Source organism: Pseudomonas sp. BT-42-2, from assembly GCF_025847435.2.
Classification (GTDB): Bacteria; Pseudomonadota; Gammaproteobacteria; order Pseudomonadales; family Pseudomonadaceae; genus Aquipseudomonas; species Aquipseudomonas urmiensis.
Window position 1 is genome coordinate 172,280 of the sequence record NZ_JAOYTM010000010.1, and the last position, 194,495, is coordinate 366,774.

General features: G+C 61.9%; 166 protein-coding genes, 3 tRNA genes and 3 pseudogenes (1 of these 172 cut by a window edge). 82 read left to right on the forward strand and 90 right to left on the reverse strand.

Annotated features, from left to right (window positions below):
- The 7 genes from OIU19_RS12490 to OIU19_RS12520 all read right to left on the reverse strand — a co-directional run.
- A tRNA-Thr gene (locus OIU19_RS12490) sits at positions 1-55 on the reverse strand (it extends 21 nt beyond the left edge of the window).
- 98 nt (positions 56-153) lie between these two features.
- Positions 154-402, reverse strand: coding sequence for a hypothetical protein (locus OIU19_RS12495; RefSeq protein WP_264235256.1), 249 nt, complete (start codon positions 400-402; stop codon positions 154-156).
- A 306-nt stretch (positions 403-708) separates the two neighbouring features.
- On the reverse strand, positions 709-1,935 hold the full coding sequence (locus OIU19_RS12500; RefSeq protein ID WP_264235257.1) for an SAM-dependent methyltransferase: 1,227 nt from the start codon (positions 1,933-1,935) through the stop codon (positions 709-711).
- 100 nt (positions 1,936-2,035) lie between these two features.
- Positions 2,036-2,725, reverse strand: coding sequence for an ABC transporter permease (locus tag OIU19_RS12505; protein WP_264235258.1), 690 nt, complete (start codon positions 2,723-2,725; stop codon positions 2,036-2,038).
- Positions 2,722-3,417, reverse strand: a complete 696-nt coding sequence (locus OIU19_RS12510; protein ID WP_264235259.1) for an ABC transporter permease — start codon at positions 3,415-3,417, stop codon at positions 2,722-2,724. The genes OIU19_RS12505 and OIU19_RS12510 overlap by 4 nt, the downstream gene beginning before the upstream one ends.
- 55 nt (positions 3,418-3,472) lie before the next feature.
- On the reverse strand, positions 3,473-4,225 hold the full coding sequence (locus OIU19_RS12515; protein WP_264235260.1) for an ABC transporter substrate-binding protein: 753 nt from the start codon (positions 4,223-4,225) through the stop codon (positions 3,473-3,475).
- Positions 4,226-4,236: 11 nt separating this feature from the next.
- Positions 4,237-5,010 (reverse strand): ABC transporter ATP-binding protein, encoded by a 774-nt coding sequence (locus OIU19_RS12520; RefSeq protein WP_186552803.1) that lies wholly within the window; start codon positions 5,008-5,010, stop codon positions 4,237-4,239.
- A gap of 671 nt (positions 5,011-5,681) precedes the next feature.
- Here OIU19_RS12520 and gabP point away from each other — a divergent pair.
- On the forward strand, positions 5,682-7,076 hold the full coding sequence (gabP, locus tag OIU19_RS12525) for a GABA permease (RefSeq protein ID WP_186552802.1): 1,395 nt from the start codon (positions 5,682-5,684) through the stop codon (positions 7,074-7,076).
- A gap of 153 nt (positions 7,077-7,229) precedes the next feature.
- Here the strand turns inward: gabP and OIU19_RS12530 are convergent, their stop codons facing one another.
- The 6 genes from OIU19_RS12530 to OIU19_RS12555 form a co-directional block, all read right to left on the reverse strand.
- Positions 7,230-7,673, reverse strand: coding sequence for a hypothetical protein (locus tag OIU19_RS12530; protein WP_264235261.1), 444 nt, complete (start codon positions 7,671-7,673; stop codon positions 7,230-7,232).
- Positions 7,674-7,767: 94 nt separating this feature from the next.
- The gene (gene ppk2, locus OIU19_RS12535; protein ID WP_264235262.1) at positions 7,768-8,781 is read right to left on the reverse strand and encodes a polyphosphate kinase 2; all 1,014 of its coding nucleotides are present in this window, start codon (positions 8,779-8,781) and stop codon (positions 7,768-7,770) included.
- A gap of 214 nt (positions 8,782-8,995) precedes the next feature.
- Positions 8,996-9,071, reverse strand: a tRNA-Phe gene (locus OIU19_RS12540).
- A gap of 91 nt (positions 9,072-9,162) precedes the next feature.
- Positions 9,163-9,435, reverse strand: coding sequence for an oxidative damage protection protein (locus tag OIU19_RS12545; RefSeq protein WP_186552800.1), 273 nt, complete (start codon positions 9,433-9,435; stop codon positions 9,163-9,165).
- A complete protein-coding gene (gene mutY / locus OIU19_RS12550) occupies positions 9,432-10,499 on the reverse strand; it encodes an A/G-specific adenine glycosylase (RefSeq protein WP_264235263.1) in 1,068 nt (355 codons plus the stop codon). Before mutY ends, OIU19_RS12545 begins: the two co-directional genes overlap by 4 nt.
- Positions 10,496-12,748 carry an AsmA family protein gene (locus tag OIU19_RS12555; RefSeq protein WP_264235264.1) on the reverse strand — a complete coding sequence of 751 codons (2,253 nt, stop codon included), beginning with the start codon at positions 12,746-12,748 and terminating at the stop codon, positions 10,496-10,498. Before OIU19_RS12555 ends, mutY begins: the two co-directional genes overlap by 4 nt.
- 420 nt (positions 12,749-13,168) lie before the next feature.
- Here OIU19_RS12555 and OIU19_RS12560 point away from each other — a divergent pair, with 420 nt between their 5' ends.
- From OIU19_RS12560 to hisF, 6 genes are all read left to right on the forward strand, one after another.
- Positions 13,169-14,827 carry an OFA family MFS transporter gene (locus tag OIU19_RS12560; RefSeq protein ID WP_264235265.1) on the forward strand — a complete coding sequence of 553 codons (1,659 nt, stop codon included), beginning with the start codon at positions 13,169-13,171 and terminating at the stop codon, positions 14,825-14,827.
- Positions 14,828-15,015: 188 nt separating this feature from the next.
- Positions 15,016-15,609: an imidazoleglycerol-phosphate dehydratase HisB gene (gene hisB / locus OIU19_RS12565; RefSeq protein ID WP_186552796.1), complete on the forward strand. Its 594-nt coding sequence runs from the start codon at positions 15,016-15,018 to the stop codon at positions 15,607-15,609.
- Positions 15,610-16,248 (forward strand): imidazole glycerol phosphate synthase subunit HisH, encoded by a 639-nt coding sequence (gene hisH / locus OIU19_RS12570; protein WP_186552795.1) that lies wholly within the window; start codon positions 15,610-15,612, stop codon positions 16,246-16,248.
- Complete coding sequence (locus tag OIU19_RS12575) at positions 16,249-16,509, forward strand: DUF2164 domain-containing protein (protein ID WP_186552794.1); 261 nt, start codon at positions 16,249-16,251, stop codon at positions 16,507-16,509.
- 27 nt (positions 16,510-16,536) lie between these two features.
- Positions 16,537-17,274: a 1-(5-phosphoribosyl)-5-[(5-phosphoribosylamino)methylideneamino]imidazole-4-carboxamide isomerase gene (hisA, locus tag OIU19_RS12580; RefSeq protein WP_264235266.1), complete on the forward strand. Its 738-nt coding sequence runs from the start codon at positions 16,537-16,539 to the stop codon at positions 17,272-17,274.
- Between the two features lie 9 nt (positions 17,275-17,283).
- Positions 17,284-18,054 (forward strand): imidazole glycerol phosphate synthase subunit HisF, encoded by a 771-nt coding sequence (gene hisF / locus OIU19_RS12585; protein ID WP_264235267.1) that lies wholly within the window; start codon positions 17,284-17,286, stop codon positions 18,052-18,054.
- A 247-nt stretch (positions 18,055-18,301) separates the two neighbouring features.
- Here hisF and choV read toward each other — a convergent pair whose 3' ends face one another.
- The 3 genes from choV to OIU19_RS12600 all read right to left on the reverse strand — a co-directional run bounded on the left by choV (position 18,302) and on the right by OIU19_RS12600 (position 21,360).
- Positions 18,302-19,480: a choline ABC transporter ATP-binding protein gene (gene choV, locus OIU19_RS12590; RefSeq protein WP_264235268.1), complete on the reverse strand. Its 1,179-nt coding sequence runs from the start codon at positions 19,478-19,480 to the stop codon at positions 18,302-18,304.
- Positions 19,477-20,325 carry a choline ABC transporter permease subunit gene (gene choW, locus OIU19_RS12595; RefSeq protein WP_264235381.1) on the reverse strand — a complete coding sequence of 283 codons (849 nt, stop codon included), beginning with the start codon at positions 20,323-20,325 and terminating at the stop codon, positions 19,477-19,479. The genes choV and choW overlap by 4 nt, the downstream gene beginning before the upstream one ends.
- Positions 20,326-20,412: 87 nt before the next feature.
- Positions 20,413-21,360, reverse strand: coding sequence for a choline ABC transporter substrate-binding protein (locus tag OIU19_RS12600; protein WP_264235269.1), 948 nt, complete (start codon positions 21,358-21,360; stop codon positions 20,413-20,415).
- 442 nt (positions 21,361-21,802) lie between these two features.
- Here OIU19_RS12600 and OIU19_RS12605 point away from each other — a divergent pair, with 442 nt between their 5' ends.
- Both OIU19_RS12605 and OIU19_RS12610 read left to right on the forward strand, forming a co-directional pair.
- Positions 21,803-23,179 carry an L-serine ammonia-lyase gene (locus tag OIU19_RS12605; protein ID WP_264235270.1) on the forward strand — a complete coding sequence of 459 codons (1,377 nt, stop codon included), beginning with the start codon at positions 21,803-21,805 and terminating at the stop codon, positions 23,177-23,179.
- Between the two features lie 467 nt (positions 23,180-23,646).
- Entirely contained in the window at positions 23,647-24,753 is a 1,107-nt protein-coding gene (locus OIU19_RS12610; protein ID WP_264235271.1) for a GlxA family transcriptional regulator, read from the forward strand.
- 176 nt (positions 24,754-24,929) lie between these two features.
- On the opposite strand, the gene OIU19_RS12615 is transcribed toward OIU19_RS12610, so the two are convergent.
- From OIU19_RS12615 to choX, 5 genes are all read right to left on the reverse strand, one after another.
- The gene (locus tag OIU19_RS12615) at positions 24,930-25,187 is read right to left on the reverse strand and encodes a hypothetical protein (RefSeq protein WP_186552783.1); all 258 of its coding nucleotides are present in this window, start codon (positions 25,185-25,187) and stop codon (positions 24,930-24,932) included.
- 278 nt (positions 25,188-25,465) lie between these two features.
- Positions 25,466-25,936, reverse strand: coding sequence for a thioesterase family protein (locus tag OIU19_RS12620; protein ID WP_264235272.1), 471 nt, complete (start codon positions 25,934-25,936; stop codon positions 25,466-25,468).
- Between the two features lie 10 nt (positions 25,937-25,946).
- Entirely contained in the window at positions 25,947-26,912 is a 966-nt protein-coding gene (locus OIU19_RS12625) for an L-carnitine dehydrogenase (RefSeq protein WP_264235273.1), read from the reverse strand.
- 134 nt (positions 26,913-27,046) lie between these two features.
- A complete protein-coding gene (locus tag OIU19_RS12630; RefSeq protein WP_264235274.1) occupies positions 27,047-27,931 on the reverse strand; it encodes a 3-keto-5-aminohexanoate cleavage protein in 885 nt (294 codons plus the stop codon).
- Positions 27,932-28,094: 163 nt separating this feature from the next.
- Positions 28,095-29,039 (reverse strand): choline ABC transporter substrate-binding protein, encoded by a 945-nt coding sequence (choX, locus tag OIU19_RS12635; RefSeq protein ID WP_264235275.1) that lies wholly within the window; start codon positions 29,037-29,039, stop codon positions 28,095-28,097.
- A 147-nt stretch (positions 29,040-29,186) separates the two neighbouring features.
- Here choX and OIU19_RS12640 point away from each other — a divergent pair, with 147 nt between their 5' ends.
- Entirely contained in the window at positions 29,187-30,134 is a 948-nt protein-coding gene (locus OIU19_RS12640; protein WP_264235276.1) for a GlxA family transcriptional regulator, read from the forward strand.
- 103 nt (positions 30,135-30,237) lie between these two features.
- Here the strand turns inward: OIU19_RS12640 and OIU19_RS12645 are convergent, their stop codons facing one another.
- Positions 30,238-30,639 carry a lysozyme inhibitor LprI family protein gene (locus tag OIU19_RS12645; protein ID WP_264235278.1) on the reverse strand — a complete coding sequence of 134 codons (402 nt, stop codon included), beginning with the start codon at positions 30,637-30,639 and terminating at the stop codon, positions 30,238-30,240.
- Between the two features lie 284 nt (positions 30,640-30,923).
- Between OIU19_RS12645 and OIU19_RS12650 the strand changes: the two genes are divergently transcribed.
- The 7 genes from OIU19_RS12650 to OIU19_RS12680 all read left to right on the forward strand — a co-directional run bounded on the left by OIU19_RS12650 (position 30,924) and on the right by OIU19_RS12680 (position 40,575).
- Positions 30,924-31,901, forward strand: a complete 978-nt coding sequence (locus tag OIU19_RS12650; RefSeq protein WP_264235279.1) for a dipeptidase — start codon at positions 30,924-30,926, stop codon at positions 31,899-31,901.
- 74 nt (positions 31,902-31,975) lie between these two features.
- Positions 31,976-32,506: a DUF5943 domain-containing protein gene (locus tag OIU19_RS12655; RefSeq protein ID WP_264235280.1), complete on the forward strand. Its 531-nt coding sequence runs from the start codon at positions 31,976-31,978 to the stop codon at positions 32,504-32,506.
- Between the two features lie 15 nt (positions 32,507-32,521).
- Positions 32,522-34,582, forward strand: coding sequence for a dimethylglycine demethylation protein DgcA (gene dgcA / locus OIU19_RS12660; protein WP_186552774.1), 2,061 nt, complete (start codon positions 32,522-32,524; stop codon positions 34,580-34,582).
- Between the two features lie 190 nt (positions 34,583-34,772).
- Positions 34,773-36,722, forward strand: a complete 1,950-nt coding sequence (gene dgcB, locus OIU19_RS12665) for a dimethylglycine demethylation protein DgcB (protein WP_264235281.1) — start codon at positions 34,773-34,775, stop codon at positions 36,720-36,722.
- Positions 36,722-37,954 carry an electron transfer flavoprotein subunit alpha/FixB family protein gene (locus OIU19_RS12670; RefSeq protein ID WP_264235282.1) on the forward strand — a complete coding sequence of 411 codons (1,233 nt, stop codon included), beginning with the start codon at positions 36,722-36,724 and terminating at the stop codon, positions 37,952-37,954. The genes dgcB and OIU19_RS12670 overlap by 1 nt, the downstream gene beginning before the upstream one ends.
- 10 nt (positions 37,955-37,964) lie before the next feature.
- The gene (locus OIU19_RS12675) at positions 37,965-38,735 is read left to right on the forward strand and encodes an electron transfer flavoprotein subunit beta (RefSeq protein WP_264235283.1); all 771 of its coding nucleotides are present in this window, start codon (positions 37,965-37,967) and stop codon (positions 38,733-38,735) included.
- Between the two features lie 967 nt (positions 38,736-39,702).
- Positions 39,703-40,575 (forward strand): RHS repeat-associated core domain-containing protein, encoded by an 873-nt coding sequence (locus tag OIU19_RS12680; protein WP_264235284.1) that lies wholly within the window; start codon positions 39,703-39,705, stop codon positions 40,573-40,575.
- A gap of 157 nt (positions 40,576-40,732) precedes the next feature.
- Here the strand turns inward: OIU19_RS12680 and OIU19_RS12685 are convergent.
- Positions 40,733-41,215: pseudogene (locus OIU19_RS12685) on the reverse strand (SRPBCC family protein); the annotation flags it as partial.
- A 388-nt stretch (positions 41,216-41,603) separates the two neighbouring features.
- On the opposite strand from OIU19_RS12685, the gene OIU19_RS12690 reads away from it, so the two are divergent.
- Together OIU19_RS12690 and OIU19_RS12695 are read left to right on the forward strand one after the other, a co-directional pair.
- Positions 41,604-42,398, forward strand: a complete 795-nt coding sequence (locus OIU19_RS12690) for an RHS repeat-associated core domain-containing protein (RefSeq protein ID WP_372353308.1) — start codon at positions 41,604-41,606, stop codon at positions 42,396-42,398.
- A gap of 138 nt (positions 42,399-42,536) precedes the next feature.
- Complete coding sequence (locus tag OIU19_RS12695; RefSeq protein WP_264235285.1) at positions 42,537-43,409, forward strand: RHS repeat-associated core domain-containing protein; 873 nt, start codon at positions 42,537-42,539, stop codon at positions 43,407-43,409.
- 54 nt (positions 43,410-43,463) lie between these two features.
- On the opposite strand, the gene gbcA is transcribed toward OIU19_RS12695, so the two are convergent.
- The gene (gene gbcA / locus OIU19_RS12700; RefSeq protein WP_264235286.1) at positions 43,464-44,753 is read right to left on the reverse strand and encodes a glycine-betaine demethylase subunit GbcA; all 1,290 of its coding nucleotides are present in this window, start codon (positions 44,751-44,753) and stop codon (positions 43,464-43,466) included.
- A 293-nt stretch (positions 44,754-45,046) separates the two neighbouring features.
- On the opposite strand from gbcA, the gene gbcB reads away from it, so the two are divergent.
- The gene (gene gbcB, locus OIU19_RS12705) at positions 45,047-46,147 is read left to right on the forward strand and encodes a glycine-betaine demethylase subunit GbcB (protein ID WP_186552766.1); all 1,101 of its coding nucleotides are present in this window, start codon (positions 45,047-45,049) and stop codon (positions 46,145-46,147) included.
- Here the strand turns inward: gbcB and OIU19_RS12710 are convergent.
- The 3 genes and pseudogenes from OIU19_RS12710 to OIU19_RS12720 form a co-directional block, all read right to left on the reverse strand.
- Positions 46,144-46,989, reverse strand: a complete 846-nt coding sequence (locus OIU19_RS12710) for a nitrilase-related carbon-nitrogen hydrolase (protein ID WP_264235287.1) — start codon at positions 46,987-46,989, stop codon at positions 46,144-46,146. The two genes, gbcB and OIU19_RS12710, sit on opposite strands and share 4 nt — an antisense overlap.
- Before the next feature lie 286 nt (positions 46,990-47,275).
- Complete coding sequence (locus OIU19_RS12715) at positions 47,276-48,148, reverse strand: methyl-accepting chemotaxis protein (RefSeq protein ID WP_372353311.1); 873 nt, start codon at positions 48,146-48,148, stop codon at positions 47,276-47,278.
- Positions 48,131-48,943: pseudogene (locus OIU19_RS12720) on the reverse strand (MCP four helix bundle domain-containing protein); the annotation flags it as partial. The gene OIU19_RS12715 and the pseudogene OIU19_RS12720, both read right to left, overlap by 18 nt.
- 238 nt (positions 48,944-49,181) lie before the next feature.
- Between OIU19_RS12720 and OIU19_RS12725 the strand changes: the two are divergent.
- Both OIU19_RS12725 and OIU19_RS12730 read left to right on the forward strand, forming a co-directional pair.
- Entirely contained in the window at positions 49,182-49,412 is a 231-nt protein-coding gene (locus OIU19_RS12725; RefSeq protein WP_186552763.1) for a hypothetical protein, read from the forward strand.
- Complete coding sequence (locus OIU19_RS12730) at positions 49,409-49,711, forward strand: cell division protein ZapA (RefSeq protein WP_264235289.1); 303 nt, start codon at positions 49,409-49,411, stop codon at positions 49,709-49,711. Before OIU19_RS12725 ends, OIU19_RS12730 begins: the two co-directional genes overlap by 4 nt.
- Before the next feature lie 29 nt (positions 49,712-49,740).
- Here OIU19_RS12730 and OIU19_RS12735 read toward each other — a convergent pair whose 3' ends face one another.
- The gene (locus OIU19_RS12735) at positions 49,741-50,199 is read right to left on the reverse strand and encodes a hypothetical protein (protein WP_264235291.1); all 459 of its coding nucleotides are present in this window, start codon (positions 50,197-50,199) and stop codon (positions 49,741-49,743) included.
- A gap of 311 nt (positions 50,200-50,510) precedes the next feature.
- Here OIU19_RS12735 and OIU19_RS12740 point away from each other — a divergent pair.
- Positions 50,511-51,539 (forward strand): annotated as a pseudogene (locus tag OIU19_RS12740) (cache domain-containing protein); the annotation flags it as partial.
- Between the two features lie 135 nt (positions 51,540-51,674).
- Positions 51,675-52,403 (forward strand): methyl-accepting chemotaxis protein, encoded by a 729-nt coding sequence (locus OIU19_RS12745; RefSeq protein ID WP_372353312.1) that lies wholly within the window; start codon positions 51,675-51,677, stop codon positions 52,401-52,403.
- 97 nt (positions 52,404-52,500) lie between these two features.
- Here OIU19_RS12745 and OIU19_RS12750 read toward each other — a convergent pair whose 3' ends face one another.
- Positions 52,501-53,541 (reverse strand): low specificity L-threonine aldolase, encoded by a 1,041-nt coding sequence (locus OIU19_RS12750; RefSeq protein WP_264235293.1) that lies wholly within the window; start codon positions 53,539-53,541, stop codon positions 52,501-52,503.
- 313 nt (positions 53,542-53,854) lie between these two features.
- Between OIU19_RS12750 and OIU19_RS12755 the strand changes: the two genes are divergently transcribed.
- The 7 genes from OIU19_RS12755 to fdhA all read left to right on the forward strand — a co-directional run bounded on the left by OIU19_RS12755 (position 53,855) and on the right by fdhA (position 62,836).
- On the forward strand, positions 53,855-55,108 hold the full coding sequence (locus OIU19_RS12755; protein ID WP_186552759.1) for a serine hydroxymethyltransferase: 1,254 nt from the start codon (positions 53,855-53,857) through the stop codon (positions 55,106-55,108).
- 15 nt (positions 55,109-55,123) lie between these two features.
- Complete coding sequence (locus OIU19_RS12760) at positions 55,124-56,374, forward strand: sarcosine oxidase subunit beta family protein (protein WP_186552758.1); 1,251 nt, start codon at positions 55,124-55,126, stop codon at positions 56,372-56,374.
- A 15-nt stretch (positions 56,375-56,389) separates the two neighbouring features.
- Complete coding sequence (locus OIU19_RS12765) at positions 56,390-56,725, forward strand: sarcosine oxidase subunit delta (protein ID WP_186552757.1); 336 nt, start codon at positions 56,390-56,392, stop codon at positions 56,723-56,725.
- Entirely contained in the window at positions 56,722-59,736 is a 3,015-nt protein-coding gene (locus OIU19_RS12770) for a sarcosine oxidase subunit alpha (protein WP_264235294.1), read from the forward strand. Before OIU19_RS12765 ends, OIU19_RS12770 begins: the two co-directional genes overlap by 4 nt.
- A gap of 131 nt (positions 59,737-59,867) precedes the next feature.
- Positions 59,868-60,500, forward strand: coding sequence for a sarcosine oxidase subunit gamma (locus tag OIU19_RS12775; RefSeq protein WP_264235295.1), 633 nt, complete (start codon positions 59,868-59,870; stop codon positions 60,498-60,500).
- A gap of 10 nt (positions 60,501-60,510) precedes the next feature.
- A complete protein-coding gene (purU, locus tag OIU19_RS12780) occupies positions 60,511-61,368 on the forward strand; it encodes a formyltetrahydrofolate deformylase (RefSeq protein ID WP_264235296.1) in 858 nt (285 codons plus the stop codon).
- A 268-nt stretch (positions 61,369-61,636) separates the two neighbouring features.
- Positions 61,637-62,836 (forward strand): formaldehyde dehydrogenase, glutathione-independent, encoded by a 1,200-nt coding sequence (gene fdhA, locus OIU19_RS12785; RefSeq protein WP_186552753.1) that lies wholly within the window; start codon positions 61,637-61,639, stop codon positions 62,834-62,836.
- A 72-nt stretch (positions 62,837-62,908) separates the two neighbouring features.
- Here the strand turns inward: fdhA and OIU19_RS12790 are convergent, their stop codons facing one another.
- Positions 62,909-63,844, reverse strand: coding sequence for an RHS repeat-associated core domain-containing protein (locus OIU19_RS12790; RefSeq protein ID WP_264235297.1), 936 nt, complete (start codon positions 63,842-63,844; stop codon positions 62,909-62,911).
- Between the two features lie 239 nt (positions 63,845-64,083).
- Here OIU19_RS12790 and OIU19_RS12795 point away from each other — a divergent pair, with 239 nt between their 5' ends.
- A complete protein-coding gene (locus tag OIU19_RS12795) occupies positions 64,084-64,659 on the forward strand; it encodes a DUF2780 domain-containing protein (RefSeq protein WP_186552752.1) in 576 nt (191 codons plus the stop codon).
- Positions 64,660-64,779: 120 nt separating this feature from the next.
- On the opposite strand, the gene OIU19_RS12800 is transcribed toward OIU19_RS12795, so the two are convergent.
- The gene (locus OIU19_RS12800) at positions 64,780-66,144 is read right to left on the reverse strand and encodes an APC family permease (RefSeq protein ID WP_264235298.1); all 1,365 of its coding nucleotides are present in this window, start codon (positions 66,142-66,144) and stop codon (positions 64,780-64,782) included.
- 232 nt (positions 66,145-66,376) lie between these two features.
- Entirely contained in the window at positions 66,377-67,264 is an 888-nt protein-coding gene (locus tag OIU19_RS12805; RefSeq protein ID WP_264235299.1) for an acyltransferase, read from the reverse strand.
- 182 nt (positions 67,265-67,446) lie between these two features.
- Here OIU19_RS12805 and OIU19_RS12810 point away from each other — a divergent pair, with 182 nt between their 5' ends.
- The 4 genes from OIU19_RS12810 to creD all read left to right on the forward strand — a co-directional run bounded on the left by OIU19_RS12810 (position 67,447) and on the right by creD (position 71,677).
- On the forward strand, positions 67,447-67,953 hold the full coding sequence (locus OIU19_RS12810) for an ATP-dependent zinc protease (RefSeq protein ID WP_186552749.1): 507 nt from the start codon (positions 67,447-67,449) through the stop codon (positions 67,951-67,953).
- Positions 67,954-68,132: 179 nt separating this feature from the next.
- Positions 68,133-68,813 carry a two-component system response regulator CreB gene (creB, locus tag OIU19_RS12815; RefSeq protein ID WP_264235300.1) on the forward strand — a complete coding sequence of 227 codons (681 nt, stop codon included), beginning with the start codon at positions 68,133-68,135 and terminating at the stop codon, positions 68,811-68,813.
- Positions 68,813-70,246 carry a two-component system sensor histidine kinase CreC gene (gene creC / locus OIU19_RS12820; RefSeq protein ID WP_264235301.1) on the forward strand — a complete coding sequence of 478 codons (1,434 nt, stop codon included), beginning with the start codon at positions 68,813-68,815 and terminating at the stop codon, positions 70,244-70,246. Before creB ends, creC begins: the two co-directional genes overlap by 1 nt.
- A gap of 102 nt (positions 70,247-70,348) precedes the next feature.
- A complete protein-coding gene (gene creD / locus OIU19_RS12825) occupies positions 70,349-71,677 on the forward strand; it encodes a cell envelope integrity protein CreD (protein WP_264235302.1) in 1,329 nt (442 codons plus the stop codon).
- Positions 71,678-71,814: 137 nt separating this feature from the next.
- Here creD and OIU19_RS12830 read toward each other — a convergent pair whose 3' ends face one another.
- From OIU19_RS12830 to aceE, 5 genes are all read right to left on the reverse strand, one after another.
- Complete coding sequence (locus OIU19_RS12830; RefSeq protein ID WP_264235303.1) at positions 71,815-72,438, reverse strand: glutathione S-transferase; 624 nt, start codon at positions 72,436-72,438, stop codon at positions 71,815-71,817.
- A 9-nt stretch (positions 72,439-72,447) separates the two neighbouring features.
- Positions 72,448-73,113, reverse strand: a complete 666-nt coding sequence (gene msrA / locus OIU19_RS12835; RefSeq protein ID WP_264235304.1) for a peptide-methionine (S)-S-oxide reductase MsrA — start codon at positions 73,111-73,113, stop codon at positions 72,448-72,450.
- Positions 73,114-73,281: 168 nt separating this feature from the next.
- The gene (locus tag OIU19_RS12840; protein WP_264235305.1) at positions 73,282-75,975 is read right to left on the reverse strand and encodes a bifunctional diguanylate cyclase/phosphodiesterase; all 2,694 of its coding nucleotides are present in this window, start codon (positions 75,973-75,975) and stop codon (positions 73,282-73,284) included.
- Positions 75,976-76,249: 274 nt separating this feature from the next.
- Positions 76,250-77,893: a dihydrolipoyllysine-residue acetyltransferase gene (aceF, locus tag OIU19_RS12845; protein WP_186552742.1), complete on the reverse strand. Its 1,644-nt coding sequence runs from the start codon at positions 77,891-77,893 to the stop codon at positions 76,250-76,252.
- Positions 77,894-77,905: 12 nt separating this feature from the next.
- Positions 77,906-80,551: a pyruvate dehydrogenase (acetyl-transferring), homodimeric type gene (gene aceE, locus OIU19_RS12850; RefSeq protein WP_264235306.1), complete on the reverse strand. Its 2,646-nt coding sequence runs from the start codon at positions 80,549-80,551 to the stop codon at positions 77,906-77,908.
- Positions 80,552-80,934: 383 nt separating this feature from the next.
- On the opposite strand from aceE, the gene glnE reads away from it, so the two are divergent.
- From glnE to OIU19_RS12890, 8 genes are all read left to right on the forward strand, one after another.
- On the forward strand, positions 80,935-83,868 hold the full coding sequence (glnE, locus tag OIU19_RS12855; protein ID WP_264235307.1) for a bifunctional [glutamate--ammonia ligase]-adenylyl-L-tyrosine phosphorylase/[glutamate--ammonia-ligase] adenylyltransferase: 2,934 nt from the start codon (positions 80,935-80,937) through the stop codon (positions 83,866-83,868).
- Positions 83,869-84,090: 222 nt separating this feature from the next.
- On the forward strand, positions 84,091-85,140 hold the full coding sequence (gene waaF / locus OIU19_RS12860) for a lipopolysaccharide heptosyltransferase II (RefSeq protein WP_186552739.1): 1,050 nt from the start codon (positions 84,091-84,093) through the stop codon (positions 85,138-85,140).
- Complete coding sequence (waaC, locus tag OIU19_RS12865; protein ID WP_264235308.1) at positions 85,141-86,199, forward strand: lipopolysaccharide heptosyltransferase I; 1,059 nt, start codon at positions 85,141-85,143, stop codon at positions 86,197-86,199. It begins immediately after the preceding gene.
- Complete coding sequence (locus tag OIU19_RS12870; protein ID WP_264235309.1) at positions 86,199-87,323, forward strand: glycosyltransferase family 4 protein; 1,125 nt, start codon at positions 86,199-86,201, stop codon at positions 87,321-87,323. The genes waaC and OIU19_RS12870 overlap by 1 nt, the downstream gene beginning before the upstream one ends.
- Complete coding sequence (rfaP, locus tag OIU19_RS12875) at positions 87,320-88,126, forward strand: lipopolysaccharide core heptose(I) kinase RfaP (RefSeq protein WP_264235310.1); 807 nt, start codon at positions 87,320-87,322, stop codon at positions 88,124-88,126. Before OIU19_RS12870 ends, rfaP begins: the two co-directional genes overlap by 4 nt.
- Positions 88,126-88,860, forward strand: a complete 735-nt coding sequence (locus tag OIU19_RS12880; RefSeq protein WP_264235311.1) for a lipopolysaccharide kinase InaA family protein — start codon at positions 88,126-88,128, stop codon at positions 88,858-88,860. The genes rfaP and OIU19_RS12880 overlap by 1 nt, the downstream gene beginning before the upstream one ends.
- A complete protein-coding gene (locus OIU19_RS12885) occupies positions 88,857-89,609 on the forward strand; it encodes a lipopolysaccharide kinase InaA family protein (protein ID WP_264235312.1) in 753 nt (250 codons plus the stop codon). The genes OIU19_RS12880 and OIU19_RS12885 overlap by 4 nt, the downstream gene beginning before the upstream one ends.
- Positions 89,609-91,051: a lipopolysaccharide kinase InaA family protein gene (locus OIU19_RS12890; RefSeq protein ID WP_264235313.1), complete on the forward strand. Its 1,443-nt coding sequence runs from the start codon at positions 89,609-89,611 to the stop codon at positions 91,049-91,051. The genes OIU19_RS12885 and OIU19_RS12890 overlap by 1 nt, the downstream gene beginning before the upstream one ends.
- Here OIU19_RS12890 and OIU19_RS12895 read toward each other — a convergent pair.
- The 8 genes from OIU19_RS12895 to OIU19_RS12930 all read right to left on the reverse strand — a co-directional run bounded on the left by OIU19_RS12895 (position 91,024) and on the right by OIU19_RS12930 (position 102,491).
- Entirely contained in the window at positions 91,024-94,029 is a 3,006-nt protein-coding gene (locus OIU19_RS12895; RefSeq protein WP_264235314.1) for a dermonecrotic toxin domain-containing protein, read from the reverse strand. The two genes, OIU19_RS12890 and OIU19_RS12895, sit on opposite strands and share 28 nt — an antisense overlap.
- A 72-nt stretch (positions 94,030-94,101) precedes the next feature.
- The gene (locus OIU19_RS12900) at positions 94,102-94,278 is read right to left on the reverse strand and encodes a hypothetical protein (RefSeq protein ID WP_186552731.1); all 177 of its coding nucleotides are present in this window, start codon (positions 94,276-94,278) and stop codon (positions 94,102-94,104) included.
- The gene (locus tag OIU19_RS12905; RefSeq protein WP_264235382.1) at positions 94,275-95,387 is read right to left on the reverse strand and encodes a PepSY domain-containing protein; all 1,113 of its coding nucleotides are present in this window, start codon (positions 95,385-95,387) and stop codon (positions 94,275-94,277) included. The genes OIU19_RS12900 and OIU19_RS12905 overlap by 4 nt, the downstream gene beginning before the upstream one ends.
- Positions 95,388-95,540: 153 nt before the next feature.
- Positions 95,541-97,988, reverse strand: a complete 2,448-nt coding sequence (locus tag OIU19_RS12910) for a TonB-dependent siderophore receptor (RefSeq protein ID WP_264235315.1) — start codon at positions 97,986-97,988, stop codon at positions 95,541-95,543.
- A gap of 288 nt (positions 97,989-98,276) precedes the next feature.
- On the reverse strand, positions 98,277-99,233 hold the full coding sequence (locus OIU19_RS12915; RefSeq protein WP_264235316.1) for a FecR domain-containing protein: 957 nt from the start codon (positions 99,231-99,233) through the stop codon (positions 98,277-98,279).
- On the reverse strand, positions 99,230-99,748 hold the full coding sequence (locus OIU19_RS12920; protein WP_264235317.1) for an RNA polymerase sigma factor: 519 nt from the start codon (positions 99,746-99,748) through the stop codon (positions 99,230-99,232). Before OIU19_RS12920 ends, OIU19_RS12915 begins: the two co-directional genes overlap by 4 nt.
- A gap of 98 nt (positions 99,749-99,846) precedes the next feature.
- Positions 99,847-100,557 (reverse strand): PolC-type DNA polymerase III, encoded by a 711-nt coding sequence (locus OIU19_RS12925; protein WP_186552726.1) that lies wholly within the window; start codon positions 100,555-100,557, stop codon positions 99,847-99,849.
- A complete protein-coding gene (locus OIU19_RS12930; RefSeq protein WP_264235318.1) occupies positions 100,554-102,491 on the reverse strand; it encodes a putative nucleotidyltransferase substrate binding domain-containing protein in 1,938 nt (645 codons plus the stop codon). Before OIU19_RS12930 ends, OIU19_RS12925 begins: the two co-directional genes overlap by 4 nt.
- A gap of 232 nt (positions 102,492-102,723) precedes the next feature.
- Between OIU19_RS12930 and OIU19_RS12935 the strand changes: the two genes are divergently transcribed.
- Positions 102,724-103,167, forward strand: coding sequence for a response regulator (locus tag OIU19_RS12935; protein ID WP_264235319.1), 444 nt, complete (start codon positions 102,724-102,726; stop codon positions 103,165-103,167).
- Positions 103,168-103,276: 109 nt separating this feature from the next.
- On the opposite strand, the gene OIU19_RS12940 is transcribed toward OIU19_RS12935, so the two are convergent.
- On the reverse strand, positions 103,277-105,454 hold the full coding sequence (locus OIU19_RS12940) for a malate synthase G (protein WP_264235320.1): 2,178 nt from the start codon (positions 105,452-105,454) through the stop codon (positions 103,277-103,279).
- A 438-nt stretch (positions 105,455-105,892) separates the two neighbouring features.
- Here OIU19_RS12940 and OIU19_RS12945 point away from each other — a divergent pair, with 438 nt between their 5' ends.
- On the forward strand, positions 105,893-106,411 hold the full coding sequence (locus OIU19_RS12945; protein WP_186552722.1) for a glycine cleavage system protein R: 519 nt from the start codon (positions 105,893-105,895) through the stop codon (positions 106,409-106,411).
- A gap of 250 nt (positions 106,412-106,661) precedes the next feature.
- Here OIU19_RS12945 and rarD read toward each other — a convergent pair whose 3' ends face one another.
- The 4 genes from rarD to OIU19_RS12965 form a co-directional block, all read right to left on the reverse strand.
- Complete coding sequence (gene rarD / locus OIU19_RS12950; protein ID WP_186552721.1) at positions 106,662-107,549, reverse strand: EamA family transporter RarD; 888 nt, start codon at positions 107,547-107,549, stop codon at positions 106,662-106,664.
- A gap of 64 nt (positions 107,550-107,613) precedes the next feature.
- On the reverse strand, positions 107,614-108,588 hold the full coding sequence (locus OIU19_RS12955; protein WP_264235321.1) for a serine/threonine protein kinase: 975 nt from the start codon (positions 108,586-108,588) through the stop codon (positions 107,614-107,616).
- A gap of 107 nt (positions 108,589-108,695) precedes the next feature.
- The gene (locus OIU19_RS12960; protein WP_264235322.1) at positions 108,696-109,460 is read right to left on the reverse strand and encodes a TOBE domain-containing protein; all 765 of its coding nucleotides are present in this window, start codon (positions 109,458-109,460) and stop codon (positions 108,696-108,698) included.
- 57 nt (positions 109,461-109,517) lie between these two features.
- Positions 109,518-110,255 (reverse strand): ComF family protein, encoded by a 738-nt coding sequence (locus tag OIU19_RS12965; protein ID WP_264235323.1) that lies wholly within the window; start codon positions 110,253-110,255, stop codon positions 109,518-109,520.
- Between the two features lie 88 nt (positions 110,256-110,343).
- On the opposite strand from OIU19_RS12965, the gene bioB reads away from it, so the two are divergent.
- The 9 genes from bioB (at position 110,344) to OIU19_RS13010 (ending at position 120,745) form a co-directional block, all read left to right on the forward strand.
- Positions 110,344-111,402 carry a biotin synthase BioB gene (gene bioB, locus OIU19_RS12970; RefSeq protein ID WP_264235324.1) on the forward strand — a complete coding sequence of 353 codons (1,059 nt, stop codon included), beginning with the start codon at positions 110,344-110,346 and terminating at the stop codon, positions 111,400-111,402.
- 2 nt (positions 111,403-111,404) lie between these two features.
- Complete coding sequence (gene bioF / locus OIU19_RS12975; protein ID WP_264235325.1) at positions 111,405-112,577, forward strand: 8-amino-7-oxononanoate synthase; 1,173 nt, start codon at positions 111,405-111,407, stop codon at positions 112,575-112,577.
- A complete protein-coding gene (locus tag OIU19_RS12980; protein WP_264235326.1) occupies positions 112,570-113,301 on the forward strand; it encodes an alpha/beta fold hydrolase in 732 nt (243 codons plus the stop codon). Before bioF ends, OIU19_RS12980 begins: the two co-directional genes overlap by 8 nt.
- Positions 113,294-114,118 (forward strand): malonyl-ACP O-methyltransferase BioC, encoded by an 825-nt coding sequence (gene bioC / locus OIU19_RS12985; RefSeq protein WP_264235328.1) that lies wholly within the window; start codon positions 113,294-113,296, stop codon positions 114,116-114,118. Before OIU19_RS12980 ends, bioC begins: the two co-directional genes overlap by 8 nt.
- A gap of 1 nt (position 114,119) precedes the next feature.
- Positions 114,120-114,800, forward strand: coding sequence for a dethiobiotin synthase (gene bioD / locus OIU19_RS12990; protein WP_264235329.1), 681 nt, complete (start codon positions 114,120-114,122; stop codon positions 114,798-114,800).
- Between the two features lie 147 nt (positions 114,801-114,947).
- On the forward strand, positions 114,948-115,244 hold the full coding sequence (locus tag OIU19_RS12995; RefSeq protein ID WP_186552712.1) for a pyrroloquinoline quinone biosynthesis protein PqqE: 297 nt from the start codon (positions 114,948-114,950) through the stop codon (positions 115,242-115,244).
- A 298-nt stretch (positions 115,245-115,542) separates the two neighbouring features.
- The gene (locus OIU19_RS13000) at positions 115,543-117,348 is read left to right on the forward strand and encodes a phenylacyl-CoA dehydrogenase (protein ID WP_186552711.1); all 1,806 of its coding nucleotides are present in this window, start codon (positions 115,543-115,545) and stop codon (positions 117,346-117,348) included.
- A gap of 211 nt (positions 117,349-117,559) precedes the next feature.
- Positions 117,560-118,843, forward strand: a complete 1,284-nt coding sequence (locus tag OIU19_RS13005) for a diguanylate cyclase (protein ID WP_264235330.1) — start codon at positions 117,560-117,562, stop codon at positions 118,841-118,843.
- 123 nt (positions 118,844-118,966) lie between these two features.
- A complete protein-coding gene (locus OIU19_RS13010; protein ID WP_264235331.1) occupies positions 118,967-120,745 on the forward strand; it encodes an acyl-CoA dehydrogenase C-terminal domain-containing protein in 1,779 nt (592 codons plus the stop codon).
- A 372-nt stretch (positions 120,746-121,117) separates the two neighbouring features.
- Here the strand turns inward: OIU19_RS13010 and OIU19_RS13015 are convergent, their stop codons facing one another.
- Positions 121,118-122,041, reverse strand: coding sequence for a LysR family transcriptional regulator (locus OIU19_RS13015; RefSeq protein ID WP_264235332.1), 924 nt, complete (start codon positions 122,039-122,041; stop codon positions 121,118-121,120).
- A 228-nt stretch (positions 122,042-122,269) separates the two neighbouring features.
- Here OIU19_RS13015 and OIU19_RS13020 point away from each other — a divergent pair, with 228 nt between their 5' ends.
- On the forward strand, positions 122,270-123,547 hold the full coding sequence (locus tag OIU19_RS13020; RefSeq protein ID WP_264235333.1) for an aspartate aminotransferase family protein: 1,278 nt from the start codon (positions 122,270-122,272) through the stop codon (positions 123,545-123,547).
- 166 nt (positions 123,548-123,713) lie between these two features.
- A complete protein-coding gene (locus OIU19_RS13025) occupies positions 123,714-123,872 on the forward strand; it encodes a YqaE/Pmp3 family membrane protein (RefSeq protein ID WP_033727371.1) in 159 nt (52 codons plus the stop codon).
- An 84-nt stretch (positions 123,873-123,956) separates the two neighbouring features.
- On the opposite strand, the gene OIU19_RS13030 is transcribed toward OIU19_RS13025, so the two are convergent.
- The 9 genes from OIU19_RS13030 to OIU19_RS13070 all read right to left on the reverse strand — a co-directional run bounded on the left by OIU19_RS13030 (position 123,957) and on the right by OIU19_RS13070 (position 134,095).
- Positions 123,957-125,789, reverse strand: a complete 1,833-nt coding sequence (locus tag OIU19_RS13030) for a S9 family peptidase (RefSeq protein ID WP_264235335.1) — start codon at positions 125,787-125,789, stop codon at positions 123,957-123,959.
- Positions 125,755-126,915: a pyrroloquinoline quinone biosynthesis protein PqqE gene (pqqE, locus tag OIU19_RS13035; protein WP_372353309.1), complete on the reverse strand. Its 1,161-nt coding sequence runs from the start codon at positions 126,913-126,915 to the stop codon at positions 125,755-125,757. Before pqqE ends, OIU19_RS13030 begins: the two co-directional genes overlap by 35 nt.
- Positions 126,887-127,162, reverse strand: a complete 276-nt coding sequence (pqqD, locus tag OIU19_RS13040; protein WP_186552704.1) for a pyrroloquinoline quinone biosynthesis peptide chaperone PqqD — start codon at positions 127,160-127,162, stop codon at positions 126,887-126,889. Before pqqD ends, pqqE begins: the two co-directional genes overlap by 29 nt.
- Complete coding sequence (pqqC, locus tag OIU19_RS13045) at positions 127,159-127,914, reverse strand: pyrroloquinoline-quinone synthase PqqC (RefSeq protein ID WP_264235336.1); 756 nt, start codon at positions 127,912-127,914, stop codon at positions 127,159-127,161. The genes pqqD and pqqC overlap by 4 nt, the downstream gene beginning before the upstream one ends.
- 9 nt (positions 127,915-127,923) lie before the next feature.
- The gene (gene pqqB, locus OIU19_RS13050) at positions 127,924-128,835 is read right to left on the reverse strand and encodes a pyrroloquinoline quinone biosynthesis protein PqqB (protein WP_264235337.1); all 912 of its coding nucleotides are present in this window, start codon (positions 128,833-128,835) and stop codon (positions 127,924-127,926) included.
- 89 nt (positions 128,836-128,924) lie between these two features.
- On the reverse strand, positions 128,925-128,996 hold the full coding sequence (gene pqqA / locus OIU19_RS13055; RefSeq protein WP_003243383.1) for a pyrroloquinoline quinone precursor peptide PqqA: 72 nt from the start codon (positions 128,994-128,996) through the stop codon (positions 128,925-128,927).
- A gap of 170 nt (positions 128,997-129,166) precedes the next feature.
- Positions 129,167-131,482 (reverse strand): pyrroloquinoline quinone biosynthesis protein PqqF, encoded by a 2,316-nt coding sequence (pqqF, locus tag OIU19_RS13060; RefSeq protein ID WP_264235338.1) that lies wholly within the window; start codon positions 131,480-131,482, stop codon positions 129,167-129,169.
- Positions 131,483-131,600: 118 nt separating this feature from the next.
- Positions 131,601-132,398, reverse strand: coding sequence for a carbon-nitrogen hydrolase family protein (locus tag OIU19_RS13065; RefSeq protein ID WP_264235339.1), 798 nt, complete (start codon positions 132,396-132,398; stop codon positions 131,601-131,603).
- A gap of 14 nt (positions 132,399-132,412) precedes the next feature.
- Positions 132,413-134,095, reverse strand: coding sequence for an NAD(P)/FAD-dependent oxidoreductase (locus OIU19_RS13070; protein ID WP_264235340.1), 1,683 nt, complete (start codon positions 134,093-134,095; stop codon positions 132,413-132,415).
- 630 nt (positions 134,096-134,725) lie between these two features.
- Here OIU19_RS13070 and OIU19_RS13075 point away from each other — a divergent pair.
- Positions 134,726-135,016: a DUF3077 domain-containing protein gene (locus OIU19_RS13075; RefSeq protein ID WP_264235341.1), complete on the forward strand. Its 291-nt coding sequence runs from the start codon at positions 134,726-134,728 to the stop codon at positions 135,014-135,016.
- A 17-nt stretch (positions 135,017-135,033) separates the two neighbouring features.
- Here OIU19_RS13075 and OIU19_RS13080 read toward each other — a convergent pair whose 3' ends face one another.
- On the reverse strand, positions 135,034-135,495 hold the full coding sequence (locus tag OIU19_RS13080; RefSeq protein ID WP_186552697.1) for an Lrp/AsnC family transcriptional regulator: 462 nt from the start codon (positions 135,493-135,495) through the stop codon (positions 135,034-135,036).
- Between the two features lie 319 nt (positions 135,496-135,814).
- On the opposite strand from OIU19_RS13080, the gene OIU19_RS13085 reads away from it, so the two are divergent.
- Positions 135,815-136,498 (forward strand): glycosyltransferase family 25 protein, encoded by a 684-nt coding sequence (locus tag OIU19_RS13085; RefSeq protein ID WP_264235342.1) that lies wholly within the window; start codon positions 135,815-135,817, stop codon positions 136,496-136,498.
- 108 nt (positions 136,499-136,606) lie between these two features.
- Here OIU19_RS13085 and OIU19_RS13090 read toward each other — a convergent pair.
- The 5 genes from OIU19_RS13090 to rpsU form a co-directional block, all read right to left on the reverse strand.
- A tRNA-Ile gene (locus OIU19_RS13090) sits at positions 136,607-136,683 on the reverse strand.
- A gap of 15 nt (positions 136,684-136,698) precedes the next feature.
- The gene (locus tag OIU19_RS13095; protein WP_264235343.1) at positions 136,699-140,442 is read right to left on the reverse strand and encodes a bifunctional diguanylate cyclase/phosphodiesterase; all 3,744 of its coding nucleotides are present in this window, start codon (positions 140,440-140,442) and stop codon (positions 136,699-136,701) included.
- A gap of 138 nt (positions 140,443-140,580) precedes the next feature.
- On the reverse strand, positions 140,581-142,431 hold the full coding sequence (gene rpoD, locus OIU19_RS13100; protein WP_186552694.1) for an RNA polymerase sigma factor RpoD: 1,851 nt from the start codon (positions 142,429-142,431) through the stop codon (positions 140,581-140,583).
- Positions 142,432-142,498: 67 nt separating this feature from the next.
- Positions 142,499-144,490 (reverse strand): DNA primase, encoded by a 1,992-nt coding sequence (gene dnaG / locus OIU19_RS13105; protein WP_264235344.1) that lies wholly within the window; start codon positions 144,488-144,490, stop codon positions 142,499-142,501.
- Between the two features lie 289 nt (positions 144,491-144,779).
- The gene (rpsU, locus tag OIU19_RS13110; protein ID WP_002551877.1) at positions 144,780-144,995 is read right to left on the reverse strand and encodes a 30S ribosomal protein S21; all 216 of its coding nucleotides are present in this window, start codon (positions 144,993-144,995) and stop codon (positions 144,780-144,782) included.
- Positions 144,996-145,199: 204 nt separating this feature from the next.
- Between rpsU and tsaD the strand changes: the two genes are divergently transcribed.
- Positions 145,200-146,225 (forward strand): tRNA (adenosine(37)-N6)-threonylcarbamoyltransferase complex transferase subunit TsaD, encoded by a 1,026-nt coding sequence (gene tsaD, locus OIU19_RS13115; protein ID WP_186552692.1) that lies wholly within the window; start codon positions 145,200-145,202, stop codon positions 146,223-146,225.
- 25 nt (positions 146,226-146,250) lie between these two features.
- On the opposite strand, the gene plsY is transcribed toward tsaD, so the two are convergent.
- On the reverse strand, positions 146,251-146,820 hold the full coding sequence (gene plsY, locus OIU19_RS13120) for a glycerol-3-phosphate 1-O-acyltransferase PlsY (RefSeq protein ID WP_186552691.1): 570 nt from the start codon (positions 146,818-146,820) through the stop codon (positions 146,251-146,253).
- Between the two features lie 74 nt (positions 146,821-146,894).
- On the opposite strand from plsY, the gene folB reads away from it, so the two are divergent.
- Together folB and folK are read left to right on the forward strand one after the other, a co-directional pair.
- Positions 146,895-147,251, forward strand: a complete 357-nt coding sequence (gene folB / locus OIU19_RS13125; RefSeq protein ID WP_264235345.1) for a dihydroneopterin aldolase — start codon at positions 146,895-146,897, stop codon at positions 147,249-147,251.
- Positions 147,242-147,751 (forward strand): 2-amino-4-hydroxy-6-hydroxymethyldihydropteridine diphosphokinase, encoded by a 510-nt coding sequence (gene folK, locus OIU19_RS13130; protein ID WP_264235346.1) that lies wholly within the window; start codon positions 147,242-147,244, stop codon positions 147,749-147,751. Before folB ends, folK begins: the two co-directional genes overlap by 10 nt.
- Before the next feature lie 197 nt (positions 147,752-147,948).
- Here folK and OIU19_RS13135 read toward each other — a convergent pair whose 3' ends face one another.
- The 11 genes from OIU19_RS13135 to OIU19_RS13185 all read right to left on the reverse strand — a co-directional run bounded on the left by OIU19_RS13135 (position 147,949) and on the right by OIU19_RS13185 (position 161,933).
- On the reverse strand, positions 147,949-149,073 hold the full coding sequence (locus OIU19_RS13135) for a multifunctional CCA addition/repair protein (protein WP_264235347.1): 1,125 nt from the start codon (positions 149,071-149,073) through the stop codon (positions 147,949-147,951).
- Positions 149,074-149,130: 57 nt separating this feature from the next.
- Entirely contained in the window at positions 149,131-150,699 is a 1,569-nt protein-coding gene (locus tag OIU19_RS13140) for a SpoVR family protein (RefSeq protein WP_264235348.1), read from the reverse strand.
- On the reverse strand, positions 150,696-151,970 hold the full coding sequence (locus tag OIU19_RS13145; protein ID WP_186552686.1) for a YeaH/YhbH family protein: 1,275 nt from the start codon (positions 151,968-151,970) through the stop codon (positions 150,696-150,698). Before OIU19_RS13145 ends, OIU19_RS13140 begins: the two co-directional genes overlap by 4 nt.
- A 137-nt stretch (positions 151,971-152,107) precedes the next feature.
- Positions 152,108-154,030 (reverse strand): PrkA family serine protein kinase, encoded by a 1,923-nt coding sequence (locus OIU19_RS13150; protein ID WP_264235349.1) that lies wholly within the window; start codon positions 154,028-154,030, stop codon positions 152,108-152,110.
- Between the two features lie 282 nt (positions 154,031-154,312).
- Positions 154,313-154,642, reverse strand: coding sequence for a thiosulfate sulfurtransferase GlpE (gene glpE / locus OIU19_RS13155; protein WP_264235350.1), 330 nt, complete (start codon positions 154,640-154,642; stop codon positions 154,313-154,315).
- 14 nt (positions 154,643-154,656) lie between these two features.
- Positions 154,657-155,523: a symmetrical bis(5'-nucleosyl)-tetraphosphatase gene (locus tag OIU19_RS13160; RefSeq protein WP_186552683.1), complete on the reverse strand. Its 867-nt coding sequence runs from the start codon at positions 155,521-155,523 to the stop codon at positions 154,657-154,659.
- Complete coding sequence (apaG, locus tag OIU19_RS13165; RefSeq protein WP_264235351.1) at positions 155,523-155,903, reverse strand: Co2+/Mg2+ efflux protein ApaG; 381 nt, start codon at positions 155,901-155,903, stop codon at positions 155,523-155,525. Before apaG ends, OIU19_RS13160 begins: the two co-directional genes overlap by 1 nt.
- Positions 155,904-156,039: 136 nt before the next feature.
- Positions 156,040-156,846, reverse strand: a complete 807-nt coding sequence (gene rsmA / locus OIU19_RS13170; RefSeq protein ID WP_186552681.1) for a 16S rRNA (adenine(1518)-N(6)/adenine(1519)-N(6))-dimethyltransferase RsmA — start codon at positions 156,844-156,846, stop codon at positions 156,040-156,042.
- Complete coding sequence (gene pdxA, locus OIU19_RS13175; RefSeq protein WP_264235352.1) at positions 156,843-157,832, reverse strand: 4-hydroxythreonine-4-phosphate dehydrogenase PdxA; 990 nt, start codon at positions 157,830-157,832, stop codon at positions 156,843-156,845. The genes rsmA and pdxA overlap by 4 nt, the downstream gene beginning before the upstream one ends.
- Entirely contained in the window at positions 157,829-159,148 is a 1,320-nt protein-coding gene (locus OIU19_RS13180; RefSeq protein ID WP_264235353.1) for a peptidylprolyl isomerase, read from the reverse strand. Before OIU19_RS13180 ends, pdxA begins: the two co-directional genes overlap by 4 nt.
- Positions 159,129-161,933 (reverse strand): LPS-assembly protein LptD, encoded by a 2,805-nt coding sequence (locus tag OIU19_RS13185; RefSeq protein WP_264235354.1) that lies wholly within the window; start codon positions 161,931-161,933, stop codon positions 159,129-159,131. Before OIU19_RS13185 ends, OIU19_RS13180 begins: the two co-directional genes overlap by 20 nt.
- Before the next feature lie 130 nt (positions 161,934-162,063).
- Between OIU19_RS13185 and OIU19_RS13190 the strand changes: the two genes are divergently transcribed.
- From OIU19_RS13190 to OIU19_RS13200, 3 genes are read left to right on the forward strand one after another with little or no spacing between them, the layout of a single operon-like run.
- Positions 162,064-163,080 (forward strand): aminoglycoside phosphotransferase family protein, encoded by a 1,017-nt coding sequence (locus tag OIU19_RS13190; RefSeq protein WP_264235355.1) that lies wholly within the window; start codon positions 162,064-162,066, stop codon positions 163,078-163,080.
- The gene (murU, locus tag OIU19_RS13195) at positions 163,077-163,748 is read left to right on the forward strand and encodes an N-acetylmuramate alpha-1-phosphate uridylyltransferase MurU (RefSeq protein WP_264235356.1); all 672 of its coding nucleotides are present in this window, start codon (positions 163,077-163,079) and stop codon (positions 163,746-163,748) included. The genes OIU19_RS13190 and murU overlap by 4 nt, the downstream gene beginning before the upstream one ends.
- 1 nt (position 163,749) lies before the next feature.
- Positions 163,750-164,514 (forward strand): TerB family tellurite resistance protein, encoded by a 765-nt coding sequence (locus tag OIU19_RS13200; RefSeq protein WP_264235357.1) that lies wholly within the window; start codon positions 163,750-163,752, stop codon positions 164,512-164,514.
- Between the two features lie 125 nt (positions 164,515-164,639).
- Here the strand turns inward: OIU19_RS13200 and OIU19_RS13205 are convergent, their stop codons facing one another.
- A complete protein-coding gene (locus OIU19_RS13205) occupies positions 164,640-165,635 on the reverse strand; it encodes an alpha/beta hydrolase family protein (protein WP_264235359.1) in 996 nt (331 codons plus the stop codon).
- Positions 165,636-165,730: 95 nt separating this feature from the next.
- On the opposite strand from OIU19_RS13205, the gene OIU19_RS13210 reads away from it, so the two are divergent.
- The 9 genes from OIU19_RS13210 to trpE all read left to right on the forward strand — a co-directional run bounded on the left by OIU19_RS13210 (position 165,731) and on the right by trpE (position 176,651).
- On the forward strand, positions 165,731-168,118 hold the full coding sequence (locus OIU19_RS13210) for a PAS domain S-box protein (protein WP_264235360.1): 2,388 nt from the start codon (positions 165,731-165,733) through the stop codon (positions 168,116-168,118).
- A gap of 10 nt (positions 168,119-168,128) precedes the next feature.
- Positions 168,129-168,758: a response regulator transcription factor gene (locus tag OIU19_RS13215; protein ID WP_264235361.1), complete on the forward strand. Its 630-nt coding sequence runs from the start codon at positions 168,129-168,131 to the stop codon at positions 168,756-168,758.
- 289 nt (positions 168,759-169,047) lie between these two features.
- On the forward strand, positions 169,048-170,172 hold the full coding sequence (locus OIU19_RS13220) for an ABC transporter ATP-binding protein (protein ID WP_186552671.1): 1,125 nt from the start codon (positions 169,048-169,050) through the stop codon (positions 170,170-170,172).
- A 40-nt stretch (positions 170,173-170,212) separates the two neighbouring features.
- Entirely contained in the window at positions 170,213-171,247 is a 1,035-nt protein-coding gene (locus tag OIU19_RS13225; protein WP_264235362.1) for an ABC transporter substrate-binding protein, read from the forward strand.
- Positions 171,248-171,310: 63 nt separating this feature from the next.
- The gene (locus OIU19_RS13230) at positions 171,311-172,558 is read left to right on the forward strand and encodes an ABC transporter permease (protein WP_186552669.1); all 1,248 of its coding nucleotides are present in this window, start codon (positions 171,311-171,313) and stop codon (positions 172,556-172,558) included.
- An 11-nt stretch (positions 172,559-172,569) separates the two neighbouring features.
- On the forward strand, positions 172,570-173,397 hold the full coding sequence (locus OIU19_RS13235) for an ABC transporter permease (RefSeq protein ID WP_186552668.1): 828 nt from the start codon (positions 172,570-172,572) through the stop codon (positions 173,395-173,397).
- A gap of 212 nt (positions 173,398-173,609) precedes the next feature.
- Positions 173,610-174,284, forward strand: coding sequence for a ribulose-phosphate 3-epimerase (gene rpe / locus OIU19_RS13240; RefSeq protein ID WP_186552667.1), 675 nt, complete (start codon positions 173,610-173,612; stop codon positions 174,282-174,284).
- Positions 174,281-175,099 (forward strand): phosphoglycolate phosphatase, encoded by an 819-nt coding sequence (locus tag OIU19_RS13245; protein WP_264235363.1) that lies wholly within the window; start codon positions 174,281-174,283, stop codon positions 175,097-175,099. Before rpe ends, OIU19_RS13245 begins: the two co-directional genes overlap by 4 nt.
- Positions 175,100-175,169: 70 nt before the next feature.
- The gene (gene trpE / locus OIU19_RS13250; protein ID WP_264235364.1) at positions 175,170-176,651 is read left to right on the forward strand and encodes an anthranilate synthase component I; all 1,482 of its coding nucleotides are present in this window, start codon (positions 175,170-175,172) and stop codon (positions 176,649-176,651) included.
- 116 nt (positions 176,652-176,767) lie between these two features.
- On the opposite strand, the gene estP is transcribed toward trpE, so the two are convergent.
- Complete coding sequence (gene estP / locus OIU19_RS13255) at positions 176,768-178,654, reverse strand: esterase EstP (protein ID WP_264235365.1); 1,887 nt, start codon at positions 178,652-178,654, stop codon at positions 176,768-176,770.
- A gap of 372 nt (positions 178,655-179,026) precedes the next feature.
- Here estP and OIU19_RS13260 point away from each other — a divergent pair, with 372 nt between their 5' ends.
- The 4 genes from OIU19_RS13260 to OIU19_RS13275 all read left to right on the forward strand — a co-directional run bounded on the left by OIU19_RS13260 (position 179,027) and on the right by OIU19_RS13275 (position 182,288).
- The gene (locus OIU19_RS13260) at positions 179,027-179,620 is read left to right on the forward strand and encodes an aminodeoxychorismate/anthranilate synthase component II (RefSeq protein WP_186552663.1); all 594 of its coding nucleotides are present in this window, start codon (positions 179,027-179,029) and stop codon (positions 179,618-179,620) included.
- 9 nt (positions 179,621-179,629) lie between these two features.
- Complete coding sequence (trpD, locus tag OIU19_RS13265) at positions 179,630-180,679, forward strand: anthranilate phosphoribosyltransferase (RefSeq protein WP_186552662.1); 1,050 nt, start codon at positions 179,630-179,632, stop codon at positions 180,677-180,679.
- A complete protein-coding gene (trpC, locus tag OIU19_RS13270) occupies positions 180,676-181,512 on the forward strand; it encodes an indole-3-glycerol phosphate synthase TrpC (protein ID WP_264235366.1) in 837 nt (278 codons plus the stop codon). The genes trpD and trpC overlap by 4 nt, the downstream gene beginning before the upstream one ends.
- Before the next feature lie 71 nt (positions 181,513-181,583).
- A complete protein-coding gene (locus OIU19_RS13275) occupies positions 181,584-182,288 on the forward strand; it encodes a lipoate--protein ligase family protein (protein WP_264235367.1) in 705 nt (234 codons plus the stop codon).
- Here OIU19_RS13275 and crp read toward each other — a convergent pair.
- A complete protein-coding gene (gene crp, locus OIU19_RS13280) occupies positions 182,285-182,929 on the reverse strand; it encodes a cAMP-activated global transcriptional regulator CRP (RefSeq protein ID WP_186552659.1) in 645 nt (214 codons plus the stop codon). The genes OIU19_RS13275 and crp overlap by 4 nt on opposite strands.
- Positions 182,930-183,120: 191 nt before the next feature.
- On the opposite strand from crp, the gene OIU19_RS13285 reads away from it, so the two are divergent.
- Positions 183,121-183,543 carry an OsmC family protein gene (locus OIU19_RS13285; protein ID WP_186552658.1) on the forward strand — a complete coding sequence of 141 codons (423 nt, stop codon included), beginning with the start codon at positions 183,121-183,123 and terminating at the stop codon, positions 183,541-183,543.
- Here the strand turns inward: OIU19_RS13285 and OIU19_RS13290 are convergent.
- The 7 genes from OIU19_RS13290 to hemJ form a co-directional block, all read right to left on the reverse strand.
- Positions 183,509-183,955 carry a hypothetical protein gene (locus OIU19_RS13290; RefSeq protein WP_264235368.1) on the reverse strand — a complete coding sequence of 149 codons (447 nt, stop codon included), beginning with the start codon at positions 183,953-183,955 and terminating at the stop codon, positions 183,509-183,511. The two genes, OIU19_RS13285 and OIU19_RS13290, sit on opposite strands and share 35 nt — an antisense overlap.
- The gene (locus OIU19_RS13295) at positions 183,952-184,992 is read right to left on the reverse strand and encodes a DUF2157 domain-containing protein (RefSeq protein ID WP_264235369.1); all 1,041 of its coding nucleotides are present in this window, start codon (positions 184,990-184,992) and stop codon (positions 183,952-183,954) included. Before OIU19_RS13295 ends, OIU19_RS13290 begins: the two co-directional genes overlap by 4 nt.
- 10 nt (positions 184,993-185,002) lie before the next feature.
- Entirely contained in the window at positions 185,003-185,650 is a 648-nt protein-coding gene (gene coq7 / locus OIU19_RS13300; protein ID WP_186552656.1) for a 2-polyprenyl-3-methyl-6-methoxy-1,4-benzoquinone monooxygenase, read from the reverse strand.
- A gap of 66 nt (positions 185,651-185,716) precedes the next feature.
- Positions 185,717-186,055 (reverse strand): histidine triad nucleotide-binding protein, encoded by a 339-nt coding sequence (locus tag OIU19_RS13305; RefSeq protein ID WP_028942126.1) that lies wholly within the window; start codon positions 186,053-186,055, stop codon positions 185,717-185,719.
- Positions 186,056-186,118: 63 nt separating this feature from the next.
- Positions 186,119-186,901 carry an SDR family oxidoreductase gene (locus OIU19_RS13310; protein ID WP_264235370.1) on the reverse strand — a complete coding sequence of 261 codons (783 nt, stop codon included), beginning with the start codon at positions 186,899-186,901 and terminating at the stop codon, positions 186,119-186,121.
- Between the two features lie 78 nt (positions 186,902-186,979).
- Positions 186,980-187,927, reverse strand: a complete 948-nt coding sequence (locus OIU19_RS13315; protein ID WP_264235371.1) for a nitronate monooxygenase family protein — start codon at positions 187,925-187,927, stop codon at positions 186,980-186,982.
- Positions 187,928-187,959: 32 nt separating this feature from the next.
- Entirely contained in the window at positions 187,960-188,385 is a 426-nt protein-coding gene (gene hemJ / locus OIU19_RS13320) for a protoporphyrinogen oxidase HemJ (RefSeq protein ID WP_186552652.1), read from the reverse strand.
- 142 nt (positions 188,386-188,527) lie between these two features.
- Here hemJ and argC point away from each other — a divergent pair, with 142 nt between their 5' ends.
- Both argC and erpA read left to right on the forward strand, forming a co-directional pair.
- Positions 188,528-189,562 carry an N-acetyl-gamma-glutamyl-phosphate reductase gene (argC, locus tag OIU19_RS13325; RefSeq protein ID WP_264235372.1) on the forward strand — a complete coding sequence of 345 codons (1,035 nt, stop codon included), beginning with the start codon at positions 188,528-188,530 and terminating at the stop codon, positions 189,560-189,562.
- Between the two features lie 146 nt (positions 189,563-189,708).
- A complete protein-coding gene (gene erpA, locus OIU19_RS13330) occupies positions 189,709-190,059 on the forward strand; it encodes an iron-sulfur cluster insertion protein ErpA (protein WP_186552650.1) in 351 nt (116 codons plus the stop codon).
- A 56-nt stretch (positions 190,060-190,115) separates the two neighbouring features.
- Here the strand turns inward: erpA and OIU19_RS13335 are convergent, their stop codons facing one another.
- Positions 190,116-191,207: an anhydro-N-acetylmuramic acid kinase gene (locus OIU19_RS13335; RefSeq protein ID WP_264235373.1), complete on the reverse strand. Its 1,092-nt coding sequence runs from the start codon at positions 191,205-191,207 to the stop codon at positions 190,116-190,118.
- 4 nt (positions 191,208-191,211) lie between these two features.
- Positions 191,212-192,633 carry a peptidoglycan DD-metalloendopeptidase family protein gene (locus tag OIU19_RS13340; protein ID WP_264235374.1) on the reverse strand — a complete coding sequence of 474 codons (1,422 nt, stop codon included), beginning with the start codon at positions 192,631-192,633 and terminating at the stop codon, positions 191,212-191,214.
- Positions 192,634-192,845: 212 nt separating this feature from the next.
- On the opposite strand from OIU19_RS13340, the gene tyrS reads away from it, so the two are divergent.
- On the forward strand, positions 192,846-194,045 hold the full coding sequence (tyrS, locus tag OIU19_RS13345; RefSeq protein WP_264235375.1) for a tyrosine--tRNA ligase: 1,200 nt from the start codon (positions 192,846-192,848) through the stop codon (positions 194,043-194,045).
- The last annotated feature ends 450 nt before the right edge of the window (positions 194,046-194,495 follow it).

Below are 194,495 nucleotides of genomic sequence, written 5' to 3' on the forward strand. Positions count from 1 at the left end.
AACCCGGGACCTACTGATTACAAGTCAGTTGCTCTACCATCTGAGCTATACCGGCACAGGGGCGTCATTATAGCGATCGGTTGGCGGCTGTAAATACCTTCCGTGCGATCTTTGCATAAAGACCTAAGTTACCGCGCTGAAAGGAGAAATTTCCTACCAGCCGCGGTGGATGGTATTGACGCTTGGCTCGGGCGTGGCGGGGTTGAAAAACAGCTTGTCGTTGTCGCAACCGCGCTTGCGGCAAGGCGTCTCGGTGCGCAGCGGTAGGCCATGGTCGCCGCCCAGCTGCATGCCAGGCGTATTCCAGCCCAGGTCAGTGGTTTTTGGCGTCGGGGCGTTGTTGGCGCAGCCGCCGAGGGCCAGGGCGAAGCTCAGCAGGGCGAGGGGTTTGGCTTGGATCACGATTTCGAAGTCCGTTCGTAAGTCTGGTTTTTTCTGGGTGCAAGGTGCGCAGTGATGGCAATTGTAACCTAGTGGATTTGTTCGGTGGGCACGTTGCCAGCTCCCATTTCGCGCTATGCCGCAAAACGCTTATGCACAAGGGGCATGCCAGCGTTGCGCTGAAGGCATGCCGTTGGTCGTCACCGCTGGTCTTTGCGCAAAGGCCTGTTTTTGTTGGGTTTGAAGATTCGAGAGGTAAGCGAGAGGCTTTAAATAGCACCTTGGATCCGAAATTATGCAGTGTTCATCAAAAGCTTGTGCACAGACTTATCCACAGGTTTTTCCAGTTTTTAGCTCGGCCATCAGCATCAGGTTGCGAGGGGTAAGTGGGTACTCGCAGAACCAGCCAACCTGCACGTTGTACCCCTGTTCTTGCAGGAACAGCGCACGATCGAGCACCAGCCACAGCTCCAAGGGCCGCCTGAACAAGTTGCGTACTCGCTCCAGGTTGCGCACGTGCGCCAAGCGTTGCCAGCCGGCAGCCTCCAATGCAATCCAGTTGGGTTCGCCGCTGAGCGTCAGTTGCTTGAGTTCGGCCAGGTCACGGCAGTACTGGGCAAAGGGCTTTTCCAGCCAGCTGACGGGCAGGGACGGGGTGGGCAGGTAGTCGTCGCGTTGGCGTTGCTCGCGTTGCAGCAGGTCAAAACCCAGCCGCCGTGCCATCGAGGTATCTCGCTGGCGGCGTACGCGGGCGCCAGCGGTGACTGTTTCGCTCAAGGGCAGGCCGAGGTCATCCAGGTCCAGCTGCAAAGTCGAGGCACGGGCGGCTGTGGACATCGGCTGGTAGTGCTCGGCCTGGATGCGGTTATAGCAGCAGGGGGCCACGGCGACGTGCTGGCAGCCCTGCTCGGCGGCTAGGCGCAGCAGGCGCACATGCAGATCGCCACAGGCATGCAGGGCGACCACGCTTGTGGTGCCATGCAGATGACGGGCGCTGTCTGCGGCCATGACATCCTGATGCTGGTGGATGGCCGGGAGCTGATGGTGATCGCTCAAGGCCTGGCCGGCTGCCACCAGCGCGGCATCGTATTCAAGGCAGGTCAGCTGTTGGCCGGGCTGCAACAGGCGGCGGCCGAGGTGGCCTTTGCCTGAGCACCAATCCAGCCAGTGCTGGGTGTCCTGGCGAAAGCTCAGGCGACGGCTGAAGGCTTCGATCTGTTGCCATTTGCGGCCGGGCACGCCGACGTCGAGGCGGTGGCCGGCGGGGGGCAGGCCTGTGTCAGGTAGCTCGCCGAGCTCGCTCAGGTGCTGGGCTTGGGTGGCAAGCTCGGGGAAAGGGGCGGGCAGTTGGCTGGGGTCGAGTTGGGCGTCGGCGTCTTCTAGCGAGCGTTGGCGCAACCAGGTCGAAAGCTGTGGGTGTTGGGCTTCCCAGGGTAGCTGTAATGAGGTGAACGGCCTTGGTTGCCAAAGGTGTTGGTGCTCGACGATGAATGAGTCGAGGGCCTGGAAGCGTTCGAGGAGTTGAGCGCTGTGGAGCAACGACGTGGTTTTCATGGGCGTTGGGCGTAGGAAGTCAAAGGGTGTCAGTGATGGCCTCATCGCGGGGCAAGCCCGCTCCTACGGAGTCAGTAGGAGCGATGAGGCCGCTACTGACTCAGCGCCCTTGGCAGGCGTCCACGCGCAACCAGCGTTCCAGCAGCTTGAACCCTTGCACCAGCAAGAACGAGATCAGCAGGTAGAACAAGCCGGCAGCAAAGAAGATCTCCACCGGCAAGTAGGTGCGGGCGATGATGGTCCGTGCCATGCCGGTCAGTTCCAGCAGGGTGACGGTACTGGCCAGGGCGCTGGCCTTGAGCATCAGGATCACTTCGTTGCTGTACGCCGGCAGGCCTATGCGCGAGGCGCGTGGCAGCATGATGTAGAACAGTGTCTTGGCCCGCGACATGCCCAGCGCGCGCGCCGCTTCGATCTCACCCTTGGGGATCGCCTGCAACGCACCACGCAGGATCTCGGCGATGTAGGCGGCAGTGTGCAGGGTCATGGTCAGCACGGTGCACCAGAACGGATCGCGCAGGTAGGGCCACAGCGAGCTGCTGCGCACTGCATCGAACTGGGCCAGGCCGTAGTAGACCAAAAACAGCTGCACCAGCAGCGGGGTGCCGCGGAAGAAGAAGATGTAGCCGTAGGGCAAGGCGCGTACGTACCAGTGCCGCGAAGCGCGGGCGACCCCCAGCGGGATCGCCAGGATCAATCCGGCGATGACCGCGATAGCCACCAGCTCCAGGGTCAGGGTTGCGCCCTGAGCGAGGCGTGGCAGCCATTTGATGATGACTTCCCAGTTCATTGTTCGGCCCTCACGAAGCCGCGAGCGGCGCGTTTTTCCAGGAAGTACATGCCGGTCATGGCGATCACGGTCAGGCTCAGGTAGATGCAGGCCGCAACCATGTAGAAGGTGAACGGCTCCTTGCTCACGGTCACCGCGATCTGCGAGTGACGCATGATTTCTTCCAGGCCGATCACCGACACCAGCGCGGTGTCTTTCATCAGGATCATGAACAGGTTGCCCAGGCCCGGCAGGGCGATGCGCCACATTTGCGGGAGGATGATCCGCGACAGGATGCGGCCCTTGGACAGGCCCAGGGCCAAGCCCGCTTCACGGTGGCCCTTGGGAATCGCCAGGATCGCGCCACGGAACACTTCCGTGGCGTAGGCGCCAAAGCACAGGCCCAGGGCGATTACGCCCGCAGCGAAGGCACTGAGCTCAAGGCCGGGAATATTCAGGGCTTCGCCCAGGCTGTTGACCAGGCCAACAGTACCGAAATAGATCAGCAGGACCCACAGCAGCTCAGGTACGCCGCGAACCAGGGTCGAGTAGAAGCCGCCAAGCCATTGCAGTGGCTTGATCGAAGAAGTCTTGGCCAGTGCGCCGAGCAGGCCCAGGACCAGCCCCAGCAGCAGGGCGCAAAGCGCCAGTTTTACGGTCATGAAGGTGCCAGCCAACAAGGCCGGACCAAATCCGTGCAGGTCGATATTCATGGGTAGATGCGTTCTAGGGACCGACACGCCGCAAGGGCGTGCCGGTCGGGGCGAATCATTCGATGCTGAATGGGAAGTACTTGTCGTTGATCTTCTTGTACGTTCCGTCGGCCTTGATTTCTGCCAGGGCCTTGTTCAGCTTCTCGCGCAGTGGGTCACCCTTGCGTACGGCAATGCCGATTTTGTCGCTTTCGACTACAGGCTCGCCCTTGAACTCGAAGTTGCTGCCGTCCTTGCTCTTGAGCCACTCGTACTGCACGTACTTGTCGGCCAGGATCCCGTCCACTCGACCGGAAATCAGGTCCAGGTAGGCGTTTTCCTGGGTGTCGTACAGCTTGATGGTGATGTCGTTTCCGTAGGTGTCTTCCAGCCAGGTGCCGGCCAGAGTGGCGCGCTGGGTGCCGATGGTCTTGCCTTTGAGGTAGCCCTCGTCAGTCTTGAAGTCGACGTTTTTCGGCGCGATGAACTGCAGCTTGTTCGAGTAGTACGGTTCGGTGAAATCAACGGCCTGCTTGCGCTCATCGGTGATCGACAGCGACGACACCAGGAAGTCGAACTTCTTGGCGTTCAGGGCGGGGATGATGCCGTCCCAGTCGGAGGTGACCACCGAGCACTCGACTTTCATCTTCGCGCACAGGGCGTCGCCGATGTCTTTGTCAAAGCCCACGACATTACCGCTGGCATCCTTGTTGTTGAACGGCGGGTAGGCCGCTTCGATACCCATGCGCAGTTTTTCCGCGGCCATGGCGTTGGCCGAGAAGACCAGGGTGGCGGCGGCGGCCAGGAGGAATTTCTTGTAGGTCTGCATGTATTGCTCCGTTAGCGGTGGCTGGACATGAATTGCTTGCAACGCGCCGAGTTCGGGTTCTCAAAGACCTGCTGCGGCGTTCCTTGCTCTTCTACCAGGCCCTGGTGCAGGAAGACCACTTCACTGGACACCTGGCGGGCAAAGTTCATCTCGTGCGTCACCAGCAGCATGGTACGGCCTTCGTCGGCCAATGCGCGGATAACGTTAAGCACTTCCTGGACCATTTCCGGATCGAGCGCCGAGGTCGGCTCGTCGAACAGGATGACCTTGGGCTTCATGGCCAAGGTACGGGCAATGGCGGCACGCTGTTGCTGGCCACCGGAAAGCTGGGCGGGGTAGCTGTGACGCTTGTCGTAGATGCCAACCTTGTTCAGCAGCGCTTCGGCGTGTTCGATCGCCTCGGCCTTGCTCTGGCCCAGCACCCGGCGCGGCGCCTCGATGATGTTGTCGAGAATCGACATGTGCGGCCACAGGTTGAAATTCTGGAAGACAAAGCCGATCTCGCTGCGCAGGCGATTGATCTGGCGGTTGTCGGAGGGGATCAGGTCGCCATTCTTGGCAGCCTTGAGCTTGAGCTCTTCGCCGGCGACGAGGATCTGCCCCTGGTGCGGGTTCTCCAACAGGTTGATGCAGCGCAGCAGGGTGGACTTGCCGGAGCCGGACGACCCCAGGATGGAGATCACGTCACCGTCACGGGCGGTCAGCGAAATGCCCTTGAGAATTTCCTGCTCGCCGTAGCGTTTGTGCAGGTTGCGGATTTCTAGCGCGGGCGTGGCCTCGGCCATGTGCGGTCCTCATGTGTTCGGGTGCGTTCCCAGCTGTTGGCGGCCTTCCTGGCGAGCGCCACGCTAGCATAGCGGCTCAGTGACATCCAACCGGGTCGCAGGGGCTCGGGTCGCTGGCGGGACAGTTTGTCGCATCGCTGCAGCGCAACGTCGCGAGGATGTCCGCAGACCTTTGCGCCCAGCACCAGAGCCTTGATGAAAAAAGGCGCGATGGTGCCAGCTTTGGCCAAGCCTGGGAAGCCGTTTTTGGCCTCTTCGCGGCTAGCCCGCTCTGACAAATACCCCATAAACCTCAGGGATTGCGCCAAACCCTTTGGGAGCGGGCTTGCCCGCGAAGGATTCGACGCCTACTTAAGGGTTGCGCCGAAGGTTGCACTTTTCTGCCTGGTTATTGTGCGCAGGTGTTACCGAGGAGCACCTTTGGTGCGTTTGTAAGTGGGTATTTCTGTAATCCGGACTTGGCATGGGGGTTTGGCGGCCTTTCGGTCAAAGCCTGGCCGAATGCCCTGCAAGCCGCGCCATATCTGCCTGCTGAAAGATTTCAGACGAAAGCCATTCTCACCTGGCCCGGTTATTGCCATCTGGAAATCACTGAATGCAGCGACGCCGACTTTCACCCCAGGCGCGCTGGCCGTCATTCGTGTAGTCCACCTCCTTACAAAGGTAGTTTTATGAGCGGTAACAATTCCAACGACCTCGCTCAGGGGCTCAAGCAACGGCATGTGACCATGCTGTCCATTGCTGGCGTGATCGGCGCCGGTCTGTTCGTCGGCTCCGGCCACGCCATTGCCGCTGCCGGCCCTGCCGTACTGTTGGCCTACGCCGCCGCCGGTACCCTGGTGGTGCTGGTGATGCGCATGCTGGGCGAAATGGCGATTGCCTCGCCTGACACCGGTTCGTTTTCCACTTATGCCGACCGCTCCATCGGGCGTTGGGCAGGTTTCACCATCGGCTGGCTGTACTGGTGGTTCTGGGTCTTGGTGATCCCGCTTGAAGCCAACGCCGCCGCAGCCATCCTGCATGCCTGGTTCCCTGCGGTCGATCTGTGGGCGTTCTCGCTGCTGATCACCCTGGCGCTGACCCTGACCAACCTGTGCAGCGTGAAGAACTACGGCGAGTTCGAGTTCTGGTTCGCCTTGCTCAAAGTACTGGCGATCATCGGCTTCATCGTCGTCGGTTGCGCCGCCATGTTCGGCATGGTGCCCAGCAGCCAGGTCAGCGGTGTCAGCCACCTGTTCGACACCCAAGGCTTCATGCCCAATGGCCTGGGCGCCGTGCTGGCAGCCATGCTGACCACCATGTTCTCGTTCATGGGGACCGAGATCGTTACCATCGCTGCTGCCGAATCGAAGGATCCAGGCAAGCAGATCAGCCGCGCCACCAACTCGGTGATCTGGCGTATCTGCCTGTTCTACCTGGTGTCGATCTTCCTGGTCGTCGCGCTGGTGCCGTGGAACGATCCAGCCCTGGCCGAGACCGGTTCGTACCAGACCGTGCTGAGCATGATCGGCGTGCCGAATGCCAAGCTGATCGTTGATATCGTCGTGCTGATCGCCGTTACCAGCTGCCTGAACTCGGCGCTGTACACCTCCTCGCGCATGCTGTTCTCGCTGAGCAAGCGGGGCGACGCCCCGGCTGTGGCCCAGCGCACGACCAAGGCCGGTACGCCACACTGGGCAGTGTTGCTGTCTACTGCTGCGGCCTTCCTTTGCGTGTTCGCCAACTTCGTCGCACCGGCGCAGGTGTTCGAGTTCTTGCTGGCCAGTTCCGGTGCTATCGCTTTGCTGGTGTACCTGGTGATCGCGGTATCGCAACTGCGCATGCGCAGCCAGCGCGAAGCGCGTGGTGAGAAGATCGACTTCAAGATGTGGCTGTTCCCTGGCCTGACCTGGGCGACCATTGCCTTCATCATTGCCGTGTTGGTGGTGATGGCGATCCGTCCGGATCATCGCGCCGAGATCGTCGCTACCGCGTTGCTGAGCATTGGTGTGGTGGCAGCGGGTCTACTGGTGCATCGCAAGCGCAAGGCTGATGAAGCGGCGGGTCGGGTGGCGCTGGATAACTGATCCAGGCTGCTTGAACGCAAAAGGCCGCGCCCTGTGAAGGGTGCGGCCTTTTTGTTGCTCTGTGCGGGCCTGTTCGCGGGCAAGCCCGCTCCTACAGGATTGCATGCTACCTGTGGCAGCGGGCTTACACCGCGAGGAGGCCGTTAAAGCGCTTCAGCCAAACTGTTTTTGCTGTTGCTGCTGCTTGGCCACCACCTCGGATGCGGCGATGTAGGCCTGCTGGAACTCGTCGCTCTCCAGCCAGGCCATGGTGGTGTCTTCGTCGGCGCCGTCCAGCCAGGTGCGATAGGCGGTGAACACCAGCACGATGTAGTCGGTGGCGTGCTCTTCCTTGTGACCCTTGAGTACCAGCGCCAGCAGTGGGTCGACCAGGAACACCGAGATCATCGCGACCAGGCCGCTCTCCTGGGCCACCTTCATCTTCTCGAACAGCTCCTTGTAGCTGTCCGACTCCATGGCCTTGTTGAACACCTGCTCGATGCTGGCGCTATCGCCAGCGCTGGCCTTGACCGCTTGGCCGCTACGCACCATGCGGTTTTGCTTGGCCTTGGAGGCGGCGCGCTTGGCGCGTTTCTGTTGTTTGCTGTTAGAGGCCATGGGCGCAATCCTTCGGTAAGTCTGGAAATTGCGCGTATTGAAGCCTAATTGCCGCACAAACCCAAGTATTGTGGGTTACCCAGCCCCAGCTACATCAGCTCGCCGCTGCTGGGGGCTCATCCTCCTCGAAGCCCCGCGATGCACGTCCCACTAGCAACGGATCCGGCGCGTGCGCCACGCTCAGGTCCTTACCTGGGTAATCCAGCGAATGCAGGAAGTGCCGGATGCAGTTGATCCGCGCGCGCTTCTTGTCATCGGACTTGATCACCGTCCATGGCGCGTCGCCGGTATCGGTGTGGAAGAACATCGCTTCCTTGGCGGCGGTGTAGTCGTCCCATTTATCCAGCGACTTGATGTCGATCGGCGACAGCTTCCAGTGCTTGAGCGGATCGTCACGCCGCGAGATGAAGCGCCGTAGCTGCTCCTCGCGATTGACCGAGAACCAGTACTTGAACAGCAAGATCCCGCTGTTGCACAGCATCCGCTCCAAATCAGGCGCCTGGCGCATGAACTCCAGGTATTGCACCGGCGTGCAGAAATCCATCACCCGCTCGACCCCGGCGCGGTTGTACCAAGACCGGTCGAAGAAGACCATTTCCCCCGCGGTGGGCAGGTGCTGGATATAGCGCTGGAAATACCACTGGCCCTTTTCCTGCTCGGAAGGCTTCTCCAGTGCCACGATGCGCGCTCCACGCGGATTCAAATGCTCCATGAAGCGCTTGATGGTGCCGCCCTTGCCAGCTGCATCGCGTCCTTCGAATAGCACCACCACGCGCTGGCCGGTGTCCTTCACCCAGCTTTGCACCTTAAGCAGCTCGATCTGCAGGGCGTGCTTGGCCTTCTCGTAGTCGTTGCGGCGCAGACGGGTGACATACGGGTAGTTGGCCGGCAAGCGCGCCGAGGTGCTGTCCTCGTTGCTGCCCTTGCGCGCAGTGGCCACCTGCAACGCGGCAGGCTGCTGGCTGACCGTGATGATCGAGCTTTCGCCTGTGGCCTTGGCCGCTGGCTTGCGCTGGCGAGGGCGGCGCGTGCGCGGGGGTGGGGTGACGCTGGGCGTGGCCTCGACGCTTGGCGCGGCGGAAAGAAGCGGGGTGGATTCGTCGCTCATGGAAGTCCTTGCGGGTCGATTCGAGTGTCCACCTGGCATGCTAAGGCGTTTTCGCGAGCGGCTAGTTGATTCGGGTCAAGGAGGGGATGGGAGGGGGTGGCTGCTGTGCAGCCATTGGCGGGCAAGCCCGCTCCCACAGGGTGGTTGGTGGGGGCTGGATAAAACTCGGGCAATAAAAAAACCCTGAATCTTTCGATTCAGGGTTTTAGTGTTTTGGTGCCCAGAGACGGAGTCGAACCGCCGACACGAGGATTTTCAATCCTCTGCTCTACCGACTGAGCTATCTGGGCAACGGGGCGCATTAAAAGGCTTTTTCAGGTTTGCGTCAACGACTTTTTGAAAATTTTTTAAATTAATTCCGTCGCTTACGATTTTGCTGGGTCATTCGGCCGGTGGCACGTAGCCGTCAGCCTTGGCGTAATCCTCGCCGGAGAAGTATTTGTCCATCTCCTGCTGGAGGAATTTGCGGTCCTCGGCATTCATCATGTTCAGGCGCTTCTCGTTGATCAGCAGGGTCTGGTGTTTCTGCCACTCATCCCAGGCCTTCTTCGAGATGTTGTCGAAGATGTCCTGGCCTTTGGCGCCTGGGTACGGCGGGCGCTCAAGGCCAGGCAGCTGTTCGTGGTATTTGCGGCAGTTCACGGTGCGGGTCATCGGGGCTCTCCTGCAATCAATTGGTCGGCCGCGCGTTTGAGCAGCTTCTTGACCGGGGCGGCGAGGCCCAGGCGCGGCGGGGTGGCGAGGTTATACCAGAGCCAGTCAGGCTCGGCCACGTGCGCGCCGAGCGGATCGACGCGGACCAGCCAAGGCTCGATGGCCAGCTGGAAGTGGCTGAAGGTATGGGTCAGGCCATCGAGGGCCTGGCTGCCGGTCAGGCGCAGGCCGTGCTGGTAGGCCAGGTCATCGAGCTGCTCCAGGCTGTCTAGCTCGGGCAGGCTCCACAAGCCGCCCCACAGGCCGCTGGAAGGGCGCCGGTAGAGCAGGATGGCGCCTTCTTGGTTGGCCAGGATCGGCATCAGCGTGCGCCGCTGTGGCAAGGTCTTGCGCGGCTTGGGCTCGGGGTAGTGAGTCTCCTGGCCGAGCAAGTGCGCCTGGCAGCCGCGCTGGAGCGGGCAGATCAGGCAGCTGGGCTTGCTGCGCGTACACAGGGTCGCGCCCAGGTCCATCATCGCCTGAGTGTAGTGATTGGCACGGGCGTGTGGGGTGTAGCGCTCGGCAGTGGCCCACAGCGCGTTGGCCACCTTCGGCTCCCCCGGGTAGCCGCCCTGGGCGCTGTAGCGGGCCAGTACGCGCTTGACGTTGCCGTCGAGGATCGGCGCGCGGATGCCCATGCTGATGCTGGCAATGGCGCCGGCCGTGGAGCGACCAATGCCAGGCAGCTCAGTCAGCTGCTCGACACTACGCGGGAATTCGCCGCCATGCTGGTTGACCACGATCTGCGCGGCTTTTTGCAGGTTACGCGCGCGGGTGTAGTAGCCAAGCCCGGTCCACAGGTGCAGCACTTCGTCTTCCGGCGCCTCAGCCAGGGCCTGCACGGTCGGCAGGGCCTGCATGAAGCGGTCGAAGTAGTTGAGCACGGTGCTGACCTGGGTCTGCTGCAGCATGATTTCCGACACCCACACCCGGTAGGGGTTGATGCCCTGTTGCCAGGGCAGGTCGTGGCGGCCGTGCTGGTCGTACCACTCCAGCACTGCGCTGGAGAACTGCTGGGGGCTCATCGCTTGAACAGCCCCTTGAGTGCGTCTTTCAATTCAGGGCTCACTTTGTCTCCGAGTTTCTCGTCGAGCTTTTCATCGATCTTGTCTTTGAGGCGGTTGCCGGCGAGTTTGGCGGCAACCTTGCCCAGGCCGTCCTGATCCAGGCGACAGGCCTTGGCGCCAAGCTCCAGCGGGCCACGGCAGCGCAGCGGCACTTCGACGCCGACATAGCGCTCGTTGACCTGGCAAGCCGGGTCGGGCATGGCACGCTGATCGCCTTCGACCACTACGCCAATCCGGTAGTCCATGCCCAGCACGCGCAGGTCCAGGTCGCCCTGGCCGTTGACGGTCAGGCCGGGGATGCGCGCCTTGAGGTCAGGGTTGCTGGCCACCCCATTGCGCACAACCAGGCTGCCGCGCAGTTCCTCGAACGGCGTGTCCTTGCCGCGCGGCTCACCGCTGAGCGACTTGCGGTTGAGGGTGGCGATGGCCTGGCATAGCTGCTGCTCCAGGTTGGCGTTGACCAGTACACCATCATTGATGGTGAAGCTGGCGTTGCCATTGAGCGTGTCGACCAGGGCCTTCTGGCTGTTGCCGGTGGCGGTCAGGTCGCTGTTGAGGGTCAGCAGGCCTTTGACTGGCGGCGTCTGGTCAGGGCTTTCGGACTTGATGAAGTGCTCGACCGGCACCCGGTTGATCTTGGTGTTGACGCCGATTTGCGGCACCGCCGGGCGTACATCGAGGGTGCCCTTGGCTTCAAAGCTGCCGTTGTACAGGCCGCCACGCAGGGTTTCCAGGGTGACCAGGCCGCCCTGGCCTTTGGCCTTGAGCTGGGCGTCAGTGATGGGCAGCTTGTCCAGGGTCAGCGCGCCGAAGCTGAGCTCGGCTTGCAGATCGAGGGCGCGCAGGCGATCGACCGGCAGCAGTTTGTCGTTGCTCCAGGCCACCTGGGTCGGGGCGTTAGGCAGGGGTGAACTGCCAGCGCCGGCCACGGCGGTGGCTTGCTGCTGCTTGACTTCGGCCTGGCGCGCAGCGGTGGCGCCCTTGGCTTGTTCGCTCTTGGCCGGGAAGTAGCGATCGGCGTCGAACTTGTCGCCTTTTAGCTGCAAGCGCAGGGCTTGCTTGGCGAAGTCTTCGATTGCCACGCGGCCGCTGAAGGTGCTGTCGTCCAGTTTCACCGCCAGGTCTTCCAGCGCCAGGCTGGTAGGGCTACCCGCCAGGCGGCTGACCAGCTCCAGCTTGCCGAAAGCGGCTGGATCGGCAGTGGCGGGCAGCGGCTGGCCGATGCCGTCGAGGAAGGTGCGCAGGTCGAACTGGGCAATCGACAGCCCGCCGCTGACTTGTGGCGTCTTGTCCAGCTCGCGCACATTCAGCTCGCCAAGCGCGCGCAGCTGGTTGGCGGAGATCTTTAGGCCATTCCACGAGGCGACATTGGCCGCCATGTCGACCAGCAGTTGGCCTTGGGCGTTGAAGGTCAAGGTCTTGCCAGCCAGCGGTTCGCCCGAGGTTTCGCCGGACAGGCGCATGTCTTCGAGGTTGTAGCGCTTGAGCTTACGGTCAAAGCGCAGTTCGCCGGTCAGCTCGGTGCGGGCTTTGATGTTCGGCTGCGCGGCGCTGAGGAAGGCGCTGGCCTTCAGGGCAATGTTCGACCCTTCATGCACCGGGCCGGTGCTCAGCTGGATGCTCTCGGCGCTGACGCTCTGGCCAGTCTTGGCATCGGTGTATTGCACGCGGGCGTTGTTCACCGTCAAGCTGTCGATATCCAGCTTGACCGAACGTTCGCTGGCGTTGTCGGCAGCTGCGGGCTCGCCCGCGGGCGTTGCAGCGGGGGCGTTGGGCGTGCTGGCGCTGGCATCTTGCGCGGGCAGCGGCTTGCCGATGTCTTGCCAGTTGCCGTGGCCGTTCTCATCGCGGATCAGGTTCAGGTTCAGGCCTTCGACCCGGACATCGCTCATCTGCACTTCGCGGCGCAGCAAAGGCAGCACGCGCACTGACAGACCGAGCATCTGCAGGTCGGCGAACGGCTCCTTAGGCTTGTTCAGGGTGGCGATGCTGGCTTCATGCAATTCCAGGCCGAGCCAGGGGAACAGGCTCCAGCCGATATCGCCATTGAGGGTCAGCTCGACGTGGGCCTTGTCGCGCGCCAGTTGGCGAATCTCGTCTTTATAGTCGTTGGGATCGAAGAGGTGGGTCAGGGCGAAGCCCAGTGCCACGATGATCAGCAGCAACCCGAGAAGTCCCAGCCCCAGGATTTTGCCGAACGCTTTCATGGGCGAGTCCTTGTAGTCCGATTTTTGAAAATTCAAGCGCCAGAGTATAGCGCCGCGACTAGCTGCCCTGAGTATTCGACTAGAGATACAGGGCATTTCCTACTAATTGAGCAGATTACACAGGATCGTGCAGGCGCGGGCTGGTCCCGCGATAGGGTCAGCGCGGGTGGATAACGCGCGGGATTTCGACCGCCGCCACCCGGACAGTTCCTCGAATGGGCTCAGCTGTTGAAAAAATAACGATATCAGTTTGCTTTCATTGAGCGATTCAGCTGGTAATCTTGCGCCGCTTTCGGAGCATAGCGCGACCTTTTGTCGCGGATGCCGCCACGTTAACGGCCGGGCCATGCCTTGGTGCACTTGGATAAGAGCCGCACGTCACATCCGCAAAGCACAGCCCACCTACAAGAGGAACAACCCATGAACAGCAGTATCACGGCAGGGGAGTTGGTGCGTGCGCCCAGCTTCCTGTCGAAGGAGCGCATCATCGCCCGCCCGGGCTTCAACCGCTGGCTGGTACCGCCGGCCGCCCTGGCGATCCACCTGTGCATCGGCATGGCCTACGGCTTCTCGGTGTTCTGGCTGCCACTTTCGCAGGCCATCGGCATCACCGCGCCAGTTGCCTGCTCGGCTGACATGGGCTTCGTCGCCCGGCTGTTCAGCGCCGAGTGCGACTGGCCGATCTCGATGCTGAGCTGGATCTACACGCTGTTCTTCGTGTTCCTCGGTTGCTCCGCCGCCGTGCTGGGCGGTTGGCTGGAACATGCCGGCCCGCGCAAGGCTGGCCTGGTGTCGGCGCTGTGCTGGTGTGGCGGCCTGCTGATTTCGGCGATTGGGGTGAAGACCCATCAGCTGTGGCTGATGTGGCTGGGTTCGGGGGTGATCGGCGGGATCGGCCTGGGCCTGGGGTACATCTCGCCAGTGTCGACGCTGATCAAGTGGTTCCCGGACAAGCGCGGCATGGCGACCGGTATGGCGATCATGGGCTTTGGCGGCGGGGCGATGGTCGGTGCTCCCCTGGCCACTGCGCTGATGGGCCATTTCGGCAGCGCGCAGGAAGTCGGCGTGTGGCAGAGCTTCGTCGCCATGGCGGTGATCTACTTGGTGTTCATGACCGCTGGTGCCCTGGCCTATCGCGTGCCGCCGACCGGCTGGAAGCCTGAGGGTTGGACGCCACCTGCGAAAAAGGCCAATGCGATGGTCACTGACCGCCATGTGCATGTCAGCGTGGCCTGGAAAACGCCGCAGTTCGCCCTGGTCTGGCTGGTGCTGTGCCTGAACGTTTCGGCGGGTATCGGCATCCTCGGCATGGCTTCGCCACTGTTGCAGGAGGTGTTCGCCGGCAAGCTGCTGGGCAATGAGCTGAGCTTCAGTGAGCTGAACGCCGCGCAACTGGCGCAGATTGCCGCGATCGCCGCAGGCTTCACCGGCCTGCTGAGCCTGTTCAACATTGGTGGGCGGTTCTTCTGGGCGTCGTTCTCCGACTACATTGGCCGCAAGAACACCTACTTCGCCTTCTTCGCCCTGGGCGTGGGCCTCTACAGCCTGGTGCCGAACATGGGCCACCTGGGCAACGTGGCGCTGTTCGTCGCTGCGTTCTGCATCATCCTGTCGATGTATGGCGGCGGCTTCGCCACGGTGCCGGCGTACCTGGCGGACCTGTTCGGTACGCAAATGGTCGGTGCGATCCATGGTCGTCTGCTGACTGCCTGGGCGGCGGCGGGCGTGCTTGGGCCGGTGCTGATCACCTATCTGCGCGAATCGCAGCTGGCGGCGGGTGTGGAGCGGGCTGCGGCCTACGACATGACCTTGTACATCCTCGCTGGCCTGCTGGTGCTGGGCTTTATCTGCAATGCACTGGTGCGGCCGGTGGCGGACAAGTACTTCATGACTGATGCAGAACTCGCCGCTGAGCGGGCGCTGAGCCATGACAAAGGCGCCGATGGCGCGCGTTCGCTGGAATGGCATGCGGCGCCGGGCAGCCTGCCGTTGGTGCTGGTGGCGTGGGCCGTGGTGGTTATTCCGCTGGCCTGGGGCATCTGGGTGACCTTGCAGAAGACCGCTGTACTGTTCCATTGATGTAGGCAGCAGCAGCTCTATCGCGGGGCAAGCCCGCTGCCACGTTGCGCTTCAGATCTGGAGTGACGGCGTGGCAGCGGGCCTGCCCCGCGCTGCTTTGCACAGCCATATGTCATCCGCGTTTCAAGCGGGCGCGTTCTAGGCCTATAATGGCAGCCTTTTCGCCCAATGATTTTGCGGAGCTGGTGATGGTCGAACGTAAGGCTTCCGTCGAGCGCAATACCCTGGAAACCCAGGTGAAGGCCTCGATCAACCTCGATGGCAGTGGCAAGGCCCGATTCGATATCGGTGTGCCTTTCCTTGAACACATGCTCGACCAGATCGCCCGGCATGGGCTGATCGATCTGGACATCGAGTGCAAGGGCGACCTGCACATCGATGATCACCACACTGTCGAAGACGTCGGCATCACCCTCGGCCAGGCATTCGCCCAGGCCATCGGTGACAAGAAAGGCATCTATCGCTACGGCCATGCCTACGTGCCGCTGGACGAAGCGCTGTCGCGCGTGGTCATCGACTTCTCCGGCCGTCCAGGCCTGCAGATGCATGTACCGTACACCCGCGCCTCGGTCGGCGGTTTCGATGTCGACCTGTTCCAGGAATTCTTCCAAGGCTTCGTCAACCACGCCCTGGTGACCCTGCACATCGACAACCTGCGTGGGCACAACACCCACCACCAGATCGAGACCGTGTTCAAGGCCTTCGGCCGCGCGCTGCGCATGGCCGTGACCCAGGACGAGCGCATGGCCGGGCAGATGCCGTCGACCAAGGGATGCCTGTAAATGCAGACGGTAGCCGTAATCGACTATGGCATGGGCAACCTGCACTCGGTGGCCAAGGCGCTTGAGCACGTTGGCGCCGGCAAGGTGCTGGTCACCAGCGACGCTGCGGTGATCCGCGAGGCCGACCGGGTGGTGTTCCCAGGTGTCGGCGCGATTCGCGACTGCATGGCCGAGATCCGCCGCCTGGGCTTTGACAGCCTGGTGCGCGAAGTCAGCCAGGACCGGCCGTTCCTCGGTATCTGTGTCGGCATGCAAGCGCTGCTCGAACACAGTGAAGAGAACGACGGCGTCGATTGCATCGGCCTGTTCCCTGGCCAGGTGCGTTTCTTCGGCAAAGACCTGCAAGAAGATGGCGAGCATCTCAAGGTGCCGCACATGGGGTGGAACGAAGTCAGCCATGCGGTCGAGCATCCACTGTGGCATGACATCCCCGATCGTGCCCGCTTCTACTTCGTCCACAGCTACTACATCCATGCTGGCAAGCCCGGCCAAGTGGTCGGTCGCGGCCACTATGGCGTCGACTTTGCCGCAGCGCTGGCCGAGGGCTCGCGGTTTGCCGTGCAGTTCCATCCGGAGAAGAGCCATACCCATGGCTTGCAGCTGCTGCAGAACTTCGTCGCCTGGGATGGGCGCTGGTAAATGAGCAAGTCGCGGACCAAGGCCCCGATCATTACCCTGGCCCCCGAGCAGGAGCGCGAAGCGCTCGACACGCTCAAGCGCTTCCTGGAAGACCGCTTCGAGCTTGAGCTGGGGTCGTTCGAGGTGGCCGAGGTCCTTGACCTGTTCAGCAAGGAAATTGCACCCCACTACTACAACAGGGCGATTGCCGATGTTCAGCTGCACCTCAAGGAGCGGTTCGAGAGCATCGAAAGCGACCTGTGGGCGTTAGAGAAGCCCTGAAATCCACCGATTAGACAGGTTCCCAAGATGCTGATTATCCCCGCTATCGATCTCAAGGATGGTGCCTGCGTACGCCTGCGCCAAGGCCGCATGGAAGACTCCACGGTGTTCTCCGATGACCCGGTGAGCATGGCCGCCAAATGGGTTGAGGGTGGCTGCCGTCGCCTGCACCTGGTCGACCTCAATGGCGCCTTCGAAGGCCAGCCAGTCAATGGCGAAGTGGTGACTGCCATCGCCAAGCGCTACCCGCACCTGCCGATCCAGATCGGCGGCGGCATTCGCTCGCTGGAAACCATTGAGCACTACGTCAAGGCCGGCGTCAGCTACGTGATCATCGGCACCAAGGCGGTCAAGCAGCCTGAGTTCGTCGCCGAGGCATGCAAGGCCTTCCCAGGCAAGGTCATCGTTGGTCTGGATGCCAAAGACGGCTTCGTCGCCACCGATGGTTGGGCCGAAGTCAGCTCGGTGCAGGTCATCGACCTGGCCAAGCGTTTCGAGGCCGATGGCGTCTCGGCGATCGTCTACACCGACATCGCCAAGGACGGCATGATGCAGGGCTGCAACGTGCCGTTCACCAAGGCCCTGGCCGAAGCCACCCAGATCCCGGTGATCGCCTCCGGCGGCATCCACAACCTGGGTGATATCAAGGCCCTGCTCGACGCCAAGGCTCCGGGCATCATCGGCGCGATCACTGGCCGGGCGATCTACGAAGGTACTCTGGACGTCGCCGAGGCCCAGGCCTTCTGCGACACATACCAAGGCTGAGGACACGACATGGCACTGGCCAAGCGCATCATCCCTTGCCTGGACGTGGACAACGGCCGGGTGGTCAAGGGCGTCAAGTTCGAGAACATCCGCGATGCCGGGGATCCGGTTGAGATCGCGCGTCGGTACGATGAACAGGGTGCCGACGAGATCACCTTCCTCGACATCACCGCCAGCGTCGATGGCCGTGACACCACCCTGCATACCGTCGAGCGCATGGCCAGCCAGGTGTTCATCCCGCTGACCGTCGGCGGTGGCGTACGTACCGTGCAAGACATCCGCAACCTGCTCAATGCCGGTGCCGACAAGGTCTCGATCAACACCGCTGCGGTGTTCAATCCGGAGTTCGTCGGCGAGGCTGCGCAGCGCTTTGGTTCGCAGTGCATCGTGGTTGCCATCGATGCCAAGAAGGTGTCTGCGTCGGGCGAAGCGCCGCGCTGGGAGATCTTCACCCATGGTGGGCGCAAGCCGACCGGATTGGATGCGGTGGAATGGGCGAAGAAGATGGAAGGCCTGGGTGCCGGTGAGATCCTGCTGACCAGCATGGATCAGGACGGCATGAAAAATGGCTTCGATCTGGGCGTGACCCGCGCCATCAGCGACGCGCTGGGGATTCCGGTGATCGCTTCGGGAGGTGTGGGTAATCTGCAGCACTTGGCTGACGGGATTCTGGAAGGGCATGCGAGCGCGGTGTTGGCAGCGAGTATCTTCCACTTCGGCGAGTACACCGTGCCCGAGGCCAAGGCCTATATGGCTGCGCGCGGGATCGTCGTTCGCTAAGACTGACCTGCATAGCGCTCGCAAGAGCGCTATGCAGTGCGGCTGCTACGTGAGTGGGGTGCGTCGCAGCTGCTTCGTGGGAGCTGCTGCGCGGGGTGGGGCGTAAGATCTGCTGGTTGGGAGCCGGCTGCGTGGGAGCGGGCGCGTGGGAGCGGGCTTGCCCCGCGATTGCAGTGGAACATTCACCATCGCTATCGCGGGGCAAGCCCGCTCCCACGAAGCTCCCACGCGCCCGTTTCCTCGGGCATCAGCCGTGATTCTTGCCCAGCAGCGCGTGGTAGAGCTCGGTATCGCCCAGAATCCCGACCACCTTGTCGTTCTCCTGCAACACCAGCTTGTTCCCCGTCTGATAGCGAATCTGCAGCGCTTCGCGCATGCCGATATCCGCATGCACCAGGGTCGGTTTGCGATCCAGCCCCTCAACGGCCTGCCCCGGCGTCCAGTTCTGCATATCCAGGCCATTCTGGCCCTGGCGCGCACGCTTGAGTGAATTGCCTTCACCCAGGTCCAGCCACGAATCACCACCCGGATCCAGGCACACCGAACCATTGATCCGCTTGCACTTGTCCAGCGTGCGCATCAGGCTGCGCCCGCACAGCACATTGAGTGGGTTGGTATGGGCGACGAAGGTGCGCACATACTCGTCGGCAGGGTTGAGCACGATCTCCTCAGGCTTGCTGTACTGGATGATCCGCCCATCTTTCATGATGGCGATGCGGCTGCCGAGCTTGAGCGCCTCGTCCAGGTCGTGGCTGACGAACACGATGGTCTTGCTCAGCTTGCGCTGCAGCTCCAGCAGTTCGTCCTGCAAACCCTGGCGGATCAGCGGGTCGAGTGCCGAGAACGGTTCGTCCATCAGCAAGATATCGGCATCCATCGCCAGTGCCCGGGCCAGGCCCACGCGCTGCTGCATGCCGCCGGACAGCTCGTCGGGCTTCTTGTTGCGCCACTGGGTCAGGCCCACCAGCTCAAGCTTTTCATCAACCAGCTTGCGCCGCTCTTTTTCCGGCCGGCCCTGCATCTCCAGGCCAAAGCTGATGTTCTCGCGCACCGTCAGCCAAGGCATCAGGGCGAACTTCTGGAACACCATGGCAATGCGCTTGGTGCGCATCATCTTCAGCTCGGCCGGGGTGCAGTGGGCGATGTCGATGTGGTTGCCTTCGTGCTCGACGAACAGCTTGCCGCGGCTGACGGTGTTGAGGCCGTTGATGCAGCGCAGCAAGCTCGATTTGCCTGAGCCAGACAAGCCCATCAGTACGCAGATCTCGCCTTTGTTGATGTCCAGGTTGGCCTTTTCCACCCCGACCACCAGGCCAGTCTGCTTGAGGATCTGCTCGCGGCTCAGGCCTTTGTCGAGCAGGGCCAGGGCCTCGCGCGGCTTGTTGGAGAAGATGACGTCGACGTCTTCGAATCGAATGATGCTCATGCCTCACCCCTTACCGTGACTTCCGGTTGCTTGCAGATACGGTCGAGCATGATCGCCAGCAGCACGATCGCCAGGCCCGCTTCGAAGCCGAGGGAGATATCGGCGGTGTTCAGTGCGTTGACTACAGGTTTGCCCAGGCCATCGGCGCCTACCAGGGCGGCGATCACCACCATCGACAGCGACAGCATGATGCATTGGGTCACGCCCGCGGCGATGCTCGGCATCGCGTGGGGCAGTTCGATGCGGGTCAGCAGCTGACGGCGCGAGCAGCCAAAGGCCTTGCCGGCATCGAGCAGCTCTTGCGGCACGTCGCAAATGCCCAGGTAGGTCAGGCGGATCGGCGCGGCAATGGCGAACACCACGGTCGAGATCAGCCCCGGCACTACCCCCAGGCCAAACAGGGTCAGGGTCGGGATCAGGTAGACGAAGGTCGGCACCGTCTGCATCAGGTCGAGCACCGGGCGCATGCCGGTGTAGAACATCGGCTTGTGCGCGGCAAGGATGCCCAGTGGCACGCCGATGGCCACGCACACCACGGTGGCGAAGGTCACTTGGGCAAGGGTCTCCATGGTTTCTTGCCAGTACCCCAGGTTGAGGATCAGCAGGAACGACAGGGCGACAAAGGCGGTGAGCGCCCATTTGCGCTGGATCAGGTGAGCCAGGGCAGCGAACAAGGCAATAAGGACGAGGGGGTTGAACCAGGTCAGGGCACTGGTGACCCCATGGATCATGAATTCCAGGCCTTGGGCGATGGCGTCGAAATACTCGGCGCCGTTCTGGGTCAGCCATTCGACGAACGACGCGATGTACTGTCCCAGGGGTATTTTCTGATCAATGAGCATGATAGCGAGCTTCCACCTGCATAGATTGGAATCAGTCCGCAGCGGCCACGGTGCCGCTGCGAGGTAGTGCCTACTGCTACTGTGTGTCGGTTACTGCGCAAGCTTTGCCTTGGCCGCCTCCAAGCCCGGTTTGCCGTCCACGGTCGTCACCCCGGCCAGCCAGGTGTCGAGCACTTGCGGGTTGTTTTTAAGCCACGCCTTGGCGGCCGCGTCGGGCTTTTGCTTGTCGTCCAGGACCTTGCCCATCAGCTCGCTTTCCATGTCGAGGGTAAACGACAGGTTCTTCAGCAACTGGCCAACGTTGCTGCACTCCTGTGCATAGCCCTTGCGGGTATTGGTCAGTACCGTCGCCTTGCCGAAGTCGGGGCCGAAGAACTCGTCGCCACCGGTCAGGTACTGCATCTTGAAGCGCTTGTTCATCGGGTGCGGTTCCCAACCGAGGAACACCACCGCCTCGCCGCGCTTCTGCGCGCGATCCACCTGCGAGAGCATGCCCGCCTCACTGGACTGGACGATCTTGAAACCGGCGCTTTTCAGGCCGAAGGCGTCCTTGTCGATCATGCTCTGGATGGTGCGGTTGCCGTCGTTGCCGGGCTCGATGCCGTAGATCTTGCCGCCGAGCTCTGTCTTGAACTTGGCAATGTCGGCGAAATCCTTCAGACCCTTGTCGTACAGGGCCTGCGGTACTGCCAGGGTGTACTTGGCGTTTTCCAGATTGGCCCGCACGGTTTCGACGGTGCCGGCGTCGCGGTACTGCTTGATGTCGTTCTCCATGGTTGGCATCCAGTTGCCGAGGAACACGTCCAAATCCTTGCCGGCCGCCAGCGACTTGTAGGTCACCGGTACCGAGATCATGGTGGTGTGGGTCTTGTAGCCCAGGGCTTCGAGCACGACGCTGGTCACGGCGGTGGTCACGGTGATGTCGGTCCAGCCGACATCCGAGAAACGTACCGTCTGACACTGTTCGGGTTCGGCGGCCTGAGCCAGCAACGGTGCGGCAAGCAACGCGACCAGCAACAGCGAGGGTGAACCTTTCATGGATGGACTCCTGTAGTTTTTTCTTCGGGTTCGCGAGGGTTGCCGGGCTTTCTCAGGGTCCGGTCAACCAGGCCTGCAGAGGGCAGGATGCGAGGCCGTGCAATACGAGTCGCTTTCGATAATCCTCCAGCGCTGGGCAATCGCCTACTGGTAGGGTCGTAACCAGTACAGGATGGGTCGCTTCCAGTACGGGCGATGTCGCATATGGATTTTTCCACCCCTACGGCCGCGTTTTTACGTCATTCGATCGCCCGAAAGCGGCGCAAACAGGGCCGGATCAGTGCGGCGCGGTCGGACAAAAGTACGTCGGTTGCAGACGGCGAAGGGGAAGGTAAAAGCCCGATGATGCGTGCATTAGCGGCAGCTCGCCGGTTTCAGACTAGCAGCTGCGGGGCCGCCCACATGGCGCGGTCAGACAAGCCCATCAAGAGGTGATTCGACAATGGCCATCAGCGTGTTCGACCTGTTCAAGATCGGTGTCGGGCCTTCCAGCTCACACACCGTCGGCCCCATGCGCGCCGGCGCGCTGTTCGTCCAGGGCCTGCGTGAGCGTGGCGAGCTGGAGCAGGTGCGACGTATCGAGGTGCGCCTGTATGGCTCGTTGTCCGCCACCGGGGTCGGTCATGGCACCGACAACGCCACCATCATGGGCCTGATGGGCGAATGGCCGGATGCCATTGACCCGAGCCAGATCGTCCCGCGCATCGCCGACCTGCGCGAAACCAATATCCTCAAGCTGGATAACCGCCTGCCCATCGAGTTCATCTGGGCCCGCGACATGCAGCTACTCGAGCAGAACCTGCCGTATCACCCCAACGCCATGACCTTGATCGCCGAGGGTGAGCACGGCGAGCTGCACCAGGACACCTACTACTCGGTCGGCGGCGGCTTCGTGGTCGATGCCGCGCAAGCGGCCAGCGGCGTGCTGGATGCCGACCAGACGGTGCTGCCCTACGATTTCAACAGCGCCGCCGAGCTGCTGCGCCTGTGCAAGCAAAACGACCTCAGCGTGTCGCAATTGATGATGGCCAACGAGCGGGTCTGGCGCAGTGAAGCGGAGATTCGCGCCGGCCTGCTCAAGCTCTGGGAGGCCATGCAGGAGTGCGTGAGCAACGGCCTCAAGCACGAGGGCCTGCTGCCCGGCGGGCTCAATGTGCGCCGGCGTGCGGCCAAGCTGCACCGCAGCCTGCAAGAGATCGGCAAACCCAACGTGATCGGCTCGACCATGAGCGCGATGGAGTGGGTCAACCTGTTCGCCCTGGCGGTCAACGAAGAAAACGCCGCAGGCGGGCGCATGGTCACCGCGCCCACCAACGGTGCGGCGGGGATTATCCCGGCGGTGCTGCACTACTACATGCGCTTCTCCGACGTGGTCGATGACAGCAACGTGGTGGACTTCTTCCTCGGCGCCGCAGCGGTGGGCATCTTGTGCAAGAAGAACGCTTCGATTTCCGGTGCTGAAGTGGGCTGTCAGGGGGAGGTGGGTTCGGCCTGCGCCATGGCGGCCGCAGGCTTGGCCCAGGTGCTCGGCGCCACGCCGGGGCAATTGGAGAACGCCGCCGAAATCGCCTTGGAGCACAACCTGGGGCTGACCTGCGACCCGGTTGGCGGGTTGGTTCAGGTGCCGTGTATCGAGCGCAACGCGATTGCCGCAGTCAAGGCGATCAACGCTGTGCAGATGGCCCTGCGCGGAGACGGCGAGCACTTCATTTCGCTCGACCAGGTCATCCGCACCATGCGCGATACCGGCGCCGACATGCATGACAAATACAAGGAAACCTCGCGCGGTGGCCTCGCCGTCAGTGCGATCGAATGTTGATCCGCGACCCTGTCGCGCTTGCGATTCGCGGCCAAGCCCGCTCCTGAAGGGTTCGTCACCCCTGTAGGAGTGGGCTTGCCCGCGTTTGAATTACAGGTCGAAATCGATCTGCCTCAATTTGGTGCGCCGGTCATCAGCATTTTCAACTTAACTGTGCAGCAGGCTGATACTGGTGCGGTGACAGGGCCACATGTCGCTCACTGATATGTACCCAGGCACTGCTACCGAAATGCTCACTGTTACGAAGGAAAAGCCCTACAACGCAAGTTTGAGCATCTTACAGCGCTGTAGGAAAACTGTGGATCCACAGGCCTTGAAGGTCGTTTTTGGATTTTGTTGGATGCGCGTTCAATTTCAGGCATGCCATTTGCGTTGGAATTGGCAAAGCCCCCGCAAACGAACTGGGGCCATTACAAGAACAGTGCCCGCCTGAGGCATACCCTGCATTTGTGTGAGGAGAAATCGCGATGACGTCGTACACCTCCGGGACCCAAACCCAGAACCGCACAGCTCCCCAGTCCATCGGATTTCTCCTGCTGGACAACTTCACCCTGATTTCCCTGGCATCGGCTGTCGAGCCGCTGCGCATGGCCAACCAACTCTCCGGTCGCGAGCTGTATCGCTGGCACACCCTGACGGTTGATGGTGGCCAGGTCTGGGCCAGTGACGGTCTGCAGATCACCCCGGATGCAGCGATGCACAGCGCGCCGCCGATCGATACCGTGATCGTCTGCGGCGGCGTGGGTATCCAGCGCACCGTCACCCGCGAGCATGTCACCTGGCTGCAAGCCCAGGCCCGCCAGTCGCGCCGCTTGGGTGCGGTGTGTACCGGCAGCTGGGCGCTGGCCTGTGCCGGTCTGCTCGATGGCTTTGATTGCAGCGTGCACTGGGAATGCCTGGCATCGATGCAGGAAGCCTTCCCGCGGGTCAACATGAGCACCCGCCTGTTCACCCTCGACCGCAACCGCTTCACCAGCTCTGGCGGCACTGCGCCGCTGGACATGATGCTGCACCTGATCAGCCGCGATCATGGTCGCGAACTGTCGGCAGCCATCTCCGAGATGTTCGTCTACGAGCGCATCCGCAATGAGCAAGATCACCAGCGCGTGCCGCTCAAGCACATGCTCGGCACCAATCAGCCGAAGTTGCAGGAAATCGTGGCGTTGATGGAGGCCAACCTCGAAGAGCCGATCGATCTCGACGAGCTCGCGGTGTATGTGGCGGTATCGCGCCGACAGCTCGAGCGGTTGTTCCAGAAATATCTGCACTGCTCGCCATCGCGCTATTACCTCAAGCTGCGACTGATCCGCGCCCGTCAGCTGCTCAAGCAGACGCCGATGTCGATCATCGAAGTGGCCTCGGTGTGTGGCTTCGTCTCCACGCCGCACTTCTCCAAGTGCTACCGCGAGTACTTCGGCATTCCGCCGCGCGATGAGCGCGTTGGCTCCAACACCGCCCAGCAGGTGGCGATGATGCCGATCCCGCAGGCCATGGCGCTGTCAGCGCACAGCGGGCCGTTGGCCGCACTCAGCCAGGCGCGCAACGAGTCGACGTTTGCCAGCGTGAGGCTCTGACTGCGCGTGGTGCTTTTCGCGGGCACGCCCGCTCCCACAGGAGCCGGAGGCGGTTTCAGGGTTTGTAGTCAATAACACCAAGCGCCGCTCCTACAGAAATTGCGCAGGCTTCAGATCTGCGCACACCCTGTGGGAGCGGGCTTGCCCGCGAACGAGGGCGCAGCCCGCGCAAATCCTCAAGCGCGCTTGCTGTACTGCGCCAGCGCTGGCAGCAGCTGCTGCTCGATTGCTTGGCGTACCGCCGGCAGAATCGTCGCGCTACCGGTATACATCTGCTCGACCATACCCTTGAGCGCCCGCGCATTAGGCTCGGTCAGCCCGCGCACCACCGCTTCGCAGGCCTGCTCGGCACTGGCCCCGGCCGGAATGTCGAAGCCCCGCGCGCGCAGGTGGCCCAACAGGTCGTCCTGATCAATCAAATCCGCATGCATCATGGCTGTTGTCCCTTTTATCGCTAAGAGAGTGCTGCTGTGATTGTCAGTCGATTCTGTGACCAACCCCGCGTACCGGCAAGGACAGAATGTCGCAATGACTGCTTTGGCTATGAACAGGTCGTTCCCGGCTAAATCAACTGCCTGGGAAGTCAGCACACTGGGGTCATTCACGGCAACGCAGGGTTTGGTCACCCTCGCACGTCACGGTGGATGTTGCTCGCTCTTGGCCCCGCTAGCTCACGGCTTTGCGGGGTTATTTTTTGGGCTAGGTGAATGTTTCAAGCCGGGAGTTTTATCACCCGGCCGACGAATTGTGCAGCGGGCAGGTCCTGCTGCTCGTCCACCAGCCCTTGCAAACGTTGCAGGCTGAGCTCAGCGAACGGCGCCGACTTCGGCCCTGCCAGATCCACATGCAGCAGCATCTGCTCGCTGGCCGCCAGGGCCTCGTCGAAGCCGGCCCGGTGCAGGCTGTGATACAGGTGCAGGCGCTTGCGATCGAACCCGATAATCTGCGTCTGCACCCACACCTCGCTGGCGAGCTTCACCTCATGCAGGTAGTTGATATGCGCCTCCAGGGTGAACAGCGAGTGCCCGCTCTGACCACGGCTGTCGGCGTCCAGGCCGATACGCTCCATCAGCGCATCGGTGGCGTAGCTGAAGATCAGCAGGTAGTAGGCATCGCGCAGGTGGCCGTTGTAGTCGACCCAGTCCTGCAACACTGGGGTGCAATAGGTGATCAGTGCCGGCATCGTTGTCTCCTCACTCGCCGAAGGCCATGCCGTGCTTGGCCTTGGTGGTCTTGACCGCATCGAGCACCGCCAGCAGGCAGTCATCACGATAGCGCTCAAGTGCAGCGATGCTGCGTTGGCCTTGTTGCTCGGCGGTGCCATCGACCACATCGTCGATCAGTTTGTCGGTCAGTTGCGGCGCTGGCAGGTAGGTCCAAGGCAGCTGCAGGGCAGGGCCGAACTGGGCCATGAAATGACGCATCCCGGCGTCGCCGCCTGCCAGGGTGTAGGTCAGGAAGGTGCCCATGAACGACCAGCGCAGGCCCGCGCCGAAGCGGATCGCGTCGTCGATTTCACCAGTGGTCGCCACGCCGTCGTTAACCAGGTGCAAGGCCTCGCGCCAAAGCGCTTCGAGCAGACGGTCGGCAATAAAGCCAGGGACTTCCTTGCGCACGTGCAGCGGGCGCATGCCCAGCGCGGTGTAGATGGCTTTCGCCGCCTCGATGGCTTGGGGTGCGGTGTTGCGGCCGCCAACGATTTCGACCAGCGGCAACAGGTACACCGGGTTGAACGGATGGCCAACCACGCAGCGCTCGGGGTGAGTCGCGGACTCGTAGAATTCGCTTGGCAGCAACCCCGAAGTGCTCGAGCCAATGATCGCATTGGGCTTGGCTGCGGCGCTGATCTTGGCATGCAGCTCCAGCTTCAGCTCCAGCCGCTCCGGGGCGCTTTCCTGGATGAAATCGGCATCGCGCACGCATTCCTCGATGGTTGGCACAAAGCGTAGGCGCTGCTGCGCCGCGCCGGGGGCCAGGCCTTGTTTCTCCAGTGCCGGCCAAGCATTGGCGATGCGCTGGCGCAGGGCCGCTTCGGCGCCGGGCGCCGGGTCCCAGGCGATCACGTCCAGGCCATGGGCCAGCGCCCGGGCAACCCAGCCACTGCCGATGACGCCACTGCCCAGCGCAGCGAAGGTTTTGATCTCGGTGATGAAAGGCATGTCGAGTCCTCAGGGTAAACAGAGAAAATTGGCTTGACGCTAATCCTGTGGGAGCGGGCTTGCCCGCGAACACCGGCGCAGCCGGTGCCATCTGCGCGCTGTCTGTTTCATGGGCAGGCCTGCTGCCAATGGCATCAACGGCGCTTGAGGTTCATTTTTTCCCGACCTTCGGCCGGGGTCAGGACGCGGGCACCGAGGCGGCTGATGATCTCCACCGCGCGCTCGACCAGCTGGCCGTTGCTGGCCAGTACGCCCTTGTCCAAGTACAGGTTGTCTTCCAGCCCGACCCGCACGTTACCGCCGAGCAGCACCGCCTGGGCGGCCATCGGCATCTGCATGCGGCCGATGCCGAAACCGGCCCAGGTCGCGCCATGTGGCAAGTTGTCGACCATGGCCTTCATGGTGGTGGTGTCGGCCGGCGCGCCCCATGGGATGCCCAGGCACAGCTGGAACAGCGGGTCGTCGAGCAGGCCTTCCTTGATCATCTGCTTGGCGAACCACAGATGGCCCGTGTCGAAGATTTCCAGCTCGGCTTTGACTCCCAGTTCTGTGATGCGCTTGGCGCCGGCGCGCAGTTGCGCGGGGGTGGAGACATAAATGGCATTGCCATCGCCGAAGTTGAGCGTGCCGCAGTCGAGCGTGCAGATTTCCGGCAGCAGCGCTTCGACGTGGGCCAGGCGCTCCAGTGGGCCGATCAGGTCGGTGCCTGGGCCGAATTCCATGGGGCGTTCGCCGGGGCCGATTTCCAGGTCGCCGCCCATGCCAGCGGTGAGGTTGACGATGATGTCGATGTCGGCTTCGCGAATGCGCTCCATGACTTCGCGGTATAAGTTGACGTCACGGCTGAAGCGGCCGGTTTGCGGGTCGCGAACGTGGCAGTGGACCACAGTGGCGCCAGCCTTGGCGGCTTCGACGGCGGCTTCGGCGATCTGTTTGGGCGTGACCGGGACCAGGTGGCTTTTGGCTACGGTGTCGCCGGCGCCGGTGAGGGCGCAGGTGATGATGATGTCGTGGTTCATGTTGGCTTCCTTCAGGCGTGTCAAGGCATTTCGTGGCTGCAGGGCGACGAAGAAATGGGGGTAGTAGTGGCCTCATCGCGGGGCAAGCCCGCTCCCACGCGGTCGCTGAGTGAGCGTCGCCCAGGGGTTCGCTCGTGGGAGCGGGCTTGCCCCGCGATGGCGGTCAGTTGGCAGTGAGCTTGAGGTTGTCCGCCGCAGGCTTGCCGTCGAAGGTGGTCACGCCTTCGAGCCAGCGCGCCTTGTCTTCGGGGTGGTCTTTGAGCCACTGGCGGGCTGATTCCAGGGCGTCCTTGTGGTCGAGCAGCGGCTGCATCATGCGGCTCTCGTCCTCGGCGCTGAAGGTCAGGTTGGCCAGCAGCCGACTGGCGTTCGGGCAGCGTTCGGCGTAGTCCGGCGCAGTGACCGTCCACACCGTGGCGCGGCCTTCGTCCGGGCCCAGGGCATCCTGGCTGTCGCCCAGGTAGACCAGGTCGATGTTGACGTTCATCGGGTGCGGCGCCCAACCGAAGAACACCACCGCTTCCTTGCGTCGCACGGCGCGGTCGACGGCGGCGAGCATGCCGGCTTCGCTGGACTCGACCAGCTGGAACTTGCCGAGGTTGAACTGGTTCTTGGCGATCATCGCCTTGATCTGGGTATTGGCTCCCGAGCCTGGCTCGATGCCGTAGATCTTGCCGCCCAGCTCTTTGTCGAACTTGTGAATGTCGGCAAAGCGCTTCAGGCCTTTGTCGGCCAGGTACTTGGGCACCGCCAGGGTCGCCCGCGCATCGCTCAGGCTCGGCTCGGCCAGCACCTTGACCTGCTTGGCCTCGACGAATGGGGTGATGGTCTGGTTCATGATCGGGTTCCAGTAGCCGAGGAACATGTCCAGGCGCTTGTCGCGGATACCGGCAAAGATGATCTGCTGCGAGGCGCTGGTCTGCTTGGTCTGGTAACCCAGGCCATCGAGCAGCACCTGGGCCATGGCGCTGGTGGCGATGACGTCGGTCCAGTTGACTACGCCCAGGCGGACCTTCTGGCAGGTCGCAGGCTCTGCGGCGAATACTGGGCTTGCCAAGGTGCTGGTGAGGGCGAGGGATAACAGGCTGCGGCGGATCAAGCTGTGCATGGTGGCTCTCCATCGGCAGTGCATATTGTTATGGTGGGCGGCCTCTGCGGGCCGTGTGTATAAGCTACGCGGCGTACAGGGTGGAAATTCGCACCCTGGCGACCAACACTTGCACCCAAGCGACCACCTTTTGCTGTGGAGCATTCGATGCCGGACACCATCCACTTTCTGTTGCTGCCGGGCTTTTCGGCGATGGGCTTTATCAGCGCCGTGGAACCGCTGCGCGTGGCCAATCGCTTTCGTGGGCCGCTGTACCATTGGCGCGTGCTCAGCTTAGACGGCGGGGCGGTGCAGGCCAGCAATGGCATGTCGGTGAATGCCGATGCGGCGCTGGGGCAAGAGGCGCCGGGGCGGATGCTGCTGGTAGTGGCGGGCTTCGACCCATTGGCGCATTTTGGCCCAGGGCTGCAACAAGGCTTGCGTCGCTTCGATCATGAAGGGGTGATCCTGGGCGGGATCGATACCGGGGCCATGCTGCTGGCGGAGGCGGGCTTGCTCGATGGCCACCGAGCCACCTTGCATTGGGAGGCGTTGGAGGCGTTCAAGGAACGCTATCCGCGTTTGCAGGCGACGCAGGAGCTGTTCGAAATAGATAGGCGGCGGATTACCTGTGCCGGCGGCACCGCTTCGATTGACCTGATGCTCGACCTGATCGCCCAGGCCCATGGCAGTGAATTGGCGGTGCAGGTGTCCGAGCAGTTCGTGCTTGGGCGGATTCGCCCGCGTCAGGATCACCAGCGCATGCAGATCGCCTCACGCTATGGGATCAGCAACAAGAAGCTGGTCAAGGTGATTGGCGAGATGGAGCGCAATACCGAGCAGCCGCTCAATACCCAGGTGCTGGCCGAGGCGGTGCAGATTACCCGGCGCCAGTTGGAGCGGTTGTTCAAGCTGCACCTGGAAGACACCCCGAGAGGATTTTACCTGCGCCTGCGCTTGGACAAGGCCAGGCAGTTGTTGCGCCAGACCGACATGAGCGTGCTGGAGGTGAGCATTGCCTGTGGGTTTGAATCGGCGTCGTATTTCACCCGTTGCTATCGGGCCAGGTTTGCCCGCTGTCCGCGCGAGGATCGGCAGCTCAGTGCGGTGTCATGAGATACCCGTGGTCTGCACTGACGCTATCGCGGGGCAAGCCCGCTCCCACGCTGAGTCAGTAGTACGTGGGAGCGGGCTTGCCCCGCGATAGCGTCAGCGCAGCCTACTGCTGACCAATAGATTGCAGATACTCCGAGCGATCATCGCTACGCTGCGCCACACAGGTATCCCAAGCCGCCTGGAACGCCTTGGTGCCCTGTTTCTCGGCATAGGTCTCGACCTTGCAGTCGGCATCACGCACCTGCGTCCACAGGGTCTCGGCAGCCTGGAAACGGGCCGTCAACGCCTCGACCTTCTCGCCTTCATCTGGATGCTGGTCGCGAATGCGCTGGATCAAATCGTCGAACGCCGCTTTCAGTTCACGCTCGGCGGTCTGCTTGTTATAGGCCGCACAGGCATAACCTTGCTGGTCGCTGTCGACATTATCGCAAGGTGTGCTTTCTTCCTCGCCGGCGTGGGCGCCCAGCGCAACGGCCGTCAGAACCAGCCATGCCATTGATTTCATCGGTTTTCTCCTCACCCGGCTGAGCAATCGGGGCTGATTCTCGCTCAGCCCGGCCGCGGACGATAGCTCTCTGACGAAATGTTCATCAAGTTCAGAAAATGCCCTTATCGAGAGTCGCTCTCAACACCGCAGGGTGCGGTGCAGGGCACTTGTCGCGGATTGACGCTTTCGGCAAACCCCCTGTCGTTTTTGCATCCGGCTCCCCGGTCGTGCAGGCATATGCTGGCCCCAAAGCGCCGACACAACGTTCGGCGCAGACCAAGTCAATAAAAGGGGACAGCCTGATGAGCCCAGCCGAATTACACGCCGACAGCATCGTCATCGATGGCCTGATCATCGCCAAGTGGAACCGCGAGCTGTTCGAAGACATGCGCAAAGGCGGCCTGACCGCAGCCAACTGCACGGTGTCGGTTTGGGAAGGGTTCAAGGCCACCGTCGACAACATCGCCTCCAGTCAGAAGCTGATTCGCGACAACAGCGACCTGGTGATGCCGGTGCGCACCACCGCCGACATTCGCAAGGCCAAGGAGCTGGGCAAGACCGGCATCCTGTTCGGCTTCCAGAACGCCCACGCCTTCGAAGACCAGATCGCCTACGTCGACGTATTCAAGCAGCTGGGCGTGGGCATCGTGCAGATGTGCTACAACACCCAGAACCTGGTCGGCACCGGTTGCTACGAGCGCGATGGCGGCCTGTCGGGCTTTGGCCGCGAGATCGTCGCCGAGATGAACCGCGTCGGCATCATGTGCGACCTGTCCCACGTCGGTTCCAAGACCTCTGAAGAGGTCATCCTCGAATCGAAAAAGCCCGTCTGCTACTCGCACTGCCTGCCTTCGGGCCTCAAAGAACACCCACGCAACAAGTCCGATGAAGAACTGAAGTTCATCGCCGACCACGGCGGCTTCGTTGGCGTGACCATGTTCGCGCCGTTCCTGGCCAAGGGCATCGATTCGACCATCGACGACTACGCCGAGGCCATCGAGTACACCATGAACATCGTCGGTGAAGACGCCATCGGCATTGGCACCGACTTCACCCAGGGTCACGGCCAGGACTTCTTCGAGTACCTGACCCACGACAAGGGCTATGCCCGTCGCCTGACCAACTTCGGCAAGATCATCAACCCGCTGGGCATTCGCACTGTGGGCGAGTTCCCCAACCTCACCGAGACCTTGCTCAAGCGCGGCCACCCCGAGCGCGTGGTGCGCAAGATCATGGGCGAGAACTGGGTCAATGTTCTTAAGGATGTGTGGGGCGAGTAAGCCGCACTCCAAGCCTGTCCGCCCAGGCTAGAGGCCTGGGCCATCAATCCAAATTTTTATGGAGTTAAGTTTCCATGGCTAAGATCGCCCCGCAATTGCCTATCGAAGTCGACAGCGAGACCGGTGTCTGGACCAGCGACGCCCTGCCGATGCTGTACGTGCCACGGCATTTCTTCGTCAACAACCATATGGGCATCGAGGAAGTGCTGGGCGCCGACGCCTACGCCGAGATCCTCTACAAGGCGGGCTACAAGTCGGCCTGGCACTGGTGTGAAAAGGAAGCCGAATGCCATGGCCTGGAAGGTGTGGCGGTGTTCGAGCACTACATGAAGCGTCTGTCGCAACGCGGCTGGGGCCTGTTCGAGATCCAGGACATCGACCTGGACAAGGGCACTTGCAGCGTCAAGCTCAAGCACTCGGCATTCGTCTACGTGTACGGCAAGGTCGGGCGCAAGGTCGACTACATGTTCACTGGCTGGTTTGCCGGCGCCATGGACCAGATTCTCGCTGCCCGCGGCAGCTCGATCCGCACTGTGGCCGAGCAGGTCTATGGCGGTTCGGAAGAGGGCCACGAAGATGGCCTGTTCGTTACAAGACCGTTGTAAGCCGGAGAGAGCGTCATGGCCTTCGAAGCAATGTTCCAGCCGATCCAGATCGGCAAACTGACCATCCGCAACCGTGTGCTGAGCACCGCGCACGCCGAGGTGTATGCCACTGATGGCGGCATGACTACCGACCGCTACGTCAAATACTACGAAGAGAAGGCCAAGGGCGGCATCGGCCTGGCCATCTGCGGCGGCTCGTCGGTGGTGGCCATCGACAGCCCGCAAGAATGGTGGTCATCGGTCAACCTGTCGACCGACCGCATTATTCCGCACTTCCAGAACCTGGCTGACGCCATGCACAAGCATGGCGCCAAGATCATGATCCAGATTACCCACATGGGCCGTCGCTCGCGTTGGGATGGCTTCAACTGGCCGACCTTGATGTCGCCGTCGGGCATCCGTGAACCGGTACACCGCGCCACCTGCAAGACCATCGAGCCGGAAGAGATCTGGCGGGTGATCGGCAACTACGCGCAAGCCGCGCGTCGCGCTAAAGAAGGCGGCCTGGATGGTGTTGAGCTGTCGGCCGTGCACCAGCACATGATCGACCAGTTCTGGAGCCCGCGGGTCAACAAGCGTACCGACGAATGGGGCGGCAGCTTCGAAGGCCGGATGAAATTCGGCCTGGAAGTGCTCAAGGCGGTGCGCGCCGAGGTGGGTGACGACTTCTGCGTGGGGATGCGCATCTGCGGGGACGAGTTCCACCCCGATGGTCTCAGCCACGAGGACATGAAGCAGATCGCCGCGTATTACGACGCCACCGGCATGCTCGACTTCTTCGGCGTGATCGGCTCGGGCTGCGACACCCACAACACCCTGGCCAACGTCATCCCCAACATGAGCTATCCGCCAGAGCCGTTCCTGCACCTGGCGGCCGGCATCAAGGAGGTGGTCAAGGTCCCGGTACTGCATGCGCAGAATATCAAGGACCCGAACCAAGCCACGCGCATCCTTGAGGGCGGCTATGTCGACATGGTCGGCATGACCCGTGCGCACATCGCCGACCCGCACCTGATCGCCAAGATCAAGATGGGGCAGGTCGACCAGATCAAGCAGTGCGTCGGTGCCAACTACTGCATCGACCGGCAGTACCAAGGCCTGGATGTGCTGTGCATCCAGAACGCCGCGACCTCCCGTGAATACATGGGCGTGCCGCACATTATCGAAAAATCCACCGGGCCTAAACGCAAGGTGGTGGTGGTTGGCGCCGGCCCTGCGGGGATGGAGGCGGCACGGGTGGCCGCCGAGCGTGGTCATGACGTCACCGTGTTCGAGAAGAAAGAACAGATCGGCGGGCAGATCACCATTGCCGCCAAGGCTCCGCAGCGCGATCAGATCGCCGGTATCACCCGCTGGTATCAGCTGGAGTTCGCCCGCTTGAAGATCGACCTGCGCTTGGGCACGGCAGCCGACGTGGCGGCTATCCAGGACCTGCGTCCGGATGTGATCGTGCTGGCGGTGGGCGGTCATCCGTTCGTCGAGCAGAACGAGCACTGGGGCGCTGCCGAAGGGCTGGTGGTCAGCAGTTGGGACGTGCTCGACGGCAAGGTTGCGCCGGGCAAGAACGTGCTGGTGTACGACACCATCTGCGAATTCACCGGTATGTCGACAGCCGACTTCCTGGCAGACAAAGGTTCTCAGGTCGAGATCGTCACCGACGACATCAAGCCGGGCGTGGCCATTGGCGGCACCAGCTTCCCGACCTACTACCGCAGCATGTACCCCAAGGAAGTGATCATGACCGGCGACCTGATGCTGGACAAGGTCTACCGCGAGGGTGACAAGCTGGTGGCAGTGCTGGAGAACGAGTACACCGGCGCCAAAGAGGAGCGGGTGGTCGACCAGGTGGTGATCGAGAACGGCGTACGGCCTGACGAGGCGCTGTACTACGCGCTCAAGGAAGACTCGCGCAACAAGGGCCAGATCGACGTGGAGGCGCTGTTCGCCATCAAGCCGCAGCCGATCCTCAGCCAGCCGGGCGAAGGCTATTTGCTGTACCGCATCGGCGACTGCGTGGCCCAACGCAACGTGCATGCGGCGATCTACGACGCCTTGCGCCTGTGCAAGGATTTCTGATCCTGGCGGCATGAACACCGCTCCTGTCGGGGCGGGACTGGCCCCCTGTGGGAGCGGGCTTGCCCGCGAAAGCGTCAGCATGAACAACAGTGTTGTCTGATCTGACGCATTCGCGGGCAAGCCCGCTCCCACAGGGTCCGCGCCCATCATGAGAATTGGCGCAAGCATTCAGCTGTTGTGGGAGCCTCCCATGTTGAACACCCTTCTACCCATCCTGCTGTTCGCTGCCCTTGCGCTGGCGGTGCTCGGCGCCGTGCGCCGGGTGCGCATGTGGCGTCGTGGCAGACCGTCCAAGGTCAACCTGCTCGGCGGGTTGCTGGCCATGCCGCGCCGTTACCTGGTCGATTTGCACCACGTGGTCGAGCGCGACAAGTACATGTCCAAGACCCACGTGGCCACGGCCGGCGGCTTTGTCCTGTCGGCGGCTTTGGCGATCCTGGTGCACGGCTTTGGCCTGCAGAGCAAGATCCTCGGCTACGGGCTGCTGGTGGCCACGGTGATCATGTTCACAGGCGCCATTTTCGTCTTCAAGCGTCGGCTCAACCCACCGGCGCGCCTGTCCAAGGGCCCGTGGATGCGCTTGCCCAAGAGCCTGCTGGTGTTCGCTGCCAGCTTCTTCATCGCCACCTTGCCGGTTGCCGGCATCCTGCCTGCCGGCACCGGTGGCTGGGTGATGGTCGGCGTGCTTGGCCTGGGTGTGCTGTGGGGTGTGTCCGAGCTGTTCTTCGGCATGACCTGGGGCGGGCCGATGAAGCATGCCTTCGCCGGCGCCCTGCACTTGGCCTGGCACCGGCGCGCCGAGCGCTTCGGCGGTGGCCGTTCCACTGGCCTGAAGCCGCTCGATCTGGAAGACCCCAACGCACCGCTGGGGGTTGAAAAACCGGTCGATTTCACCTGGAACCAACTGCTCGGTTTCGACGCTTGCGTGCAGTGCGGTAAGTGTGAGGCCATGTGCCCGGCGTTCGCCGCAGGCCAGCCGCTGAACCCGAAAAAACTCATCCAGGACATGGTCATTGGCCTGGCCGGTGGCACCGATGCCACGTTCGCGGGCAGCCCGTATCCAGGTAAGCCCATTGGCGAGCATGGCGGCCATCCGCACCAGCCGATCGTCAATGGCCTGGTCGACGCCGAAACCCTGTGGTCGTGCACCACCTGCCGTGCCTGCGTCGAGGAGTGCCCGATGATGATCGAGCACGTCGATGCCATCGTCGACATGCGTCGTCACCTGACCCTGGAGAAGGGCGCGACCCCGAACAAAGGCGCCGAGGTGCTCGACAACCTGATCGCCACCGACAACCCTGGCGGCTTCAACCCGGGCGGGCGGATGAACTGGGCCGCCGACCTGAACATGCCATTGCTGGCGGATGTGCAGAGCACCGAGGTGCTGTTCTGGGTCGGTGATGGCGCCTTCGACATGCGCAATCAACGCACCCTGCGCGCCTTCGTCAAAGTGCTCAAGGCCTCCGGTGTGGACTTTGCCGTGCTCGGCCTGGAAGAGCGCGACAGTGGCGATGTGGCCCGCCGTCTGGGCGATGAAGCGACCTTCCAGCTGCTGGCCAAGCGCAATATCCAGACGCTGGCCAAGTACCGCTTCCAGCGCATCGTCACCTGCGACCCGCACAGCTTCCATGTGCTGAAAAACGAGTACGGCGCCCTTGGTGGCGACTACCAGGTGCAGCACCACAGCACCTATATCGCCGAGTTGATTGCCGCCAACAAACTCAACCTCGGTCAGCACAAAGGCGGCAGCGTGACCTATCACGACCCGTGCTACCTGGGCCGCTACAACGGCGAGTACGAAGCCCCCCGTGCAGTGCTCAAGGCGCTCGGCATCGAGGTGCGCGAGATGCAACGTTCAGGCTTCCGCTCACGTTGCTGTGGCGGTGGCGGCGGCGCGCCGATCACTGACATTCCGGGCAAGCAACGGATCCCAGACATGCGCATGGACGATATCCGCGAGACCGAGGCGCAGCTGGTGGCCGTGGGTTGTCCACAGTGCACGGCAATGCTCGAAGGCGTGGTCGAGCCGCGCCCACAAATCAAGGATCTCGCCGAATTGGTGGCTGACGTGCTGATCGAAGACGACGCCCCCGCCGCAAAGCCCCCAGTAGCCAAACGTGAACCTGCGGAGGTGCACTGATGAGCGACATCATCCGCCGCGACCCACGCGCTGAGTGGATCGCCCGCAACCGCCTGCACCCGCTGCATGCGGCAATGCAGACGCAACAGACCAGCTGGATGGGGCCTAACGGCATCCTCCGGAAGAACCCTCATGCGATTGCCGCAGGGTTCATCGGCCCTAACGGCCTCAAGCGGCTCGACCGCAGCGGTGCCCAGCAGGGCACAGGTGTGGGCGGGCGGCGCAGCGCGGCGGCTGAAGTGCAGCTGCCGCTGCATCAGGTGGCCGACCCTGCCTTCTACATCGCCGTAGTGCCGGACATGGTCGGTGGTCGCCTCGGCAGCCACGACCGCGACTTGCTGGGCCTGGCCCACAGCCTGGCGGGCAGCGAGGGTGCGGTGCTGGCCATCGTCTTTGGCGAACACAAGGAAAATAACTTTTCCACAGCCGGGGTTGATCGCCTGCTGGTCATCGACGGTGAAGCGTTCCAGGGCTATGCCCCGGAGCAACTGGTGCAAGGCCTGCGCGCTGTGGATAACCAGTTCACCCCGCGCCATTGGCTGCTGCCCGACAGCCGTACCGGTGGCGGCGAACTGGGTCGGCGCCTCGGCGCGGCACTGGGCGAGCGCCCGGCGACGCGGGTTTGGCAGGTCAAGGATGGCCAGTGCATCGGCCGCGCCGGCTCCGGCCAGCAAGACCTGCAGCGCAGCATCGCCCGATTGATACTGGCTGGCGCCGAATGCGCCGAACCGGTCAACGAGACTCGCCATGAAGCCCTGCCGGTCGAGTTGTCCACAAGCATTGCGCGCAGCCTGTCGCGGATTGAAGACCTCGGCCCGGTGGCGGTCGACCCTGCTGCGATCGCCATGGCCGAATCAGAGTTCATCGTCTCTGGCGGCAACGGCGTCAAGGACTGGGCGCTTTTCCACAGGGCCACTGCCGCCCTTGGTGCCACCGAAGGCGCCTCGCGGGTGGCGGTGGACGACGGCTTCATGCCGCGTAACCGCCAGGTAGGTGCTACCGGTACCTGGGTTACTGCGCGGGTCTACGTGGCTGTGGGTATCTCTGGCGCAATCCAGCACCTGCAGGGCATCGGCGCCTGCGACAAGGTGGTGGCGATCAACATGGACCCCGGCTGCGACATGATCAAACGGGCTGACCTGTCGGTGATTGGCGACAGCGCGGCGATTCTTCAAGCATTGATCGAGGCTGTGGACAACTTCCGCAGCGCCGGCCAACGCGACGCGGCATAAGGGCATGAGCATGAGTACGAAAGTCATCAGCCTGGTCTCCATCGGCGCCCACCCAAGCTCCGGCCGCACCCGCCGCGCCGAACAGGATGCGCGCGCCGTGGAGCTGGGGTTGCAACTGGCTGGGGATAACTTGCAGGTCGTGCATGCCGGCGACCCTCGGGAAGAGGCACTGCGCGCCTATCTGGGCATGGGGTTGGACCACTTGGATGTGCTGGAGCAGCCCGCTGGCGCCGATGTGCTGGGCGTGCTCGGAGATTACCTGCGTGATGCTGGCGCCCAGTTGGTGCTCACCGGCAGCCAGGCGGAAACCGGCGAAGGCTCAGGGATGTTGCCGTTCTTGTTGGCGGAGAAGCTCGGTTGGCCGCTGATCGTGGGGCTCGCAGAAGTAGAGTCGATCGACAATGGCACCGCCCAGTTATTGCAAGCCCTGCCCCGGGGCCAGCGGCGCCGTTTGAAAGTACGCCTGCCGTTGCTGGCGACTGTGGATAATGCTGCGCCAAAGCCGCGCCAGAGTGCTTTTGGCCCGGCGCGACGGGGTGTGCTGGCTGCGCGTAACGTGGCGGTGGTCGAGGATGAGCTGCTAACCGATGCCGAGCTGCAGCCCGCTAGACCTCGGCCCAAACGGCTCAAGGTAATCAAGGCCAAGAGCGGTGCAGACCGCATGAAGGCCGCCACAGCCAAGGCCAGTGGCGGCGGCGGCAAGGTGCTCAAGGATGTTTCTCCACAGGAAGGGGCCGAGGCTATTCTCAAGCTGCTGGTGGAGGAGGGGGTCTTACGCTGAAGGGTTGTGCACAAAGACTGTTGGCCCCTCTGTGGATAAAGTGTTTGCGCATTGCTCAAACCCTCTGAGCACGGGGCCTTCAGGAGATTGAGTAAAAAATGATCAAATAAGGCCTGTCACTTACGGCCAAGGGGTCCGCTGCGCGGCCCATCGCAGGCTGCGCCAGCTCCCACAGGGTTCTGCATACCCCTTTCGTGTGGTTGACCCAGCATTCTGTAGGAGCTGGCGCAGCCTGCGATTGGGCTGCAAAAGCAGCCCCAGTTACTGGCCCTAATTCTTTGCGCTCAACTGCGTTCGCCTGAAATTACCCACAAACCCTGTGAGCGCCCTTGTGGATAAACTGTTTGATGATCCCTGCAGCCCCCGGCTATCAGCGAGTGTGCGTGATTGCTCATTAATTGATCAGTCGCTATCTAACGGGCTGGATATTAATAGGAAATAGGTGCTTATCCCTGTTATCCACAGCGCCGTTGGGTCGTGGCAACAGTTGTCTACAAACTCTGTTGGTTGCTCTGTGGATAAGGTGTTGGGTTAGCACTGGAGCCATTGCCGTTCATGGGCTAGAGGCTTTTGTCTGTTTTTTAACCAGCGCCTTCAATGTTGAACTGGGCGCTTTTTGATAGCGCCGCCCACTCCGGCCCGGTCTATCGACCTGGCATTTTTGATAGGTTCGCCAACTACATTGCACTGATAGCCTACTGGCAAGATTCCGAACCTGGAGATTCCAGAATGGCTACCCAGCAGCTACTAGCGACAGATCGCCTTTTAAGCCCGCTTATGACGATGGGTGCAAGCGGCCGTTCCAGGGCTGCTTACACCCCATACCGCTATCGACCTGCGCAAGATAGCGCTCCTTCTTTGGGGTTTACCGGGCAACTGCCTGAGCGTGCATGCTTATTTGCAATGTACAGAGCTGATAGAGATATTCCTGTACTGTATAAAATGGTCAGGATGCGGATTATAAATTATGTCGAAAATTAAAATCCTGGCAACAGATCAACTCCAAACCCCGCTTTCACTGCTGGGTGCAGGCGGCCAGTTCCATAGTGCCTACACCCCCTACGGATACCGCCCTGCACAATCCCCATCCCCCTTGCTCGGGTTAACCGGGCAGCTGCGCGAGCGTGAGCTGGGCTGGTATCTGCTTGGTAATGGCTACCGCGCCTATAATCCGGTGTTGATGCGTTTTCATTCGCCAGATCGTTTGAGCCCATTTGGGCTTGGGGGTATCAATTCCTATGCGTATTGTGGTGGGGATCCTGTTAACTTCCATGACCGGAGTGGTAAGACTTTAATGTCAATGCTCAGCAGCGGTTGGCAGGCGTTAGTTGGTTTTACAGCCAACCTTTTTGGGTCGGCTGCTCCCGCTATTGGAAACATAAGTAGCGCCATCGGATCACACTATAATCCCGACACCCCAAATCCATTGATCACAGTGACTGGCCTTACTGAAACCGCGGCTTCAATTGTTGCGACCGGGTCCTACTTTGCAGGATCCGATCCTTGGATGAATACGGCAAACACTATAGCTGGCGGGATATCAATGTATAATTCAGGTCGCGGGCTATTCACGGATATTAGCCAGCCGCAACGCAGTGCAGGTACTATTCCACTGGAGACCATTATTGACATGGATACGCCTCCCCGTACACCGACTCCTGAAGGCCAGAGTTTGAGCCGTGCCTATAGTAGACAGGATTCAGCGTTAAACTCTGTAGAGGCCAGAATGTTAATGAATGAGCTGAATGATGCACGCCAGGAGAGGGACGCTTGGCAACAAAGAGCTCTATTTGCAGAACAAGAAATTATATCGACTATGGCTTGGGTCAGAGAGCAGTGATCTATTTGCAGTCAGAAAGGCGGAATACAAGGCGTAGTGCGTATTCGTTGTTTTCAGATCATAGTAAGGCAGCTCAAAATGATACGCGAGATTGTAAGTCGTGTTGTTTTCAGCTAGTTAAATACGCCCCAGGCCGGGTAGCCTTGGGGCGTAGTTTTTATTGTTCAATTACTTCTTTTAGATAAGCGGCTGGCTCCGCCCCCAAATTCTCCAGTACCCGCTGGCTATACCAGTCGATAAAGTTAACCACGCCGAATTCGTAAGTCTTCGAATAAGGCCCCGGCTGATAGGCGGTAGAGTTGATCCCCCGCTGATTTTCCTCCGCCAAGCGCCGATCCTGATCGTTGGTGGCATCCCACACCTTGCGCATGTCATCGGGGTTGTAATCCACCCCCTCCACCGCATCCTTGTGCACCAACCATTTGGTGGTGACCATGGTTTCCTGCGCGCTGATCGGCCATACGGTGAAGACGATGATGTGATCACCCATGCAGTGGTTCCACGAGTGCGGCAGGTGCAGGATGCGCATCGAGCCGAGGTCGGGGTTCTTGATCCGGCCTATCAGTTTTTGGCAGGCCTGCTTGCCGTCCATGGTCATCGACACAATGCCCTTGAGCAGCGACCTACGCACGAGGCGGTTAAGCATCCATCGCCGTCAAGGTCGGTTCTCACAGAAAGACAGTTGGTCCCACAGGTATCTGCATACCCCGTTCGTGTGGTTGACCCAGCTTTCTGTAGGAGCTGGCGCAGCCTGCGATTGGGCTGCAAAGCAGCCCCCGGCATTAGTTGTCTACAAACTCAGTTGGTTGCTCTGTGGATAAGGTGTTGGGTTACCGCTGGGGCCGTTGCCGCTCATGGGCTACAGAGTTTTGTCTGTTTTTTAACCAGCGGCTTGGGTGCTGAACCTGACGAGCTTTTTTGAGGCCGCCCATTCCGGCCCACTCCATTGACCTGGCATTTTTGTCAGGTTCGCTAAAAGCGTTGCACTGATAGCCTGCTGGCAAGATTCCGAACCTGAAGATTCCGCAATGGCCACCCAGCAGTTGCTAGCGACAGATCGCCTTTTAAGTCCATTTATGGCGCTTGGGGCAACTGGGCGTTCCAGTAATGCTTACACCCCCTATGGATATTGCCCTGCAAAATCCACGTCCCCCTTGCTCGGGTTTACCGGGCAATTACGTGAGCCTGATCTGGGCTGGTATCTGCTAGGTAATGGCTACCGCGCCTTCAATACGAAACTGATGCGATTCCATTCGCCGGATCGCCTGAGTCCGTTTGGAAAGGGTGGAATTAATGCCTACGCCTACTGTGAAGGTGACCCTGTCAATTGGCAGGACTTTTCCGGGCGAAACAGAACCAGAAAAAGGCGTTTTTCTAGGAGCGCAGAGAATATCTCGGATGGAAATAATCGCTTAGCGGTTGAGCATTCAATGAATATGAAGCTGTATCAGCAGCTTCATGACGTGGATCAAGGGAGGCGTAATTTTCAAGAGTATGTAAATAAACTGAGCGACGCAATAGTTGATACTGAATCTCTTGTCAAAGCTGACCGCTCTCCTAGCGGCGATCCACATTCTGGTGAGAGTTTAAAACGTCTTACCGAGCTCGCGCAACTGTATATGAGACGAGCGGAATATGACAATAAGCTCTTAGCGCTTGAGTTTGAGTTTAATCGATTGAACGCGCAACTAGAGTCCAATGCTAGAACCCTTAGGGAGATTCGCGAAATAGACAGTGGCTATGACAAGGCGATCCACGGTATTGAGAAGCGGTTAACTGATGAGATTCCACCAGCGTATGCGTGGAGAAAGGGGTCATTATGAATTAGCAGAAAATTGCTGGGGGGCTAGGCCGGCAAGAAAGAGTAAATTTGAGATCCAAATATGACGGGTGCCGGATGTAATGAGTCTATCGATTAACAAACGTTGAGCCGACCCCTCGTCGTGCCTATGGAGTCTACTATGGCCCGTTCACTATCAATTTTTCAAACTGATCACCAATCGAGTGTCATTACATCGATCACAGAAGGCGTACAGGAGACAATTCAATTCACCCCGTTTGGATATACCAAACCTGCTGAAGCATCCCCCGCAATTGGATATACCGGGCAGTTGTGCGAGAAAGGTTTAGGCTGGTACATGCTGGGAAATGGACATCGCGTTTACAATCCTTTGCTCCGTCGCTTTCACTCGGCAGATAGTTTAAGTCCATTTGATCGAGGCGGGTTAAATGCCTACGCGTATGTCCTAAATAATCCTGTAAATTTGATTGATCCAGATGGGCGAAACCCACTGAAGTACACCCTCTCAGTCATTGGTATTGCGAAAGCCGGCCTCGCTGGGTTACATAGCGGGTATAAGATGTTAAAAGAGATGTCTTCAAATCCCCTTATTTTTTATACCATCGCAGGTTATGGTCTGAAAACGGTCGGGGAAGTTTTTACTACTACAGTGGAGACAATAAAGATCAATCAAACGATTATGTCCGTTGATCGAGCATCGTCTCATATGGATTACGATCCTACTGAATTCGGTTTGACCGTTGCGTATATGGTTGGTAAAACTGCAGGTCTTGTGGGGGAAGCGATGCTAATAGGAGTGAGTGCAGCTGCTCATTTTGGAGGAGGCACTAATGTAAAAGCAAAAAGTGCTGAGCAAGGGGGCGTTAATAGGAGCTTGCTTGATAATCCACCTCCAGATACAGCCCCACCCCCACCCCCACCCCCACCCTCATTTTCATCTCTTCGAGGGAAACCATCAACGCGAGGTCGCGGGCGCGGGAGGGGTTCTAGAACACCTAGCCAAATGATGAGTTCCATGAGAACAGAGCAGTAAGTTTCCTATGCGTTGAACGGCGCCCCTTTTCTCTAAAAAAGGGGCGCCGCCATCCTAGGCTTTAAGTTCCTTGAGATAAGGCGCTGGCTCCGCCCCCAAATTCTCCAGCACCCGCTGGCTATACCAGTCGATAAAGTTCACTACGCCAAACTCATAAGTCTTCGAATACGGCCCCGGCTGATACGCGGTGGAGTTGATCCCGCGTTGGTTCTCTTCCGCCAACCGCCGATCCTGATCGTTGGTGGCGTCCCACACTTTACGCATCTGCTCTGGATCGTAATCGACGCCCTCGACCGCATCCTTGTGCACCAACCACTTGGTGGTGACCATGGTTTCCTGCGCGCTGATCGGCCATACGGTGAAGACGATGATGTGATCGCCCATGCAGTGGTTCCACGAGTGCGGCAGGTGCAGGATGCGCATCGAGCCGAGGTCGGGGTTCTTGATCCGGCCCATTAGCTTCTGGCAGGCCTGCTTGCCGTCCATGGTCATCGATACAGTGCCCTTGAGCAGCGGCATGCGCACGATGCGGTTACGCAGGCCATGGCTTTTGTGCAGGTAAGGAATCTTCTCGGCTTCCCAGGCAGCGGCCGAGGCGGCGACGTGGTCCTTGAAGGCCTGGTCGGCGCGGGGGTCTTCGGTGTCGTCCCACTCCAGCAGGGTTTTCAGCAACTCTGGGTGCGAGCCGTTGCAGTGGTAGCACTCGCGGTTGTTTTCCAGCACCAGTTTCCAGTTGGCTTTTTCCAGCAAGGTGGTTTGCACCGCCACCTTGGTGTTCTCCATGTCGTACGGTTCCATGTAGTGCTCGAGGGTTTCGAGGAACTCGTCGATGGCCGGAGGGTTCTCGGCCAGGCTGATGAAGATGTAGCCGCCTGCGGTTTTGACGTTGATCGGCTTGAGGCCGTACTGCTTCATGTCGAAATCGGCGCCCATCTCGGTGCCGGCGAACAGCAGGCGGCCGTCGAGCTCGTAGGTCCACTGGTGGTACGGACAGACCAGCTTGGCCACCTTGCCCTTGTCGCTGGTGCACAGCCGTGAGCCACGGTGGCGGCAGACGTTATGGAAGGCATGCACCTTGCCTTCGGCGCCGCGGATCACGATGACCGGGTTCTTGCCGATCTGCAGGGTGAGGAAGTTACCCTTGGTCGGGATCTCGCAAGTCATGCCTGCGATCAGCCACTCCTTGTGGAAGATCTCCTGCATGTCGATCTGGAACAGACGCTCGTCGGTGTAGAACGGCTGGGGCAGCGAGTAGGTACGCTCGCGGGTCTGCAGCATCTCGGCGGTGGCCTTGCGTGCTGCTTCCAGTGGATCGCCCAGGCTCAGGGTTGCGGTGACGTCCATCGTTTAATCCTCAAGGCCGATAAGGGCCGGCGAAAGGTGGCTAATCGTTATTGTGGTGCCGCAAGGCTGCTTGCAAAAAACATCAGGTCTATTTGCCGTGGAGTGTGCGATCAGATACGTCTTGAGCCGTATCCATGGGCGACATGGCCGAATTCAATTCCGACGCGTAAACCCTTGTAGGTCGGGGCTGGTCGCGATAAGCACGCCGATGTCGCTGGCAGGAATGTACGCCGCCAGCGCCTTGAGCATTATCGGAGCCATAAAAGGCCGGTAGTCGGCCGCTGGAGAACACCATGTCCGATACCTTCCTCAACCCGGTCACTACCCAGACCTGGGCCAACGGCCGCCACATCGTGCGCTGCGTCAAGGTCATCCAGGAAACCTGGGATGTGCGCACCTTCTGCTTCATGGCCGACCAGCCGATCATGTTTTTCTTCAAGCCGGGCCAGTTCGTCACCTTGGAGCTTGAGATCGAAGGCAAGCAAGTGATGCGTTCTTACACCATCTCCAGTTCGCCGTCGGTGCCGTACAGCTTCTCGATCACGGTCAAGCGGGTGCCGGGCGGGCATGTTTCCAACTACCTGCACGACACCATGCACGAGGGCGCCGAGCTGCCAGTGCACGGGCCGGTGGGGCTGTTCAACGCGATCGATTTTCCGGCCGGCAAGGTGCTGTACCTGAGCGGTGGCGTGGGTATCACCCCGGTGATGTCGATGGCCCGCTGGTTCTATGACACCAATGCCAATGTCGACATGGTCTTCGTGCACAGCGCCCGCTCACCGAAGGACATCATCTACCACCGCGAGCTGGAGCAGATGGCTTCGCGCATTCCTAATTTCAGCCTGCACATCATTTGCGAGAAGCATGGCTTGGGCGAGCCGTGGGCGGGTTATCGCGGTTACCTGAACCAGCGGCTGATGGAGTTGATCGCTCCCGACTACATGGAGCGCACGGTGTTCTGCTGCGGGCCGACGCCGTACATGACGGCGGTCAAGCGCATGCTCGAAGCGGTTGGTTTCGACATGAAGAACTACCACGAAGAATCGTTCGGCGCGACGCCAGCAGAAGCCAAGGCCGACGCAGTCGAGCATGCCGAACAGGCCGCCGACGCGCCGGAACTGGACCTGTCGGATCTGAACCTGGTGGAGTTCGTCGGCAGCGACAAGAGCATTCGCGTAGCCCCCGGCGAAACCGTGCATGCGGCAGCGGCCAAGGTCGGCTTGATGATTCCCAAGGCCTGCGGCATGGGCATCTGCGGCACCTGCAAGGTGCTAAAGCTCGGTGGCGACGTGGAGATGGAGCACAACGGCGGCATCACCGAAGAAGATGAAGCCGAGGGGTACATCCTGTCGTGCTGCAGTGTGCCCAAGGGTGATGTGCGTATCGACTACTAGGCTTGGCAGAGCTTGCCGTAGAGCTGGGGGCGACGGTCGGCGAGGATGTCGTTGTAGGGTGGAGTGCGCTTGTCGGAGGCTGTGCGCAGTTTGATGTCGGCCACCAGTAATTGGGGCCGATCCAGGCTGATCCCGCCGGCCAGCAGATAGCCGTCGGCACCGACCAGGGTGGAGCCTGCAACCCAGTCCATGCCGCGCTCATGGCCGCAGCGGTCGCAGGCCAGGATGAACAGATGATTGACCGCTGCATTAGCTTGCACCCGCGTTACTTCGACAGGGCGCTGCAGCGCCGGACGCGGCGATGCCGGCCAGTTGACCGGCGCGCACAGCAGTTGTGCGCCGCTGAGCGCAGCCAGGCGAACCCACTCGGGGAACTGCAAATCGTAACTGAGCATCATCGCCACCCGTCCTAAGCTCGTCTGAACCACGGGCGGGGCGCGGTCGCCCGGGGTGAAGATCAGCGTTTCTCGGTTCCACAGGTGTGCTTTGCGGTAGAAGGTGCGCTGGCCGTTTGGCTGAATCATCACCGAGGTATTGGCCACATGGCCGGCTTCCAGACGTTCGCAGAATCCTACTATCACGATCAGATCAAGCGCTCGAGCCTGCTCTGCCAGTGCGTTTAGGCGAGTGCCGTCGCGTGACACCGAACAGACGAAGGCTTCTTCCCGGTCGCGTAACGCATTACCGCTCAAGGCCAACTCCGGCAACACCAGCAATTTCGCCTGACGCTCGGCAGCTTCAGACATTGCCTTGAGCGATTGCTCAAGGTTGAAGCTTGGGTCGGCGATTTTGGGGGCGAACTGATAGCAGGCTACACGTTGCTTGGCGTTGGCTTGGGGCATGGGGGTTCTCCTGATTCGACGCCGCTTGGGACAAAGACGCGTGAGGCCTGGACGCGTTGCGGGCAGACACTGCTCAGATGACCGGGGAGGGCAGGGTCGCCGATAGCTGGCGACCCACCATCACTTTTCCGTAGGCCTAAACGGGGACATTGATAGCTCGAATCGAGAGTTTGATATGTAGGAAAAGTCTGTTTTTGCTTTGGGGAGTACCAGTCCTTTGCAACGTTGCTCACGTTTGATTTTTGGGGCGCAAAGCGGCCCCAAAACAGGCGACCGCACTGCTGGCTCAAACGCGGAAACGCGCCACCAGGCCATTGAGGTCCACCGCCAGGCGAGACAGCTCGGCACTGGCCGCGCTGGTCTGGTGCGCGCCCGTGGCGCTCTGCACCGACAGGTCGTTGATATTGACCAGGTTGCGATCCACTTCGCGGGCGACCTGGGCCTGCTCCTCTGCCGCGCTGGCAATCACCAGGTTGCGCTCGTTGATCTGCGACACCGCCCCGGCAATGCTGTCCAGCGCAAGCCCTGCGCCGCGAGCGATGTTCAGGGTCGACTCCGCGCGCTCGGTACTGGTGCGCATCGAATCGACGGCCTCGCCAGTACCACTTTGGATGCTGGCAATCATGCGCTCGATTTCACTGGTCGACTGTTGGGTGCGGTGGGCCAGCGCGCGTACTTCATCGGCAACCACGGCAAAACCACGGCCCGCCTCACCGGCACGGGCGGCCTCGATGGCAGCGTTGAGTGCCAACAGGTTGGTCTGGTCCGCCAGGCCGCGGATCACGTCGAGCACCTTGCCGATGTCGCGCGACTGTTCGGCCAAGTGGGTGATCAGCTTGGCGGTCGCCTGCACATCACCACTCATGCGCTCGATCGCGTTGACGGTCTCCATCACCAGGTCGCGGCCGTCTCCTGCAGAACGGCTGGCTTCGCCGGAGGCTTCGGAGGTGCTGACGGCGTTGCGCGCCACTTCTTCCACGGCGCTGGTCATTTCGGTGACAGCGGTGGCGGCCTGTTCGATTTCGTTGTTCTGCTGATGCAGGCCACGGGCGCTTTCATCGGTGACGCAGTTGAGCTCTTCGGCAGCGGAGGCCAGTTGGGTGGCGGAACCGGCGATCAGCTGCAGGGTGTCGCGCAGTTTGTCCTGCATGCGCGCCATGGCCCGCAGCAGGCGGGCGGCTTCGTCGGTGCCTTCGGCGCGGATGATCTGGGTCAGGTCACCGTCGGCAACTTGCTCGGCGGCCTTGAGCGCTTCATCGATGGGTTTGACGATGCTGCGAGTCAGCAGCAGGGCGCAGAGCAAGGTCAGCACGGTGGCGGCGATCAACAGGCCGATCACCAGGGCGAACGCGGCGGCGTATTGGCTGGCTGCAGTTTCGTTGGTTTGGCGGGTCTGCTCAGTGTTGATCCGCACCAGGCTGTCCATGACCTTGTTGATCTGCTCGGAGTTGGCCAATAGATCGCGGTTGAGCAGGTCGCGCAGCTCGTCGCTGCGGTCGGCCTGGCTCAGGCTGCGCATGCGCGACTCCAGCTGGCGGTACTGCGCCAGTAACTGGCTGTATTGATCATAGGCAGCCTGCTCGTCGGCAGCGCCGATCAGCGGCTCGTAGGCACGCCTGGCCTGGTCGATCTGGGCGTTGCGCTCATCCAGCAGGCGCAGGGTTTCCTGTTGGGTCGCCGGCTCGCGGTTGAGCAGCAAGCGGTAGGACAGGGTGCGCATGCGCAGATTGAGCGCGGTCAGCTCGTCGAGGGTCTTGATGCTCGGTACGCTGATGTTTTCGATGGCGACACCGGCTTGGCGGATGTTGCCCATCTGGATCAGCGAGAAGACGCCAAGGCCAAGCATCAGCAGGCCGATCAGGGCGAACCCGAGCAGCGCGCGCGGAGCGATATTCATGTTGCGTAGGGACATGGTGGGGAAAATCCAGGCAAGGAGAGGGAACGCGCGGTCCATGCGACGAAATAAGACCTGCCTGGCTATCGGTCGTGACTGGCCAGTCTTGAGTGCGAGTGGAGAAAAGTGTGAGCCACCTATCTAAATTCCTGACCGGCGGTTGACCCAGGTCGGAACAAGGTGGGCCAAACCCGGTCAATCTGCACAGGCTAAAGCCTTAAGAATCCGATATTTAATGGCGGGGGCTCGCGCTTTTCTTTATCGTGTGCGCCCTTTGCAACAACCGAGATATCCCCCCATGTTGGAAGCCTCCCTGAATCAAATCGAGCAGTTGGTCACTGACCTGCTGCAAAAGAATGCGCAACTGGTCGAGCAAAACACTGCGCTCAGCCAGGAACTGGCCCAGGCCAAGGAAGAAAACGACAGCCTGCAGCTGTCGCTGATGGAGCAAGAAGAGAAGCACGGCGCCACCGCCGCGCGTATCCAGGCGCTGGTCGAGCGCGCCAGTGCAGGTGTTGTTAACGCATGAGACTGCAAGCGCAGCCGATCAATGTGGTGTCGATTCTCGGCGCCGATTATTCGATCAAGGCGCCCGAAGGGCAGGAAGAAACCCTGTCGCAGGCTGTGCGGATGCTCAACACCGCCCTGGCCGAAACCAAACGTCAGTACCCGACCCTGATCGGCGACAAGCTGCTGGTACTGGCGGCCTTGAACCTGTGCTCCAAGCAGATCGAACTGCAGAAAGAGCACCAGCAGACCCTGGCACGCACCCAAGCGCAAATTGATGCGACGGTCGACGCGATTAGCCGGACGATTGGCGACAATTAAAGATGGGGCGCGTTGCGCCCCTGCGCTGATCACCCAATCTTCGTCGCGAGATGGGAAACAAAACCGATGGCGTAATGAGTGGAGGGTTTGGTAAACACCAACCAATCCCGGTGGTTAACCATATATTCATTGCCTCCGATGCGGAGTGTTTCTCCAGGGCCAATATTCATGTGGAAACTCAGGTCCCTCGGTGTGTCGACGACTTTTGCCTCATCATCAATGTTTAAAATTAGGGATACAGGCTTTATATCAATGCCTTTCTTTTCCTTCTCCTCTAAGTTGTTTGGGGCGATCACGGAAACCCCTTCAAACTCCCACGCGGCGCCACCTTCCGCATCAGCAATCTTAGGGCATCGCGTGATTTCTACGGGGGTGTGTCCTTGAAGCCACAGAGTATCTCTCTCCCGTAGTGAGCCAATAACTGCAGCCATACCGTTTTGTAAGGTGTATGTCTTGCCATTTAGTTTAATGTCAAAGGTACCAATCATGAGTGAGCTCCGGGTTTGATGACGTTAATGTTTGCCATGCCCGAATGAGCTTTACGTATTATGGGTTCTTCTTCTACTGGTAAAAATGATAGGTAGGCGCAAAGACGTTTGAGCAACGGGTTTTCATGAATTGGCCAATGAATAGTCAGTTTACGCTCTCAGGAGTCGCCTCCAGCTGGGTACGCCACAGCTGGAAAGATTGAATACTTACGTGTATACAATCCCTGATTGGCGTGTCACCACGCTTATTCCTGGGGAGGAAAAGTATGCGCATCTGGCGGCGGAGTATTCAGTGGCAGTTGATCACCAGCATGGGCGCGGCCCTGCTGGTGAGCATTCTGGTGGTGGTGGCGATCTATACCGTGGCGGTCAACCGCCTGACTGAACGCTACCTGGTCGACACGGCGCTGCCGGCCAGTATCGAAGCCATCCGCAACGACATCGAGCGCATGCTCGCCCAGCCGCTGGTGGCGGCGGCCGACATCGCAGGCAATACCTTGCTGCGCGACTGGCTGGCTGCCGGTGAAGACCCAGCCCAAGCACCACGTTTCATCGAAAACCTGCAAGCTGCCAAGCAGCGCAACCAGGCCTTTACCGCGCTGTTCGCCTCGACCGCGACCGGTCACTACTACAACGAGAATGGTCTGGACCGCACGCTCAGCCGCGAGAATCCCAAGGACAAGTGGTTCTACGGCTACATCGACAGCGGCGCCGAACGCCTGATCAATATCGACATCGACGGCGCCACGGGTGAAGTGGCGTTGTTCATCGACTATCGGGTAGAAAAAGACGGCCAGCTGGTTGGCGTGGCTGGCATGGGCCTGCGCCTCACAGAACTGTCGAAACTGATCCACGACTTCAGCTTCGGCGAGCACGGGCGGGTGATGCTGGTGCGCAACGATGGGTTGATCCAGGTCCATCCGCAAAATGAATTCAGCGCTAAGCGCCAGCTCATCGAGCAGATCGGCGCCGAAGCGGCCAAGGCGGTGATGAGCCAAGGGCAAGGTTTGCGCAGCAGCCGCTTCAGCCGCGACGGCGAGGACTATTTGGCTCTGGGCTTGCCACTGCGCGACCTCAATTGGACGTTGGTGGCCGAGGTGCCGGAAGCCGAGATCTACGCGCAGATGCGCCAAGCGGTATGGCTGACCAGCCTGATTGGCGGAGCGGTGGCGTTGGTTTCGCTGCTGCTCGTGGTGTTGCTGGCGCGTGGCTTGGTGCGGCCTATCCGCCAAGTGACAGCAGCCCTGGTGCAGATCGGCAGCGGTGCGGGCGATCTCAGTCATCGTCTGGATGATTCACGCCAGGACGAACTGGGCGACCTGGCCCGGGGCTTCAACCGTTTTCTCGACAGCCAGCGTGCGCTGATCGGCGACGTGCTGCGGACCACTGAGCGTCTGCACCACTCGGTGGAGCAGGTGACTCAGGTGGTGGACGACACGGCTGAACGCTCAGGGCGCCAGCAGGAGATGACCGAGATGGTCGCTACTGCCGTGCACGAGATGGGGCTGACCGTGCAGGACATCGCGCAGAACGCCGGGCAAGCGGCGCAGGCATCGCAGTCGGCGCGTGATGAAGCGCTGCAGGCACGGGAAGTGGTACAGCGTTCGGTCAAGGGCATCGAGGGGATGTCTGGCGAGATCGGTAAAGCTGCCGAGGCGGTCGAGCAGTTGGCCAACGAAGTGGCCTCGATCGATGAAGTACTGGGCGTGATCCGCAGTATTTCCGAACAGACCAACCTACTGGCGCTCAACGCCGCCATTGAAGCTGCGCGGGCCGGGGAGATGGGCCGTGGCTTTGCCGTGGTGGCCGATGAAGTGCGTACCTTGGCCCGGCGCACGCAAGTGTCTACCGATCAGGTGCAGCAGATGATCCAGCGCCTCAAAGACGGGGCGGGGACTGCCGTTGCTTCAATGCAAGCGGGGCAGGCGGCGACGGGCAGTGGGGTCGAATCCAGCCAGCGCACGGGAAGCTCGCTTGGGGCGATTACCGTTCAGGTGGAGCACATCAGCGACATGAACCACCAGGTAGCAACGGCGACCGAAGAGCAGTCGGCGGTCACCGAGGAGATCAACCGCACGGTGCAGGGGATTTCCGATCTGGCCCGGCAGACGGCGGCGCAGGTGCAGGGCTGTCGGGATGAGTGCCAGGCGTTGCGTGGCTTGGCGGATGATCTGGCGCGGCAGATGGGTGGTTTCAGGCTTTGACAGGCAGTGAATGCATCGCGGGGCAAGCCCGCTCCCACGCTTCCTGCATTTAGCGTTAGCAGGCGTGGGAGCGGGCTTGCCCCGCGATAGCGGTCGATCAGCCAGCGATGATCGCGCGGATATCCGCTGCCAATTCACGCACCCGCTCTTGCTGGGTATCCCACGAACACATGAACCGCGCGCCACCGCTGCCAATGAAGGTATAGAAGCGCCAGCCCTTGTTACGCAGCGCTTCCAGCGCAGGTTCCGGCATCTGCAGGAACACGCCGTTGGCTTCCACCGGGAACATCAACTCCACGCCCGGCAGATCACTCACCAGCGACGCCAGCAACTGCGCGCAGTGGTTGGCGTGGTTGCCATGGCGCAGCCAGGCGCCATCTTCCAGCAAGCCCACCCACGGCGCTGACAAGAAGCGCATCTTCGATGCCAGTTGGCCGGCCTGTTTGCAGCGGTAATCGAAGTCTTCTGCCAGCTGGCGATTGAAGAACAGGATCGCCTCGCCCACCGCCATGCCGTTCTTGGTGCCGCCAAAGCACAGCACATCGACGCCAGCCTTCCAGGTCAGCTCGGCTGGCGAGCAGCCGAGGAACGAACAGGCATTGGTGAAGCGAGCGCCGTCCATGTGCAGGTTCAGGCCCAGTTCCTTGCAGGTGGCGCTGATTGCCTTGAGCTCGTCGGGGCGGTACACGGTGCCGACTTCGGTGGCTTGGGTCAGGGTCACCACGCGCGGCTTGGGGTAGTGGATGTCCTGGCGCTTGAGCGCGACTTCGCGGATCGACTCCGGGGTGAGCTTGCCATTGACGCTAGGTGCGGTGAGCAGCTTGGAGCCGTTGGAGAAGAACTCCGGCGCGCCGCATTCGTCGGTTTCGACGTGGGCGGTCTCCGAGCAGATCACGCTGTGGTAGCTCTGGCACAACGAGGCCAGGGCCAGCGAGTTGGCGGCGGTGCCGTTGAAGGCGAAGAACACTTCGCAGTCGGTTTCGAACAACTTGCGAAAGTATTCCGAGGCGCGCTCGGTCCACTGGTCGTCGCCGTAGGCGCGTTCGTGGCCCTGGTTGGCCTTGGCCATGGCGGCCCAGGCTTCGGGGCAGATACCGGAATAGTTGTCGCTGGCGAATTGTTGGCTGTTATCTGACATGACACGGTCCTGTGAACGACGCAGAACAGCACTCTAAACCATCGATTCAGCGGTTGCCTATACAACTGTGCATGCGGCCTTTTACCTGCTGTTCGCGCCGGCCTCTTCGCGGGCAAGCCCGCTCCCACAGGGTTCGGCGCAGTTCTTGTGGGAGCGGGCTTGCCCGCGAAGGGGCCAACACAGCAGCCAATGTCGTAAACGCGCCATTGCAAGGCGTGCGCAGGCATCTGACCGGCCCTTGCCAGTCATACCATCGCCACAAAGGGTCATCGAACCCTACTGACAAAAAATGATCGCTGCCGGGAGATACATGATGTTCAGCAAGCAAGACCAGATCCAGGGTTATGACGACGCACTGCTGGCGGCGATGAATGCCGAGGAACAGCGCCAGGAAGATCACATCGAGCTGATCGCCTCGGAGAACTACACCAGCAAGCGCGTGATGCAGGCCCAGGGCAGCGGCCTGACCAACAAATACGCCGAAGGCTATCCGGGCAAGCGCTACTACGGTGGCTGCGAGCACGTCGACAAGGTCGAGGCGCTGGCTATCGAGCGCGCCAAGCAGCTGTTCGGCGCCGATTACGCCAACGTTCAGCCACACTCCGGCTCTTCGGCCAACAGCGCCGTGTACCTGGCCCTGCTGCAGGCCGGTGACACCATCCTGGGCATGAGCCTGGCCCATGGTGGTCACCTGACCCACGGCGCCAAGGTGTCGTCCTCGGGCAAGCTGTACAACGCTGTGCAATATGGTATCGACACCACGACCGGCCTGATCGACTACGACGAAGTCGAGCGCCTGGCGGTCGAGCACAAGCCGAAGATGATCGTCGCTGGCTTCTCGGCCTACTCCAAGACCCTCGACTTCCCGCGTTTTCGCGCCATTGCCGACAAGGTCGGGGCGCTGCTGTTCGTCGACATGGCCCACGTCGCCGGCCTGGTGGCTGCTGGCCTGTACCCCAACCCGATCCCCTTCGCTGACGTGGTCACCACCACCACCCACAAGACCCTGCGCGGTCCGCGTGGCGGCCTGATCCTGGCCAAGTCCAACGAAGAGATCGAGAAGAAACTCAACGCCGCCGTGTTCCCGGGCGCCCAGGGTGGCCCGCTGATGCACGTCATCGCTGGCAAGGCGGTGTGCTTCAAGGAAGCCCAGGAGCCGGAGTTCAAGAGCTACCAGAAGCAAGTCATCGAAAACGCCCAGGCCATGGCCCAGGTGTTCATCGAGCGCGGCTACGACGTGGTCTCCGGCGGCACCGACAACCACCTGTTCCTGGTCAGCCTGATCCGCCAGGGCCTGACCGGCAAGGACGCTGACGCAGCCCTGGGCCGCGCGCACATCACCGTCAACAAGAACGCTGTGCCTAACGACCCGCAGTCGCCGTTCGTCACCTCGGGCCTGCGCATCGGCACCCCGGCTGTCACCACTCGTGGTTTCAAGGTTGCCCAGTGCGTGGCACTGGCTGGCTGGATCTGCGATGTGCTGGACAACCTGGGCGACGCCGACGTCGAAGCCGACGTTGCCAAGAATGTCGCCGCGCTGTGCGCCGACTTCCCGGTCTACCGCTGAGTGGAGTAACACACCATGCAACGCTATTCGGGCTTCGGCCTCTTCAAACACTCCCTCAGCCACCACGAAAACTGGCAGCGCATGTGGCGCACGCCGACCCCTAAGAAGGTCTATGACGTGGTCATCGTTGGTGGTGGCGGCCACGGCCTGGCCACTGCTTATTACCTGGCCAAGGTCCACGGCATCACCAACGTGGCCGTGGTCGAGAAGGGCTGGTTGGGCGGCGGCAACACCGCCCGTAACACCACCATCGTGCGTTCCAACTACCTGTGGGACGAATCGGCCAAGCTCTACGAACACGCCATGAAGTTGTGGGAAGGCCTGTCGCAGGACATCAACTACAACGTGATGTTCTCCCAGCGCGGGGTCTACAACCTGTGCCACACCCTGCAGGACATTCGTGATTCCGAGCGTCGGGTCAGCGCCAACCGCCTCAATGGCGTCGATGGCGAGCTGCTCAACACCGACCAGGTGGCGGCGGAAATTCCCTACCTGGACTGCTCGAAGAACACCCGCTACCCGATCCTCGGCGCGACCGTTCAGCGCCGTGGCGGCGTGGCCCGTCACGATGCCGTGGCCTGGGGCTTCGCCCGTGCTGCTGACGCCCTCGGCGTCGACCTGATCCAGCAGACCGAGGTCATTGGTTTTCGCAAGGAAAACGGCGCAGTCATCGGCGTCGAGACCAACAAAGGCTTCATCGGCGCCAAGCGCGTTGGCGTGGTCACTGCCGGTAACTCCGGGCACATGGCGCGCCTGGCGGGCTTCCGCCTGCCGCTCGAATCGCATCCGCTGCAAGCGCTGGTGTCCGAGCCGATCAAGCCGATTATCGACAGCGTGATCATGTCCAACGCCGTACACGGCTACATCAGCCAGTCGGACAAAGGCGACCTGGTCATCGGCGCCGGTATCGATGGCTGGGTCGGCTATGGCCAGCGCGGTTCGTACCCGGTGATCGAACACACCCTGCAAGCGATCGTCGAGATGTTCCCGATCCTCTCGCGGGTGCGCATGAACCGCCAATGGGGCGGCATCGTCGACACCTGCCCGGACGCCTGCCCGATCATCTCCAAGACCCCGGTGAAGAACCTGTTCTTCAACTGCGGCTGGGGCACCGGCGGCTTCAAGGCCACCCCAGGTTCGGGCAACGTGTTTGCCGCGAGCCTGGCCAAAGGTGAGATGCACCCGCTGGCCGCGCCATTCTCCATCGACCGTTTCTACAACGGTGCGCTGATCGACGAACACGGCGCCGCGGCCGTCGCCCACTAATCGGAGACAATCGTCATGTTGCATATTTTCTGTCCCCACTGCGGCGAGCTGCGCTCCGAAGAAGAGTTCCACGCCTCAGGCCAGGCACACATCGCCCGCCCGCTCGACCCGGCTGCCTGCTCCGACGAGGAGTGGGGTACCTACATGTTCTTCCGCGACAACCCACGCGGCATTCACCACGAGCTGTGGGACCACGTTGCCGGTTGCCGCCAGTACTTCAACGTCACCCGTGACACGGTGACCTACGAGATTCTGGAAACCTACAAGATCGGCGAGAAGCCGCAGATCACCGCCGCTGGCAAGCAAAACGCCGCGCCGTCGACCGTCAAAGGCCAGGGGGAAAAAGTATGAGCCAGACCTATCGCCTCGCCAGCGGCGGCCGTATCGACCGCAGCAAGGTCCTGAACTTCACCTTCAACGGCAAGACCTACCAGGGTTATGCCGGTGACAGCCTGGCCGCCGCATTGCTGGCCAACGGTGTCGATATTGTCGGGCGCAGCTTCAAGTACTCGCGTCCGCGCGGCATCGTTGCCGCTGGCACCGAAGAGCCGAATGCGATCCTGCAGATCGGTTCCAGCGAAGCTACCCAGATCCCTAACGTGCGGGCCACGCAACAGGCGCTGTACTCGGGCCTGGTCGCCACCAGCACCAACGGTTGGCCGAACGTCAACAACGACGTCATGGGCATCCTGGGCAAGGTGGGCGGCAGCATGATGCCGCCGGGCTTCTACTACAAAACCTTCATGTATCCCAAGTCGTTCTGGATGACCTACGAGAAGTACATCCGTAAAGCCGCAGGCCTGGGCCGTGCGCCGCTGCAGAACGACCCGGACAGCTACGACTACATGAACCAGCACTGCGACGTGCTGATCGTCGGTGCTGGCCCTGCCGGCCTGGCTGCTGCGTTGGCCGCTGGCCGCAGTGGCGCGCGGGTGATCCTCGCCGATGAACAGGAAGAGTTCGGCGGCAGCCTGCTCGACAGCCGCGAGACCCTCGATGGCAAGCCAGCCGCTGACTGGGTCGCCGCGACCATCGCCGAGCTCAAGGGCCTGGCGGAAGTCACCCTGCTGCCACGCGCCACGGTCAACGGTTACCACGACCACAACTTCCTGACCATTCACGAGCGCCTGACCGACCATCTCGGTGACCGCGCGCCTATCGGCCAGGTTCGCCACCGCGTGCACCGCGTGCGCGCCAAGCAGGTGGTGCTGGCGGCTGGCGCCCACGAGCGGCCGCTGGTGTATGGCAACAACGACGTGCCGGGCAACATGCTCGCTGGCGCTGTGTCCACGTACGTTCGCCGCTATGGCGTGGCGCCTGGGCGCAAGCTGGTGCTCTCGACCAACAACGACCACGCCTACCGCACCGCGCTGGACTGGCACGACGCCGGCCTGCAAGTGGTGGCCATCGCCGACGCCCGCCACAATCCACGTGGCTCGCTGGTCGAGGAAGCGCGTGCCAAGGGCATTCGCATCCTCACCTCCAGCGCTGTGGTCGAGGCCCGTGGCAGCAAGCACGTGACCGGCGCCCGCGTGGCGGCGATCGATGTGCAGGCATTCAAAGTCACCAGCCCCGGCGAAATGCTCGACTGCGACCTGATCGCCAGCTCCGGCGGCTACAGCCCTATCGTTCACCTGGCTTCGCACCTGGGCGGTCGCCCGGTGTGGCGTGAAGACATCCTCGGCTTCGTGCCTGGCGATGCCCCGCAGAAACGCGTCTGTGTTGGTGGCGTGAATGGCGTCTATCCGCTGGGTGATGTCCTCGCCGATGGTTTCGAAGGCGGCGTGCGCGCGGCCACCGAGGCCGGCTTCAAGGCCACTACCGGCACCCTGCCAAAAACCGTCCAGCGCAAGGAAGAGGCCACCGTGGCGCTGTTCCAAGTGCCGCACGATAAAGGCACGCGTGGCCCGAAACAGTTCGTCGACCAGCAGAACGACGTCACCGCCGCCGGTATCGAGCTGGCCACCCGCGAAGGCTTCGAGTCGGTCGAGCACGTCAAGCGCTATACCGCGCTGGGCTTCGGTACCGATCAGGGCAAACTGGGCAACATCAATGGCCTGGCCATCGCTGCTCGCTCGCTGGGTATCACCATCCCGGAAATGGGCACCACCATGTTCCGCCCGAACTACACCCCGGTGACCTTCGGCGCGGTCGCCGGTCGTCACTGTGGCCACTTGTTCGAGCCGGTGCGCTTCACCGCCCTGCATGCCTGGCACGTGAAGAACGGCGCCGAGTTCGAGGATGTCGGCCAGTGGAAGCGTCCGTGGTACTTCCCTAAACCTGGTGAAGACATCCATGCCGCGGTTGAGCGTGAGTGCAAGGCGGTGCGCGACAGCGTCGGCCTGCTCGATGCCTCGACCCTGGGCAAGATCGACATCCAAGGCCCGGATGCGCGGGAGTTCCTCAACCGCGTCTACACCAACGCCTGGACCAAGCTTGACGTGGGCAAGGCCCGCTACGGCCTGATGTGCAAGGAAGACGGCATGGTCTTCGACGACGGCGTGACCGCCTGCGTCGCCGACAACCACTTCATCATGACCACCACCACTGGCGGCGCCGCGCGCGTGCTGCAATGGCTGGAGCTGTACCACCAGACCGAATGGCCGGAACTGAAGGTGTACTTCACCTCGGTCACCGATCACTGGGCGACCATGACCCTGTCCGGCCCCAACAGCCGCAAGCTGCTCGAGCAGATCAGCGACATCGACCTGGACAAAGAAAATTTCCCGTTCATGAGCTGGAAGGAAGGCAACGTTGGCGGCGTGCCGGCGCGGGTGTTCCGGATTTCGTTCACCGGCGAGCTGTCGTACGAAGTCAACGTCCAGGCCAACTACGCCATGGGCGTGCTGGAGAAGATCGTCGAGGCCGGCAAGCCATTCAACCTGACCCCGTACGGCACCGAGACCATGCACGTACTGCGTGCCGAGAAGGGCTTCATCATCGTTGGCCAGGATACCGATGGCTCGATGAACGCCGACGACTTGAACATGAGCTGGTGCGTAGGCCGCAACAAGCCGTACTCGTGGATCGGCCTGCGTGGCATGAACCGCGAAGACTGCCTGCGCGAAGACCGCAAGCAGCTGGTAGGCCTGAAACCGGTCGATCCCAAGCAGTGGCTGCCGGAAGGCGCGCAGCTGGTGTTCGACCCCAAGCAGCCGATCCCGATGGACATGGTTGGCCACGTGACCTCCAGTTACGCCTCCAACTCCCTGGGCTATTCGTTCGCCATGGGTGTGGTCAAGGGCGGCCTCAAGCGCATGGGCGAGCGGGTGTTCTCGCCGCAGGCCGATGGCAGCGTGATCGAGGCCGAGATCGTGTCTTCGGTGTTCTTCGATCCGAAGGGTGAGCGGCAGAACGTCTAAGGCCATCTCGATGCTGGACTCTCGTGGGAGCGGGCTTTGCCCCGCGATAGCGATGGCGGCCCCAGCGCCGCCATCGCGAGGCAAGCCCGCTCCCACGGAGCCTGATCACAAGAATTCAAGGCAGGTAACAAATGAGCGCTATCAACGTCTTCCAGCAAAACCCCGGCGCTGAGGCCAAGGCCCAGTCACCGCTGCACCACGCAGACCTGGCCAGCCTGGTCGGCAAAGGCCGCAAGAACGCAGGTGTGACCCTGCGGGAGAAGAAATTCCTTGGACACCTGACCCTGCGCGGCGATGGGCACGACCCGGAATTCGCCGCAGGCGTGCACAAGGCCCTAGGCCTGGAACTGCCGGTGGCACTGACCGTGGTCGCCAACGCTGACAGCTCGCTGCAGTGGGTCGGCCCCGATGAGTGGCTGCTGATCGTGCCGGGCGGCCAGGAGTTGGCCGTCGAGCAGAAACTGCGCGAGGCCCTTGAAGGCCAGCACATCCAGGTGGTCAACGTCAGCGGTGGGCAAAGCCTGCTGGAGCTGCGCGGGCCGAACGTGCGCGACGTGCTGATGAAATCCACCAGCTATGATGTGCATCCCAACAACTTCCCGGTCGGCAAGGCCGTGGGCACGGTGTTCGCCAAGTCGCAACTGGTGATCCGCCGTACCGCCGAAGACACCTGGGAGCTGGTGATTCGCCGCAGCTTTGCCGATTACTGGTGGCTGTGGCTGCAGGACGCTTCGGCCGAATACGGCCTGAGCATCGAAGCCTAAGGAGAGCAGCATGAGTCGGGCACCGGATACTTGGATTCTCACCGCCGACTGCCCGAGCATGCTCGGCACTGTCGATGTGGTTACGCGTTTTCTCTACGAGCAGCGCTGCTATGTCACCGAGCACCACTCTTTCGATGACCGGCTGTCGGGGCGCTTCTTCATTCGCGTCGAGTTCCGCCAGCCGGACGACTTCGACGAAGTCGGCTTCAGGGCCGGTCTTGCCGAACGCAGCGAAAAGTTCGGCATGGCCTTCGAGCTGACCGCCCCCAATCACCGCCCCAAGGTGGTGATCATGGTGTCCAAGGCCGACCATTGCCTGAACGACCTGCTGTATCGACAGCGCATCGGTCAGCTGGGCATGGACGTGGTCGCGGTGATCTCCAACCACCCAGACCTGGAACCCTTGGCCCATTGGCACAAGATCCCCTATTACCACTTCGCCCTCGACCCCAAGGACAAGCCGGCGCAAGAGCGCAAAGTGCTGCAGGTGATCGAGGACAGTGGCGCCGAGCTGGTGATTCTTGCCCGCTACATGCAGGTGCTGTCGCCTGAGCTGTGCCGCCGGCTGGATGGCTGGGCGATCAACATTCACCACTCGTTGCTGCCAGGGTTCAAAGGCGCCAAGCCTTATCATCAGGCGTACAACAAGGGTGTGAAGATGGTCGGTGCCACCGCGCACTACATCAACAACGACCTCGATGAAGGGCCGATCATTGCCCAGGGTGTCGAGGTGGTCGATCACAGCCACTATCCTGAGGACCTGATTGCCAAGGGGCGCGATATCGAGTGCCTGACCTTGGCGCGTGCAGTGGGTTATCACATCGAGCGCCGGGTGTTCTTGAACGCCAACAGGACTGTGGTGCTCTGACAGTCTGTTCCGGCCTCTTCGCGGGCAAGCCCGCTGCCACAGGTGCAACGCCGATCTTGAAAGCGGCGCTATCCCTGTGGGAGCGGGCTTGCCCGCGAATGGCCCAACTCATTCCTGCTGCCGTAAAAAGGCATCCCCCTGTCGTTTTCAGTCACTGCTCACCACCCCATCAGGCCCACAATTCCCAGCATTCCAGTAACACATGCCGCCCATGGAAGGCGGCGCTTCAACCAACGCTGCATAAGTACAATTCAAGCGAGGTAAGAGCATGTCTGGTAATCGTGGAGTGGTATATCTCGGCGCCGGCAAGGTCGAGGTGCGCAATATCGACTACCCCAAAATGCAGGACCCACGCGGCAAGAAGATCGAGCACGGGGTGATCCTCAAGGTCGTGTCCACCAACATCTGCGGCTCCGACCAACACATGGTGCGGGGGCGTACCACCGCCCAGGTCGGCCTGGTGCTGGGCCACGAGATCACCGGCGAAGTCATCGAGAAAGGCCGTGACGTCGAGAACCTGCAAATCGGCGACCTGGTCTCGGTGCCGTTCAACGTTGCCTGCGGCCGCTGCCGCTCATGCAAAGAGATGCACACCGGTGTCTGCCTGACCGTCAACCCAGCCCGCGCCGGTGGCGCCTACGGCTACGTCGACATGGGCGACTGGACCGGTGGCCAAGCCGAATACGTTCTGGTGCCGTACGCCGACTTCAACCTGCTGAAACTGCCTAACCGCGACAAGGCCATGGAAAAGATCCGTGACCTGACCTGCCTCTCCGACATCCTGCCAACCGGCTACCACGGCGCTGTAACCGCGGGCGTCGGCCCAGGCAGCACCGTCTATGTCGCCGGTGCCGGCCCGGTCGGCCTGGCTGCAGCTGCGTCGGCGCGCCTGCTTGGCGCGGCGGTAGTCATTGTCGGTGACCTCAACCCGGCCCGTCTGGCCCATGCCAAGGCGCAGGGCTTCGAAGTGGTCGACCTGTCCAAGGACACCCCGCTGCACGAGCAGATCGTCGATATCCTCGGCGAGCCGGAAGTGGATTGCGCCGTTGACGCGGTAGGCTTCGAAGCCCGTGGCCATGGCCATGAAGGCGCCAAGCACGAGGCCCCGGCCACTGTGCTCAACTCGCTGATGCAAGTCACTCGCGTCGCCGGCAAGATCGGCATCCCGGGCCTGTATGTCACCGAGGACCCGGGCGCCTCGGATGCCGCCGCCAAGATCGGCGCGCTGAGCATTCGCTTCGGCCTGGGCTGGGCCAAGTCGCACAGCTTCCACACTGGCCAGACTCCAGTGATGAAGTACAACCGCGCCTTGATGCAGGCGATCATGTGGGACCGGATCAATATCGCCGAAGTGGTCGGCGTGCAGGTGATCAGCCTGGATCAAGCGCCGGAAGGCTACGGCGAGTTCGATGCCGGTGTGCCGAAGAAGTTTGTCATCGATCCGCACAAGATCTTCAGCGCGGCATAATCCAATCACCCAATGCCCTGAAAGGGGCATTGGGTGAATTGCCTATATATGCCAAAAGCGTTTCGTCGCAATTCAATATCTGAGTTTAGAAGCAAGGCTATGGCTTGAAGTTGCCGTAGCGTATTTTTTTGCAGTAGCCAGTATTGAGTCCCAGTCGCTGACTGTTAGTTTTTTCAACATATTTGTAAAGCGTACCCTCTCCATGAATATTTCGTTATTTACTTTGTCCAGTAGTGTTTGCGTCTCGTTAGTATAGGCCTGTAGCTGTTCGATGCCGATTAATGCTAAGGGTGAGTCAATTGTATTGTGGTTGTTTATTGCGAAGAGGGTATTGCTAACGGTTGTTGTGTGTATGTCAGCTATTGTTTTTAGCTTTTCTATTTTTTCGAATGAGGTTTGTAAGTGATTTGGATATGCCTCGACGGGCGTTGTGGCAAGATATTGTTTTGCTTTTTCTAAGGGGATAGATTTCCCGTTAGATGCTTTGTAGCCCGGACTGCCTTCCACTATCGTTCCTAGTGTTGGGGTTTTTGATCTTGGCCATTGGCCCCTGCGTGTGTGCCCGGAAGGATCCACCCAGTTCACCGGGTCCCCGCCACAGTAAGCGTACGCATTGATCCCGCCTTCCCCGAAAGGGCTGAAGTTATCGGGTGAGTTGAACCGCATTATGAATGGGTTGTAGACGCGATACCCGTTGCCAAGCAGGTAGCAACCGGTTGTGTAATCTTGCTGCTGTTGATTAAAGCCCAGCAGAGACAACACCTTTATAGGTGTGCTGCCGAATGCGGAATATACAAACTTAAAGCGTTGTCGACCGTTTTGTAAGCTCAGTACCGAACCTTGCCTGTCGGTTGAAAGCAGGCCAACGCTGGCTTGGCCATTCAGTTGTTGGACTTGAGCCAAGGGGCCATGCACGGTGCGAAGCAAGGTTCGCGACTGCTCAGCGCCCAACTCCAGATAGAGTTGATCGCCTTGATAGAAGTAGTGAACCTGATTGGTCGGGCACATTGCTCTGTTCTCTCGTGCTGCAAGCGATGCTCTGAACAGGTCCAGTCTCAGCAGGTTAGGGCCCTGGCACAACTGGCAGAAATGCTAGGTGAGCGTGGAGCGCTCCACCTGATCGCTCCACGGCCCCCACCTACATGCTGACGCTACTAACGCCGCCGACGGTTGGCCGGAACAAACCTGCAGCCTCCCAGTCGAATGCCTCGTTTCCCCGGCCATCCCGGCCGACGAGGTCCATTGCGATGAAAGCTCTCACCCTGGCAACCCTGATGACCCTGGCCGCAAGCCCGGTGTTCGCCTTCAACCTCAGCGATGCCGCCAACGCCGTGTCGTCCGTGCACACTCAAAACCAGCAGGGCAAAGTGCAGGCGCCAGCCGAATCGGCCAATCTGCTCAATACCTTGGGCAGCCAGCTGAACATCACCCCCGAACAAGCGGTCGGCGGGGCAGGGGCCATGCTTGGGCTGGCGCGCAACAACCTGAGCACCGATGACTACGGTCAGTTGACCAAGGCGGTACCGGGCCTCGACCTGCTGGCGGGCGCCAATGCGCTGGGTGGCCTGAGCGGCCTGGGTGAGTTGCTGGGCAACAACAGCGAGAAGTCGTCTGCCCTGAGCAACGCCCTGGGCAACAACGTCGAGGATCGCAACGATCTGGACAGCGCCTTCAAGGCGCTGGGCATGGATACCGGAATGATCGGCCAATTCGCTCCGCTGATCCTGCAGTACCTGGGTCAACAGGGTTTGGCAGGGTCATTGCTGCAGAATCTGGGCAGCCTGTGGGGCGCTCCGGCTGCGCCCGTCACCCCATCGGTGTAACCCATTGGATTACACCGGCCCCTGTAGCAGCGGGCTTGCCCGCGATGGCGTCAGCAGGTTCAACATCATCGCCTGATCCGACGCCATCGCGGGGCCAGCCCGCTCAGAGGAATCGCAGACTCAACCGGCTTCGGAGAAGTCCACCAGGCGCACCGGGCGGCGGAAGCCGGCCGTGAGCACGCCCAGGTAGGCCAGGCCCAGGGCAAACCAGCTCAGGCCGATCACCAGAGTCAGCGCCGAGAGACTGGTCCACAGCCACAAGGTCAGGCCCAGGCCGACCAGCGGTACCACGCCATAGCGCAGCAGCCCAAGCAAATTGCGTTGGCTGCTATCCATCAGCAAATGGGTGCGCACCACAGCAAGGTTGACCGCTGAGAACGCGACCAGTGCGCCAAAGCTGATCAGCGAGGCGAGGGTGCCCAGGTTGATCACCAGTGCCAGCAGCGAGAACGCCGAGACCACCAGGGTGGCGAACACCGGGGTGCCGAAGCGTGGCGACAGCCGACCGAAGCTACGCTGGGGCAGCATCCGGTCGCGACCCATGGTGTAGAGAATCCGCGACACGGCCGCTTGGGAGGCCAGCGCCGAACCCAGGCTGCCGGCCACGTAGGCGGCCGTGAAGAAGTTGGCCAGGAACTGCCCACCGGCCTTGAGCATCACTTCATTGGCCGCCGCATCGGCGTTGAGGAAGGTGCTGCCGGGCAGCACCAGCTGGCTGATGTAGGCCAGCAGGGTGAACAACAGGCCGGCGCCGAGCGTGGTGAGGATGATCGCCCGTGGTACGTCGCGGCGTGCGTCGCGGCTCTCTTCGGCCAGGGTCGACACCGCGTCGAAGCCCAGGAACGACAGGCACAGCACCGCAGCGCCGGCCATCAGGTGGCCAAATCCGGGTGCCGAACCATCGCCAAGCAGTGGCGAGAGGAAGTCGACCGACTGGCCGTTGCCCAAAGTCTGCCACGACAAGGCGACAAACACCCCGATGAACACGATCTGTGCGCCAACGATCAGGTTGCTGGCCTTGGCTACCGAGTGGATACCGATCACATTCAGCACCGTCACCAGGGCGATCGACGCCAGGACGATGGTCCATGCGGGAATGGCCGGGAAGGCGATATTCAGGAACAGCCCGATCAACAAGTAATTGATCATCGGAATGAACAGGTAATCGAGCAGCAGCGACCAGCCGGCAAGAAAGCCGACATTGGGCCCAAAGGCCATGTTGGTGTAGGAGTACGCCGAGCCTGCGACCGGATAGCGCTTGACCATGAAGCTGTAGGAGGTGGCGGTGAACAACATCGCCAGCAGAGTTACCAGGTAGGCGCCGGCCGTACGGCCACCGGTGATTTCGGTGACGATGCCATAGGTGGTGAAGATGGTCAGCGGGACCATGTACACCAGGCCGAAAAACACCAGCGCGGGTAGGCCCAGGACGCGGCGCAGTTGAGCGGGGGCTGCCTCGGCAGCAGAGCAAGGTTGGTTTGCCATCAATCGATCCCGGCGTTTTTGTAGTTGTTTGTTGATCGATTTTTATCCATCTAGATGGATGATGACAAACAAAGAGTTCCTTATCTCAATTATAAGCGTGGGTTTTAATCGACCTTCGCTGCTGAATGTGCCGGCCTCTTCGCGGGCAAGCCCGCTCCCAGGTTTTTGCAGCGCTGCCCAACCCTGTGGGAGCGGGCTTGCCCGCGAAGAGGCCGGACCAGCCACCGAAATCTCAGCGCATCTCAGCGCGCAACTGCTCGATCCGCTGATCCTTCTCGACCCACAGCTGATTCACCCAAGCCTGAACAGACTGGCGGAACGCCGGATCATTCTCGTAATCCCCTTCACTCAACCCCGGGTCCAACTCACGCACGCGAATGTCGATAATCACCCGACTAATGCTGCCATTGAGCAAATCCCAGAACCCCGGCGCTTGATCGCCTGGATAAACGATGGTGACATCCAACAACGCATCGAGCTGCTCACCCAACGCCGCCAAAACGAATGCCACACCACCGGCCTTGGGCTTGAGCAGGTACTTGTACGGGGACTGCTGTTCGAGACGCTTGGCCTCGCTGAAGCGGGTGCCTTCCAGGTAATTGACCACGGTCACCGGCTGGCGCTTGAACAGCTCGCAGGCGGCCTTGGTGATTTCCAGGTCCTTGCCCTTGAGCTCTGGATGTTTCTCCAAAAACGCCTTGCTATAACGCTTCATGAACGGGTAATCCAGCCCCCACCAGGCCAAGCCCAGCAGCGGCACCCAGATCAGCTCCTTCTTGAGGAAGAACTTGAAGAACGGCACCCGGCGATTGAGGCTCTCGATCAAAGCGGGGATATCGACCCAGGTCTGGTGGTTGCTCACGCACAGGTAGGAGGTGTCCTGGCGCAGTTTGTCGACGCCGCGGATATCCCACTGGGTGGGGATGCACAGGGCGAAGATGAGCTTGTCGATTTCCGACCAGGATTCGGCGATCCACATCACCGCCGCAGAGGCATAGTCACGGCCCCGGCCTGGCAGGACCAGTTTGAGCAGGGCAAAGACCATCAGCGGGCAGATCATCACCAGCGTATTGAGCAGCAGCAGGAAGGTGGTGAGGATGCCGGTCAGCAGGCGACGCATAAAAAGACTCTTGTTGTGGGTAATTAAGCGGTTGGCAATGATAAGTGCGGCAAAGTCCTACGCCAAATGTCCAATGCCCAACGGATGGGACAAATGTTTCACATTATGTTGGATAAGCTTTGGCGACGAACCTCTCGCGCTTGTGCAGTCTAAGCACTGTCTCGTCTCAAGGAAGCTAGCCTGTGAAACCATTGCTTGCCCTGTTATCGCTGCTCGCCCTGCCGGTCATGGCGGCCGAGCCGACGCTGTATGGTCGCTACGAGTACATCACCTTGCCGGAAATTGGCGGCGAAACGCTCAAGGCCAAGATGGATACCGGCGCGTTGACCGCGTCGCTGTCGGCCAAGGATATCGAGCGCTTCACCCGTGATGGCGAGGACTGGGTGCGTTTTCGCCTGGCCACCAAAGATGCCGACGGCAAGGTCTATGAACACAAGATCGCGCGGATCAGCAAGATCAAGACCCGCGCCGATGAAGACGATGAAGAGGGCGAAACGGCTGAGGCGGCGCGCCGGCCGGTGGTCGACCTGGAGCTGTGCCTTGGCGATGTGAAACGCACGGTCGAGGTCAACCTGACCGACCGTAGCAGCTTCAACTACCCGCTGCTGATCGGCGCCAAGGCATTGCGTGAGTTCAAGGCTGCGGTGAACCCGGCGCGCAGGTTCACCGCAGGCAAGCCTGACTGCTGATTGATGTCGTCTGCACTGGCCTCTTCGCGGGCAAGCCCGCTCCCACAGGTACAGCGCTGCGCCTGTAGGAGCGGGCTTGCCCGCGAAGAGGCCGCTACAGACCCCAAATCAATCCCGCACTTGCTACATTCCCCCCAATCCCCTAAAAGTCCTGCATTGCCCCAGCAAGGCCGGACGCCATGCCCCACATCCTCATCGTCGAAGACGAATCCGCCATCGCCGACACCCTGATCTACGCCCTGCAAGCCGATGGCCACAGCACCCACTGGGTCAGCCTCGGGAGTGCTGCGGTCGAGCGCCAGCGCCTGCAACCGGCGGATCTGGTCATTCTCGACATTGGCCTGCCCGACATCAGCGGCTTTGAAACCTGCCGCCAGTTGCGCCGCTTCAGTGAAGTCCCGGTAATGTTCCTCAGCGCCCGCGATGCCGAGATCGATCGGGTGCTGGGCCTGGAAATCGGCGCCGACGATTACGTGGTCAAGCCGTTCAGCCCACGCGAAGTGGCCGCGCGGGTGCGGGCCATCCTCAAACGCATGGCGCCGCGTGCTGAAGCGGCCAGTGCCGCTACCGCGTTTCAGCTCGACACCCTGCGCATGCAGATCGTCTACCGCGGCGAGACGCTGGCGCTGACGCGCCACGAATTTCGCCTGCTGCAATGCCTGCTCGAACAACCGCAGCGGGTGTTCAGCCGCGAGCAACTGCTCGATGCCCTGGGTGTGGCTGGCGACTCCGGCTACGAGCGCACCATCGACAGCCATATCAAGAGCCTGCGCGCCAAGCTGCGCCTGGTCGCCGCCGATGCCGAACCGATCCAGACCCACCGTGGTCTGGGTTACAGCTACAGCCCGGATCACGCCTGATGCGCTTGGGGATCCGGATCTTCCTGGTGTATTTCCTGTTCGTGGGGCTGTCGGGTTATTTCCTGCTCAATACCGTGCGCGAACAGATCCGCCCGGTGGTGCGCCAGTCCTCCGAGGAAACCCTGGTCGACACGGCCAACCTGCTGGCCGAGATCCTGCGCGATGACGTCAAGGCTGGCACGCTTGCGCAAAGCCGCCTGCCGCAATTGCTCGAATCCTATGGCCAGCGCCGCCCAGGCGCCGAGATCTGGGGGCTGGCGAAAAATCAGGTCAGCCACCGCATCTACGTCACTGATGCCAAAGGTACGGTGCTGCTCGACTCTTCCGGTAACGACCTGGGCAAGGACTATTCGCGCTGGAACGACGTCTACCTGACCTTGCAGGGCCAGTACGGCGCGCGCTCCACGCGCAGCGACCCAGACGACGAAAGCACCTCGGTGATGCATGTGGCGGCGCCGATCATGGACGCGGGCAAGATCATTGGCGTGGTCACCGTGGCCAAGCCCAACAGCTCGTTGCAGCCGTATATCGATCGCGCCGAGCGGCGCTTGCTCAACCTGGGTTTAGGCTTGATTGGCCTGGGCCTGCTGGTCGGCGCGCTGCTGTCGTGGTGGCTGGCGCGCTCGTTGCGGCGCCTGACCCACTATGCCCAGGCGGTCAGCGAGGGCCAGCGCGCGGCGCTGCCGCATTACAAAGGCGGAGAGCTGGGGCAGTTGGCGACAGCGGTTGAGCGGATGCGCACAGAGCTGGCGGGCAAGGCCTATGTCGAGCGTTATGTGCATACCCTGACCCATGAGCTGAAAAGCCCGCTGGCAGCGATACGCGGCGCCTCTGAGCTGCTCCAGGGCGAGATGCCGGCTGAGCAGCGCGTGCGCTTTGCCAGCAACATCGAACGCGAAAGCGGGCGCTTGCAGCAGATGATCGAGCGCTTGCTCAACCTTGCCCAGGTCGAGCAGATGCAGGCCTTGGAAGATGAGCAGGACGTGGCCTTGGCGCCGATGGTCGATGAACTGCTGCTGGCACATGCAGCGCGGATTGAAAGCGCAGGCTTGCAAGTGCGTCAGCGCGTGCCGGTGGGGGTACGGCTACGCTGTGACCCATTCCTGATGCGTCAGGCGCTGGCCAATCTGCTGGAGAATGCGCTGGATTTCACCCCCCAGGGCGGCGCGCTGTTGTTCGAGCTGGAACAGGCCGGGGAGCGAATAGCGTTGAGCCTGTTCAACCAGGGCGAGGCCATTCCGCACTATGCCATTGGCCGGGTCAGTGAACGCTTCTACTCCCTGCCGCGGCCGGGCAGCGGGCGCAAGAGCACCGGTTTGGGGCTCAACTTCGTGGCTGAGGTGATGCAGCTGCATGGCGGGGCATTGGCAGTGGATAACGTCGAAGGTGGCGTGCGGGTCAGGTTGTGGCTGCCGGCGCGGCGTATCGCCTAGCGCCGCGCTACCACACAATCTTCACAGACTCTCCACACACCCTCCCTAAGGGCTCCACGGACGCAGCACACACTGCGCCCATCGCAAACGGAGCCCTTGCCCATGAACAAAACCCTGAGTTTCAAGCTCGGCATGATCGCCTTGCTGATGTTGCTGCTGTTGATCCCGCTGCTGATGATCGGCGGCCTGATCGAAGAGCGGCAGACCCTGCGTGACAGCGTGCTGGCAGATATCGCCCAGAGCTCCAGCTTCGAGCAGCAGATATCTGGCCCCTTGCTGGTGGTGCCTTACCGCAAGTACGAGCGGCGCTGGATCGACAAGGACGGCCACAGCGTGCAGGAGACCACCACCGTCAACGGTCACCTGTACTTCTTGCCGGAAACCTTCGACGCCGAGATTGGCATCGACACCGAGCTGCGCTTGCGGGGCATTTATCAGGCGCGATTGTTTCACGCCAAAAGCCAGATCTCCGGGCACTTCAAGCTGCCAGAGCGTTGGGGCATCGACAAAGACTATGAAGATTACCGCTTCGACAAACCCTTCCTGGCTGTTGGCATCAGCGATATCCGCGGCATCGAGAGCAACCTGGAGCTGACCCTGGATGACCAGCGCCTGCCGTTCGAGGCCGGTACAGGGCTGGACTGGATGCGCGGCGGGGTACACGTCGCCCTGCCTGGGCTGGATGGGCAGAGCGCTCGCGAGTTCAGCTACGCCTTCGACCTCGCCCTGCAGGGCACTGGCCAACTGCATGTGCTGCCGATTGGCCGTACCAGCAGTGTCGACATGCACGCCAACTGGCCGCACCCAAGCTTCGTCGGCAGCTACCTGCCGAGCCGCCGCGAGATCAACGCCGAGGGCTTCAAGGCGCACTGGCAGACCTCGTTCTTCGCCACCAACCTGGAAGATGCCCTGCTCCAGTGCGCCACGGTTGCCCAGTGCGCGGACTACAAGGAGCGGACCTTCGGCGTGAGCTTTGTCGACCCGGTTGACCAGTACCTCAAGAGCGAGCGGGCGATCAAATACGCACTGTTGTTCATTGCCCTGACTTTTGCCGGCTTCTTCCTGTTTGAAGTGCTGAAGAATCTCAGCGTGCACCCAGTGCAGTACGTGTTGGTCGGGGTGGCGTTGGCGTTTTTCTACCTGCTGCTGTTGTCGCTGTCCGAGCATCTTGGCTTTGGCCCGGCGTATGGCTTGTCTGCTTCGGCGTGTGTGTTGCTGATCGGTTTTTACCTGAGCCATGTGCTGCACAGCCTGTGGCGTGGGGTCGGCTTTGCGGCCGGGCTGGCGGTGCTGTATGCGATGTTGTTTGGGCTGCTTAGCGCTGAGGACTATGCGCTGCTGATGGGCTCGTTGCTGTGCTTTGGCTTGCTGGGTGTGTTCATGGTGCTGACCCGCCGGCTGGACTGGTCGCGGGTGGGGAGGTCGGCATGAGGGAGGATCGCGAAGTTGGGCGCTGGTTGGCCGGGAAGATTGGGCTGTTGTTCGCAGTGACAGCCCGATGAGCCAAGCCCGCTTCCACATGCTCTGAGACAGCGCGTGGGAGCGGGCTTGCCCCGCGATAGCGTCAGTCAGGCAACAGGCGTGGTGGCGACCATCGAAGGGCGCAAAGCCACCTCGGCATACCAGGCAGCCAACCCCGGTTGCTGCTCGCGCCAGCCAAAGTCGGGCTGGCGCAGGTCCAGATAACCCAGCGCACAAGCCACGCCAATGGCAACGATATCGAAGCCTGACACCAGCTCAGGCAGATGCTCGCGCTCAAGGTTCGCCAGGCTCCGGCGGATCTTCTGCGATTGCGCTTCGACCCAGCCGTCCCAGCGTTTCTCAGGCGGGCGCAGGAACGTCTCGTAACGCAGCGAAACAGCCGCATCCATGATCGCATCAGCCTGCGAGGCCAGGGTCAGCCGCCGCCAGCGCGCCGAGCCTTCACGGAGGATCAATGGAATGCCCACATGCTGCGTGTCGAGGTACTCGCAGATCACCCGGCTGTCATGCAGCACGCTGCCATCTTCCAGGCGCAATGCCGGGATCTTGCCGATCGGGTTGCCTTGGTTGAGCTGCTCGTCGCCGGCCACCGGGCTGACATTGACCGCTTGCAGTTGCACCCGATCCAACTGCCCGGTTTCATGCAGCACCACCATCACCTTGCGTACGAACGGCGACAGCGGTGAGTGGAACAGGGTCATCGTCGCCATGGCTTGCCCTCAGTTGCCTTGCAGGCTAGGGGGCAGGCACACACCGGTACCGCCGATGCCGCAGTAGCCATCGGGGTTCTTGGCCAGGTACTGCTGGTGATAGGCCTCGGCGAAGTACACCGTAGGCGCCTGGGCGATCTCGGTGGTGATCGGGCCGAAACCGGCCTTGTCCAGCTCGGCCTGGTAGGCCGCTTTGCTGGCCTGGGCCTGCTCCAGCTGCTCGGGGCTGGTGCAGAAGATCGCCGAGCGGTACTGGGTGCCGATGTCGTTGCCCTGGCGCATACCTTGGGTGGGGTTGTGCAGCTCCCAGAACATCGCCAGCAGTTCGCCGTAGCTGACCTTGGCCTTGTCGAACACCACCAGCACCACTTCGGTGTGGCCGGTCAGGCCCGAGCAGACTTCTTCGTAAGTCGGGTGCGGGGTGAAGCCACCGGCATAACCGACCACGGTGCTGACCACACCTTCACGCTGCCAGAAGCGGCGCTCGGCGCCCCAGAAGCAGCCCAGGCCAAAGATGGCGAAGTCGACATCGTCGAAGAACGGGCCCAGCAGGGGCGTATCTTCGAAGACGAAGTGCTTCTCTGGCAGGGTCATCGGCGTGTCGCGGCCAGGCAGGGCCTGTTCCGCGGTGGGCAGGACGTTTTTGTTCACCAGGATTTCCGAACGCAGGACCATGGCTGTTCCTCTGTTTTCCAAGTCGGGAATGGGGGTGGCCTTTTCGCGGGCAAGCCCGCTCCCACAGGTACAGAGCCAGGTTTGATGGCGGCGCGGTACCTGTGGGAGCGGGCTTGCCCGCGAAAAGGCCGACGCTGTCGCTAATAGTGCCCGAGTCAGAGGCCGCTGTCAGGCCATCGGTCCGCGCGGATAGCGCTTGAGTTTGTCGACCAGCTCACGCCCCGGAATTGGCCGGTCGAACAGGTAGCCCTGACCGACGTCGCAGCGGTGGCGACGCAGGAACGCCAGCTGTGCGGCGGTCTCGATGCCCTCGGCAACCACCTTCAACTTGAGGTTGTGGGCCATGGCCACCACTGCTGAGGTGATCTCCATGTCGTCCTGGTTGTCGGGAATCTCGTTGATGAAGCTGCGGTCGATCTTGATGATGTCGATGGGAAACTTCTTCAGGTAACTCAGCGACGAGTAACCGGTGCCGAAGTCGTCCATCGCCAGGGTCAGGCCCAGCGCCTTGAGCTCGTCGAGCTGGCGGTGGGTGTCCTCGGTGGCTTCCAGCAGCAGGCCTTCGGTCAGCTCCAGCTCCAGCAGGTGCGGCGGCAGGGCCTCTTCCTTGATGATGGTGCCAATCGAGCTGACCAGCTCGGGGTCGGAAAACTGCTTGGGCGAGAGGTTGATCGCCACATGCAGGTTGCCCATGCCCGCGTCGCGCAGTTGCTGGCTCATCCGGCAGGACTGGCGCACCACCCACTTGCCGATCGGAATGATCAAGCCGGTTTCCTCAGCCACGCTAATGAACTGGTCGGGGCGGATCATGCCGCGCTCTGGGTGGTTCCAGCGCAGCAGCGCCTCCAGGCCCAGCAAACGCCCGCTGCGCAGGCACAGCTTAGGCTGGTAGAACACTTCCAGCTCATTCTGGGTGAGGGCGCGCCGCAGGTTGTTTTCGACGAACAGCTTGTAACTGGCCTCGGCGTTGAGCACCTCGGTGAACACCTGCACCTGGTGTTTGCCGTTGGCCTTGGCCTTGTGCAGGGCAAGCCCGGCATTCTTCATCAGCGTTTGCGGGTCGCTGCCATGCAGCGGCGCGCAGGCCAGACCTACCGAGGCGGTGACGTTGATCAGCTGATTGTCGACGAACATCGGTTTGTCGAGGGTACGCAACAGCTGCTGCGCCACCGCCTGGCCGTCTTCCAGGCCGATATCATCGAGCAGCACGGCGAATTCGTTACTGGCGAAACGCGCCAGGATGCCGCCAGCGTGCAGGCTATTGCGCAGGCGCCGGGCGAGGCTGACCAGCAGCTTGTCACCGGTCTGGTGGCCGAGGCTGTCGTTGATCCGCTTGAAGTTGTCGATATCGACCAGCAGCAGGCAGATCGAGGTCTCTTGGTCGCGCGCGAAACGTTCATCGAGGTTGCGGATGAACGCCGGGCGGTTGCCCAGGTTGGTCAGGTTGTCGGTATAGGCCAGGCGCTCGATGCGCTGCTGGGCCAGCTTGCTCTGGGTGATGTCTTCGTAGATGCCGATGTAGTGGGTCAACTCGCGGTTGTCGCCATACACCTTGGAAATCGACAGCTGGCCCCAGTAGGGCTCGAGGTTCTTGCGCCGGCTTTTGAACTCGCCCTGCCAACTGTTGCCCATGGCCAGGCTCGAAGGCGAGTCGAACAACAGTTCACTCAGGTTCTCCAGGGCGGGCAATTCCGACAGGCGGTAGCCTTGGACCTCATCGGTGCTGTATTGGGTAATGGCGGTGAAGCTTGGGTTGACGTACTCCACCACGCCGTCACGGTTGACCAGCAAGAACGCGCTGGCGCTCTGTTCCACCGCTCGCTGGAACAGGTGCAGGGCGCTGGCGGCGGTGCGCCGGTTGTGGTTGGTGATGACCTGGGCGAACTGGTCGGCCAACTCGCCGGCAAAGGCGATCTCATCGGACTGCCAGGCCCGCGGCGTGCCGGTTTGCTCCAGGCACAACACGCCGACTACCTGGCCATCGACGCGGATGCTGGCATCGAGCATGGCGTTGTTGGCGCTGGGGTAGAGGGTCTCGGCCATGTCGCGGGTGCGCGGGTCGTGGCTGGCATTGTGTGCGTCGATGGCGCGGCTGGCGTGCAGGGCGTCGAGGTAGTCGGGGAAGCGACTGGCGTCGATGGGCTCGGGCAGTCGGTGCTGCTGCTCAAGGTGATACCAGGCGCTGATCGGCTCCAGGCGCTGGTCATCGAGGTACCAGATGCTGGCGCAGTCGACCTTGTAGATTTCGCAGGCGCTCTGGGTAATCAGCTCGGCAGCTTCGAGCAATGAGTTGTCGGCGCTGTAGCGCTGGCGTGCCAGGCGCAGGATCAGGTCCTGCTGGGCGCGTACCCGCTCCAGGTGTTCGAGCTGCTCCTGCTGGGCGCGCTGGTTCAGTTGCAGGGCGATTTGCAGGCGGTTGTTACGCGTTTCCAAGTCGCTGGCGGCGAGGTCCGGAGCGTCTTCTGCAGCATCGTCGAGCACAGTCAGGTAGCCGCGCAGCAGTTGCCGGCCATGCTGCTTGTAGGCTTCGCCGACTTCAAGCAGGCGCAGTGGCTCGGGGCTGGCGTGCAGGGTGTAGCGCACCCGGTAGTGGCCGCGCCGGGTCAACTGCAGCTGGATCTCGTCGTGCAACCGGTAGCGGGCTTCTGGCTCCATCAGGCTGGCATAGGGCGAGCCGATCAAGGCGCAGAGGTCGGCGGCGGGCAGGCCGAACTGACGGTCGCAGGCGGGATCGAGGTACAGCATGGCCCAATTGGCTTCGTTGAGCCTTTCGAAACGCAGCATGCCGAGCCGCGAGGGCACGGGGAGCTGCGTGACGACCTCGGCCGCCACACGGCTGGCGGCATCGGGTTGGCTTTTCATCGAAGACTCGCTTGAAGAGGGTGGCGCAGGCCTGGTCGGTCGCGCATCTGGCAAGGTTGCATCATGTCCCGGAGGCTGGCAAGCGGCCATAAGGGATGCTGTGAACAGGTTGTCGGCAGGCTGAGTGAAGTCTGAAGGTTGCTGGGGTGGGTTGACGGCTAAAGCCGCTCTGGCCTGGGCAAAAAAAAGCCCCGCCAAGGGCGGGGTTGAGGTACGAGCGTGGCAGCTCGAAAGGGGGCCTGCCTTCGCGCATGGGAAGGCAGGTTGTAACGGGTTACAGCAGCATGGTGCGGATATCCGCCAGCAGGTCGCTCAGGCGCTTGGTGAAGCGCGCAGCAGCGGCGCCGTTGATCACACGGTGATCGTACGACAGCGACAGCGGCAGCATCAGCTTGGGCTGGAAGGCTTTGCCATCCCAGACCGGCTGCATGGTGGCCTTGGATACACCGAGGATCGCCACCTCAGGCGCGTTGACGATCGGCGTGAAGCCGGTGCCGCCAATGTGACCGAGGCTGGAAATGGTGAAGCAAGCGCCTTGCATGTCGTCGGCCGACAGCTTCTTGGTGCGGGCTTTTTCGGCCAGCGCCGCAGCTTCGCCAGCCAGTTGCAGCAGGCTCTTCTGGTCGACGTTCTTGATCACCGGGACCAGCAGACCATCCGGGGTGTCCACGGCAAAGCCGATGTTCACGTACTTCTTGCGGATGATCGCCTTGCCGCTGGGTGCCAGCGAGCTGTTGAAGTCCGGCAGTTCCTTGAGCAGGTGGGCACAAGCCTTGAGCAGCAGTGGCAGCACGGTCAGCTTGACGCCAGCCTTCTCGGCCACTGCTTTCTGGGCAACGCGGAAGGCTTCCAGCTCGGTGATGTCGGCGGAGTCGAACTGGGTCACGTGCGGCACGTTCAGCCAGCTGCGGTGCAGGTTGGCGGCACCGACCTGCATCAGGCGGGTCAGGGCGACTTCTTCGACTTCACCGAACTTGCTGAAGTCCACCACCGGGATCGGCGGGATGCCTGCGCCACCGGTTGCACCAGCAGCTGCCGGTGCTTCCTTGGCCTTTTGCATCATGGCCTTGACGTAGACCTGCACGTCTTCCTTGAGGATGCGACCGTGCGGGCCTGTGGCTGCTACTGCACCCAGGTCGACGCCGAACTCGCGGGCCAGCTGACGCACTGCCGGGCCGGCATGGACCTTGGCGTTGCTGCCAGCCGCTGGAGCGGTGGCGGCCGGTGCTGGGGCGGCAGCGGGCGCTGCGGCAGGGGCAGCTGCAGGAGCCGCGTCAGCCTTGGCCGGCGCAGCAGCGGCTGGCGCTGGAGCCGGTGCGGCAGCAGCGGCGCCTGCGACTTTCAGCTTGAAGATCAGGTCGCCAGTGCCGACTTCGTCGTCCAGCTTGCAGATCACTTCTTCGATCACGCCAGCGGCAGGCGAAGGGATCTCCATGGAGGCCTTGTCGGACTCCAGGGTGATCAGCGACTGGTCGGCTTCGACGCTGTCGCCAACCTTGACCAGCACTTCGATGATCTTGGCCTTGCCCGACGAGCCGATGTCCGGCACGTGGATGTCCTGCACGCTAGCTGCAGCTGGAGCTGCGGCCTGGGCAGGCGCTGCAGCCGGGGCGGCAGCGGGTTTTTCTTCGGCGGCGGGCGCAGCAGGGGCGGCTGCGGCCGGAGCCTCGGACGCCGCAGCGGCGCCCTCGACTTCCAGCACCAGCAGCTCGTCGCCTTCTTTCAGGCGATCGCCCAGCTTGACCTTCAGCTCTTTGATCACGCCTGCCTTGGGGGCAGGGATCTCCATGGAGGCTTTGTCGGACTCCAGGGTCAGCAGGCTCTGGTCAGCCTCGATGCGGTCGCCAACCTTGACGAACAGCTCGATGATTTCACCTTCACCGCTGCCGATGTCAGGTACGCGAATGAGTTCGCTCACTTAAAATACTCCTCAGCAGTCCAGTGGGTTGCGCTTGTCCGGGTCGATGCCGAACTTGACGATGGCGTCAGCCACCACCTTAGGTTCGATCTCGCCACGGTCAGCCAAGGCTTCCAGGGCAGCCAGCACCACGAAGTGGCGGTCGACTTCGAAGAAGTGACGCAGCTTCTTGCGGCTGTCGCTGCGACCGAAGCCATCGGTACCCAGGACTTTGAACTCTTTGCTCGGCACCCACTGGCGGATCTGCTCGGCAAAGATCTTCATGTAGTCGGTCGATGCGATAACCGGACCCTTGCGACCGCTCAGGCACTGCTCGACGTAAGTCTGCTGTGGCTTCTGGCCAGGCTTGAGGCGGTTGGCGCGTTCTACGGCGAGGCCGTCGCGACGCAGTTCGTTGAAGCTGGTGACGCTCCACACGTCGGCACCGACGTTGAACTCTTCACGCAGGATCTTCGCCGCTTCACGGACTTCACGCAGGATGGTGCCGGAGCCCATCAGCTGAACGTGGTGGGCCGCGTCCTTGGTGTCTTCCTCGAGCAGGTACATACCCTTGACGATGCCTTCCTCGACACCGGCCGGCATGGCTGGCTGCTGGTAGGATTCGTTCATCACGGTGATGTAGTAGAAGATGTCCTGTTGCTCTTCGGTCATCTTCTTCATGCCGTCCTGGATGATCACCGCCAGCTCGTAGCCGTAGGTTGGATCATAGGTGCGGCAGTTCGGGATGGTCCCGGCCAGCAGGTGGCTGTGACCGTCTTCGTGCTGCAGGCCTTCACCGTTGAGGGTGGTACGGCCGGCGGTACCGCCGATCAGGAAGCCACGGGTGCGGCTGTCGCCAGCGGCCCAGGCCAGGTCACCGATACGCTGGAAGCCGAACATCGAGTAGAAGATGTAGAACGGCAGCATCGGCTGGTTGTGGTTCGAATAGGAAGTGCCCGCAGCAATGAACGACGACATGGCGCCGGCTTCGTTGATGCCCTCTTCGAGGATCTGGCCCTTCTTGTCTTCGCGGTAGAACATCACCTGGTCTTTATCGACTGGCTCGTAGAGCTGGCCGACCGAGGAGTAGATGCCCAGCTGGCGGAACATGCCTTCCATACCGAAGGTACGGGCTTCGTCCGGGATGATCGGAACGATGCGCTGACCGATCTCTTTGTCCTTGACCAGCTGCGCCAGAATCCGCACGAAGGCCATGGTGGTGGAGATTTCGCGGTCGCCCGAGCCGTCCAGGATCGCCTTCAGGGTTTCCAGTGGCGGGGTCGGGATGCTGATGCTCTTCTCGCGGCGCTGTGGCACGAAACCACCCAGGGCGCTGCGGCGCTCGGCCAGGTAACGGGCCTCGGCGCTGCCTTCTTCAGGCTTGAAGAACGGCAGGTTTTCCAGCTCTTCGTCCTTGACCGGGATGTCGAAACGATCGCGGAAGTGACGCAGGCTCTCGACGTCGACCTTCTTGGTGTTGTGCGCGGTGTTCTTGGCTTCGCCAGCACCGGTACCGTAACCCTTGATGGTCTTGGCCAGGATGACAGTCGGCTGCTCTTTGTGGTTGACCGCCTGGTGGTAGGCCGCATAGACCTTGTACGGGTCGTGACCGCCACGGTTGAGCTTCCAGATCTCTTCGTCGGACAGGTCTTCGACCATGGCCTTGAGTTCTGGGGTGTTGAAGAAGTGCTCACGGACGAACGCGCCGTCCTTGGCCTTGTAGTTCTGGTACTCGCCGTCGATGACTTCGTCCATGCGACGTTGCAGGATACCGTCGACGTCCTTGGCCAGCAGTGGGTCCCAGAAACGGCCCCAGACCACTTTGTTGACGTTCCAGCCACCGCCACGGAACACGCCTTCGAGTTCCTGGATGATCTTGCCGTTGCCGCGAACCGGGCCGTCGAGGCGCTGCAGGTTGCAGTTGATGACGAAGATCAGGTTGTCCAGCTTCTCGCGGCCAGCCAGGGAGATCGCGCCCAGCGATTCCGGCTCGTCGCACTCGCCGTCGCCCATGAAGCACCAGACTTTCTGCTTGCCAGCCGGGATGTAGCCGCGCGCTTCGAGGTACTTCATGAAGCGTGCCTGGTAGATCGCCTGGATTGGACCCAGACCCATCGAAACGGTCGGGAACTGCCAGAAGTCAGGCATCAGCCATGGGTGCGGGTACGAGGACAGACCTTTGCCATCGACTTCCTGACGGAAGTTGTTCATCTGTTCTTCGCTGATCCGGCCTTCCATGAAGGCACGGGCGTAGACGCCAGGCGAGGCATGGCCCTGGAAGAAGATCAGGTCGCCGCCATGTTCTTCGGTCGGGGCCTGGAAGAAGTAGTTGAAGCCGATGTCGTACAGGGTGGCACTGGAGGCGAAGCTCGAGATGTGTCCGCCCAGGTCCGAATCCTTCAGGTTGGTACGCATGACCATGGCCAGGGCGTTCCAACGCACCAACGAGCGAATGCGGCGTTCCATGAACAGGTCGCCAGGCATGCGTGCTTCGTGGGTGACAGGGATGGTGTTGCGGTATGGCGTGGTGATGGCATACGGCAGCTGCGAACCACTACGGGTGGCCAGCTCGCCCATACGGGTCATCAGGTAATGAGCGCGGTCTTCGCCTTCTTTGTCGAGGACCGACTCCAGGGCATCCAGCCATTCCTGGGTTTCGATTGGATCGAGGTCTTGCATGGCTTGCTCCAGGGCGGAAAGGCCACCAGAATCGGGGGCCTGAGTTTGCGACTGGCCTTATGGGCAGACGTCGTGAATTCTTGGATTACCGGAGTGTGATCCGGCGCCGTGTAGTTTTACTACAAAAGCTTTCGCATTTCATGCTTTTAGACGGTCGGGGTAGTAGTAATACTACAGAAATGCGACGTTTGGTCGCACCCCGGGTTGTGAGGAAAAACGTTCATGTTGGTTGGCGGTGTGTTCGAGGCGGGTGATTCGCGATGTTTCTTGCCAATGATTCGACTATTTCAGCTATTTCCAACTTTTGTATGACAGTCCAACCGTGGTCCCGCATCGCCGCGACCGCATTTACCCCTCTGATTCACGCCGATCAAGGATAGTCCATGCGCCTGCCTTTGCCGCTCGATCTGCCTGCCGCCCTGCAACCACTGGTCGTTCGCAACCAGCAGTTGCTCACCGATGCCGTCGCTGGCCACGATCAATTGCACCTGGGCGCTTTGAGCGCCACTCATCGGCAACAGTTCGATCAGGTTGCCGCCGCCAGTGATTTCGTCCTCGGCCAGGTCCAGCGTGAGCCCGGCATGTTCTTCGAGCTGTTGGGCAGTGGCGAGCTGGAGCAGGCCTTCGCCCCGGGTCAGCTCTGTACGCGGATCGCCAGCGTGGCTCAGGCGGCGCAAAGCGAAGATGAGCTGGCGCGTAATCTGCGCCGCGAGCGCAACCGCCAGCAACTGCGCATCATCTGGCGCGACATCACCCGCCAGGCCGCCTTGGGCGAGACTTGCCGCGACCTGTCCGACCTTGCTGATGCCTGTATCGACCAGGCCTATCAATGGTTGTACCCACGCCACTGCCAGCAGTTCGGCACACCGATCGGTAACCGCAGTGGCGAGCCGCAGCACATGGTGGTGCTGGGCATGGGCAAGCTCGGCGCGGTGGAACTGAACCTGTCATCGGACATCGACCTGATCTTCGCCTTCCCTGAGGGCGGCGAGACTGAGGGGGTCAAACGCTCGCTGGATAACCAGGAGTTCTTCACCCGTCTGGGCCAGCGCCTGATCAAGGCGCTCGACCCGGTCACCGTCGATGGTTTCGTGTTCCGCGTCGACATGCGCCTGCGCCCCTATGGCTCGGCGGGTGCCTTGGTGCTGTCGTTCAATGCACTGGAGCAGTACTACCAGGACCAGGGCCGTGACTGGGAGCGCTACGCCATGATCAAGGCGCGGGTGGTGGCAGGCGACCAGGCGGCCGGTGCCCAACTGCAGGAGATGCTGCGCCCGTTCGTCTACCGCCGTTACCTGGATTTCTCGGCGATCGAAGCGCTGCGCACCATGAAGCAGCTGATCCAGCAGGAAGTGCGCCGCAAAGGCATGGCCGAGAACATCAAGCTCGGCGCGGGCGGCATCCGTGAGGTGGAGTTCATCGCCCAGGCGTTCCAGTTGATCCACGGCGGGCGTGACCTGAGCCTGCAGCAGCGGCCACTGCTTAAAGTCCTGGCAACCTTGGAGGGCCAGGGTTACCTGCCGCCGGCGGTGGTGGCCGAGCTGCGCGAAGGCTACCAATTCCTGCGGTATACCGAACATGCCATCCAGGCCATCGCCGACCGCCAGACGCAGATGCTCCCCGAAGACGATACCGACCGCGCGCGGGTGGCCTTTATCCTCGGCTTTGCCAACTGGCACAGCTTCCACGATCAGCTCATGTATTGGCGCGGGCGCATCGACTGGCATTTCCGCCAAGTGATCGCCGACCCGGATGAAGACGAGGGCGAGGGCGAGTTGGTGGTGGGGGGGGAGTGGTCGCCGCTGTGGGAACAGGCCCAAGACGAAGAAGCCGCTTGCCGACAGCTGGAGGAAGCCGGGTTCTGCCAGCCTGCCGAGGCCTTGCGGCGCCTAGCCGGTTTGCGTGCCAGCCCGCAGTTGCGTTCGATGCAGCGCTTGGGGCGTGAGCGCCTGGATGCCTTCATTCCGCGCCTGCTGGCCCAGGCCGTCGAGCACGACAACCCGGACCTGGTGCTGGAACGGGTGCTGCCGCTGGTCGAAGCGGTGGCGCGGCGTTCGGCTTATCTGGTCCTGCTTACCGAAAACCCAGGTGCGCTACGTCGCCTGCTGACGCTTTGCGCCGCCAGCCCATGGATTGCCGAGCAGATCGCCCGCTATCCGCTGCTGCTCGACGAACTGCTCAATGAAGGCCGCCTGTTCAGCCCGCCACTGGCGCCGGAGCTGGCTTCGGAGCTGCGTGAGCGGCTGACGCGCATCCCCGAAGATGACCTGGAACAGCAGATGGAGGCCCTGCGTCACTTCAAGCTAGCGCACAGCCTGCGCGTGGCGGCTTCGGAAATCAGCGGCAACCTGCCGTTGATGAAAGTCAGCGACTACCTCACCTGGCTCGCCGAAGCCATTCTCGACCAGGTCCTGGCCCTGGCCTGGCGCCAGACCGTGGCGCGTCATGGCCAGCCCAAGCGCAGCGATGGGAGCCTGTGCGATCCGGGCTTCATCATCGTCGGGTATGGCAAGGTCGGTGGCCTGGAGCTTGGCCATGGCTCGGACCTGGACCTGGTATTCATTCACGACGGCGACCTGCATGCCGAGACCGACGGCGCCAAGCCGATCGACAGCGCGCAGTTCTTCACCCGCCTGGGCCAGCGCATCATTCACCTGCTGACCACCCAGACCAACTCCGGCCAGCTGTATGACGTCGATATGCGCCTGCGGCCATCGGGCGCTTCCGGGCTGCTGGTCAGCTCGCTCGGTGCGTTCGAACGTTATCAACAAGGCGAAGCCTGGACCTGGGAGCATCAGGCGCTGGTCAGGGCGCGGGTGCTGGTAGGGTGCAAGCAGGTGACCACGGCGTTCGAGGCGGTGCGCGCCAAGGTGCTGGGCCAGGCCCGTGACCTCGATAAGCTGCGCGTCGAGGTCAGCGAGATGCGCGCCAAGATGCGTGACAACCTCGGCACCAAGCTCACCGCCGCCGGCACTGCCAGCAACGCCTTCGATGCGGGCGTGCCGTTCGATATCAAGCAGGATGCCGGCGGTATCGTGGATATCGAATTCATGGTCCAGTACGCAGCATTGGCCTGGTCCCACGATCACCCGGCGTTGCTGCGCTGGACCGACAATATCCGCATCCTCGAAGAGCTCGAACAGGCCGGCCTGCTGCCCGCCAGTGATGCGGTGTTGCTGCGTGAGGTGTACAAGGCCTTCCGTTCGGCTTCGCATCGCCAGGCCTTGCAGAAGCAGGCCGGGGTCATCGATGCCGCCCAGTTCGCCGACGAGCGCCGCGAAGTACGGCGAATCTGGGGTGAGCTTGGCCTGAGTTGAGCGTTCAGGGCGACGACCGGGCACCAGTGGTACACTGCACGCCATATAGCCTGAATATAAAGAGGGATGGCTCGCCTCGAAGCCCGCGCGAGCGGTTTGCCTGGGAGCGGGCTTGACCAGCGATGGCGTCGTCACACAACGATGCTATCGCCGGGCAAGCCCGTTGCCATGTCAGCCGTTGCCGCAAGGTATGGGTTATCCCCGAGCGTTTCTGGACAAAGCATGAGAATACTGATCATTGGCCCCAGCTGGGTCGGCGACATGGTAATGGCGCAAACGCTGTTCCACTGCCTGAAGCAGCAGCACCCCGAATGCGTGATCGACGTGCTGGCGCCCGAGTGGAGCCGGCCGATCCTTGAGCGTATGCCTGAGGTCCGCCAGGCCCTGAGCTTCCCGCTTGGCCACGGCGCACTTGAGCTGGCGACGCGACGGCGCATCGGCAAATCCCTGGCCGGCCAGTACGACCAGGCGATCCTTTTGCCCAATTCGCTCAAGTCGGCGCTGGTGCCGTACTTCGCGGGTATTCCCAAGCGCACCGGCTGGCGCGGCGAAATGCGCTACCTGCTACTCAACGATGTGCGCAAGCTCGATAAAGAGCGTTATCCGCTGATGATCGAGCGCTTCATGGCCCTGGCCTATACGCCGGGTGCCGAGTTGCCTAAACCGTACCCGCGACCGACCTTGCAGATCGAAGCCGCCAGCCGTGAAGCCGCCCTGGCCAAATTCGGCTTGAGCCTGGATCGCCCGGTGCTGGCGTTGTGCCCAGGTGCCGAGTTTGGCGAAGCCAAGCGCTGGCCGGCCGAGCATTACGCGGAAGTCGCCGATGCAATGATTCGCCAGGGCTGGCAAGTCTGGCTGTTCGGCTCGAAGAACGATCATCCGGTGGGTGAGTCGATCCGCGACCGGTTGATTCCGGGGCTGCGGGAAGAATCGAGCAACCTGGCAGGCGAAACCTCGCTGGCCGAAGCCATCGACTTGATGTCCTGCGCCGACGCGGTGGTGTCCAACGATTCGGGCCTGATGCACGTGGCCGCTGCGTTGAACCGCCCGCTGGTGGCAGTCTACGGTTCGACCTCGCCGGGCTTCACCCCGCCGTTGGCCGAGCAGGTCGAGGTGGTGCGCCTGGGCCTGGATTGCAGCCCATGCTTCGACCGGACCTGCCGGTTCGGCCACTACAACTGCCTGCGCCTGCTGGAGCCTGGCAAGGTCATCGCTGCCTTGCAGCACCTGGCCGGGCCGAACCTGATCGATACCGTGGCTGAGGTCGACTAAGTGCGGGTGCTGATCATCAAGACATCTTCGCTGGGAGATGTCATCCATACCTTGCCAGCGCTCACCGATGCCGCTCACGCCATCCCCGGGATTCGTTTCGACTGGGTGGTGGAGGAGGGGTTCGCCGAGATCCCCAGTTGGCACCCGGCGGTCGACCAGGTCATCCCGGTGGCGATCCGTCGCTGGCGCAAGAATATCTGGCAGACCCTCAAGAGCGGCGAGTGGAAGGCCTTCAAGCAGCGCGTGCGTGAGCGCAAATACGACCTGGTGATCGATGCCCAGGGCCTGGTCAAGTCGGCCTGGCTGACCCGCTACGTCAAGGCGCCGGTGGCAGGGCTCGATCGCTTCTCTGCGCGCGAAGGCTGGTCCAGTCGTTTCTATGACCGGCCGCTGTCGGTCGCGGTTGGCCAGCACGCCGTCGAACGTGTGCGCCAGCTGTTCGCCTTGGCCTTGGCCTATGACTTGCCGGAAGGCATCGGCAACTACGGCCTGGACCTGGAGCGTCTGCAATTGCCGCCAGCAGCACCCTACGTGGTGTTCCTGCATGGCACCACCTGGGCCACCAAGCACTGGCCGGAAGCCTATTGGCGCGAACTGGCCGAGCGCATGGGCCGGCGCAACCTCAAGGTGTGCCTGCCCTGGGGTAACCCAACCGAGAAGGCGCGCGCCGAGCGCATCGCCCAGGGCTTGAATAACTGCCAGGTACTGCCCAAGTTGAACCTGGTCGGCGTGGCCCGTGTATTGGCGGCCGCCAAGGCCTGCGTGGCAGTGGACACCGGCCTGGGGCATCTGGCCGCGGCGCTGGATGTGCCGACCATCTCGCTGTTTGGCCCCACCAACCCTGGTTTGACCGGCGCCTATGGACGTGTCCAGGTCCACCAGGCGAGCGACTTCCCCTGTGCGCCCTGCCTGCAGAAGAAGTGCACCTATAAACCGAGCGCCGAGGACCTGCGCCGGTTCGATCTCAAACGCGAGTGGCCGCTGTGCTTCACTCGCCTGAATCCCGAGCATGTGGCGAGCCGCTTGAGCGCGTTGCTGCTGGCTGAGGATGTTCGTTGATGCAACTGGCTTTCGTGCTTTACAAATACTTCCCCTTCGGCGGGCTGCAGCGTGACTTCATGCGCATTGCCCTTGAGTGCCAGAAGCGTGGCCATCAGATCCGGGTCTACACCCTGATCTGGGAAGGGGACATTCCACCGGGCTTCGAAGTACTGGTGGCGCCGGTCAAGGCGCTGTTCAACCATCGGCGCAACGAGAAGCTCAGCGCCTGGATGCAAGCCGACCTGGCCAAGCGCCCGGTCGACCGCCTGATCGGCTTCAACAAGATGCCGGGCCTGGACGTCTACTACGCCGCCGACGGCTGCTTCGAAGACAAGGCGCAGACCCTGCGCGGTGGCCTGTACCGGCGCTGGGGCCGCTACCGCCACTTCGCCGAATACGAGCGAGCGGTGTTCGCCCGCGATGCACGCACCGAGATCCTGATGATTTCCGAAGTGCAGCAACCGCTGTTCATCAAGCATTACGACACCCCGGTGGAGCGTTTCCACCTGCTGCCGCCGGGTATTTCCCAGGACCGCCGCGCACCAGACAACGCCGCTGAGATTCGCGCGCAGTTTCGCCAGGAGTTCAACCTGGGTGCTGACGACTTGTTGCTGGTGCAGATTGGCTCGGGGTTCAAGACCAAGGGCGTCGACCGCAGTCTCAAGGCCCTGGCCGCGTTGCCTTCTGGCCTGCGCAAGCGCACCCGGCTGATGGTCATCGGCCAGGACGACCCCAAGGTCTTCCAGCTGCAAAGCGCGACCCTGGGCTTGGGCGAGCAAGTGCAGTTCCTCAAGGGGCGCAGCGATATTCCGCGCTTCCTGCTCGGCGCCGATATGCTGATCCACCCGGCCTACAACGAGAACACTGGCACGGTGCTGCTCGAGGCACTGGTCGCCGGGTTGCCGGTGCTGGTCTCGAAAGTCTGCGGTTATGCCCATTACATTGCCGAGGCCGATAGCGGCCTGGTGCTGGATGAGCCGTTCGAGCAGGAGCAGCTCAACCGCTACCTGCAACGCATGCTCGAAGACGCCCAAGCGCGTGCCACGTGGTCGCGCAATGGCCTGGCATTTGCCGACAGCGCCGACCTCTACAGCATGCCGCAGCACGCTGCCGATGTGATCCTCAACCAGGAGCACGCATGAAGCTGATACTGGCTGAACCGTTCAAACGCCTGTGGGCCGGACGCGATGCCTTCGAGGCCGTCGAAGGCTTGCAAGGCGAAGTGTTCCGCGAGCTCGAAGGGCGCCGCACGCTGCGCACCGAAGTCGAAGGCGAGGGCTATTTCGTCAAGATCCACCGCGGCATCGGCTGGGGCGAAATCTTCAAGAACCTGTTCAGCGCCAAGCTGCCGGTGCTGGGTGCCGGCCAGGAATGGCGGGCCATCCAGCGCCTGCACGAAGTCGGCGTGCCGACCATGACCGCCGTCGCCTATGGCGAGCGCGGCAGCAATCCTGCCACCCAGCATTCGTTCATCGTCACCGAAGAGCTGGCGCCGACCATCAGCCTGGAAGATTTCAGCCTGGACTGGGTCAAGCAGCCGCCGCTGCCGCGCCTGAAGCATGCGCTGATCGCCGAAGTGGCGAAGATGACTGGCGGCATGCACCGCGCCGGGGTCAACCACCGCGACTGCTACATTTGCCACTTTCTGCTGCACACCGATCGCCCGGTGGCGCCAGAAGATCTGAAGTTGTCGGTGATCGACCTGCACCGTGCCCAGACCCGTGCCAGCATCAGCCGCCGTTGGCGCGACAAAGACCTGGCCGCGCTGTACTTCTCGGCGCTGGACATCGGCCTGACCCGCCGCGACAAGCTGCGCTTCTTGCGCGGCTATTTCCAGCGCCCGTTACGCCAGATCCTGGCTGACGAGGCCGCGCTGCTCGCCTGGCTCGAACGCAAGGCGCAGAAACTCTACGATCGCAAACAACGCTATGGGGATGCGCTCTGATGGCGGGTTGGACACTGGCGCCGGGCTATGAACCGCTGGCGGCGGATTTTGGCAGTCTCGAGGCGGTGTTCGCTCTCCAGGGCGAACGCTTGACCAGCGACCCACTCAGTGAAGTGGTGCGCATCGAGCGTGGCGGGGTCAATTACTACGTCAAACGCTACACTGGCGCCGGCAAGCACATGCGCCGCTACCTCGGGCGGCCGCGAATCAAGGCCGAGTGGCAGAACCTCAAGCAGTTCGCCAAGTGGGGCATTCCCACTGCCGAGGTGGTGGCCTGGGGCCTGGAGCGCAAGGGCCTGGCCTTTGCCCGTGGGGCGATGATCACCCGTGAGTTGCCGCGTACCGAGGATTTGTCGGAGCTGGCCAAACACAATGATCCGCGCCTGGCCGATCGTGCCTGGGTCGATCACGTCAGCCGGCAACTGGCGCGCCACACCCGGGTGATGCACGATCACCACTTCACCCATAACGACCTGAAGTGGCGCAATCTGTTGGTGGATGACCAGGGCACGCTATTCTTCATCGATTGTCCGACCGGTGACTTCTGGCGCGGCTTCATGCTCCGCCATCGGGTCATCAAGGACCTGGCCTGCCTGGACAAGGTTGCCAAGTACCACCTTTCGGCCACCCAACGCCTGCGTTTCTATCTGCAATACCGCGGGCATCAACGGCTCAATGCCCGCGACAAGCAACGGGTGCGCGAAGTGGTGCGCTTTTTCGAGGGAAGGGAATGACCGATTACCTGGCCAGCGGCGATCTAGCGCTGCTGCAACGCCACGGCCTGAACGATTTCGAAGCGCTGTGGGCGCTGCAACTGGACGCCGTGGACGAACCCAATACCGGCCGTGGCGGCTGGAGCAGCGTGTATCGCCTGGAGCTCGAGGGCAAGGGCTATTACCTCAAGCGCCAGTGCGACTACCTCACGCGGACCCTGCACCGACCGTTCGGCGAGCCAACCTTCGCCCGCGAATTTCGCAATATCAGCCGCTACCAGAAGCTCAAGATCCCGGCCTTGCAGGCGGTGTTCTATGGCGAGCGCAAGAGCAAGGGCCAGCACCGCGCGATTCTCATGACCCGTGCCCTGGACGAGTGGAGCGACCTGGACAGCTTGCTCGAGCAATGGCCGCTGCTGGCTGCCGAGAAGCGCCTAGGGATTCTCCAGGCTTGCGGTCAGCTGGCGCGCACCCTGCACGCAGCGGGTCAAGTGCATGGCTGCTTCTATCCCAAGCACATCTTCCTGCGTGAGCGCCGCGAAGGCTGGCAAGCGCAGCTGATCGACCTGGAAAAGACCCGCCCACTGCTGCTGGGCATGCGTGACCGCCTCAAGGACCTGGAACCACTGCTGCGTCGCACCCGCGCCTGGAGCGAGGGTGATGTGCGCAGCATGCTGGCCGCCTATCTTGAGCAGCCCGCCGACAGCCCGCTGGTGGCGACCTGGCTGCAGCGCCTGGTGCGCCGCCGTCGTGAAAAAGAGGCACGTTGATGCGTTTGTCTGAATTGAAAGCGGCCGGGCGCAGCCCGGCGTTGCCGCTGAGCGTGACCCTGGCCGACGCCGCAGGCAGTGCCGAGCTGCAACTGCTCAGCCTGTTGCGCGTGTTGCCCGGCCAGCGTTACGTCGGCGCGGGTATCTGGCGCGGTACCCCGGTGTTGGCCAAGCTGTTGGTCGGCAACAACGCTGCGCGGCATTTCCAGCGTGAGCTCGAAGGCGTCAAGCTGATGGCTGCGCAGGGCCTGACCACCCCGCAACTGCTGGCCGACGGCCTCAAGGAAGGCGAGGGCGGCTGGTTGCTGTTCGAGTACCTCGAAGGCGCCGAGAGCCTGGGCGATGCCTGGACCGAAGTCGAAGCGCTGCCGCCGTTGGCCGACGAGCAGCACCTGGTGCTCGGCGAGGCACTGACTGCCGTGGCGCAGATGCATGCCAAAGGACTCTGGCAAACGGACTTGCACCTGGACAACTTGCTGCGTCACAACGGCCGCCTGTACTTGATCGACGGCGCCGGAATCAAAGCCGAGACGCCAGGTCAAACCCTCTCGCGCCAGCGCGTGCTGGAAAACCTTGGGGTGTTCTTCGCCCAGTTGCCCAAGCGCCTGGAGCCTTTCATCGAAGAACTGCTGGTGCACTATCTGCTGGCTAACGGCGAGCATGCGCTGCCACTGGAAGCCCTGCAAAAGCAGGTCGACAAGGTCCGTGCATGGCGTCTGAAGGATTACCTGGATAAGGCCGGTCGCGAGTGCACCCTGTTCAGCGTGCAGCGAACCCTGTCTGGCCTGCGGGCGATCCGCCGGCCAGAAGTCGAGGCCATGCTACCGGTACTGGAGCAGGCCGACGCCTTGATCGACCAGGGCCATTTGTACAAAACCGGCGGCGCGGCCAGTGTCGCGCGGGTCGAGGTAGATGGGCGCAAGTTGGTCCTCAAACGCTACAACATCAAGAACACTGCGCACTGGTTCAAGCGCTTCTGGCGTCCGAGCCGGGCCTGGCATTCGTGGATCGAGGCGCATCGCCTGACATTCCTCGACATCGCCACGCCCAAGCCCCTGGCGGTGCTCGAACAACGGGTCATGGGCCTGCGCAGTCGTGCCTACCTGGTGACCGAATATGCCGATGGTCCGGACCTGATCGAATGCTTCAAGCCCTATATCGACAGTGGTGATGCACCGCAAGAGCAGCTGCAGGCGCTGGTCCACCTCATGCAGCAACTGATTCGCGAGCGCATCAGCCATGGCGACATGAAGGGCCACAACCTGTTCTGGCAGAACGGCCAATGGTCGCTGATCGATCTCGACGCCATGTGCCAGCACGCCACCCAGCTCAGCTTCGCTGCGGCCTACTCCCGCGATCGGGCGCGGATGCTGCGCAACTGGCCCAGTGGCAGTGCCCTGCACCAACGTATCGATCAGCTGCTGCCAAGGCTTGCCGAGTAAGCTGCCGGAAGCGCCAGCCAGTCGCTGCTGCGGCCGGTCTGGCGCACCCGGATGTGCCACTGGTCATCTTGCCAGCGCAGTACCGCCCAAGCGGCAACGCTGCCTCGCTGGGTTTCAGGCATCACCAGGTGGTAGTGGCTTTTGAGCAAGTGGCGGCGTACGGGAAACTGATGCGATCCCAGCTGCACATATAGCTGGGTATTCTCTTCAAACAGGTTTTCATCGTCTGCGTCAGCAACGCCTTGCCGGGTAGATGTCAGGCGGCTGTCGTCCAGTAGTTGCTGGATATCAGGTAGCCCGTCATGCCAGAGCAGCGGTGAATCAACCACCCAGCTGCCATCCAGACAGCGCTGGATGGGCAGTTGCAGATAGGCATTGGGCAAGTTTGGATCGATGGCGCGCCAGCGCGTCCCGTCGAAGGTGACGTTGAAGTAGCGGCCAAGGTTGTCTTTCACGAAGTATTGAGACAGACCTGGGCTTGTCGATCTTTTCTCATAGACGGCCTCACCGTGGGGCGCATCGATGCGGTAGCGCAAACTGGCGACTTCGGGGGTCGCTTCGTAATGCGGGGGTAGCGGTACTGGTGGTGGTTTCGGTAGCCCACGCATGGCTCGACGCATCAGCCCTGAACCCGACATATCGTTTAACCCCGCAGTGGCATGCCCGAGTGCGGCGACAGCGTGATGCAGGGCACCGCTATGATCGTCGTGTTCGAATGCTTCAAAGCCATCCCAGATGGAAATGCCCATACGCCCGAACGCCAGTGCCACCGAGCCTGCCTGCGGCAGGACCAGGGTGACGATATCCAGTAGTAGCCTCAGAACATTGACCGAATATTGACCTAGCAACTCTTCGTTGCTGCGGGTCACGTTATCGGCCTGAGCCAGCAGATGGTTCACTTCGGCCCGGTAGCTCGCCTGGTAAAGGTTGCCGGTGATCGTCTGCAGGCCGATATGCGAGCCCAGGCGGCCTTTGAGTAGCAGCTGTTCCAGCGCGTTGCCGTTGCCCAGTGGCAAACGCTGCAATACATAGCGGCGCAGCTGCGTATCGGTGCGCACGGCGCGGATCAGCGCCCTGGCATTGGTGTATTCACGCCATGGGCGACGGTCTGGCGCGTCGGGGCAGTAGGCCACGATGCGGTTCGAGTTCTCCGGGGAAACCAGCAATAGCACCCCTAGCAAGGTTTGCCCTTGGATCAGTATCTGCCGCACGATCACCTGTTGCTCGTTGTAATGAGGGCGGTTGTGGCTATCGGGCGCATTGATCACGGTATTGGCCCAGCCATAGCCTTGTTCGAACGTGTCACGCTGAAAATGGCCTGCGTAACGCGCCTTCACTGCTTCGGCATTCATGCGCGTGCGATTGAGGTGCTCATGCGCTTGTTGGCGCCACTGGCCATGTGGCGACTCGAGCAGTTGGGTGCGCAGATAAGCCTGATAACCACTGCCAGCGTTCAATCGACGAATGATCTGTTTGACCCTCAGCGGGGTAAGCGCCGGTAATGCCTGGTCGTTGTCCAGATGCACGCGTGCGGTCAGCCAGTAATCGACATCGAACCAAGCGATGTTGAGCAGTGCCAGCTCGTCTAGCCGATAGGTCTGCCTGACCAGTTCCACGCTTGTGCCTGCCTGCGGGTTGCTTACCACGGGAATGTAGGCACTGCTGTCGAGCGGGTTGAGCAGCGGTCCGACCTGACGCGCCAGGGTCACGCTGATCGAGATATCTTGCGGGGCAGTATCGATGCCAGGGTCGCGCTGCAAGAACTCGCGCAGACGCTCGCGCACCCAATTCAACAGCGAGTGGCGCTGCTTGAACTGCTCCAGGGTGAGAATGCCAGGCGCGGCAGCTGCCTCGATGGCTGCGACCTGCTCCTGCATCGCTTGCATGATGTGCGCGACGCCTTGCTGGCTGGTGGTGCGCAACCAGTTGGGCAAGTGTTTTTCCAGCAGCAGACCGTAGCGGGTGGCTAACGGGCCGTGGCTGCTTAGTTCGTGGTGAAGATCCAGTGCGCTGGCCAGCCTGGCATCGAGCTGGCCGATGTCACGCTGCAGACCGCGTTCGAACGCGGTTCGCCAGGCGAGCGTCAGGCGCTTGTCATGGGCATCGCCAATGGCCAGTGCCTGCGACTGCGCGAGGTCTTCGTTGTACCAGTCATAGCGCAGGCGCTCGGCTCGGCACGCACGTCGCTGCTGCTCCGGCTCGACCAGTAGTCTGCTCAGCGGTTCGCTCTGTTGTTGATCCTCAAGGCGTTCGCACAGCTCCACATGCAGCGCGGCGAGGCTTTCGAATGCCTCGATGCCATGCGCGACGCTACATAGGATCACTCGCCCGACCGGTTCGTGAGCCTCGATCAAGCGACCCTCAGGGCCGTGTTCAGTGAGGATCATTACCCCAGGCAGATGACTGCGCCAGTGTGGCGCCGTGCCGGAAAGTAGCGGGCGATACAGCTGAGGCCGGCCAGTGGCGGGCAGGTGTCGGCGTTGCCAGGGCAGCGGCAATTGAAGGCAGGTGTTGAGCAACTGGGCGTGTTCTGGCGACAGGGTCTGGTCGCTTAGGCGTAAACGTATCTCGGTGAACAATTGCTCTCGGCGCAATGACGCCAGGCGGACCTCACGGCTCAGTCCCTTGCTGTCGCGCTCCAGCCAATAGGCTGCCAGATCGGCATGCAGGGTCTGGCGAAGGGTTGTGCAAAAGCTGCCGATCCGCGTGGTGAAGTCGGCCGGCAAGCTGAGCTGCGGATAAGCGTCATGGCGGGGGGCAGTGGCAACTGGCAGCGTGAAGGTTGCGCCATCGAACAGATGTAAACCGATCAGATCCAGCAGTGGCCAACGGCCAAAGTGCAGGGCGCGGGCGGTAATGTTCTGCCCTGGGAAGAGGTTCGCTAGACACTGGTCGAGGCGGTATTCCACACCCGGCAGTGGCGGCAGCAGGGTGTTTAATTGAGTGTCTAGTGCCTGGAGCAGCAGCAACGGCGTCACGAGTCATCTCCTAGGGGTGAGGATGTCCCATGCTGGCGCGAAGTGCCCAGGCCTTGGCGTTAACCCGATACCTCAGCGTCGCAGCAGGCCGCGCATGGCCAACCATGCCGGGATGCCCAGCCCAAGCCAGGACAGCCCATCCCACCAACCGTCGCCGAGCAACGCGGCGAACAGCCCTAGGGCGCCGAGCAGGCCAATCAAGGCCGGCCAGGCGAAGATCCGCGCGGTGGCTTGCGACTTGTGGCTCATGCCTTGGCCTCACGAGGTTTGCGCTGTTTGGCGAGCCACAGGTACAGGCCGCTGCCGAGAACGATGATGGTCAGGACATCGAGCAGCGCCCAGAGAATTTGCATCGGTCGTCCGCCATAGTCGCCAAAGTGCAGTGGCTGCGACAGACCGAGGGCGTCCATGTACCACGGTCGGTCGCCGACTGCGGTGACCTCAAGGGTCTTGGCGTCGATCAGTACTGGGGTGAACAGGTGCGAGGTCAGGTGGCTGGCACCTTTCATGAACACCGCATAGTGGTGCTCACTGGAGAAGCGCGTGCCGGGAAAGGCAATGAAGTCGGGGTGCATGCCAGGCGCTGCGTGTTCGGCGATGTCCAGCAGGCGACTGGCGGGGGCACGTTCTGTCAGCGCTGGCGCATCGCGGTAGGGCGCGACCATGGCCGTCAAACTTTCGTTGCGCCAGGCAGCGATCACCAGGTCGGCGCAGGCGCTGATCACGCCGGTGACGCCGACCACCAGCGCCCAGGTCAGGGTGACCACGCCGATCAGGTTATGCAGGTCGAGCCAACGCAGCCGGCGTGACTTGTCGCGGCGCACCGTGGCGAACGCCAGGCGGCGCATGAAGGGCGCGTAGAGCACGGTGCCGGAGATGATCGCCAAGACGAACAGCACGCCCATGAACGCTAGCCAGAGTTTGCCGGGCAGGCCGGCGAACATGTCCACGTGCAGGCGCAGCAGGGTCATCATCAAGCCGCCATTGGCCGCAGGCATGGCAACTGCCTCGCCGGTGCGGGCGTCGAGCATGAAGGTGTGCGAGTCGTTTGGATCGCTGCCTGCACTGGCGGCGGTGATGGCGATCACGCCGTTGGGCTCGTCCTCGTCATAGCCGAAATACTGCATGACCTCACCGGGGCGATGTTGCTCGGCCTTGAGCACCAGCTGCTGTAGATCCAGGTGCGGGGTGTCGGCAGGCATTTGCCGCAGCTCAGGGGCATCGCCGAGCAGGTGTTCCAGCTCGTGGTGGAAGATCAGTGGCAGGCCGGTGAGTGCCAGCAACAGCAAGAACAGCGTACAGATCAGGCTGCTCCAGGTGTGGATCGCGGACCAGCGGCGGATGGTTTGGCTTTTCATCATGGGGGCTCTTGTGTCGCCTGCTTTGGGGCTGCTTTGCAGCCCTTCGCGGGCAAGCCCGCTCCCACAGGGACCGCGCCATTCTCAACGACGGCGCTCTCCCTGTAGGAGCGGGCTTGCCCGCGAAGGGCCGCAAAGCGGCCCCTGCATGGCTCAGAACTTGTAGTTAACGCTGGCCACCACATTGCGCTCGTCGCCGTAGTAGCACCAGTAACCATCGCAGTTGGACAAGTAGTCCTTGTTGAACAGGTTCTTTGCCTCAACCGCCACGCTCAGGCCTTTCATGCTGTTGTCCAGGCGGCCGAGGTCGTAATGCACCGAGGCATCGTAGACGGTGTACGAGCCGACGTGGGCGATCTCGGTGTTGGCTGTGTTGCCATAGGTATCGCCCACGTAGCGCACGCCGCCACCAATGCCGAAGCCGTCAAGCGGGCCGCTGTGCCAGGTGTAGTCAGCCCACAGGGTTGCCTGGTTGCGCGGGATCAGCGCCATGCGATTGCCTTTCTCAGTCGCCAGGCCCTTGGTGATCTCGGTGTCGGTGTAGGTGTAGGAGGCAATCGCCTTGAGGTTGTCGGTCAGCTGGGTGGAGGCTTCCAGCTCCAGCCCGCGCACCTGCAACTCGCCGACCTGGCGGGTAATGCTGCCTTCAGTGACGCGCACGTTTTCCTGGGTCAGGTCATACACCGCTGCAGTGAGCAAGGTCTGGCTGCCGACAGGCTGGTACTTCACGCCCACTTCGTACTGACGGCCTTCGGTCGGGTCGAACGATTGCGCCGAATCGACGTTGGCGCCCATCGCCGGCTGGAACGACTCGGTGTAGGAGATGTACGGAGTGATGCCGTTGTCGAATACATAGCTCAGGCCCACGTTACCGCTGAAGGCCTTGTCGCGTTGGGTGCTGGTGGCATCGGCCTTGTTGTGGAACACGGTGCCGGTGTGCACCCAGTCTTCACGTCCGCCGAGGGTTAGGCGCCAGTTGTCCAAGGCCATCTGGTCCTGGATGTAGACGCCGGTCTGGCGGGTTTTCTGGCTGAAGTCCTGCAGGGCGAAGTAGCTGACATTGGACATGTCGCCGCCATACACCGGGTTGCCGACGTTGATTGGCGGCACATTGTTGCCAATCACGTTGCCATTGCTGTCATACACGTACGAACCGCCATACAGCCACTGGTAGTTGGTGTTCGAGCGTTGGTGATCCAGGCCCAGCAGCAGGGTGTGGCTGATGGCGCCGGTCTGGAAGTCGGCCTGGAAATTGTTGTCCACGGCGAACTGGCTGATGTCTTCGTTGACGATGCCCGCCTCGCGGTTGACGTTGCCATCGGCGTCGACCGTGTTGATGGTGCCCACGTTGACGGCCTGGAACGCCAGGTCGCTCTTGGTGTAGCGCAGGTTCTGGCGGAACTGCCAGGTGTCGTTCAGACGGTGCTCGAAGGCATAGCCCAGGGCGTAGTAGGTGCGGTCGTAGAAATCCCAGTCCGGTTCGCCGAGGTTCTTGTGATGAGAGATCTTGCCGGCTGGAGAGTCCAGCTTGGTGCCCTGTAGGGGCAGGAACTGGCCAGTGATGCCGGTATCGTCGCGGGTGTACTGGGAGATGAAGGTCAGCTTGGTGTCTTCATCGATGTTCCAGGTCAGGCTCGGGGCGAGGTTATAGCGCTTGTCCGGAATATGGTCGATGGGCGAGTTGCTGTCGCGCACTACACCACTGACGCGGTACAGAAAGCGGCCTTCGTCGTCGATCTTGCCAGTGCTGTCGAAGTTGATCTGCTTGTGTTCGTTGCTGCCGACCTGGGCTTCGATCTGGTTGGCGCTCTCGGCTTGCGGGCGGCGGCTGACCATGTCGAGCATGCCGCCTGGCGGGGTCTGGCCATACACCGACGAGGCCGGACCACGCAGCACAGTGATGCGTTCAAGGTTCCACGGCTCGACCTTGGGGTTGGCGAACGAACCCTTGGGCAGCGGCAGGCCGTCGAGGAACTGGGTTGGGTCGAAACCGCGCACGCGCAGCCAGTCGGCACGCGAGTCGGAGCCGTAGCCGCTGCTCTGCACGCCAGCGGTGTAGCGCAGGGCGTCGTTGAGGTTGAGTACCTGACGGTCGTCCAGTTGCTGGCGGGTAATCACGCTCATCGAGCGTGGCGCCTCGACGATTGGCGTATCGGTCTTGCTGCCCGCGGCGGTGCGAGTGGCTACGTAGCCGCTGGATGCACCCCAGGCGCTTTCATAGTCGCTGTTGGCGTTGATCGCGGTTTCCGGCAGCGCCAGGCTGCCGTCTGGGGTGGCAACCAGGCTATAGCTGCCAACGCTGCTCTGTTGCAGTTGCAGGCCGCTGCCTCGCAGGGCAGCTTGCAGGGCGCCGATGGCGTCGTACTGGCCGCTGACCGGGGCCGAGGTACGGCCGCTGACGATCACCGGATCAATGGCCAGGGCGATACCGGCTTGGCTGGCGATCTGGTTCAGCGTGGTCGCCAGTGGCGCGCTAGGCAGATCATAGGCGCGTACGGACTGCTCGGCGGCGTAAACGGCAGGGCTGGCAAACGGCGCGGCCAGGGCGATGGCCAGAGCCATCAGGCTGGGGCGCAGGAAACAATCAACAGCACGGGACATGCAGCGGCTCCTCGACGGATAAGTGCTAACTGCTTCCTTGCCGAACGAGATTTGAAAAGTGACAGGGGGCTGTCGAGATTATTTTTGGTCAATCTGCCAGGTGTACAAACGCGCAAGGCGCTGGCTGCGTGGGAACTGGCTGCGTGGAGTGGGCTGCATGAATGCCTGCGTGAGCTTGCCCCGCTCCCCCGCAGCCAGCCCCCCGCAGCCAGTCCCACCAAGCTAGCCCCACACAGCCCGCGCACCTGTTGCCTGCTCCATGCAAATCCGTTGCGGGGCGTGCCACCCTTACTTGGCAACCACCGTCACCCACCAGGGCGTATGCCGCTCGACCTTGACCGGCAGCGCCGGCAGCAACGAGGCCAGCGCCAGATCGATGTCGGTCAGGGGGAAGCTGCCGGTCACGCGCAGGTTGGCCACTTCATCGGCTACGCCCAAGTGCCCGCTGCGATAGCGGCCAAGCTCGGCGACCAGGTCGCCCAGGCGCACGTTGTCCACCACCAGCATGCCGCGGGTCCAGGCATCGGCCCCAGCGACCACGGGGCTGATCTGGCCCAGGCCATTGGCATTCATCAGCACCTGCTGACCTTCGTGCAAAACTTGCTCATCGCCACTGTTCGACGGCATCGCCGCCACTTGCGACTGCAACACCTCAAGGCGCGTGCCGTGTTGTTCACGCTTGACCAAAAAGCGCGTGCCAAGGGGCCGCAGCCGACCATCGTCGGTGCGCACCAGCAGTGGCCGCAGGTCCTGATGGCCGGTTTCCACGGAAATCTCGCCCTGATGCAAGACGATCAGCCGTTCGTCACCCTCAAAATCGATATCCACTGCGGTGTGGGTATTGAGGCTCAGCAGGGTGCCGTCTTCCAGGCGCAGCGTGCGCAGTTCGCCGGTTGCGGTGCGCTGGTCTGCCAGCCAGTAGCCGGGCGACAGTGACGGCGCGCCGATTTGCAACAGCAGCGCGCCGACCAGCAGCATCCCTGCCAAGCCGCCGCCCAGCTTGCCAACCCGTCGGCGCAGGCTGATCCGCGACTGCAGCAGGGCTTTACGCGCAGGCCCAGCCGCAGCACTGACGCGCTGGTCGAGCATGCCTAGCTGGCGCCAGGCGCGGGCGTGCTCTTCGCTGGCGGCATGCCAGCGGATGAATTCGCTGCGCTCCTCGGGCGAACCGCTGCCTTCGTCCAGGCACAGCTTCCAAGCGATTGCGGCGTCAAGCACTTGATTCGAAACCGGAGCGGCGCTCACGTCGGTTCCCCATACAGGGCGATGTAGCACTGGCGCAGGCCTTGGGCCAGGTACTGGCGTACCCGCGAGACCGAAACCCCCAGGCGCTCGGCAATCTCGGCATGGCCCATGCCATCCAGGCGGTTGTGCAGGAACGCGGCGCGAGCCTTGCTCGACAGCTTGCTGAGCAATCGGTCGATGGCCTTGAGGTCTTCAAGAATCAGGTGTTGGAATTCCGGGGAAGGGTGTTCGGCCTCGGGAATCAGCGCCAGTTCGGCCAGGTAGGCCTGCTCCAACGCGGCGCGGCGAAAGTGGTCGAACAACAGGCCCTTGGCCACTGCCACCAGAAATGCCCGTGGCTCACGCGGAGTACTCAGCTGCTCGCGGCCGAGCAGGCGCACGAAGGTGTCCTGGCTCAGGTCTTCGGCGCGTTGACGGCAGGCGGTGCTGCGTTGCAGCCAGGCCAGTAGCCAGCTGCGATGATCGCGATACAGCGCTCCGACCAGCTCGGCGTGTGGGCTCTGCGCAGACGACAAGAAACGTTCCCCGAAAACAATGCGTTAACTAACGATAATTATTCGCGATTGTTGCAGAGGCGGGGGGCGTGGTGCAATCGACGCTTATCGGATTGCCATTACAAACCGTGACTATGGGCCTTGCGCCGGCGCCACTGTTGCAGGCGCAGGTTGAGCTGCAAGGGGCTGTCGAGCTGCTGGCGGCGGGCCTGGCTGAGCAGGATCAGCGCGAGTTCTGCAGTGACCTGAGCGTCGGCACTGGCATTGTGGCGCTCATCGACCTGCAAGCCGAAACGTGCCACCCAGTCGTCCAGGCTGGCTTCGCGCAACACCGTGTCGGGGTTGAGCATTGGCGCCAGCTCAGCGACGTCGAAGAACGGATGCTGGAGGCGGTAGCCGAGGCTGTCTTTCAGCGCCCTGGCCAGCATGCGCTGGTCGAAGGGGGCGTGGAAGGCCAGCACCGGGCTGTCGCCGATGAACTCCATCAAGTCCAGCAGCGCCCCGGCCGGATCGCAGCCTGCGGCCAGTGCGTCTGGTCCCAGGCCATGGATCAGCACACTGGGGGTGGTCTTCTGTGCAGGGCGGTGCAGGGTACGTTCGAACTGCTGGCTGAAATCGATCGCGCCATCCTCGATGGCTACCGCGCCGATCGACAACACCTGGTCGCGGTTGAGGTTCAGGCCACTGGTTTCCAGGTCGAGCACTACCCAGCGTTGTTCGCGCAGCGACAGCACACTCAGGGCGCTGGGTTTGGCCAGGTTGGCCAAACGCAGGCGCAGGTCGTCGTCCAGTGCCGGCAGGGCTGGGCGTAGCCAGGCGAACAGGCTCATAGTTGATACCGCAGGGCCAGGCTGCTTTGCAGGCGCTGAGCCTGGCGCAGCGACTCGCGCAGGATGCGTCGGTCCAGGTGATTGAGGCTGTCCGGGTCAACCCGGTTGGAGTAGGGCAAGTTATCTCGGCTCTGGCGCTGGTGCTGTTGCATACGGGTCTGCTGGATGAAGTGGTAGGCCTCTTCGAACGCTGCGCCATCGAGTTCATCGATGATGCCCTTGGCCACCAGCTGACGCAGACGCTCGAGGGTGTTGCAGGCGCCAATGCCATTGGCCAGGGCCAACAGCCGTGCGCCGTCGACAAAGGGCGTCAGGCCCTGGACCTTGAGGTCGAGGGTGGCAGCCTTGTCGTTGCCCTGGCGCGTCAGGACGAACTCACGCAGGCGGCCCACGGGCGGGCGTTGGCGCAGGGCGTTATCGGCCATCATGCGCTGGAAGATGCGGTTGTCCTGAACCTGGGCGAGCATGCCCTGGCGCAATTGCTCGCAGGCCTGTTCATCGCCCCAGACCACGCGCAGGTCGAAGTAGATGGTCGAACCCAGCAGATTCTCCGGGCTGGCCTCCCTTACGAAGCCGGCGAAGCGCCGCGCCCATTCACTGCGCGACAGGCACAGCTCAGGGTTGCCGGCCATGATGTTGCCCTTGCACAGGCTGAAGCCACATTGCGCCAGGCACTGATTGATGTACTGGGCCAGGGGCAGCAGCTTCTGACGGATCGCCTCGGCTTCTGCGCTGTCGGCAGCTTCGAACAGGATGCCGTTGTCCTGGTCGGTGTGCAGGGTCTGTTCGCGGCGGCCCTCGCTGCCAAAGCACAGCCAGCTGAACGCCACCCCCGGATCGCCGCGCTCGGCCAGGGCCAGTTCGATCACCCGGCATACGGTGTGGTCGTTGAGCAGGGTGATGATTTGGGTGATCTGGGTAGAGGAGGCGCCATGGGCGAGCATGCGTTCGACCAGTTGGCCGATTTCGCCGCGCAGAGATACCAGCGTTTCCAGGCGCGGCGCGTGGCGGATCGTTCGCGCCAGATGCACCAGGTCGACCCGTTGCAGGGAGAACAGGTCGCGCTCGGAGACCACCCCACACAAGCGCTGGTTGTCCACCAGGCAGACGTGGGCGATGTGCCGCTCGGTCATGGCCATGGCCGCATCGAAGGCGCTCGCCTCGGGCGCCAGGTAGAACGGCGCAGGGGTCATGTACTGCGCGATCGGCGCGCTCAGCTCAGCGCCGGCATCGGCCACCACCTGGCGCAGGTCGCGCAAGGTGAAGATGCCGATCGGAAAGCGCTGTGGGTCGATGATGACGATGCTGCCGACTTGCTGGTCGTGCATCTGCCGCACGGCATCACGCAATGGCGTGGCGGCGGTGCAGACCACAGGATGGCGCATGGCCAACTCACCCAGGGGCGTGTTCAGCGAGTATTGGGTGCCCAGGGTTTCAACCGCGCGCTGGCGCACCTGCTGGTTGACCTGATCGAGCAGGCTGCTGACCCCGCGCAGGGCGAAGTCACGAAACGCTTCGGACATCGAGAACAGGCGGATGAACGCGGCCTTGTTCAGTTGCAGGCAGAAGGTGTCTTCGCCGGCCACGTGTTCAGTGCGGGTCGCCCGCTCTCCGAGCAGGGCAGCCAGTGGGAAGCACTCGCCGCTGGTAATCTCGAAAGTGGTTTCCACCCCAGGCTTGGTGACGTGCTGGCGTTCGCCGACCACCCGTCCTTGCTTGACGATGTAGAAGTGCTCGACCGGGCCATCGGCGGGCTTGATGATGCTCTCGCCGCTGGCGTGGAAGCGCAGCTGACACTGCTCCACCAGGTAGGCCAGATGGCTGTGTTCCATCTGGTTGAACGGTGGGAAGCGCTGCAGGAACTGCAGGGTGCCTTGGATATTCTGCAGAACCGCAGTTCTGCCAGCCTGGCTGTAGGCGTCCTTTTTACTCATGAACTGACCGCATCGCTATGCCGATCTATATATCTCTATCTATATATAGTGATATCGGACTTTGTTGTTCTCGGTCCCCATGGTCGGCTGGCGGCCAGGTTGTGCCCATTGGACGTAAGTCTATGAGGGCATTGGGCCGTTGACACGTGTCAAGGATCCGACGAAAGGCAGGCTGCATGGCGGCGGTTTTGCGGTCCTAACTGAGGCACGGAATTTTTTTGACGAGATGACCATGGCTGAGCATGACCAGATCCTGAGTGACGCCGAGAAAGAGGCGTTGGCCATGGTGACTGCACCCCCGGCTGAACCGCAGCTGGTACTGGTGGTGGATGACAACCCGCTGAACAGCGAGGCGTTGGCGCTTTACCTGAAAACCAAAGGGATCGAGTGCGATATCGCTGACGGCGCGCAGGCGGCGTTGAACAAGCTGCGGTGTGAGCCACGTATCGGCCTGATGATCACTGATCTGCGCATGGAGCCAAAGGATGGCCTGGAGTTGATCCGGCAGATTCGTGAGTCGGAGCGGGCGGCGTTGTCGATCATCGTGGTGTCGGGCGACACCGATGTGAAGGAGGCGGTGGATGTGATGCACCTGGGAGTGGTGGATTTTTTGCTCAAGCCGGTGGATCTGGCTCGGTTGCTGGAGCTGGTACGCAAGGAGTTGCGGATCGAGTGATGGGGGGCTGTTTGAACGCTATCGCGGGGCAAGCCCGCTCCCACGCTGGCCTACATAGGCAGGCCTATAGAGGTAGCGTGGGAGCGGGCTTGTCCCGCGATCTTTTGGCTTACAGCCCGTTACGCGCCTTGAACTCGCGGCGACGACGGTGCAGTACTGGCTCGGTGTAGCCGTTCGGCTGCTTGGCGCCTTCGACCACCAACTCCACCGCCGCCTGGAAGGCGACGTTGTCGTCGAAGTTCGGCGCCATTGGGCGGTACTGGGCATCGCTGGCGTTCTGCTTGTCGACCACCGCCGCCATGCGCTTGAGGCTTTCCACCACCTGCTCCTGGCTGACGATGCCATGGCGCAGCCAGTTGGCCAGCAACTGGGCGGAAATACGCAGGGTGGCGCGGTCTTCCATTAGGCCGACGTTGTTGATGTCCGGCACCTTCGAGCAGCCCACACCGTGGTCGATCCAGCGCACAACGTAGCCGAGGATGCCCTGGGCGTTGTTGTCCAGCTCGTTGCGGATCTCTTCGGCAGACCAGTTGGTATCAGCCGCCAGCGGGATGGTCAGGATGTCGTCCACCGAAGCCGGGGTACGCTTGGCCAGTTCTGCCTGACGCGCTTGCACGTCGACTTTGTGGTAATGCAGCGCGTGCAGCACGGCGGCGGTCGGCGACGGCACCCAGGCGGTGTTGGCGCCGGCCAGTGGGTGGGCGATCTTCTGTTCGAGCATCGCCGCCATCAGGTCGGGCATGGCCCACATGCCTTTGCCGATCTGCGCCCGGCCTTGCAGGCCAGTGGCAAGGCCGACGTCGACGTTGTTGTTCTCGTAGGCGCCGATCCACTTCTCGTTCTTCATGGCGCCTTTGCGCACAACGGCGCCGGCTTCCATCGAGGTGTGGATTTCATCGCCGGTGCGGTCGAGGAAGCCGGTGTTGATGAACACCACGCGCTCGGCGGCAGCCTTGATGCAGGACTTGAGGTTGACCGTGGTGCGGCGTTCCTCGTCCATGATGCCGACCTTCATGGTATTGCGCGGCATGTTCAGCACGTCTTCGACGCGGCTGAAGATTTCTGCGGCGAACGCCACTTCTTCAGGGCCGTGCATCTTCGGCTTGACGATGTACAGGCTGCCGGTGCGGCTGTTCTTGCGGCTGGTGTTGCCGTTGAGGTTGTGCAGGGCGATCAGGCCGGTGAACAGGCCGTCCTGGATACCTTCCGGGATTTCGTTGCCCTGAGCATCGAGGATCGCCGGGTTGGTCATCAGGTGGCCAACGTTACGCACGAACAGCAACGAGCGCCCGTGCAGGGTTACGCTGCCGCCGTTAGGCGCGGTGTATTCGCGGTCTGGATTCATGGTGCGGGTGAAGGTCTTGCCGCCCTTGCTCACGCTTTCGGCCAGATCGCCCTTCATCAGGCCCAGCCAGTTGCGGTAGACCACGACTTTGTCGTCGGCATCGACGGCAGCGACCGAGTCTTCACAGTCCATGATGGTGGTCAGCGCCGACTCCATCAGGATGTCTTTGACGCCAGCGGCGTCGGTGCTGCCAACTGGGGTGCTGGCATCGACCTGGATTTCGAAGTGCAGGCCGTTGTGCTTGAGCAGCACGGCGGTCGGGGCCTTGGCGTCGCCCTGGAAGCCGATCAGTTGCGCATCGTCACGCAGGCCGCTGTTGCTGCCGCCCTTGAGCGCGACCACGAGCTTGCCGGCTTCGATGCGGTAGGCGGTGGAGTCGACGTGGGAGCCAGCGGCCAGTGGCGCGGCTTCGTCGAGGAAGGCACGGGCGAAGGCAATGACCTTGTCGCCGCGGACCTTGTTGTAGCCCTGGCCTTTCTCGGCGCCGCCTTCCTCGCTGATGGCGTCGGTGCCATACAGCGCGTCATACAGCGAGCCCCAGCGGGCGTTGGCGGCGTTCAGGGCGAAGCGGGCGTTCATCACCGGCACCACCAGCTGCGGGCCGGCCATGCGGGCGATCTCTTCGTCCACGTTCTGCGTGGTGGCCTGGAAATCGTCGGCTTGTGGCAGCAGGTAACCGATTTCCTGGAGGAATGCTTTGTAGGCTGCGGCGTCGTGGGCCTGGCCTTGGCGCGCCTGGTGCCAGGCGTCGATCTTGGCTTGCAACTCGTCGCGCTTGGCGAGCAGGTTTTTGTTCTTTGGAGCGAGGTCGTTGATGATCTTCTCTGCACCGGCCCAGAACTGCTCGGCGACGATGCCGGTCCCCGGAATGGCTTCGTTGTTGACGAAGTCGTACAGGACCTTGGCGACCTGAAGGCCACCGACTTGAACGTGTTCAGTCATTGCTTGCCTCACTCTGCTCAGCTATTTCGCTCATCGTATTAAGCCTGTAGCGCTTCTCTAAACACGCACCAGTTCATGCCCGAGGGCGGCTGGGTGCGGCCTGCCAGACCAGCCGGCGGGCAATTTGCGTATTTTCACAGGCGCCATGGCAGACATCCAAACGACGTTTTGTAGTCCGCGTCGGGGCATACTACATGAAGCAGCAGGCGAGTGAACATCAGACCAAAAGCGTCGCTGCGCGACCAATTGGTCGCATAGGGTCACGCTGGGAGCCTGTATGTTCGCAAATTATCGGTAGATTGTTCCAGATAAATCTTGAAACAGTACACGATTGGTCGTGCGGATTGCCCTGCGGCAGGTTGCCGCGCCTTGCCTATACTGATTCGATCCCCAGGTTTCACGCCGCGTGCGGCGTGGCATTCAGCAGAGGAACGCGCAGTGGACCACCTCGTATTGACAGTGATCGCCCCCGACAAGGCTGGGCAGGTCGAGCGCATCGCCCAGTGCATCGCCGAACATAATGGCAACTGGTTGGAGAGTCGCATGTCGCGCATGGCGGGGCAATTCGCCGGCATTCTGCGCGTGGCGGTGCCGGCAGAATCCTACGACGAGTTGGTCGAGTCGCTGCAAGCGCTGGGCAAGTACGACATCCGCGTGTTGATTGCCGAGAGCGGCATCGAGCCATCGTGCACCTGGAAGCCGATTGCCATGGAGTTGGTGGGTAATGATCGGCCTGGGATCGTGCGTGACATTACCCGATTGCTGGCCGAGCTTGGGGTGAACCTGGAGCGTTTCACCACTGAAGTACGACCAGCGCCGATGAGTAGCGAGCCGTTGTTTCATGCCGATGCGTTGCTGGCGTTGCCGTTGACCTTGTCCCTGGATGACTTGCAGGGGCGCTTGGAGGCGCTGGCAGATGATTTGATGGTCGAGCTCAAGCTGCGGCCGGAGGATTAGTGCTCATTAGGGCCGCTTCGCGCCTGCGACGCTCAGAGGTTATCCCTGATTTAAGGGGACGGCCCTGTGGATAACCTGGGGGTTCACCCCGCCAGCCCACGAGCGTCGCAGCCTCCAGCCATCTGCACAAAAAACATCCAGAAATCAGACGCTTGTGCACAAACCACGGGGACCAGGGTGTGGATAACCTCTGGAGATGTCGCTGTAGGCCACGCCAAACCTGGCCTACAGGGATTCGATCAATAATTGATCAGCTGCGTTTGCGCAGCGACAGCCAGGCATCGACGCTGTACAGCGCCAACCCTGCCCAAATGAACACGAACGCCAACAAGCTGCTCGACGATAAATGCTCATCGAACAGCAGTACTGCCTGCAGCAACACCAGGGTTGGCGCCAGGTACTGCAGGAAGCCCAAGGTGGTGTACGGCAGATGGCGGGCAGCGGCGTTGAAGCACACCAGCGGCACCAGCGTCACCGGGCCTGCGGCAATCAACCAGAGCGCTTGGCTGGTGCTGAAGAAGTCGCCTTGCACACTGCTCGCAGCCGGGTGCAGGAGCAGCCAGCCAATCGCCAACGGCACCAGCATCCAGGTTTCCACCACCAGCCCCGGCAGCGCCGCTACCGGCGCCTGCTTGCGGATCAGGCCATAGAAACCAAACGACAGCGCCAGAACCAGCGACACCCACGGCAGGCTGCCGACCTGCCACACCTGCTGTGCCACGCCCACCGCCGCCAGCCCCACCGCCAACCATTGCAGGCGGCGCAGACGCTCGCCCAGGAGCAGCATGCCGAGCAATACGTTGACCAGCGGGTTGATGTAATAACCCAGGCTGGCTTCGAGCATGCGGCCGTTGTTCACCGACCAGACATAGGTCAGCCAGTTACCGGCGATCAACGCGCCGCTGAGCGCCAGAATCGCCAGTCGGCGGGGGTTGTCGCGCAGCTCGCGCCACCAGCCAGGATGTTTCCACACCAGCAGCAACAGCGAGCCGAACAGCGCCGACCAGAGCACCCGGTGGACGATGATCTCGACCGCCGGCACGCTCTGGATAGCTTTGAAGTACAGGGGGAACAGCCCCCAGATGATGTAGGCGGTGAGGCCCAGGATGTACCCGCGACGCGGGTTGGCGGCGTGCATGCAGAATCCTTGCTTAGGTAGCTAAATAAAGCGACGCCTATTGTAGACAGACCCTCACAGGGTTCTAGAACAATTTCAGTGGTTGTTCATCCAGGGCGGCAATCTGCTCACGCAAGGCGAGAATCTGGTCGCCCCAGTAACGCGGCTGGCCAAACCAAGGGAAGCTGCGCGGGAACGCCGGGTCGTCCCAGCGCCGTGCCAGCCACGCGCTGTGGTGCAGCTGGCGCAGGGCGCGCAGCGGTTCGATCAGGGGCAGTTCGCGGGGGTCGAAGTCATGGAACTCGTTGTAGCCGTCGATCAGCTCGGCCAACTGCCCCAGGCGCTCTTCGCGGCTGCCGGCAAGCATCATCCACAGATCCTGCACGGCCGGGCCCATGCGGCAGTCGTCCAGATCGACCACATGGTAGGCCTCGTCGCGGTGCATCAGGTTGCCCGGGTGGCAGTCACCGTGCAGGCGGATCAGCTGATGGGGGGTACGCGCGTAGATCGCCTCGACGCGTTTGAGCAGGTCGCGGGCGACCGATTCGAAGGCGGGCAGCAGTTCCTTGGGGACGAAGTTGCCTTCGAGCAGAGTGTTCAGCGACGCGTGGCCGAAGTTGTCCACAGCCAGGGTTTCGCGGTGTTCGAAAGGCCGGGTGGCGCCAACCTTGTGCAGGCGGCCGAGCAACTGCCCGAGACGATACAGCTGGTCGAGATTGCCCGGCTCCGGGGCATGGCCACCACGCCGCGGGAACAGCGCAAAGCGAAAACCACCGTGCTCGAACAGGCTACGCCCTTGGTGCTCGATGGGGGCGACCACCGGCACTTCGCAATCGGCCAGTTCCGCAGTGAAGCTGTGCTCCTCATGAATCTGCGCATCGCTCCAACGGCCTGGGCGGTAGAACTTGGCGATCAGGGGCTGCTGGTCTTCGATACCCACCTGATAGACACGGTTCTCGTAGCTGTTGAGCGCCAATACCCGCGCGTCGCTGAGAAAGCCGAGGCTTTCTACGGCATCCAGGACCAGGTCGGGGGTGAGGGTGTCGAAAGGGTGGGACATTGGAGCTCCAGAGGGGCGTCGTCGTGGCGACCATGGTATCGCATTCACCTGCGACACATCGGTAATCAGCGCCGGCCCCATCGCCGGGCGCGCAGCGCTCGGCCAGGCTAAACCGGCACTCCGAGCAAAACGAAGGAGGGATGAAACTGCACCCGCAGCTCACTGCCCGGCCCAACCTTGCGCTGCTGCAGCCATTGAGCCTCAGCAAACGCACACAGCGTCTGCCCGTTGCCCAATGCCAGGCGGACCTCGCTGCTGCCGACCTCGTCGACCAGCACTTGCTCAACCCTGGCGCGCAGGCAATTACTCCCTGGCTCAGGCGGTTCTTCATCGCCAAGCAGCTGCACCCAACCGGCTTTGAGCAACGCCACCACCATGCTGCCCAAGGCCAACTCCAGCCGCTCAGTGCTGTCGCGGGTAATCAATGCCTCGATCTCCAGCCCGCCACCCAAGGCCAGGCTGACGCGATCGTGCCGGCCTTCTCGGCGCAACCCGCTGACTTCGCCTTGCAACTGATTGCGCGCACTGGTGCGCAACATCAGCCGGCCAAGCAAGTCGAGGTCGCTGGTTTGTTCGGCCGCTTCCAGGATTTGCGCCTGCAACCCTTGCAGGCGTTGGTACAGGCGCAGCACCCGCTCGCCTTCCTCGGACAACCGAGCGCCGCCACCGCCGCGTCCGCCCGTACTGCGCTCCACCAGCGGCCGCCTGGCGAGGTTATTGAGCTCGTCGATGGCATCCCAGGCGGCCTTGTAGCTAATCCCGGCGGCCTTGGCAGCGCGGGTGATCGAGCCCTGTTCGGCGACATGCTGCAACAGCGCAATACGTTGCGGTCGACGGGCGATGTGTTGGGTGAGCACGGTGGGTAACGACATGGGGGCTGCCAGAGGTACACAAAGTTGCTGCGACGTTGCCGCCCACGCCTTGCCGAGTCAAGCCTGGCCTGGTTTGGGGGTACGCGCCAAGCAGTAGATATCCACCTGCCGCGCCCCGGCCTGGCGCAATAGTTGGGCAAGCGCTTGGGCGGTGGCGCCGGTGGTCAACACATCATCGATCAGCGCCAGGTGCTGGCCTTCGACGTCCGCCTTCGCTGCCAGGCAGAACGCCTGGCGCAGATTGTGCCGGCGCACGCGCGCGCTGAGCAGCTGTTGTGCTGGAGTATCTCGCGTTCGTTGCACGAGACCTTCATCGCAGGGGATACCCAACTGCCTCGACAGCCAGCGCGCCAACATCCCCGCCTGGTTGAACCCCCGCTGGCGCAGTCGACGTGCGGCCAGTGGTACAGGCAACAATTGGTCAGGCTTTGCCAGCCCTTCGGCGAAGCGATGCTGCAGCTCATGCCCCAGCAGTTGCGCCATTAGCCGCCCCAGGGGCCATTGGCTGCGGTGCTTGAATCGGCTGATCAGCGTGTCGATCGGAAAGCCGAAGTGCCAAGGCGCCACCACTTGGGTAAAGGCGGGCGCGTGCCGGCTGCACTGGGCGCAGGTCAAGTCCGCCATTGCTAGCGGCAAGGCGCAGCGCAGACACTGTTCCTCCAACCAAGGCAGCTCGTGCTCGCAGCTGGTGCACAGTGGATAGGCTTGATGCGCCGGTTCATCGCACAGCAAACAGCTATGATCAATATTTGTACACTTGTAAACCAGCTGTCTTATGAGTGGTTGACAGTCCATAGGCCTTCCGTAACTATTGCCGCTATCCGTGATGCGCTGGCGGCTTTGCTGTCCCCGCGCCAGTCAGAGCCTAGATAAGGAAACGCCGATGAGCGCCAGCACAACTGCAACAACACGTCACGACTGGGCCTTGGCCGAAGTGAAGGCACTGTTCCAGCAACCGTTCAATGACCTGCTGTTCCAGGCGCAGACCGTACACCGCGCGCACTTCGACCCGAACCGCGTGCAAGTCTCGACGCTGCTGTCGATCAAAACCGGCGCCTGCCCGGAAGATTGCAAATATTGTCCGCAGTCCGGTCACTACAACACCGGCCTGGAAAAACAGAAGCTGATGGAAGTGCAGAAGGTGCTGGAGGAGGCTGCCCGGGCCAAGGCCATCGGCTCGACCCGCTTCTGCATGGGCGCGGCCTGGAAGCACCCGTCGGCCAAGGACATGCCGTATGTGCTGGAGATGGTCAAAGGGGTCAAGGCCATGGGCCTGGAAACCTGCATGACCCTCGGTCGCCTCGATCAGGAGCAGACCGCAGCGCTGGCCCAGGCGGGCCTGGACTACTACAACCACAACCTCGACACCTCGCCGGAGTTCTACACCAGCATCATCACCACCCGTACCTACAGCGAGCGCTTGCAGACTTTGGCCTACGTGCGTGACGCCGGGATGAAGATCTGCTCGGGCGGCATCCTCGGCATGGGCGAGTCGCTCGACGACCGCGCCGGCCTGCTGATCCAGCTGGCCAACCTGCCGGAGCACCCGGAGTCGGTGCCGATCAACATGCTGGTCAAAGTCGCCGGGACCCCGCTGGCCGAAGAAGAAGATGTCGACCCGTTCGACTTCATCCGCATGCTGGCGGTGGCGCGCATCCTCATGCCTAAATCCCATGTGCGTCTGTCGGCTGGCCGCGAGCAGATGAACGAGCAGATGCAGGCCCTGGCCTTCATGGCCGGTGCCAACTCGATTTTCTATGGCGAGAAGCTGTTGACCACTGCCAACCCGCAGGCCGACAAAGACATGCAACTGTTCGACCGCCTGGGGATCAAGCCCGAAGCGCGCGAAGAGCACGCCGACGAAGTGCACCAGGCGGCCATCGAACAAGCCCTGGTCGAGCAGCGCAGCAGCGAGATGTTCTACGACGCAGCGTCTGCCTGACTATGGCCTTCGACCTGACGGCGCGCCTGGCCGAACGGCGCGCAGCCGACCTGTATCGGCAGCGCCCGCTGCTGCAAAGCCCGCAGGGGCCGGAGGTGGTGGTCGATGGCCAACCGCTGCTGGCCTTCTGTAACAATGACTACTTGGGCCTGGCCAATCACCCGGAGGTGATCGCCGCCTGGCGCGCCGGTGCCGAGCGCTGGGGTGTCGGCGGCGGTGCTTCGCACTTGGTCATTGGCCACAGTACCCCGCACCACCAGCTCGAAGAAGCCTTGGCCGAACTCACCGGGCGCCCGCGCGCGCTGCTGTTTTCCACCGGCTACATGGCCAACCTCGGTGCGATTACCGCGCTGGTAGGGCAGGGCGATACCATTTTGCAAGACCGCCTCAATCACGCCTCGCTGCTCGATGGCGGGCTGCTCAGTGGGGCGCGCTTCAATCGCTATCTGCACAACGACGCTGACAGCCTGGCCAAGCGCCTGGACAAAGCTACCGGCAACACCCTGGTGGTCACCGATGGCGTGTTCAGCATGGATGGCGACCTCGCTGACCTGCCTGCACTGGCCGAGACCGCTCGGGCGCGGGGCGCCTGGTTGATGGTCGATGATGCCCATGGCCTGGGCACGCTGGGCGCCACCGGTGGCGGCATCGTCGAGCACTTCGGTTTGGGCCTGGACGACGTGCCGGTGCTGATCGGAACCCTGGGCAAGGCTTGCGGCACGGCTGGGGCTTTTGTCGCTGGCAGTGAAGAACTGATCGAGGCGCTGGTGCAGTTCGCCCGGCCCTACATCTATACCACCAGCCAGCCACCAGCCCTGGCTTGTGCCACGCTCAAGAGCCTGGAGTTGCTGCGCCGCGAAAGCTGGCGCCGGGAGCATCTGGCTGCGCTGGTCCGCCAGTTCCGTCAAGGCGCCGAGCAGATCGGCCTGCAGCTGATGGACAGCCCCACCCCGATCCAGCCGATCCTGATTGGCGACAGCGCGCGGGCCTTGCGCCTGTCGCGCATGCTGCGTGAGCGCGGGCTGCTGGTGACGGCCATTCGTCCGCCGACCGTGCCGGCCGGCAGCGCGCGTCTGCGCGTTACCTTGAGCGCCGCGCACAGTGAGGCCCAGGTCCAGCTATTGTTGAATGCATTGGCCGAGTGTTATCCACAGCTGGAGTCCGCCGATGCGTAACCGACTGATTCTCTTGCCCGGCTGGGGCCTGGGCACTGCTGCACTGGAGCCGCTGGCTGCCAGCCTGCGCGCCCAAGACTCACGCCTACAGGTCGAATTGATGCCGCTGCCGGAGTTGCCCGAGGGCGATGTGCAGGCGTGGATCGACTACCTGGACCGCAAGCTGCCCACTGACACCTGGCTGGGCGGCTGGTCGCTCGGCGGCATGCTCGCCAGCGAGCTGGCGCACAAGCGTGGCGACCACTGCTGCGGGTTGCTAACCCTGGCCAGCAACCCCAGCTTCATCAGCCGAGCGGACTGGCCCCACGGCATGGCGCCAGACACTTTCGGCACCTTTCTCGATGGCTGCCGCAGCCATCACCAGGTGACCCTTAAACGCTTTCGCAGCCTGTGTAGCGAAGGCGCGCAGATGCCGCGCACCCTGTTGCGCCAACTTGGCGTTGGGTTGCCGGACACCGACCCGCTGTACCTGGCCAGCGGCCTTGAGGTGTTGGCCAAGCTCGATACCCGTACAGCCCTGGAACAGTACGCCGGCCCACAGCTGCACCTGTTCGCTGGGAGCGATGCGCTGGTGCCGGCAGCGGCGGCCAAAGCCTTGAGCGAGTTGTTGCCGGATGTCGAGGTCGGTTTGGTCGAAGACAGCTCCCACGCCTTCCTGTTGGAATACCCGCAGGAGCTTGCGGCGGGCATCAAGAGTTTTTTGCATGAGAGTGGTGATGACTGATCTTTCCCAGCCAAGCCTGCCCGGCAGCTTGCCCGACAAGCGCCAGGTGGCGGCATCGTTTTCCAAGGCGGCAGCCAGCTATGACAGTGTCGCGGCGTTGCAGCGGGCGGTCGGCGAGGCGTTGCTGGAACTGCTGCCCGCTGATCTGACGCCGTCGAGCTGGCTCGACCTAGGCAGCGGAACAGGCTACTTCAGTCGCGCCCTGGCCGAGCGTTTTGCCGCAGCACTGGGGGTAGCGGTGGACATCGCCGAAGGCATGCTTGGCCACGCGCGCGGCCAGGGCGGTGCTCAGTTTCATGTGGCCGGCGATGCCGAGCGCCTGCCCTTGCAGGCAGAAAGTGTCGACCTGGTGTTCACCAGCCTTGCCGTGCAGTGGTGCAGCCAGTTCTCCAGTGTGCTCAGCGAAGCGCAGCGGATATTGCGCCCAGGCGGGGTGCTGGCGTTCAGCAGTTTATGCGTGGGCACTCTGGAGGAGCTGCGCACCAGCTGGCAGGCCGTCGATGGCATGGTCCACGTCAACCGCTTCCGCCATTTTGAGGACTACCAGCGCTTGTGCGGCGAGAGTGGCCTGCACCTGCTTGGCCTTGAGCGCCGCGCCCATGTCCTGCATTACCCGGATGTACGCAGTTTGACCCATGAGCTCAAAGCCCTCGGCGCGCACAACCTCAACCCTGGCCGCCCCTCGGGATTGACTGGGCGGGCGCGCATGCAGGGTTTGTTGCAGGCCTACGAGCAGTTCCGCCAGGCACAGGGCCTGCCTGCCACCTATCAAGTGGTTTATGGTGTGCTGCGCAAGCCATTGCAGCCTGGGGAGTGACATGAGCAAGGCCTATTTCATTGCCGGAACCGACACCGACGTCGGCAAGACCACCATCGCCGCCGGCCTTTTGCATGCGGCTCGGTTGCAAGGGCTGAGTACCCTGGGTGCCAAGCCGGTGGCGTCCGGGTGTGCGGTGACTGCCAAGGGGTTGCGCAATGCCGATGCGCAGGCGCTGATCGACGAAAGCACGTTCAAGCTGGCCTATGAGCTGGTCAACCCGTTTGCTTTCGAGCCGGCCATTGCTCCTCACCTGGCGGCACGGGAAGCTGGAATCGCGCTTGGCGTACCTGCGCTGCTGGCGCCTATGCAAACGGTGCTCAAGCAGGGTGCGGACTTCACCCTGATCGAGGGCGCGGGCGGCTGGCGAGTGCCATTGTCTGATCACGCCAATCTGTCCGACCTGGCGATTGCCCTGAAGCTGCCAGTGATTTTGGTGGTGGGGGTGCGTTTGGGCTGCATCAACCATGCGCTGCTCAGTGCCGAGGCGATTGCTCGGGATGGGCTGCAATTGGCCGGGTGGGTGGCCAACATCATCGAGCCGCGGACTTCACGCTTGGAAGAGAATCTTGCCAGCCTGGCCGAGCGGTTGCCGGCGCCTTGTCTGGGGCGGGTGCCCAAGCTTAAGCAGGCCAGTGGTGCTGCGGTGGCTGAATACCTGCAGTTGGATTTGCTGGATTAGCTTGGGCAAGGCTAGGCTGCGGAGTTTGGCGGATATGCCTCGGGTCTATCAGCTGGCACTAGGCTATTAGGGATTTAAACGGGCCTTTTCGCCCTAGGGCTGCTTTAATGAAGCCTGTTCGTTATCCAGCGTCATTGGAGTTTTGACATGGAAATCACCGGTAGCTCTGCCTACTACGCGGGTCTCGGCGCCATCCAGGCCGGGCAGAACCGCGTCGATCAGGCCGCCAGCCAGATCGCCAACCAAAGCGTTGAACGCAACGCCACCAGCCAGTCCAGCGACTATCAAGCCGAGCGCCTGCGCGCTGTCGATCGCAGTCAGCAAATGGATCTGGCCACCAGCACCGTGCAACTGGCGCTGGGCAAAAACGAAGTCGAACTGGGCGTCAAAGTCGCCAAGGCTTCCGATGAAATGCTCGGTAGGTTCATCGACACCTACGCCTGATTGCAGATACCACAACTTTCTCGTGGGAAACGTTCTCGTGGGAGCGGGCTTGCCCCGCGATTGCGCCAGCCCCGATCACGTGGTCGAAGGCTCGGATGTCATCGCGAGCCAAGCCCGCTCCCATGTTTGTTTGGGCGTGGCATAAATGCCCTGTTTCGCGACGTAAATGGCACCATAGTCCCTCCTTGACATTACCGGCCCCTAAACGTAAGTTTCAAACAACTGTTTGACCGAAAGCCACCAAGAGCTGGTCGGTATCAGCGGTCACCCCACCGGACTCCTCAAGAGGTTCATCGCAATGCCTGAATACAAAGCCCCCTTGCGTGATATTCGCTTCGTTCGCGACGAGCTGCTCGGCTATGAAGCGCACTATCAAAGCCTGCCGGGTTGCGAGGACGCCACGCCCGATATGGTCAACGCGATTCTTGAGGAAGGCGCGAAATTCTGTGAGCAGGTGCTGGCCCCGCTGAACCGCGTGGGTGACCTGGAAGGCTGCACCTGGAGCGAGTCGGGCGTCAAAACCCCGACCGGCTTCAAGGAGGCCTACAAGCAATTCGTCGAAGGTGGCTGGCCGAGCCTGGCCCATGACGTCGACCATGGCGGCCAAGGCTTGCCTGAGTCGCTGGGCCTGGCGGTGAGCGAGATGGTCGGTGAGTCGAACTGGTCGTGGGGCATGTACCCAGGCCTGTCGCATGGCGCCATGAACACCATTTCCGAGCACGGCACCGCCGAGCAACAAGAGACCTACCTGACCAAGCTGGTGACTGGCGAATGGACCGGCACCATGTGCCTGACCGAGCCACACTGCGGTACCGACCTGGGCATGCTGCGGACTAAAGCCGAGCCACAGGCTGATGGCTCCTACAAAGTGTCCGGTACCAAGATCTTCATTTCCGCTGGCGAGCACGACATGGCCGATAACATCGTCCACATCGTCCTGGCCCGCCTGCCCGATGCCCCAGCGGGCACCAAAGGTATCTCGCTGTTCATCGTGCCCAAGTTCCTGCCGACCGCCGATGGTGGCGTGGGCGAGCGCAATGGCGTCAGCTGTGGTTCGCTCGAGCACAAGATGGGCATCCACGGTAATGCCACCTGCGTAATGAACTTCGACAGCGCCACCGGCTACCTGATTGGCCCAGCCAACAAGGGCCTCAATTGTATGTTCACTTTCATGAACACCGCTCGCCTGGGTACCGCGCTGCAAGGCCTGGCCCACGCTGAAGTGGCGTTCCAGGGTGGCCTGAAGTACGCCCGTGACCGCCTGCAAATGCGCTCGTTGACTGGCCCCAAGGCTCCGGACAAGGCCGCCGACCCGATCATCGTCCACCCAGACGTGCGGCGTATGCTGCTGACCATGAAGGCCTTCGCTGAAGGCAACCGGGCGATGGTCTACTTCACCGCCCAGCAGGTCGATATCGTCAAGTACAGCCAGGATGAAGAGGCCAAGAAAAAGGCCGACGCCCTGCTGGCGTTCCTGACTCCGATCGCCAAGGCGTTCATGACCGAAGTCGGTTTCGAAGCCGCCAACCACGGTGTGCAGATCTACGGTGGCCATGGCTTCATCGCCGAGTGGGGGATGGAGCAGAACGTGCGCGACAGCCGTATCTCGATGCTGTACGAAGGCACCACCGGCATCCAGGCCCTGGACCTGCTCGGCCGTAAAGTTCTAATGACCCAAGGCGAAGCGCTCAAGGGCTTCACCAAGATCGTCCACAAGTTCTGCCAGGCTCAAGAAGGCAACGAGTCGGTCAAGGAGTTCGTCGAGCCACTGGCGGCGATCAACAAGGAATGGGGCGAGCTGACCATGAAGATCGGCATGGCCGCCATGAAGGACCGTGAGGAAGTCGGTGCCGCTTCGGTCGACTACCTGATGTACTCCGGCTATGCCTGCCTGGCGTACTTCTGGGCCGACATCGCCCGCTTGGCCGCTGAGAAACTGGCTGCTGGTACCAGCGAAGAGGCGTTCTACACCGCCAAGCTGCAGACTGCGCGCTTCTACTTCCAGCGCATCCTGCCGCGTACCCGCACCCACGTCGCAGCCATGCTGTCCGGCGCTGGCAACCTGATGGCGATGGACGAAGAGCATTTCGGCCTGTCGATCTAAGCCCAGCGGCTGTACGAAAAACCGCCTGCCCTCACCGGCAGGCGGTTTTTTGCTTTCAGGCCTGCGGCCGCTGTTGTATCTGGTAATGAGAAAACCTCAAGGAGTAGGGCCAATCTGCCGTTAAACACCCGGTGTATTCATCTATTCATGTGCGCTGCCGATGAACTAAAGGCACAATGCCATTATTGATCTGCCGGGTCGGAGATTACCCTTGTTTCAACTATCCGCTGTACGCGTGAGCCATTTCCTACCGTCGCTGGTGTTGCTGGTGTCGGGGCTCGCGGCGGCTTACGTGCGAGACCTCAGCGTCTTTTTCACGTCGCTGTTCAATGTCCTGCCCACCTTGGTCCTGTTGCTGGGCGGTGCCTACTGCGCGGTGTACCGCCGCCAGCGGGAACTGTTCCTGATGGTCACGGTGTACATCGCTTACTTCTTGCTCGATACCCAGACCGACTTCTACCGCGATAACGGCCGGGTACGTGAAGACGCCGCCGTCATCTTCCACTTGGTCTGCTTGTTGTTGCCCGCATTGTTCGGGCTGTTTGCTGCCTGGCAAGAGCGCACCCATCTGGCTCAGGACATGCTGGCCCGGTTTGCCGTGCTGTTCGCGGTCGGCAGTGTAGCGGTGGCGCTTGAGCAGAGCTTTCCGGACGCCCTGCTGGCCTGGCTGGCAGAGATTCGCTGGCCCTCGCTGCATGGTCAGTGGATGAGTCTGATCCAGCTGGCCTACCCACTGTTCTTCGGCGTGTTCATCTTGTTGGTGGTGCAGTACCTGCGCCAGCCGCGGCCACTGCATGCGGCGCAGATCATTGGCCTGATCGGCATTTTCTGGATGCTGCCCAAGACCTTCATCCTGCCGTTCACCCTGAACATCATGTGCAGCCAGGTGATGCTGATGATCGCTGCGGCGGTTTCCCACGAGGCCTACCAGATGGCCTTCCGTGACGAGCTGACCGGCCTGCCGGGTCGTCGCGCGCTTAACGAACGTATGCAACGTCTTGGCCGCAACTATGTGATCGCCATGACCGACGTCGACCACTTCAAGAAATTCAACGACACCCATGGCCACGATGTCGGTGACCAGGTGCTGCGCCTGGTCGCCAGCCGTTTGTCGAAAGTCACCGGCGGCGGTAGGGCTTATCGCTACGGGGGCGAGGAGTTTGCCTTGGTGTTCGCTGGCAAGACTGCTGAGGAGTGCATGCCGCATCTGGAAGCGGTGCGCGAGATGATCGCCAACTATGCTATCCAGCTGCGTGACCAGAACAATCGCCCGCAGGATGATTCGGCAGGGCGCCAGCGCCGTGCTGGTGGGGCCAACAGTACAGTGTCGGTGACCATCAGTATTGGTGTCGCCGAACGCCTGGTCGATCACCGCAACCCAGAAGCGGTGCTCAAATCGGCGGATGAAGCGCTCTACAGCGCCAAGGGGGCGGGGCGCAATTGCGTGATGATGTTCGGTCAGCAATCGCGGCGCGGGGCCGTGCGAATGGCGTGACTACGGCTGACTTATGGGTCATGTGATGACCCTATGTCTCGCAAAAGTTGTTCGGTTACACTGCTTTCAACCCAGTGCCGCGGTCCTGCGTGACCGCCCCGACCCTACTAGCGAGAGGTTGTCATGGCTGACTATAAAGCGCCCCTGCGCGATATGCGCTTCGTTCTCAATGAAGTCTTCGAAGTGGCCAAGCTCTGGTCGCAGCTGCCCGAACTTGCCGAGGCGGTCGATCAAGACACGGCCATGGCCGTGCTGGAAGAAGCGGGCAAGGTCACCAGCAAGTCCATCGCGCCCTTGAGCCGCTCTGGCGATGAAGAGGGCTGCCATTGGGACAACGGCGCAGTGCGCACCCCAGCCGGTTTCATCGATGCCTACAAGACCTACGCCGAAGGCGGTTGGGTCGGCGTCGGCGGCGACCCGCAGTTTGGCGGCATGGGCATGCCCAAGGCGATCTCGGCCCAGGTCGAAGAAATGGTCAACGCCTCCAGCCTGGCTTTCGGCCTGTACCCGATGCTGACGGCTGGCGCATGCTTGTCGATCAATGCTCATGCCAGTGAAGCGCTGAAAGAGCAGTACCTGCCCAACATGTATGCCGGCGTTTGGGCCGGCTCCATGTGCCTGACCGAGCCCCACGCGGGCACCGATCTGGGGATTATCCGCACCAAGGCCGAGCCCCAGGCCGACGGCAGCTACAAGGTCAGCGGCACCAAGATCTTCATCACCGGCGGCGAGCACGACCTGACCGAGAACATCATTCACCTGGTGCTGGCCAAGCTGCCAGACGCCCCGGCCGGGCCCAAGGGCATCTCGCTGTTCCTGGTGCCGAAGTTCCTGGTCAATCAGGATGGCAGCCTGGGCGCGCGCAACCCGGCCACCTGTGGCTCGATCGAACACAAGATGGGTATCCAGGGCTCGGCTACCTGCGTGATGAACTTCGACGAGGCGGTCGGTTACCTGGTGGGTGAGCCCAACAAAGGCCTGGCGGCGATGTTCACCATGATGAACTACGAGCGCCTGGGTGTTGGCATTCAGGGCCTGGCTTCGGCCGAGCGCTCTTACCAGAACGCCGTCGAGTATGCCCGCGACCGCCTGCAAAGCCGCTCGCCCACGGGCCCGCAAGCCAAGGACAAGGTGGCCGATCCGATCATCGTCCATCCGGATGTGCGGCGCATGCTGCTGACCATGAAGGCACAGCTCGAAGGTGGCCGAGCGTTCTCCACCTATGTCGCGATGCAGTTGGACAGCGCCAAATACAGTGAAGACCCCGTCACCCGCAAACGCAGCGAGGAGCTGGTTGCGTTGCTGACCCCGGTGGCCAAGGCCTTCCTCACCGACCTGGGCCTGGAGTGCACGGTGCACGGCCAGCAGGTGTTCGGCGGGCACGGCTACATTCGTGAATGGGGCCAGGAGCAGTTGGTGCGCGATGTGCGCATCACGCAGATCTACGAAGGTACCAATGGCATTCAGGCGCTCGACCTGATGGGGCGCAAGGTGGTGGGCAGCGGCGGCGCGTTCTATCGCCTGTTCGCTGACGAGATTCGTCAGTTCATCGGTACTGCCGGGGCAGATCTGGGCGAGTTCACTCAGCCGTTGGGCGCTGCCTTGGAACAGCTCGATGGGCTGACTGAGTGGGTACTGGAGCAGGCCAAGGCTAATCCAAACGAGATTGGTGCGGCGTCGGTGGAGTACCTGCACGCCTTTGGCTATGTCGCTTACGCCTACATGTGGGCGTTGATGGCGCGGGCTGCCAAGGCGGGTGAGGGGGATGAAGCGTTCTATGGCGCCAAGCTTGGCACTGCGCGGTTCTACTTTGCCCGATTGCTGCCGCGGGTGGATTCGCTGGTGGCTTCGGTGAAGGCCGGGAGTGAGTCGCTGTACCTGCTGGATGCTGCGCAGTTTTGATAATTCTGGGTCCGCTGCGCGGCCCTTCGCGGGACAAGCCCGCTCCCACAGGTACAGCGGCGACCGTCAGAGCGGCCCTATCCCTATGGCAGCGGGCCTGGCCCGTGAAGGGCCGCGCAGCGGACCCAACATCAGGACTGACAACAAATGACTTACATTTGTAAGCATTCTCTTACGCAACGTGGTGACTTTTCGCCCCTTTCTTAAGATTGGATCCACGGTTAATCTTTCTTACATGGACGGAGCGTAGGAAGCGCAAAGGACAGAACAGGGACACGTAGGAATTCCTGCCAGGATGGCGGGACGATAGGGATGTCAGGGAAACAGTCTGGAAAACCCCGCTTCGGCGGGGTTTTCTTTGTGCGCGTGTTTTTATCCCAGCACGTCCAATGGTGAAACGCCCAGCGCGCGGGCGTCGGTTTCTTCCTCCAGCAGCGTGCGCAGCAGCTCCACAGAAGCCTGCTGGCGCTGGGCATCGCGAAACACCAAGCCAACCTTGAGCGGTACTCGTGGCTCGCTCAACGGCTTCCACAGCAGCTCCTGATCGTCTTCGGCAGCGTCCTTGGCGCGCCCTGGCAGAATGGTCGCCAGCGAAGTGTGCGCCAGGCTGTCGAGAATCCCGCCCATGTTGTTCATCTCGGCCTGCACCTGTGGCCGCCGCCCCTGGTTGGCCAACTGCTCTTTCCAGATCTGCCGGATCTGAAACTCCTCGCCCAGCATCAGCATGGGCAATTCGGCGGCTTGTCTGATCGAGACCTTCTTGAAGTCTTTCAAGGGATGGGTATTGGGAATGACCAGCTGCAGCTCATCTTCGTACAGCATCAAGCCATGCAAGCCTGGCTGCCGTGGTGGCAGATAGCTGATGCCGATATCCAGGTTGCCATTGAGCAAGCGCCGTTCGATCTCCAGCCCCGACAGTTCATAGATCTGCACGACCAAATGCGGCTGGGCCTTGCGTACCCGCTCCAGCAACTGCGGCACCAGGCTTGGCCGCACGGTCTGCAGCACGCCGATGGCCAGGGTGCGCAGCGACTGGCCCTTGAAGTTGCGCATGGCCTCATGCGCCCGCTGCAAGCCATCGAGCAGCGGCTGCGCATGGTTGTACAGGGTGTGCGCGGCAAGGGTCGGCAACAGGCGCTTGTTACTGCGCTCGAACAGGCTCAGGTCGAGGCTGTGTTCCAGCTGGCGGATCTGTTGCGACAGGGCGGGTTGCGACAGCGACAGGCGCTCGGCGGCACGGCCTACGTGGCCTTCCTCATACACCGCGACGAAATAGCGCAGTTGGCGAAAATCCATAAGTAACACTTATCGAAAAAGCTGGAAAAACGAAATGGCCGCTTGGCCGCTAAGCCCCTAGTCTATCGCCGTATTCAAGCGCTACACAGCGATCATTTAATCGATTGTTACCGCTGATGAAAAACACTTTTGATAGGCAAGGCTAAAAGATCAGTTTTTGACCTGATCATACTTTCCGGCAAATGACCGGACCTTGACCGCCATCTTGCGTGATGAGTTGGAGCCCTGATGAACCTGTTCAACCTGCGCCGCTCGGCCGCTGTCGTTGCCGAGCCCAAGCGTGCAGCGGCAATCGAGCCGCAGGCGGCAACGCTGTCTCGCGAGCGGTTGATGCCGAGCGCCGAGCGCGCGCCGCAGGTGTTCGTGCGTGGGCAGGGTTCCTGGCTGTGGGACGACGACGGCCATGCCTATCTGGATTTCACCCAGGGCTGCGCGGTCAACAGCCTCGGCCATAGCCCTAGCGTGTTGGTCAAGGCACTGGGCAACCAGGCCCAAGCGTTGATCAATCCCGGTGCGGGCTTTCACAGCCGAGGTTTGCTGGAACTGGTCAATCGCCTGTGCCAGAGCACCGGCAGCGATCAAGCCTACCTGCTCAACAGTGGCGCCGAGGCTTGCGAGGGCGCGATCAAGCTGGCGCGTAAGTGGGGCCAGCTGCATCGTAACGGCGCCTACCACATCATCACTGCCAGCCAGGGCTGTCATGGTCGCAGTCTGGGCGCGCTGTCGGCGTCCGACCCACTGCCCTGCAACCGCTGCGAACCCGGTCTGCCGGGCTTTAGCAAGGTGCCGTTCAACGACCTGGCAGCGCTGCATGCAGCCGTCGACTCGCGCACCGTGGCGATCATGTTGGAGCCGATCCAGGGCGAGGCTGGGGTCATCCCGGCCACCCGTGAGTACCTCAAGGGGGTCGAACAGCTGTGCCGCGAGCTGGGCATCCTGCTGATCCTCGATGAAGTGCAGACCGGCATTGGCCGTTGCGGCGCCTTGCTGGCCGAGCAAACCTACGAGGTGCGTGCCGACATCATCACCCTCGGCAAAGGCCTGGGTGGCGGCGTGCCGCTGGCGGCCTTGCTGGCCCGGGGTACTGCCTGCTGCGCCGAACCTGGCGAGCTGGAAGGCAGTCATCATGGCAATGCGCTGATGAGCGCCGCGGGCCTGGCGGTGTTGCGTACGGTGCTCGAACCGGGGTTCTTCGAGCACGTCCAGGACAGTGGCCGGCACCTGCGCGAGGGCTTGAGCCGCCTGGCCGGCCGTTATGGCCAGGGCGAGGTACGCGGGCAAGGCTTGCTGTGGGCGTTGCAGCTGCAAGAAGACCTGGCTCAGGAGCTGGTCGAGGCGGCGCTGCACGAAGGCTTGTTGCTCAATGCGCCGCAGGCGGACGTGGTGCGCTTCTCTCCGGCGCTGACCGTGAGCAAAGGCAATATTGACGAGATGCTGCTGCGCCTGGCTCGGGCTTTCGCCCGCCTGCATGCGCAGCAGCATAACCGCCGCGAGGTGCCGGCCTGACCGGCCACCCGGACATACAGAATTTCAACGAACCGTCTCGCGTTCCTGCGCATCGCCCTTGGCCTGCTTCATTTGGCCCGGGGCGTTTTTTTGCCTGTCGATTGTGTGTGGAACCTCTGGGCAGGGCGGCTAGTCTTTGTTTAAACCCTTTCACGGAGAGACCTGCATGGACTTCATTCGCATCATCATCGCGATTCTTCTGCCGCCGCTGGGGGTGTTCCTTCAGGTTGGGTTTGCCGGGGCGTTCTGGCTGAATATCTTGCTGACCCTGTTGGGTTACATTCCGGGCATCGTGCACGCGGTGTACATCATCGCCAAGCGCTGAGTCAGCACGCGTGACTTCGCAGGCACAGCGCGGTTCCCGGAGGGGCTGGCTTGCCTGCGAGCGGCTGTGCAGCCACTGCAAAACCTACAAGCCCAACACCCGGCAATAAAACTTCCACTCCTCTTCCAAGGCATGCGCCAGGTTCTCGGCCTTACGGAACCCGTGCCGCTCCCCAGCATAAAAATGCCCTTCGGCCTCAACCCCATTGGCCTTGAGCGCCGCCAACATATCCCGGGTCTGGGCGGGCACCACGACCGCATCCAGCTCGCCCTGGAAGAAGATCACCGGCGCCTTGATCTGATCGGCATGCAACAAAGGCGTGCGTTGCCGGTAGCGCTCGGCATCGATTTGAGGATCACCAATCAGCCAGTCCAGATAATCCCCTTCGAACTTGTGCGTCGCCCGCCCCAATGCCAGCGGATCGCTGACCCCGTACAGGCTGGCACCGGCGCGGAATACATCGTGGAAGGCCAGGGCGCACAGGGTCGTGTAGCCGCCGGCGCTGCCGCCACGAATGAACGCCTTGTGCGGATCGATCAGGCCTAGCCCTGCAAGGTGAGCCACCGCCGCACAGGCATCCTCCACATCGATCTCGCCCCAGCGCAGGTGCAGGGCCTGGCGATACGCCCGCCCATAGCCACTGCTACCGCGATAGTTGAGATCGGCCACGGCAAAGCCGCGCTGGGTCCAGTACTGGATGCGCGCATCCAGCACGGGGTAGCACGCTGAAGTCGGGCCGCCATGGATGAACAGCACCAACGGCGCGGCGCCTTCGCCACGCATGGCAGGATAGAAAAAGCCATGGGCCTGGCTATCGCCGCTGGGATAGCGCAGTGGCTGAGGACGGCTGACCCGTTCGGCAGGCAGCGGCAAACCGCCGCCAGCGAGGACGCGAATCTGTTGGCTAGCCCGCTCGATCGCGATGACCGCAGGCGGACTGATTGGCGATGCCGCGATGGCATAAAGGTAACTCTCATCCATCGCCAGGCTGCGAAAGCGTGTGTAGTCGCTGGCGTAGCGCTGTAGCTGATGGCCATCTGTGCGCAACCCAAGGTGACCGAAGCCTTCTTCGAACCAGGTGGCCAGGTAGGCCTCAGGGCCGAGCGCTATCCAGGTGCTGGCGCCCAGCTGCCAGGGCGCGGCAGCGTGGTCGGCAGCCTTGGCGGGCAAGGCTTGCCATTGGCCGTCGAGCTCAGCCCAGGGTTGCCAGAAACCATTACGATCACACAGGCAATAGAGCTGGCCTTGCCCATCGAAGCGCGGTTGCTGCAGTGACAGGTCCTGGTCGCCATCACCGGCTACGCAACGCGTCGAACCCCAGCCACCCTGGCTATCGCGCTCACGGCACATTAGCCGGGTGCGGGTCCAAGGCTGGGCGGGGCGATCCCATTCAATCCAGGCCAGGCGCTGGCCATCGTCGCTCAAGGTCGGCGAGGCATAGAAGTCGGCGCCCTCTGCCAGCACGTGTCGCGCTTCGCCATCGAGGCTGACCAGGCGATGCTCGACGCTTGCCGCGTGCAACTCCTCGACTGCCAGCAGGCGATCATCGCGCCACAGCACATCACCATAGCGACAGTCCGCCGCTTGAGTGAGTGCTCTGGGCGCTGAGCCATCGAGCGCCTGGGTGTAGACCTGTTGATCGGCCTCGTTGACGAACACCAGCCCATCGCCACCCAGGCAGAAGCTGCCGCCGCCATACTCGTAGACCCGGCTGCGCACGCTGAAACCCTCTGGAGTCAGGCAGTGAGCCTGTCGATTGCGCCAGTGCCACAGCCGGCATGCACCATCGGCGGGGCGAAACTCGTTCCAGAACAAGCCGGCGGCGCCGACCTTGAGGTCAGCGAAGTCGGTACCGGCCGCTACGGCCTGGGCGGCGCTGAAGTCAGCCGCGGACGATGACACGTGAGTTGCGCTCATTGCGGAAAGTCAGCTCTTCAATGGCCAGTTGGGCGTGCTCGGCGTCTTCGCGTGCCTTGAGGATGATGCTGTGATCAGCTGACTTGGCACACACCGGGTCGGCGTTGCTGGCATCACCTGTGAGCATGAAGGCCTGGCAGCGGCAGCCGCCGAAGTCCTTTTCCTTTTCATCGCACGAGCGGCACGGCTCGGGCATCCAGTCGTAGCCGCGAAAGCGGTTGAAACCGAACGAGTCGTACCAGATGTGCCTGAGGTCATGATCGCGCACGTTGGGGAACTGCACCGGCAACTGGCGCGCGCCGTGACAGGGCAGGGCGGTGCCGTCCGGGGTGACGGTGAGGAAGATGCTCCCCCAGCCGTTCATGCAGCCCTTGGGGCGTTCTTCGTAGTAATCGGGGGTGACGAAAATCAGCTTGCATGGGTTGCCGGCAGCCTTGAGCTGGTCGCGGTATTGATTGGTGATGCGCTCGGCCCGCTCCAGCTGCGCGCGAGTGGGCAGCAGGCCAACCCGGTTGAGGTGGGCCCAGCCGTAGAACTGGCAGGTGGCGAGCTCGACGAAGTCGGCCTCCAGGGCAATGCACAGTTCGATGATGCGGTCGATCTTGTCGATGTTATGCCGATGGGTGACGAAGTTGAGCACCATCGGGTAGCCGTGGGCTTTGACTGCCCGGGCCATCTCCAGCTTTTGCGCGAAGGCCTTCTTCGAGCCGGCCAGCAGGTTGTTCACCTGTTCGTCGCTGGCCTGGAAACTGATCTGGATATGGTCCAGCCCGGCTTGCTTGAATTCAGCGATGCGCTGCTCGGTCAGGCCGATACCAGAGGTGATCAGGTTGGTGTAGTAGCCCAGGCGCCGCGCCTCGCCGATCAGTTCGGCCAGATCCTGGCGCACCAGCGGCTCACCGCCGGAAAAGCCCAACTGAGCGGCGCCCATTTCGCGCGCCTCGGCCATCACCTTGAACCACTGCTCGGTGCTCAGCTCCTGGCCCTGGGCAGCGAAGTCCAGGGGGTTGGAGCAGTACGGGCATTGCAGCGGGCAGCGGTAGGTCAGCTCGGCCAGCAGCCACAGCGGCAGGCCGACGGGCGGTTTCGCCGGCACCTCAGGCGAGGACGATCCAGTGTTCGGCACGGGCCACCTCCATGAACTGCTCGATGTCATCGGCGACTTCGGGCACGTCGGGGAACTGCTGCGAAAGCTCGGCGATGATCGCCGCCACATCCCGCTGGCCATCGATCAGCCCGCCGATCAGCGCGGCGCTTTCATTGAGCTTGATCATGCCCTCGGGGTATAGCAGGACATGGCCTTTTTGCGCCGGCTCGTACTGATAACGATAGCCAGGGCGCCAGTTGGGAACCAGTTGGCGATTGAAGCTCATAGGGCAATCCCCTTGTGCCAGACCCGCTCGCGGGTGACGGAGTGATAAGGCGGACGGTGCAGTTCGTAGGCCATGCTCATGGCATCGAGCATGCTCCAGAGGATATCCAGCTTGAACTGCAGGATCTCCAGCATGCGCTCCTGACCTTCGCGGGTGGTGTAGTGCTGCAAGGTGATCGCCAAGCCGTGCTCGACATCGCGGCGCGCCTGGCCCAGGCGTGTGCGGAAGTACTCATAGCCGGCAGGATCGATCCACGGGTAGTGCTGTGGCCAGCTGTCCAGGCGTGACTGGTGGATCTGCGGGGCGAACAGCTCGGTCAGCGAACTGCTGGCCGCTTCCTGCCAGCTGGCGCGGCGGGCAAAGTTGACATAGGCGTCGACCGCGAAGCGCACGCCCGGCAGCACCAGCTCCTGGGAGCGCAACTGATCTGGGTCGAGCCCGACCGCCTGACCTAGTCGCAGCCAGGCCTCGATGCCACCGTCTTCACCCGGAGCGCCGTCGTGGTCGAGCAGGCGCTGGATCCACTCGCGGCGTACTTCGCGGTCTGGGCAGTTGGCCAGGATCGCCGCATCCTTCATCGGGATGTTGACCTGGTAGTAGAAGCGGTTGGCCACCCAACCCTGGATCTGCTCGCGGCTGGCGCGGCCTTCATACATCGCCACGTGGTAGGGGTGATGAATGTGGTAGTAGGCGCCCTTGGCGCGCAGGGCCTGCTCGAACTCGGCAGGGGACATCGGCGTTGCGTCGCTCATCAGGGCCTCCTACAGCTCGATGCTCATGCCGTCGAAGGCGACTTCAACGCCCCGGCGGACCACCTCGGCCCGCTCGGGCGAGTCTTCATCGAGAATCGGGTTGGTGTTGTTGATGTGGATAAGTACCTTGCGCTGGCGGGCGAAGCCATCGAGCACCTCGAGCATGCCGCCGGGGCCGTTTTGCGCCAGGTGGCCCATCTCGCGACCGGTGCGCGTGCCGACACCGCGGCGCTGCATTTCATCATCCTCCCACAGCGTGCCGTCGACCAGCAGGCAGTCGGCGCCGTGCATCATCTCCAGCAGCTTGGCGTCGACCTGTCCCAGCCCCGGGGCGTAGAACAGCTTGCCGCCGGTGCGCCGGTCTTCGACCAGCAGGCCGAGGTTGTCGCCGGGGTGCGGGTCGAAGCGATGCGGCGAGTAGGGCGGGGCGGCGCTGCGCAGCGGGAACGGGGTGAACGTGAGGTTGGGGCAGGCGTCGATGACGAAGCTGCCTTCGAGCTCGATGCGGTTCCACACCAGGCCGCCGTTCCAGTGGCTGAGCATGTTGAACAGCGGGAAGCCGGTGGTCAGGTCCTGGTGGACCATGTCGGTGCACCAGACTTGATGCGGGCAACCTTCGCGCAGGCTGAGCAGGCCAGTGGTGTGGTCGATCTGGCTGTCGAGCAGGACGATCGCGTTGATCCCGGTGTCGCGCAGGGCGCGCGCCGGTTGCATCGGGGCAAAGGCTTGCAGCTGGGCGCGGATGTCCGGCGAGGCGTTGCACAGGATCCAGTGCTCGCCGTCATCGGACAGGGCAATCGATGACTGGGTGCGCGCCGTGGCACGCAGCGAGCCGTCACGAAAACCCTTGCAGTTGACGCAGTTGCAGTTCCACTGGGGGAATCCGCCACCGGCGGCGGAGCCGAGAATCTGGATGTACATGGCTGCTCTCTATCCGAACTAGCGGAAAAACCTGTAGTGAAAAAACGCGAACGCCCCGGCGGACCGAGGCGTCGAACCGCAAGCAGGGCTTAGCGGTTGGCGAAGTACATGGTCACTTCGAAGCCGATACGCAGGTCAGTGTAAGCAGGTTTGGTCCACATGGGATTACTCCTTCCGGATGGGTCTGGGGGGTTGTCAGCTACTTATTTGGTGCCGCCTTGCGCAGGAGGTTCCATTGGCTGGGATTGCGCTATCTTACAAGAAAAATTTGTACCGAAAGGTTAATTCTTTGAAAAGCGCCCTTGCGGCTAAGGTAACAATCGGCCTGTCGTTAATCCCACTGTGCGCTTGGCGCCGCAGCGTTGGCCAAGCACAACCAGCCGTGATCGGCCGCAAGCAGCGCTTGGCGCAACTCATCCAGTTGCGCTTGAGTGGTGCTGAGAATAGACCTGCGGATTGCACAAAGGTCGGGCGCTTCTGTCGCCAGATATGTCTGCCATGCCCAGTGCGCGACATCAGCGTTGGGCATGGCAGTTTCTGCGAAACTGTCGGCCAGGGCCTGTTGCGCAGGGCCATCGAGCATCAGCTCTTGATTCAGCAGCGCTAGCAGGTGTTCGAGTATCTGCGTTGGCGTGGCGTGGGGCGATTGCACACCGAACAGCAGCCCGCCGACCCCATCGAACTGACGAAAGGCACTGAATACGGCATAACCCAGCTGCAATTCGACGCGCAGGCGCTGGTACACCGGGCCTTGCAGCAATTGCGCAAGCAGTCGGCCAGCACCTTGCAAGGCAGCGGGCAACGGGCAGAACAGCAGCAGTGCGTGCTCACTCCCGGCAACCTCGACCGGCACCCAGCGCCGGCCACGCTCGCCTCCGGTAGGTGCGGACGCAGGGCGGCCCCAGGATGTGTGTTGCAACACCGCGCCCAAGGCCGCCTGCTCAGCAGCGCCAAACCCTACTGCCAAACCCTGCCACTGCGCCGAATGCCAAATCTGGTCGAGCATGGCCTGATTCGCCGCACAGGCGGGAATCGGCTCCGGCTGCGCTAGCGTCAAGGCATCAGGCAGTCGCTTGAGCAGGGCCCTGATCGGTATCAAGGCGGGTTCATCCGGGGCTGGCGCTTGCCAGCTGCTTTGAGGTGGGCGGTGCAACACCTGCAACGCCTCGCCAACGGTTCGAATCACCGCCGCTGGCAGCCCGGCGCAGCGCAGTTGCCAGTAGCGTTGACTGACGCTGAAATCCAGCTGCACAGATGCGCGCTCGGCGCGTTGCGTCAAAGGCCGTAAAGCGTGTTCGAGTACTGCATGCAAGCGTGTTCGCAACGGCGAGACGATCTGCCAGCGCAGGTACAGCGCTGCGAATTGGCAATCGCTTGGCAAGCTATCACTGACGCTCAGGCCTTCAGGCAGTGGCGCCCTGGCGGCAGGAAGTTCGTCTTGCAGGAGTGGATCGGCGCCCGGCACATGCCAGTCTCCGTGGCTGTGCAGGGGCAGGCTATCCAGTAGAGCGGCGAAGGCTTTCAGGCCTTGCCCATCGAGTGCCTGGAAAGCGCGGCCGGTACTGTCTCGGCGTGCCAGTTCCAGGGCACCGGCGGCTTGTTCTCGGCTGCGTTGCAAGTGAGCGAATGCTTCATTCAATGGCTGGGTGTCTGCTTCGCGGATGAACTTCAACCAGCCATTGAGTAGGGCTCGCACCTCATCCTGATCCGCGTCCTCGCTGAGGTGCAGACGCACATGCCAGAGCAATTGACCGGCGAAGGCGTGCAGGGTGTCGACTTTGCATGCCTGTAACCAGCCGCGCTTACGCAGCTGCGCTAGCCAGCCGCCCTCCCGACTATCGCTCAGGCAGGCAAGTAATAGCTCAAGTGCGGATTCCGCGCCCGCAGGTAGATTCTGGTGAGCAAACAGCAGATCCATTTGACCGGCGCTGGCAGGCGGCTGTCGCAGTGGCCCATTGAGCAAGGGTGGCGGCAGGGCTTGGGCGACCCGCTGGCCGCTGGCAAACAGGCTGCCGAACTGGCGGCCGAGCGCTTCCAGCTCATCCAGCGGCTGCGGGCCGCTCAGGCTCAAGACAATCTGGCCAGCCTGATAGAAGGTCGCGTGAAAATTGCTGAGCGCCTGCTGAAAGGCCGGATCCTGCAAGGCCAGGCTATGCCGGTTGCCTGCGTGGAAACCACTCAGGGGATGCTGCGCAGACACTGCCTGGAGCAGGGCGAATTGCTGCTGAGCTTCAGGGTTGCGTGACCAGGCAATGAACTCGGCATGGATCACTTCGCGCTCACGGCGCTGGCGCTCGATGCTCAGGTCGGGCTTGGCCAGCATCTGGCACAGACGCTCCAGGCCGCCAGACAGTGCAGCGGGCGGCACCTCGAAGAAGAAGTCGGTGGTGCGCTCGCGGGTACTGGCGTTGACCTGGCCGCTGACACGCTGGACGTAGCGCATCAGGCCGTCTTGCAGCGCAAAGCGGGCGGTGCCGAGAAAGAACAAGTGTTCGAGAAAGTGCGCCAAACCAGGCCATCGTGAAGGTGCGTCATGGCTCCCCGCATGCACCCGCACCGCAGCGGCCGCACGCTTGAGGCGCGGGGCGTGGCGCAGGGTCAGCTGCAGGCCGTTGGTAAGGGTCAGGTGGCGGGTGGCGTCAGGCATGCGGGCTCCGGTGGCGAAGCATCATGCTAGCGCATATCCAAGTCGTTGATCAGCAGAGGGCCGGGAGCGAGGCCCTGTGGGAGCTGGCGCAGCCTGCGATGAGCAGGGTGATTTCCCTTCAGCCCTGTCGAGGCAGATGCAACTCCCGACGCAGATCGGCCAGGTAGGGAAACGCCTCGCGCCCCTGCACCACTCGCTCGCGCTCCAGCTCTGCCAGCAGCTGGCACTCATCGCGCCCGGCCATCGCCAGCAGGCTGCCGTCGGGGCCAATGATGCTGCTCTGTCCACAGTAGTGGATTTCATCCTCGGCACCGCAGTAGTTGGCGTAGACCAGATAGCACTGGTTCTCCTGCGCACGCGAACGCACGGTCACCTGGCAGACGAAATCGTAAGGCGTCATGTTGGCTGTCGGCACCAGGATCAATTCGGCGCCATCGAGCGCCAAGCGCCGGGCATTCTCCGGAAACTCGATGTCGTAGCAGATCAGCATGCCGACCTTCCAGCCGTCGAGCTCGACCACCGGAAAATGATCCGCACCGGGGCTGAACATGGCCCGATCCAGCTCACCGAACAGATGAGTCTTGCGGTAGTTGCACAGGCTGCTGCCATGGGCGTTGATCAACTGTACGCTGTTGTAGACCGCGCCGTCTTCGCCGCGCTCTGGGTAGCCATAGGCGATGGCAATGCGATGGGCCTGGGCGATCTCGACCACGGCCATGGCCGATGGGCCGTCATCGGCCTCCGCCAGGCGTTCGACGTGCTCGCTGCCGATGTTGTAGCCGGTCAGGTACATCTCCGGGCACACCAGCAACTGCGCGCCGCGAGCTGCTGCCAGTTGCGCCTGGTATTGCAGGCGCTGCAGGTTGCCGGGCACGTCCAGTGGTCTGGGTGGCCCCTGGAACAGGGCGATGCGCATGCTGCCTCCTTGTCTCAGTCGGCCAGGGCGATCGGCCCGATTTCATCGAACACGTCGCCAGGGCCGGGGTTGTCCGCGTGGGTCTTGCCACCAAAGTGATTCATGATACCCCACACGGCATTGAGCGAGGTCTGCACCGCGCCTTCCACCCAGGCCGGGGTCCACGACACGTCGTCGCCGGCAATGAAAATACCGCGCTGCTCGACGGGCATCTGTGCCTGCATGAAGTGCGCGTACATCCGCTGGTTGTAGCGGTAGTGGCCTGGCAGCGCGCCTTTGAACGCACCGAGGAAGTGCGGGTCGGCTTCCCAGGAAATGGTGATCGGATCGCCGATGATATGCCCGGCGATATCGGTTTTCGGGTAGATCTTTTTCAATGCATCGAGTGCCAGCTGTACGCGTTTTTCCACCGGGTGCGGGAGCATCTTCAGCGCATCGCTCATCCACGCATAGGATAGGCAGATCACCCCTGGTTTATCGTCGCCGTTATCGAACAGGTAGGTGCCACGGGTCAGCCGGTCGGTGAGGGTCATGCTCATCAGGTCGCGACCGGTTTCTGGGTCTTTGTCTTTCCAGAACGGCCGGTCGACCATGACGAAGGTTTTCGACGACTGCATGTAACGGGTGCGGTCCAGGGCCATCCACATCTTCTGCGAGAACAACGACTCTTCACAGTCGATCTGGGTGGTCAGCAGCCAGCTCTGGCAGGTCGTCAGCACCGCCGCGTAATGGCGGCAGTCGCCCCAGTTGTCGGTGACTGCCAGGCGGCCGTCGCTGGCGCGGGCAATGCGCTTGACGCCGGTGCGCGGAGCACCGCCGTGCAGCGAGCTCAGGCTGGTGCCTTCGGGCCAGTGCGCACACCGCTCCGGCACATGGCGCCAGATGCCCTGCGGCACTTGCTCGACGCCGCCGACCACCAGGTGTTGGTGGTCGTCGCAGTTGGTCATCACCACACGGAAGATTTCCAGCATCGAGTTAGGGAAGTCCGAGTCCCAACCACCAGTGCCGAAGCCCACCTGGCCGAACACTTCGCGGTGCTGGAAACTCAGTTTGGCGAAGGCTTTGGAGGTGGCGACGAAGTCGTAGAAAGTGCGGTCGTCCCACAGCGGCACCAGGGTGTTCCACAGTTCTTTCAAGCGAGGCACGTCGCGGTCACGGATAGCCTGCTGGATGTCACCAAAGCGCGCACCGCTTTCCAGGGCATCGGCCCAGGCATCGGCAACTTCCTGGAACAGGGCCGGCAAGTCGGCGGCTTTTTCCGCGTAGTAGGTCTGGCCTTCCAGATCGATCACGGTGCTACGCGAGGCAGGGGTGAGCGGGTTGGGGAAGGGTTTGGTTTCCAGGCCCAGCTTGTCGACGTAGTGGTAGAACGCCGTGGATGACACCGGAAAGCGCATTCCGCCCAACTCGGCGATGATCCCGTCGGTGCCGTTGAAGGCCTGCGAGCGCAGCCGCCCGCCCATCTTCGACGCTTCGTAGACCACCGGTTTGAGGCCCAGCTTCATCAGCTCGTAGGCCGCCACCAGCCCGGCGATGCCGGCGCCCACGATCGCCACTTCTTCACCATGACGCGTGGCCGGGATGCTACCCAGGCCAGCCGGGTGTTCCAGCCAATCATCGAAGGCAAAAGGGAAGTCCGGGCCGAAGATGGTGATCGGCTTTTTACCGTCGGCGGGGTGGCGATTTTTGTTGTTCATGTGATGACCTTGCCAGGGGCTGCGCGAGGGGCGGAGCCTGAGTATAGGAAATGCCTGGAGGTGATTTTAGAGGGGAGGTAGTTCGTAATTAAGACTCAACATGATGTCGATATGATTGATTTATCGTCATTTAGACGTGGAATTGGTTTTAATGACGAATGTGGATGAGGGTCTTGATGAGGAGGGTTTACCTTTGGATTGCAGCTTCTCTTTGCGATTCGCATTGCTACGTCCTCGTGTGCAGAGGGGGCAGGCGTAACGGCAAAATGGCCTCGAAAAATTTCCTGTTGCCCAGCTGTGCCTAGTGGTGAAACGCACTCACCTAGGAAGCGTCTTACAGACTGCAAAAAATTCAGGACGTATCCTACGCGCGCTATCGCCTCGGTCTGGCTGTGCGGGAAATGGTTCATCGCTAACTTCCTGCAGTCACCGCAAATTCGGTGACTGGGCGTGAGAAACCCATCCCCCAACTTCGCACCAGGCTTGTTTCATGGCAGCTGTGCGCGGGCAGGCTTTTGCCTGGCCGGATTTCCAAGTTGGCCGGTTTCTCACCCCGCCCATGGCTGCCACCCTTTTCCTGTGAGAAAGAAAATAGGGGCAGTTTTCCAGAACCAACTTGGAAGCTGAATAGTGAAAAAGATCGTTCCCGATCCACCCCTCAAACTCAACCCGACCACCGAACAACCTTTCAGCACCTGCGAAGCCAGCCATCCGCCAGTGTTCCACGTAAGCTCGGGTATCGACGCCGCTGACGCCTTGGTCCACGCCAGTCTGTTGGCCAACGGTATCCGCCAGATCGCCGATGATTACGCCCAACACCATGCTTCGGAATCACACAGCGGCCTGATCTGGACGATCCATCATTCAGCCGAGGCGATCAGAGCCTTGACTGACGCGGTGCTCGACGCGATGGAGCGTTGAAGCCCAGGCGCAAGTAGTCAGCCCGGCTGCCCGCGGTCCACTTTGCTGCTGAGGATGATCGAGGTGGTGGTTTTCTCCACGCCCTCAAGGCTGCCGATCTGATCGAGCAGTTGGTCCAGTTGTTCGGGAGAATCGCTGTGCAGCCACGCCACATAGTCGAACTCACCACTCACCGCGCACAGCTGTTGCACCTGGCCCATGGCGCTCATGCGCCGCACCACATCCTTACCCGAACGCGGCTGCACCTTGATCCCGACATAGGCCTGCAGACCACCGCCTATCAGGCGCTGGCCCAAGCGCACGCCATAACCGGTTATAACCTTGCTCTTCTCCAGCCGCGCCAGGCGCGAATTGACCGTGGTGCGGGCAATGCCCAGGTGGCGAGCGAGGGTGGCGACGCTTTCACGGGCGTTAATTTGCAGTAACGCGATTAGCTGGCGGTCGATTTCATCGAGGGCGATTTGGCGGGAGTCTGGCATGACGGCTCTCTGTTCAGAAGGCCATAGACTAGTCAGCCCTTCGCACCTAGAGCAAGGCGGTTGAACCGCGCTTATACCGCATGAGTTGGCCTATCCAACGAGAAAAGTTGCTTTCAGGTCTAAGCTCAGAAGGTAGGCCTGTTTGCCACACAGGTCTTTGCCAGGGAAGTCGTCGCAATGTTGCAGGCGTCACAGATGGAGTAGAACGACGCCGGCAGGCCTGAAGTTAAGCAATACAGTGAGCAGGTCGACTGGAGCAAATCGTGGCCCGAGGCGCTTTAGCGTCGGCAAAGATTCACCTGTTCGAGAGATGGAAGGGATGACCAAACACAAGGACCTGAGCCGTCTGCAGATCGACGGCGTTTTCTGCATCAGCCTCAAGGAACGCAGCGACCGTCGCGAGTTATTGCAACGCGAGTTTGCTGCAAGTGGGCTGGATATCGAGTTCATGCTGGTGGATCGCGACCAATACAGTCCCGAGCGCGGCTGTTTCGACTCTCACATGAAATGCGCCAGAGCGGCGCTCGACCGCGGCTACCGGCGCACCCTGATTCTTGAAGATGACGCCACCCTGCTTACCTTCGACCCGATCCAGGTCGAGCAGATCAACAAGTTTTTCCAGCGCCGCGACCCTGAGCTGTTCTACCTCGGCGCCAACCTGGGCAAGGTCTGGCTAACCTGGACCCGCGGCATCGCCCGCGTACGCGCCAGGGGCACCCACGCCTATATCCTCTCTGCCCGTGGCTGCGAGCGTCTGCTTGAAGAGGCGCCGTTCAATAACGTCGCTATCGACCGCGTGCTGTCCAAACGCTTCAAAGCCTATATGGCCTTCCCCATGCTCAGCCAGCAGCAGCCTGAAGAAATCGCCTCCAGCGACATCATTGCGGTGCGCTGTCTGGATGGCAAATACCCCGATGCGGCGTATTGGCGGGATAACTGGCGCCGGCAGTACAGCCAGGCACTGCGTAACTTTGGCAAGACGCTGTTGTTACGCGATCTTTAACGCAGGCGCTGGTGCCGTGAGCCGATTAGATGCGTTATTCGGCTCACGCGAGGCTCTTGAACAGCAACTACGACAAAGCCGCGCAAATGCGCGGCTTTGTCGTTTGTTTGGTGGGCCCACACGGACTCGAACCGTGGACCAAAGGATTATGAGTCCTCTGCTCTAACCAACTGAGCTATAGGCCCCAGAAGGTGCCGGGATTATAGCGAGGGATTTGAATGGGTGCCATCCGAAAGATCCGATAGTGCTATACGAAGAAAGGTCTCTGCGAACTTCTCTGGCGGTAGCGGCAGGCTGACGATGTAGCCCTGGATTTGCTCGCAACCTTCAGCTGCAAGGAAGTACTGCTGGGCTTGGTTTTCCACGCCTTCGGCAATGATGGTCAACTGCATGCTGCGCCCCAGGGCGATGATGGCTCGGGCGATTGCGGCGTCGTGGGGGTCTTCCGGCAGGCCGCGGATGAACGATTGGTCGATCTTGAGGATATCCAGGGGCAAGCGCTTCAGGTAACTGAGCGAGGAGTAGCCGGTACCGAAGTCGTCGATTGCCAATTGCACACCCAGTTGCTTGAGCTGATGCAGTACGCTCAGGGCTTCTTCGGCCTGGCTCATGATGAAGTTTTCGGTGATTTCCAGCTGCAAGTCTCCCGCTTGCAACTGATAGGTATTGAGCAGGCTTTCAATGCGCTTGGCCAGGTTTGGCTGACGCAACTGCGCACCGGCCAGGTTGATCGACAGGGGGCCGAAGGGCTGGTAGGTGGTCTTCCAGTCGTGCATCTGCCGGCAGGCTTGTTCCAGCACCCAGTCGCCAAGCTGGAGGATGGTGCCATTCTCTTCGGCCAGGTGAATGAAGTGCTCGGGCGGGACTTCGCCCAGGGTCGGGTGGCTCCAGCGGATCAGCGCTTCGGCACCGACCAGGTTCTGGGTCTTGAGGCTGAACTTGGGTTGGTAATACAGGCTGAGCTCGTTGCGTTCGATGGCCCGGCGCAGTTCGTGCTCCAGGGCAATGCGTTCACTGGCCTGGGCGGTGAGATCGCGGGTGTAGGCTTCGACCCGGTTGCGGCCTTTGGCTTTGGAGCGGTACATGGCGGCATCGGCATTGCGGATCAGGCTGGCGACGTCGCTGCCATCTTGCGGATAGAGGCTGATGCCGATGCTGGCGCTGGTGAAAAACTCATGTTCGCCGGCCTGGAAGGGGGCGTGGAAGCAGGCCAGCAACTTGTTGGCAATGCTGCTAGCGTCACTGGGCTTGTGCAGGCCAGGTAGAAGAATGATGAACTCGTCGCCGCCCAGGCGGGCCACGGTGTCGACATCGCGTACTTGTTCCTTGAGGCGCTGGGCAATGCCTTTGAGCAGCAGATCGCCAACCGGGTGACCGAGGCTGTCGTTGATGTGCTTGAAGCGGTCCAGGTCGAGGAACAGCACCGCCCCCTGGCGGTTGGAGATCTGCGCGCAGGTGAGGGCGGCCTGCAAGCGGTTTTCGAACAAGGCGCGGTTGGGCAGGCCGGTCAGTGGGTCGTGGTGGGCTTGGTAGTCGAGCTTGGCTTGAGCGTGCTTGAGGCTGGAGATATCGGCAAAGACGGCAACGAAATGGGTTATTTCCCTGTCGCTATTGCGTACCGCGCTGATGGTCAGCCAGCTGGGGTAGAGCTCGCTGTTCTTGCGCTTGTTCTGGATCTCGCCTTGCCAGTGGCCTTCAGCTGTCAGCTGGTGCCACATCGCCGCGTAGAACGCGCTGTCGTGCTGGCCTGAGGCAAGCAGGCGGGGTGTCTGGCCCAGGGCTTCGATCTCGCTGTAGCCGGTAATCTCGCTGAAGGCGCGGTTGACCGCGCTGATGCGCTGGTCGGTATCGGTGATCAACACGCCTTCGGCGGTGTTCTCGAACACCGTGGCTGCCAGCTGCAGTTTCTCCTGCATCAGGTGGCGTTCGGTGATGTCGCGGGCGATGGTCAGCATGCAGTCGATGCCGCCAATCGGCAGGGGCCGCGCAGACAGCTCGCACAGGCGGATCTGTCCGTCGCTGCGGCGGATATGGCAGCTGAAGTCGCGTACGAAGCCATCACGCTGGAGCTGGTCGACCATGCGCTTGCGCTCGTTGAGGTCGACCCAGATGCCCAGGTCCAGCGAGGTTTGGTCAATGGTTGGGTTGAGGTCGTAGCCGGTCAGGCGGCAGAAGCCTTCGTTGACCTCGATCAGCAGGCCATCGCTCTGGCGCGACAGCAAAAGACCGTCCGGCGAGGCGTGGAAGGCTTTGGCAAATTTTTCTTCGGAGGTTTGCAGCTGTTGCTGGGTCTCTTTCAACTGGCTGATATCGCGCACCGCCACCACCAGGGCGGGAATGCCGTCCAAATCAAAGGTCTCGGCCGAGGTCAGGCCGGTGAACAATTGGCCGTTGCTTCGGCGGAAACTCATTTCCAGGTTGCGAATGCCGCCGCGATGCAGGCGTTCAAGCAAGGCCGGACCGCTGCCACTGACGCCCCACAAGCCCAGCTCGGTCGCTGTGCGGCCGACGACTTCGCTGGGGCTCAAGCCGATTTGCTCCTCGAAGGCCTCATTGACCTCAAGCAGGCAGCCGTCGCTGTGCCTGGCGATCAGTAGGATGTCGGGGCATTGCTGGAATACCGAAGCGAACTTCTGCTCCGACAGGCGCAGGGCATCTTCGGTGTGTTTGGCCTCGCTGATGTCGATCATCAAGCCGCGCATCAGCGGTCGGTGGCCGTGTTCGATCATGCTGACGATGTTGCGCACCCACAGGGTATGGCCATCGGCGCGGATCACCCGGTAATCGAGGCTGTGATCGCGTCCCGCTGCGGTCTCGCTTTCGCAGTAGGCCTGCGCCCATAGCGCGTCCTCAGGGTGCAGGATGCTGCGCCAGAAGCCAGGCTTGAGCCACTCATTGGTGGCAAAACCGAGTAGGTCTTCGGCATGCGGAGACACATAGCTGTACGTGAAGTCGTTGGCATCTGCCTCCCAGGCGATCGCCGACAGGCTCTCCACCAGGCTGCGGTAGTGGTACTCGCTGCTGCGCAGTTCTTGCTCCAAGGCGATGCGCCGCGAGATTTCCGAGCTCAGGCGGCGGTTGACACGGATCATCGCAGCGAGGATCGCTACCAGCAGCAGTACGCCCGGCAGGCCATACAGGAGCATGTCGTGCCAGAAGCTTCTCTGGTCGACCACGTTACCTACCCAGCGCTGCTGGATGTGGCTGATTTCCGCACTGCTCATGTCGGCCAGGACCTTGTCCAGAATGCCGACCAATTGCTTGTTCTCGCGTGGCACAGCCATGGCCAGTTGATAGCGATAGGGCGTTTCGCCGCTGACGTACAGACCATCGAGTTTGAGCTGGCGCAAGCTCCAGATACTTGAAGCGAGATCACCGACCACCGCGTCGACTTCATCAGTGGCTAGCGCTTGCAGAGCCGAGCTGACATTGGGCAGGGCCACCAGGTTGAGGTCGGGGTGGTGAGTGCGCAGTAGTTCGTGGGGGGCGTAGTCTTGCACCACGGCGATTTTCAGGCCGTACAGGTCCTTGAGGGTGCGCGGTTGCGGGCCGCCCTCATGGGCGAGGATGACAATCGGGAAGTCCAGGTACGGGCGGGTGAACGATAGGTAATTCTGCCGTTCCGGAGTCGACATGATGCCGGGCAGCAGGTCGAGCTGGTTATGCCGCGCCTGTTCCAGGACCCGACTCCAATTGGTGGGCTCGATCGGCTTGAGCGTCACACCCAGGCGCTCCTGGATCAGGGCGATGTAATCGGCGGCCAATCCCTGGTAGCGGCCCTCCTGATCGCGGAACTCGAACGGGGGCCAGGAAGCGTCGACACCCAGCCGCAGCTGTGGGTGTTCGCTGAGCCAGGCTTTCTCTTCGTCGGTCAGGGTAAGGGCGCCGGCCGTTGCGCTCCAAATGGATAGGATCAGCAACAGAATGGCCGGCATTATCGGCATGGCTGCCTCTCGGTCAGATGGTCTGAATTCGAGTGTAGACGGGCATCGTGCGGGCAGTGGCGGGGGAGGTGATTTAAGTTTGATCGCGCTTGCAGTGTTGCGCCCAAGAAAAACCCCGGCCTGGGCCGGGGTTCGTCATCACTCGTCGAGGAAGGAGCGCAGGTGCTCGCTTCGGGTCGGATGGCGCAGCTTGCGCAGCGCCTTGGCTTCAATCTGACGGATCCGCTCACGGGTCACGTCGAACTGTTTGCCGACCTCTTCGAGGGTGTGGTCGGTGTTCATGTCGATACCGAAACGCATGCGCAGCACTTTGGCTTCGCGTGCGGTCAGGCCGCCGAGCACGTCACGGGTGGCTTCCTTGAGGCTTTCGACCGTGGCTACATCGATCGGGGACTGCATGGTCGAGTCCTCGATGAAGTCGCCCAGGTGCGAATCTTCATCATCACCAATCGGCGTCTCCATGGAGATTGGCTCTTTGGCGATTTTGAGCACCTTGCGGATCTTGTCCTCAGGCATCTCCATGCGCTCACCGAGCTCTTCCGGGGTCGGTTCGCGACCCATTTCCTGCAACATCTGGCGGGAAATACGGTTGAGCTTGTTGATCGTCTCGATCATGTGCACCGGGATACGGATGGTGCGCGCCTGGTCGGCGATCGAGCGGGTGATCGCCTGGCGAATCCACCAGGTGGCGTAGGTCGAGAACTTGTAGCCGCGACGGTATTCGAACTTGTCCACCGCCTTCATCAAGCCGATGTTGCCTTCCTGGATCAGATCGAGGAACTGCAGACCACGGTTGGTGTACTTCTTGGCGATCGAGATCACCAGACGCAGGTTGGCCTCGACCATTTCCTTTTTCGCGCGACGGGCCTTGGCCTCGCCGATCGACATGCGACGGTTGATTTCCTTGATCTCGGCGACGGTCAGGCCAGTCTCGGTTTCAAGGTCGACCAGCTTCTGCTGGCAGGCAACGATCGCGTCGTTCTTCTCGCCCAGCGCGGCGGCCCACTTGGTGCTGCGCTTGGACAGGTCACCGCTCCAGGTCTGGTCGACTTCGTTGCCTGGGAACAGGCGCAGGAAGTCGGCACGCGGCATGCGAGCGTCACGAACACACAGTTGCATGATCGCGCGCTCTTGCTGACGCAGGCGATCCAGGGCACCACGAACGCGCTCGACGAGCACTTCGAACTGCTTGGGCACCAGCTTGATCGGCATGAACAGATCAGCCAGGGCCTGCATGGCACCGATGCTTTCGGCATGGGTACGGCCGTGCTTTTTCAGCGCCTTGAGGGTGATGACGAGCTGGTCGGAAACCGCGCCGAAACGCTGGGCAGCAATGACCGGATCGGGACCGCTTTCGGCCTCTTCCTCTTCGTCATCGCCGTCCTTTTCCTCTTCTTCGTCGTCTGCCTCTTCCTTCGCAGCAGCGGCCTTGGCGCCAGGAATCGGCACTTCTTCGGTCGGTGCAGCGATATTGTCATCAGGGTCGATGTAACCACTGAGAACGTCGGACAGGCGGCCACCTTCGGTGGTGACGCGGTCGTATTCGCTAAGGATGTAGTCGACAGTACCCGGGAAGTGAGCGATAGCGCCCATGACTTCACGGATGCCTTCCTCGATACGCTTGGCGATTTCGATCTCGCCTTCGCGGGTCAGCAGCTCGACAGTACCCATTTCACGCATGTACATGCGCACCGGGTCGGTCGTGCGGCCGATATCGGTCTCAACGGCGGCCAACGCTGCGGCGGCCTCTTCGGCTGCGGCTTCGTCAGTGTCGGCTTCCGCCAACAACAGGGCATCCGCATCCGGAGCAGTCTCGAATACGTTGATCCCCATGTCGTTGATCATGCGGATGATGTCTTCCACCTGTTCAGGATCTGAAATATCCTCAGGCAGGTGGTCGTTGACCTCCGCGTAAGTCAGGTAACCCTGCTCACGACCGCGGGTGATCAACTCTTTGATACGAGATTGCTGTTGCGCTTTTCCGGACATAACACCCTATCCACTGAAGGTCTTGGCGGGCAAAAAACAAGCCGAGGATTATACCCGAGCTAGGACCTCACGCGCCAGATGAGGTCGGGTTTTGTGCGGGAACATTGCGGCTCAGCAGGGCTAAAAGCTGAGATTTTTCCTCTGTGCTCAACTCACTTTGACGTGCTTTGCGCATCAGATGTTCCAGGCTGCGCTCGCGTTGGCGGGCGGATAAACTAGTAATGGTGTCGAAAAACTGTTGTTCAAGGTTGTCGGCATCGATCAACCATTCCTTTTCTGCCAAAGCGCGCAGCAGGCGGCCTTGGTCAGTGCCGTGCCAGCGTGCAATCAGCTGCATTGAGCTTAGCTTAGGATTCTTCTGCGCGGCTTCGATCAGGGCCACCAGCAACTGGTTGTAAACATGTTCTTCGTCGGCGAAATGGCTGGCGTCTTCCACTTTGCCGGCCAGCAGCGGGTAGTGCAGTAGCGTGCGCAGGGCCGACAACATCGGCGGTTCAACCGGTGCCGGCACTCGCGGCGGCGCATCGCGTTGGCCATCGCGTTGCCAGGGTTTGCCACCCTTCTTGTCCCAGGGTTTGTTGTCCCACTGCTTCTTGCCGCCGCCCTGTTTGGGCGTCCATGGCCGTTGTTCCTGATGGCCTTGATGAGCTAGGCCATAGTCGGGCTGATGCTGATCGCCGTAGTCCGGGGTGTAGCTGGCCATGGCGTCGTAGTCGTAGCCAGGGTCGTAGTCCGGCACGCTGGGTGCTGGTGCGCTTTGCGCCAATTGCTCCATCTGCTGCGGATCGAGCCCGGTGATTTCCCGCAGGCGATTGCGCATTAGCTGGCGCAGGTTGGCGCCGGGGATTTTTTCGATCAACGGCGCGGCCAGAGTGGCCATGTGCGCCTTGCCTTCGAGCGAGCGCGGGTCGGCTTCGTTGCTCAATTGCTCGAAGAAGTAGTCGGCCAGCGGTTGCGCATGCTGATTGATGCGGGCCTGGAAGGCGTCAGTGCCTTCGGCGCGTACCAGGGTGTCTGGGTCTTCCCCCTCGGGCAGGAACAGGAAGCGTGCACGGCGCCCGTCCTGAAGGCTCGACAGGGTCGACTCCAGGGCGCGCCAGGCCGCCTTGCGCCCAGCCTGGTCGCCGTCAAAACAGAACAGCACGCTAGGCACGACCCGGAACAGGCGCTTGAGGTGTTCTTCGCTGGTTGCTGTGCCTAGCGTTGCCACCGCGTTGCGCAAGCCTTGCTGGGCCAGGGCGATGACGTCCATGTAGCCTTCGACGACGATGATCTCATCGAGGCTGCGGTTGTGCTTGCGTGCCTCGAACAGGCCGTACAGCTCCTGGCCCTTGTGGAACACCGGGGTTTCCGGCGAGTTCAGGTACTTGGGCTTGTCGTCGCCCAGCACCCGACCGCCGAAGGCGATCACTCGGCCACGGCTGTCGCGGATCGGGAACATCACCCGGTCGCGGAAGCGGTCGTAGCGCTTGCCGCTCTCGGCGTTCTCGATCAGTAGGCCGGCGTCGATCATCACCTTTTGCTGCAAGCTGTCGGCGCCCAGGTGCTTCATCAGGTTATCCCAACCTGGCGGGGCGAAACCCAAGCCGAAGTCGCGGGCAATCTCACCCGACAGGCCGCGGCCTTTGAGGTAGTCCACCGCCGCCTTGCGGGTCTGATGGCTACGCAGTGCCTGACGGTAGAACTCGGCAGCCGCTTCCAGCAGCGGATAAAGGGGCGAATCGGTGGGCTGGCGTGGCTTGTGCCCACGTCGGCCTTCTTCGCGCGGCACTTCCATGCCCGCGCTGCGGGCCAGTTCCTCGACTGCCTGGGGGAAATCCAGGTTGTCGTGGTCCATGACGAAGCCCAAGGCGTTGCCGCCGGCGCCGCAGCCGAAGCAGTAGTAGAACTGCTTGTCGGGGCTGACGGTGAAGGAGGGCGTCTTTTCCTTGTGGAACGGGCAGCAGGCGGAGTAGTTCTTGCCGGTCTTTTTCAGTTGGACGCGCGAACTCACCACGTCGACGATGTCGGTGCGGTTGAGAAGGTCGTCAATGAAAGTCTGGGGAATCAGCCCGGCCATAACAGTCTCGTCATCTGGCAACTGGCAAGTCTAATCGCTAACGCAAGTATGCGGGAGAGAGTGCAGCGGTACGGGAAAAGCGAGGGAGGTGTGCTCGTCGCCAGCCACAAGGGCTCGCCAGACAGGGACGGCACGACTGGTCTAGGACCAGCTCTGACGTGTTCAAGCTGCTTGCTCTACTGCAAGTCGCAGAGAGCGCCTCAAGCTGACGCTTAAGGTTTGAAACAACCGCTGCCATCGGCCCGGCGGTTAGCCGGGCAGGGCAGAAGCTTTGCGTTGAACGTCTGTATTAGTACAGACGAACGGCGCGGCGCTGTTCGCGCTGGACTTTCTTAGCGTGACGCTTAACTGCGGCTGCAGCCTTGCGCTTACGCTCGGAAGTCGGCTTCTCGTAAAACTCGCGGCTACGCACTTCAGCCAGTACACCGGCTTTTTCGCAGGAGCGCTTGAAACGACGCAGAGCTACGTCGAAGGGTTCGTTCTCTTTTACTTTGACGGCTGGCATCCAGGGCTACCTTCATTCGTTACCGGGGTAGACGTACTCCTGACAAAACACAGATGCGCTGGAGAACGTCGGTTTTCAAGGGTTGCGGATGTTAACGCTTAGCTAGCCGGAATGCAAAGCCTCTGATCGAAAACCGCTGGTCGGCACTGGGCACGGGGACTATCATGCGCGCCTTCGAATTCAGCCTCCACAAGGCACGGACCCATGCTAGTACTGGGATTGGAAACATCCTGCGACGAAACTGGCGTCGCATTATACGACAGTGAACGCGGCCTGCTGGCCGACGCGCTGTTCAGCCAGATCGACCTGCACCGCGCCTATGGCGGCGTTGTGCCCGAACTCGCCTCGCGTGATCACGTCAAGCGTATGTTGCCGTTGATCCGCCAGGTGCTGGACGAAGCCGGGGCGGTCGCCACCGAGATCGATGCCATCGCCTACACCGCAGGCCCTGGGCTGGTGGGCGCCTTGCTGGTGGGCGCTTCCTGCGCCCAGGCCATGGCGTTTGCCTGGGATATCCCGGCGATCGGCGTGCACCATATGGAAGGCCATCTGCTGGCGCCGATGCTCGAAGAGCAGCCACCGGAGTTCCCGTTCGTCGCTTTGTTGGTGTCCGGTGGCCACACCCAGCTGGTGCGAGTCGATGGCATCGGCCAGTACCAGCTGCTGGGGGAGAGCCTGGACGATGCGGCAGGCGAGGCGTTCGACAAGACCGCCAAGCTGATTGGCCTGAATTATCCAGGTGGCCCGGAAATCGCTCGGCTGGCCGAGCAGGGCGTGCCTGGACGCTTTGTCTTCCCACGGCCGATGACTGATCGCCCTGGCCTTGAGTTCAGCTTCAGCGGCCTGAAGACCTTCGCCCTCAATACCTGGCAGAAGTGCCGCGATGCTGGAGACGACAACGAGCAAACCCGTTGCGACGTGTCCCTGGCGTTCCAGCAGGCGGTGGTTGAGACTCTGACCATCAAGTGCAAGCGCGCGCTCAAGCAGACTGGCCTCAAGCGTCTGGTCATCGCTGGTGGCGTGAGTGCCAACAAGGCGCTGCGCGAATCGCTGGAAAGCATGCTTGCCGGGATCAAAGGCAACGTCTACTACGCGCGCCCCAGGTTCTGCACCGATAACGGTGCGATGATCGCCTACGCAGGTTGCCAGCGGCTGTTGGCCGGACAGAAACAGGATCTGGCCATCAGTGTTCAGGCACGCTGGCCGATGGAGCAGTTGCCGCCGGTTTGAGCTCGATGCCGCTCATGCGCATGGCTCAGAAATGTCGTTCGCGTCCGGCGAACAGGTCGCGTAGATTGCTGCGATGACGCCAGACGATCAGTATCGTGAGTACGGTCATGGGCAGCAGTGCTTCCGGCTCGCGCCAGGCCAGCAGTGGCAGGGTCAGCGGGGTGGCGATCAACGCAGCGAGCGAGCTGGTGCGGGTCAAGTAGAAGGTCAGGCCCCAGGCGACGATGGCCAGCAGTGCGGCAGGAAAGTACAGCGCCATGAGCATGCCGGCCGCCGTTGCTACGCCTTTGCCTCCCTTGAAGCGGAAATACACCGGAAACAGGTGGCCAATCACCGCGCATAGGCCAATCCAGGCTTGCTGTTGCAAGCCCAAACCGGCCAGGTCGGCCAGCAGCACTGGCAACATGCCCTTGCACAGGTCGCCCAGCAGGGTCAGGATCGCCATTTTGCGACCTGCCAAACGCAGCATGTTGGTCGCCCCGGCATTGCCCGAACCGCTTGAGCGAGGGTCGGGGCTGCCGCTGAGGCGGCTCAGGACGATGGCAAAGGACAGAGAGCCGAGCAGGTAGGCGAGCAGCGCCAATAACCAAAACATGCTAACTATTCCGGGCGAGGACGCCCTGATTCTAACGGCGCCAGTCGCCCTTGTCGTGCTGTGGAGAGAAGTGCTTGGACAGAGTGTTCATCGAAGGCCTGGAAGTCGATACCGTGATCGGTGCTTATGACTGGGAACGGGATATTCGCCAGTGCCTGCGCCTGGACTTGAGCTTCGCCTGGGATAACCGCCCAGCCGCGGCCGGTGACGACCTGAGCCTGGCGCTGGACTACGCCAGTGTGTCGGCGCGGGTGCAGGCGTTTGCCGAGCAGGCGCGCTTCGAGTTGGTCGAGACCTTCGCCGAGCGGCTGGTCGCGGTGCTGATGGAAGAGTTCCACATTCCCTGGGTGAGACTGAAGCTGACCAAGCCGGGCGCGGTCCCGGCAGCCCGTGGTGGTGTTGGCGTGGAGATCGAGCGCGGATGTCTTTGAGCACGGTTTACCTAGGGCTGGGCAGTAACATCGAGCGTGAGACGCACCTGTGCGCCGGGCTCGATGCCTTGGCGGGTTTTCTGCGAGACATGCGCTGCTCGCCGGTATTCGAAAGCCAGGCAGTCGGGATCAAGAGCGGCCCGTTCTTCAATCTGGTGGTGACTGGCCAAACTGACCTGCCGCTGCTGGAGCTGGATCGCCGGCTCAAGTTCATCGAGGCGGAAAATGGCCGCTATGCGCCGGATCGCAAGGGCTTGCCGTTGGATATCGATGTGCTGATGTATGACGATCTGCATGGCACATTCGATGGCTTGGTATTGCCGCGGGCGGAGATTCTGAAGAATGCGTTCGTGCTGTGGCCGTTGTCGCTGATCGCGCCGACATTGCTGCATCCGGGGGCGGGCAAGCGCATGGCGCAGCTGTGGCAGGAGGCGAGCATCGACCAGGTGTTGGTGCCAGTGCCGTTTGAGTGGCGTGGGTTGCAGCTGACCCGTCCGTGAGCTGAGCTGGAGTTGTTCTGGGCTTGTACTGGCGCTATCGCGGGGCAAGCCCGCTCCCACGTAGTTGCTCCTGCGCAGCCGCTTCCTGCTTATGCTTCAGCGATGACACTAGCGCAGGCGCTTCCTGCGTATGCTTCAGCGATAAGTTGGCGTTGGAGGGGACTGCGTGGGAGCGGGCTTGCCCCGCGATAGCATTCTCAAGCCTGGGTAAAGCGCTCTAGCGCCGCCAGTCGCTCAGCCTTGAGCGCCTCACCTAACGCCTGCCCGGTCAGGCCTCGTTCCACCAAGCCCTTCACATCCACCGCCTTGGCTGCCTGCGCTGCTGCACGTAGGTAGGCGCCCTGTGGATAGCCCTGTTCCTGTAGCAGTTGCCGCCCACGGGCAATCATCTCGCACGCCGCGATGTAGTCTTCGAAGCGCTGCGGCCTTCGATACACATCAAACTTCTGCAGCAACTCGAGCAGCTTCGATGCGCTGAGCGTGTAGGCCTGTTGGCAATAGCCGTGGCATTCGCCCACGAGCAAGGCCAGCTCCTGGCATTCTCGCGGCGCTTTGAAGCGTTGGTTGATGGCTTTGATCGCTCCACCCAGGTCATGCGTCAAGCAGGCCCAACGCACATGCAGGGGCTGCTGATGCAGGGCGGCCTGTTCGAGCACAGCCAAGGTTTGCTGGTCGCTTTCTAACAGGGTATCTAGCTCCGGCATCAGCTGTTTTAGCGCAGCACAATCACGCAGCACCTGAATGAACACCTGCGGCTGATCTTCCATCAGCGCGCGCTCGATCTCTTTCCAGCTACGCTCGGCAGTCAAAGCCTGCAATTCACCCGAATCGCTGATCTGTCGCATCAGCTCAAGGGTTTCTTCAGCCACCTTGAACCCCAGCGTGGCATAGCGAGCGGCGAAGCGGGCGACACGCAGAACCCTGAGGGGATCTTCGGCAAACGCAGGGGAAACGTGGCGCAATATGCGCTTATCCAGATCGGCCTTGCCGTGGTAGGGATCGCACAGGCTGCCGTGCTCATCCTCGGCCATGGCATTGATGGTCAGGTCGCGGCGAATCAGGTCTTGTTCAAGGGTTACCTCAGGGCTGGCATGGAAGGTAAAACCGCCATAGCCACGCCCGCTCTTGCGCTCGGTGCGCGCCAGCGCATATTCCTCGCCAGTCTTGGGATGAATGAAGACCGGGAAGTCGGCCCCGACCGGGCGATAACCCAAAGCTTGCATCTGTTCAACTGTGGCACCCACCACCAGCCAGTCGACATCGCTGACAGGACGCCCGAGCAGGCGGTCACGCACCGCGCCGCCAACTTTGTAAATCTGCATGTGAAATCTCCGTTGCTGCCCACAGGATAACCTGTCGACAGCAAGGGAGGGGCTTGGCTAGAGGTGATGAACCACGGCCAGGTCCATGCGTCCGTAGTCGCCGGCCTCGCCATGCTCGCCGCGTGGCGGCATGTGATGGGTTTTCATGATCTGGTCGCCCTGTACGGTTTCCAGATGGATGTCGAAGCCCCACAAGCGGTGCAGGTGCTTGAGCACCTCCTCGGTAGAGTCGCCCAGCGGTTTGCGGTTGTGCTGCTGGTGGCGCAGGGTCAGCGAGCGGTCGCCTCGGCGGTCGATACTCCAGATCTGCACGTTGGGTTCGCGGTTGCCCAGGTTGTATTGCGCAGCCAGTTGCTCGCGGATGACTCGATAACCGGATTCGTCGTGGATCGCTGGCACCAGCAAGTCGTCGCGTTGATCGTCATCGAGGATGCTGAACAGCTTCAGATCGCGGATCACCTTGGGTGACAGGTACTGCAGGATGAAGCTCTCGTCCTTGAAGCTGCTCATGGCGAACTTGATGGTAGAAAGCCAATCACTGCCGGCAATGTCGGGGAACCAGCGGCGATCTTCCTCGGTTGGATGTTCACAGATGCGGCGAATGTCGGTGTACATGGCAAAGCCCAGGGCATAGGGGTTGATGCCGCTGTAGTACGGGCTGTCGAAGCCGGGTTGGAACACCACGCTGGTATGCGACTGGAGGAACTCCATCATGAAGCCTTCGGTTACCAGGCCCTCGTCGTAGAGGTCGTTCATCAGCGTGTAGTGCCAGAAGGTGGCCCAGCCTTCGTTCATCACCTGGGTCTGGCGCTGTGGATAGAAGTATTGGGCGATCTTGCGCACGATGCGCACTACCTCGCGCTGCCAGGGTTCGAGCAGCGGAGCGTGTTTTTCAATGAAGTAGAGGATGTTCTCCTGCGGTTCGGCGGGGAAGCGTGCATCGTCGCGGTCGCTGCCCTTCTCAGCCCCTTTGGGGATGGTTCGCCACAGGTCGTTGATCTGTTTCTGCAGGTGTTCTTCACGCTCTTTCTGCCGGCGCCGTTCCTCTTCGGCGGAAATCGGGTAAGGCCGCTTGTAGCGGTCTACGCCGTAATTCATCAGGGCATGGCAAGAGTCGATCAGGTCTTCCACGGCATCGATGCCGTGGCGCTCTTCGCACTGGGCGATGTACTGCTTGGCGAACACCAGGTAGTCGATGATCGAGCTGGCGTCGGTCCAGGTGCGGAACAGGTAGTTGCCCTTGAAGAAACTGTTGTGCCCATAGCAGGCATGGGCAATCACCAGTGCCTGCATGCACATAGTGTTCTCTTCCATCAGGTAGGCGATGCACGGATCGGAGTTGATCACGATCTCGTAGGCCAGGCCCATCTGGCCGCGGCTGTAGGATTTTTCGGTACTGAGGAACTGCTTGCCGTAGGACCAGTGGTGATAACCCAACGGCATACCGACGGAGGCGTAGGCATCCATCATCTGCTCGGCGGTAATCACTTCGATCTGGTTAGGGTAGGTGTCCAGCGCGTAACGCTCGGCCAGCCGGCTGATTTCCCGGTCGTAGGTCTGGATCAGGTCGAACGTCCACTCGGACCCGGTGGATATGGGGTGGCGTCTCTGTGCTCTGGCGGTCATGTGGCTAACCTGCGCTGGAAGAGTTCACGGAAGACCGGATAGATATCGCCGGCCGAAACCAACTGCTGCTGGGCGAAGGTGTCAGGGAAAGACTCGCCGATGCGCTCGTACTCGTACCACAGCGCTTGGTGTTCGCGTGGGGTGATCTCCACGTAAGTGTAGTACTGCACATGCGGCATGATCTGTTTGGAGAGGATCTCGCGGCAGATCGGTGAGTCGTCGTTCCAGTTGTCACCGTCCGATGCTTGCGCCGCGTAGATGTTCCAATCGTTGGTCGGGTAGCGCTCGGCCATGATCTCCTGCATCAGTTTCAGCGCGCTGGAGACGATGGTGCCGCCGGTCTCGCGGGAATAGAAGAATTCCTCCTCGTCGACCTCGCGGGCGCTGGTGTGGTGGCGAATGAACACCACTTCGATGCGGTCGTAATTGCGCTTGAGGAACAGGTACAAGAGGATGAAGAAGCGCTTGGCGATGTCCTTGGTGGCCTGGGTCATCGAGCCGGACACGTCCATCAGGCAGAACATCACCGCCTTGGAGCTGGGATTGGGTTGTTTGACCAACAGGTTGTACTTGAGGTCGAAGGTGTCGAGGAACGGCAGGCGGTTGATGCGGGCGCTGAGGCGCTCGATCTCGGCCTCTACGGCTTGAATGTCGGTGAAGTTATCAGGCTCTTCGACTTTCAGTCGAGCCAGCTCGGCCTTGGCCTCGCGCAGCAGTGCGCGGCTACTGCCGGTCAGCGCGATGCGCCGGGCATGGGCCGAGCGCAGGGTGCGGATGATATTGATGCGCGAAGGGTTGCCTTCGTTGGCAATCCCGGCGCGCACGGTCTTGAAGGTGTCGGTGCCGGCCAGGTGACGCTTGACCAGGTTGGGCAGCTCCAGGTCTTCGAACATGAATTCGAGGAATTCTTCCTGGGTGATCTGGAATACGAAATCGTCCATGCCCTCGCCGGAATTACCGGCCTTGCCGCGGCCACCTCCGCCACCCGCGCCACCTTGCGGGCGGGCGATGTGTTCGCCGGCGGTGAACTCCTTGTTGCCTGGGTGAACGATGGTCTGTTTGCCGCCGCGGCCATGGTGCAACACCGGCTCGTCGATATCGCGGCCGGGAATGCTGATCTGTTCGCCGTGCTCCATGTCCATGATGGAGCGGCGACTTACGGCCTCTTCGACGGCCTTTTTGATGTGGTCACGGTACCGGCGCAAAAAGCGCTGGCGGTTGACCGTGCTCTTGTTCTTGCCGTTCAGGCGTCGGTCGATAACGTAGCTCATGGTCTCTCCGCTAAAAACAGCTGCAAGCGTCAAGCATCAAGCTGCAAGAAACAGCAGCCCCCACCGCCGCAAGCTGTGGCGCATCGTCGTAACGTTGCGCTGGACAGCCCGCGGCTTGCGGCGTGCAGCTTGCCGCTTTATTGCGATTTCCTGACTCGCAGGTACCATTCCGACAGCAAGCGCACCTGCTTGTCGGTATAGCCACGTTCCACCATCCGGGTAACGAAGTCGTTGTGCTTCTGTTGATCCTCTTTGCTGGCCTTGGCGTTGAAGCTGATGACCGGCAGCAGGTCTTCGGTGTTGGAGAACATTTTCTTCTCGATCACCACCCGCAGCTTCTCGTAGCTCAGCCAGGTCGGGTTCTTGCCATTGTTGTTGGCGCGGGCACGCAGGACGAAGTTGACGATCTCGTTGCGGAAATCTTTCGGGTTGCTGATGCCGGCAGGCTTCTCGATCTTCTCCAGCTCCTCGTTGAGGGCAATGCGGTTGAGGATTTCGCCGGTTTCCGGGTCGCGGTATTCCTGGTCCTGGATCCAGAAGTCGGCGTACAGCACGTAGCGGTCGAAGATGTTCTGGCCGTACTCGCTGTAGGACTCCAGGTAAGCGGTCTGGATCTCCTTGCCGATGAACTCGATGTAGCGCGGTGCCAGGTATTCCTTGAGGAAGCGCAGGTAGCGTTCGCGCACCTCGGCCGGGAATTGCTCCTGCTCGATCTGCTGTTCCAGCACATACAGCAGGTGCACCGGGTTGGCAGCCACTTCATGGGGGTCGAAGTTGAACACCTTGGAGAGGATCTTGAACGCGAAGCGGGTCGACAGGCCGGTCATGCCCTCATCGACGCCGGCTGAGTCGCGGTATTCCTGGATCGACTTGGCCTTCGGATCGGTGTCCTTGAGGTTTTCCCCGTCATACACGCGCATCTTCGAATAGATATTCGAGTTTTCCGGCTCCTTGAGGCGCGACAGCACAGTGAACTGGGCAAGCATCTTCAAGGTGTCAGGCGCGCAATGGGCCTTGGCCAGGGAGCTATTGAACAGCAGCTTGTCGTAGATCTTGATCTCGTCACTGACGCGCAGGCAGTACGGGACCTTGACGATGTAGATCCGGTCGATGAACGCCTCGTTGTTCTTGTTGTTGCGGAAGGTGTGCCACTCCGACTCGTTGGAGTGGGCCAGCAGGATCCCGGAGTAGGGGATCGCACCGAGGCCTTCGGTACTGTTGTAGTTGCCTTCCTGGGTGGCGGTCAGCAGTGGGTGGAGCACCTTGATCGGCGCCTTGAACATCTCGACGAATTCCATCAGGCCCTGGTTGGCCCGGCACAGCGCACCTGAATAGCTGTAGGCGTCGGCGTCGTTCTGCGGAAATTCCTCGAGCTTGCGAATATCCACCTTGCCCACCAGCGCGGAGATATCCTGGTTGTTCTCATCGCCCGGCTCGGTCTTGGCCACGGCAATCTGGTTGAGGATCGAAGGGTACAGCTTGACCACTTTGAACTGGCTGATATCGCCCCCGAATTCGGCCAGTCGTTTGGTCGCCCAAGGCGACATGATGGTATTGAGGTAGCGTCGCGGGATGCCGAAATCTTCTTCGAGAATGGCCCCATCTTCGGTGGCGTTGAACAGCCCCAGTGGCGACTCGAAGACCGGCGAGCCCTTGATCGCGTAGAAAGGCACTTTCTCCATCAGTTGCTTGAGTTTTTCCGCCAGCGACGATTTACCGCCGCCTACCGGGCCCAGCAAATAGAGGATCTGTTTCTTCTCTTCCAGGCCCTGCGCGGCATGCCGGAAGTACGAGACGATCTGGTCGATGCATTCTTCCATGCCATGGAAGTCTTCAAACGCTGGATAGCGGCGAATCACTTTGTTGGAGAAGATTCGCGACAGTCGGGAGTTGTTCGAGGTGTCGATCAGTTCCGGCTCACCGATGGCCATCAACAGCCGTTCGGCCGCCGAAGCGTAGGCGCTGCGATCCTGTTTGCACAGCTCGAGGTACTCCTGCAGCGAGAGTTCTTCCTGGCGGGTTGACTCGAAACGTTGTTGGAAGTGGCTAAAGATACTCATGACGTCACCTCGCTCGATACGTGGAGCCGACGCCGGATCAGTCAGCTGATGCTGGCATGCAACCGGGTTCGCCGATTGCTGTATACCCCCCAGAACACCCTTGAAACGCTACCGATGACCCGCACGCCGGTGTACCGGCTCTCCCCTTTTTGGATGGCCTGGGCTTAAGGATAGTTGGTTCTACGAGAGGTCAAGGGCGCAAGGCCCAGAAGTTTGCCACGACCGTTCGTCAGGTCTGGCGCGAGCCCGCACGGGACGCGGGCTGCGAGGGAAATGAAAAATTTATTCGGCGCTGTCCTGGGCGATCTCGGCCGGATAAGTGCCACGCCACAGCTCAAAGCCGCCATCGAGGCTATAGACCTCGGAGAAGCCCTGGCCGACCAGGTAGGCGGCTGCGCTCTGGCTGGAGTTGCCGTGATAGCAGACCACCACGGTGGGCTTGTCGAGGTCGGCATTGCGGATGAAATCGGCGACCGAGTGATTATCCAGGTGCGTGGCACCACTGATATGGCCAGCGGCAAAGGCTTGCGGGTCGCGAATGTCGACGACCACCGCACCTTGCTCACGCAGGGTCTGGGCCTGCTCGGGAGGGATGCGCTTGAATTCGCTCATGGGGGCGGTTTCCTTCAGGACTGATCGTTCATTCTAGTGGGTTGTGCTGGCTGGCGTGGAGTGCCGTCGTCGGCGCAGTCACAGCGGTGCAGTTCGCCGCTGTCGACGTTGTACAAGGTCAAGGCACCGCCCCATACGCAGCCGGTGTCCAGGGCTACCACGCCGGGCGCATGAACACGCCCTTCGAGGGCCGCCCAGTGACCGAAGATGATCTTCACGTGGCGCGAGCGGCGGTCCTTGTGGGCGAACCAGGGCTTGTAACCTTTGGGCGCGGTGTCCAGGCCTTCCTTGCTCTTGAGGTCGAGCTTGCCTTCGGCGGTACAAAAGCGCATGCGGGTGAAGTAATTGGTGATTACCCGCAGGCGCTCGACGCCGGTCAGCTTGTTGCTCCACTTATTCGGCTCATTGCCGTACATGCCATCCAGGTAGAGCTTCAGGCGGGCATCGTCACGCAGCACTTCTTCAACTTCTGCGGCCAGCTCCAAGGCTTTGCCCAGGGTCCATTGCGGCGGAATGCCAGCATGCACCAGGGCAACGCCGCGGGGTTCGTCGTAATGCAACAGCTTCTGCTGGCGCAACCAGTCGAGCAGTTGGTCGGCGTCGGGTGCTTCGATGATTTCGCGCAGGGTATCGCTTTTCTTCAGGCGCTCGATATTGTGCCAGGCGGCCAGCAGATGCAGGTCGTGATTACCCAGCACGCACACCAGCGATTGGCGGATCGAATACAAAAAGCGCAGGGTTTCCAGCGACTCAGGGCCGCGATTGACCAAGTCACCGACCAACCACAGGCGGTCGACGGCGGGGTTGAAGTGCACACGTTCGAGCAGGCATTTAAGCGGTTGCAGGCAGCCTTGCAAGTCACCGACGGCGTACACAGCCATCAGTGCAGGGCCCCGGGTACGGCCAGGCGGAACGGCGCGATGGCGGCGTCGAAGCGTTTGCCGTCTTCGGCGAACATCTGGTAGCTGCCCTGCATGGTACCGACGCGGGTGCTGATCACAGCGCCACTGCTGTAGGTATGGCTCTGGCCCGGCTCGATCAGCGGCTGCTGGCCAACCACGCCTGAGCCGCGAACCTCTTCGACTTCACCATCACCGTTGGTAATCAGCCAGTGCCGGGACATCAGCTTGGCGGATACCGTGCCGTTGTTCTGTACGGTAATGGTGTAGGCGAAGGCGAAACGCTCGTTGTCGGGATCGGATTGTTCTTTGAGATAGCGGGTGACGACGCTGACGTCGATCTGATAGCGGGGGTCGGACATGCAAGGGCCTTGAGCAAACACGCAATTGCGGCAATGGATGCAGTCTAGGCCATTGGGGGGGCTGGAAGCCAGTTGTGGAACTGTTGCCCTTGGGCAGTCGATCGCGGGGCAGGGGCTGCCCCGCGATCAGTCGCGGTCAGTTGCTCGGCTGTTGCTCAGCCAGCTTGTCGGCCAGGCGCACGAACGCGGCCAGGTCGAGCTGCTCGGGACGCAGGCTGCCGTCTACCCCAGCGGCTTCGATGGCCTGGCTGTCGAGCAGGCCCTTGAGGGTGTTGCGCAAGGTCTTGCGGCGCTGGTTGAAGGCTTCGCGCACCACCCGCTCAAGCAGCAGCGGATCCTTGGCGGGGAACGGCAGCACTTCATGCGGGACCAGGCGCACGATGGCCGAGTCGACTTTCGGCGGCGGGTTGAACGCCCCAGGGCCGACGTTGAACAGGTGTTCGACCCGGCAGTGGTACTGCACCATGATCGACAGGCGGCCCCAATCACCGCCGCCTGGGCCTGCGGCCATGCGCTCGACCACTTCCTTTTGCAGCATGAAGTGCATGTCGCGAATCAGCCCAGCGTGGCTGAGCAGGTGGAAGATCAATGGCGTGGAGATGTTGTAGGGCAGGTTGCCGACGACCTTCAGGCTGCGCTGCGGCACGCCCAGTTGATTGAAGTCGAACTTCAGCGCGTCACCCTGGTGCAGGCGGAAGTTGTCGCGACCGGCGAACTTGTGCTGAAGAATCGGCACCAGGTCTTTGTCCAGCTCGACCACGTCCAGCTGCGCACCGCTGCCTAGCAGGCCTTCGGTGAGTGCGCCCTGGCCCGGGCCGATTTCCAGCAGGTGCTCACCGGGCTTGGCGTGAATGGCGCGCAGGATGCGGTCGATGATGCCGGCGTCGTGCAGGAAGTTCTGGCCGAAGCGCTTGCGCGCCCGGTGTTGGTAGTGCTCGTTCATGGTCGGTTCTCGGCCATCTGGTAGGCGGTGTGCAACGCGACGCGCAGGCTGCCGGTGTCGACCTTGCCAGTGCCGGCAAGGTCCAGAGCCGTGCCGTGGTCAACCGAGGTACGGATGATCGGCAGGCCCAGGGTGACGTTGACGGCCGCGCCGAAACCTTTGTACTTGAGTACCGGCAGGCCTTGGTCGTGGTACATCGCCAGCACCGCGTCGCAGTGCTCCAGATATTTGGGGGTAAACAGGGTATCGGCTGGCAGTGGGCCGCGCAGGTCCATTCCTTCGTTGCGCAGGCGTTGCAGTGCAGGCTCGATGATGTCGATTTCTTCGCGGCCCAGATGGCCGCCTTCACCGGCGTGCGGATTGAGCCCGCACACCAGGATGCGTGGCGTGGCAATGCCGAATTTGTCGCGCAGATCAGCATGCAGAATGCGCGTAACCCGCTCCAGGCGCTCGCCAGTGATGGCATCGGCGATATCGCGCAGGGGCAGGTGAGTGGTCACCAGCGCCACGCGCAGGCCGTGGGTGGCAAGCATCATCACCACTTGGCTGGTGTGGGTCAGCTCGGCGAGAAACTCGGTATGTCCGGAGAAGGCAATCCCGCTTTCATTGATCACACCCTTGTGGACCGGGGCGGTGATCATGCCAGCGAAGTGTCCGTCCAGGCAGCCTTGGCCAGCCCGGGTCAGGGTCTGCAGTACGAACGCCGCGTTGGCTTTGTCCAACTGCCCTGGCACCACCCTTGCGGCCAGTGGCGTATCCCAGACGTAAAGGCTCCCGGCAGGCGCTGCCTGGTCGGGCCATGTGTCGGGGGTTACCGGCAGCAGGCTGACCGCCAGCCCCAGCTGCGCGGCCCGCTCGGCGAGCAGGTCACGGCTGGTGATGGCAATCAGGGGATGAGGCTGGGCCTCGGTGGCGAGCAGTAGGCACAGGTCAGGACCTATGCCAGCGGGCTCGCCGGGCGTGACGGCGAAGCGCAGGGGCTTCACTGGGCGGCCTGGTCAGCGCCAGGCAGCTTGATCTCAACGTAGGCTTCGTCGCGGATCTGGCGCAGCCAGGTCTGCAGCTCTTCGTCGTATTTGCGGTTACGCAGGACGGTCAGGGCTTGTTGCTCGCGAGCCTGTTCAGTGCTGTCGGTGGCGCGACGGCCCAGCACTTCCAGCACGTGCCAGCCGTACTGGGTACGGAATGGCTTGGTGACTTGGCCTTGCTGGGCATTGGCCATTTGCTCGCGGAACTCTGGCACCAGGCTGTTCGGGTCGACCCAGTTGAGGTCGCCGCCGTTGAGCGCCGAACCGGGGTCTTCCGAGAAGCTTTTCGCCAGGGTGGCGAAGTCTTCACCGTTCTGGATGCGGTCGTAGAGTTTCTCGGCCAGTTGTTCGGTGGCCGCTTCGCTACGGATTTCGCTCGGCTTGATCAGGATGTGGCGCACGTGCACTTCGTCACGCAGCACGCTCTCGCTGCCGCCACGCTTCTCCTCAAGCTTAATGATGAGGAAGCCGCTAGGTATGCGCAGTGGCTGGGAGATGTCGCCAACGGCCATGCTGCTGAGCAGCTTGGCGAACTCTGGCGGCAGCTGGGCGGCTTTACGCCAGCCCATTTCGCCGCCTTCCAGGGCGTTCTCGCTGGCCGAATGCTGGATGGCCATCTGGCCAAAGTCCTTGCCTTGCTTGAGCTGCTGGTAAATATCGCCAACCCGGCCTGCGGCCGCCTGGATGGCTTGCGAGTTGGCGCCGTCCGGGGTTGGGATAAGGATATTGGCCAGGCGGTACTCTTCCGACATCTGCATCTTGCCCAGGTCCGAGGCGAGGAAGTTCTTCACTTCCTGCTCGGAAACCTGAATGCGCTCAGCTACCCGACGCTGGCGCACACGGCTGATGATCATCTCGCGCTTGACCTGCTCGCGAGCGTCATCGAACGACAAACCGTCATGGGCCAGGGCGGCGCGGAACTGATCCAGCGACATGCCATTGCGCTGGGCAATGGTGGCGATGGCCTGGTTCAGCTCTTCATCGGTGATGCGGATGCCCGAGCGTTCGCCAATCTGCAATTGCAGGTTTTCGACGATCAGGCGTTCCAGTACCTGTTGATCCAGCGCGCCTGGAGGTGGAGTGCCGCCGCCGCGCTTGGCGATGGTTTGCTCGACCTCACGGACCCGCTGGTCCAGCTGGCTCTTCATGACCACGTCGTTATCGACGATGGCCACGACACTGTCCAAAGGTTGTACCGCGGCATGCACCGCGCCACTCAGCATTACAGCGCCCAGCATCAGCGGGCGCAGGCGATCAATAAGCTTGGTCTTCACGTGTACGGTAACCTTGAATGCCTTTGTCGAGGAAGGTCTCGACCTTGTTGCCCACCACGCCACCGAGGCCTTTCAGCACGATCTGCAGGAAGACACCGTGGTCGCCTTTTTCGTTCTGTGGAACGGCCTGGCTGAAGTCGTCGTAGTCGATCCAGTAACGGTTGATCAGACGCAGTTTCCAGCAGCAGTTGTCGTACTCGAAACCGCCCATGGCTTCCAGGGTGCGGTTGCGGTTGTAGTCATGCTGCCAGCGTGCGATGACGCTCCACTGCGGCACGATCGGCCAGATGACCGAGAAGTCGTGCTGCTGGATCTTGTAGTAGTCCTTGATGTAGTTCGGGCTGCCAGGTGTACCGTAGTCACCGCCGCCCACTTGCCACTGACCGGTCGCCGAGTCGTAGCGCACCAAGTCGTTGCGGTAGCGGTAGCCGAGGTTGACGATCTTGTTCGGCTCGTCTTCTGGCTGGTAGTGGAACATCGCACTACCCGAACGTGGGCTGCGGCTGTCCGGATCCCAGTTGTAGTCGGAGTTGAAGCGCCAGTCGCGGTTGAAGGCGAATTGGTACTCGAGCGCGATAGGCGATACGTCGGACTGAGCATCCTCGCGGCCGCGCCAGTCGATACCTGGGAGCTGAACCTTGCGGTCTTTGAAGTACAGCGCCTGGCCGATGCTGAAGCGTTGACGCTCGAAGCCGTTTTCCTCGATCCAGCGGTTGGTTACACCCAGCGACAGCTTGTTCTCGTCACCGATCCGGTCAGAGCCGCTGAATCGGTTGTCGCGGAACAGCGAGGAATAGTTGAAGTAGGTTTCACCAGTATCGAAGACTGGAATGTCCTTCTGATCTTCGTAGGGAACGTAGAGGTAGAACAGACGCGGTTCGAGGGTCTGCCGATAGTCCTTGCCGAACCACTGGGTGTTGCGGTCGAAGTACAGGCCACTGTCGACGCTGAAAATTGGCACGCTGCGGTTTTGCGAGCTACTAAACTTGCCGTAGACAGGGTCAGCAGTAGCCGCTTGGCTTTTCCCTTGACCATCGAGGTCGAGGTCGTAATGGGTGTAGACGTACTTCAGCGTTGGCTTGATGTAGCCATAACTGGCCTCAAGTGGCAGGCTTATCGCTGGCGCAGCATTCAGACGGGTACCGTTGGCGCGGGCCAGGCCAAAGACGTTCTGGTCGATACGACCACCGTCGGCGCGAATACTGGTATCCAGTTCGCCATCTTCGTTGAAGACGCTACCGCTCTTGAGATCACGTTCGAAGCGCACGGCTTCGGTCTTGTAGCTGAAGTCCAGACCGCCCGGGTGGTACGGCAGCATGCCGTTGAGGGTGATCTGAGGCAACTTGTCGTATGGCGTGATACGAGAAATGGTGGCCATTTCGTAGGCGTGTGCATTCAGGCGTGCGGTGTAACCTTCGCCACGATAGGTCAGTGCGCCTTGCTGGTTGACCACCTCGCGGCTTTCCACGCCGATCTGATCCGTCTCCAGATCCTGGAAGTAGAACGGATCGCTGATATCGGTGTAGTCGACCTCAGTCATCAGGCGCTCATCGAGGCCGCCTTTGTGCTGCCAGTTGATCATCCAGCGCTGATCTTTGTAATCGGTCTGGTCTTTACGATCGTCGTTCTTGTCGTTCAGGTAGCCACCACCGAACTGGCCTTCGCTCGATTTGGTCAGGTAGCGGAACTCGCCTTCCATCAACAGGCCGCGTTTGGCCATGTAGCGCGGATACAACGTGGCATCGTAGTTCGGCGCCAGGTTGAAGTAGTACGGCGTGACCAGCATGAAGCCGGTGTCGCTGCTGGTGCTGAACGAAGGTGGCAGGAAGCCGGACTGGCGACGGTCGTCGATCGGGAAGTAGATGTACGGTGTGTAGAACACCGGGAAATCCTTGACCCGCAGGGTGACGTTGGTCGCGGTACCGAAGCCGGTAGCCGGGTTCAGGGTGATGTTGTTGCCCTTGAGCTGCCAGGCGTTGCTGCCAGGCTCACAGGTGGTGTAGGTACCATCCTTGAGGCGGATGATGGCGTTCTCGCCACGCTTGGCGTACAGCGCGTTACCGCGGATGCGCGACTTGTGCATCACGTATTCGGCGTTGTCGACCTGGGCTTCACCGGTGTCGAGCTGGATCTGCGCCTCGTCACCAACTACCAGCGAGCCGTTGTCACGGATCTTGACGTTGCCCTTGAGCTCGCCACGGTTCTCGGTCTGGTAGAGGTTGGCCTCGTCGGCTTCGACCTGCATGCTGCCCTGGCGCATGACCACGTCACCGGCCAGAGTAGCGATCTGCTGCTCTTGCTGGTACTTGGAGACCTTGGCATTGATGTAGGTCGGCGACTCGTCCTTGGGCGTGGTGTCGTCCATGCCTGGGCGGATCGGCTCGACATAGGCGCCAGCGCAGTACGGGCCAGTCTCGGCCAGCTGGGCAGCGGTGAGCTTCTCGCGCGGGACCCAGTCCAGATGGCTGTAGTCTTCGCTGCGGGTTTTCAGGCCACGGCCTTTGGCCTCGGTGACCAGCATCGGCTTGGGTTCGCCATCGGCGCCGACTTCAGTGGCCTGGGCTTCGGTGCCGGAACTGAGCGCAGCGCCATCGTGCACAGGGCGCGGCGGCAAGTTGCTGACAGAGGTTTTGGGCTTGCAGTCCCAACCACCGGAGGCGGACACTTGGCAGTCAAACTGCTCGGCAGCCACCACGTACGAGGTGGCCAGTGGTTGCAGTACCAGCAAACCGCCAGTGACCAACAACGGAAACTTTCTACGAAACGCGGGGGATTTCAATGCCATCTTATTAGTCCGGGCTTCCTGCGTGCCATCTGCCCGCGTGTGGGGCCGCACGCCTCTCGATGGTCTGAAAAAGATGCTGGATAATAAAGCATGACCCGCTTGACGGCTAGGGCCGTCGGAGACCCTTGTAATGCCCGATCATGATCTACGCCTTGAACTACTCAAAGACTGGCTCAAACAGCAACTGCTCGCCCTGTTCCAGATAAACGGCTGGGGCGAGCTGCCCGAAGGTACTCTGACCGCCGCCAGCAGTGACGCCAGCTTCCGTCGTTATTTCCGCTGGCAGGGCGCCAATCGCAGCTTTGTGGTCATGGATGCACCGCCGCCGCAGGAAAACTGCCGTCCCTTCGTCGAGATCGACCACTTGTTGGCCAGCGCCGATGTGCATGTGCCGCTGATTCATGCCCAGGACCTGGAACGCGGCTTCCTGTTGCTCGGCGATCTCGGCCACCAGACATACCTGGACATTATTAATCCCCAGAATGCCGATGGCCTGTTCGCCGATGCCATCGATGCCCTGTTGGCCTTGCAGCGCCTGCCCATGACCGCGCCGCTGCCCAGCTATGACGATGCCTTGCTGCGCCGTGAGCTGGAACTGTTCCCAGAGTGGTACGTCGGCCGCGAGCTCGGTGTCGCCCTGACTGCAACGCAGCTAGCAACCTGGCAGCGCGTCAGCCAACTGTTGATCGACAGCGCTCTGGCTCAGCCCAAGGTGCTGGTGCACCGCGACTACATGCCGCGCAACCTGATGCACAGCGAGCCCAATCCTGGCGTGCTGGACTTTCAGGATGCGGTCTACGGCCCAGTCACCTACGACATTACCTGCCTGTTCAAGGATGCTTTCCTCAGCTGGCCGCAGGCGCGGGTAGAGGGTTGGTTGGGTGATTACTGGGAGAAGGCGCGGGTCGCTGGCATTCCAGTGCAATCCGATTTCGCGGCATTTCACCGCGCCAGCGACCTGATGGGTGTGCAGCGTCACCTCAAGGTGATCGGTATCTTCGCGCGCATCTGCCACCGCGACGGCAAGCCGCGTTACCTCGGCGACGTTCCGCGTTTCTTCGCCTATATAGATGAAGTGATCGGCCGCCGGCCGGAATTGGCTGAGCTGGGTGCACTGATCGCTGAACTGAAGGCAGCTCGTCCATGAAGGCAATGATCCTGGCGGCGGGCAAGGGTGAGCGCATGCGCCCGCTGACCCTGCACACTCCAAAACCACTGGTGCCGGTGGCGGGACAGCCGCTGATCGAGTATCACCTGCGCGCCCTGGCTGCAGCCGGTGTCAGCGAAGTGGTGATCAACCACGCCTGGCTGGGGCAGCAGATCGAAGATCACCTGGGCGATGGCAGCCGCTTTGGCTTGAGCATCCGCTATTCGGCCGAAGGCGAGCCGCTGGAGACCGGTGGCGGAATCTTCAAGGCGCTGCCAATGCTGGGCGAGGCGCCGTTTCTGTTGGTCAACGGCGATGTCTGGAGCGACTACGATTTTCGCCAGTTGAATAAACCGCTCGAGGGTTTGGCTCATCTGGTGCTGGTCGACAACCCAGGGCACCACGGCCGGGGCGACTTCCGTTTGCAGGGCGCGCAGGTGGTCGATGGCGACGATGCCCCGGGGACGCTGACCTTCAGCGGCATCTCGGTGTTGGACCCGGCGTTGTTCGCAGGCTGCCAACCTGGCGCTTTCAAGCTGGCGCCGTTGCTTCGTCAAGCGATGACCCAGGGCAAGGTCACCGGTGAACACCATGGCGGCCTCTGGGTCGACGTCGGCACTCTGGAGCGCTTGGCCGAGGTTGAGCGCTTGATTGGCGAGCGCGCCTGACATGTGGTGGCCGAGCACAGTGATTGGTGCTGGAGCGGGCTTTGCAGTGGCCAGTATCCCTGGCGCATTGCTGGGCGCCTTGCTAGGTCAGGCCATGGACCGACGCCTGCGGCTGCGTGGTTGGGAGGATGTGCGCGAGCGCCTGGGCGGGCGCCCGGCGCTGCGCGATGAAGAGCTGTTGTTCGTGCTGCTCGGGCGGCTGGCCAAGAGCGATGGCCGGGTAGCGGACGGGCATATCCAGCAGGCGCGCCAGGAGATGGCCCGGCTGGACATGGCCGAGCCAGCCCGCTTGCGGGCGATTGCCGCATTCAATCGCGGCAAGTCCGGCAAGGACCGTCTCGGCCGCTATCTGCAGCGCATCAAGCAGCAGCCACATGCCGCTGAAGGCACGCTACGTGCGTGCTGGAGGATGGTGTGGGCCGATGGTAAGGCCGGGCGCCAGGAGCGTGATCTGGTCTTGGCTTGGGGGCAACAGCTGGGGCTGAGCCGGCGCCAGGCGCAAGCGCTGTCGCTGGAGTACGAGCCGCGCAAGACCACCGCCGAGGGCACGACCTTGACCTATGCGGCGGCGTTGCGCCTGCTCGGGGTTGAGGCGGATACCGCGGGGGACAAGGTCAAGCAGGCTTATCGGCGACTGCTGAGCCGGCACCATCCTGACAAGTTGGTGGGCAATGGCGCCAGTGAGGCGCAGGTGCGTGAGGCGACCGAGAAAACCCGGGAGCTGCATCAGGCCTATGCGTTGATTCGCAAGCGTCGTGGGTTGTAGGGCCTGGGTGTGAGGTGGTCGCTGCTGGCCTTATCGCGGGGCAAGCTCGCTCCCACGCCCCCCTGTATAGAAAATTCGGCGTGGGAGCGGGCTTGCCCCGCGATGAGGCCATTGAATCCGCCAGGTTACTCCTGCGGCGACAGCCATCCTCGAACCCGCCGGAACAGCTGCTCTTGCTCTGCGGCCTTGTTGCCTGGCATGGCAATCAGCGACAACTGCCGATACTGACTGTCCTTCTGCCGCTTGCTGGCTTGCAAGCGCAATTGGGCTGCGTGCCGGTCGCCAGTACGGGTGGCGTAATAGAGATCGGCGGCTGGCACCTTGAGCGTCGGCGTCAGGCTCTCCAGGTCATGCTCCACCCGGGCCGGGGTCTGCGCCGCGACCATCACCAGCTTCTGCACCTGCGGCGGTTGCTTTTCGCTCAGGTAGCGCGCCGCCCAATAGGCGCCGCTGCCGTTACCTAACAGCACGATGCTGCGGGCTTTCTGCTCCTGGGCATAGGCCACGGCCGCGTCCAGCCGGGCAAAGATCCGCTCGGCGTCGGCCTGATCGTTGTGTTCGCTGGCCTCGACCGCATCGGTGCTCTGCGCAGTATCGGCCTCGGGCGCGGTGGCCTGGGCGACGTTGGCATTGGCATCGGCAGGGGTGTCCTTGGCTGGAGCGCTTTCGCCAGTGCCTTTGTCAGGCTGCGGTGCAGGCGTGCTCTCGACGCGCGCCTGGGGGCTGTCGGCGAGCAAGTCCGGCAGACTCACGCTCAGGGTGTGCCAGCCCGCATCAGGGAATTTGCTTCGCAGAGGGCCGACCGTGGTTGGCCAATCGGCATTTTCTCCTGCGCCCGGCACGATGATCAGTGCACCTTTAGGGTCGCTGTCGTTGGCCGGTTTCCACAATGCCAGGAAGCTCTCGTTACCGGCCTGCAACGTTTGTTGCTCAGCTTTGGCCACCCGGCGTTCGAGCGCCTGGGCATCTTCCTGGCTACGTTCGAGCAGCGCCGCGCGCGGAGTGGGGACGGCAGCTTCAGCGGCCGGTGCGGACTTCTCGGCGTCTTCGGCCTGTGCGCCCAGCGGTAGGATCGAGGCCAGGCAGAACATTGCCAGCGTCGTGCGATAAAGTGTCAACATGAATCAACCCAAGGCCAGAATGATACCGGCAGCCTAATAGTATTTGTCCGCGACGGCCACGAGTGATGGCCGCGCTTGCCAAGACGAGCGTAGAGATGAAGCGAATGCGTCGCCTGTTGGTTATCGGCTGCTTGTGCCTGCCCTTGATCGCTTTGGCCAGGCCCTCGCCTGCGCCGACGGTGGCGCTGGAACCGGCCCAGCAGCAATGGCTGGAAGAACACCGCAGCCTGCGTGTTGGCCTGGTGCTGCAAGCGCCGTACGCGCAGTTCGACCGGCGCCTGCAGCAGCTGTATGGGGCCAATGTCGAGTTGGTCAACTGGCTGGCCCAGGCGCTGCGCCTGGATCTGACCTGGCGCAACTTCGCCGACCAGGCAGCCCTGGAGCATGCGCTGCAGGCCGGTGAGATCGATTTCGCCCCAGGCCTTACGCAAACTCCAGCCAGTCTGCGCTTGTGGTTGTTCAGCGACCCCTACATGCGCGTCCCGCAGTTGATGGTCGGCCCGCGTACCGGCGCGGTGGCGGTCGAGCTTGAGAAACTTGGCGCCGGTGAGCGGGTTGCGGTGCGCATGCCCAGCGCCCTGGCCGATTACCTGCGGGGCAACTACGCCAACCTCAACTTGCAGGGTGTACCTAACGAACGCCAGGCCCTGCAGTTGCTGCTGGGCGGACAGGCGAGCTATGCCGTGTTGGACGAGGCCCAGCTCAGCCGGTTGTCGCGCGAGAGTGAGTTCAGTGATCTGGCGGTGGTCGGCGATATCGGCCTGCCACAGTTGCTGCGGGTTGGCTCCAGGCGTGATTGGCCGTTACTGGCCGATGTGCTGGAGCGCGGTCTACAGGCCATGCCAGCCAAAGAGCTGGAGCAGTTGCACCAGCGCTGGCTGCAACCGAAGTATCCGCGCCTGAGTGACAGCACAGGCTTCTGGCAGAATTTGGCGCTGCTGTTCGGCATGCTGCTGCTGTGCGCCATCGCCACGCTGGTCTGGCAGCGTCGCCAGCAGCGGCAGTTGGAGCGCAGCCTGCTGGCGGCCAGGGATAACCTGCATGAACGCCAGGCGCGGGAAGAAGCGCTGCGTTTGAGCCAGTTCTCCATCGACCAGAGCACCGTGGGCATTCTCTGGGTCAATTGGGACAGTCATGTGCGCTACGCCAACCATGCCGCAGAACGCATGCTGGGGTATGGCGAAGGCGAACTGCTCGAGCGGCCGTTGATCGATTTCGAGCCGAATCTGCAAATGGATCGCTGGCTTGAACTGTGGAAGCGTGCCCGCACCGGTGATGGCGGCGCCCAGCAGTTCGAAAGCCAGTGCCTGCGCGCCGACGGCAGCCTGCTGCCGGTCGACCTGTCGCTGAGCTTTCTGCGTTTTCGCGATGCCGAGTACCTGGTGGTGTTCCTCACCGATGTTACCGAGCGCCGCCGTGCCCTGGCCGCCCTGCGCGAAAGCGAGGCGCGGCTCAAGGGCATCGCTGGCAACGTGCCGGGGCTGGTGTTCCGCCTGGAGCGTGATCCGGCCGAGGGCGATCTGGAGTTTCCCTACATCAGTGAAGGCAGCGAGGCGTTGGTGGGCTACGCGCCGGCAGCGATCCAACACCCTGAGATGGGCCTGCGTAACTTGGTCCATCCGCAGGACCGCGCCGACTATCACCGCGTCCAGGACCTGGCCCTGGCCAACAATCAGGACTGGTCCTGGCAGGGGCGCATCCTCACCCGTCAGGGCGAGCAGCGCTGGGCCGATATCAAGGCCAGTACCCGGCGCCTGGCCGATGGCCGGGTGGTGTGGGACGGTGTGGTCTGGGACATCACCCAGAGCAAGCGGGCCGAGCTGGCCCTGGCGCAATCCCAAGGGCAGTTGCGCGAGTTGTCGGCGCACCTGGAAAGCGTGCGCGAGGAAGAGAAGGCGCGCATCGCCCGAGAGGTACACGATGAGCTGGGGCAGATGCTCACCGTGCTCAAGCTAGAGGTGTCGATGTGCGAGCTGGCCTATGCCGAACTCGACCCTGAGCTCAACGAACGCCTGACCAGCATGAAGCGCCTGATCGCCCAGCTGTTCCAGCTGGTGCGTGACGTGGCCACCGCGTTGCGTCCGCCGATCCTGGATGCGGGCATCGCTTCGGCCATCGAATGGCAGGCGCGGCGTTTCGAGGCGCGCACGCAGATTCCTTGCCTGGTGCAAGTGCCGGAGCATCTGCCAGCCTTGAGTGACGCCAAGGCCACGGGGCTATTTCGCATCCTCCAGGAGGCATTGACCAACGTGATGCGCCACGCTCAGGCTCATACCGTGCAGATCGAACTGGTGCACGAGCATGACGTACTGCGCATGAGCGTCATCGATGATGGGGTAGGATTTTGCACCGATCAGGCCAGGCCAACGTCCTTTGGCCTGGTGGGAGTGCGCGAGCGGGTCCTGATGCTTGGCGGCAGCATGACCCTGGACAGTGAGCCAGGTGAAGGCAGTAGCCTGAGCGTGAGCATTCCTCTGGATTAGGAGAGTAAGCGTGATTCGAGTGCTGGTGGCCGAAGACCACACCATAGTTCGTGAAGGCATCAAGCAGTTGATCGGCCTGGCCAAGGACATGCAGGTGGCGGGGGAGGCCGGCAATGGCGAGCAATTGCTCGAGACCCTGCGCCACACCCCTTGTGAAGTGGTGTTGCTGGATATCTCCATGCCTGGGGTCAATGGCCTGGAGGCAATCCCGCGGATCCGCGCGTTGAACAACCCACCAGCGATCTTGATGTTGTCGATGCATGATGAAGCGCAGATGGCCGCCCGCGCCTTGAAAGCGGGCGCCGCTGGCTACGCCACCAAGGACAGCGATCCGGCGCTGTTGCTCACCGCTATTCGCCGGGTAGCCGGGGGCGGGCGCTATATCGACCCATCGCTGGCCGACCGGATGGTCTTCGAGGTTGGCCTGACCGAGACCCGGCCGCTGCATACCTTGCTTTCGGAACGTGAGTTCTCGGTCTTCGAGCGCCTCGCCCAAGGCGCCAACGTCAACGACATCGCCCAGCAACTGGCGCTGTCGAGCAAGACCATCAGTACCCACAAGGCGCGACTGATGCAGAAGCTCAAGGTCAACTCGCTGGCGGAGCTGGTCAAGTACGCCATGGAGCACAAGTTGGTGTGAGTGTTCTGCTTGCGACATGGCCAGGTTCCCGGCTTGCCCCCTACCTGTAGGAGCGGGCTTGCCCGCGATGGCTGAAAGCCAGGCATTAGAGGAGCCGCGCCGGCGTTATCGCGAGGCAAGCCCGCTCCGGCGTAGCGATTGATTTATCTGAGGGCGTCAGCCTTGTAGGGCAATCCCTACACACAATCTTCCAACTGGATGATGGCATTCTCTCAGCACCCCCGATTTGCGGGCACTTGCGCCTTCTCTAACCTTCACTCACGCAGTCATCCAACAAGAAGGTGCAGGCATGAGCGAGGCGAATTCGAACGCTGCCACCAGCGAGACGCTGGTCAGTTTCCGTGGTGTGCAGAAGAGCTACGACGGCGAATCGCTGATCGTCAAAGACCTCAACCTGGACATCCGCAAGGGCGAGTTCCTCACCTTGCTGGGCCCTTCCGGTTCGGGCAAGACCACCAGCCTGATGATGCTGGCCGGCTTCGAAACGCCCACCGCTGGCGAGATCCAGCTGGCGGGTCGCTCGATCAACAACGTGCCGCCGCACAAGCGCGACATCGGCATGGTGTTCCAGAACTACGCGCTGTTCCCGCACATGACCGTGGCCGAGAACCTGGCCTTCCCCTTGAGCGTACGCAACCTGAGCAAGACCGACATCAGCGAGCGGGTCAAGCGCGTGCTCGGCATGGTCCAGCTCGATGCCTTCGCCAAGCGCTACCCAGGCCAGCTCTCCGGTGGCCAGCAACAGCGGGTGGCCCTAGCCCGTGCGCTGGTGTTCGAGCCGCAGCTGGTGCTGATGGACGAGCCACTCGGCGCCCTCGACAAGCAGCTGCGCGAACACATGCAGATGGAGATCAAGCACATCCACCAGCGCCTTGGCGTAACCGTGGTGTACGTGACCCACGACCAGGGCGAAGCGTTGACCATGTCCGACCGTGTGGCGGTGTTCCATCAAGGTGAAATCCAGCAGATCGCCGACCCGCGCACCCTCTATGAAGAGCCGCGCAACACCTTCGTCGCCAACTTCATCGGCGAGAACAACCGCCTCAACGGCACCCTGCTGGCGCGCAATGGCGAGCGTTGCCAGGTGCAGCTGGCGCGTGGCGAGCGGGTCGAGGCGCTGGCGGTCAACGTTGGCGAGGCGGGCGATCCGGTGACCTTGTCGATCCGCCCCGAGCGCGTACGGCTCAATGGCCACAGTGAAAGCTGCGTCAACCGCTTCTCCGGGCGGGTGGCCGAGTTCATCTACTTGGGCGACCACGTGCGGGTGCGCCTGGAAGTCTGCGGCAAAGGCGACTTCTTCGTGAAGCAGCCGATTGCCGAACTCGACCCGGCCCTGGCCGTGGGCGATGTGGTACCGCTTGGCTGGGAGGTCGAGCACGCTCGCGCGCTCGACCCGATTGCCGAAGCCCACTGATGGTTCGCTTAACCAACCCTGTACTGTGGAGAGAATAATAATGCGCAAGCAGTTGAAACTGACCGCCCTGGCCCTCGGCCTGTTCGCCGCAGGCCAAGCCCTGGCCGCGGACTTGACCGTGGTGTCGTTCGGCGGGGCCAACAAGGCCGCCCAGGTCAAGGCGTTCTACGAGCCGTGGGAGAAGGCTGGCAAGGGCAAGATCGTCGCGGGTGAGTACAACGGCGAGATGGCCAAGGTCAAAGCCATGGTCGACACCAAAAGCGTGTCGTGGAACCTGGTCGAGGTCGAGTCGCCGGAGCTGGCCCGTGGTTGCGACGAGGGCATGTTCGAAGAACTCGACCCCGCGCTGTTCGGTGACGAGGCCGACTACGTGCCCGGCGCTATCCAGCCATGCGGCGTAGGCTTCTTCGTCTGGTCCACGGTACTGGCGTACAACGCTGACAAGCTCAAGACCGCACCCACCAGTTGGGCCGATTTCTGGGACACCAAGCAATTCCCGGGCAAGCGTGGCCTGCGCAAAGGCGCCAAGTACACCCTGGAATTCGCCTTGATGGCTGACGGTGTCGCACCCAAGGACGTGTACAAGGTGCTCGCCACCAAAGAGGGTGTAGACCGCGCCTTCAAGAAACTCGACGAGCTCAAGCCGAGCATTCAGTGGTGGGAAGCCGGCGCGCAGCCGCCACAGTACCTGGCCTCGGGTGACGTGGTCATGAGCTCGGCCTACAACGGCCGGATCGCCGCGGTACAGAAAGAGAGCAACCTCAAAGTGGTGTGGAACGGCGGCATCTACGACTTCGACGCCTGGGCCATCCCCAAAGGCGCCAAGGACGTGGAAGAGGCGAAGAAGTTCATCGCCTACACCGTGCAGCCCGAGCAGCAGAAGACCTACTCGGAGAACATCGCCTACGGCCCGGCCAACTCCAAGGCCGTACCGCTGCTGGCCGATGCCGTGAAGAAAGACATGCCGACCACGCCTGAGAACATCGCCAACCAGGTGCAGATCGACGTGGCCTTCTGGGCCGACAACAGCGAGCAACTGGAGCAACGCTTCAACGCTTGGGCTGCGAAGAAGTAACTGCGCCATCGGAGCGCCGGGCATCTCCGGCGCTCCCTGTTTCCCAGATTTTCGGAGTTCGCCATGGCCATTGCAGTGCCCCTTAAAGAAGGCGCAGGTCCAAACCTGAAACAGCGCCTCAAGCATGCCGAGCGGGTCAACCGCTGGAAGGCCCAGGCGTTGATCGCGCCGCTGGCGCTGTTCCTGCTGCTGGTGTTCCTGGTGCCGATCGCGGCGCTGTTGTACAAAAGCGTCGGCAACCCCGAGGTGGTCGCCGGCCTGCCGCGGACCGTCGAGGCGATCGAGCAGTGGGATGGCAAAAGCCTACCGGGCGAAGAGGTCTACAAGGCGCTGAGCCTGGACCTGCCCGAGGCGCGCAAGAACCAGACCCTGGGCGATCTGTCCAAACGCTTGAACATGGAGCTGGCCGGTTATCGCAGCCTGCTGTCGAAGACTGCGCGGGCGCTGCCGTTGAAGACTGAACCTGGCTCTTATAAAGAAGCACTGCAAACCCTCGATGAACGCTGGGGCGATCCGGCCTATTGGCAGGCGATCCGCCGCAACACCAGCACCGTAACCCCGTATTACTTGCTGGCCTCGGTCGACCATCGTATCGACGACCTGGGTGAGCTGGCCAAGGCCACGCCTGACCAGGCGATCTACCTGGATATTTTCGCCCGCACCCTGTGGATGGGTGTGGTGATCACTGTTATCTGCCTGTTGTTGGCCTACCCGCTGGCCTATCTGCTAGCCAACCTGCCAACCCGGCAGAGCAACTTGTTGATGATCCTGGTGCTGTTGCCGTTCTGGACCTCGATCCTGGTGCGGGTCGCGGCTTGGATCGTGCTGTTGCAGTCGGGTGGATTGATCAACAGTGCGCTGATGGCCATGGGCATCATCGATGAGCCGCTGGAGTTGGTGTTCAACCGCACAGGTGTGTACATCTCGATGGTGCACATCCTGCTGCCGTTCATGATCCTGCCGCTGTACAGCGTGATGAAGGGCATCTCGCCGAGCTATATGCGCGCCGCAATCTCGCTGGGTTGCCATCCGTTCGCCAGTTTCTGGCGGGTGTACTTCCCGCAGACCTATGCTGGCGTGGGCGCTGGCTGCTTGTTGGTGTTCATCCTGGCTATCGGCTACTACATCACCCCGGCGCTGCTGGGCAGCCCGAACGACCAGATGGTCAGCTATTTCGTCGCCTTCTATACCAACACCAGCATCAACTGGGGCATGGCCACTGCGTTGGGCGGGCTGTTGCTGCTGGCGACCGTGCTGTTGTACCTGATCTATAGCTGGCTGGTGGGCGCTAGCCGCCTGCGCTTGAGCTGAGGAGCCTTGTCATGCTGAGTCCATACATGTCGCCCGTGGAGCGGGTCTGGTTCTACAGCCTGCGGATTCTCTGCGGCTTGATCCTGTTGTTCCTGGTGCTGCCGGTGTTGGTGATCATCCCGCTGTCATTCAACAGCGGCAGTTTCCTGGTCTATCCATTGCAGGGCTTCTCGCTGCAGTGGTACCACGACTTCTTCGCCTCGGCCGAGTGGATGCGGGCGTTGAAGAACAGCATCATCGTCGCCCCGGCGGCGACCGTGCTGGCGATGGTGTTCGGCACCCTGGCGGCGATTGGCCTGACTCGCGGCGACTTCCCCGGCAAATCGTTGGTGATGGCGCTGGTGATCTCGCCGATGGTGGTGCCGGTGGTGATCATCGGTGTGGCCAGCTACTTGTTCTTTGCCCCGCTGGGGATGGGCAACAGCTTCATCTCGTTGATTCTGGTGCATGCGGTGCTGGGTGTGCCGTTCGTCATCATCACCGTGTCGGCGACCCTGCAAGGCTTTAACTACAACCTGGTGCGGGCCGCGGCCAGCCTGGGGGCGTCGCCGCTGACGGCGTTTCGGCGGGTGACCTTGCCGCTGATTGCCCCGGGGGTGATCTCCGGCGCGTTGTTCGCCTTTGCCACCTCGTTCGATGAAGTGGTGGTGACGCTGTTCCTGGCAGGCCCTGAGCAGGCGACCTTGCCGCGGCAGATGTTCAGCGGCATTCGCGAGAACCTCAGCCCGACCATTGCCGCAGCGGCGACACTGCTGATCGCGTTCTCGGTGATTTTGTTGCTGACCCTGGAATGGTTGCGTGGACGTAGTGAGAAGCTGCGCACTCAACAGCCCAGCTAAGCCCACATTACGTGGGGGCGGGCTTGCCCCGCGATAGCGATTGCGAATACTCGATCGCTATCGCGGGGCAAGCCCGCTCCCACGTATCTCCTAATGATGCCTCCGCTGTCGGATCGAGCGCCAACTCGTCGACACGGATTGATACCAATCAGCCCGTATCGATTTCCCTGAGTTACAATGCGCGCCACCGTGATTCTGCCAACAGGTGCGCCATGCAGCCCTACGCTATTGCCCCCTCCATTCTTTCCGCCGATTTCGCCCGTCTGGGTGAGGACGTCGACAAGGTGCTGGCCGCCGGGGCCGACATCGTCCACTTCGATGTCATGGACAACCATTACGTCCCCAACCTGACCATCGGCCCGATGGTCTGCAGCGCCTTGCGCAAGTACGGCGTGACCGCGCCAATCGACGTGCACCTGATGGTCAGCCCAGTCGACCGGATCATCGGCGACTTCATCGAAGCCGGCGCGACCTACATCACCTTCCACCCAGAAGCCACCACGCACATCGACCGCTCGCTGCAGTTGATCCGCGATGGCGGTTGCAAGGCTGGCCTGGTGTTCAACCCGGCCACTGGCCTGGATGCACTGAAGTACGTGATGGACAAGATCGACATGGTCCTGCTGATGAGCGTCAACCCAGGCTTCGGCGGCCAGAAGTTCATCCCCGGCACCCTCGACAAGCTGCGTGAAGCGCGTGCGCTGATCGACGCCAGTGGCCGCGATATTCGCCTGGAGATCGATGGCGGCGTCAACGTCAACAACATCCGCGAGATCACCGCCGCTGGCGCTGATACCTTCGTTGCCGGCTCGGCGATCTTCAATGCCCCGGACTACCAGGAAGTGATCGCCAAGATGCGCGCCGAAATGGCCCTGGCCCGCCCATGAGTGGCTTCGAGCAGCTGTTCCCGGGGACGCTGCCCAGGCTGGTGATGTTCGATCTGGATGGCACGTTGATCGATTCAGTCCCCGACCTGGCCGCAGCCGTCGACCGCATGCTGCTCGAACTGGGTCGCCCGCCCGCTGGCCTTGAGGCGGTACGCCACTGGGTCGGCAATGGTGCTCAGGTTCTGGTCCGCCGTGCCCTGGCCGGCGGTCTTGAACATGAACAGGTAGACGATCAGCTGGCTGAACAGGGCCTGGCCTTGTTCATGGAGGCTTACGCCCAAAGCCATGAACTGACCGTGGTTTACCCGGGTGTGCGCGACACCCTGCGCTGGCTGCGCAAGCAGGGGGTGGAGATGGCGCTGATCACCAACAAGCCGGAGCGCTTCGTCGCGCCGTTGCTCGATCAGATGAAGATCGGCCGCTATTTTCGCTGGATCATCGGTGGCGACACCCTGCCACAGAAAAAGCCTGATCCGGCCGCCTTGCTGTTCGTGATGAAAATGGCCGGGGTCGAGCCTGGGCAAGCGCTGTTCGTCGGTGACTCGCGCAGCGATGTCCTGGCGGCCAAGGCTGCCGGAGTGAAATGTGTCGGGCTGAGCTATGGCTACAACCATGGCCGGCCGATCCATGAAGAAACCCCGAGCCTGGTGATCGATGATCTGCGTGCCCTGTTGCCTGGTTGCGTAGTCACCGACACTGGGATAACGTTGGCGGACCTTCAAGCCTCACAAGACAGAGAGTCCACCGTGGCGGTTACTGGCAAATTCTGGATGAAAGTCATCAAGGCCCTGGCCCGTTGGCGTTGGCGCGCCTGACTTCTGCCCGCCGGCCCCTGCCGGCACGTCCGTTTGCCCGACCCCATTGCTGCTTGCTCCGAGGCTACTCATGACCCGCGAAGAATTCCTGCGCCTGGCTGCTGCCGGCTACAACCGCATTCCCTTGGCCTGCGAAACCCTGGCCGACTTCGATACCCCGCTGTCGATCTACCTGAAACTGGCTGACCAGGCCAACTCCTACCTGCTCGAGTCGGTTCAGGGCGGCGAGAAGTGGGGTCGTTATTCGATGATTGGCCTGCCATCGCGCACCGTGATGCGCGTGCATGGCTACCAGGTGAGCATCCTGCAGGATGGCGAGCAGGTGGAAAGCCATGAAGTGGAAGATCCACTGGCCTTCGTCGAAACCTTCAAGGACCGCTACAAAGTCGCTGACATCCCTGGCCTGCCACGCTTCAACGGCGGCCTGGTTGGCTACTTTGGCTATGACTGCGTGCGTTATGTGGAAAAGCGCCTGGGCGCCTGCCCCAACCCGGATCCGCTGGGTGTGCCAGACATTCTCCTGATGGTCTCGGATGCGGTGGTGGTGTTCGACAATTTGGCTGGCAAGATGCACGCCATCGTGTTGGTCGACCCCTCCGAGGAGCAGGCCTTCGAGCAAGGCCAAGCGCGCCTGCAAGGCCTCTTGGCCAAACTGCGTGAGCCGATCACTCCACGTCGCGGTCTGGACCTGAGCGGGCCAATGGCGGCCGAGCCTGCGTTCCGCTCAAGCTTTACCCAAGCTGACTACGAGCGTGCGGTCGACACCGTCAAGGAATACATCCTGGCCGGTGACTGCATGCAGGTAGTGCCGTCGCAGCGTATGTCGATCGACTTCAAGGCCGCGCCAATCGATCTGTACCGCGCGCTGCGCTGCTTCAACCCGACGCCTTACATGTACTTCTTCAACTTTGGCGACTTCCATGTGGTGGGCAGCTCGCCGGAGGTGCTGGTGCGGGTCGAAGATAACCTGGTCACGGTACGGCCGATCGCAGGGACCCGCCCGCGTGGTGCTACCGAAGAAGCGGACCGGGCGCTTGAGGAGGACCTGCTCAGTGATGATAAAGAGATCGCCGAGCACCTGATGCTGATCGACCTGGGCCGCAACGATGTCGGTCGGGTGTCTTCGACAGGCAGCGTACGCCTGACCGAGAAGATGGTGATCGAGCGTTATTCCAACGTCATGCACATCGTGTCCAACGTGACCGGCCAGCTGCGAGAAGGCCTGACGGCGATGGATGCGCTGCGGGCCATTCTGCCAGCCGGGACCTTGTCGGGTGCGCCAAAGATTCGTGCGATGGAGATCATCGACGAGCTGGAGCCGGTCAAACGCGGCGTCTATGGTGGGGCGGTCGGCTACTTTGCCTGGAATGGCAACATGGATACCGCGATCGCTATCCGCACCGCGGTGATCAAGGATGGCGAGCTGCACGTGCAGGCCGGCGGCGGTATCGTGGCCGACTCGGTGCCGGCGCTGGAGTGGGAAGAGACCATCAACAAACGCCGCGCCATGTTCCGCGCGGTGGCCTTGGCCGAGCAAACGCCGCAAGGCTGATTATTTTTGGGGCTGCACAGCAGCCCTTCGCGTCGGTTCGGCGCCGCCCTTCAGAGCGGCGCTATCCCTGTAGGAGCGGGCTTGCCCGCGAAGGGCTGCACAGCAGCCCCAACATCTCAAAAGTCCAGACTCACAGCCAGGCTCACCCCCTGCTGAGTCAACTCATCACTCTTGCGCCAGTTGTAGTTCCCACGCACATGCACCCCCGCGGTCAGCTCATGCGACAGTCCTAAGCTGGCCCGTGTCAGATTGCTCTGCGGCGTATACCCGGTCAGGGTGAAGTCGTTCGCCGGCAGACTGGTCAAATGCATCGTCACATCTTGCTGGTCATCCTCGAACTCATGCTCGCGAGCGACTTCGGCAAACACGCGCGTCGAAGGCGCGAACTGGTAGCTGCCTTGCAACCCCGCCCCGAGCCGGCGCGATGTACGTTCCTGATCATCGAAGCCCAGCGCAGTCGAGCGACCACTGTTCTCGTCATAACCATCCACCTTGACCCGCGCATAGTCGGCGCTGATGAACGGCGCAAGCTGCCAGGCACTCGCCTCGGCTGCCAGGTTGTAGCCCAGGCGCCCGGTCAGCGCCCAGGCTTCGCCATCGGTATCACCCTTTTCACTGCGATCATTCACCCCCAGGGCAAACGTGCGCTTGAGGTCGCGGTAGTCCAGATGCCCGGCGCTCAGCGCTGCATCCGCCCACCAACGATTGGCCCGGTACTGGGCGAACACCGAGGCCAGGTAACTGTCGAGCTTGTAGTCCGAATCCTGTTCGCCGGCCTCCAGCTTCTGCCGATAGACCCCAGCGGCTACACCCAGGCGCCAAGCCTCGTCGAGCCGGTAGCTGCCGCCCACGGTCAGGTTATAGCCACGGCCATCGCCACTGGCGCTGCTGCGCTGGTCATCGAAGTCCAGATCCTGAGCGCCGGTGGCAACGATCGCCTGCCACTGACCGGCCGCTTGCCAGGGCGTCTGCCACTGATTACGCAACTCGTCTTGATGGGCACGCAGGCTGGCGTGGGCCATTTCGGGTAGCAGGGTCAGTTCCCACGGCGCAGAGATGATCGAATAGGCGTAGTCGGCAATCAGTTGCTGGCCAGCGATGGTCGGGTGTACGGCATCGTTGAACAGCAGCTTGGTCGGATCCGGGCTGGCGCCGTTTTCGCCATAGACCGGGTTCTGGCAACTGCTGCCGCTATAGCAGCTGGCGACCAAGTTCTGATCTGTAGCCAGGCCGAATTGCGCTGGGTTGGCCAGCGCCTCGCTGAGCAGTACGGGAATGTTCAGCGGGATGATTTCGGCATCGATCTGGCTCAGCTGATTGACCAGTGCCTGATTGAACACGCTCGACAGCTGCGACAGCGGGCCTTGCTGGGGCGTGCCGCTGAAGTTTGGGGTTTGGCCGAGATCGGGCAACAGCCAGACCATGATGTAGCGAGCGCCTCCCTGCTGTAGTGCCTGGGCACTGGCGGCCAAGCGTGTGCCGGCTGCGGCGGCCTCGATGGGGCTGGTGACCAGCCCTTGCAGGAAGTCATTGCCGCCGCCGGTCAGGTAATACATGGCATTTGGATCGGCGCGCAGACCGTTGGCCAGATAGCCATCCCGTTCGCGCAGCACGAGCCCGGCACCGGGGTTGCCTGGTGGGATCACCGTCTTCGAGGTGTCTGTGATTGAGTCGAGGATCTGTTCGGTGGTGTAACCGCCCACCGCCCAGTTATTGCCATCGGGACGAATGCCCAGCGAGGTCGAAGGGTTGAGGTCGTCGGGTGCGATCCCCAACCGCCCGCCAAGGATCATCGGCGATACCGGGGCGTAGTTGCCGTTGGCATCGCGGTTGGTGAAGCGCATGCCGTTGGTGCCACCGGTGAGATCTGGGAACTGCCCGGCGTCACTGAGACTGTCGCCAAACACGATCAGCGTGGAGTAGGGCGACGGTGCAGCGATTGCCTGGCTGCAGGCCAGGGCGAGCGAGCAGAGGGAGTAACGCAACAAGCGAGAAGTGCGCATGGTAGATGTCCTTTTCATTGTTTTTATCGACACGAGTGAATGACCTTAGCAAAACCAAGGGCATGCAGGGCTAGTCCATTCGTTTCTCCATATTTACCGGCATATTGCGCCCATCGCCTCGGTAAGCTACTGTGCCGGAACGTATGAACGAGACCTACCCCGTGTTGATCGTCAGCAAACTCTTGATGCGCGTTATCAAGGCTCACGCCCGTTGGCGTTGGCGCGCCTGACTTTATCTCCTGCCGGCCCGCCCGGCTCGCTCCTGTCTGCCTTCCTTTTGCTTGATCCAGCGCCCCGTGCGCGATTGCCCGCGCCTGCGGGCGGCAGTGGAAGGCTCGAATCAAAAGTCAGTATTCAAGAGGTTTGCCCCAGATGTTACTGATGATCGACAACTATGACTCTTTCACCTACAACGTCGTTCAGTACCTCGGCGAGTTGGGTGCCGAGGTCAAGGTCATCCGCAATGACGAGATGACCATCGGCCAAATTGAAGCGCTCAAGCCTGAGCGCATCGTCGTCTCGCCAGGCCCATGCACGCCGAGCCAGGCCGGCGTGTCCATCGAAGCCATCCTGCACTTTGCCGGCAAACTGCCGATCCTTGGCGTGTGCCTGGGCCATCAGTCGATTGGCCAGGCGTTCGGCGGTGATGTGGTGCGTGCTCGCCAGGTCATGCACGGCAAGACCAGCCCGGTGCATCACCGCGACCTGGGTGTGTTCGCTGGGCTGAACAATCCGCTGACCGTGACCCGCTACCACTCGTTGGTGGTCAAGCGTGAAACCCTGCCTGAGTGCCTGGAAGTCACCGCCTGGACTGCCCTTGAGGATGGTTCGGTGGATGAGATCATGGGCCTGCGCCACAAGACCTTGAACATCGAAGGGGTGCAGTTCCACCCCGAGTCGATTCTGACCGAGCAGGGCCACGAGCTGTTCGCCAACTTCCTCAAGCAGACCGGCGGCCGCCGCTAAGGACCGAACATGGATATCAAAAGCGCGCTGAGCCGCATCGTCGGTCATCTGGATCTTTCCACTGAGGAAATGAGCGACGTCATGCGCCAGATCATGACCGGCCAATGCAGCGAGGCGCAGATCGGCGCGTTCCTGATGGGCATGCGCATGAAAAGCGAGAGCATCGATGAGATTGTCGGTGCAGTGTCGGTAATGCGTGAGCTGGCCGAGAAGGTCGAGCTGCAAAGCCTCGATCAGGTGGTCGATATCGTCGGCACCGGTGGCGATGGCGCCAACATCTTCAACGTATCCACGGCTTCCTCGTTCGTGCTTGCCGCGGCCGGCTGCAAAGTGGCCAAGCACGGCAACCGCGCGGTTTCTGGCAAGAGCGGCAGCGCCGACCTGCTGGAAGCGGCCGGCATCTACCTGAACCTCACCCCGGTGCAGGTCGGCCGTTGCATCGACAGCCTGGGCATAGGCTTCATGTTTGCCCAGAGCCACCACAAGGCAATGAAGTATGCCGCAGGCCCGCGTCGCGAGCTGGGGCTGCGCACCCTGTTCAACATGCTCGGCCCGCTTACGAATCCGGCCGGTGTGAAGCACCAGGTGGTCGGCGTGTTCACCCAGGCCCTGTGCCGACCGCTGGCCGAAGTGCTGCAGCGGATGGGCAGCAAGCATGTCCTGGTGGTGCACTCCAAGGATGGCCTGGACGAATTCAGCCTGGCGGCACCGACTTTTGTTGCCGAACTGAAGAATGACCAGATCAGCGAATATTGGGTCGAGCCCGAGGACCTCGGCATGAAGAGCCAGAGCTTGCATGGCTTGGCCGTCGAAGACCCGCAGGCTTCTTACGAGTTGATCAAAGATGCCTTGGGTCGGCGCAAGACCGAGAACGGCCAGAAAGCCGCTGAGATGATTGTGCTCAATGCCGGCGCTGCGCTGTACGCTGCCGATCACGCAATGACCTTGGCCCAGGGCGTAGAGCTGGCTCATGACGTGCTGCACACCGGCCTTGCCTGGGAAAAACTCCAGGAGCTGGGCGCCTTCACCGCCGTATTCAAGCAGGAGAACGAAGCATGAGCGTGCCGACCGTGCTGGAAAAGATCCTCGCCCGCAAAGTCGAGGAAGTCGCCGAACGCAGCGCCCGGGTCAGCCTGGCAGAGCTCGAGCACCTGGCCAAAGCGGCCGATGCCCCGCGTGGCTTTGCCAATGCGTTGATCGAGCAGGCCAAGCGCAAGCAACCAGCGGTTATTGCCGAGATCAAGAAAGCGTCGCCGAGCAAGGGTGTGATCCGCGAAAACTTCGTACCTGCAGAAATCGCCGTCAGCTACGAGAAGGGTGGGGCGACCTGCCTGTCGGTGCTGACTGACGTCGATTACTTCCAGGGGGCCGACGCTTACCTGCAGCAGGCGCGTGCTGCTTGCCGCCTGCCGGTGATTCGCAAGGACTTCCTCATCGATCCCTACCAGGTGGTCGAAGCTCGGGCCTTGGGCGCTGACTGTGTGTTGCTGATCGTCTCCGCGCTGGATGACGTGCGCATGGCCGAATTGGCCGCAGTGGCCAAGGATGTCGGCCTTGATGTACTGGTCGAAGTGCATGATGGTGACGAGCTCGAGCGGGCGCTGAACACCCTCGACACGCCTTTGGTGGGGGTCAACAACCGCAACCTGCACACCTTCGAAGTCAGCCTGGAAACCACGCTCGACCTGCTGCCGCGCATCCCACGCGATCGTCTGGCGATCACCGAGAGCGGTATCTTCAATCGCGCTGATGTCGAGCTGATGGAAATCAACGAGGTGTATTCGTTCCTGGTCGGTGAAGCGTTCATGCGCGCCGAGCATCCCGGGCATGAGCTGCAGCGGTTGTTCTTCCCGCAGCGGCCGGTACAGAACACGGTTCAGGCGCTGGACTGATCGCATCGCAAGCCGGCTAACGCCGGCTTGTTTGTTTTGACTGCTATGGCCTCTTCAGCACAGGTGAATTGATGACCGACCAACCTCTGGCGTTGACCGTCGAACAAGGATTGCACGCCGAGCAGGAGTTGCTGGCAGCGGTGTGCCGTGGAGAGCGTGATGCTGGCGTGCTGTTCTGGCGACCGACCGACCACGCGCTGGTTATGCCGCGGCGCATGAGCCGATTGGAAAACTTCGAGGCGGCCTGCGCCGAGCTGGCGATTGCCGGTTGGCCGGTGCTGTTGCGTGAAACGGGCGGCGAGCCAGTGCCGCAGTCGCACTCGACGGTCAACGTTGCGTTGGTCTACGTGGCGCCGCGCAGCGAAGGCGATCATGGCCGTATCGAGAATGCCTACGAGCGTCTATGCCTGCCATTGTGCGATGTGCTGCGCGAGTGGGGTGGAGTGGCTTCGGTCGGCGAGATCGACGGCGCCTTCTGCGATGGGCGCTACAACGTCAATCTCAATGGTCGCAAGCTGGTCGGCACGGCACAGCGCTGGCGTCAGGGCTTGGGCGGCAAGCGCCCGGTGGTGCTGGTGCACGGGGCGCTGCTGCTGGACAACGAGCGCGAGTCAATGGTGGCGGCGGTCAACCGCTTCAATGAATGCTGTGATATCGACCAGCGTTGCCGGGCCGATAGCCATATCGCCCTGCACGAAGTGGCGCCGGCCGTGCCATGGTTCGAGCGCCTGTCCCAGGCCTATGCGCAGGTGATCGCGCAGCTGCCCAAAGATTAACGGGTGCCGTAGACCACCATGGTCTTGCCCTTGACCTGAACCAGGCTGCGTTCTTCGAGATCCTTGAGGACGCGGCCGACCATCTCCCGCGAACAACCGACAATCCGGCCGATTTCCTGGCGGGTGATCTTGATCTGCATGCCATCAGGGTGGGTCATGGCATCGGGCTGCTTGCACAGGTCGAGTAGGCAGCGGGCAACCCGGCCAGTGACATCGAAGAACGCCAGGTCGCCGACCTTGCGCGTGGTATTGCGCAGGCGCTGGGCCATCTGGCTGCCCAGGGCATAGAGAATGTCTGGGTCCTGACGGGCCACTTCGCGGAACTTGTCGTAGCTGATTTCGGCGACTTCGCATTCGGTCTTGGCCCGAACCCAGGCGCTGCGCTGCTGCTCTTTGCCGGTTGGCTCGAACAGGCCCAGCTCACCGAAGAAATCGCCGTCGTTGAGGTAGGCGATGATCATCTCGTGGCCGTTGTCGTCTTCGATCAGGATGGTGACCGAGCCCTTGATGATGAACGACAGTGTTTCAGCCCGGTCACCGGCACAGATGATGTTGCTCTTGGCGGTGAAACGGCGGCGCTGGCAGTGCACCAGCAGCTTGTCGATGTTCTTGATCTTGGCGGAAAGGGCGGAGACGACCATCACGAAATCCTGTTCGATGTAACGCAGAGGCTTTTTATAAAGGGTGCCTGGCACTATGCGCCAGTCATTTGGCGCCAGCTTATCAGACACTGCGCCAGGCATTGGTACAAATGCGCTGCGTGTTGAGCTTTTCCGACAGCGCTACAGGGCTTAAGCTGACACCCTTTTCAGAATCTAGGGAGTCCAGCAACATGAAGGCACGCATCCAATGGGCCGGCGAAGCGATGTTCCTCGGCGAGTCGGGCAGCGGCCATGTGGTGGTCATGGATGGTCCGCCCGAGGCCGGTGGCCGCAACCTGGGCGTGCGCCCCATGGAAATGCTCCTGCTGGGCCTGGGTGGCTGCAGCAACTTTGACGTGGTCAGCATCCTGAAGAAGTCGCGCCAGGCCGTGGAAAGCTGCGAAGCCTTCCTGGAGGCTGAGCGTGCCAGTGAAGACCCCAAGGTGTTCACCAAGATCCACCTGAACTTCGTGGTCAAAGGCCGTGCGCTGAAGGAAGCGCAGGTCAAGCGGGCGGTGGAGTTGTCCGCAGAGAAATACTGCTCGGCCTCGATCATGCTCGGTCGTGCCGGGGTGGAAATCACCCACAGCTATGAGATCGTCGAACTCGGCTGATTCGTTCAAGGCCCCACAACAGGGCCAGTCCGGGCGCCAGTGCCAACAACAGGCTGGGTAGGTTCACGGCCAATAGCCCGAAGATTTCCGCGTTGCTCCAGGTACTGCCGAAGGCTTCGGCAAACAGCTGGCACTGCAGCAGCGCGGTCGTCGTCGCAGCTAGCAGGTAGGCGCCGATAAGCAATCCGGGCCTGCGGAAAAAACAGCCAAGCAGGACGAATAGCAATTGCCCGGGGACGCAGAACAGCAACAGCTCGCGCCCGCTGTTGCTGTCAGGTTCGATCAGGCCGGGCAGTTCGAAGGCGAATGCCGATTGCCTGACACTGGCCGTCATCAGGCAGACGAACAGGTACGCCACCAGGACCAACCCTAGGCTTTGCAGCAAGCGCACGCCGAGCCTGCGCAACTTCAACGGCGAAGCCCTGGAAGCAACTGCAGCAAGCTACTGGGCAGTTGGGCGCGCAGGCGCTTACTCAAAGCTTCGCGATGCTGCTGGTAGAGTACGCCCAATCCGATCACGCCCAGGCCAATCAAGGTGAGCACCAGCGGGAACAGCAGCGACTCAGCAAACACCTCATACGACAGATAGCCCAGATACGCCGCTACGCCCATCGCGCCAAATACCATGAACACGGGGCGGCGCAGCAGCACCGCCACTGCCATCAGGCCAAAGTTGATCAGGCAATACAGCGCTTTGCCCAACTCACTGCCGCTGTCCATTAGGGTCAAGCCTCCCCAGAATGCCGCCAGCCCTGCCAGGTAACCCCAGAAGGCGTAATCTCTGCGAGTGCGTCCATCGACCACAAGAAAGACCAGCAGCAGGGCCAGGCCGAACCATAGCGAGACAATCCGGCGTTGCTCCCAACTGAACGGCGAGCCATAGAACCACTCGCTCAGGTCGATCGACATGAACCACAGCGCCAGGGCAATCGGCATGACGATGAAAGGGAAGGGGATCAGGCGCAGCATCAGCAGGCCGGCGAGCACGGTGGCCGCTTCCATCAACAGCCAGCCGCCCTGCACGTAGGTGTAGTACTGGTGGTAATCGGCTTGCGCATCGTCCAGTGGCCACCAACCGAGCAGGCGCTCGATGGCGAACACCGCAAGTGGCACGATGCTGACCGCAACCGCGCCGAGCACTCCGCCGGCGATCGGCTGGTCACGGTGCTGCAGGCCAACGGCGAAGAGGGTCAACAGGGTGATATAGAGAAGTGCGATCACCAGCAGGGCCCAGTCGCCAACCCGCATCCACGCTTCGGTCAGCAGCCAGCCCATCGCGCCCATGATCAGCAGGGCGCCAAAATAGAATGCGACGTGGGCCAGCTGGAAACTGCCACGGCTTTGCGGCTGTTGCTGCAAAAAGTTCAGCAGTGCTTGAGCTTGGCCCGGCTGGAGAATGCCTGCGTGTTCGGCCTGTGCCAGATCCTTGGCATCGAAACGTTCCGTCATGGCCTTGTCCCTAGATGCGGTAAGTGCTCTTGGTCATCACTTTAGCCATCAGGCTCATGCCAAAGCGTACCGGTGCGGGGAAGCGATAACCGCCCGCTTCGAGCGCCGATTCGGCATGGTGCTCTTCATCGACACGCATCTGTTCAAGAATCGCGCGGGATTTTTCGTCCTCGCTCGGCAGTTGCTCGAGATGTTCGTCCAGGTGCTTGCACACCTGATGCTCGGTGGCGGCAACAAAGCCCAGGCTGACTTTGTCACTGACCAGGCCGGCTAGCGCGCCGATGCCGAACGACATGCCATAGAACAGCGGGTTGAGCACACTGGGATGGCTGCCCAATTGGCGAATGCGTTGTTCGCACCAGGCCAAATGGTCGATCTCTTCCTCGGCGGCGTGCTCCATGGCCTTGCGCACTTGCGGCAGCTTGGCGGTCAGGGCTTGGCCTTGGTAGAGCGCCTGGGCGCAGACTTCACCGGTATGGTTGATGCGCATCAGGCCGGCGATGTGCCGGGTCTGGGTTTCATCCAGCTCGGCGTCCGGTTGGACGATGGCCGGGGAAGGGCGGGAAGGTTGGCCGCTGAAGGGCAGCAAGGTGCGCATGGCGGTATCGGCCTGCAGCAACAAGCGGTCGAGCGGCGAATAGTGACGTTCGGTAGCCATCGGGCACCTCCGCAAGAGTGATGCCCGACAGTTTACCGCAATCCCCTGGCCGGGGCTTGCCTTGGATCAGCCCGGTGGCCAGTGCATCTGGCGTTGGCCGAGCACGTGCATGTGAATGTGGTAGACCGTCTGGCCGCCCAGTTCGTTGCAGTTCATGACCACCCGGAAACCATCCTCGCAGCCCAATTCCTTGGCCAGGCGCTGGGCGGTGAAGAGGATGTGGCCGGCCAGGCCTTTGTCTTCTTCGGTCAGGTCGTTGAGGGTACGAATGGGCTTTTTCGGGATGACCAGAAAATGCACCGGCGCCTGTGGGGCGATATCGTGGAAGGCCAGAACCTGGTCGTCCTCGTAGATGATCTTGGCCGGGATTTCCCGGTTGATGATCTTGGTGAAGAGAGTCTCCACAGCACTTGCTCCATGGTGAGGGTCCGGGCCGAGTGTACTCAGCGCGGCGTCGCTCGCCCAGTGCTATTGCGCTTCGAGCGGGCTGTAGCGGCGATTGATGATGCCGGCCAGCTTGCGCGCCAACCAGCGCGGCAGCACCCGTGGCAGCCTTGCCAGCCAGCGATTGCGCCGACCGGGCATGATCAGCGCGCGGTTTTTATCCAGCGCACGCACGGTGTAGAGCGCGACTTCTTCGGCGCTCAGGCAGCGCTTGCCGGTTTCCAGGCGGGGAATGTGCCGCCTGGCTGAGCGGACCGGGCCTGGGCAGAGGACCGAGACTTTGATCCCGGTACGCCCCAGCTCTTCGCGCAGTGCTTCGGAAAAGCTCAGCACATACGCCTTGCTGGCGGCATAGCAGGCCATCCACGGGCCGGGAGCGGCACTGGCCAATGAGGCAACGTTGAGGATCTGCCCGCCGCCCTGTACTGCCATCAGGTTGCCGATGGCATGGCACAGCCGGGTCAGGGCCAGGATGTTGACCTCCAGCAGGTCCTGCTCGTCGGCCCATTCATGGGCGAGGAACGGGCCGTAGGTACGTTGGCCTGCGCAGTTCACCAGCAGGTCGATGCGCCGTTCGCCTTCTTCAAGCTCCAGGACGAAGCCAGACAGGCGCAGGGGCTGGCTGAGGTCGCAGGCGCGCAGCAGCACCTCGACGCCAAAGCGCTGGGTCAGCTCGATGGCCAGCGGTTCCAGGGTTTCTCGATGGCGTGCCACCAGGATCAGGTTGCGCCCGCGCCGTGCCAGGGCTTCCGCCAGGGCCAGGCCCAAGCCGCTGGAAGCTCCGGTGATCATGGCGTAACGGGTCATGCAGGGCTCCTGGGGCGGCTGAAGAGGGCGCCTAGTGTACAGCCTGTCCGGGCAAGTTGTTGCCTTTTGCGAGTGCGCTCAAAACGGCAGTTGGCGCGTGCGCGCAACGGCTTGACGGTACTCGTCATGCAGGCGTTCGATCAGTGCCTGAGTGGTCGGCAGGTCGTGGATTTCACCGACACCCTGGCCGGCGGACCAGACTGTTTTCCAGGCCTTGGCCTCCTCGTCCAGGGGCTTGAGGCGGGCCTGTTCATGGCTGCTCTTCAGGCTCGCCAGGTCGTAGCCGGCCTGCTCCAGACTTTGCCGCAGGAAGCTTGCCGGGACACCGGAGACAGCAGGGGTATGAATGATGTCGGCCGCCTGGGCTTCGATCAGCATGTTTTTGTAGGCACTTGGGGCCTGGCTTTCTTGAGTGGCGATAAAGCGCGTCCCCATGTAGGCCAGGTCTGCGCCCAGTAGTTGTGCGGCGAGTACTTGCTCGCCGTGGTTGATGCAGCCGGCCAGCAGCAGGGTCTTGTCGAAGAACTGGCGGATTTCAGCGGCCAGGGCGAATGGGCTCCAGGTGCCTGCATGCCCACCGGCGCCTGCCGCCACCGCAATCAGGCCATCGACTCCGGCTTCGGCAGCTTTCTGCGCGTGGCGGCGAGTGGTGACATCATGAAACACCAGGCCGCCATAACTGTGCACTGCGTCGACCACTTCCTTCACCGCGCCAAGGCTGGTGATGACAATTGGCACGCGGTGTTCGACGCACAAGGCCAGATCCGCCTGCAAACGCGGGTTGCTCGGGTGGACGATCAGGTTGACCGCATAGGGCGCTGGCGCCGACAAACTCCCCAGGCCTGCCTCGATTTCCTCCAGCCAAGCCTTGAAGCCAGCGCTGTCGCGTTGGTTGAGGGCTGGGAAGCTGCCCACCACGCCATTGGCGCAGCACGCCAGGACCAACTGTGGGTTGGAGATCAGGAACATCGGCGCTGCGACTACCGGTAGGCGCAGGCGTTGTTCGAGCAGGGCTGGCAATGACATGGCAGGATTCCTATGCGGACGGCTGATTTAGCTCAGAACGGTTTGACCACCACCAGAATTACGATACCTAGCAGAATCACCACTGGCACTTCATTGAACCAGCGGTAAAACACGTGACTGCGGGTGTTGGTGCCAGCGGCGAAGCGTTTGCGCTGCGCGCCGCACATGTGATGGTAGCCGGTCAGCAGGATCACCAAAGTGAGCTTGGCATGCAGCCAGCCTTGGCTCAGCCAGCCGGGGGTGAGGTAGAGCATCCAGATGCCGAAGACGAATGTGGCGATCATCGCGGGGTTCATGATGCCGCGGTACAGCTTGCGCTCCATCACGGTGAAGCGTTCTTGACTGATGCTGTCCTGGCTCTGGGCGTGGTAGACGAACAGGCGCGGCAAGTAGAACAGGCCGGCGAACCAGCAGACCACGCTGACGATATGCAGCGCCTTGATCCATAGATAAAGCATGGAGGGTGTTCCTTCAGGTTTTCACGGTCGTCAGATAGTAGTGGTGAAGCGCCTCCAGGTGCATCCCAAGAGTTGTTACAGGCGGCTAGCGCCCCTATTATCGTGCGCTTTCCAGTCGGATCGTTGATAAGGGGCAAGCGTTATGATCAAGGTCGGTATCGTCGGCGGCACGGGTTACACCGGCGTCGAACTGTTGCGTCTGCTGGCGCAGCACCCTCAGGCCGAGGTTGCGGTCATCACCTCGCGCTCCGAGGCCGGTGTGGCGGTTGCCGACATGTATCCGAACCTGCGCGGTCACTATGACGGCCTGGCTTTCAGCGTGCCGGACAGCAAGACCCTGGCTGCCTGCGACGTGGTGTTCTTCGCCACGCCGCACGGTGTGGCCCACGCCCTGGCCGGCGAACTACTGGCCGCTGGCACCAAGGTGATCGACCTGTCCGCGGATTTCCGTCTGCAAGACGCGGTTGAGTGGGGCAAATGGTACGGCCAGCCGCATGGCGCACCGGAGCTCCTCAAGGACGCGGTCTACGGGCTGCCTGAAGTGAACCGCGAGAAGATCCGCCAGGCGCGCCTGATCGCCGTTCCGGGTTGCTATCCAACCGCCACCCAGCTGGGTTTCCTGCCATTGCTCGAAGCGGGCCTGGCTGACCCTTCGCGACTGATTGCCGACTGCAAGTCGGGGGTCAGCGGTGCTGGCCGTGGTGCGGCGGTGGGCTCGCTATTTTGTGAGTCGGGCGAGAGCATGAAGGCCTACGCGGTCAAGGGCCACCGGCACCTGCCGGAAATCAGTCAGGGCCTGCGCCAGGCTGCCGGCCAGGACATCGGCCTGACCTTCGTGCCGCACCTGACGCCGATGATCCGCGGTATCCATGCCACGTTGTACGCGACTGTGGTCGATACCTCGGTCGACCTGCAGGCGTTGTTCGAGAAACGTTATGCCAACGAACCGTTCGTCGATGTAATGCCGGCCGGTAGCCACCCGGAAACCCGTAGCGTGCGTGGTGCCAACGTCTGTCGAATCGCTGTGCATCGCCCGCAGGGTGGTGATCTGGTGGTGGTGCTGTCGGTAATCGACAATCTGGTCAAGGGCGCGTCTGGCCAGGCTGTGCAGAACCTCAACATCCTGTTCGGCCTGGATGAGCGTATGGGCCTGTCCCACGCCGGCCTGTTGCCGTAAAGCACTGTATTGATGAAAAGCCCCGCCGAGTGCGGGGCTTTTCATTGGGGGCGACTAAAGCCGCACAATTGTTGACCGATTTTCTCGGAGAAGCGGATAATGCGCGTCATCGAGTTTTATGGCGGCACTGCGCCGGGAGAGTCAACATGAGCGTCGAATCCTTCACCCCCACGGCTTTGGAATTCACCCAAGGTGCTGCACATAAGGTGAAGACCCTGGTTAGCGAAGAGGGCAATGATCGTCTGAAGTTGCGTGTATTTGTGACAGGTGGCGGTTGCTCGGGCTTCCAGTATGGCTTCACCTTCGATGAAGAAGTCGCTGAAGACGACACCATCGTCGAACGCGAAGGTGTTTCGCTGGTGGTCGATCCGATGAGTTACCAGTACCTGGCGGGCGCGGAAGTGGATTACCAGGAAGGTCTGGAGGGCTCGCGCTTCGTGATCAAGAACCCTAACGCTGCTACGACCTGCGGCTGCGGATCTTCGTTCTCGATCTAAACATCGCTATGCAAAACGCCGCGCAATTGCGCGGCGTTTTGCTTTGTGCTGTTGCTTCAAGCTGGATAGATGGCGCCGAGAACGCGCAAACCCTTGGCCGCTGTCACGCTCGGGCGATTGGCGGGGATGCCTTCCAGGCAGCAGTGGGCAAGCCAGGCGAACGCCATGGCCTCGACCCAGTCCGGATCGATGCCATGCGCTGCGGTACTGGCAACCTGTACGCCGGGCAGCAGGGCGGCCAAGCGCCGCATCAGTGCGCCGTTGCGGGCACCGCCGCCGCACACCAGCATGGCTTCGGTGCCTGTCTGGGCGTTACGGAGTGAGTCAACGATGCTGCGTGCGGTCAGCTCGAGCAGTGTGGCCTGCACATCTTCGTCGCGATACGTCGTCAGCTCGGCCAGATGGCTGTCCAGCCAAGGCAAGTTGAACACTTCGCGGCCGGTGCTTTTTGGGCCGCTGCTGGCAAAGAACGGATCGGCCAGTAAACGACCGAGCAGGCTTTCGATCGCTGTGCCGCTGGCAGCCCATGCGCCGTCGGCGTCGTAGGGCTGGGCGTGTTTGCGTTCGATCCAGGCGTCCAGCAGAACATTGCCAGGGCCACAGTCAAAGCCATGCACTGGCGTGGCCTGGTCAATCAGGCTGAGGTTACTGAAGCCACCGACATTGAGCACCGCCAGCCGCTGGCCGATGTGGCTGAACAGCGCCTCGTGGAAGGCCGGTACCAGGGGAGCACCTTGTCCGCCGGCGGCGACATCGCGGCGGCGGAAATCCCCCACCACACAGATACCCGTGAGCTCGGCCAGCAGGGCTGGGTTGCCAATCTGCACGGTAAAGCCGCGGGCAGGTTCGTGACGGATGGTCTGGCCATGGCTGCCGATCGCGCGAATGGCCTCGGGCGCCAAGCCCTGTGCCGCAAGCAGGTGTTTGATGCCTTCTGCTGCGAGGCTCGCCCAGCGGTTTTCTGCCAGGGCAGCGCGGGCTATCTCGTCAGGGCCGCTGGCGCACAGGCCGAGCAGCTCCTGACGCAAATCGGCAGGCATGGGTAGATAGTGGGTGGCGAGCAGCCGCGGCTGCTCGTGGTGTTCGATCAAGGCGATGTCCAGGCCATCGAGGCTGGTTCCGGACATCACCCCCAGGTAGAGCGCCATAAGCTCAGCGCTTGTTCGCAGCGAGCAGGGTGGCCTTTTCCTGATCCATGCGAGCGATCAGCGGTTGGCTCTGCTGCATGAAACGTTGGCGCTCGGCTTTGGCGATTGGATCGGCCATAGGCACTTTCTGGCTCAGTGGGTCGACGTGCACGCCATTGACTTGGAACTCGTAGTGCAAGTGCGGTCCAGTGGACAAGCCAGTGGTGCCGATGTAGCCGATGATCTGCCCTTGCTTGACCGAGCTGCCGGTCTTGATGCCTTTGGCAAAGCCTTGCATATGGCCGTAAAGCGTCTTGTAGCGGTTGCCATGGGCGATGATCACGGTGTTGCCGTAACCGCCGCGACGGCCAGCCAGTTCGATCCGGCCATCGCCAGCAGCCTTGATTGGCGTGCCGCGAGGGGCTGCATAATCGACGCCCTTGTGTGCGCGGATCTTGTTCAGGATCGGGTGCTTACGCCCATTCGAGAAGCGCGAGCTGATCCGGGCAAAGTCCACGGGGGTGCGGATGAACGCCTTGCGCAGGCTGTTGCCATCGGCCGTGTAGTAGTTGGTGTTGCCCTGTTTGTTGGTGTAGCGCACGGCGGTGTAGGTCTTGCCGCGGTTGGTGAAGCGTGCAGAGAGAATGTTGCCGGTGCCGACCACCTTGCCATCCATGACCTTCTGCTCGTAGACCACATCGAATTCGTCGCCTGGGCGGATGTCTTGGGCGAAGTCGATGTCGTAACCGAGCACCCGCGCCATATCCATGGTCATGCTGTGCGACAAGCCGGCGCGTTGGGCCGAAGCCGACAGTGAGCTCTTGATCACGCCGTGGGCGTAGGCGGTGCGCACCACAGGCTTGCTGACTTCGCGGGCGAAGGTATAGCCCTTGTCGGTTTTGCTCAGGCGGATGGTTTCAAGGCTGCTGACTTTGCTGTGCAGGTTGGTCAACTGGCCGTCTTTGTCGAGTTCGAACTGCAGCACCTGGCCATGCTTGAGCTGGCTGAACTGCTTGGCTTGCTTGCCGCTGGCCAGCACGTCATGCACGACATTGGCTGGCAGGCCAACCTTGGCGAACAGGGTCGAAAGGGTATCGCCGCGGGAAACCACCACCTCACGATGACCTGGCGCCTTGGCCTCGGCTTCGGGCTTGCTTTCAACACTTGGAGCCTCGGCGGTTTTCGCGGCCGGGGCATCAGCGTTTTCAATCTGGGCGAAGGGGGAGCCTTGTTCGCCTTGAGTCTGCACCAGCGGTGCAGCGTTGGATTCGTCTGTGAGCTGCTCGGCTGGGGTTTCCAGCTCAAGGCTGAGGGTGGTTTTCTTGGCTTCCACTTCGCTCGAAGGGAACACCAGCAAGGCCAGGCTGAGGAGGGCGGCAATGCCGCTCGCGGCCAACAGATGGCTTTTCGGATAAAGCGGAGGCGCTTTAGGCGTTTCGTTGGTCATAGGAAGGTGACTTTGAAAAAGGTGAAATGGAAAAGATGAATGACATGATGAAGATGAAATAACTGTATAAAATATAACCAAATCCGGTTTCGCGCAAGGGCGCGTAGACGCCGCAAGGCGCCAGGTAGGTCACATTCCATTGCCAAACTTGTATTTGACGGCCGATCTTGTATGGTTGGCTCCCTTTGAATCTGAGCCTTGCGGGTCTTTCTATGAAGTCGGTTGAAGAGCAGCTGGCGCTTATCAAGCGCGGTGCGGAAGAGGTGTTGGTCGAGTCGGAGCTGGTCGAAAAGCTCAAGCGCGGTCAGCCGCTGCGTATCAAAGCGGGCTTTGACCCGACGGCGCCCGATCTGCACTTGGGCCATACGGTGTTGATCAACAAGCTGCGCCAGTTCCAGGATCTGGGTCACCAGGTGATCTTCTTGATCGGTGATTTCACCGGCATGATCGGTGATCCGAGCGGCAAGAGCGCCACGCGTCCGCCGCTGACCCGTGAGCAGGTCCTGGACAATGCCGAGACCTATAAGCAGCAGGTGTTCAAGATCCTCGACCCGGCCAAGACCGAAGTCGCTTTCAACTCCACTTGGATGGACAAGCTCACCCCAGCCGACTTCATTCGCCTGGCTTCGCAGTACACCGTGGCGCGAATGCTTGAGCGTGACGACTTCGACAAGCGTTACACCACCAATCAGCCGATCGCGATCCATGAGTTCCTCTACCCGCTGGTGCAGGGGTACGACTCGGTCGCGCTGAAGGCGGACGTCGAGCTGGGCGGTACCGACCAGAAGTTCAACCTGCTGATGGGCCGCGAATTGCAGCGCGCCTACGGCCAAGAGGCGCAGAACATCGTCACTATGCCGTTGCTCGAAGGTTTGGACGGTGTGAAGAAGATGTCCAAGTCGCTGGGCAACTACGTCGGCATCCAGGAAGCACCAGGGGTGATGTACAGCAAGCTGGTGTCGATCCCCGATACCTTGATGTGGCGTTACTTCGAACTCCTGAGCTTCCGTTCCATGGAAGAGATCGAGCAGCTGCGTGCCGATGTCGAGAAGGGGGCTAACCCGCGAGACATCAAGATCAAGCTGGCTGAAGAGATCGTTGCGCGCTTCCATGGTGAAGAGGCAGCGGCCAATGCTCACCGTGCTGCGGGTAATCGCATGAAGGATGGTGAGCTGCCGGAAGACATCCCCGAGATCGAAATCGGCGCGACTGAAGACATGCCGATTGCTGCCATTCTGAACAAGGCTGGTCTGGTGAAGAACTCGGCTGCAGCCCGTGACCTGCTCAATGCAGGTAGCGTGAAGGTCGATGGTGAGGTGGTTGATCGGAGCTTCGTGTTTGCAATTGGTGCCAGCCATATCTGCCAGGCGGGTAAGAAGGCCTTCGCGCGGATTTCGCTGAAGGCGGAGTAAGGGCTGCTTCTATATAGAAGGATGTTCGCTGTTATATAGATAGAAAGCGGGGAGGCCGAAAGGCCTCCCCGCTTTGCTTTTAGCGCTTTAACTGCATTGTCGCTCTCTGTTGAGCCCCGCTGCACCTGTGGAAGCGGGCTCGCCCCGCGATTCTGACCCTAATTTCAACAATATTACGGTTTATTGAAATTAAGGGTTGACGGCCTCTCAGATCCCCTTATAATGCGCCCCACTTCCAGCGTAGTTGGAACGGAAAACTCCTTGATTATCAACGGGTTAGATGTTCCAGGCAGTACTGGAGGTGCTTCGATCTTCTGATCGGCAGCGGTGAAAAAAGGTAGTTGACAGCAGCTTGTAACGCTGTAGAATTCGCCTCCCGCTACGAGAGATCGCAAGCGAGTCAAGTGTTTGAAGTTGAACGAGTTTCTCGCAAAATACTTCGAAATAAAC

Bases quoted from the DNA above. Each gene is read 5' to 3' on its own strand.
- OIU19_RS12800 (WP_264235298.1), bottom strand. From the start codon at position 66,144: ATGGCAAACCAACCTTGCTCTGCTGCCGAGGCAGCCCCCGCTCAACTG.
- OIU19_RS12770 (WP_264235294.1), top strand. From the start codon at position 56,722: ATGAGCCAGACCTATCGCCTCGCCAGCGGCGGCCGTATCGACCGCAGC.
- rfaP (WP_264235310.1), top strand. From the start codon at position 87,320: ATGAAGCTGATACTGGCTGAACCGTTCAAACGCCTGTGGGCCGGACGC.
- OIU19_RS13190 (WP_264235355.1), top strand. From the start codon at position 162,064: ATGCCCGATCATGATCTACGCCTTGAACTACTCAAAGACTGGCTCAAA.
- hisH (WP_186552795.1), top strand. From the start codon at position 15,610: ATGCAGACGGTAGCCGTAATCGACTATGGCATGGGCAACCTGCACTCG.
- OIU19_RS13205 (WP_264235359.1), bottom strand. From the start codon at position 165,635: ATGTTGACACTTTATCGCACGACGCTGGCAATGTTCTGCCTGGCCTCG.
- OIU19_RS12965 (WP_264235323.1), bottom strand. From the start codon at position 110,255: ATGGACTGTCAACCACTCATAAGACAGCTGGTTTACAAGTGTACAAAT.
- OIU19_RS12805 (WP_264235299.1), bottom strand. From the start codon at position 67,264: ATGCGTCGCCTGCTGACCGGCATCCTCACCACCTTCCTGCTGCTGCTC.
- gbcB (WP_186552766.1), top strand. From the start codon at position 45,047: ATGTCCGATACCTTCCTCAACCCGGTCACTACCCAGACCTGGGCCAAC.
- OIU19_RS12960 (WP_264235322.1), bottom strand. From the start codon at position 109,460: ATGTCGTTACCCACCGTGCTCACCCAACACATCGCCCGTCGACCGCAA.
- ppk2 (WP_264235262.1), bottom strand. From the start codon at position 8,781: ATGAGCGACGAATCCACCCCGCTTCTTTCCGCCGCGCCAAGCGTCGAG.
- OIU19_RS12655 (WP_264235280.1), top strand. From the start codon at position 31,976: ATGGCTAAGATCGCCCCGCAATTGCCTATCGAAGTCGACAGCGAGACC.
- dgcB (WP_264235281.1), top strand. From the start codon at position 34,773: ATGTTGAACACCCTTCTACCCATCCTGCTGTTCGCTGCCCTTGCGCTG.
- mutY (WP_264235263.1), bottom strand. From the start codon at position 10,499: ATGAGCCCCCAGCAGTTCTCCAGCGCAGTGCTGGAGTGGTACGACCAG.
- OIU19_RS12620 (WP_264235272.1), bottom strand. From the start codon at position 25,936: ATGCCGGCACTGATCACCTATTGCACCCCAGTGTTGCAGGACTGGGTC.
- coq7 (WP_186552656.1), bottom strand. From the start codon at position 185,650: ATGGCTACCGAACGTCACTATTCGCCGCTCGACCGCTTGTTGCTGCAG.
- rpsU (WP_002551877.1), bottom strand. From the start codon at position 144,995: ATGCCAGCCGTCAAAGTAAAAGAGAACGAACCCTTCGACGTAGCTCTG.
- OIU19_RS12870 (WP_264235309.1), top strand. From the start codon at position 86,199: ATGCAACTGGCTTTCGTGCTTTACAAATACTTCCCCTTCGGCGGGCTG.
- OIU19_RS12795 (WP_186552752.1), top strand. From the start codon at position 64,084: ATGAAAGCTCTCACCCTGGCAACCCTGATGACCCTGGCCGCAAGCCCG.
- OIU19_RS12790 (WP_264235297.1), bottom strand. From the start codon at position 63,844: ATGTGCCCGACCAATCAGGTTCACTACTTCTATCAAGGCGATCAACTC.
- OIU19_RS12775 (WP_264235295.1), top strand. From the start codon at position 59,868: ATGAGCGCTATCAACGTCTTCCAGCAAAACCCCGGCGCTGAGGCCAAG.
- OIU19_RS12600 (WP_264235269.1), bottom strand. From the start codon at position 21,360: ATGAAAGGTTCACCCTCGCTGTTGCTGGTCGCGTTGCTTGCCGCACCG.
- OIU19_RS12925 (WP_186552726.1), bottom strand. From the start codon at position 100,557: ATGAGCCTGTTCGCCTGGCTACGCCCAGCCCTGCCGGCACTGGACGAC.
- OIU19_RS12680 (WP_264235284.1), top strand. From the start codon at position 39,703: ATGTCGAAAATTAAAATCCTGGCAACAGATCAACTCCAAACCCCGCTT.
- gbcA (WP_264235286.1), bottom strand. From the start codon at position 44,753: ATGGACGTCACCGCAACCCTGAGCCTGGGCGATCCACTGGAAGCAGCA.
- OIU19_RS12650 (WP_264235279.1), top strand. From the start codon at position 30,924: ATGAGCCCAGCCGAATTACACGCCGACAGCATCGTCATCGATGGCCTG.
- OIU19_RS13200 (WP_264235357.1), top strand. From the start codon at position 163,750: ATGTGGTGGCCGAGCACAGTGATTGGTGCTGGAGCGGGCTTTGCAGTG.
- bioB (WP_264235324.1), top strand. From the start codon at position 110,344: ATGAGCGCCAGCACAACTGCAACAACACGTCACGACTGGGCCTTGGCC.
- plsY (WP_186552691.1), bottom strand. From the start codon at position 146,820: ATGTTTTGGTTATTGGCGCTGCTCGCCTACCTGCTCGGCTCTCTGTCC.
- OIU19_RS12735 (WP_264235291.1), bottom strand. From the start codon at position 50,199: ATGATTGGTACCTTTGACATTAAACTAAATGGCAAGACATACACCTTA.
- OIU19_RS12615 (WP_186552783.1), bottom strand. From the start codon at position 25,187: ATGATGCATGCGGATTTGATTGATCAGGACGACCTGTTGGGCCACCTG.
- argC (WP_264235372.1), top strand. From the start codon at position 188,528: ATGATCAAGGTCGGTATCGTCGGCGGCACGGGTTACACCGGCGTCGAA.
- OIU19_RS13245 (WP_264235363.1), top strand. From the start codon at position 174,281: ATGAGTGGCTTCGAGCAGCTGTTCCCGGGGACGCTGCCCAGGCTGGTG.
- OIU19_RS12675 (WP_264235283.1), top strand. From the start codon at position 37,965: ATGAGTACGAAAGTCATCAGCCTGGTCTCCATCGGCGCCCACCCAAGC.
- hisB (WP_186552796.1), top strand. From the start codon at position 15,016: ATGGTCGAACGTAAGGCTTCCGTCGAGCGCAATACCCTGGAAACCCAG.
- trpC (WP_264235366.1), top strand. From the start codon at position 180,676: ATGAGCGTGCCGACCGTGCTGGAAAAGATCCTCGCCCGCAAAGTCGAG.
- OIU19_RS13340 (WP_264235374.1), bottom strand. From the start codon at position 192,633: ATGACCAACGAAACGCCTAAAGCGCCTCCGCTTTATCCGAAAAGCCAT.
- OIU19_RS12515 (WP_264235260.1), bottom strand. From the start codon at position 4,225: ATGCAGACCTACAAGAAATTCCTCCTGGCCGCCGCCGCCACCCTGGTC.
- OIU19_RS12670 (WP_264235282.1), top strand. From the start codon at position 36,722: ATGAGCGACATCATCCGCCGCGACCCACGCGCTGAGTGGATCGCCCGC.
- creB (WP_264235300.1), top strand. From the start codon at position 68,133: ATGCCCCACATCCTCATCGTCGAAGACGAATCCGCCATCGCCGACACC.
- rpe (WP_186552667.1), top strand. From the start codon at position 173,610: ATGCAGCCCTACGCTATTGCCCCCTCCATTCTTTCCGCCGATTTCGCC.
- OIU19_RS13225 (WP_264235362.1), top strand. From the start codon at position 170,213: ATGCGCAAGCAGTTGAAACTGACCGCCCTGGCCCTCGGCCTGTTCGCC.
- bioF (WP_264235325.1), top strand. From the start codon at position 111,405: ATGGCCTTCGACCTGACGGCGCGCCTGGCCGAACGGCGCGCAGCCGAC.
- OIU19_RS13185 (WP_264235354.1), bottom strand. From the start codon at position 161,933: ATGGCATTGAAATCCCCCGCGTTTCGTAGAAAGTTTCCGTTGTTGGTC.
- bioD (WP_264235329.1), top strand. From the start codon at position 114,120: ATGAGCAAGGCCTATTTCATTGCCGGAACCGACACCGACGTCGGCAAG.
- OIU19_RS12605 (WP_264235270.1), top strand. From the start codon at position 21,803: ATGGCCATCAGCGTGTTCGACCTGTTCAAGATCGGTGTCGGGCCTTCC.
- rarD (WP_186552721.1), bottom strand. From the start codon at position 107,549: ATGCACGCCGCCAACCCGCGTCGCGGGTACATCCTGGGCCTCACCGCC.
- OIU19_RS12500 (WP_264235257.1), bottom strand. From the start codon at position 1,935: ATGAAAACCACGTCGTTGCTCCACAGCGCTCAACTCCTCGAACGCTTC.
- OIU19_RS13000 (WP_186552711.1), top strand. From the start codon at position 115,543: ATGCCTGAATACAAAGCCCCCTTGCGTGATATTCGCTTCGTTCGCGAC.
- OIU19_RS13285 (WP_186552658.1), top strand. From the start codon at position 183,121: ATGAAGGCACGCATCCAATGGGCCGGCGAAGCGATGTTCCTCGGCGAG.
- trpE (WP_264235364.1), top strand. From the start codon at position 175,170: ATGACCCGCGAAGAATTCCTGCGCCTGGCTGCTGCCGGCTACAACCGC.
- murU (WP_264235356.1), top strand. From the start codon at position 163,077: ATGAAGGCAATGATCCTGGCGGCGGGCAAGGGTGAGCGCATGCGCCCG.
- OIU19_RS12690 (WP_372353308.1), top strand. From the start codon at position 41,604: ATGGCCACCCAGCAGTTGCTAGCGACAGATCGCCTTTTAAGTCCATTT.
- folK (WP_264235346.1), top strand. From the start codon at position 147,242: ATGTCTTTGAGCACGGTTTACCTAGGGCTGGGCAGTAACATCGAGCGT.
- creD (WP_264235302.1), top strand. From the start codon at position 70,349: ATGAACAAAACCCTGAGTTTCAAGCTCGGCATGATCGCCTTGCTGATG.
- OIU19_RS13065 (WP_264235339.1), bottom strand. From the start codon at position 132,398: ATGCGCATCGCCCTGTTCCAGGGGCCACCCAGACCACTGGACGTGCCC.
- pqqB (WP_264235337.1), bottom strand. From the start codon at position 128,835: ATGTACATCCAGATTCTCGGCTCCGCCGCCGGTGGCGGATTCCCCCAG.
- OIU19_RS12760 (WP_186552758.1), top strand. From the start codon at position 55,124: ATGCAACGCTATTCGGGCTTCGGCCTCTTCAAACACTCCCTCAGCCAC.
- OIU19_RS13030 (WP_264235335.1), bottom strand. From the start codon at position 125,789: ATGAGCGCAACTCACGTGTCATCGTCCGCGGCTGACTTCAGCGCCGCC.
- OIU19_RS13210 (WP_264235360.1), top strand. From the start codon at position 165,731: ATGAAGCGAATGCGTCGCCTGTTGGTTATCGGCTGCTTGTGCCTGCCC.
- OIU19_RS12745 (WP_372353312.1), top strand. From the start codon at position 51,675: ATGGTCGCTACTGCCGTGCACGAGATGGGGCTGACCGTGCAGGACATC.
- apaG (WP_264235351.1), bottom strand. From the start codon at position 155,903: ATGTCCGACCCCCGCTATCAGATCGACGTCAGCGTCGTCACCCGCTAT.
- OIU19_RS12695 (WP_264235285.1), top strand. From the start codon at position 42,537: ATGGCCCGTTCACTATCAATTTTTCAAACTGATCACCAATCGAGTGTC.
- pqqF (WP_264235338.1), bottom strand. From the start codon at position 131,482: ATGCCTGACGCCACCCGCCACCTGACCCTTACCAACGGCCTGCAGCTG.
- choV (WP_264235268.1), bottom strand. From the start codon at position 19,480: ATGAGCATCATTCGATTCGAAGACGTCGACGTCATCTTCTCCAACAAG.
- choX (WP_264235275.1), bottom strand. From the start codon at position 29,039: ATGCACAGCTTGATCCGCCGCAGCCTGTTATCCCTCGCCCTCACCAGC.
- rsmA (WP_186552681.1), bottom strand. From the start codon at position 156,846: ATGAACGAGCACTACCAACACCGGGCGCGCAAGCGCTTCGGCCAGAAC.
- OIU19_RS13145 (WP_186552686.1), bottom strand. From the start codon at position 151,970: ATGAGCTACGTTATCGACCGACGCCTGAACGGCAAGAACAAGAGCACG.
- OIU19_RS12900 (WP_186552731.1), bottom strand. From the start codon at position 94,278: ATGAGCCACAAGTCGCAAGCCACCGCGCGGATCTTCGCCTGGCCGGCC.
- OIU19_RS13315 (WP_264235371.1), bottom strand. From the start codon at position 187,927: ATGTCATTGCCAGCCCTGCTCGAACAACGCCTGCGCCTACCGGTAGTC.
- OIU19_RS12910 (WP_264235315.1), bottom strand. From the start codon at position 97,988: ATGTCCCGTGCTGTTGATTGTTTCCTGCGCCCCAGCCTGATGGCTCTG.
- dnaG (WP_264235344.1), bottom strand. From the start codon at position 144,490: ATGGCCGGGCTGATTCCCCAGACTTTCATTGACGACCTTCTCAACCGC.
- OIU19_RS13015 (WP_264235332.1), bottom strand. From the start codon at position 122,041: ATGGATTTTCGCCAACTGCGCTATTTCGTCGCGGTGTATGAGGAAGGC.
- OIU19_RS13080 (WP_186552697.1), bottom strand. From the start codon at position 135,495: ATGCCAGACTCCCGCCAAATCGCCCTCGATGAAATCGACCGCCAGCTA.
- OIU19_RS12545 (WP_186552800.1), bottom strand. From the start codon at position 9,435: ATGACCCGCACCGTGAACTGCCGCAAATACCACGAACAGCTGCCTGGC.
- OIU19_RS12750 (WP_264235293.1), bottom strand. From the start codon at position 53,541: ATGTCAGATAACAGCCAACAATTCGCCAGCGACAACTATTCCGGTATC.
- OIU19_RS12840 (WP_264235305.1), bottom strand. From the start codon at position 75,975: ATGAAAAGCCAACCCGATGCCGCCAGCCGTGTGGCGGCCGAGGTCGTC.
- OIU19_RS13310 (WP_264235370.1), bottom strand. From the start codon at position 186,901: ATGACCCGTTACGCCATGATCACCGGAGCTTCCAGCGGCTTGGGCCTG.
- OIU19_RS12640 (WP_264235276.1), top strand. From the start codon at position 29,187: ATGCCGGACACCATCCACTTTCTGTTGCTGCCGGGCTTTTCGGCGATG.
- OIU19_RS12955 (WP_264235321.1), bottom strand. From the start codon at position 108,588: ATGTCCCACCCTTTCGACACCCTCACCCCCGACCTGGTCCTGGATGCC.
- OIU19_RS13095 (WP_264235343.1), bottom strand. From the start codon at position 140,442: ATGCCGATAATGCCGGCCATTCTGTTGCTGATCCTATCCATTTGGAGC.
- OIU19_RS13220 (WP_186552671.1), top strand. From the start codon at position 169,048: ATGAGCGAGGCGAATTCGAACGCTGCCACCAGCGAGACGCTGGTCAGT.
- OIU19_RS13135 (WP_264235347.1), bottom strand. From the start codon at position 149,073: ATGCAGATTTACAAAGTTGGCGGCGCGGTGCGTGACCGCCTGCTCGGG.
- OIU19_RS13295 (WP_264235369.1), bottom strand. From the start codon at position 184,992: ATGACGGAACGTTTCGATGCCAAGGATCTGGCACAGGCCGAACACGCA.
- OIU19_RS12905 (WP_264235382.1), bottom strand. From the start codon at position 95,387: ATGAAAAGCCAAACCATCCGCCGCTGGTCCGCGATCCACACCTGGAGC.
- OIU19_RS12995 (WP_186552712.1), top strand. From the start codon at position 114,948: ATGGAAATCACCGGTAGCTCTGCCTACTACGCGGGTCTCGGCGCCATC.
- OIU19_RS12610 (WP_264235271.1), top strand. From the start codon at position 23,647: ATGACGTCGTACACCTCCGGGACCCAAACCCAGAACCGCACAGCTCCC.
- OIU19_RS13085 (WP_264235342.1), top strand. From the start codon at position 135,815: ATGACCAAACACAAGGACCTGAGCCGTCTGCAGATCGACGGCGTTTTC.
- OIU19_RS12710 (WP_264235287.1), bottom strand. From the start codon at position 46,989: ATGCCCCAAGCCAACGCCAAGCAACGTGTAGCCTGCTATCAGTTCGCC.
- OIU19_RS13275 (WP_264235367.1), top strand. From the start codon at position 181,584: ATGACCGACCAACCTCTGGCGTTGACCGTCGAACAAGGATTGCACGCC.
- OIU19_RS12730 (WP_264235289.1), top strand. From the start codon at position 49,409: ATGAGACTGCAAGCGCAGCCGATCAATGTGGTGTCGATTCTCGGCGCC.
- hemJ (WP_186552652.1), bottom strand. From the start codon at position 188,385: ATGCTTTATCTATGGATCAAGGCGCTGCATATCGTCAGCGTGGTCTGC.
- OIU19_RS12930 (WP_264235318.1), bottom strand. From the start codon at position 102,491: ATGAGTAAAAAGGACGCCTACAGCCAGGCTGGCAGAACTGCGGTTCTG.
- trpD (WP_186552662.1), top strand. From the start codon at position 179,630: ATGGATATCAAAAGCGCGCTGAGCCGCATCGTCGGTCATCTGGATCTT.
- hisA (WP_264235266.1), top strand. From the start codon at position 16,537: ATGCTGATTATCCCCGCTATCGATCTCAAGGATGGTGCCTGCGTACGC.
- OIU19_RS12880 (WP_264235311.1), top strand. From the start codon at position 88,126: ATGGCGGGTTGGACACTGGCGCCGGGCTATGAACCGCTGGCGGCGGAT.
- rpoD (WP_186552694.1), bottom strand. From the start codon at position 142,431: ATGTCCGGAAAAGCGCAACAGCAATCTCGTATCAAAGAGTTGATCACC.
- OIU19_RS12630 (WP_264235274.1), bottom strand. From the start codon at position 27,931: ATGAACCACGACATCATCATCACCTGCGCCCTCACCGGCGCCGGCGAC.
- OIU19_RS12505 (WP_264235258.1), bottom strand. From the start codon at position 2,725: ATGAACTGGGAAGTCATCATCAAATGGCTGCCACGCCTCGCTCAGGGC.
- OIU19_RS12520 (WP_186552803.1), bottom strand. From the start codon at position 5,010: ATGGCCGAGGCCACGCCCGCGCTAGAAATCCGCAACCTGCACAAACGC.
- OIU19_RS13020 (WP_264235333.1), top strand. From the start codon at position 122,270: ATGAACCTGTTCAACCTGCGCCGCTCGGCCGCTGTCGTTGCCGAGCCC.
- OIU19_RS12935 (WP_264235319.1), top strand. From the start codon at position 102,724: ATGGCTGAGCATGACCAGATCCTGAGTGACGCCGAGAAAGAGGCGTTG.
- OIU19_RS12530 (WP_264235261.1), bottom strand. From the start codon at position 7,673: ATGGCCTCTAACAGCAAACAACAGAAACGCGCCAAGCGCGCCGCCTCC.
- OIU19_RS12575 (WP_186552794.1), top strand. From the start codon at position 16,249: ATGAGCAAGTCGCGGACCAAGGCCCCGATCATTACCCTGGCCCCCGAG.
- OIU19_RS12885 (WP_264235312.1), top strand. From the start codon at position 88,857: ATGACCGATTACCTGGCCAGCGGCGATCTAGCGCTGCTGCAACGCCAC.
- OIU19_RS13150 (WP_264235349.1), bottom strand. From the start codon at position 154,030: ATGAGTATCTTTAGCCACTTCCAACAACGTTTCGAGTCAACCCGCCAG.
- creC (WP_264235301.1), top strand. From the start codon at position 68,813: ATGCGCTTGGGGATCCGGATCTTCCTGGTGTATTTCCTGTTCGTGGGG.
- OIU19_RS12715 (WP_372353311.1), bottom strand. From the start codon at position 48,148: ATGGCGCGCATGCAGGACAAACTGCGCGACACCCTGCAGCTGATCGCC.
- OIU19_RS13335 (WP_264235373.1), bottom strand. From the start codon at position 191,207: ATGGCGCTCTACCTGGGGGTGATGTCCGGAACCAGCCTCGATGGCCTG.
- tyrS (WP_264235375.1), top strand. From the start codon at position 192,846: ATGAAGTCGGTTGAAGAGCAGCTGGCGCTTATCAAGCGCGGTGCGGAA.
- glpE (WP_264235350.1), bottom strand. From the start codon at position 154,642: ATGAGCGAATTCAAGCGCATCCCTCCCGAGCAGGCCCAGACCCTGCGT.
- OIU19_RS12765 (WP_186552757.1), top strand. From the start codon at position 56,390: ATGTTGCATATTTTCTGTCCCCACTGCGGCGAGCTGCGCTCCGAAGAA.
- OIU19_RS12725 (WP_186552763.1), top strand. From the start codon at position 49,182: ATGTTGGAAGCCTCCCTGAATCAAATCGAGCAGTTGGTCACTGACCTG.
- crp (WP_186552659.1), bottom strand. From the start codon at position 182,929: ATGGTCGTCTCCGCCCTTTCCGCCAAGATCAAGAACATCGACAAGCTG.
- fdhA (WP_186552753.1), top strand. From the start codon at position 61,637: ATGTCTGGTAATCGTGGAGTGGTATATCTCGGCGCCGGCAAGGTCGAG.
- OIU19_RS13070 (WP_264235340.1), bottom strand. From the start codon at position 134,095: ATGAACAACAAAAATCGCCACCCCGCCGACGGTAAAAAGCCGATCACC.
- dgcA (WP_186552774.1), top strand. From the start codon at position 32,522: ATGGCCTTCGAAGCAATGTTCCAGCCGATCCAGATCGGCAAACTGACC.
- OIU19_RS13235 (WP_186552668.1), top strand. From the start codon at position 172,570: ATGCTGAGTCCATACATGTCGCCCGTGGAGCGGGTCTGGTTCTACAGC.
- pqqC (WP_264235336.1), bottom strand. From the start codon at position 127,914: ATGAGCGACGCAACGCCGATGTCCCCTGCCGAGTTCGAGCAGGCCCTG.
- purU (WP_264235296.1), top strand. From the start codon at position 60,511: ATGAGTCGGGCACCGGATACTTGGATTCTCACCGCCGACTGCCCGAGC.
- estP (WP_264235365.1), bottom strand. From the start codon at position 178,654: ATGCGCACTTCTCGCTTGTTGCGTTACTCCCTCTGCTCGCTCGCCCTG.
- glnE (WP_264235307.1), top strand. From the start codon at position 80,935: ATGCGCCTGCCTTTGCCGCTCGATCTGCCTGCCGCCCTGCAACCACTG.
- OIU19_RS13230 (WP_186552669.1), top strand. From the start codon at position 171,311: ATGGCCATTGCAGTGCCCCTTAAAGAAGGCGCAGGTCCAAACCTGAAA.
- OIU19_RS12510 (WP_264235259.1), bottom strand. From the start codon at position 3,417: ATGAATATCGACCTGCACGGATTTGGTCCGGCCTTGTTGGCTGGCACC.
- erpA (WP_186552650.1), top strand. From the start codon at position 189,709: ATGAGCGTCGAATCCTTCACCCCCACGGCTTTGGAATTCACCCAAGGT.
- OIU19_RS12755 (WP_186552759.1), top strand. From the start codon at position 53,855: ATGTTCAGCAAGCAAGACCAGATCCAGGGTTATGACGACGCACTGCTG.
- OIU19_RS13260 (WP_186552663.1), top strand. From the start codon at position 179,027: ATGTTACTGATGATCGACAACTATGACTCTTTCACCTACAACGTCGTT.
- OIU19_RS12560 (WP_264235265.1), top strand. From the start codon at position 13,169: ATGAACAGCAGTATCACGGCAGGGGAGTTGGTGCGTGCGCCCAGCTTC.
- OIU19_RS12890 (WP_264235313.1), top strand. From the start codon at position 89,609: ATGCGTTTGTCTGAATTGAAAGCGGCCGGGCGCAGCCCGGCGTTGCCG.
- OIU19_RS12940 (WP_264235320.1), bottom strand. From the start codon at position 105,454: ATGACTGAACACGTTCAAGTCGGTGGCCTTCAGGTCGCCAAGGTCCTG.
- hisF (WP_264235267.1), top strand. From the start codon at position 17,284: ATGGCACTGGCCAAGCGCATCATCCCTTGCCTGGACGTGGACAACGGC.
- OIU19_RS13025 (WP_033727371.1), top strand. From the start codon at position 123,714: ATGGACTTCATTCGCATCATCATCGCGATTCTTCTGCCGCCGCTGGGG.
- OIU19_RS12830 (WP_264235303.1), bottom strand. From the start codon at position 72,438: ATGGCGACGATGACCCTGTTCCACTCACCGCTGTCGCCGTTCGTACGC.
- msrA (WP_264235304.1), bottom strand. From the start codon at position 73,113: ATGGTCCTGCGTTCGGAAATCCTGGTGAACAAAAACGTCCTGCCCACC.
- bioC (WP_264235328.1), top strand. From the start codon at position 113,294: ATGACTGATCTTTCCCAGCCAAGCCTGCCCGGCAGCTTGCCCGACAAG.
- OIU19_RS13160 (WP_186552683.1), bottom strand. From the start codon at position 155,523: ATGGCTGTGTACGCCGTCGGTGACTTGCAAGGCTGCCTGCAACCGCTT.
- OIU19_RS13010 (WP_264235331.1), top strand. From the start codon at position 118,967: ATGGCTGACTATAAAGCGCCCCTGCGCGATATGCGCTTCGTTCTCAAT.
- OIU19_RS12645 (WP_264235278.1), bottom strand. From the start codon at position 30,639: ATGAAATCAATGGCATGGCTGGTTCTGACGGCCGTTGCGCTGGGCGCC.
- gabP (WP_186552802.1), top strand. From the start codon at position 5,682: ATGAGCGGTAACAATTCCAACGACCTCGCTCAGGGGCTCAAGCAACGG.
- OIU19_RS13140 (WP_264235348.1), bottom strand. From the start codon at position 150,699: ATGACCGCCAGAGCACAGAGACGCCACCCCATATCCACCGGGTCCGAG.
- OIU19_RS12555 (WP_264235264.1), bottom strand. From the start codon at position 12,748: ATGAAAGCGTTCGGCAAAATCCTGGGGCTGGGACTTCTCGGGTTGCTG.
- waaF (WP_186552739.1), top strand. From the start codon at position 84,091: ATGAGAATACTGATCATTGGCCCCAGCTGGGTCGGCGACATGGTAATG.
- tsaD (WP_186552692.1), top strand. From the start codon at position 145,200: ATGCTAGTACTGGGATTGGAAACATCCTGCGACGAAACTGGCGTCGCA.
- aceE (WP_264235306.1), bottom strand. From the start codon at position 80,551: ATGCAAGACCTCGATCCAATCGAAACCCAGGAATGGCTGGATGCCCTG.
- OIU19_RS12625 (WP_264235273.1), bottom strand. From the start codon at position 26,912: ATGCCTTTCATCACCGAGATCAAAACCTTCGCTGCGCTGGGCAGTGGC.
- pqqD (WP_186552704.1), bottom strand. From the start codon at position 127,162: ATGAGCTTCAATCGCCAACTGGTTCCCAACTGGCGCCCTGGCTATCGT.
- OIU19_RS12980 (WP_264235326.1), top strand. From the start codon at position 112,570: ATGCGTAACCGACTGATTCTCTTGCCCGGCTGGGGCCTGGGCACTGCT.